This is a genomic window from Microbacterium croceum (assembly GCF_023091245.1).
Lineage (GTDB): Bacteria > Actinomycetota > Actinomycetes > Actinomycetales > Microbacteriaceae > Microbacterium > Microbacterium croceum.
Genome location: NZ_JAHWXN010000001.1, coordinates 1,351,129 through 1,580,688 on the forward strand (window position 1 = coordinate 1,351,129; position 229,560 = coordinate 1,580,688).

Sequence of the window (229,560 nt, forward strand, 5' to 3'; positions counted from 1 at the left end):
CGCCACCACGATGCAGTCCGGCGGCACCGCGGCCAACGTGCTCCCGTCGCAGGCATCCGCCACCATCAACCTGCGCATCGCGCTGGGGGAGACGACGCAGCAGACCGTGCTGCGTGTGCGACGCCGCATCCGTGACCCGCTCGTCACGGTGCAGGTGGTCGAGGCGAGCGAGCCGTCACCGGAGTCCTCGACAGACAATGCGCAGTTCGCCCTGCTCGCCGACGCGCTCGCCGTGTCGCATCCCGGTGTGCCCGCCGTTCCCTACGTCATGATGGCGGCCACCGACTCCCGCCATTTCCACCGGTTCTCGCCGGCGGTCTACCGGTTCGCGCCGCTGGAGATGTCGAATGCGCAGCGGGCGTCGATCCACGGTGTCGATGAGAACGTCGAGATCGCCGCGCTCGAGCGCGGGGAGCGGTTCCATCGGGCTCTGCTCGAACGGCTAGTGTGATCTCACCCGACCTTCGGCGCGCTGTGCGGCCGAGAGAGAAGCAGGAGACGCGATGACGCGCAGTCGGACATTGGGCACCCTCGCGGTCGTCGTGGGCTTCCTTGCCTTCGTCGAGTTCACGAGCGGTGTGCTGCAGGGCTACTACACGCCGATGCTCACCGACATCGCCCGTCATCTGGGCATCCACGACGCCGACGTCAACTGGCTCGAGGGTGCGCAGCTGATGCTGTCGGCACTCGTCGTCCCCGCATTCGCGAAGCTGGGAGATATGGTCGGGCACAAGCGGATGCTGCTGATCTCGACGGCGTTGACCGCGGCGGCCGCGCTCGTGCTTCCGTTCACGGACTCGTTCCCGATCTTCCTCGCGGCGTGGGCGCTGATGGGCTTCTACGTGGTGTGGCTGCCGCTGGAGATCGCGCTCATCTGGTCGCGCTCCCGCCGGATGGAGGGGCGCGCCAGCATCACGGCGAAGGCCGCGGGGCTGCTGGTCGCCGCGCTGGAAGGCGGTGCGATCATCGGCGCCCTGGTGGGTGGCGCGCTCATCGATGTGCTCCCGCTCACGATGGTGCTGCTGGTGCCTGCGGTGCTCATCGTCGTGTGCTTCTTCGTGATCCTGTTCGGGGTCAAGGAGTCGCCGGAGCCGACGGGCGGCGTCTTCGACACGGTCGGCCTCATCCTGATCTCGCTGGCGCTGATCTGCTTCACCGGCGGACTCAGCCTGCTGCGCCTCGACGGCGGCCTGGTGAACCCCTGGTCGTGGGCGGTCGTGGTGTTCGGGGTGCTGCTGGTGATCCCGTTCGCTCTCTGGGAGCTGCGCCACGACGACCCGCTGATCGATGTGCGCATGTTCCGCTCGCCCGCGCTGGGGCCGGTCTTCCTCACGGCCGGTCTGTTCGGGGTCAGTGTGCTCGGCGCCCAGGCGCCGCTGTCGACCTTCGCTCGCACCGATCCGTCGGTGTACGGCTACGGCCTCGGCACCACCGGCTTCGCGACGTCGCTGATCATCGGTGTGTATCTGATCGCGATGATCGCTGGAGCGTTGTCGTTCCCCTTCGTCGCCCGCCGGATCTCGCCGCGGATCACCCTGATGGGAGCCTCGGTTCTGGTCGGGGTGGGATTCCTGATGTTCCTGCCGTTCCACGACGCCTACGCCCAGGTCATCACCAACATGGTCATCGTCGGAATCGGCTCGGGCGCACTCGTCGCTGCTCTTCCCGCGGCGGCGGCCTCGGCTGCTCCGGCCTCGCAGACGGGCGTCGCGACCGGCCTCACCAACTCGGTCAAGACAATCGGCGGCGCGATCGCGTCGTGTGTCTTCGGCATCGCGCTCCTCCACGGCGTGAGCGCGACCGCTGGTGCCGCCGAGGGGACGGCGGGGTCGTTGGCCGGTTACTTCACGGTGTGGATCGTGTGCGGAGTCACGGCTCTTGCGGCGGCCGTTCTGCTCGTGTTCGTGCCGAAGGCCGCGTTCACAGATCCTCCCCTCGACGCCGAGCTCACGCCGATCGTCGCAGACCCGCGCTAGCGGCACTTCATCGGGGGAGGGGTGCTGCCCGACATCTCCGAACCAGCGGATCGTCAGCGTCGTGGTGCAGGATCATCCGCAGAACGGAACGGCAGCGGCGTCATTCGCGATCCAAGCCGAAGGTGCGCTTCACGAGCGCCTGCACGTCCCGATCGAGCCCGTCGATGCGGCTGCCCACGGCGTCGAACCTCGCGTTCATCTCGTTGCGGAGCCCACTGATCTGACCGTTCATCTCGTTGCGGAGCCCGCCGATCTGACCGTTCATCTCGTTGCGCAGCCCGCCGATCTCACTGCGGACGACGCGGACGAAGCGCGTGGAGATCACGGTCAGCATGCCGATCATGAGGGCGCTGAACGCTCCGATCATGGCCCAGCTCTGCGCGTCGTTCATGAGTCCCACTCCCTCATGCTGGCATCGATCCTCGGAGTCTGCCACCGCCGGACGTGGGGGATCGGGCCCGCACGCACGGTTCGTGGACAGCTGCGGCGGAGGCTGTCGTGTGCAGTGCGGGTGCGGGCAGGGAAACACCCCGGGGCTCGACAGGGGAGTGGGGTGGGAATGCGTCGAGCCCCGGGGCGGTCTGTGCGGCGGTCAGTCCGTGACGGCTGCCGCTCGGCGTCGGGCGACAGCGAGTGCCGCTCCGAGAAGCGCCATCGCCGTAGCGACAGCAGCCGCTACCACGGCGAAGGTGAGGTCGTTACCCGTGTTGGCGAGCGCCTCCGCGGTGATCTCCTTCTCTGCCGATGGAGTCTCCTCCGCGGGCGGCGTCTTCGCTTCGCCGGTCTCCTCCGGGGACACCTCGCCGGCGCCGCGCGGAACGGTCGCCTCCGAGGGAGATGACTCCACCGTGGTTCCCGACGTCTGCCCGACGGCGATCGCCGCGTTGTCGATCGTCGCTGCCGCGAGGTCGGCGTCATGGACGGTGTAGCTCGCCGTGCACGTCATCGATTCGCCGGGAGCGAGTGCGGCAGCATCAGGAGGGCAGGTCACTTCGGGCACCTGACCGGCGCCGCTGAAGGCGGTCTCGTCGACACGCACGTCCGTCACGGTGAGTTCGCCCGTGTTGGTCACGACGAAGGTGTAGTCGATGACGCTGCCGCTCCAGAAGGCTTCCGCATCCGTGGACTTCACGATCGCCAGCCCCGGAGCCCCGGGGGTGCTCACGACCACCTGTGAGGGAGGCGACGTGATGCGTCCGGTATCGGGTGTCGTACCCGTGGCGGTCGCGGTGTTCTCGACCGAGCCGCGGTCCACATCCGCCTGCAGCACCGTGTAGGTCGCCGAGCACACGACCGTCTCGGCGACGGCGAGGGAGAGCGGTTGCGAGGGGCACGTCACCTCGGGGGTGGCGCCGGACCCGCTGAACGCCACCTCCTCCACCGTGACATCGCTCAACGGACTGGTGCCGGTGTTGGTGATCTCGAAGGAGTACGTCACGGTGTCGCCCTGACGCGCTTCGGCGACATCCGCCGTCTTCGTCAGAGTGATCTCGCCGTCGCCGCGCGGGGAGTTGACGAATGTGCAGAGCAGCCCGACGCCGTCGGCCACACGGGGGACCGTGAGGCTCCCGTGGGTGCCGTCGCCGGAAGCGAGGATCGCGCCGGATGCATCGTCGATGCAGTTCCACGAGGAGTGGTACCGTTCCTGCTCAGCACCGGCACCTGTCTCCTCGATCTCGATCGTCGCGCCAGGGAGGACAGGAAGCGTGAGCCGTCGCTGCTGCACCCCAGGAGAGGTGCCGGTGGTGGTGACGGAGAGATCGGTGAGTCCGTCGCCGGAGACGGACAGGCGCACCTGGTCGGCGGGATCCTCGGAGTGCCTGCCCTCGGGGAAGTCCTTCTGCAGGGTGAGGCGGCTGGGAGAGGAGCACGACGCGATGTCCACGATGCCGGGCTCGGTGAACGTGACGTGGCTGGTCACGGCTCCCGACATGGGGTTGACGCGGAGCAGTTCCAGCCCGGTGCTGACGACCAGGTGGCCGTCGCTGCCGAAGGCGATGCCGTTGACTCCGAGTCCATCGGTGTCATCGACGCGGAAGGACTGGATGCGGGTTGCGCGCACCGTCGGGTACGGCGCACTCGACGCGAGAGCGATGTCGTGCACGTCGACCGAGTAGATCGCCGCATCATTGGCCGAACTCATGACGATGTAGAGGTTGCCGTCGCGGTCGAACGCGATGTCGCCGTTGCTGCCGGGGGCCGGTGCTGCCGAGAAGCTGATGGCCATTCGGCCCTGGCGATCACCGGTGGACGGGTCGCGCGCCTCGAGGTGCAGCTGGCCTCCGGTCGCAGCCCCGTGGAAGAACAGCCGCGAGTGAGAGTCGTAAGCCCCGTGGGTCTGAGTCGCGCCCCAGCCGGCAGGCATGCGGACCACCGGCGACGTGGTCGTCGTCGAGGTCGCGAAGTCGAAGGTCGCCAGAGCGCCGGCGTCGTTCGTGGTCCAGGGGTCCCACCGCATGGCGAAGGCCGCGCCGTCGGGATGCTCCGGCGTGACCGCGACACCGAGCCCGTTGAAGAGCGAGGTGGGATCCGCCCCCTCATCGATGGTTCCGATAGTGGTCTGGGCGCCACTGATCGCGTCGAGACTCCACAGCGTGCTGCCGTTGCCGTTGTTGGCATTGATCGCGTAGATCGTCGAGCAGTCGAATGGCTCGGCCGCGTGCGCCGGGGCCGTGTCGACCAGCGCTCCGGGGATCATGATCGCCGCGCCCGCGAGGGTGGCGACGGTGAATCGACCTGCGCGTCTCCCGCGCGGTCGACGCGCCCCCGGCGGGGACTTCCGTGAGGTGTGGGTGTTCGGGTGCGCCATGCGGCGATGTCCTTTCTCGAGGCAGGACGCGATGAACTCGGGAGATCGCGCCGTCCGATGCCCCCAGTTTTCAGCGAGAGACGGATGCTGCGCGTCGAGCTCCGTGATCAGCGCGAAGAGATCAGTGCCTGCGCGACCGTCCCGCATGCATGCCGCTGGCGACTCCGTAGCACACCACGGAGCATCGGCCGGTCACGATCCTTCGGGCAGGCGCAGGGAGGGATTCAGGCCCAGGAGAAGGCTGCGAGCTCAGCGCGCGCCGAGATCTGCAGCTTTCGGAACGCCTTGAGAAGGTGACTTTCCACCGTTCTCGGGCTGATGTGCAGGAGCTCGGCGATCTCCTGATTGGACTGGCCGTGTGCAGCGAGTCGCGCGACCTCGAGTTCGCGGGTCGAAAGTCGCTTCTGGGCGTCGCCGCGTCCCGCTCTCGGCAAGAGATCGAGCGGGTCGCGGCGTGCGTGCAGGTTCGCGAGGTCGGAGGACAACGCGTCGGCAGCGGCCTGATCTCCGTGCCGAGCGGCTGCATCGCGCCCGTGGGTGAACGCGATGAGGGCATGCTCGACGCGCCCCTCGCCCTCGAACCACGCCCCGAGCCGACGCAGGTCCGCGGCATTCTCGTCGAGGATCGCCTTCTGCAAGTCGAAGACCGGCCTCACCAGCGTCCCATCCAGGGCGCCGAGCTCCGGGTCTCCGGTCGTCCGCGGGATCGTCGATGCACCGAGTCCGGTCGTGATGATGCGCAATGTCGCCGCAGCGAGCAGATAGCCGCGCGCGCGCAGGAGAACGATCTGTTCGTGCAGCAGCTCTTCTGCCCGCCGTGACTCTCCCGCGAGCAAGGCGGATACGATCTCCGGCAGGGCGGCGACCATCCCCGGCCATGGTCCGATTCTGACGCCGGTCGTGAGGGCCTGCGACGCGAGCGACTCGGCGGTGCCGTGTCGGCCGGCGCGCGCAGCCAGCACCGCCGCGAGCGCGAGGGCACCCATCCGGGTCCCCTCCTGACCCAGTCCGGGTTCCCCGAGCGCCAGGAACCGCCCCAGATGCAGCTCTGCCGTGCGGAATCTGCCGAGCACGATGCCCGACACCGCCGCGAGATACGTGTGCCCCCGCAGGTTCTCCAGGTCGAGCTCCACACGGCTCTGCTCGATGTGGACGACAGCCCACTCGTATGCGTCCCGCACGGCGCCGCTGCCGAACATCGCCCACCCACGCAGCAGCGCCAGCACTCGCCCGAGCTTGGTGGAGGTGTCATCCGAGCCGGCGAGCTTCTCCATTGCAGCCGGCGCATGGCCGCGCAGGATCAACGCTGTCACGAGCACTGCCAAGATCGAGCTCTCAGTCGTCGCGTCCCGTCCCGTCAGCGCGGTAAGCCGTTGGACATGCTCGGGTCGAGTTCCGTCGATGCCGATCTCCAGCTGCGTCGACCAGACGTCGAACATGGTTCGATAGCGCGGTTGTTCTCGTGCGGCGGCTGCGAGCAGGCGGCGTGCTTCGGCGCCGTCGCCGGCTGCCAGCGCGTACCACCGCGCCTGGAAGATGCGGAACATCGCCAGCGCTCTGGCGTCGCCGCCCGTCGTGTCGGTGCGCTCGAAGACCCGCAGAGCGGTGCCGGGGTCGTGGCGTTGATCGAACAGGACGAAGAGATACTCGATCGCTGCCGCCGCATGGGGATCGCGTTCCCACGCACGACGCCGCGCCGAGAGCTGGGCAGCATGTCGATCTCGGATCAGCCGGATCACGGACATCTCCGCAGCATCCGGTTCGAGCGAGGAATCGAGACCGGCGGGAGGAACGAGTCCGGCGGCCGAAGGGTCCGGTCCATCGGCGCCGAACTGATTCTGGATGCGATTCAGGATCCGGGATCGCCGGCTGGACGTCGGCCGGTTCTGGAAGTAGTCGGCGATCAGCGGGGGAGTGACGGCGACCGACAGCCGTCCGAAGGGCTCGATGCTCAGGAGGAGTCCGCTGGCTTCGAGCGTCTCGATGAGTTCGCGCCCCACCAGCTCGGACGCGGTGTCGATGTCGAGGACGCCAGCGAGTGCGAGAGTCTCGACGGCCTCGAGCTCGGTGGCATCCAACGGGGCGAGCAGGTGCTCGACGGCGCCCGACATCGCGTCGTGCCACAGCTCGCCGTTCGTCGTCCAGATGTCGTCGGTGCGCACGATGTGGCCGTAAGCCTGGGCGGCGGTGGTCATCGCCACCGCGAGACTGGGTATTCCTGCCGATCGCGTGTACACGCGTCCGACGAGGCCGGTATCGACGGGGCCGCCGAGTTGCTCGTGGATCAGATCCGACACGGCTTCGAAGCTGATCGGACGTAGGCGCAGTTCCGCCGCCTGGCTGGCGATCGCGTGCAGGCGTTTCGCGCCGCCGTCGACGGCAGAGCTCGATGTCGTCACGATCACCGCGCCCGTGCGTGCGTGCACCGCCGCCACCGCACCCCAGGATTCCTCGTCGACGAACTCGGCGTCGTCGACGAGGATCACGCAGCGTCGGTCCACCACACGCTCCGCGATCGCGGCGACCACCTGGCCCACGGCGAGCATGGGCGACGGCTTCGAGACCTCTCCGGCGAGATCGAGCGCGCCGAGAGGGACCCGCCGAAGCGCCTCGACACCGACGATCCGAATGGTCGTGTAGCCGCGCTGCTCCAGGCTCCCCGCGATCTCGCGCAACAGCACGGACCGGCCGCTCCCGTCAGGTCCGACGATGCTGACGCAGGAGCCGGAAGTGATGAACCTCAGCGCCGCGGCGAGATCGTCAGCGCGAACGAACATCCGTGCCTCCTGATGGCTGCGACCGGGACCTGCATGGCGATGTACGCGGCCTTCCCGGTTCGGTCGACAGTGTAATGAACGCTCCAGCCGGCGCGCAGTATTCTGGCCGCACAGCGCCAGCGGCCTCTGAGCGGGTGACGGGGAAGCCGCCACCCGCCCAGAGATCAGTCGCCCTTCACGTTGACCAGCTGGCGCAGCGTGTGCCGGATCGATACGAGGCTCGCGGCATCCGCCATCACCTGGTCGATCGGCTTGTACGCCTGCGGGATCTCGTCGATGAACGCGTCCGTGTCGCGGAACTCGATCCCCGTCATCGCCTCCCGCAGCTGGTCGTGCGTGAACGTCCTCCGCGCGGCCGACCGAGAGTACTCCCGTCCAGCGCCGTGCGGTGAGGAGTTCAGCGACAGCGGGTCGCCGAGGCCCTCCACGACGTACGACGCGGTGCCCATCGACCCGGGGATGAGCCCCGGCCGACCGGCATCCGCCTGGATCGCTCCCTTGCGCGACACCCACACCTGCTTGCCGAAGTGCTTCTCCGACTCGGTGAAGTTGTGGTGGCAGTTGATGCGCTCCTGCTCGTCGACCGGTGAGATTGATCTGTTCGAATAGGCCTTTCCCGATCTCCTCGGAGAATCCGAGAGGACGTGTGGTGAGGACGGTCATGACGTCTGCGTCTTCGGCCTCGCAGTCGTTCACGAACTCCGAAATCTGTTCGATGATGCGATGACGGAGTGTCGACTCGACGACCTCGTCGAAACCATCGAGGGCGAGGAGCCACGGCCACCTGTTTCGCCACCTACTCAGCAGCGAGGGAGACGCGGCGACCCCTACGCGGGCGGAAGCGTGACGATCAACACGGTTCTGATGAACGCCAGCGCCCCGGACTCGTTCGCGTACCCCGTCAACGTACCGGCGGGCGGCTCAGTTGCCCTCACCGAGAGCGGTGGCGTCCGGATTGCGGACGCATCGGGAACGGCGATCGGCTTCCTGGAGACGCCATGGGCGAAGGATGCGACTGGGAAGGATGTGCCCACATACTTCGAAGTCGCCGGCAACACGGTAACCCAGAACGTCGACCTCAGCGATCCCACTATTCAGTTCCCCGTGGTGGCGGACCCCGACATGTGGGCTGTGATCAAGGCGGCCGCCGGCTGCGCTGCAGAAATCGCCGGGCTCGCTCTCGCTGGCGCGAAGGTGCTTCAGGTGTTCCTCAAAGCGGACAAGATTGTAAAGTCCCTCAAGAAGGCCATCAAGTTCTACAACCAGCTTGGTGGGAAGATGGGCAAGGTAATCGCGGCTCTGAAGAAGTACGTCAAGAACAAGTCGAGCCTGTCGAAGAAGCAGGTCGACGCACTTGAAGGCCTTTTCAGGTCGGGAGGAACAATTCTGCTCAATGCTGTCGGCCTAGGAAGTTGCTGGGCTCTCGTCACGAGGGACTACTAACCATGGGTGATTTCTTGCGCTGGATCGGCGCCATCGGCCTTCCCTTTGCATCCCTCGGCTTGGGATTCTTCGTCGCACTTCGCATGGTGCACACCGGCAAAGAGCGATTGACCGGACTCGGCACAATGATCGCCGCCGTGATCCTCTGCGGCATCCAGCTGATCAGCGAGCCTGTCATCGAACCGATCTGGCTGCAGTACGTGATCCTCTTCATTCTCCCCGCTCTCGGGGGAGCCGCACTAATCGTCCGGCCACGGGGAAGGCGAACCGGAGTGAAAGACCAGGACCTGTCCTAGACCGGCACGCACGGCGCGGAGCGTGGTCTGGCGGTAGCCCGCACCACTGCCCTTCTGTGCGAACGTTGCCTTCCCGCTGCTAGATCGGGAAGGCAACTTTCGTATGGGCAACACAGAGTGATGTCAGTGTGTTCGATTCAGCTGCTCACGGTCGCAACGCGATCAGGCGGCATGGCGGGCGGCGATCAGGTGCAGCGCTGCGGAGTGGTCCCAGCTGCCGTCAGGCTCCCGCGGGTACTTCGGGTCGCGGCCGCGAATGGTGGCGCTCTCGAACAGCGGGACCGCGGTCGAATCGGGGCGTGCGGGCCGTCGGCGACCGTGCGAGTCTGATTTGTGGATCCAGGTGACCTGGTTGAGCCACTGATCCCACCGCTCCCGTTCGTACCGGTAGCGGACCGCCCGGGTCTCCAGGTACCCGTCGACGTCGAGGTGGAGGGCGAGGGCGCGCATGACGGTGGTGAGGTCCTGCACAACGGTTCCAGCGTCGTCGATCGTCAGCGGGACCTCGCGCGGGAGCTCGAGCAAATGCCGGTACACGTTCCCGGCGTGCCGGCCCAAGCTGTGCGGCGCCGCGAACACGTCCGCCGAGCCGAGGAACTCCGACACCTGACGGATGACCCGGTCCATCATCTCCTCCCGGTTCAGCAGGGCGAAGTGCTGGGCCCACCGCAGCTCCCGGATGTACCGGGTGAACTCCGGGGTGCCCTCGACCAGGTACGCCAGGTCGGGGTCGGGGAGGTCGATCCACCACTGCTTCGCCAGCCGCTGCGCGACGGCGATGTGGTGGCCGGCGATCTTGTTGCCGACGCCGCGGGATCCCGAGTGCAGGAACAGCCACACCCGGTCGAGCTCGTCGGCCGACACCTCGATGAAGTGGTTGCCGGAGCCGAGCGTTCCCAGCTGCAGCCGCCAGTTCCCCGCGTAGGTCTCGGGGTCGAACTCGTGCTTCGCAGCCAGGTCCTCGAGCTCGGCGATGCGCGGCTCGGCGGTGGCCACGATCTTGCGGTTGTACCGTCCGGCCGACAGCGGGATGGCGCGCTCGATCTGCTCCCGGAGTTCCGCGAGGTCGCGCCCGTCGAGGTGGCTCCTCGTGAACTGCGTGCGGACGGCGATCATGCCGCAGCCGATGTCGACGCCGACGGCCGCGGGGATGATCGCGCCGAGCGTCGGGATGACCGAGCCGACCGTCGCCCCCTTGCCGAGGTGCGCATCCGGCATCAGCGCCAGGTGCGGGTGGATGAACGGCATGCGGGCCGTGGTGTGCGCCTGATCGAGTGTCTTCTCGTCGATCAGCGACGCCCACGACAGCAGCCGTTCGGAGAGCCTCTCCATGATTCCTTTCCTTGGGTGGTGTTCAGCCACAGGTCGGGATGCTCATGAGAAAGGCCCCGGACCTGACGGTACGGGGCTGTGTGAAAGCGGATGCTGTCACACGGCGCGTGCCGGAGGGTACGACTCGAAACGGTCATTGCGCTTCTGCTGAAGCGGCAATGCCGTTGCGTGGGGAAGATTCCGCAGGGCGGTCATCCGTCGTCTCCTCGGCTGGGGGCTGCGCCGATCGGCACAGCCCTCCGAGACTAGGGGGGGGCACGCCCGGGCGTCAAGCCGGGTCGCGCGGCGGGTTGTGCATGAACTCGATGCGGATGCCGTCGTCATCCTCGACGAACGATGCGTAGTACCGGTCGCTGTAGCGGGGGTACTCCTTCGGGTCGCGCACGGCGGTCCACCCGGCCTCCAGGGCGATGGCATGCAGGCGATCGACCTCCTCGCGGGAGTCCACCGCCCACGCCAGATGCTGCCAGCCGACTCGGCCGTGCCGGTGTGGGGCGGAGTCCTCGTCCCATGCGTAGAGGATCATCTCGGTCTCATCGCCGTTGTGCCACGAGATCGAGTGGTCGTCCTCACCGCCGCTCTGATAGCCCAGCGCCGTGAGGATCGGGTGGAACTGCGCGCGTCCGCGCTCGAGGTCTGCGACGGTGATGCCCAGGTGATCGAGAAGAGCCATGTGCCCAGTCTCATCGTCGATGCGCGACGGGAGCAGGATTGCTCCCGCGCGTGCGGTGGATCGGGACTCAGAGTTCGATGCCGTGGTCCTCGTCGTTCACGCCGGCGTTGTGGCCTCGGCGGGACTCATAGCCGAGGAACCAGCCCAGCCAGATGATCGCGGCCAGGAGCACGCCGAGCCAGACGTTCTGGAAGATCAGCCCCACGACGACGCCGATGATGAAGAGGCCGATCGTGACGAGCAGGCGGAGACCGAGGCGCCGGGGTGCGTTCATGCCCTCAGCCTAGGGGCTGGGGGTCAGCGGTCGCGGTGGTCCTCGGGTGCCAACCGGGGCCCGCGGCGCTGCTCGTGCACGCCGCTGGCGACGATGAACCGGATCACGCGTTGCCGGTGCCCGCTCCACGGGGCGAGCAGCTCGATCATCCCGTCGTCATCCGTGCGCTTCCCCGCGAGCGCATGGCCGACCTCGTGCGCGAGGTGGTAGTCGCCCACGCTCACGGCATCAGGGTCGCCGAGGGCGCGGATGCGGGTCTCCGCCGAAGTCCAGACGCCGACACCGGGAAGGCTCGTGAGCACGCGGTCGCGAGCCGCTCCCGTCGGGGCTGCGTGCACCGCGCGTTCGATGCTGTCGCCACGCATGGCGGCACGCACGATCGTCTTCGACTGCGGGGGCTCGACGCCTGCGCGGTGCCAGGCCCACGAAGGGATGCCGCGCCACACGGACGAGGGCGGAGCGGCGTGCATCGGGCGCGGCGTCGGCCCTGGGGCGCGCTCGCCGAAGCGCGACACGAGGGCGCGCCAGGCGCCGAAGGCCTGCATGCCGGTGACCTTCTGCTCGATGATCGCGCAGGCGAGGGCATCGAAGACCTCGTCTGTGCGGGTGAGGCGCAGTCCGGGGTGTCGGCGAGCGGACTCGGCGATCAGGGGGTGCAACGAGGCGTCGAAGCCCTCGGCATCGTCGTCCGCTCCGCACAGGCGGGGTACGCGGCTCAGGGCGACTTCGGCGCCCGGCCCCCACGCCGAGGCGCGGATCTCACCGCTCGCGGAGCGCAGGGCGAGAGTCGCCACGCCGGCCGGCGTGCGGAGCGCGCGCCAGATGACGGGGCCGTCGATGACGGTGGTGGGGTCGGTGCGGCCGCGTCGGAGCATGCCGACGGTGGCGAGCAGGTCGACGGGGTGCGCCGGTCGGTACACGGTCTCCCTGGGCGGCTCCGCTATGGCGGTATCGGCCGCTCCGGCGTCCGCTGTCAGGGTCATGCGCCCACACTACGTGGCGGGCCCGACACTCGGGCGCACCCACAACTCAGGAAGAAGTGGCGCCACCGGCGGGTTGCCGCGTCGGAATCCGCGTGTTCTCGCTCAGGCGTCCTGAGTTGTGGCGGACGCACTCGGCTGCGGCTCGCTGTTCGGCAGGGTTCGGGGGCGGCCACAACTCAGGCAGTTCGGCCACGTGCACCGGTCAGAACTGCGATTTCGGGCTCCGGAGTATCGACAGTCCTGAGTTGTGGACGTCGAACCTCGGTGCCCGGGTGTGGACTCGGGTCAGAAGCGGTCGGGCGAAGGCGTGCCGTGACCGTAGCGGATCACGACGTCGGCGTGCCGGTCGAAGCGGTAGCCGATGCCGCGCACGGTGCGGACGATGTCCTCGTAGCGACCGAGCTTGGCGCGCAGGCGACGCACGTGCACGTCGATCGTGCGTTCGCCGGGAGTCTCGTCATCCTGCGCCTGCCACAGGGCGGAGACGAGCTCGCTGCGTTCGATCGTGCGTCCTTCGCGGAGCACGAGGTACTGCAGCAGCTCGAACTCCTTGTAGGTGAAGGCAGCGGATTCGCCGTCGATCAGCACCCGCTTGCGGGAGATGTCGACGACGACGCCACCCTCTTCGTCGGTGGCATCCTCTTCGGCGGCTGCCTTGGTACGGGCGATCGCGCCGGGCTCGTGCAGGGCGAGGCGCACGACGTCGAGGTCGCGACCGCCGGAGCCGTGCGGGGCGAGGGCGACGGTGGCGTGCGTCTCGGCGCCGGGGGCGAGCTCGGCGAGCGTGCGGCGCAGTGCGTCGACGAGCAGCGGGAGGCTCACTCCGGCTTCGGCTGCCTTGATCTCGTCGAGACCGACGTAGAGGGCGAAGCCGCGGGGGGAGCGGACGGCGGGGAGGTCGGCGGCGAGCGGCGCGGGGGAATCCTGTGCGGTGGGGACGGCGGTGGCGGCGGGACGCTCAAGGAGTGCGATGTTCGACATGATGATGAAGTCCTCAGGACGTGAGCCGATATGGCTCTGATGCGTTGCATGAATGACCGGGCGAGCCGGAAAGCGAGCAAAGGGTGGATGCTCGGCGACTCAGGCTTCGCAGATCGCGAAGAGTCGAGTCGGGCGGGGTGGCTGTTCGTTCAGCGACACATTCGGCAACACATGCCAACGCGACCGGGCATCATCATCCCGGCAGTCCTGTTCGCCTCCTGGGCGGACAAAGGGCGTGCGTTGGTGGTCATGGGGGGATTATGTCGGATCGTGTCGCTCCGTGTCAAAACGACGACACCCTCGTGCGGCGGGCGTAACGTGGCAGGGTGACCACCTCGACGCTCGCCTCCGGCTTCCTGCTCACCGACGAGAAGGACGCATCGCGCTACACGCTGCACCGGGACGGCAACCTGGTGAGTGTCCTCGACTACCGCGACGACGGACGCACCATCGCCCTCACCAGGGCCTTCACCGTCCCGACTTTCCGCGGCCACGGCTACGCGGGGGTCGTCGTGGAGGGAGCGGTGGCCGACATCATCGCGCGGGGTGACCGGAAGATCGACGCGGTGTGCTGGTACGTCGCCGACTGGTTCGCCGCGCACCCGGAGCATGCGGGGCTGCTGCGCGTGCGCTGACCCTGGGGGTGTGTGACGCTGTGTTACGCGAGATCCGGCTGACAGGATGAGGACATGAAACTCGCCGAAGCCCTCACCGCGCGCGCCGATCTGCAGCGCCGCATCGAACAGCTCCGCGCACGGATCACCGCCAACGCCCGGTACCAGGAGGGCGAGGAGCCGGCCGAAGACGCAGCCGCGCTGATCGTCGAAGCGGATGCCGCGCTGGAGCAGCTACGACAGCTCATCCGCCGCATCAACGCCACGAACGCGCGTCTCGATCTCGGCGCAGACGGCACCATGACCGACGCGCTCGCCGCGCGCGACGTGCTCCGCCTGCAGCACTCCCTGCTGGTGGATGCGGCGGCGGCGGCATCGGGTGCGAACGACCAGTTCCTGAGGCAGATGCGCTCGGAGCTGCGCCAGGTCTCGGCGCTCCCCGTCGGCGCGCTGCGCGCACGCGCTGACCGCGTCGCACAGGAGCTGCGCGAGCTCGACAACCGGATCCAGCAGGCGAACTGGAGCAACGACCTGGAGGAGTAACAGCGGAAGTCGGTAGTCACGACGAGGCGGACACAACCCCTGCCGGAGGGGCAATCCGGCTCATGTGGGGCGGAGGGCAGCCCGGAACGCATCGCGCAGCCCCGCACGCTGCACATGTGATCGCGCACTGCGCACCATGCATCACCGCGTGTCGATCATCGTGACGAGGGTGGGTCAGGGGACCTTCCGCTGTTCTCCTCGTCGCCCACGGCACGCCTCGGCCCGAATGTCGGCGGGGGTTCGTACCGTGTGAGTATGCGCATCCTGCACACCTCCGATTGGCACATCGGCCGCACCTTCCATGGCACGTCGACCATGGACGCGCTGGCCGAGGTCCTCGGAGCGCTCACGACGCAGGTGCGCGAGAACTCCGTCGACGTGGTCGTCATCGCGGGCGACGTGTTCGACTCCGCCACGCCCGCCGCCGCCGCCTACACGCTGCTGGGCGATGCCCTGGTGGCGCTGCACGACACCGGCGCCCGTGTCATCGTCACGAGCGGCAACCACGATTCGGCAGCCCGGCTGGGCTTCCAGGCGCGACTGCTGCGCGACGGCATCCACGTGCTCACCGATCCGCTCGGCATCGGAACCCCCGTGACGATCGACGACGCCGATGGACCGGTGCACTTCTTCGGCATCCCGTACCTCGAGCCCGCGATCGTGCGTCAGTACTGGCCCGATGGTGATGCCGAGGGGCGTCCGCTGCGCACCCAGGCGCAGACCATGGCGCACGCGATGCAGCTCGTGCGCGACGGCATCAGCACCCACGCGGGCCGCTCCGTGGCGATCGCCCACTGCTTCGCAGCAGGTGTCGACGCGACAGCGGGGCTGGAGCGCGAGGTGCGTCAGGGTGGGCTCGACGTCGTCCCCCTCGGTGTGTTCGACGGCCCCGACTACGTGGCGCTGGGGCACATCCACGGACGTCAGCAGCTCAGTGAGCGCGTGCGCTACGCCGGTGCGCCGCTGCACTACAGCTTCGGAGAACAGCACAAGCCGCGCGGATCCTGGCTCGTCGATCTCGACTCCGCCGGCCTGGCGGAGGTCTCGTGGCTCGAACTGCCCGTGCCGCGTCGGCTCGTGACGCTCACCGGCACGCTCGCCGAGATCCTCTCCGAGGCGAACGTCGCCGCTCATGCGAAGGACTGGGTGTGCGCGGTGTACACCGACGTGCTGCCGCAGACCGAGCCGATGCGACGCCTGCGTGAGAGCTTCCCGTATTGCGCGATGGTGCAGCATCAGCCGAATGTCGCCGCGGTGAAGGACGAACGATCCTATGTGCAGCGGTTGCGTTCCGCTGTGACCGATGTCGACCGGATCGAGGCATTCCTCGCGCATGTGCGGGAGGGGCAGGGGGCGAGTGACGCAGAAAGTGCGCTCATCCGTGACGTGCTCGACGAGCGCGTGCGCGCGGACGCGCTCGTCTGATGCGACTCCATCGCCTCGAGGTGGAGGGGTTCGGCCCGTTCCGCGCCCGTCAGAGCGTCGACTTCGACGCCTTCGCCGACGACGGGATCTTCCTGATCGCGGGCCGCACGGGAGCGGGAAAGTCGAGCATCCTCGACGCGGTCTGCTTCGGGTTGTACGGTGGCGTCCCGCGCTACGACGGCGGCGAGAAGCGGCTGCGCAGCGACCACTGCGAACCTGATGATCCGTCCGAGGTGGTGGTCGAGTTCAGCACGCCGGCCGGCCGGTTCCGTGTCACCCGTTCGCCCGAGTACCTGCGCCCGGCGAAGCGCGGGGGCGGCCTCACGAAACAGGCGGCGGCCGTGGCGCTCGACGAGTGGACGGATGCTGGATGGATCGGTCGAGCCGCACGTGCGGTCGACGTCGGCAACGAGCTCGGCGAGATCCTGCAGCTGAGCAAGGAGCAGTTCCTGCAGGTGATCCTGCTGGCGCAGAACCGGTTCTCGGAGTTCCTGCTCGCGAACAGCAAGGATCGCCAGGCGCTGCTGCGTCGACTGTTCGGCACGCAGCGCTTCGAAGACGTGCAGGCGCGGTTCGACGAGCGGCGTCGCGCCGCGGAGCAGGCTCTGGGTGCCCGGGTGGCGACCGTCACCGCGCGCCTGGAGGAAGCGGAGCGTCTGGTCGACGAAGCAGAGCTGTGGGGCGAGCCGTCCGAGGAGTCTGCCGCCGCGGATGCCGCGCCTCGCGGCGGCGCCTCGACCGAGGATCGCCTCGCCGACCTGAGACGCGCGCAGGCGCGGGCGGAGTACCGGTCCGAGCGGCGAGCATCGGAGCGTGAAGACGCGGAGCGGCGATCCGCGGAGGCAGACACAGCACTCGCCGCGGCCCGTGAGGAGCAGCGGGACCAGGCGGAGCGCGACCGCGCGCGGGCGGCGCTCGCGCGGCTCGACGCCGAGGAACCGTTCATCGCGCAGGCGCGCGCCGAGCTCGCCGACGCGCGTGCCGCGGAGAGCATCCGCGGGGTGCTGACCGCGGCGGAGCGCGCGGAGACCGCACTCGCGGGTGCGGGAGAGCTCGCGCAGCGTGCGCAGGCCGCCTGGGACGCCTTCGACATCGAGGCCGATGATCTCGAAGAATGGGCGGCCGAGCGTACCAGGGCGACCGGCGCCTGGGAGCGCGCCCTCGAACTCGAGCGGCACGCCGAGAAGCTCTCCGATGACCTGCAGGCCGCGGAGACGGCCGTCGCGGTGATCGGGGCTCGTCTCGATGAGCGGGAGGCCGAGCGGGCGGCACTCCCGGCGCAGACGACCGAGCTGATCGCACAACGCGACGACGCCCGACGACGTGCGGACCGCGCAGCAGACCTCCATGTGGCTCTCGATCAGGCGCAGGCGCGAGCCGCCGCCGTGCTCGAGGTCGGGCGCCTCGACGCCGAGCAGATCGCGGCGGAGCAGGCTCTCGCGTCCGCCAGTGCAGCGCACGCGACCGCGCAGACGACCCTCGCGCAGCTGCGGAAGAGACGGCTGGACGGCTTCGCGGGTGAGCTCGCGTCGGTTCTCGCCGATGGCGACCCGTGCCCGGTGTGCGGCTCGCACGAGCATCCGGCCCCCGCCGCGCATGCGGATCCGGTGACGGCCGACGACGTGGCCGCGGCCGAACGGGCGCGGGACGACGCCGCAGCGCGCGAACGAGCCGCGTCGCAGAAGGCTTCGGAGCTTCGTGCCGAGCTCGCTGTCGCCACGGCCCGCGCCGACGGTCGCAGCCGGTCGCAGGCGGAGGCCGAGGTGGCGACGGTCACCGCCGAGCATGCGGACAGTGTCGCCGCTGCCGAGGAGTCGCGCGCGCTCGATGCGCGGCTCAGAGAGCTGGCGGAACGCGCTGAAGGCCTCGAGCAGGACCGGGCGGCAGATCTGGCTGCGCTCGCGACGGCGCGTGAACAGCAGGCGGTGCTGACGCAGCGCCGTGCCGATGCGCAGGCGCTCATCGCAGAGGCCCGCGGCGACGCGCCGACCGTCGCAGAGCGCCTCGCCGAGGCCGCAGCGCAGGTCGCCGCGGCCAGGGCGCTGGCCGGCGCCCTGGCCGAGCGTCGGCGCCGTGAGGCCGCGGTCGAGGAGACCCGGGCGGAGCAGGAGGCCGCGCTCGCCTCCTCGCCTTTCGCCGATGCGGCCGCGGTGCACCAGGCGCTGCGTTCTGCCGCCGCGCTCGAGGCCCTGGACGTGCGGATCACCGCGCACGCAGTGCAGCGCGAGAAGGAGCGCGCGATCCTGTTCGAGCTCGAACTGCGCACGCTTCCGGAGGAGCCGATCGACCTCTCGCCGGCCGAGGCCGCGTCCACCACGGCACGTGCCGTGTGGAGCCGTGCCGTCGACGAGGCAGCACGGGCCTCCGGCATCGTGGAGCGCCTCGGCGGTCTCGTCGATTCCGCCGCCGCCGAGCATGCCATGACCGCCGCGCAGACGGCCGAGTTCGACGTGCTGCGCGGCCTCGCCGACACGATCGCCGGGCGCGGAGCGAACACGCACAAGATGACGCTCGAGACCTTCGTGCTGGCCGCCGAGCTCGAGGAGATCGTAGAGGCCGCCAACCGGCGCCTCGGCGACATGTCGACCGGCCGCTACCAGCTGCAGCACTCCGACGCGCTCGCGGCCCGGGGGGCGGCCTCCGGCCTCGGGATCGTGGTGTTCGATGCTTTCACCGGACAGACCCGCCCCGCGCAGTCCCTGTCAGGCGGCGAAACCTTCCTCAGCTCTCTCGCTCTCGCTCTCGGACTCGCCGAGGTCGTCACGGCGCGCGCCGGCGGCATCCGCCTCGACACGCTCTTCATCGACGAGGGTTTCGGATCGCTCGACGGCGACACTCTCGACATCGCGATGCGCACTCTCGACGAGCTCAGACAGGGCGGGCGCACCGTCGGCGTGATCAGTCACGTCGAGGCGATGCAGGAGCAGATCCCGGCCCAGCTCACGGTGCGGGCGACCCCGGAGGGCCCCAGCGTCGTCGAATCCCGCTGACGTCCGTCTGCTGGTGAGCGTGCGGCCCATGCCGCTCGCGGTTACTTGTTGGCACGCAGCCTGCGCCGGGCGCCGTGACGGATCGTCGAGCCGGGTCAGACCCCGTACTCGCGCCGGATGACCTCGCGCAACTGCACGCTGCAGCGGGCGATCGCTGCACGGAAGTCGACGAGCGCGCCCTCTTCCGCGCGGTCGGAGATGGCACGGAAGGCACGGATCGGCACGCCGAACTGGTTCGCGACCCAGATGTATGCGTAGGTCTCCATGTCGACCAGCCCTGCGCCGGACGGCCGGATCACGGCGGTGATGCCGGCGTCTCCGACGAAGCTGTCGCCGGTCGCGATCAGCACGCCCTCGCGGCCTGTCGACACGCGCGCGGGGAGCGATACATGCTGCCCTGGGATGCCGTCGAGGTCGAACACATCGTGCTGCAGCGCACTGCCGATCTCGTGCGCCGTGGCGTCCAAGTCCGGGTCGATGCCGCCCGCGGTGCCGACCACGACGACCTCGGTGTACGGCTTCGCATCGAGAGCTCGCGTGAGGGCATAGGTGGCCTGGAGCTTCCCCTCGCCGGTGACGAGCTGATCGAACCCTTCGAGTTCCTCGGGGAATGCTTCGAGTTCGGAGGCCATGGCGGCGACGAGGAGTTTCACTCGTCCATCCTCGCAGGTCCGCCCGTCGGCATCCTGGCCGGACGGTGTCGATGTCATCCTGACGTAACACGGAGGAGCGATACTGATTCCAGGAAGAGTGGAGGATCCCGTGTCCCTGCAGAAGCAGATCTCTGAAGCACTCGGCGTCTCGGCCGAGATCGATCCCGAGGCCGAGGTGCAGCGGCGTGTGCAGTTCCTGGTCGACTATCTGCGTGTGACCGGGGCGAAGGGCTTCGTGCTCGGGATCTCCGGCGGACAGGACTCCACGCTCGCCGGGCGTCTCGCGCAGCTCGCGGTCGAGCGCGTGCGCGCCGAGGGTGGCGAGGCGAGGTTCCTCGCCGTGCGGCTTCCCTACCGGGTGCAGCACGATGCAGCGGATGCCGATGCGGCGCTCGAGTTCATCGGAGCGGACGCTTCGGTCGAGGTGAACATCCAGAACGGCGTCGACGGGGTCGAGGAGGACATCGAGTTCGCCGTGACGTCGGACATCAGCGACTTCAACCGCGGCAACATCAAGGCGCGCGTGCGCATGGTGACGCAGTATGCGCTCGCCGGACACGACGGTCTCCTGGTGATCGGCACCGATCATGCGGCCGAGGCCGTGACGGGTTTCTACACGAAGTTCGGTGACGGCGCCGCGGACATCCTTCCGCTCTCCGGCCTCAGCAAACGTCAGGGTCGTGCGCTGCTGCGGGTGCTCGACGCACCGGATCGCCTGACGTTCAAGGTGCCCACCGCTGACCTGCTCGACGGGCAACCCGGCCGCGCCGACGAGGACGAGCTCGGCCTGACGTACGAGCAGATCGATGACTTCCTCGAGGGGCGCGAGGTGGCTCCGGAGGTCGCCGGTCGCATCGAGGCGAAGTACCTCGCCACGCAGCATAAGCGCCACCTCCCGGTGACCCCCGACGACACCTGGTGGCGCTGAGCGCGCTGCTCCGCCGCTGATGCAGTGACGTCGTCGCGACGGTGAGCTAAGCGCCGGCGTCGCTTTCGCGCGCGGTCACTCCGGTGTCGGATGCCGCGGCTAGGGTCGAAGCATCCGAGGAAATGGAGCATCGTGCGGATAGACACTCAGGCCCAGCGCGTCATCTGGAGCGCGAGCGACCTCAAGGCCGCAGCCGAGTGCGAGTTCGCGTGGTGTCGCGCGATCGACGCGAAGCTGGGCCGTGTACCCGCCGTCGAAGAGCCGGAAGACGCGACGCTCGCCCGTGCCGCGCTGCTCGGCGACGTGCACGAGCGCAACGTCCTCGCCCGATACGTCGCCGACCTCGGCGATGCGCAGGTGCATCAGGTCGACAAGGTGTCCTCGGTGGATGCCGAGGCGCTCGCCGCCGCGGTGGCCGAGACCGTCGAGGCTCTGCGCTCGGATGCGCTCGTGGTGTTCCAGGCGGCCTTCGCAACCGAGGAGTTCGTCGGCTTCGCGGACTTCCTCCGCCGAGACGACCAGCGCCGCTGGCGCGTGCAGGACTCCAAGCTCGCCCGCAAAGCCAGGGTCACCGCCCTCATGCAGCTGGCGGCATACGTCGACCAGCTCGACCGTCTGGGAATCCCACGCTCGGATGAAGTCGATCTCATCCTGGGAGACGGCACCCTCAGCACCCATGCCGTCGACGACCTGCTCCCGCTGTTCCAGGTGCGCAGGGCCCGGCTGCGCGCGCTCATCGCCGACCGGCGGATCGAAGACGGTGCGGCGGGAGCGCCGCTCGCCTGGGGCGACGGCCGGGGCGATCTGGATGTGGTCGCGTGCGGGCGTTGCGCCACCTGCGAGGAACAGGTCGTCGCGCATCGTGATCTGCTCATGGTCGCGCGCATGCGCCCGGTGCAGCGTGCCCGTCTTCGCGCCGGCGGCATCGAGACGATCGATGCGCTCGCGGCGGCGGTCGATGCTCCCGAGGGGATGAACGTCGACACCTTCGAGAATCTGCGTGCGCAGGCGCGGGTGCAGCTGCGCGCCGATGCCGAGGGCGTCCCGACCTACGACGTGCACTATGCGGCCGCGATCCACACGCTGCCCGTCCCGAGCAGGGGCGACATCTTCTTCGACTTCGAAGGCGACCCGCTGTACACCGAGCCCGCGCCGGACGGCGAGGCGCACTGGGGCATCGACTACCTGTTCGGCTGGGTCGACAACGACGACCAGTACTCCGCCCTCTGGGCGCACACGTTCGCCGAGGAGCGGCAGGCGTTCGAGACGTTCCTCGACTTCGTGAACGCGCGTCGGGCGGCGCACCCCGGCATGCACATCTACCACTACGCGCCCTACGAGACCTCGCATCTGGTGGCGATGGCGGCGCGACACGGCGTGCGGGAGAACGAGGTCGATCGGCTGCTGCGCGAAGGCGTGTTCGTCGATCTGTACCCGCTGGTGCTGCGCACGGTCCGTGTGGGATCGCGCTCGTACTCGATCAAGAAGCTCGAGCCGCTCTACATGGGCGACGACGTCCGCACCAGTGACGTGCAGAAGGGAGACGACTCGATCGTGCAGTACGTCGCGGCTCGCGAGTTCGCCGCCGCCGGCGAGCGGCGCGAAGCCGATGCCGTGCTGGCGGATCTCGCCGACTACAACCGGTACGACTGCGTGTCGACGCGGGCGTTGCGCAACTGGCTGATCGAGATCGCGCGCCGAGAGGGCGTGAACCCGGCACCGCCCGACGCGGCCGACGAGGTCATCTACGAGCCTTCGCCGCGATCGGTGGCACTTCTCGCCGATGCCGAGCGCGCCGTGTCCGCGGGGAACGACGGCCAGGTGCACCGCATCGCCGCGGCCGCGATCGACTACTTCCCCCGCGAGGCGAAGAGCTTCTGGGTCTCGCACTTCCAGCGGCTCCGCGAACCCGTCACGATGTGGGACGGCACGCGCGATGTGGTGCGGATCGATCGAGCCACGTCCACGGTTCGTCGGGAATGGAGCGTGGCCGAGGGACGTCGGGTGATGTCGCGTGAGATCGAGGTCAGAGGAGAGGTCTCGCCCGGCACGACGCTCGGCGCCGGAGCCCAGCCGTTCGCGCTGTACCTCGTGCCCGCACCGTTCGACACCGAGGTGCCGTCGCGCGCAGTGCACGTGCCCCACACCGTGACCGTGTCGGACGTGCTCGACGACGGCTACCTCATCACCGAGACCGCGATCCAAGGGCAGACCTGGGACGAGCTGCCGCTCGCGTTGACACCCGCTGCCCCGCCGCGGGTGGTCTCCCTGCAGGGCGCGATCGACGAATGGGCCGACTCCGTGCACGCGGCCGCCCCGGCGTTTCCCGACGATGCTGCGGCCGACATCCTGCGGCGACTGCCGCCGCGGACGCTCTCCGGAGCGACCCTTCCCGCAGCCGGAGATGACGCGATCGACGCGATCGTGCGCGGGGTTCTCGACCTCGACCGCAGCTACCTGGCTGTGCAGGGGCCTCCGGGAACAGGCAAGACCTTCACCGGTTCCCAGGTGATCGCGCGGCTGGTCAATGAGCACGGCTTCAAGGTCGGAGTGGTCGCGCAGTCACATGCGATCATCGAGACGCTCTTGGATCGTGTGGTCGCGCACGGCGTCTCTCCCGCGCAGGTGGGGAAGGCGCCGAAGAACCCGGATGCGGATCCGTCGTACACCGTGATCCCCAAGAACGGGATGGCGGCGTTCCTGGCGGAGCACAAGAACGAGGGCGTCGTCGTCGGCGGCACGGCGTGGGACTTCAGCAACACCTCGCGCGTCGCTCGCGGGGGGCTCGATCTGCTCGTGATCGACGAGGCGGGTCAGTTCTCGCTCGCCTCGACGATCGCCGTCGCGGCAGGCGCCCGGCGGCTTCTGCTGCTCGGCGATCCGCAGCAGCTCCCGCAGGTGAGCCAGGGAGCCCACCCCGAGCCGGTCGATACCTCGGCGCTCGGATGGGTGATGGACGGCGATGCCGTCATCCGGCCGGAGTACGGCTACTTCCTGGCGAAGTCGTGGCGGATGCACCCCTTCGTCGCCGCTCCGGTGTCACGCCTCGCGTACGCGGGCAAGCTTGCCTCGGCGCCGGGGACGGAGCGGCGGTCGGTCGAGGGCATCGACCCGGGGCTTCACATCGTGCCGGTGCGTCATCGCGGCAACGCCACGCAGTCCGTCGAGGAGGCGTCCGAGGTCGTGGCGATCGTGCGGGACCTCGTGGGCCGCGCCTTCACCGACAACGACGAACCAGCCACGACGCGCCCGCTGGACCAGGCGGACATCATCGTGGTCGCTCCCTACAACGCTCAGCGTCAGCTCGTGCACGAGGCGCTGGCGGCAGCCGGGTTCCCCGACGTCGCCGTCGGCACGGTGGACAACTTCCAGGGCAAGGAGGCCGTCGTCTCCATCACCTCGCTCGCCGCGTCGAGCGGACGGGATGCGCCTCGTGGCCCGGAATTCCTGCTGCTGCAGAACCGGCTCAACGTCGCGATCTCCCGCGCGCAGTGCGTCGCGTATCTGATCCACTCGCCAGCATTGCTGGACGATCTGCCCTTCACACCGGAGGGCGTCGCGCGCCTGAGCGCGTTCGCGCGTCTCGTCGGCGCGGTGGAGTGACCGGCAGAGCCGACCGCATCCGTCGCGTCAGGAGAGGCGCGCGACGGAAGTGCAGGGGAGCGGAGCCTCAGGCCGTGCCGTAGAGGCGGTCGCCCGCGTCACCGAGTCCGGGCACGATGTACCCCTTCTCGTTGAGGCGCTCGTCGAGCGCGCCCAGCACGAGGGTGACATCGCGGTCTCCGGCCATAGCCTCGATCGCGGCAACGCCCTCGGGGGTGCCGAGCAGGCAGATCGCTGTGACATCCTTGGCGCCGCGGTCGAACAGGAACTGGATCGCCGCGGCGAGCGAGCCGCCTGTGGCCAGCATCGGGTCGATCGCGAAGCACTGACGGTCGCTGAGGTCGTCGGGAAGACGCTCGGCATAGGTCGTGGGCTCGAAGGTCTCCTCGTCGCGGACCATGCCGAGGAATCCGACCTCGGCGGTCGGGAGCAGCTTCACGAGACCTTCGAGCATGCCGAGACCGGCGCGCAGGATCGGGACCACGATCGGGCGCGGCTCGGAGATCTTCACGCCCATGGTCGTGGTGACCGGGGTGGTGATCTCGATCGGGCTGACCTTCACGGAGCGGGTCGCCTCGTACGCGAGCAGCGTCACCAGCTCTTCCGTCAGCTGTCGGAACACCGGCGAAGGGGTGCGCACATCGCGCAGCACCGAGAGCTTGTGGGTGATGAGAGGGTGGTCGGCGACGTGAACACGCATGGATACAGGGTAGTCGGCGAGGGAGCTCGGCACGACATCGGCCCTGCGGCCCTCGCGCGTCACTGTCGTAGGCTCGACGCATGACCCCTGCTGACGCCTCCGCGATGCGTCGAGCACTGGCGCTCGCGGCGGAGGCGTCCGCGGCATCCGAGATCCCCGTGGGCGCCGTCGTCCTGGACCCCTCCGGTGCGATCATCGCGGAGGGCCGCAACACCCGCGAGGTCACCCATGACCCCACCGGTCACGCCGAGATCGAGGCGCTGCGGAGCGCGGCGGCATCCGTCGGCTCCTGGAACCTCGAGGGGCATACGCTCGTCGTCACGCTGGAGCCCTGCATCATGTGCGCCGGCGCGATCCTGCAGGCGCACATCTCGCGTGTCGTGTTCGGTGCGTGGGACGACAAAGCCGGTGCGGCCGGCTCGATGTACGACCTGCTGCGCGACCGCCGTCTGCCGTACCGGGCCGAGGTCGTCGGCGGCATCGAGGCGGATGCCGCGACCGCGCTGCTGCGGGACTTCTTCTCCTCGCGCCGCTGATCTCGACGGCCGGTGCGCACCAACTTCGGCGGCGCTCCGCAGCAACTTCCGCGGCGCTCCGCACGTTCTGCGGATCAGATCGCGCAGATCATCCGCAGAACGTGCGCGAGGCCGAAATAGCGGATCATCCGCAGAACGTGCGCGAGGCCGAAATAGCGGATCATCCGCAGAACGTGCACGAGGCCGAAAAATTTGCGGGGGACAGGGGCCGATCAGTCCGAGGACTTGAGCACGAAGACGTCGGTCGACGGTTCCGGGTCGATCGCGGGACGGTAGACGTCGGGCTCGATGTAGACGACGCGTGCGACCGGAACGGCCTCGCGGATGCGCTCCTCGATCGCGTCGATGTCATCCGCCGCTTCGCGCACCGTCTTGTCGGACGTCAGCGCGACCTTCGCAGCGACGAGCAGCTCATCGGGTCCGAGGTAGAGCGTCTTCATGTGGATCAGCTTCTCAACCTCGGGGCCGGCGTTGATCGCGTCGACGATCTTGTCGTGGTCGGCGGAGGTCGCCCCCTCCCCGACGAGCAGGCTCTTGGTCTCGACGCCGAGGACGATCGCGATCAGCACGAGCAGCAGACCGATCATCAGGGTGCCGATCGCGTCGAACACCGAGTTGCCGGTGATCACGGTCAGTCCGACACCGAGCAGGGCGAACGCGAGTCCGGTGAGCGCGCCGGCGTCCTCGAGCAGCACGACCGGCAGTTCGGGTGCCTTGGCTCGTCGGATGAACGACACCCACGACTGGCCCTTCTCGCGGACGAGGTTGCTCTCCTTGACGGCGGTGCGCAGCGAGAACGACTCCAGGCCGATCGCGATCACGAGCACGACGATCGGCAGCCACCACCAGTTCGGGTCGAGCGAGTGCGGCTCGCGCAGCTTCTCGATGCCCTCGTAGATCGCGAACAGGCCTCCGACCGAGAACAGGATGATCGACACCACGAACGCGTAGACGTACCGCTCTCGTCCGTAGCCGAACGGGTGCGAGCGGTCAGCCTCACGCTTCGCCTTGCGGCCGCCGAGCATCAGGAGCAGCTGGTTGCCGGAGTCGGCCACGGAGTGGATCGCCTCGGCGAGCATCGACGCCGAACCGGAGAGGGCCCAGGCGACGAACTTCGCGAGCGCGATGCCCAGGTTCGCCAGGAACGCCGCGACGATGGCCTTGTTGCCTCCGGATGCACTCATGATCCGAGTCTAGAACCGCCCGCCGCCGGATGTCGGGGAGCCCGCCGTAGGATGACGACATGGCTGAATCCCTCCCCGCCCTTGCGTTCCTCGGTGCCGGTTCGATGGGGGGCGCGATCCTTCGCGGCGTCGTCGCCTCCGGCATCACGATCGACGGGGGGATCACCGCCACCAACCGCACCATGGCCAAGGCGGAGGCGTTCGCCGACCTCGACGGCGTGACCAGCATCGCCCTCGAGTCCCAGCCCTCCGGCAGTGCGGATGCGGCCGCCGGCGCACGCATCATCCTGATCGGGGTGAAGCCGGCGATGGTGCCCGAGCTGCTGCAGGAGATCGCTCCGCGCCTCGCTCCTGACGCGATCGTCGTCAGCCTCGCGGCCGGTGTCACTCTGCAGACGTTCGCCGACAACCTCGGTGCCGACGCCCGGGTGATCAGGTCGATGCCGAACACGCCAGCCACCGTGCGCAAGGGCGTCACGGGACTCGCCGCCGGCCCCGCCGCGACGGCCGAGGACCTCGCCCTCGTGCGTCGACTGTTCGAGACCGTCGGAGTCGTCGTCGAGGCGCCCGAGTCGCAGATCGACGCACTGTCGACGATCTCCGGCTCCGGACCCGCCTATGTCTACCTGCTGATCGAGGAGTTCACCCGCGCGGCCGTCGGCATGGGCTTCGGCGACGCCGATGCGCGCCTCATGGTCGAGCAGACCTTCATCGGCGCGACGGCTCTGCTCGATGCGTCGGGGGAGGACCCGGCCGAACTCCGCCGCCGGGTGACGAGCCCGAAGGGCACGACCGAGCGGGCCGTCGCCGTGCTGCAGGACGCGCACCTCGATCGCACGTTCTCGGATGCGGCGGCCGCGGCTCTCTCCCGTGCCAAGGAACTCGCCGCCGGAGCATGACGCATGCGGCTGCACATCGTCGGTGAGATCTGGTTCTGGCGTGGTCCTGCGCCCTACCACTTCGTGACGGTGCCGCCTGCCGAAAGCGAGATGATCCGTGATGTCGCCGCGGTCGTCACCTACGGCTGGGGGATGATCCCGGCGAGCGTGACGATCGGCGGAACCGGCGTGACCACCGCTCTCTGGCCCAAGGACGGCGGCTACATCGTGCCGATCAAGAAGGCGCTGCAGGATCGCGAGAGCATCGGCGTCGATGACGTCGTGGAGATCACTCTCGACATCGACGCCTGATCAGATGGCGAAGATCAGCGGTCGAGGGCCGCGAACCGCTCGATGTCGCTGTTCGTTCCCGACACGATGATGAGGTCGTGGTTCGTGACGATCGTGTTCGCCTCGGCGTAGCGGAACGGCTTGCCCGGGCTCTTCACACCGACCACGGTGACCTTGTACTTCGAGCGCACACCCGACTCGTTCAGACCGACGCCGCGGATGAACTTCGGCGGGTACATCTTCGCCAGCACGAAGTCGTCGTCGAAGCGGATGAAGTCGAGCATCCGCCCGCTCACGAGGTGGGCGACGCGCTCGCCGGCTTCGCGCTCCGGGTAGATGACGTGGTTCGCGCCGACGCGGGCGAGGATCTTGCCGTGCGACTGCGACACGGCCTTGGCCCAGATCTGCGGCACCTTCAGGTCGACCAGGTTCGCCGTGATCAGCACGGACGCCTCGATCGAGGAGCCGACGGCCACCACGGCGACCTGGAAGTCCTGGGCGCCGATCTGCCGCAGCGCGTCGATGTTCTTCGCATCCGCCTGCACGGTGTGGGTGACGCGGTCCGACCACTTCTGCACGAGCTCGAGGTTGCCGTCGATCGCGAGCACTTCGCGGTCGAGGCGATCGAGTTCTCCGGCGCAGGCGGCGCCGAAGCGTCCGAGGCCGATGACGAGTACGGGAGCGTCGCCCCTGAGCACTTCAACCAACGATCGGCCTTTCCACGGGCAGCGAGTAATACTGCGATCGCGATGTCGCGGCGACTGCCGCGGCGAGTGTCACTGTACCAATGCGGCCCATGAAGATGGTGGCCGCGAGCACGTACGAGCCGGCGTCAGGAAGTTCGGCGGTGAGTCCGGTCGACAACCCCACGGTGGCGAAAGCCGAGATCACATCGAACAGCACATGGCTGATGTCGGCTTTCGTGATCTGGGCGATGATGATCGTCGAGAGCGCGACGATCGTGGCTCCCCAGGCGACGACGCTCAGGGCGACCCGCTGCACGTCGCTGGGGATGCGGCGGCCGAAGACCTCGACGGACTGCCGTCCCTTGGCCTCTGACCAGACGGCGATCGCCAGCACGGCCAGTGTGGTGACCTTGATGCCGCCGGCGGTCGATGCCGAGCCACCGCCGACGAACATCAGCATGCTCGCCGCGACCAGCGACGATCCGTTCAGGTCGGACATGTCGATCACGTTGAAGCCGCCGGAGCGGGTCATCGCCGACAGGAAGAACGCCTGGAACGTGGTGTCGCCGGCGTCCATGGAGCCGAAGGTCTTGGGGTTGGCGTACTCGAGGATCAGGAACACCACGGCGCCGAGGACGAAGAGCAGCACGGTCGTCACGAGCGTGAGCTTGGTGTGCAGCGACCAGCGCTTCACATGCCAGACGTGCTTGGCCAGCGTGTAGATCACGGGGAATCCGATACTGCCCAGGAACACGCCGACCATCAGCAGCGCCAGCACGAGGTAGTCGTCGGAGAACACCGCGACGCCGCCGTCGTTGGGAGCGAAGCCCGTGTTCGTGAAGGCCATGGCGGCGAAGTACGGCGCCTCCCAGAGAGCGGCGATCGGATCGACCTTCGCCATCACCAGGGAGGGGTACAGGAGGATCGCGAGGGCCGCCTCGATGATGAGGGCGGAGAGGGCGACGGTGCGCAGCAGCTGTCCCACTTCGCCGAGGCGGACGGTCTGGCTCTCGTTGACGACGCCGCCGTGCGCGCGCAGGGGGTTGGTGTCGCCGGCCGCCATCAGCTTGGCGCGCAGCCCGAGCCGCTTGGAGATGACCATGCCCATCAGCGACGCGAGGGTGAGCACGCCCAGGCCGCCGATGTTGACGCCGATGAAGACGAGCACATGGCCGAACGGCGACCAGTGATTGGCCATGTCGACGGTGGCGAGGCCGGTGACGCAGATCGTGGAGACCGCGGTGAACAGGGCGTCGCTCAGCGGGGTGACGGTTCCGGTCGCCGAGGCGATCGGCAGGGAGAGCAGCACCGTGAAGACGAGGATCAGGAGGGCGAAGATCACGATCGCGAACCGCGAGGGCGACGAGGTAATGATGTGCTTCGACCAGGAACCGAAGTCGCGGATGCGCTGTTTCGGGGACGACGCCGAAACCATGCCCGACATCGCATCCCCCTTCTCGCTTCACGACCGCGGTCGTCGGTCGCACGACGCCGATCGCCGAGCCTTCGTCATGGTACTCCGTGCCGGGGGCGACTACCCTGAACTCATGACGGACATCTTCGACGTGATCGCAGACGGTACGAGGCGCGACATCCTCCAGCTCCTGCTGCGACGCACCGCCGAAGGGGACGCCGGTACCAGCGTGAGCCACATCGTCGCGGAACTCGGCATCAGCCAGCCCACGGTCTCCAAGCACTTGAAGGTGCTGCGCGATGCCGAACTGGTGACCGTCCGCGAAGACGGCCAGCGCCGGTTCTACAGCCTGGCGGTCGAACCTCTCGAAGCCGTGGACGACTGGCTCGTGCCGTTCCTCGTCGACGCCTATGGTGACGACGCGCCCGACATCGAGTACCCGGTCGTGCCGCTGCCGGACAGTGCTGCGCACGCCGCCGAGGTCGTCGGACGCGCGGCCGCTTCCGCGAAGCACGTGGTGGCGACTGCGCTGAAGCGCCTCGGGGCCTGACGCCCGGATGCACATCGCCCCTGACGACAGGGGGGCATGTCATCAGGGGCGATCGGCGAGCCCCAGCTCGCACAGATCCGGGCGGTGCCGGCCGGGATCTGTCGTCAGCGTGACAGTGCCGGCTATGCGAATCTCGGACAAGCGCTATGTCTTCCCTGAGACGGGGACGTGCGCGGCGGCGACTGTTGCCATGATGTGGTGATGACCACCGAGTACCGCGCGCACTTCGACTTCACGATCGCCTTCGCCAACGGCGGTGGTCTCACCGGCGAGGGCTTCCGTCTCGATCTGCCTGGCCAGGATGTCACGGCGGATGAGGTCGGCGCTCTGCTCGTCGCCCACCTCGGGCTCGCCCTGGTGAGCGATGTCGCGCTGCGAGACCTGCGCATCGTGGAGGAGCCGCACAGGGGGAGTCGAGGCGTCGAGACCCGGCGGGACCGCGAGGAGCGGGTGATCGACCTCAGCCACCCGATCGAAGCCGGACTGGTGACGTACCCCGGGCTGCCCGCCCCGACGATCGCGCCGCACCTGACGCGGGAGGACTCTCGAGGCAAGTACGCGCCGGGCACCGAGTTCGCGATGGACATCATCACGATGATCGGCAACACGGGCACCTACCTCGACTCCCCGTTCCACCGTTATGCGGACGGGGGCGACCTGGCCTCACTCGACCTGCGCACTCTCGTGGGGCTGCGCACGGAGGTGTTCCATCTGCACGATGCGTGGAGCGCGGACCGCCGGGGCATCGAGGCCGTGACGCTGGCGGACCGGGACCTCCGCGGTTCCGCCGTGCTGCTCGACACCGGGTGGAGCAGTCGCTTCGGCACTCCCGAGTACGCGCACGGGGCGCCGTTCCTGACCGAAGGGGGCGCCCAGTTCCTGGTGGACGCGGGTGTGCAGCTGGTCGGGATCGACTCGCTCAACATCGACGACACCGAGGGCGGTGGCGCCCGCCCTGCGCACACGCTCCTGCTCGCCGCCGGCATCCATGTCGTGGAGCACCTGACCAACCTCGCCGCGGTGCCTGCGCGTGGAGCCCTGTTCACGGCGGCGCCTCCGGCGGTGCGCGGCTTCGGGACCTTCCCGGTGCGGGCGTTCGCGACGGTCCCCGGTTCCCACTGATCACACGGGCCACACGGGTTTACATGCGTCCCAGCTACCCCATAGAGTGTGCACATCGAGAAAGGGGTACGTGGGATGCCCGAAGTACCTGACGTCCGGTTCCTGACGGTGGCGGAGGTCGCCGAGCTCATGCGCGTGTCGAAGATGACCGTCTATCGACTCGTCCATGCCGGTGAACTGCCCGCCATCCGATTCGGCCGCAGCTACCGCGTGCCCGAATCGGCCGTCGCGGACGCCCTGCAGCGTCCGATCGCCGACGTCGGCTGAGGTCCGGCCGGCCGATATCCCCGTCGTGACAGTCGGGGCTCTGCGGTTTGCTAGACTGACCCGAGGCATTTTTCCGTGCCCGTACCCGGGTGTCCGTCACCGTGCGACACCCAGCCACTGACTTAGTGAGGTTTCCGTGGGTTCTGTCATCAAGAAGCGCCGCAAGCGCATGGCGAAGAAGAAGCACCGCAAGCTGCTTCGCAAGACTCGCCACCAGCGCCGCAACAAGAAGTAAGCGGCCAGACACGAGCGCCTGTCTTCGGACGGGCGCTTTGTGTCTCTGCGCCGCGTGAGCATCCGCAACATCGTGAGGACGTCATGAAGTCGATCACCGTCACCGAACTCGCCGAGCGCTCCGGCACGCCGCTCATCGACGTGCGCGAGACCGACGAGTTCGCCGCCGGCCATGTGCCCGGCGCCGTCAACATCCCCATGTCGGTGATCGGCAACCGTCTGGACGAGCTCCCCAGCGAGGCCTTCGATGTGATCTGCCAGGCCGGCGGGCGCTCCGCGCGTGTGGTCGAGGCGCTCGAGGCGCGCGGTTACGACGCCACGAACGTCGAGGGCGGCACGGGCGAGTGGATCGCTCAGGGACGCGCGCTGGAGGTGCCGTCGGCGTGACCACCCTCACGCTCATCGGCAAGCCCGACTGCCATCTCTGCGATGTCGCCTCCGAAGTGATCGACGCCGTCGTCGCCGAACTTCCGGATGCCGCCGCCGAAAGCATCGAGATCGTCGAGGCGTCGATCCAGGACGACCCCGCTCTCTACGAGCTGTGGTGGGAGAAGATCCCGGTCGTCCTGATCGACGGAGAACTGCACGCGCACTGGCGGGTCTCGCCCGACCGCTTGCGCCATGCCCTAGAAGAAGCCGTCCGAGGCGGGGCACTGACCCCGCAGGAGGAGTCGCGATGACCGTTCGCCATGTCGTGATCTGGAAGCTCGCCGCGGAGGATGCCGCAGAGCGCCGCGCGCAGGCCGAGGAGGTCGCCCGCCGGCTCAACGCCCTCGACGGTGTGGTGCCCCAGCTGCTGTCGATCTCCGCCGGCGCGAACAGCGCCTACCCCGAGACGAATGCCGATGTCACGCTCGTCGCCGACTTCGAGAGCATCGCCGCGCTCGAGGAGTACCAGGTGCACCCGGCCCACGAAGAGGCCGCCGCGTACATCCGCACGGTGGTCGCCTCGCGCGTCGCCGTCGACTTCGATCTCTGACTCCGTCGAACGTCACTTTTCGTCACACTTGCAACACAAACGTGATCCGCCAGGGGCCGATCTCGTTGGTGGCCGCGTCGAACAGCGTGTTTAGATGAACTCCTAACCCGTCCGTGGGCGTCTCAGCCCTCGTCTCATAGGAGCTGTCATGCAGCGTCGCACCATCTTCGCCGGGCTCGCGCTCGCGGCGACCGCCACTCTCGCTCTCGCCGGTTGCGCGACCAATGCCGGCTCCGGCTCGGGCACGGGCTCCGAAGAGCCGGCAGCGGGCGCGGACTACGGCCTGGTCGAGGCCGGCACGCTCACGGTCTGCTCCGACATCCCCTACGCACCGTTCGAGTTCGAGGGTGGAGACAACGGCACCGGCTACACCGGCTTCGACATCGACCTGCTCGACGCGATCGCCAAGAAGCTCGACCTCAAGCTCGCCGTGCAGGACGTCGGATTCGACGCGCTGCAGTCCGGCACGACTCTCGCCGCAGGCACCTGCGACGTCGGAGCCTCGGCGATGACGATCACCGATGAGCGCAAGGCGAACATCGACTTCTCCGACCCGTACTACGACTCGCTGCAGTCGCTGCTGGTCCGCACCGACTCGGGCATCGAGTCGATCGACGACCTCTCCGGCAAGAACGTCGGCGTGCAGCAGGGCACCACGGGCGAGACCTACGCCGGTGAGAACGCCAAGGGCGCCGAGCTCGTGCAGTACCCCTCCGACGGCGAGCTGTGGCCGGCGATGCAGGCCGGTCAGATCGACGCGATCCTGCAGGACCAGCCGGTGAACCTCGAGCACGAGAAGGCCGACTCCGCCTACAAGATCGTCGAGACGTACAACACCGACGAGTCCTACGGCTTCGCCTTCGCGAAGGGCGAGAAGGATGCTCTCCTCGAGGCCGTCAACGGCGCGCTGCAGGAGCTGCGTGACAGCGGCGACTACCAGACGATCTACGACAACTACTTCACCGCGAAGTAATCGGCAGGCACGGTAGGTCGGGAGGACCTTGACAATGGCGTTGAGGCGCACCACCAAGAGCAAGCTGTACCGGTACATCGTCTATGCGGTGCTGATCGCGATCCTCGTCTGGGCGATCGTCGGCACCGACTGGGCGAAGATCGGACCGCTGTTCTTCAACCCCGAGATCGCGATCAAGATGTTCCCGGGGATCATCACGACAGCGCTCGTGAACACCCTGTGGTTCACCGCGGTGGCGTTCATCGCGGGGCTGCTGCTCGGGATCGTGCTGGCGCTGCTGAAGCTGTCGAGCATCGGACCGTTCCGCTGGATCGCCACGGCCTGGATCGAGTTGTTCCGCGGACTGCCCGCGATCCTCACGATCTTCGCCGTGGCGTTCATCCTGCCGATCGCCTCGGGCATCCCGGGCAAGGACCTCGGTGGTCCGGTCGTGCTGGGACTCGTCGGCCTCGTGCTCGTCGCCTCGGCCTATATGGCCGAGACGATCCGCGCCGGCATCCAGGCGGTTCCGAAGGGGCAGACCGAGGCCGCCCGATCGCTGGGCATGTCGCCGATGAAGACGACGTTCTGGATCATCGTGCCGCAGGGTTTCCGCATCATCATCCCTCCGCTCACGAACGAGTTCGTGCTGCTGCTGAAGGACACCTCGCTGCTCTTCGTGGCCGGCACGTTCATCTGGTCGAAGGAGCTGACGAACTTCGCCCGTGACGCGTCGACGCAGAACACCAACGCGACGCCGCTGATCATGGCGGCGATCCTGTACCTGATCGTGACGATCCCCCTCACGCGCTTCAGCGCGTACCTGGAACGACGGATGTCGAGGCAGCGATGATCACCGACCTGATTGATGTCCACGCCCCGGCGATCGACGTGCAGGGTCTCGTCAAGTCGTTCGGCGACAACGAGGTGCTCAAGGGCATCGACCTCACCGTCACCAAGGGGGAGGTCGTCTGCGTCATCGGGCCCTCGGGTTCGGGTAAGTCGACGCTCCTGCGTTCGGTCAACCTGCTCGAGGAGCCCACCGGCGGCAAAGTGCTGATCGAGGGGATCGACATCACCGACCCCGACGTCGACATCGACCGGGTGCGCACGCGTATCGGGATGGTGTTCCAGAGCTTCAACCTGTTCCCGCACCTCGACGTCATGGGCAACCTCATGATCGCGCAGCAGCGTGTGAAGAAGCGCTCCAAAGCCGAGGCCGAGCAGGTCGCGAAGGAGATGCTCTCCCGTGTCGGGCTGTCGGAGAAGGCGGATGCGTTCCCCGGTCATCTCTCGGGCGGACAGCAGCAGCGCGTGGCGATCGCCCGTGCGCTCTGCATGAACCCCGACATGATGCTGTTCGACGAGCCGACCTCGGCACTCGACCCCGAGCTCGTGGGTGAGGTGCTGCAGGTGATGCGCAAGCTCGCCGACGAGGGGATGACGATGCTCGTCGTGACGCACGAGATGGGCTTCGCCCGTGAGGTCGGATCGCGCCTGATCTTCATGGACGGCGGCCACATCGTCGAAGAGGGAGATCCCCGCGAGGTGCTGGGCAACCCGCAGCACCCCCGGACGAAGGACTTCCTCGCGCGCGTGCTCTGAGGCCGCCGGATACCGAAGAGACCCCCTGGCGCAGGCGACTGCATCAGGGGGTCTCTTCGCGGAGTGGGGGTATCGGAGTCAGACCTCGACGACCTCGGCACCCGGCGCATTGCTCTTCACGGAGTCGATGCCGTTCTTCGCTGCGGACTTGGTGGTGTAGCTCTCGCTGGTCGCGATGATCTCGCCGTTGCCAGCCTTCAGACGGAACCGGTACCCGCCGGAACTGTCGGAGTACAGCTCGAACTTGCCTGCCATGAGGCGTCCTTTCTCTGTCGGTCGAGGGAGCAGTGCTCCTCCGCGCTCACGTTATCCGACCCCTGCATGTGGGGGAAGAGTGAACTCAACCGCGCGGGTGCACGGCTACGGGTTCGGGGGCGACGGCGATGCGGACGCGGTCGCCGAAGGAGGGGCGGATGCCGGGCGCGTGCTGTACCCGGACGAGTTCTCCGGACTCGGTGCGCACGAGGGTGCGTCGCATGCTGCCGAGGAAGGTGCTCTCCTGGACCAGGGCGTCGGTGGCGGCATCCGCTTCGCTGGCGAAGAAGACGTTCTCAGGTCGCAGATACACGTCGACCGGCCCGATCGCCGGGGACTGCAGCGGCAGCCGCTGCCCCCACACCACGACATGGTCGCCCTCGCCGACACCGGAGACGACGCTGGATAGTCCGACGAAGGCGGCCACACCCGCCGTCGACGGCGCCGTGTACAGCTGCTCGGGCGAGCCGATCTGCTCGATCCGACCGGAGTTCATCACCGCGATGCGGTCGGAGACGGCCAGCGCCTCCTCCTGGTCGTGCGTCACGAAGACGGTCGTGATGCCGAGGCGCAGCTGGATGCGGCGGATCTCATCGCGCAACTGCACGCGCACCTTCGCGTCGAGTGCCGAGAGCGGCTCGTCCAGCAGCAGCACCTTGGGCTCGGTGACCAGGGCGCGGGCCAGGGCGACGCGCTGCTGCTGACCACCGGAGAGCTGGTGCGGGTAGCGGTCGGAGAAGTCGGCGAGGCCCACCAGCGCCAGGGCATCGAGGGCGCGCTTCGTGGACTCGGAGGCGGAGACGCCGCGACGACGCAGGCCGAACGCGGTGTTCTCGGCGACCCGGAGGTGCGGGAACAGCGAGTACGACTGGAAGACCATGCCGATGTCGCGCTTGTTGGTCGGCACGCGCGAGACGTCATGGCCGCCCAGCAGCACCGCGCCCTCATCCGACACCTCGAGCCCGGCCAGCACGCGCAGCAGGGTCGTCTTGCCGCAGCCGGACGGGCCGAGCAGCGAGACGAACTCGCCGGGGGCGATGTCGAGGTCGACACCATGCAGCACGCGGGTGCCGGAGTAGCTCTTGACGATGCCCTGCAGCTCGACGCGGGTGCCCTCGCCGGCCTCGGCGAGCAGCAGGTTGTCCGCCGTGCGGGGGAGCGGGTGGTCGAGGGTCATGAGCGAGCCTTTCCTTTGCCACGCGCGACGCGGCCGATGAGGAGGAGCAGGATGAAGACGAAGGCCAGCGCCAGCAATGTGAAGATCGCCGGGGCGTAGGGGTCCTGCTTCTGGACGACCACCATGGCCGTCTGGAACACCTGGCGGTTGAGCAGCGAGGCGATCGTGAACTCGCCCAGCACGACCGCGATCGAGATGAGCGAGGCCGAGAGGAGCCCCTGGCGCAGGTTGGGCGCGAGCACCTTCAGCACCACCGTCGGCCAGCTGGCGCCGAGTGAGCGCGCGGCCTCCGACAGCGTGCGCAGATCGGCGGCGTCGATGGAGGCCTGGATCGAACGGTAGGCGAACGGCAGCACGGTGATGCCGTACGCGAAGGCCAGGGTCCAGGTGCCGGTGCCGAGTGTGCGGCCGATCTGCAGATAGATCGGCGCGAGACCCACCACCAGCACGATCGCGGGGATCGAGATCGGTAGAAGCACCGCGAACTCGAACATCGGTGTGAGCCTGCCGAAGCGGAGGTTCACCAGGATCATGGTCGGCGCGAGCAGGAGCAGCACGATCGCCACCGTGACGACGGCCAGGATCAGGGAATTGCCCAGGCCTGTCCAGATCGGCTTGATCGCTGCGGATGCGGCGGGATCGAACAGCGCGATCCAGTGCTCGAGCGATAGACCCTCCTTGCCGCGGAGGGTGAAGAGGAAGGTCGACACCAGCGGGATCGCGAAGAACGCGCCGACGAGGATGCCGATGATCCAGCGCGTCGCGAGTGAGGGAGCGAGTCGGTTCATGACTGCCACCTCGCAGCCCGACGTTGGACGAGTGAGTACAGGGCCATGACCACTCCCACGATGACGATCATGCCGAGCGCGAGTGCACCGGCGAGGTTCTCCCTGCCGAGCACCGTCTCGCTCGTGAGCGCGGTGCGGATCTGCAGCGGGACGATCTGCGAACCCTGGCTGGCGAGGGCGGCGGCCGTGGCATATGACGAGAACGCGTTCGCGAACAGCAGCAGCAGGCTGGCGAGGAACGAGGGGGCGAGCACGGGGATGCCGATGTGGAGCCAGAAGCCGGCGCGTGTGCCGCCGAGCGTGAGATTGGCTTCGGCCCACTGCGGCTTGAGCGCGGCGAGGGCGGGCATGAACGTGATCACCATCAGGGGGATCTGGAAGTAGATGTACGGCAGGATCAGGCCGGGCAGCTCGTACAGCCACGTGCCGTTCTCGAAGATGTTGACGCCGAAGGTGTCTTTCAGGAAGACCGTGATGATGCCCTGGATGCCGATCGTCGCGATGAAGGCGAAGGCGAGCATGACGCCGCCGAACTGGGCGAACACGCCGGCTGCAGCATCGACGCTCGCGCGGATGGCGCCATCGGGGTTCATGCCCAGCAGGGCGTAGCAGACCAGAGCGCCCACGAGGGCGCCGACGACCGCGGTGCCCAGCGAGAGACCGGCCGAGTTGGCGAAGGTGTTCAGCACCACGGGGTCGCCGAGTGCCGAGATGTTCGTCCAGGTGAAGGCACCGTCTTTCGTGAAGAAGCCGGAGCCGATCGCGAGCACGGTCGGAACCGCCAGGAACAGCACGACGTAGGCCGCGAACGGGACCAGGCCCAGCCAGGCCGGAGACGGCATGGACCGCCGGGCCCGCGCGCTGCGCGAGGACCCGGCGGTCGTGGCGGGGACGGACGCCGCGGCATCCGTCCCCGGTGCGGAGAGGGTGGTCACTGGACCGCCGCTGCCCACTTCTCGCCGAGCAGGGTTCCGGCGTTGGTGGACTGCTCCTCGGTCGGGACGACGGTCTCCTCCGGTGCCTGGGGAAGGGCGGCGGCGAGGTCGGCGTCGATCGTTCCGGCCTCGGTCATCGCCTCCATGCGGGCCGGGCGCGCGCCGCCCTTCAGCCACAGGTTCTGCACCTCGTCGCTGTAGAGGAACTCCTGCCACAGGCGGGCAGCCGCCGGGTGCGGAGCGTCGACGTTGATGGCCTGGTTGTAGTAGCCCGCGTAACCGGTGCCGTCGAACACGACGACCTTCCAGTTCTCGTTGTCAGTCGTGTGCGAGGCGTTCAGGTAGTCCCAGTCGAAGACGACCGGGGTCTCACCGCTGGCGATCGTCGCGGTGGTGACGTCGACCTTGAGCAGGTTGCCGGCCTTCTGCAGCTTGGAGAAGAAGTCGATGCCCGGTTGGAAGTCGTCGAGCGATCCGTCGGACTGGACGGTGGCGAGGCCGACCGCGGCGAACGCGGCGCCGGCCTGGGTCGGGTCGCCGTTGATGGCGACAGCACCCTTGTAGTCGGCCGAGAGCAGATCGGAGAGCTCGGCAGGGGCGTCGAACTTCGAGGAGTCGTAGCCGATCGACATGTATCCGCCGTAGTCACCGACGAAGAGGCCGGTGGGCTCCTTGAGCGCGTCGGGGATGTCATCCCACGTCTGCACCTTGTAGGGGGCGAACGTGTCGGTGTTCTGCAGCGCGACCGTCAGACCGAGGTCGAACACGTCGGGGGCGGTGTCGAGCCCCTTGTTGGTCTCCGCCGCCTGGATCTCCTCAGCGCTGGAGACATCGGGCGAGGCCTCGTTGATCGCGATCTCGGGATACTTCTCGGCGAACAGATCGAGGACCTCGCCGTAGTTGGCCCAGTCGCGGGGGAGGGCGATGACGTTGAGGGCTCCCTCGGCCTTGGCGGCGGCCTCGAGGTCGGCGAAGGTGCCGAAGTCGGCGACCGAGGTGGCCGTCGTGGCGTCCACGTCGGTGTCGCCACCGGAGGCGGGCGCGTCGGTTGCACCGGCGCAGGAGGTGAGTGCGAGTGCGGCCGTGGTGGCCAGGGCGATACCGGCGCCGATGCGTGCGCGGCGGGTGAAGCGTGCCATGAGTGTCCTCTCGGGTGACCGGCGATCGCCGGTTCGGGGTTGCGAGAGGACGCTACGGGGCGGGGGTTACCGGTCGTCGCGGATCGGGTGAACGTGCGGTGTCCGGCTGGTGGCGGGAGGGAGCGCGGCCGGCGCGATCAGCCACCGACCGTGTACTTGAAGCCGAGGTGCGACCCGACGTAGCCGAGGCGCTCGTAGAAGCGGTGAGCCTCGGTGCGGGCGGCATCGGACGTGAGCTGCACCATCGCCGCACCGAGCGCCAGAGCCGCCGCCTCGCCGACCCAGCGCATCACGGCCGACCCGATGCCGGAGGAGCGCAGGTCGCTGCGCACCCGCACGGCTTCGACGAGCAGACGCCGTGCGCCCCGTCGTGCCATGCCGGGGATCGAGGTGAGCTGCAGGGTGCCGACGATCTCGCCCTCGAGCTCGACCACCAGCAGGTCGTTCGACGGTTCGGCGAGGATATCCACGAGCGCGGCGGCATAGGCCGGCCGGTCGGCCTCGGAGGCGACGTCACCGCGGGCCGCGCTGATCGGGTCGTCGGCGAGCAGGGCGATCACGGCATCGGCATCGGCGGGCGTGGCCCTGCGCAGCAGCGCGCGGCCGGCGCGGGCGTCGAAGGCGTGGGGGAGGGGAAGCGCGTCGAGCATGGCACCAGTCTGCCAGCGTCGCAACTCAGGACATCGGCGGCGGATCGGATCGGGCCGGGGCGCCGGTGCCGGAAAGCCGGGCATCGCGCCGAGCGGCGGACGCGGCCGTCCTGGGGTGCGGAGAGGGCGCCGTCGTTCGAGGCGCCTGTCGTCTGGCATCCTGGCGGGATGGACATCGGCGCAGTGCTCGGGCTCGAGCAGCTCACCTGGGGCATGCTGCTTCTGGTGGTCCTCGCCGCGTTCGGTGCCGGCTGGATCGATGCCGTCGTCGGCGGCGGCGGGCTGCTGCAGCTGCCCGTGCTGCTCCTCATTCCGGGCATCGCGCCGGTGCAGGCGCTCGCGACGAACAAGTTCGCCTCCGTCTTCGGCACGGCCACGAGCAGCGTCACCTACTATCGGCGCGCGAAACCCGATATCCGCACGGCCCTGCCGATGGCGGCGGTCGCCCTGGTCGGCTCGTTCGGCGGAGCCGCAGTGGCAACCATCCTTCCCCCGTCGGCATTCAAGCCGATCATCGTCGTGGCGCTGCTGGCCGTCGCGCTGTTCACGGCCTTCCGTCCGCAGCTGGGTGCGGCGACGAAGCTGCGCTTCAGCGGGCACAAGCACCACATCATGGCCGGAGCCGCCGGGCTCGGGATCGGCTTCTACGACGGCATGATCGGCCCCGGCACCGGGACGTTCCTCGTCATCACGCTCGTCGCGCTGATGGGCTACGACTTCCTGCAGGCGAGCGCCAAGGCGAAGATCGTGAACTTCGCCACTAACCTCGGGGCGCTGCTGCTGTTCATCCCGCACGGGTCGGTGCTGTGGCTGCTCGGCGGCATCCTCGCGGTGGCGAACGTCGCCGGGAGCTACCTCGGCTCACGAATGGCGATCGCGCGCGGCACCACCTTCATCCGAGTGGTGTTCCTCATCGTGGTGATGGGGCTGATCGCGAAGCTCGGTGTCGACGTGTGGAACGAGAACATCCAGCCCGCCCTCGCATCGCTCGGAACGTGAAGAGGCCCCGCGCTGCATGGCAGCGCGGGGCCTCTTCACCAGAGCGAGGGGCGCGGGTCAGGCGCCGTCGTCCTCGGGCTCGTGATCGACGCCGGCTTCGGCGCGCTGCGCGTCGGTGATCGGCGCCGGAGCCGAGGTCAGCGGGTCGAAGCCGTTGCCGGACTTCGGGAACGCGATGACCTCGCGGATCGACTCGGTCTTGGTCAGGTGCTGCAGCACGCGGTCCATGCCGAGCGCGATCCCGCCGTGCGGCGGGGCGCCGAACTTGAACGCATCCAGCAGGAAGCCGAACTGCTCGTCGGCCTGCTCGTCGCTGATGCCCATGACCTCGAAGACGCGCTTCTGCACGTCTTCGCGGTGGATGCGGATCGACCCGCCGCCCAGCTCCGAGCCGTTGCACACGATGTCGTACGCGTAGGCGAGGGCCGAGCCGGGGTCGGTGTCGAACGTGTCCTGGAACTCGGGCTTCGGCCCGGTGAACGCGTGGTGCACGGCCGTCCAGGCACCGGCGCCGACCGCGACGTCTCCGGATGCCACGGCGTCAGCAGCCGGCTCGAACATGGGGGCGTCGACGACCCAGGTGAACGCGAACTCGTCCGGGTTCAGGTACCCGAGGCGGCGACCGATCTCGACGCGTGCGGCGCCGAGGAGCGCACGGCTCTCCTTGGTGGCGCCGGCGGCGAAGAACACGCAGTCGCCCGCGCTCGCTCCGACGAACTCCGCGAGTCCGGCCTGTTCGGCCTCGGACAGGTTCTTCGCGGCCGGGCCGCCGAGCGAGCCGTCCTCGTTGAACAGGACGTAGGCGAGACCGCGGGCACCACGCTGCTTCGCCCAGTCCTGCCAGGCGTCGAGCTGCTTGCGCGGCTGGCTCGCGCCGCCGGGCATCACGACGGCACCGACGTACTCGGCCTGGAAGACGCGGAACGGCGTGTCCTGGAAGTACTCGGTCGCCTCGACGAGCTCGAGTCCGAAGCGCAGGTCGGGCTTGTCGGAGCCGTACTTGGCCATCGCGTCGGCGTAGGTCATGCGCGGCAGCGGCAGCGCGACCTCGACGCCGATGGTCGCCCACATCGCCTGGATGAGCGACTCCATCAGCGTGATGACGTCTTCCTGGTCGACGAAGCTCATCTCGATGTCGAGCTGCGTGAACTCCGGCTGCCGGTCGGCGCGGAAGTCCTCGTCGCGGTAGCAGCGTGCGATCTGGAAGTACTTCTCGACGCCGCCGACCATGAGCAGCTGCTTGAACAGCTGCGGCGACTGCGGCAGGGCGTACCAGCTGCCGGGGCTCAGACGAGCGGGCACCAGGAAGTCGCGGGCGCCCTCCGGAGTGGAGCGCGTGAGCGTCGGCGTCTCGACCTCGGTGAAGTCCTCGGCGTGCAGCACGTCGCGGATCGCCTTGTAGACGTTCGAGCGCAGACGCAGAGCGGATGCCGGTGCCGGACGGCGCAGGTCGAGGTAGCGGTACTTGAGACGGGCCTCCTCGCCGACGGTCTCGCTGTCGGCCAGTGCCGTCGAGACCTGGAAGGGGAGCGGGGCGGACTCGTTGAGCACCTCGACGTCGGCGGCGATCAGCTCGATCTCGCCCGTCGGCAGGTTCGGGTTCGCGTTGCCCTCAGGGCGCTGCGAGACGACGCCGGTGACCTGGAGCACGAACTCGTTGCGCAGCGGGTGGGCGATCTCCTCGTCGCGGATGACGACCTGGGCGATGCCCGAGGCGTCCCGCAGATCGATGAAGGCGACTCCTCCGTGGTCACGACGGCGATCGACCCAACCCGCGAGGGTGACGGTCTGACCGATGTGCTCGGCTCGCAGTGAGCCTGCCGAGTGGGTGCGAAGCACGGAGAATTCCTTCTGATCTGCGAAAGGGTGAACCCGCCCAGTCTACGTGGGCGGTCGGGTCCTCTCCGGCGGGTTCCCCGCGTCGCCACCGATCGTCAGTATGATCGGCCACGACACAGCTATCACACAGAAAGGGTGCACCGTGGACACCAACGGCATCAACGATCTCTATGCGACGATCTTCTCGGGAACCACCGGTCTGATCGCACTCGCCTTCTACGTCCTGGTCGCCATCGGCCTGTGGAAGGTGTTCTCCAAGGCGGGTTATCCGGGCATCCTCGCGATCATCCCGATCGTGAACATCGTCATCCTGGTGCGCATCGCCGGCATGTCCGGATGGCTCGCTCTGCTCTACATCATCCCGATCGTCAACGTCGTGTTCGGCATCATCGTGGCCATCAAGCTCGGTGAGCGCTTCGGCAAGGGCGGACTGTTCTCCTTCTTCCTGCTCTTCGTCTTCCCCTACATCGGCTACTTGATCCTCGGGTTCGGAGACTCCCGCTACAGCAAGGCCTGACGTGCCGGCGACGCGACTGCACCTCGTCCGCCACGGCGAGGTGCACAATCCCGCACGTGTGCTCTACGGGAGGCTGCCCGATTACCACCTGAGCACCGCGGGACGTCGCATGGCGCAGGCGGCCGCCGATCATGTGGCATCGCTGGATCGGTCGGTCGTCGCCCTCTACTCCTCGCCCCTGGAGCGCGCGCAGGAGTCGGCTGAGCCCTTCGCGGAGCGGTTCGACCTGGTACCCGAGATCGACATCCGCATCATCGAGCCGACCAACGTGTTCGAGGGGACGCAGATGCGTCGCTCGCTCCTGAACCCGTTGAACTGGTGGCACCTGAGGCAGCCCTCGCTGCCGAGCTGGGGTGAGCCGTACACCTCGATCGCGGAGCGGATGCTAGGCGCCATGGGCGAGGCCTGGCGGACAGCCGACGGCGGCGACGTCGTGATGGTGTCGCACCAGGCGCCGATCTGGATCACGCACCTCCGCGTCGCGGGTCTGCCGTTGCGGCACGACCCGCGCACGCGGCGCTGCGCGCTGTCGAGCGTCACCTCGTTCGAACTCGTCGGCGACGTGTGGCGCGAGGTCGCCTATGCGGAACCGGCGACGACCGAGGGCGCCGTGGACGTCGGAGCCGTCTGACGCGTGACCGTTGTGGCCGCGAGTGGCCGCCAGTTCTGCGGCCTCGCGCCTCTTTCGCGGCCCGATACCCACACAGAGGCCGCAGAAGGTGCGGGAGGCCGCAGAAGAGGACGCCGGGTCAGTGCTCCGCGGCCAGCAATGACTGGATGATGCCGACGGCGGCGAGCTGTCCGGCCGTGGCCGCCACCATCACGGCAGCCATGGGCCCGGGCAGGGCCGCGCGATGCGCGAGATCTCCGGCCGCGAAGACGCCGGCCGCCGAGGTGCGGCCGAAGTCGTCGATCTCGATCGCGCCGGACGCCAGCAGGCGCAGGTCCAGCTGTGCCGCGAAGGGGGCGCGTTGACGCATCGTTCCCGAGGCGACGAAGACGCCGGCGACGGTGTGCGCTGCGTCGGAGGTGCGCACCACGACACCGCCACCATCGGCCGAGACCGCCACGACCGCGGAGCCACTCACTCGGGCGCCCTGTGCCTCGAGGGAGGCGGCCTCTTCAGCCGTGAAGGTCTCGGCGACGGGCACCACCGTGATCTCACCCACGATGCGGCCGAGCAGGCCGACCAGGTGGGCGGCACGGTCAGCGCCGCCGAGGATCGCGATCGGTCTCCCTGCGTGCTCGTGACCATCGCAGAACGGGCAGGCGAAGGCACGCGTCCCCCACAGGGCTGACAGTCCCTCGACGTCGGGGAGGTCGTCGATCACTCCGGTCGCGAGGATGATGTGGCGTCCCGATGCCGTCGAGCCGTCGCTGAGCGTCACGGTGAAGTCGCCCTCGGCGCCGGACACGCTCTCCGCGCGGATGTCCCGGATCTCGACGTCGTCGTAGGCGCCGAGCTGCGCGCGGGCGGTCGCGCGGAACTCGGCGGGCGGGGTGCCGTCGTTGCCGATCACGTTGTGCATGTGCAGCACCGTGCCGTTGCGGTACTCACCCGAGTCGAGGAGCAGGGTCGAGCGATGCATCCGCCCCAGGGTGAGTGCGGCCTGGAGGCCTGCGGGGCCGGCGCCGATCACGATCGCGTCATACATGGGAGGGTCCTTCCGCCGTTCGGTGTTGCGTTCTCGGACAGTCTGTGACTTCATGTCAACATGAAGTCAAGTCCCGAGAGTCCGTGGTCCGTCGGCGAGGTCGCGGCCCGCTTCGACCTGCCCACCAACGTGCTCCGGCACTGGGAGACCGTCGGTCTGCTGCGGCCGGCGCGAGACTCCGCCGGCCGCCGTCGCTACGGCGAGGACGAGGTCGTGCGCATCGCGGTGATCCAGCGCAGCAAGGCGGCGGGGATGACTCTGGAGCAGATCGGCGTGCTGCTCGACGACGGCAGTGCGGGCCGCCACCACGTGCTGCAGGAGCACCTCGACGACCTCGACAGGCGGATGGAGGAGATGCGCCGCTCGCGCGAGATGACCGAGCACGCGATGCGCTGCCGGTCGCACGACATCGCCACCTGTCCCCGGTTCCGCGCGGGCGTCGCCGACGTGCTGGCGGGCTTCTGAGGGGGGCACTGCGTCCGGCCCACGCATAGGAACCCGCGCGTAAACTGAGAATCGTGCCACTTGCCCCGACGGTCATTCCGCCCCGCAGCGGCCGCTCCTCCCGCACCGTGCGCTCACGCCGTGCGATCGGAGCCGCGCTCGCCGCGGTTTTGGCGATCGGTCTGAGCGCCTGCGCTCCCGATCCGGTGAGCGAATCGTTCCTGAGCGGCGAGAACACCGGCTACGTGGCCGCCGACGGCGCGATCGTCGAGATCCCCGTCGCCGAACGCGGCGAGGCCGTCGATTTCGGCGGCGTCACAGAAGACGGTGAACCCTTCGACAGCGCCGACCTCGCCGGCCAGGTCACGGTCGTCAACTTCTGGTACGCCGGCTGCGCCCCGTGCCGGGTGGAGGCCGCCGACCTCGAGAGCGTCTGGCAGGACTTCGCCGACCAGGGCGTGTCGTTCGTCGGCATCAACACGCGCGACCAGGCCGACACGGCGAAGGCCTTCTCGGACGAGTTCGGTGTCACCTACCCGAGCCTCATCGACGTCGACACGGCCGAGGCGAAGGTCGCGTTCGCGGAGGCCGTCCCGATCGCGGCGACGCCGACCACCCTCGTGCTCGACAAGCAGGGCCGAGTGGCCGCGCGCATCATCGGGCCGATCGAGGGGACCTCGATCCTCTCCACGCTCGTCAAGGACGCGCTCGCGGAGACCTCGTGATCCGCGTGGGAGCGTTGTGAACGCCGAAGCGATCATCGGATCCGGTGCCCTCTGGCTCGCCATCCCCGTGGCGATGCTCGCCGGCCTCGTCTCTTTCCTCTCGCCGTGCGTGCTGCCGCTGGTCCCCGGCTACCTCGGGTTCCTCGGTGGTGCGGTCGCGCCGCGCCCGTCGGGACGCACCGCAGGTGCGACGGATGCCGTCAGCAGCGGTCGCGGGCGACTCGTGCTCGGCGTGCTGCTGTTCATCCTCGGCTTCAGCGTGGTGTTCATCGCGCTGACGGTCCTCGGCGGCACCGCGGGCGTGTTCTTCCTGCGCTGGGGTGACCTGATCACCCGCATCCTCGGCGTCGTCATCATCCTGATGGGACTGGTGTTCCTCGGACTCTTCGGGTTCGCGCAGCGCGAGTTCCGCTTCCACGTCGACTCCAAGTTCGGCGTGATCGGCGCGCCCCTGCTCGGCATCGCGCTCGGCATCGGCTGGGCGCCGTGCATGGGCCCGACGCTCGCCGCGATCGTCGCCCTCTCCTTCAACGCCGGCGATCCGGTGCGCGCCGGGTTCCTCGGGCTCGCCTACTCGCTCGGTCTCGGCATCCCGTTCCTGCTCGTGGCACTGGGCTTCGGCTGGGCGACCAAGACCATCGGGTTCCTGCGCCGCCACATCCGCATCGTGAACATCATCGGAGGAGTGCTGCTGATCGTGCTGGGTGTGCTCATGGTCACCGGCCTCTGGACCGACATCATGTCGCGACTGACGGCGGTGATCAGCAGTGTCCCGCTCCCCATCTGATGAGAAGAACGCAGAAGAGATGACCAAGGCCGCCGTGCAAAAGAAGAACAGCGACACGTCCGATCCGCTGCGCCCCTCGGACCACATCGACGGAGACGAGTCGATCGCCCAGCCGCGACTCGGACTGGTCGGATGGCTGCGCTGGGGTTGGCGTCAGCTGACCTCGATGCGCACGGCGCTGGTGCTGCTGCTCGTGCTCGCGATCGCCGCGATTCCCGGCTCGATCTTCCCGCAGCGCATGGCCGACCCCAACGGCGTCACCCAGTGGCAGCGTGACAACCCCGACCTCTTCCCGGTCCTCGATGCGCTCAAGCTGTTCGATGTCTACCTGTCTCCGTGGTTCTCCGCGATCTACCTGCTGCTGTTCGCCTCGCTCGTCGGCTGCGTCATCCCGCGCATCAAGCACCACGCCAAGGCGCTGCGGGCGCGGCCGCCGCGCACCCCTGCTCGGCTGCAACGGCTCGAGGACTTCCGCGCCGTGCAGCGCACCGCTGCCGAGCCCGAGTCCGCCGCCGCCGCATCGGTCGACATCGCGACCGCGCAGCTGAAGGCGCTTGGCTACCGCGTGGAGCGGTACGACCGCGGCCGCACGTTCTCGGTGTCGGCGGAGCGCGGCTACTGGCGCGAGACCGGCAACCTGCTCTTCCACCTGGCACTGGTCGGCGTGCTGATCACGGTCGGCATCGGCGGCGGCTTCTCGTACACCGGGCAGCGCGTGCTGGTCGAGGGTGAGACCTTCGCGAACACTCTCGTCGACTACGACTCGATGAACCGCGGCCGCTTCGTCGGCGACGACGCTCTGGCGCCGTACACGATGCGGCTCGACTCCTTCGATGTGAGCTACCAGCCCTTCGGTGAGCCGGGTTCGGGGCAGGCCGGTGACTTCTCGGCCAACGTCACGGTGAAGGAGAACGGCGAGGAGCGCACCGGCTCCGTCAAGGTCAACGAACCTCTCGCGGTCGCCGATGACGACGTCTTCCTGCTCGGCAACGGCTACGCGCCGAGGATCACGGTGCGCAACGCCGCCGGCGATGTCGTGTTCACCGGAAGCACGCCGTTCCTGCCGCAGGACGCGCAGATGTTCTCCCTGGGGATCATCAAGATCACGGACGGCATGCCCGAGCAGCTCGGTATCCGCGGCTTGTTCTATCCGACGACGGGTGTCCTGGATTCGGGCGCGTTCTTCTCGGCCTATCCTGCACTCACGAATCCGACCCTGACGCTTGATGTGTTCGCGGGTGACCTCGGCATCGACGGCGGAAGTCCCAAATCCGTCTATGTGCTCGATACGTCGGACCTGACCCAGCTCACCGGGCGCGCAGTCGGCAAGGACTCCATCCAGCTGGCCCCCGGCGACACGGCCGATCTGCCGAACGGAATGGGCACCGTGACCTTCGAGGACGACTCGCCCGCGGGTGCGACCGATGCCTCTCAGTCGGTCAAGCGGTTCGCCTCGCTGCAGATCCACCGTGACGACTCCGGTCCCTGGGTGCTGGGCTTCGCGCTGCTTGCTCTCGGCGGCCTCATGCTCGCGCTCTTCGTCCCGCGTCGCCGCGTGTGGGTCAAGGCCACGGCGACCGCCGACGGCATCGCCCTCGAGTACGCCGGACTCGCGCGCGGAGAAGACCCGACCATCGCGATCGCTCTCGACGACCTGGTCGCCGGTCACGGGCGCCTGCTCGACGCCGAGGGCGGATCGACAGCGGTCGCCGCGCAGGACGCTTCGACGAGCTCAGCGACCCAGGCAGAGGGCTCGGCGGCTCCCGACGTCGCTCCCGCATCCGACACCCCGAAAGTAGACTGACACCATGTTCGACCTCAACGTGATCTCGCCGATCCTGCTGTGGACGGCGATCGCGATCTATGCCGCTGCGTTCGTGGCCTACGCCTTCGACCTCGCGCGTCGTTCGCAGCTGAGCGCCGACTCGCAGACGGTCGCTCAGGCCGAGCTCGTCGGTGCCGCCGTCGGCGCCCGCGGTACCGTCACGACGGTCGCACCTGGCGCCACGGATGCCGCATCGCAGCGCTTCGTGATGGCCCGCATCGGCACCTCGCTGACGGTGCTCGCGTTCCTGTTCCACTTCGCCGCGACTCTCACCCGCGGCATCGCGGCCGGACGCGTTCCGTGGGCGAACCTCTACGAGTTCGCGATGATCGGCACGCTGCTGATCATCGCCGTCTACCTGATCGTGCTGCTCCGCGTCGATCTGCGGTTCCTCGGCACGTTCATCACGGGCCTCGTCGTGGTGCTGCTCGGACTCGCAGCCACGAACTTCTACATCGACGTGTCGCCGCTCATGGACCCGCTGAAGAGCGTGTGGCTGGTCATCCACGTGTTCGTGGCATCGCTCGGCACGGCGTTCTTCGCCCTCGCGTTCGCACTATCGGTCATCCAGCTGATGCAGTCGCGTCGGGAACGCCTCGTGTCCGAGGGCGCGGAGAAGACGGGTCCCGGCTTCCTGCGCACCTTCCCCGGGTCGGAGCGACTCGAGAGCATGGCGTACCGGTTCACGATCATCGGATTCATCCTCTGGACGTTCACGCTGATCGCCGGATCGATCTGGGCGTACTACGCATGGAGCCGCTTCTGGGGCTTCGATGTCAAGGAGACCTGGACGTTCGTGATCTGGGTTCTCTATGCCGGATACATCCACGCCAGGGCGACCCGCGGCTGGCGGGGAAACCCCTCGGCATGGTTGGCGATCGTCGGCTTCGCGGCCGTCATGTTCAACTTCACGATCGTGAACGTCTTCTTCAAGGGATTGCACGCCTACTCCGGGCTGTCCTGATCCCACCGCAGCAGAGGTACTGCCCTCCGAAGCGCAGCGGTATGCTCATCGCGGGGGAGGCACTGTGAACGGGAGGACTGATCCGTGACCATCGAGATCGGAATCATCGAAGACCATCCTGCGATGCTGCTCGGCACCGTCGCGATCCTCCACAAGAGCGATGACATCCGCGTCGTCGCCCATGGGACGACGGCGGCGGCGGTGGTGCGCTACGGCGGACCGCTGCACGTGGTGCTGCTCGATCTGTCGCTGGCCGACGGCACGGGCCCGGCCGAGAACATCCAGGCGCTGGCGCCGCTGGGTGCGCCCATCATCGCGTACACGTCCGGCGAGCGACCGCACCTGATCCGTGAGGCTGCCCGAGCGGGAGCATCCGGGATGATCCGCAAGTCGGATCGAATCGAGCTGATCGCGGATGCGGTGCGCCGGGCCGCCCGTGGCGAGATCGTCGCGAGCGCGGATTGGGCGGCCGCCCTCGAATCGGATCGCGAGTTCGTGTCGGCGCAGCTGAGTCCCCGTGAGTCGGAGGTGCTGTCGCTGTACGCCTCGGGGGAGACCGCCAAACAGGTCGCCCAGCTGCTGTACCTGTCACCGGAGACGATCATCGATCACGTGCGCCGCATCCGCGCGAAGTACGCCGCGGTCGATCGTGCCGCCCCCACCAAGGTCGATCTCTTCCGCCGCGCCGTGGAGGACGGCCTCGTCTCTCCCGAGCGCTGAGTCCGTTCACCGCCGAGGTCAGCCGCTGAACGGCCAGATCAGCGGCACGTAGAACACCGCGACGGCGAAGAACAGCAGCATCAGCGGCAGGCCGAGCCGTGCGTAGTCGCCGAACCGGTAGCCGCCCGGCTCCATGACCAGGAGGTTGGCAGGCGTCGCCACCGGCGTGAGAAAGGCGGCGGCACCGGCGACCGTCAGCGCCATCAGGAACGGGAGCACCGAGGCATCCATCGCGCTCGCGAGTGCGACGGCGACCGGGGCCACGATCAGCACAGTGGCGGTGTTGCTGATGAGCTGGCCCAGCAGGAGGGTGATCACGACGATGACGGCCACCGCGGCCTGCGGCCCGGTGTCTCCCAGCCAGGTGCGCAGGGTCTCGGCGATCAGCGTCGCCGCACCGGTCTCCTGGAAGGCGGTCGACAGCGGGATCATGCCGGCCACCAGGATCACCGTGGTCCACGAGATGGAGCGGTAGGCGCGCGCGATCGGCACCACCCCGGTCAGGATCAGGGCTCCGGCGGCGAGAAGCCCGGCGATCGCGGCGGGCACGACCCCGGTGGCGAGCAGGACGATCATGACGATGACGATGACGGACGTGCGCTTGGCGCCCGCTCCGAGCGGGACGGACCGGCGCAGCGTGAGCGGCGCATCGACCACCAGCACCTCGTCGCGCTGGGCGGTGTGGCGCTGGAGGTCATCCCACGAACCGTCGAGCAGCAGTGCGTCGCCCGCGCGGAGCTTGTCGCCCGTGCTGTCGAGCGTCTCGCCGCCACGCCGCACGCCGAGCACGACGAGGTCGCCGCTGGGTGTGCACATGCCGGCGAAGACATGCAGCCCGATCAAGGAGGAGCGCGGGGGCACGACGACCTCCGCCACACCTCTGGCCGCTGACATCAGCGGGCGGTCGCTGGTGATCGCGTAGTCCGCGCGTAGCGTGCCGGCGAGTCTCTCCAGATCGACCGGTGCTGCGGCCGCGCTTCTCGAGGGGAGCAGCCGGGATCCGAAGAGCAGGATGATCGCGAGTGTGCCGACGACGAGCGGGAGGCCGACCAGCGCGAACTCGAAGAAGCCGAAGGCGCGGCCGCCGTTGTCGGCGGAGACCTCCGAGACGATGATGTTCACCGGTGTGCCGGTGAGCGCGAGCATCGATCCTGCGTGCGCCGAGAACGCGAGCGGCATCAGCATCTGCGACGGGGCGATACCGGCGCGGGCGGCGACGACAACGACCAGCGGCAGCAGCGCGGCGACAGCTCCGTTCACACTGATGACCGCGGTGAGGACGGCGGTGAGCAGACCGATGGTGACCAGCAGGCGGCTGCGGTCCGTGCCCGTGCGGGCGATCACCTCTTGCCCCGCCCAGGCGACGATGCCGGTGGATTCGAGAGCTTCGCTCACCACGAACAGAGCGGCGATGAAGAGCACCGTCGGGTCGCCGAAGCCCGCCAGCGCGGTGTGCAGATCCAGCACGCCGAAGAGGTAGAGGGCGACGGATACACCGACGGCGACGACACCGAGGGGAATGCGATTCGAGACGAACGCGATCACCGCGCACAGCAGAATGATGAGCGTCGTCACGATCGGGTCCATAGGGCTGACCATAAACGGCGGTGCGCGACCCGGCATCCCCCAATAATGGGGGGGGTCATGCTCGGGTCACTCACGCCAGGATGGGATCATGCCTGCCGCGAAGGAACTGAGCACCCCGGGTGCCGAGAGCAAGGGGTTCCTGAACTGGATCGAGAAGGTCGGCAACAAGGTGCCGGACCCCACGATCATGTTCGTCTACCTGATCGGACTGATCGCCGTGCTCTCCGCGATCCTCTCCTGGGTCGGGGTGTCGGTGACCGACGAGGTGGTCACCCCGGTGCCGCGAGACGAGTTCTCGCAGATCAACGAGCATCTCGGCGGCACGTGGAGCATCTACGACTCGGTCACGGGTGAACCCGCAGAGGTCCCCGATTACATCGTGGAGGAGCGCACGTTCGATGTGCGCAACCTGCTCTCGGTCGAGGGCGTCCGGTACTTCGTCACGTCGTTCGTCGACAACTTCGCCGGGTTCGGGGTGGTCGCCGTCGTGCTGATCGCGATGGCGGGCGTCGGCGTCGCCGAGCACGCCGGCCTCATGGGGGCGCTCATCCGCCGCGTGGTCAAGGTCGCGCCGCGGCGCTGGCTGGCCTTCATCCTGATCTTCGTCGGAGTGCTCTCGTCGGTCGCGACGGATGCCGGCTACCTGATCCTCGTCCCGCTCGCCGCGGCGGCGTTCCTCACGGTCGGCAGGAATCCCCTGGCGGGCCTCGCCGCCGCCTTCGCCGGTGTCGGAGCGGCCTTCGGCGCGAACCTGCTGATCACTCCGAGCGACAGCATGCTCACCGAGATCACGAACGAAGTGCTCACCTCCGCGGGGATGGAGCCGATCGAGGTCACGCAGAACTTCTACTTCGGGATCGTGTCGTCGATCCTCCTGGCCGTCGTCGCCCTGCTGGTGACCGTGTTCATCACGGAGAAGCGGCTGGGGGCCTACGACCGCAGCGAGCTCACCATCGCGGACGAGACGGAGGACGTCGACCATGACGCCGAGGCGCGCGGCCTGCAATTCTCGTTCTGGGCGCTGCTCGGCTACGTCGCGCTGATCGCGCTGCTCACGGCTCCGCCCGGGGCGCCGCTGCGCGATCCGGAGACCGGAGCGATCATCGGCACCACACCGTTCATGGCGAGCCTGGTGTTCATCATCTCGCTGGCTTTCCTGGTGTGCGGTCTCGCCTATGGTGCCGGCGCGCGCACCCTCCGTGGCGGTTCCGCCGCGGTCGGCGCGATCGCGAAGACGTTCGCGAGCCTGGGTGGCCTGCTCGTGATGTTCCTGATGATCGCCCAGTTCATCGCCCTCTTCAACTGGACCAACCTGCCGACGGTGGCGGCCGTGTCGGCTGCGGAGCTGCTGCAGCAGGCCAACGTGCCGGCGATCGTGCTGCTGCTCGCGTTCATCGTCGTGATCGTGATCCTCGACTTCATCCTCCCCGGGCTGGTGCCCAAATGGGTGATCTTCGCGCCGGTGTTCATCCCGATCTTCGCCTCGCTCGATGTGGCACCGCAGACGCTGCTCGCCGCCTACCGGGTCGGCGATTCGCCCGTGAACGTGCTGACGCCGCTGATGGTCTACCTGCCCTTCATGGTCACCGTCGCCCAGCGCTACAAGAAGGATGCGGGCATCGGCACGATCATCGCCTTGATGATCCCGTACGCGATGTGGATGCTGATCTCGTGGGTCGCCCTCTACGTCGTGTGGTTCTTGCTCGGCATCCCGTGGGGGCCCGGTTCTCCGGTCGACATGGTCGGCTGACCGACGCCACGCAGTCGCCGACGACGCCCGACGCATCCCGACATCCCCGCACCGAAGGAACAGACCATGGACCGCAGACCGAACAAGATCATCCCCGCCGATCTGCCGACCGTCCCAGGACTCGATGACCTCGACGCCACCAGCATCGAGGTCGCCCCGGTTCCCGCTGACGCGCAGGCTATCGGGATCGGCGTCTACGCCGACGGCGAGGTGCCCGCCGAGGTCGGCTTCGACCGCGCAGCGCTCACAGACGCCGGTTTCACGGCGAAGCCCGGCAGTGTGCTGACGGTGCCGCGGGTCGGGCGACCCGATCTCGTCGTGCTCGGTCTCGGCGACCATGACGATCTCACCGCCGACGTGCTGCGCGATGCGGCGGCGGCGCTCATGCGCGGTGCTTCCCGTCGCGCACACCTGGGGCTCCGGATCGACGACCTCGCCGGCGTCGATCTCGCGGTCGCCATCCGGGCGCTCGCCGAGGGGGCGCTGCTCGCCCGCTACCGCTACACCGTGCTGGAGAGCACGACGACGCACGTCGCCCTGGAGGCACTCGCCCTCGATCTGCCGGGGTACGGCGAGCTCGAGCAGCCCGTCGCCGAGGCGTTCGTCGGAGCCCGTGCTGCGGTGGTGGCACGCGACCTCGCGAACACTCCTCCCGGTCATCTCACGGCCGTCAACATGGGCGAGATCGCCGAGTCGCTGGGGCAGCGCTTCGGCTTCTCCGTGGAGCTGTTCGACAAGGAGGCACTGATCGAGCTCGGCTGCGGCGGACTCCTCGGCGTGAACCAGGGGTCGACCGAAGAGCCGCGCATGATCAAGCTGACCTACACCCCGTCGGGTGAGAGCAGCGGTCACCTGGGCCTGGTCGGCAAGGGCATCATGTACGACTCGGGCGGCATCAGCCTCAAGCCGAGCGATCCGATGCATCTGCTGATGAAGATGGACATGGGTGGTGCGGCGGCGGTGCTCGGCGCGTTCACCGCACTGCGCGATGCCGGCACGACGGCGACCGTCTCCGGGTGGCTGATGTGCACGGACAACATGCCCTCCGGCACGTCGTACAAACTCGGTGATGTGCTCACCGCCCGCGGCGGGACGACCATCGAGGTGAAGAACACCGACGCCGAAGGACGCCTCGTGATGAGCGATGCGCTTGTGCTGGCGACTGAGGACGGCGTCGACGCGATCATCGACATCGCCACCCTGACCGGTGCTGCGCTCGTGTCGCTCGGCCCCGCGCGAGCTCCGGTCTTCGGCAACGATCAGCGCACGGTCGACCTGGTCACCGCGGCGGCCGCGGCGGTCGACGAGCAGGTCTGGCAGCTGCCACTGGAGAGGAAGTACCGCCCGCAGCTCGATTCGCAGATCGCCGACATCGCGAATCTCGGCGGTCCGTTCGCCGGTGCGACGACGGCGGCACTGTTCCTCGAGCACTTCGTCGGCAAGACGCCCTGGGCGCACCTCGACATCGCCGGCACCATGCAGACCGAGAAGGACGACGCCTGGCGCACTGCTGGAGCGACCGGGTTCGGCGCCCGCATCCTGCTCGAGGTCGCGCGCGGTTTCGCCCCCGCATCCTGAAACCCATCACAGAACGAGGAGTGCCATGGCTTCATGGACGTATGTCGGACCGCTCAACTTCGCGGTGTTCGCCGTTCCCTTCGGAGTCGACCTCACGGTCGTCATCAAAGAGCTGGAGACGCTCCAGCACGCGCATGCGATCGAGGTGCTCGACATCGAGTTGATCGCCGCCACGGCGGATGGCGGTGTGCGCCGGGAGCCCTTCGAGAACGCCTCAGCCGACGCGGCGGAGACGGATCTGCTCGACGACGAGGACCTGGCCGAGATCGGCCGGGAGCTCGCCGCCGGAGAGCGCGCGCTCGTGGTGGTCTATGAGGACCGCAGCCTCGCCGGAGTCGCCGGGCTGGTGGGTGGGCTCGGCGGCCGCAACATCTGGTCGGGCGGGATCGACGCCGCCGACCTCGACGAAGAGTCCGCACCGCAGGAAGGAGCAGGGGAATGAGCCTCTTGAGAACAGCTGCACGCGCATCCGTGGCCACGCGAGTGGTGGGTAACGTGCAACGCCGCCAGCGTCAGCAGTGGGCGGCGCAGGATGCCGCGCAGGCGGCAGCGGCGGCTCCCGTTCCCGCGCCTGCGGCCGCTCCATCGGCGGTCGACACGCAGCAGCTGATCGGCCAGCTGCAGCAGCTGGGTCAGCTGCGCGATGCCGGAGTGCTCACCGAGGCCGAGTTCACGGCCCAGAAGCAGCGTCTGCTCGGGACCTGATGATGCATCGCGCGTGAGTGCGTCCATGAACCAGGATCCTCCCCGCGCGGCGCCGGGCGGCCCGGAGCCCCTGCCTCCGGGCGAGGGCTCCCTCGGATCGGGTGCCGCGCGGTTCGGCTCGCTCGCCACGTCGGCCGAGGGCATCTACGGCCTCATCATCGTCGCCGGCATGATCGTGGTCAGCCGCAACCTCACGGCCAGCTCCGGCGAGGCGCTGCTGTCGGTGATCGCGACGCTGCTCGTCTTCTTCGCAGCGCACGCCTACGCCGCCGCCGTGTCGTGGATGGCGGAGCACCGCGAGCGCGACGGTGGCATCGGCGCCGCCATCCGTCACGGGCTCAACGACTCGATCGGCCTGCTGGGGCTCGCCGCAGTGCCCGTCCTGATCCTGTTCCTCGGTTTCGTCGGGCTGCTGCACGACGGATTCGCCGTGTGGATGGCGCTGAGCGCCGATGTCCTGCTGTTGGCGATCGTGGGCTGGGTCATCGCCGGGACCCGCACCACGAGCATGTGGGCACGGCTGGGCGGAGCTCTGGTCACGGCATCCTTCGGCGGTATCCTGATCGCGCTCAAAGCTCTCATCCACCATTGACCTCTCCAGCACTGACCGCCCTCTCCACCACTGACCGGAATACGACCATCGACACTCCCTCCGCTGCCGATCAGCTGAACGACGTCCCGCATCTCTCTCGCCGCTGGTGGCACCTCGACCCCGGTGGGGCGCTCGGCGGACTCGGCCTCGCGGTGCTCTCGGTCACACCGTCGCTGTTGCCGCGCCCCGCGTTGTTCCAGGGCGTGGTCACCGCTGTCGCGTTCGCCCTCGGATATCTGCTCGGCGTCGCAGTGTGGCGTGCGGCGCGTTCGCTGGTGCGCCGACGTCCCGCCCCGGCGCTGCGCAGAGTGTTGTGGATCACATACGCGGCGATCTGGCTCGCCGCGGTCGCCGTCCTGTCGGTGCTGGCGCTGTCGTGGCAGAACGAGGTGCGCGCCCTGGTCGAGATGCCGCCGCTGGGTGGCGCGGACCTCGCCCCCTTCCTGGCAGGTTTCGTGCCGGTCGCCCTCCTCTTGCTCGCGATCGGGAAGGCGAATCGACGGTTGTTCCTCGCACTGCGACGCACGAGCGGATCGTCGATGGCGATCCTCGGCACCGCGACCGTCGTGGTCGCGGGCACGGCAGGCGTCGCGCTCGCCGCAGTGGTCGCGGTCGACACGATCTACGCCGGACTCAACGCCGGACCCGAAGCGGGGCTGGCGGAGCCGGATTCGACGTATCGTTCGGCGGGCCCGGACTCGGCGATCGACTGGGAAGACCTCGGCAGGCACGGGAGCGCGTTCGTCGGCGGGGGACCGACCGCCGACGAGATCGCCGCGCTCATCGATGCGCCCGCGATGCAGCCGATCCGCGTATACGCCGGACTGGCCTCCGCCGACACCGTCGAGGAACGCGCCCAGCTGGTCGTGTCGGAGCTCGAGCGCACCGGCGCCTTCGATCGTGAGGTCCTGGTGATCGCCACGACCACCGGGTCGGGATGGCTCGAGGCGCAGACGGTCGACTCGATCGAGTATCTGCACGCGGGCGACACGGCCATCGCGGCGCTCCAGTACGCCTACACCCCGAGCTGGGTGTCGTTCCTGTTCGACCCCGACGCGCCGGTCGAGGCGGCCCGCGTGCTGTTCGACGCGGTGGAGGAGCGGTGGCTGCAGCTTCCGGTGGCCGACCGGCCCCAGCTCATCAGTTACGGACTCAGCCTCGGAGCGCACGGCAGCCAGGCGGTGTTCGACGATCTCGACGCGGTTCGCGCGCGCACGGACGGCGCGATGTTCGTGGGGAGTCCGGCGGGGTCGACGCTCTGGCAGTCGCTGCAGGATGCCCGGGACCCCGGTAGTCCGGTGTGGAGGCCCGTGCTCGATGAGGGGCGTGAGGTGCGGTGGATGTCGCGCGACGGTGATCAGGGCCTGCTCGACGGGCACTGGGAGCATCCGCGGGTGCTGTACCTGCAGCATGCGACGGACCCGGTGACGTGGCTGACGCCGGAGCTGCTGTGGCGTGCCCCCGAGTGGTTGGACCAGGGGCAGCGCGGCGATGACGTCAGCCCGTCGATGCGGTGGATCCCGGTGGTGACGGCGGTGCAGGTCGGAATCGACATGCTCGGGGGAGAGGCGGTGCCCGCGCGTCACGGACACAACTTCGGCGACGTCGTCACGTCGGGATGGCGCGAGGTCACCGGGGATGCCGGGCTGGACGAGGAGGCGGTCGCCGCTATCCGTACCGAGATCGAGAGCTACGCACCGATTCAGCCGTTCCAGGAGTGAGGGGCAGCTGACGTCTAGGGGCGGCCGAGAGGGATGACCTCCGCATGCTCGATGCCGTCCTGGTACCAGACGAGTTCGGCTTCGGTGATGATCTCGGTCGGCAGTGCAGGCAGGGGGCGACGCGCGGCGCGGTCGAGTTCGTCCCAGGCTCTCGCATCGAGGGTCTTGCCGTAGACGACGGAGAGGTGGAAGGTCCAGTCCCCCAGGTCGAGTTCGCCGAGTCTCCGGAAGTCCGTCTCGACGAGGAGATCGGTCAGCGCGGCATAGGCGGAGACGAGTGAGTCGGTGCGAGCGAGGCGCAGGATCACGATCTGCCAGGGAGCAGGGAAGGTGTCCACCGCGTCGGCGGTCACGGTGATCGGATGCTGTCGCGCCGCCCAGGTCCGGATGGCCGCGAGCAGCTCCTCCCGACGTTCCGACTCCGCGAATCCGCGAAGCGTGATGTGCCCGGTGTGTGGGAAGGTGACCGAGGTGTCCAGTGCCGCGAGGGTATCGCGCTGGAGTGCCTGGTACTCCGCGGCGACCGCTTCGGTCGGACGCAGCACGAGGTACTGCTGTCCTTCCAGCGAGGCGAGTTGAGCGGGTGAGGCCATGAACGGTCGACGCATGGGCCGAGCGTACGGTACGGCCCCATCGGCGCGCGTAACATCGGACCCGAGACGTGACACGCCGCCCGCCGGGGCTGGCGGGCGGCGTGTCGGCGGTGATCTCCGAAGCTGTGCGCGGGGGCGGTCAGATCAGGTCGTCGCCAGCACCGCCCGGGTGGAGGTGGTGCGACGCACGGCGACCACGAGCGTCGTGGCGACCAGCGAGAGCACGCCCCAGACGACCAGCGCGGCGATCGCGCTGCCGCTTCCTGCGATGAGGCCGGCGAACGCGGGAGCCGTGGGCAGTGCGGCGCCGAGTCCGGCGAGCCACCCGGGCACGGTCGAGATCAACCCGGTCGCGACCGCCAGCACCCCCACGAGAGCGCTGATCCAGCGGCCGACTCCGCCGAACAGGGCGACCAGCGCCTGGTTCACCGCGGCGAAGGCGATTCCGGCGACGACAGCGGTGCCGGCGAACGACCACCACGCAGCCGCATCGTACGCGGCGACGAACTGCACGATGAGCGCGACCAGGAGCCCCTGACCGGCGCCGATCAGGGCGGCGGGAGCGAACGCGCGCAGGGCGAGCGAGGCCGAGGAACGGCGTGATGTGAGAGTGCGCGCGGTGTGGGCGCGCATCACGATGAAGGACGCCAGACCCCCGAACCACAGCACGACCGCGGCGAGCAGCGGAATCGCGGTCGGCCCGAAGATCGTGTTCATCGAGGAGTTCGTCGTCACCGGGTCGGCCATCACCGAGGCGAGCGACGTCGACTCGGATTCGCTGAACGAGGGGAGCGACTCGGATGCCGTGCGCAGACCGCCCGCGAGGTCGCCGGTGCCGGTGGCGAGGGTGTCGAGTCCGGTGGCGAGCTCGGTCGCACCGTCGGCGAGCTGTGTGGCTCCGTCGCTGAGCTGCGTCGCGCCGCTGGAGAGTGCGCGCGCGCCGGCCGCGGACTGGTCGATGCCCTGGCTGGCGAGCTGGTTCAGGCCGCCCGCGATCTGGGTGGCTCCGGCACCGGCCTCGCTGAGCTGCGAAGACAGCTCGCTGGTGGCTGCCGCATCGAACTGCTGCACACCTGCGGCAACACCCGCGGCGGCACCGGCGGCCCGCTTCGCACCACTGACGACGCCGGTCGCGGTGCCGGCGGCTGTGCGAAGCTCGGCGCAGAACTCGGGGGTCGCAGCAGCGTCGCACTTCGCGACCAGCGCGTTGAGCTGCGTCGACACTGCCGTGGTGCCCGTCGCCACTCCGTCCGTCGCCGCCTTCGTCCCGTTCACGCCTGTGTACAGGTCATCCGGGACCAGCCCGCTCTGCTGGAGCGCTGCCGCTCCCTGGCTGAGCCCCGCACCGAGCGCGCCGGCTCCGTTCGCCACCTCACGCGTCTTCGAGGCGATCGTGTCGAGTCCGGTGGCCAGCGACGAGGCACCGGAGCCGAGGTCGCTCGCGCCGGACGCCAGCTTCGTGGCGCCGTCGGGGATGGCGGCCGCGCCGTCGGCGGCATCCCGTGCACCGCTGGCGAGCTTCACGGCTCCGTCGGCGGCCTCGCCGATCTGATCGCCGATCGTCGTGAAGCCGACCAGGATGTTCTCTGTGGTCGCCTCGGTGAGCTTCGTGCCGAGAGTGGAGGCGGCGACGGTCGCGATCTGGCCGGTGATGAGGTCGTCGGCGACGAGGCCGTCCTCAGGCGTGGTGACCTTGATGGTGGCCTGCTCGGCCTTCCCGCCGCCGTCCGCGATGGCCTGACCGGCCGAAGTGGCCGCGGCCGAGAAGTCTTCGGGGATCGTGATCACGGCCTGGTACGAGCCGTCGGCCAGTCCGTCTGCCGCATCCTCTTCGTTCGAGATCACCCAGGTGAGGTTCGAGTCGAGGTCGTCCGAGCCTTCGACGAGCCCGGACGCGAGCTGGCGCCCGAGCGGGGTGATCTGTCCGTCGATGGTCACCGGGTCGTCGAGGTTGACGATCGCGGCGGTCATCGAGTCCAGACGCTCGGTCGGGTTCTGCAGAGCGGCGACGAGGATGCCGCCGACCGCTGCCGGCAGCAGCAGCACACCGAGGATGGTGAGCCACGTGATCGGCTTGCGGGAGCGGGCGCGCTCGATGGAGAGGGTCATGCGGTCACCTCGGTGGATTCTTCAGCTGCCCGGCGGGGCATCCGTGTATCGATGATGTCGGCGGTCGGCCAGCCGGCCTCCGCGAGGATGGTGCGTGCGACTCCGCCGTCGGACGCCGTGGCGAACACGGCGAGCGGACGAGCGGCTGCGGCATCCCGGAGCATTGCGGTGGCCTGATCCCGCTGGCCTCCGGCGAGACGGTCGAGACCGTCCACGACGACCAGTTCCGATCGGCCGCGGAGTGCTTCGGCGAGGTCGAGCAGCGCGGCATCCGCATCGTCGACGAGCACGCAGCCGACGTGGGCCCTGACCCAGGCCGCGCGGCCGGGGAGCAGGTGGCCGACGACGCGGAGCCGGCCCGACTCGGCGGAAACGCGGCCGGCGATCGCGAGCGCCAGCGCCCGTCGCACGCGGTGGTCGCCTCCGGTGGCGATGAGAGCGCCGGCGGGCTGGACTCGCAACGAGACGCCGTCGAGCAGGGGAGCGTCGGCGCTCAGGGTCAGGTCATCGGCGGCGACCACGGACTGGTCTCCCGGCCACGCGGCCAGGTGCCGCTCGCGCTCCACCGCCTCGCCCTCGATGTCGACGCTCGGCAGGATCTTCTCCAGCCAGGACGGGATCTCCCAGGCGCGCTCGCCCAGGATCGCCATGAGCGCGGGGATCAGCGTCATGCGCACCAGGAAGGCGTCGATCGCGATACCGGCCGCGAGGCCGAGCGCGATGGGTTTGAGCGAGGAGTCCCCCTCGGGAACGAAGGCCACGAACACTGCGAACATGATGAGCCCGGCCGCAGTCACGACCTTCGCCGATCCGGTGAAGCCGCTGCGCACCGTGCGGAGAGCTGCCGCGCGACGGACCGCGCGGTCGGGACTCTTCGAGTCGGGATCGTGCACGAAGTCCTCGCGCATGCGGGAGACCAGGAACACCTGGTAGTCCATCGCGAGCCCGAACAGGACGCCCATCAGGATGATCGGCATGAAGCTGATGATGGGTCCGACCTTGGCCACGTGCAGCAGATCGGCGAACCAGCCCCACTCGAACACGGCCCCCACGACGCCGAAGGCAGCGACGATCGAGAGCAGATAGCCGGCTGCCGCGGTGATCGGCACCCAGATCGACCGGAACACGATGGTGAGCAGGATCAGCGAGAGCCCGATCACGAAGATGCCGAAGGGCAGCAGGGCGTCTCCGAGCTGGTCGGAGATGTCGATGCCGACGGCGGTGAAGCCGGTGACCTTCAGATCGATCCCGAACTCCTCGAGCCACTCGTCGTGGTGAGAGCGCAGCTCGCGCACGAGGTCGGCGGTCGCCGGATCATCCGGCGCGGTCTCGGGGATGATCTGCACGATGCCGGTGTCGGCGGTCTCGTTCGGGGTCGAGAGAGCGACCTCTTTGACGCCGGGGACCTTGGCCACGGCCGCGCCGAGGTCGTCCATCAGGGTGACGGGATCGGTCGACGTGACGATCGTGCCGGTCAGGATCATCGGCCCGTTGAACCCCGGTCCGAAGTGCTCGCCGACGAGGTCGTAGCTCTGCCGGGCTTCCGAGTCCTTCGGCAGCACTCCGGCGTTCGGCAGCGCGAGATTCAGACTCAGGGCGGGCACGGCCACGATCCCCAGGCCGATGATGACGGCGAGGGAGACGAGCACGGGACGCTTCGTGACGCCGCGCACCCAGCGTTCGCTGCCCTTCGACGGGCTCGGCGACGCCTCGGCGTCATCGGACTGCTGGCCGCGGCCGGACGTCTTCGCCTTCGGTGCCTTCGGGGGACGGCCGACGACCCGGCCCTTCATGAACCCCAGCAGGGCAGGGGTGAGGGTGACGGCGATGGCCACGGCGACCGCGACCGCGGCGGACGCCGCGATGCCCATGGTGGTGAGGAACGGGATGCCCGCGAAGCCGAGGCCGATCAGCGCGATCAGCACGGTGACGCCGGCGAACACGACCGCGGAGCCGGCGGTGCCGACCGCGCGCGAGGCGGATTCCTCGGGATCGACGCCCTCTCGGACCTGGTCCTGATGTCGCGCCATGATGAACAGCGCATAGTCGATGCCGACGGCGAGACCCAGCATGAGTGCCAGCAGCGGTGTGGTCGACGACACCGTCGCGAATGCGGTGGCCGCGAAGATGCCGGCCATCGAGATGCCGACGCCGAGGATCGCGGTGAGCAGGGGGAGCCCGGCGACCACGAAGGAACGGAAGGTCACGATGAGCACGAGCAGGGCGATCAGCAGGCCGACGGCCTCGGTGAGCGTCACGCCGGGGATCGAGATCGCGAACAGGTCGCCGCCGAGGGAGGTCTGCGATCCCTTCGGCAGTTCGGAGGAGAGGTCGTTGACGACTGCCCGCAAGGAGTCCTTGGTGGCCTCGGAGACATCGGTCGACTCACCGTCGAACTGCACCCGTACGATCGCGGCGGTGTCGTCGTCGTTGATCATGCCGCTGACCATCTCGTCGTACGGCGATGTGGCGGCGAGCACCTGGTCGAGGTCGCCGAGCTCCGAGACGGCATCCTCGATGTGCTCGCGGTAGTCGTCATCTGTGATCTTGTCTCCCTCGGCGGCGACCACGATGAACTGCGCGTTCGTGCCGCTCACCTGCGGGAACGAGCGGGAGAGCTGCTCGAGCCCCGCCTGCGATTCGGTTCCGGGGATGGTGAACGAGTTGTCTGTTCCCGCGCCGAGCACGAGTGCTCCCGCGCCAGCGATGCCGAGCGCCAGGAGCCAGGAGACGAGGACCCGCCACGGGTGCCGGAAGGACCAGCGGCCGAGCGAGGACAGGAATGTGGACACGCGTTCCTCCGAGGGATGCCATGTGGATACACAGGTGTATCCAATACATAGATGTATCGTAAGGTGACCCGCGCGGTGGAGTCTGTGTGCGGGGTGTGAATCATGCGAGAGTGAAGGGTCAGGAGGTTTCGATGTCGACACCCGCAACCCGCAGCCGGGAGAACACGCGCGCACGGCTGCTCGAGGCGGCCGCGCAGGTCTTCGCCGAGGTCGGCCTCGACGGCGCCTCCGTCGAAGCGGTGTGCGAGCGAGCCGGCTTCACGCGCGGCGCGTTCTACTCGAACTTCGAGTCCAAAGACGAGCTGTTCCTGACGCTGACCGCGAGTGTCGCCGATGTGCGCGTGAGCGCGGTGCGCACCCGCGTCGAGCAGATGACCGCCGAGGGTGCCTTGGCGGAGGGCTGTGATCCCATCGAACTCGTGCAGCGCGTCATGGAGCTCGGCGGCGATGACCGCCTGGGTGTCATGCTGATGAGCGAGATCCGCATCCGTGCTCTCCGCGACGCGGAGTTCGGTGCGGCCTATCTCGCGCAGGAGAGCGAGATGGTCGCGAGCGTCGCTCAGATCGTCGAGGACATCGTGGTCGCCGGTTCCCTGCGGCTGCGCATCCCGGCCGATGCGGCCGCCCGCATGCTCATGATCCTCTGGGAGGGTATGACCGTGCGCGGAGCGATGGCGGGTCAGGATGACGAGAGGCTTCGCCACTCCGGCAGTGAGGAACTCGCGCGTCTGGTGGAGCTGCTGATCGAGCCGTAGACGTCAGTCGCGGCGGGTGCGCGGGAGAGGTGCGGCGAGCACGTCGACTCAGTGCGCGGCGGTTGCGAGCTCGTAGTGACAGCGGGCGAGTCGCGCCATCCACCATTCCCGGCGTTCGTCTGAGGCGGCGAGCCGGGTGAGAGCAGCGGGATCGGGGGTGAGTCGCCCGACCGGGATGGAGCCGTCGACCGGGCGGAGCTCGGCGACGTCGTCGAGAAAGAGTGATGACGTGCCCAGTCCGCAGTCGTAGTCCAGCCGGGGCAGCGCGGCGGCGAGTGCCGCGCCCTGCGAGAGGCCGATCGCGGTGTCGAGGGCGCTGGAGACGACGACGGGGAGTCCGGCGGCTGTCACGATCTGCAGTGCGTGCGTGACGCCCCCCAGCGGCTGCGCCTTGATCACGAGCAGGTCGGCGGCGCCGGCGCGCGCCACGGCCAGGGGATCGGATGACTTGCGCACGCTCTCGTCTGCGGCGACCGGGATGCCGAGGTACTTCACGCGCTGACGCAGCTCGGCGAGCTCTGGTACCGTCGCGCACGGTTGCTCGACGTACTCCAGGTCGAACTCGTTGAGCGCGTGCACCGCCCGTTCGGCCTCATCGACGTTCCAGGCTGCGTTTGCGTCGACACGGATGCGCCCCTCCGGCCCCATGGCCTCACGCACCGCCCGCACCCGTGCCACATCGTCGGCGAGCGCCTGGCCGGGTTCGGCGACCTTGACCTTCGCCGTTCGGCATCCGGTGAAGCGCGCCAGCAGTTCGGGCACGCGGGCGGCGTCGATCGCTGGCACCGTCGCATTCACGCCGATGCGTTCACGCAGTGGCTCGGGCTGGACGTTCCAGGCGAAGTCGATCGCGGCGGCGAGCCACGTCGCGGCCTCCGCATCCTCATACTCCGTGAACGGGGAGAACTCCGCCCACCCCTGCGGTCCTTCGAAGAGCAGTGCCTCTCTGGTGTCCACGCCGCGGAAGCGGCTGTGCATCGGGAGGGCGACGACCCTGGCCGAGTCGATCAGTTCTGCGAGCGGCGGGATCATGTGCCCATTCTGCTCTCTATGCGCCTGCGCGCGTCGTCCCGCGCCGGGGCGAGTCGCGCCGGCGCGTTCGGTCGAGGCAGCTGCACAGACGCCTCCTCCACATAAATGTGCGATTGACAATGGTGTGTGACGCACACTATCGTCTGTGGCATGAACGAAGTCCTCGACACGCACCTGCAGGAGCTGCGACGCGGCACGATCGTGCTCGCCTGCCTGCAGCTGCTGCGCACCCCGGGCTACGGCTACGGGCTGCTCGAAGAGCTCGAGCGGCGAGGATTCGCGACAGACGCGAACACCCTGTACCCGCTGCTGCGGAGACTCGAGAAGCAGGAGTACCTCACCAGCGAGTGGAACACCGACGAGGCCAGACCGCGCAAGTTCTACCGCACCTCCGATGCCGGCATCCGTCTCGCCGACACTCTCACCGAAGAATGGCGATCGCTCACCACCGCGATCGCGAGCCTCACTGCAGAGGAGAATTGACATGACCAGTGCGACGCTCACCGAGCGATACATCAGCGCGACGATCCGCAGCCTGAAGCCCGACGCGCAGGCCGACGTCAGAGCCGAGCTGGAGGCGTCCATCGCGGATGCCGTCGAGGCGCGCCTCGAACAGGGCGAGACCCGGGCCGACGCGGAGCGCGCCGTCCTCACCGAGCTGGGCGACCCGGGCATCCTGGCAGCCGGCTTCGCCGATCGTCCGCTGCACCTCATCGGTCCGCGGTACTACCTGACCTGGTGGCGTCTGCTGAAGGTGCTCCTGCTCGCCGTGCCGGTGAGCGTGCTCGGTGCCGTCGCGCTGGGCCAGACCATCTCCGGTGCGGCGGTCGGCGAGATCATCTCCTCGGCGATCCTGGCGGCCGGCGGGGTGGTCATCCAGCTGTGCTTCTGGACGACGCTCGTGTTCGTCGTGCTGGAGCGTGCCGGCACCGATACCGGCGAGACCTGGAACGTCGACAAGCTCCCCGAGCCGATGGAGAACAGCGGCGGGCGGAGCGAGCTGATCGCCGCGCTGGTCTTCCTCGGGATCGCCGTCGGCGCCCTGCTCTGGGACCGATTCCGCGGCTTCGTGATCGTCTACGGCGAGGCGCTTCCGATCCTCGATCCGCGGCTGTGGCCGTGGGGGATCTCGGCCCTGTTCGTCCTGATCGTGCTGGAAGCGGTCTTCGCGATCGTCGTCTTCATGAAGGGGCGATGGAGCAGGGGTCTCGCGGTGGCGAACACTGTCCTCGCACTGGCCTTCCTCGCGTGGGCCCTGGCACTGCTCCTGCGTGGCGAGCTGATCAACCCGGACTTCCTGTCGCACGTCGCGGCGGTCGGGGGCGAGGAATTCGCGACCGGCGACGCGAAGGCGGCGGGCGAAGGCGGCACCTTCCGCATCCTCGCGGTCCTGCTGGCATTCGGCATCGCGATCGGGGTGGGATGGGACATCGTCGACGGCTGGATCAAAGCGGTGCGCGCTCGCCGCAGGTCCGCCGTCGGCGGGGCGGGCCGAGGAATAGGCTGGATGCCGTGACCACCGCATTCGTCTCCGACCTGTTCGACCCGAGCGAGTGGACTCTCGCGCCCGGTGCCGAGGACTACACCGACATCACGGCGCACGTCTCGCACGACGGCGGGGTCGCGCGCATCGCCTTCCACCGTCCGGAGGTGCGCAACGCCTTCCGACCGCACACGGTCGACGAGCTGTATCGCGCGCTCGACATCGCGCGCCAGGATCCGCGGATCGGGGCAGTGCTGCTCACGGGCAACGGTCCCAGCGCGAAGGACGGCGGGTGGGCGTTCTGCTCAGGCGGCGACCAGCGCATCCGCGGCCGCGACGGCTACAAGTACTCCGACTCCGAGACGACCGTGCACGATTCGGCGCGCGGAGGCCGTCTGCACATCCTCGAGGTGCAGCGGCTGATCCGCTTCATGCCCAAGGTCGTCATCGCCGTGGTCCCCGGGTGGGCGGCCGGTGGAGGTCACTCGCTCCACGTCGTCTGCGACCTCACGATCGCGAGCGAGGAGCACGGGCGCTTCAAGCAGACGGATGCCGACGTGGGCAGCTTCGACGCCGGCTACGGGTCTGCGTACATGGCCCGCCAGACCGGGCAGAAGATCGCCCGCGAGGTGTTCTTCCTCGCCGAGGAGTACTCGGCGCAGCGCGCGTACGAGATGGGTGCCGTGAACCGTGTCGTGCCCCATGCGGAGCTCGAGCGCGAAGCGCTGAAGGTGGCGCGCACGGTGCTCACCAAGTCGCCGACGGCGATCCGCATGCTCAAGTTCGCCTTCAACGCGGTCGATGACGGGCTGGTCGGACAGCAGGTGTTCGCGGGGGAGGCCACGCGGCTCGCCTACGGCACAGACGAAGCCGTCGAGGGACGCGACTCGTTCCTCGAGAAGCGCGACCCCGACTGGTCTTCGTTCCCCTGGCACTACTGAGGTCGCATCATGATCCCCCTGATCCCCACGGATGCCGAGAACCCGGCGCAGTTGCGGGATGACCTGCGGCGTGCGCTCGACGGCGGACCCGCCCTGGGGTTCGGGATGGTCGCCGGCAGCCCCGACGAGGTCGAGGAGGGGACCGCGGCCGTCATCGCGACCTCCGGATCGAGCGGGATCCCGAAGCGGGTGGTGCTCAGCGGCGAGGCCCTGCGCGCCAGCGCCGAGGCCACGGCCGAGCGCATCGGGAGCGGTCGCTGGCTGCTCGCACTTCCTGCGGGCTACGTGGCGGGACTCCAGGTGTTGGTGCGCTCGGTGCTCGCTGGTACGCAGCCGGTGGCGTTGGAGGGCCGGTTCTCGCCGCTCGCCTTCGCGGAGGCGTCGCTGTCGATGCTGCGCCCGGCGCCCGGCGTCGGAGTGCCCGCCCTGTACACATCCCTCGTACCCGCGCAGGTGGCGACGCTGCTCGACGCTGCGGATGACACGGCGGTGCGAGCCGCGCTGCAGGCCTATCAGGCGATCCTCGTGGGCGGTCAGGCGCTGCCGCAGCCCGTGCGCGAGCGGGCGGAGGAACTCGGGGTACGACTCGTGCGCACCTACGGATCGACCGAGACCAGCGGCGGGTGCGTGTACGACGGGGTAGCGCTCGACACCGTGGCGGTGCGGGTCGTGGAGGGCGAGATACGCCTCGCCGGGCCCATGCTCGCAGACGGCTACCTCGATGACCCTGCACTGACCGCGCGGACATTCGTGCGCGATGAGCACGGCATCCGCTGGTACCGCACGGGCGACCTCGGCATGGTCGAGGACGGCGTCGTGCGGGTGCAGGGCCGCGCCGACAATGTGATCGTGTCGGGCGGCATCAACATCTCGCTCGACCGTGTCGAACGCGTGGTACGACAGGTGCCGGGGCTCCACCAGGCGGTCGTGGTGGGAGTCGACGACGAGCGCTGGGGCGAGGCCTCCGTCATCGTCGCCGCCCGAGGTGAGGTACTGCGGCGCAGCGAATCGGAGCAGCTCGTGCAGGCGCGTGACGCCGTGGCGGAGGAGCTGGGAAAGCACGCCAGGCCCGCACGGCTGATCCTGGTCGACGAACTCGCGGTGCTGGCATCGGGCAAGCCCGACCGCGAGGCGATCCGCCGCGCGGTCGCCGAGTTGCGCTGAGGATCTGCGGACGGCGTCGACCTGCCAGGATGAATCATGGCCTCGTACACGCACGGACATCATGAGTCCGTCCTCCGCTCGCACAGCATCCGCACCATCGCGAACTCGGCGGAGTACCTGCGCCCGTACCTCCAGCCCGCCACTCGGCTGCTCGACGTCGGCGCGGGCCCCGGATCGATCACGATGGACTTCGCGGGCATCGTCTCCCACGTCACCGCGACCGAGATCGATGATGCCGCCCTGTCGCTGTCTCGCGGCCTGGCCGAGAGCAGGGGAGTCGAGAACATCGCCTTCTCGATCGAGGACGTGCACGCGCTGAGCTTCGCGGATGACAGCTTCGACGTCGTGCACGCTCACCAGGTGCTGCAGCACGTCGGCGACCCGGTGCAGGCGCTCCGCGAGATGCGCCGCGTGACGGTGCCCGGCGGCGTCGTGGCCGCCCGCGATGCGGACTACGCGGGCTTCCACTGGTTCCCGATCCTGCCGGAGCTCGACCGCTGGCTGGCGCTGTACCGCGAGGCCGCACGGGCGAACGGCGGAGAGCCGGACGCGGGGCGGCGGCTGCTGTCGTGGGCACGGGCCGCAGGCTTCGACGACATCACTGCGTCCGCCTCCACCTGGTGCTACGCGACTCCGGAGGACCGTGCGTGGTGGGGCGGGATGTGGGCCGACCGCATCCTCGAGTCCGCGCTGGCCCGACAGCTCGTCGACAGCGACATGGCGACCACGGCGGATCTGCACGAGATCAGTGACGCCTGGAAGCGCTGGGCGGATGACGGCGACGGCTGGTACCTGGTGCCGCACGGCGAGATCCTCTGCCGCGCCTGAGTCTGCCGCGCTTGAGCGGGCGGATACATCCGCAGACGGACGCGCCCCGCCCACCGCTCGCGTAGCGTGAGAGGGTGTTCCGCCCGATCTCCCGCACCTGGCTCATCGTCGACATCGTCGGCGCTGTACTCGGTTTCGCCGTCACCACGCCGCTGACCCTCTTCTTCTCGGCCACTCAGCTGAGCGCGTGGAGCGGCGCGTCGGCGTTGGCGGTGACCGCGTCGGTGGTGGCGAGCGCCGTCGTGTGGGGTGCTGCCGCGATCGCGCGGCTCTCGCCCGCGCTCGCGCTCGGGGTAGCGTGGTTCGGCGCTGTGATCCAGATGGGCATGGGGTTGGCGCCCGCAGTCTACGACCTGGGGATCATGGTCGTGCTCTTCGCGACGGCGGCCTGGGGCAGCAGGCGACTGCTCTGGATCGGCGGCATCTCCGCGCTCGGCGGCGGTGTGCTCGGCGGTCTGTATTTCGGCGTGGTCTGGTCGGGAGAGCTGCTGACGGATGCCGCGAGCGCCCTGAGAGCGGCGCTGATCGCGACGCTGCTGGCCTCGGTGTTCGTGCTCGCGATGGTCATGTCGTGGGGTGCGGGTCTGCTGTGGCGGGTGATCCTGAGGGGGCGCGAGACCCAGGTCGCCAGGGCGCAGGCCGAGATGCTCGCTGCGGAGGAACAGGAGCGGGTGCGGATCGCCCGCGACATGCACGACGTCGTCGCCCACTCGCTCGCGGTCGTGATCGCACAGGCGGACGGCGCGCGCTATGCCGCCGCCGCACAACCGGAGATCGCGTCGGAAGCCCTCGGAACCATCGCCCAGACGGCGCGGGGTGCGCTCTCCGACGTGCGGCTGCTGCTCACACAGCTGCGTCATCGGCAGGGGGACGGACCGCAGCCGACGCTCGCCGACCTCGAGACGCTGTTCGCCCAGGTGCGCCAGGCGGGCGTCGAGCCGCGCATCACGGTCGATCCGATGCCGCCGGGGGAGCCGCCGGGAGCCATTCAGCTCGCGGTCTACCGCATCCTCCAGGAGGCGCTCACGAATGCCATCCGACACGGCGACGGCGCTGTCGAGGTGCACCTGGCCTGGCTGCCTGATCGCGTCGATGTCCAGGTGCGCAACATGATCGGGGGTGATGCCGTGCCTACCGTGGGCGGTCACGGTGTGATCGGCATGCGCGAGCGGGCGCAGCTCGTGGGCGGTAGCCTGCAGGCGGAGCGTCACGGGGACCAGTTCGTCGTGGCAGCCTCCCTTCCGATCGGCGGGCCCGTCGCCGGATGACGTCTTCACCCGCAGGAGGCTGTGCCGCATGATCCGTGTCGTCCTCGTCGATGACCAGTCCCTCTTCCGCGCCGGCATCCGTATGCTCGTCGCCTCTCAACCCGACCTCGAAGTGGTCGGCGAGGCCGGCGACGGACGTGAGGCCCTCGACGTCGTGCGCACGACCAGGCCCGACGTCGTGCTGATGGACATCCGGATGCCGGTGATGGACGGGCTGACCGCCACGGCCGAGATCCTCACGCAGCCGGATGCCCCGCGCATCGTGATGCTCACCACCTTCGACCTGGACGAAGCAGCAGCCAGGGCCATCCGGCAGGGAGCGAGCGGGTTCCTGCTCAAGGACGCCGACCCGGAGTTCCTGCTGGCGGCGATCCGCACCGTGCATGCCGGCTCGAGCGTGATCGCCGCCTCCGCGACTCGCGACCTGTTCGCCCACTTCGCCGAGGCGCCGAAGCCGGTTCCGGAGCAGTACACCACGCTCACCGACCGGGAGCGCGAGATCTTCGCCCTCGCCGCACGCGGACTGTCGAACGCCGAGATCGCCGCCCGCGAGTTCCTCAGCGAGGCGACCGTCAAGACGCACATCAGCCGCATCCTGACAAAGCTCGGGCTGCGCGACCGCGTGCAGCTCGTGGTGTTCGCGTTCGAGCACGGTCTGGCCTGACCCGACCTCGCCGAATCATCCTTGCGATGTAGCGGGATGCGTCGGGCGGGCGACGCGCACCGGTACGGTCGCTCCGTAGCGTCGAAGGTATGGAGATCACGACCACCGACCTCGGGCTCGCCGCCCGCGTCCAGCACCTCAAGAAGAACTACGGCAGCGGCGAGGGCACCGTGCGTGCGCTCGACGATGTGAGCGTCGGCATCCGCCGCGGACAGTTCACCGCCATCATGGGGCCGTCCGGCTCCGGCAAGTCCACGCTCATGCACATCATGGCCGGGCTCGACACCCCGACCGAGGGGCGCGCTTGGATCGGGGACACCGAGATCACCGGCCTCGCTGACCTCGACCTCACGATCCTGCGCCGACGCCGCGTCGGCTTCATCTTCCAGGCGTTCAACCTGGTCCCCACGCTCGATGCACTCGGGAACATCCTGCTGCCGTTCGAGCTCGATGGTCGTCGTCCGAGTGCGATCGAACGTGCGCGCATCGACGGGCTCATCGACACCCTCGGCCTCGGCGCGCGACTGAGCCACCGCCCGCACCAGCTCTCCGGTGGCCAGCAGCAGCGCGTCGCGATCGCCAGGGCGCTCGCCACCGCACCCGACCTCGTCTTCGCCGACGAGCCCACCGGCAACCTCGACTCGCAGACGGGCCGCGAGGTGCTGCAGCTGCTCGCTCGTGCGAGCCGCGAGCACGGGCAGTCCATCGCGATGGTCACGCACGACGCGATCGCCGCGAGCCACGCGGATCGGGTGCTGTACCTCGGCGATGGCCGCATCGTGGCCGACCACCCGCGTCAGACCGCCGAAGAGATCTCGGCCTACATGCTCGCCGCCGAGGTGGCGGCATGACCGCCGTCGCCACGGTCGTCCCCGAGACGCGGGCGACCGCGCCGCGACTGGCCTGGTTGCGCGACCGCGGCATGGGCGCGAGCATCCTTGTCGCCGCCCTCTCGGCTGCGTTCGGGGTGCTGCTGGTGGAGGTCACGGCCTACATCGGCGCCGTGCTGCAGGCCGATCCCTTCATCGGCGACAGTGAGACGCTCGCCTTCGTCGTGGCACTGCTGTCGGTGCTGCTCACCGCGGTGGCGATGTACGTGGCCGCGATCGTCACCGCCAACACCTTCTCGACGATCATCGCCGGCCGCACTCGCCAGATCGCGCTCATGCGACTGATCGGCGCCACCGCGCGGTCGCAGCGCGCCGAGGTCGGGCGTCAGGGGCTCATCGTCGGCATCATCGGTGCCGGCCTCGGTCTGCTGGCCGGACTCCTGGTCACCGTGGCCGGCGTGCAGATCGGGGCGATGCTGCTCGACAACGACCCCTCGGGCTTCTCGCTCGCGCAGCCGTTCATCGCTCTTCCCGTGATCGGTGTCGCCCTCACCACCTGGGCGGCCGCCTGGGCCGGATCTCGGCGGGTGCTCACCGTGACTCCGCTGCAGGCCCTCGGTGGATCCGTCGAGCGCGCCCACGATGAGGTGTCCGGACGTCAGGGGCGTCACATCGGCGCGTGGGTGCTGTTGATCGCCGGGGCGGCGCTTCTCGCCGCCGGTGTGGTGATCGGCCTGATCACTCCGCTCGGAGTCGTCGTCGCCTTCCTGGGCGGACTGCTGTCGTTCACCGGGCTGGCTCTGGGGTCGGTGCTGTTCATGCCGCCGGTGCTGCGGCTCGTGGGCAAGATGTTCGGGTCGAGCGCGACCGCACGTCTGGCCGCTGAGAACGCGCTGCGCTACCCGGAGCGTTCCTCGCGCATGGCGATCGGTGTCGTGATGGGCGTGACACTGGTGACGATGTTCGCCGTCGCGCTGGAGTCGGCGAAGCGGCTGATGATGAACCAGTCCGGTGACGTGCCAGACGAGTTCTTCGCTCCGTTCGACGCGTTCGCCGCGATCATGATGGTGCTCGTCGCGGTCTCGGCCGTGATCGCCGCGGTCGGACTCGTGAACCTCCTCACGATCGGTGTGGTGCAGCGTCGCCGGGAGCTCGGTCTGCTCCGCTCGATCGGTCTGTCGAACCGCCAGGTGCGACGGATGGTGCTGCTCGAGGCGACGCACATCACGGTGGCCGCGACACTCACCGGGCTTGTCCTCGGCGTCGCCTACGGCTGGATCGCGGCGCAGTCGCTGCTGGGCTCGGTGCCCACGCTGCCCGACTTCACACCCGCAGGTCTGGTCGCCCCGCAGATCCCGTGGCTGCCGGTGGCGATCATCGTGGCGGCCACGGCCGTGCTCACCCTGGTGGCTGCGGCCACGCCCACCCGGCTCGCGACCCGCGTGGCCCCTGTCGAGGCGCTCGCCGCCGACTGACCCGGTTGCCGCCTGCGTGAGGGGTCACGACACGCCGCGAGCGCGACCCCGCTCGCGGCGTGTCATGACCCCTCGGACGCGCATAGGCTGGACGGATGCCGCCGTTCGATCAGTCCACGTATCAGGTCCGCCTCGACTGGGGCCTCGCGGGGCTCGAGCGCCTCGCGGATGCGGATGTCGTCGTGATCGTCGACGTGCTGCACTTCTCCTCACGACTGGCGGATGCCGTGCTCGGCGGCGCCGAGGTCGATCTCGCGGATGCGGCGAACTGGTCGGTCGACGCCGTCGCCCCTGCTCTCGCGGTGACGGCTGCCGCGGGCGGAGCGACGGTGCTGGTCGGTGGCCTCCGCAACGCCTCGGCCGTCGCGCGCAGCGTGCAGGCCCTGCAGGAGCAGCGGCAGGCACGCACCTCGGTCGCGGTGATCGCGGCGGGGGAGCGCGACGGCTCCAACGACCTGCGCTTCGCGGTCGAGGATCACCTCGGCGCCGGGGCGATCATCGCCGCGCTGACCGATCTCGGCATCGACCACACGGCCCCGGACGCCGCCGTCGCAGCCGAAGGCTTCCGCGCACTGCGTCGCGCTCTCGGGCACCTCGTCTCGGCGAGCGGTTCGGCGCGTGACGGTGCGGATGCCGAGACGGTCGCCGCGGCATCCCGCCTGGACGCCGTCTCGACGGTCCCCGTACTCCGGGACCGCGTCTTCGTCTGCTTCGCCTGACTTCGCTCCGAGACTCCCCTCATGATGCAGTCGTGGCGATCGGACGGAGGCTCGGACGCCACGCCCACGTATAACGCCCGGGGTGCGAGGGGCACGCGTAGGGTCGTGGCATGAGGTACCTTCCCGCCGTCATCGTCGATGCCCTGCTGGTGCTCGTCTTCGCGGCGATCGGCCGTGCATCGCACGACGAGAGCCCTGCCGGCTTCCTGCTCACCGCGTGGCCGTTCCTGGTCGCACTGCTGCTCGGACATCTGCTGGCCGCGCTGCTGCCCGCACGGCCACGTCGCCCGTGGACGCTCCTGTGGGGGGCCGTCGTCTGGGGCGTGACCGTCGTCGGCGGGATGCTGCTGCGGGTGCTCAGCGGTGACACGGCTCAGGTGCCGTTCATCATCGTCGCCACGCTGACGCTCGGGGTCTTCCTGGTGGGGTGGCGCGCCATCGCCGCCTTCGTGCGGAGGAATCGCTCACGCGCGGCGACCGCGGGTCACACGTCGACGGCCGATCCCGAAGACGCCGATCCCGAAGACGTCCACCCTGAAGACGTCCACCCTGTAGACGTCGACAACGAAGATGTCGACGCCGAAGAATCCGCGCCCACCCGGAGAGACGACGACCCTGTCGCCTGACGCCGGCCGCCTGGTTCAGCGCGGCAGCTGTGCGGCGAGGCGTGCATCCGACGTGATCTCGCGACGGGTCCAATCGAAGAGGTGACGCGCATCGTACGTGCGTGAGCACCGCGCACACGACGTGGGCCTGGTCGGCCGGCGGTGCCGATAGGTCACGTGCCCGGCAGGGCACCGACCGACCCAGGGAGCGAGCTCGACCGCGGTCTCGCCGCGGTGTGTCGTGCCCCCGACATAGCCGAGGTCGCGCGCGACGTGCTTCCAGGTGGAGCCGTGTGCGGCGGCATGCCCGGCGAGGGCGTGCGCGACCTCATGGAGCAGCACTTGATGGATCTCGTCATCGTCGAATCGAGCGGCGAGGTACCGCGACACCGTGATGCGCTTCTTGGTGTAGTCGCATTGCCCGGCACGCCGCTTGGCGTTGTCGAAGCCGAAGGACCAGGTGTCATCGAGATGCATCCGGATGAGCGCCTCGCCCCAGATGCGCACACGGTCAAGATCCGCCATGCGCCCAGGCTAAGCCATACCACCGACAGTGGGCGGCAGCAGTCGGGGAGGAGTGTCAGCTGACGACGAGCTGTGATGTGCGGCGGCGTTCGGTCGCGTCGATCGCGAGCAGCACGGTCTCGAGGTCGCGATCGGCCGCGCCGGCCTCTCGCCGCAGGAAAAGCGAGCGCTTGAAGCTCTCGCGCGCCGTGTCGTAGTCCTCGGCATCGAAGGCGTTCTTGCCGCGGTGCTGATGAGCGAAGGCGGCGATGGAGATCCATCCCTGGCCCTCCGCCTCTTCTGCGCACATCGCCAGCTCCTGATCCGCGGCGGCATGCTGTCCGCGGTACTGCTGGATCGTCGCGTGCAGCACGCGCGCCCGCAGAACGTCCTTGCGCGTGCCGGCCATGCGTGCCTGCCGCACCGCTTCGTCGGCGAGAGTCAGAGCCTCATCGAGCCGGTCGAGCACTTTGAGCAGCCACACGCGCTCCAGCAGCGCAGGAAGACTGCGCTGCCCGTCGATCTCCTCGAGACGCACCGCGCATTCGCTGAGGTCGACCAGCTCACGGAGGTTCTCCTGGTCGTATCCCCGGATGAAACTCATTGCTCTCCTTCCGCAGCGTCCTTGTTCCAGTCTGCCTGGCTCGTTCGCGCTCGCCGACTCGGCGCGCCCGTGACCGGGCATCCCGACCCGGGAATGGTCAGCGCAGGAAGAGCGAGGCGTCGGGTCGGGGTGACGCCACGGCGTCCGCGTCGGTCACGATCCGGGCCCCCTGCACGAAGGTCGTGAGCTCTGGGCCCTGGGCGATCTTGGCAGGATGGGGGCCTGCGGCGAGCAGCCGGGGGAGCCATTCCGTCGGCAGTGGCGAGGCCGAGGCAGCGATCACCAGGTTGCCGAATCGGCGCCCCTTGAGCACCTGGGTGTCGGCGAGTACGCCGATCTCCGGCAGCACTTCTGCGATCGTCGCGACCTGTCGGCGGGCGAAGGCGAGACCAGGGCCGTCAGCGACGTTCACCAGCAGCACCCCGCGCGGGCCGAGCAGCTGAGACAGCTCGCGGTAGAACTCGACGCTGGTCAGATGCGCGGGGGTCTGCGCGCCCGAGTACACGTCGGAGACGACCAGGTCGCACTGTCCGACGAGAGCCGGAGGCAGCCGCTTGACCCCCTCGCGTGCATCGCCGATGCGGATGCGGATCGCCGCGCCCTTCGGCAGCGGCAGGTGTTCGCGCACGAGCTGTGCCAGTGGGGCCTCGAGCTCGATCACCTGCTGGCGCGAGCCGGGTCGCGTGGCGTCGACGTAGCGGGGGAGGGTCAGTGCTCCGGCGCCGAGGTGCACCGCCGTGAGCGCCTCTCCCGGCGAGGTCAGCTGGTCGATCACGGCACCCATGCGCACGATGTACTCGAAGTGCAGGTGGGTGGGGTCGTCGAGGTCGACATGCGACTGCGGCGTGTCGTCGACGACGAGCTCGAAGCCGCCGGCGAACTCCGACGGCACGATCCGGGCCATACCTCCATGATCGAGGCGGGCTTCGGGGTGGTCGGTGTCTCGTGATCGCGTCCGGCCCATGGCACGAGCCTACGCCGTGGGCATCCGGCCGGAATCGCCTACCGCTGGTTGCCGACGGCGCAGGTCTCCTGCTCGAGGGTCTGGCCGGAGATGTCGGGAGGCAACGTGGTCCTGACCTCGGGTGTCTCGGTGGAGGTCGGATCGGGGGTCTCCGTCGTCTGCTCGGGAGCCGGCGTCGTGAGCGTGACGCCGCCGTGCGTCGCGACGTCACCGGTGAGTTCCAGTGGCTGCCCTGACTTGACCGCGGACCACAGGGCCTCGGCCGCATCCCAGTTCGGCACGACCTTGTTCTTGTCATCCGGGTCGGTGAGGTTCGGGTACTGGACGAACACGAAGTCGCTGAAGCGCACGTCTTTGAGGGTCAGCGCGATCTGCGCGAGGCGCAGCGGGTCCTTCAGCTCCTCGCTCGGCACGATGTTGTCGGCGACGGCACCGGCCAGACGCAGCACCGTGGGGATGTCGGTCAGCGTCTCGGAGCTGAGCACCTTCTTCGCGAGCCGCGACATGTACTGCTGCTGGTTCGAGATGCGGGCCAGGTCGCTTTCATCGCCAACGCCGTGGCGGGTGCGGATGAACTGCAGGGCTTCGTATCCCGAGATGGTCTTCAGCCCGGCGGGCCAGTCGATGTTCGTGTACGGATCGCGGATGCCGTCGCCGGCGATGCAGACCTCCACGCCGCCGATCGCATCGGTGATGGCCATCACGCCATCGAAGCTCATCTTCGCGGCGAACTCGATGGGGATGTCGGCGAGGGTGCTCACGGTCTTGACCACGCACGAGAGGCCGGCGTGCTGGAAGAGGGAGTTGATCGACTGCTTCTGCATCGGCGAGGCGACAGAGCCGTCTGCGCGGGTGCACTCCGGCACGGGGATCATCAGGTCGCGGGGAAGCGAGACGACCGTGACGTTGCGCGGCTCAGCGGAGACGTGCACGAGCAGGTTCACGTCGTTGAGGATGCCGCCCTCGGCCTCGGTGCAGCGCTCCTTGAGGAGCGCGGTCGTCTGTTCGCTGCACTCGTCTGTTCCGATGACGAGGATGCTGAACGCCTTGTCCCCCGGGTAGGCGCCGATGGTCGGCGGATCGACTTCGGGAGCCACTTCGAGTGTGACCGCGTCCTGCCCTGCGCGGTTGAGCAGGTCCGCCACGATGAACGCCCCGACCGCGATCGCGGAGACCAGCACGACACCGAGTCCGATGCCGAGGAAGCGCAGAAGAGACGAGAGAGCGCTGCGGGTGGGGAGTGGTGCGTGGCGGGCGACCGGAGTGCGATCACCGCGCGCGTTACTGCGAGCCATGACGCGAGCCTACCTTTGGAAGAAATTGTTACGGCGGGATGACAATCTCGGAAACAACTTGCAGATAATTAGTTAGTCGTAAATACTTTTCCTACGGGCGCGCACTCGATTGCCGCCGAGTCATTTCAACGAGGAGATCTTTCTGATGCACAAGCGCATTCTTCCGGTCGTGGCGCTGGGCGCCGCGGCCACGCTCGGTCTCGCGGCCTGCGCAGGCGGCAGCACGGGTGGCAGTACCGACGGAGAGGGCCAGGAGCTCACCGTCTGGATCATGAAGGGCACCAACCCCGACTCGTCGGCGTTCTACGATGCCGTCTCGACCGCCTTCGAGGAGAAGACCGGTGCCACGGTCAACATCGAAGAGGTGCAGTGGGCCGACGCGCACGACCGCTTCGTCACCTCTATCGCCGGGGGCACGACCCCCGACATCGCCGAGACCGGCACCACCTGGACCGCCGAGTTCGCCGACGCGGGCGCACTGCTGGACCTCGACGAGTACGTCGACGCCGAGAAGGGTCTCCGTGACGATCTCGTCGAGGGTCTTGCCGTCGCCGGCACCTACGACGAGAAGCTCTACGGCATGCCCTGGTACGCCGGCGTGCGTTCGCTGGTCTACCGTGCCGACGTGTTCGAAGAGCTGGGGCTCGAGGCCCCCAAGACCTGGGATGACATCGTCACTGCGGGCGAGGCCATCAAGGCAGCGCACCCCGACATGCTCCCCTTCCCGGTCCCCGGTGACGCCGAGTTCCAGGTCTACCCCTGGGTGTGGGGTGCGGGCGGAGAGATCGCCACGAAGGACGGCGACACCTGGACGAGCGAGCTGGACAGCGCCGAGTCGCAGGCGGGCATCGAGTTCTACACCGGCCTCGCCACGGAGCACGGCTTCTCCTCGGCCGGCGCGACCACGTGGAAGGAGACCGATCTGCGTGACGCGTTCACGCAGGGCAACGTCGCGATGATGCTGTCCGGCTCCTGGACGCCGAAGGCGCTCATCGAGGCGAACCCCGAGCTCGAGGGCAAGATCGGCGCGGCCGTGATCCCCGGTCAGGACGGCGGTATCGCCCCGTCCGTGCTCGGCGGATCGCACCTCTCGGTCTTCAACACCACCAAGAACGCCGACCTCGCGTGGGAGTTCGTCAAGCTGATGACCACCGGCGAGTTCGCCGAGCAGTGGGCTGATGAGACCGGCTACTTCCCGGGCGTCCAGTCCGCGATGGAGGAGGCCCTGGCCTCGACCGACCCGCTCGTCGCACCGTTCGCGGACCAGATGGTCAACGGCGGCGCATCCGTGCCGGTCACCCCGAACTTCGGCGCCGTGCAGGCCAAGAAGACGACCAACTCCATGATCCAGGCCATCCTCGGTGGTCAGAAGGACGTCAAGACCGCGACGAAGGATGCCGCGGCTGAGATGACCGACCTCCTCAACAAGTAAGGCACATTCCCTTCATGTCGATGGTGCACGCGCCACTGCCGGCCACGGAGGCGGGGAACACCCCCGCCTCCGTGGCCGGCGGCCGACCGCGGCGAGGCTTCTCCCTCATCACGGCCCGCCCCTGGCTCCTCCTCGCCCCCGGGCTGATCATCCTCGCGGTGCTCATGCTCTGGCCCCTCGTCCAGGTGTTCATCTTCTCGCTGCAGGACTACGGTCTGCGCGAGATCAACACCGGCGAGAACAACTGGATCGGTCTCCAGAACTACGCCGAGGCGCTCACCAACCCGACGCTGTGGACCGTGGTCCTGCCGAACACGGTCGGCTTCGCGGTCGTCGCCGTGTTCGCGACCGTGGCCGTCGGCACGCTCGTCGCCCTGCTGCTCGCCCGTCTGGGGAGCGTCTGGCGGGTCATCGTGTCGAGCTGCATCATGGTCGCCTGGGCGATGCCCGCGGTGACCGGCACCTACGTCTGGACCTTCATCTTCGATGCCGACCGCGGCATCTTCAACGCGGTGCTCAAGGACATCGGGCTCCTGGACGCATCGGTCAACTGGTTCACGAACCAGTGGTCGTTCTACGCCATCGTGCTGCTGAACGTCGTGCACCACGGCTTCCCGTTCGTCGCCATCACGGTGCTCGCCGGCCTGCTCGGCGTCTCGAAGGAGATGCTCGAGGCGGCGGCGCTCGACGGCGCCGGTGCGTGGACCCGCTTCTGGAAGATCATCTTCCCGACACTCAAGCCCGTCTTCTCGGTGGTGATCATCCTGTCGACGATCTGGGACTTCAAGGTCTTCGCCCAGGTGTATCTGATGCCCGGCGGCAACGGCGGCAACCGCTCGGTGCTCAACCTCGGTGTCTGGTCGTACGTCGAGTCGTTCGGCCAGAACCGCTACGGCTTCGGTGCCGCGCTCGCCGTGCTCCTGACGCTCGTGCTGATCGGCATCACGATCGTGTACATCCGATCGCTCATGAAGGAGGACGAGCTGTGAACCCGCGCCCGTCGCTCGCCTCACGGATCGGTGTCGGCATCGCCGTCGCCGCCGTCCTGATCTTCACCCTGTTCCCGGTGTACTGGATGATCTCCAGTGCGTTCGACGCGAAGGCCTCCAGCGGTGGGCAGTCTCTGCTGCCGCAGGAGTTCACGCTCGACAACTTCACGTTCGTGCTGACCGATGGCGGATTCGGCACCTACCTGCGCAACTCGGCGATCGTGGCGCTGGTCACGGTGCTCGTCAGCGCGGTGGTGTGTCTGCTCGCCGCGGTCGCGGTGGCCCGCTTCCGGTTCAAGTTCCGCACCACGGTGCTCATGATGATCCTCGTGGTGCAGATGGTGCCGCTCGAGGCGCTTGTGATCCCGCTGTTCCTGCAGGTCAAGACCCTCGGGCTGCTCAACAGCATCATCGGTCTGATGGTCGTCTATGTCGCCCTGTCCCTCGCGTTCGGGATCTGGATGCTGCGCGGCTTCGTCGCGGCCGTGCCGGTCGAGCTGGAGGAGGCCGCGTACATCGACGGCGCCAGCTGGTGGCGCATGTTCCGCTCCATCCTGCTGCCGCTGGTCATGCCCGGCCTGGTCGCGACCAGCATCTTCAGCTTCATCACGGCGTGGAACGAGTTCATCTTCGCCATGACGATCCTGGGTGCGCAGACCGATCAGTACACTGTCTCGATCGGCCTGAAGTCGTTCTTCGGTCTGCATTCGAACGACTGGGGAAGCATCATGGCGGCGTCGACCATCATCACGATCCCGGTGATGATCTTCTTCGTGATCGTGCAGCGGCGTCTGTCGGCCGGCATGGTGGCGGGGGCGGTCAAGGGATGAGCGAGGATCTCAGGCGGCTCGCGAACGGCGTGCTCTGGCCGGGCTTCTTCGGCACCGAGGCTCCGGCCTGGCTGCTCGACGAGCTACGCGGCGGTCTCGCCGGGGTCGTGTACTTCGGGCAGAACATCGGTGCGGGCCTCCCGGCGCTGAGCGCCTCGATCCTGGCGGCGAACCCGGATGCGCTGATCGGTGTCGACGAAGAGGGCGGCAGCGTCACCCGCCTCGAATCGGCCGAGGGATCCACGATCCCCGGTGCCGCTCAGCTCGGTCTGCTCGACGACCTGGTCGCCACCGAGCGCACAGGCGCCGAGCTCGCACGCCGCGTCGCAGCCGTGGGCGCGAACGTCGTGCTCGGCCCGGTCGCCGACGTGAACACCGACCCGCGCAACCCGGTGATCGGCGTGCGCTCGTTCGGCTCCGACGAACACCTGGTGGCACGCCACGCGGTCGCACAGATCGACGGCATCCAGGACGGCGGGGTCGCGGCGTGCGTCAAGCACTTCCCCGGTCATGGCGACACCCATCTCGACTCGCACCATGCGCTGCCGGAGATCTCGCTCGACATCGAGGAGTTCGAGCGGGTGCACCTCGAGCCGTTCCGCGCGGCCGTCGAGGCGGGCGTCGATTCGATCATGACCGCGCACATCGTGGTTCCTGCGTGGGGTGAGGCCCCGGCGACGCTGAACCCGCGCATCCTCGGCATCCTCCGCGGCTGGGGATTCGACGGCGTCATCATCACGGATGCGCTCGACATGGCCGCGATCCGCGAGACCGTCGGCATCGGCGGAGGCGCCGCGCTGGCTCTGGCGGCCGGAGCCGATCTGCTCTGCATCGGAAACCCCACCAACCCCGGACAAGCGGCGCTCCCGGATCAGGACCTGCGTGACTTCCTGGCCGCGCGCGACGGCATCGTCGCGGCATTGCAAGACGGTTCGCTCTCGCGAGAGCGGGTCGAGGAGGCGTCGCTTCGCGTCGCGGCTCTGGCGACCAAGCTCCGCGCCGCTGCCGCCACGTCGGTCGCACCCACCGACGATTTCGATGCGGCGGAGATCCTTCGTCGGGTGATCACGGTGACGGGGGAACGGCCGGCGTCGGCTACAGCCCTGGCCGTGGTCGATGCGCGTCGTCGGTCCACGCTCGCGGTCGACAGCGCGGCCGCGTACGTCGCCGGCTCCCTGGCCGGTGACGACCGACGCATCCGGCTGGACGTCGCGAGCACCGAGGTCGAGGAGCAGGACCGCGTGCTCGACGAGATGACGGCGCATGCCGGCACCACCGTGATCCTGATCGATCGACCGGATGCCGACACCGCGCAGCGTGCGCTCGTGGAGCGCGCCGCCGTCCGCGATCCGCACGCCGTGGTCGTGAATGTCGGTCTCCCCGCGCGCACGCCCCTGCCGTTGCCGACCGTGGAGGTTGCCGCGGCGAGCCGGGTCGGAGCGCAGATCGCCCGCGAGCGCCTGCTCGGCAGGGCCGGCTGAGTCGAGGACCTTCGGTGGACGCAGATGTTCTCGCGCTGGTGCGGCGCTCGGTCTCACGGCTGAGCGCCGCTGAAGCGCGCGTGGCCGAGACCATCCTGGCCGATCCGACCCTCGTGATCGATCTCGCGATCACGGATCTGGCCAAGCTCTGCCAGACATCGCTGTCCACCGTGGCCCGGTTCGCCCAGTCGCTGGGATTCAGCGGCTATCGAGAGCTGCGCGTCGCCGTCGCCCGCACCGTCACGCTCGAACAGGCGCAGCAGGCGCGCTTCAGCCTCGACACGACCGCGATCGACCCAGGCGATGAACCGGCAGCGATCGCGGCGAAGCTCGCCGCCCAGGAGATCGACGCGATCGAGAAGACCGCGCTCGGCATCGATGCCACAGCCCTCGATCGTGTCGCGCACGCGCTGGTCGACGCCCGGCACATCGACCTCTTCGGCCAGGCCGCCTCCTCTCTGACGGCGCAGGATCTGCAGCTCAAGCTCTCGCGCATCGGCTGTTCGGTCTCGCACTCCGCCGACCCTCATCTCGCCGTCACCACGGCATCGCTGCGCACCGCGGAAGACGTGGCCATCGCGTTCTCGCACGGCGGCGAGACACAGGAGACCGTGCGGGCGCTCGAGGTCGCGCGCGACGCCGGCGCGCTCGTGGTGGCTGTGACGAGTGCGGAGGAGTCCACGCTCGCGGGGGTCGCCGACGTGGTGCTGCTCACACACGCGCACGAATCGCCGTTCCGCATGGCAGCGATGTCGAGTCGCATCGCGCAGCTCGCCCTGGTCGATGTGCTGTTCGTGCGCGTCGTGCAGCTGCGAGGGGAACCCGTCGTGATCCCGCTGCAGCGTACGCACGACGCCGCCGTGTCCCGGCAGCGGCCTCGGCAGAACGCTCAGGACTGACGCGCCCGCAGCCGGACGGCTGCCTGAGGCGTCTGCCGCCGTCGATACCGGATTGCAACCTGGATGCGTTTGGCATCTGTGGATCCGCTGGGTAGCGTCGAGGCATCACCGTGTCCAGAGGCGACGACGCCTCGGGAACGCGCAACGAAGCGCCCGACAGGGAAGGTACACACAATGCACCAATCAGTCACGCGACGGCGAGGACTCATCGCCACAACCGGAGCCACGCTCGCGGCTCTCGTCCTGGCAGGATGCGTCGCCAGCGATCGAGGAGACGGGGGCTCCGAGGGATCAGGGGATGTCGACGGCACCTTCGTGTTCGCCGCATCATCCGACCCCGCCAGCCTCGACCCGGCCTTCGCTCAGGACGGCGAGAGCTTCCGCGTCTCGCGTCAGATCTTCGAAGGACTCGTCGGCACGAAGCCCGGAACCGCAGACCCCGCGCCGCTGCTCGCCGAGAGCTGGGAGTCGTCGGACGACGGCATGTCGCACACCTTCGCGCTGAAGGAAGGGGTGACGTTCCAGGACGGCACTCCGTTCAACGCCGAAGCGGTCTGCGTCAACTTCGACCGCTGGTACAACTGGACCGGCCTCGCGGCATCCGAGGCCTTCGGCTACTACTACAACAAGCTCTTCAAGGGGTACGCGTCCAACGCCGCCGACGCGGTGTACAAGTCCTGCACGCCCGACGGCGACTACTCGGTCACGATCGAGCTGAACAAGCCGTTCGCCGGCTTCGTGGCGTCGCTCTCTCTGCCGTCCTTCTCGATGCAGAGCCCGTCGGCGATGAAGGAGTTCGGCGCGGACGACGTGAGCGGCTCTGCCGAGGCTCCGGTGCTCTCCGAGTACGCGACAGCGCACCCGGTCGGCACCGGCCCCTACCAGTTCGACGAATGGGCGCCGGGCGAGCAGGTCACGCTCACGTCCTACCCCGACTACTGGGGCGACAAGGGTCAGGTCGACAAGATCATCTTCCGCACGATCGACGACCCGACCGCCCGCCGCCAGGCGCTCGAGTCGGGCTCGATCGACGGCTACGACCTGGTCGGTCCGGCCGACACCAAGGCGCTCGAGGACGACGGCTTCACCATGGTGTCGCGCCCGCCATTCACGATCCTTTACCTCGCCTTCAACCAGGCGGTGCCGGAGCTGCAGGACCCCAAGGTCCGTGAGGCGCTCTCGTACGCGGTCGACAAGGACGCGCTCATCAGCCAGGTGCTGCCGGAGGGCACGCAGAAGGCGATCGAGTTCGTGCCCGAGGTCGTCAACGGCTACAACCCTGACGTGACGACCTACGACTACGACCCGGAGAAGGCGAAGGAGCTGCTCGCCGAGGCCGGCTACGACGAGGCCAAACCGCTGAAGCTGACCTTCAACTATCCGGTCAACGTCTCGCGTCCGTACATGCCGGACCCCGAGCAGATCTTCACCGTGCTGTCGTCGCAGCTGTCCGAAGTCGGCGTCGAGACCACCCCGGTCTCGGAGGAGTGGGTCGAGTACCTCGACCGCACCACCGGCACGTCCGACCACGGCATCCACCTGCTGGGTTGGACCGGCGACTACAACGACACCGACAACTTCGTCGGCGTCTTCTTCGGACAGAAGAGCTCCGAGTGGGGCTTCGACAACCCGGAGCTGTTCCAGAAGCTGGCCGAGGCGCGCGGCGTCTCGAACCTCGAGGAGCAGACCGCGCTGTACGAGGACATCAACGAGATGGTCGCCCAGTTCATCCCCGGAATCCCGCTCGCACACCCGGCACCGACGCTGGCGTTCGATCCGCGTGTCAAGAGCTACCCCGCCAGCCCGGTGAACGACGAGGTCTTCACGGACATCGTCCTCACCAAGTAGGTCTGACCGATTGACATGTCGGCCCCGGTCCCGCGCACGGCGGGACCGGGGCACGGCGTACCTTCTGATCAACGGAGATCTTCTTGCTGCGCACCATCGGCAGGCGACTGCTATTCCTCATCCCCACCCTGTTCGGGCTCAGCATCCTGCTGTTCGCCTGGGTCAGGGCCCTCCCCGGTGGCCCCGCGGTCGCCCTTCTCGGTGAGAAGGCGACTCCCGAGGCCGTCGCGAGAGTCAACGAGCTCTATGGCTTCAACAAGCCGCTCATCGAGCAGTACTTCATCTGGGTCGGACGTCTCCTGCAGGGGGACTTCGGCACCTCGATCCAGACCAACCGACCTGTCGTGGACGAGTTCCTGCGACGGTTCCCCGCGACTCTCGAGCTGAGCGTGATGGCGCTGATCTTCGCGATCGGCGTCGGCATCCCGCTCGGCTACTGGGCCGCACGCCGTCACGGCAAGTTCAGCGACCACGCCTCGGTCGTGCTGAGCCTGGTCGGCATCACCATCCCGGTGTTCTTCCTGGCGTTCATCCTCAAGTACATCTTCGCGGTGCAACTGGGATGGCTGCCGTCGGACGGACGACAGAATCCGCGGATAGACGCCACGCATCCCACCGGGTTCTACGTGTGGGACGGCATCATCACCGGGGAGTTCGACGCGGCGTGGGACGCGATCCTGCATCTCGTGCTGCCGGCACTGGCGCTCGGCACCATCCCGCTCGCCATCATCGTCCGTATCACCAGGGCCAGCGTGCTCGAGGTGCAGAATGCGGACTATGTGCGCACGGGCCGTGCCAAGGGCGTCGGATCCTCGACGCTGCGCAACCGCTTCATCCTGCGCAACGCCATGCTCCCGGTGATCACCACCATCGGGCTGCAGACCGGGCTCCTCATCTCGGGGGCGGTGCTCACCGAGACGGTGTTCGCGTTCCCGGGGATCGGCTCGTTCCTCGCACGGGCGATCTTCACCCGCGACTTCCCGGTGCTGCAGGGCTTCATCATCTTCATCGCGATCGCCTACGCCCTGATCAACCTCGCCGTCGACGTGTCGTACAGCTTCATCGATCCGAGAGTGAGGGTCCAATGATGACTCGCACCATTGCTCCACAGGAGGTCGCGTCATGAGCGTCGCCCTTCCTCCCGCCCAGGGCGGCGGTCTCATCGACACCGTCGCCATCGCCCAAGCCGATCTGAAGGACGGCCCCGGCGGCTTCTGGCGCGACGTGTTCCGCAGACTGCGTCGCAACCCGACCGCCTGGATCGGCGCCGGCATCGTGCTGCTGTTCGTGCTGGTCGCGGCGCTCGCACCCCTGATCGCGCCCTATCCGGAGACCGCGCTCCCCGGGGCGAAGTTCATCACCCCGACGCACATCCCCGGACCGGGTGAGCTGCCGGAGTTCCCGCTCGGACTCGACCGCTTCGGCGGCGATGTGCTGTCGAAGCTCATCTGGGGCGCGCAGGCATCGCTGCTCATCGGCGTGATCTCGACCGCCATGGGTCTGGTGGGCGGCATGATCCTCGGCCTCCTCGCCGGAACCTTCGGGGGATGGGTCGACACGCTCATCATGCGCATCGTCGACATCATCCTGTCGGTGCCGAACCTGCTGCTCGCGGTGTCGATCGCCGCGATCCTCGGGCAGACCCCGTACGCCGTCATGATCGCGATCGGGGCCTCCCAGGTGCCGATCTTCGCCCGCCTGCTGCGGGCATCGATGCTGCAGCAGCGCTCCAGCGACTACGTGCTGTCGGCTCAGACCCTCGGTCTCGGTCGCGGGTCGATCACCATGTCGCACGTGCTGCCGAACGCCATCGGTCCGGTGATCGTGCAGGGGACCCTGACGCTCGCGACCGCCGTGATCGATGCCGCCGCGCTGTCGTTCCTCGGTCTCGGTGGAGGACGGCCGGAGACGGCGGAGTGGGGGCGGATGCTCACTTACGCCCAGGCGGAACTGGCGATCGCGCCGTGGTTGGCGTTCCTCCCCGGTATCTGCATCGCGGTCACTGCGCTGGGCTTCACGCTGTTCGGTGAAGCGCTGCGCGAGGCCATGGACCCGAGAACGAGGGCACGATGAACGCCAAGAACGAGAATCACACATCCGGCGCACCGCTGCTGTCGGTGCAGGGACTGGCGGTCGACTTCGCCACCATGGACGGCGTCGTGCACGCAGTCGAGGGGGTGGACCTCGACATCACCGCGGGGGAGACCGTCGCGATCGTCGGCGAGTCCGGCTCGGGCAAGTCGACCACCGCGATGGCGATCATCGGGCTGCTGTCCGGCGGCGGTCGCATCGCCTCCGGCAGCATCCGGCTCGACGGACACGAGATCACGCACGCCTCGGAGCACGAGCTGCGGGCGATCCGCGGACGCGACATCGGGCTGGTGCCGCAGGATCCGATGTCGAACCTGAACCCGGTGGCCAAGATCGGCACCCAGGTCGCCGAGACCCTGCTCGCCCACGGTCTCGCGACCAGGCAGAACGTGCACGAGAAGGTCGTGCAGGCGCTCACCGCGGCAGGCCTGCCCGATCCGGAGAGGCGCGCGAAGCAGTACCCGCACGAGTTCTCCGGCGGCATGCGACAGCGGGCGCTGATCGCGATCGGCCTCGCCTGCAACCCGCGGCTGCTGATCGCGGATGAGCCGACCAGTGCGCTCGACGTCACGGTGCAGCAGACGATCCTCGACCAGATCGGGGCGATGACACGGGAGCTCGGCACCGCGGTGCTGCTCATCACGCACGACCTCGGTCTCGCGGCCGAGCGCGCGGAGCGGGTCATCGTGATGCATCGAGGGAAGGTGGTCGAGCAGGGGTCTGCGCGGCAGATCCTCGAGGCGCCACAGCATCCGTACACGCAGTCGCTCGTGAAGGCCGCGCCGTCGGTCGCCGCCGCGCGACTGCGACCGGAGGCCTTCCACGTCGAGGAGCGTGATGCCGAGTCGGAGCCGCAGGCAGCGGCCTCCGCCGACAACATCGTCGAGATCGAGAACCTGACCAAGGTGTACCCGGTGCGCGGTCGCGGCGAGGACTTCGTCGCCGTGAAGGACGTCTCGTTGGCGATCCCGCGCGGCGAGACGGTCGCGATCGTGGGCGAGTCCGGGTCAGGCAAGACCACCACCGCACGGATGCTGCTCAAGGTGGTCGAGCCGACCAGCGGTCTCATCCGCTTCGAGGGCAAGGACATCTCCTCGCTGAGCAAGGCAGAGACGCGAGATTTCCGCCAGCGCGTGCAGCCGATCTTCCAGGATCCGTACTCGAGCCTGAACCCGATGTTCACGATCGAGAGGCTGATCTCCGAACCGCTCGACTTCTACCGGCGGGGGAGCGGGGCCGAGCGACGTGCGCGGGTACGGCAGCTGCTCGACGACGTGGCACTGCCCTCGTCGATGCTGCGGCGCTATCCGTCTGAGCTCTCCGGCGGGCAGCGTCAGCGCGTCGCGATCGCCAGGGCGCTCGCGCTGTCGCCGGACCTCATCGTGTGCGACGAGCCCGTCTCGGCGCTCGACGTACTGGTGCAGGACCAGATCCTGACGCTGCTCGGCGACCTGCAGCGCGAGTACGGGCTGAGCTACCTGTTCATCTCGCACGACCTCGCGGTGGTGCGCCTGATCAGCGACTACGTGTGCGTCATGAAGGACGGTGAGCTGGTCGAAGCGGCCTCATCGGAGGAGATCTTCACCAATGCGCGCGACCCGTACACGCGCCGTCTGCTCGCCTCGATCCCCGGGAACGAGCTGAACATCGCGTCCTGAGGCCCGGTCGTCGAGCCCCATCGCGCCCGCCGAGACCCACCTATCCAGACGTCTGGACGGGTGGGTCTCGACGCGGACGGTGGGTGTCGAGGTATCCGGGCGGCGTCAATACCGCAGCATCCGAGATTGGTCAAGGACTGAGCTTGCCATGTCGCCGAATCGTGCGTATAGTTGGTAGTTGCGCTCGCTTCTCCCTGCCCTCATATGGTGGTCGGCATCTGTTGAGTCTTTGAGCGCACACTCCACCTGACGACAAAGGAATCGAGAAGCCCTGCGGGGCTCACGGAGGTTATTCCCTTGGCTGCTGCTCGCAACGCATCCACATCCACCACCACCAAGAACGGACGCGGAGCTTCCCGTCTTTCGTTCGCCAAGATCTCCGACACGCTGACGGTCCCTGACCTTCTCGCCCTGCAGACCGAATCCTTCGGTTGGCTCGTCGGTAACGACGACTGGAAGGCTCGCGTCGCCGAAGCCAAGAAGGCCGGGCGCACCGACGTCAACGAGATCAGCGGTCTCGGCGAGATCTTCGAGGAGATCTCTCCGATCGAGGACCTCGGCGAGACGATGCAGCTCTCGTTCACGAACCCCTACCTCGAGCCGGAGAAGTACTCGATCGAGGAGTGCAAGGAGCGTGGCAAGACCTACGCCGCTCCGCTGTACGTCGAGGCCGAGTTCATGAACCACCTCACGGGTGAGATCAAGACTCAGACGGTCTTCATGGGCGACTTCCCGCTCCAGACGGGCAAGGGCACGTTCATCATCAACGGCTCCGAGCGCGTCGTCGTCTCGCAGCTCGTGCGCTCGCCGGGTGTCTACTTCGACAAGACCCCCGACAAGACGTCCGACAAGGACATCGTGTCGGCACGTGTCATCCCGAGCCGCGGAGCCTGGCTCGAGTTCGAGATCGACAAGCGCGACCAGGTCGGCGTGCGCGTCGACCGCAAGCGCAAGCAGTCCGTCACGGTCTTCCTCAAGGCGCTGGGCATGACCAGCGAGGAGATCCTCGCGGAGTTCGCCGGCTACACCTCCATCGAGGAGACGCTCGCGAAGGACACCATCGTCACGAAGGAAGATGCGCTCCGCGACATCTACCGCAAGCTGCGTCCGGGCGAGCAGGTCGCCGCAGAAGCTGCCCGTGCGCTGCTGGACAACTTCTACTTCAACCCGAAGCGCTACGACCTGGCCAAGGTGGGTCGCTACAAGATCAACCAGAAGCTCGGTCTCGACCAGCCGCTGACCTCGTCGGTCCTGACCGTCGAGGACATCGTCGCGACGATCAAGTACCTCGTGCGTCTGCACGCCGGCACCGAGGAGACCTTCACGGGCATCCGCTCGGGCAAGAAGGCCGAGATCCGCCTCGCGACCGACGACATCGACAACTTCGGCAACCGTCGCATCCGCGCGGTGGGCGAGCTGATCCAGAACCAGGTCCGCACCGGTCTGTCCCGCATGGAGCGCGTCGTCCGCGAGCGCATGACCACGCAGGACATCGAGGCGATCACGCCGCAGACCCTGATCAACGTGCGCCCCGTCGTCGCCGCGATCAAGGAGTTCTTCGGGACGTCGCAGCTGTCGCAGTTCATGGACCAGAACAACCCGCTCGCCGGTCTGACGAACAAGCGTCGTCTGTCCGCGCTCGGCCCCGGCGGTCTCTCGCGTGACCGCGCCGGCGTCGAGGTCCGTGACGTGCACCCGTCGCACTACGGCCGCATGTGCCCGATCGAGACCCCTGAAGGCCCGAACATCGGTCTGATCGGTGCTCTCGCGACGTTCGCGCGCATCAACTCGTTCGGTTTCATCGAGACCCCGTACCGCAAGGTCGAGAACGGCGTCGTCACCGATCACATCGACTACCTCACGGCGTCGGAAGAGGTCGACTTCAACATCGCGCAGGCGAACGCCCCGCTCGATGCCAAGGGTCGCTTCATCGAGAGCCACGTCCTGGCCCGCCCCAAGGGCGGCAGCGGCGAGGTCGACATGTTCCTCCCCGAAGACATCGGCTACATCGATGTCTCCCCGCGCCAGATGGTGTCGGTCGCCACCTCGCTCGTGCCGTTCCTCGAGCACGACGATGCACAGCGCGCCCTCATGGGTGCCAACATGCAGCGTCAGGCTGTGCCGCTGCTGCGCAGCGACTCGCCGCTCGTGGGAACCGGTATGGAGGGCTACACGGCCATCGACGCCGGTGACGTGATCACCGCCGAGAAGGCCGGTGTCGTCTCCGAGGTCTCCGCGGACCGCGTCGTCGTCATGCTCGACGAGGGTGGCACGCAGGAATACCACCTCCGCAAGTTCGACCGCTCCAACCAGGGCACCTCCTACAACCAGAAGGTCGTCGTCAACGCCGGTGAGCGCGTCGAGGTCGGAGAGGTCATCGCCGATGGCCCCGCCACCGAGAACGGTGAGCTGGCACTCGGAAAGAACCTCCTCGTCGCATTCATGACGTGGGAGGGTTACAACTTCGAGGACGCGATCATCCTCAGCCAGGACCTGGTGAAGGACGACACCCTCTCCTCGATCCACATCGAGGAGTACGAGGTCGACGCCCGCGACACCAAGCTCGGCAAGGAGGAGATCACCCGTGACCTCCCCAACGTCAGCCCTGAGCTGCTGAAGGACCTCGACGAGCGCGGCATCATCCGCATCGGTGCCGAGGTCCGCCCCGGCGACATCCTCGTCGGCAAGGTCACGCCGAAGGGTGAGACCGAGCTGTCGGCCGAGGAGCGCCTGCTCCGCGCGATCTTCAACGAGAAGAGCCGCGAAGTCCGTGACACCTCGCTGAAGGTGCCCCACGGTGAGCAGGGCACGATCATCGCTGTCAAGGAGTTCAACGCCGAGGACGGCGACGACGAGCTCGGCTCCGGCGTCAACCGCCGCGTCGTGGTCTACATCGCCCAGAAGCGCAAGATCACCGAGGGTGACAAGCTCGCCGGCCGTCACGGCAACAAGGGTGTCATCGCGAAGATCCTCCCGATCGAGGACATGCCTTTCCTCGCGGACGGAACCCCGGTCGACATCGTGCTGAACCCGCTCGGCATCCCGGGTCGAATGAACTTCGGCCAGGTGCTGGAGACGCACCTCGGATGGATCGCCAAGCAGGGCTGGAAGGTCGAAGGCAAGCCCGAGTGGGCCGCCCGTCTGCCGGAAGAGGCGTTCGAAGCAGCTCCCAACACGAAGGTCGCCACCCCGGTGTTCGACGGTGCGAGCGAGGAGGAGATCGCCGGTCTCCTCAACGCGACCACCCCGACCCGCGACGGCGTGCGCCTGATCGACTCCACCGGAAAGACGCAGCTGTTCGACGGCCGCTCCGGTGAGCCGTTCCCGGCTCCGATCTCCGTGGGCTACATGTACATCCTGAAGCTGCACCACCTGGTCGACGACAAGATCCACGCACGTTCCACGGGTCCGTACTCGATGATCACCCAGCAGCCGCTCGGTGGTAAGGCGCAGTTCGGTGGACAGCGCTTCGGTGAGATGGAGGTGTGGGCTCTCGAGGCCTACGGCGCCGCCTACGCACTGCAGGAGCTCCTCACGATCAAGTCCGACGACATCCTCGGCCGCGTCAAGGTGTACGAGGCGATCGTCAAGGGCGAGAACATCCAGGAGCCCGGCATCCCCGAGTCCTTCAAGGTGCTCATGAAGGAGATGCAGTCGCTCTGCCTGAACGTCGAGGTGCTCTCGGCCGACGGCACGCTGGTCAACCTGCGTGACACCGACGACGAGGCCTTCCGTGCAGCGGAAGAGCTCGGAATCAACATCTCCAGCCGCTTCGAGGCCGCCTCGATCGACGAGATCTAACCCTTCGACGGGCTCAGGGACCCAGTGGGTTGCTGAGCCTGTCGAAGCCCCCGATTTCTTCAGAAGAATTCCGACACAGGAGAATTAGTGCTCGAGTCAAACACTTTCGACGAGCTTCGCATCGGCCTGGCCACTGCGGACCACATCCGCGCGTGGTCGTACGGTGAGGTCAAGAAGCCCGAAACCATCAACTACCGCACGCTGAAGCCGGAGAAGGATGGTCTCTTCGGAGAGCAGATCTTCGGCCCGTCCCGCGACTGGGAGTGCGCCTGCGGCAAGTACAAGCGTGTCCGCTTCAAGGGCATCGTCTGCGAGCGCTGCGGCGTGGAGGTCACCAAGAGCTCCGTCCGTCGTGAGCGCATGGGTCACATCGAGCTCGCCGCTCCCGTCACCCACATCTGGTACTTCAAGGGCGTGCCCTCGCGTCTGGGCTACCTGCTCGACATGGCGCCGAAGGACCTCGAGAAGGTCATCTACTTCGCCGCGTACATGGTGATCTCGGTCGATGAGGAAGCTCGTCACCGCGACCTCGGCACGCAGGAGAACAACATCCGTCTCGAGCTCAAGACGCTCGGTGACCGCCGCGACTCGAAGATCGCCGAGCGCCTCGCCCGCCTGGAGGAGGAGCTCGCTGCCCTCGAGGCCGAGGGTGCCAAGGCCGACGTCAAGAAGAAGGTCAAGGACGCCGCCGAGAAGGAGATGTCGCTCATCCGCAAGGGTGCCGACGAGGCGATCGCCAAGCTCGAGCGCGTGTGGGAGGACTTCCGCACGCTCGAGGTCGGCGCACTCCGCCCCGAGGATGACGTCTTCCACGAGCTGCAGGACCGTTTCGGTCAGTACTTCGAGGCCTACATGGGCGCCGAGTCGATCCAGCGTCGCCTCGCGGCCTTCGACCTCGTCGCCGAGGCGGAGAACCTGCGCCTGCAGATCTCCGAGGGCAAGGGCCAGCGCAAGATCCGTGCGATCAAGCGTCTGAAGGTCGTCAGCTCGTTCCTGGAGACCGGCATGAGCCCGGCCGCCATGGTCCTCGACGTCGTTCCGGTGATCCCGCCGGAGCTGCGCCCGATGGTGCAGCTCGACGGTGGCCGCTTCGCGACGTCCGACCTCAACGACCTCTACCGTCGTGTGATCAACCGCAACAACCGTCTTCGTCGTCTGATCGACCTCGGTGCCCCCGAGATCATCGTCAACAACGAGAAGCGCATGCTGCAGGAGGCCGTCGACGCGCTGTTCGACAACGGCCGCCGTGGTCGCCCCGTCACCGGTACCGGTAACCGTGCCCTGAAGTCGCTCAGCGACATGCTCAAGGGCAAGCAGGGTCGTTTCCGTCAGAACCTGCTCGGCAAGCGCGTCGACTACTCGGGTCGTTCGGTCATCATCGTCGGCCCGCAGCTGAAGCTGCACCAGTGCGGTCTGCCCAAGCAGATGGCTCTGGAGCTCTTCAAGCCGTTCGTCATCAAGCGTCTGATCGACCTCGGTCACTCGCAGAACATCAAGGCGGCCAAGCGTGCCGTCGAGCGCACCCGTCCCGAGGTCTGGGACGTGCTCGAGGAGATCATCCGTGAGCGTCCGGTTCTGCTGAACCGTGCACCCACGCTGCACCGCCTCGGCATCCAGGCGTTCGAGCCGCAGCTCGTCGAGGGCAAGGCGATCCAGCTGCACCCGCTCGTCTGCGCCGCGTTCAACGCCGACTTCGATGGTGACCAGATGGCTGTGCACCTGCCGCTGTCGGTCGAGGCGCAGGCCGAGGCTCGCGTGCTGATGCTCGCCTCGAACAACATCCTGAAGCCGTCCGACGGACGTCCGGTCACCCTGCCTTCGCAGGACATGATCATCGGTCTGCACCACCTGACCACAGTCAAGGAGGGCGCAGCCGGTGAGGGCCGTGCATTCGGTTCGGTCGGTGAGGCGATCCTGGCCAAGGACGAGGGAACCCTCGACCTGCAGGCGAAGATCCGCATCCGCATCCCCGGTCTGACGTTCCTCGAGGGCGAAGCTCCCGAGGGCTACGAGCGCCACGGTCTCGTGGACGCCTCGCTGGGTCAGGCGATCTTCAACGACACGCTGCCGAAGGGCTACCCGTTCGTTCGCGAGCAGGCAGACAAGAACAAGCTGTCGCAGATCGTCAACAAGCTGGCCGAGGAGTACCCCAAGGTCGAGACCGCTGCATCGCTGGACCGCATCAAGGACGCCGGCTTCTACTGGGCCACGCGCTCCGGTGTGACCGTCGCCCTGAGCGACATCCTGACCCCGCCGAACAAGGCGGAGATCGTCGCCGGCTACGAGAAGCAGGCCGCGAAGGTCCAGTCGCAGTACGAAAAGGGTCTGACGACCGACTCGGAGCGTCGCCAGGAGCTCATCAAGATCTGGACCGAGGCGACCGACGAGGTGCAGGCGGCCATGAAGGCCAACTTCCCCGAGGACAACACCATCAACCGCATGGTGTCGTCGGGTGCTCGTGGTAACTGGCTGCAGATCCGGAACATCGCCGGTATGCGTGGTCTGGTGAACAACCCCAAGGGTGAGATCATCCCGCGTCCGATCATCTCCTCGTACCGCGAGGGTCTGTCGGTGGCGGAGTACTTCATCGCGACGCACGGTACCCGTAAGGGTCTGGCCGACACCGCTCTGCGTACCGCCGACTCGGGTTACCTGACCCGTCGTCTGGTGGATGTCTCGCAGGACGTCATCATCCGCGAGGACAACTGCGGCACGTCGAAGGGCCTCGAGCTCCCGATCGCCGCGGTGGACTCGACCGGCACGCTGGTCCGCGACGCCAACGTCGAGAACTCGGTGTTCGCTCGTACGCTCTCCTCGGCCGTCATCGACAGCAACGGCGACGTGCTCGCCGATGCCGGTGAAGACGTCGGCGACGTGCTGATCGACAAGCTGGTCGCGGCGGGTGTCGAGACCATCAAGGTGCGCTCGGTCCTGACCTGCGACTCCGCTGTCGGTGTGTGCGCGCAGTGCTACGGCCGTTCGCTGGCGACGGGTAAGACCGTCGACATCGGCGAGGCCGTCGGCATCATCGCGGCCCAGTCGATCGGTGAGCCCGGTACCCAGCTGACGATGCGTACGTTCCACACCGGTGGTTCGGCATCGGCGGATGACATCACGCAGGGTCTTCCCCGTGTGCAGGAGCTCTTCGAGGCGCGTACCCCCAAGGGCGCGTCCCCGATCTCCGAGGCCGATGGTCGCATCACGATCGACGAGACCGACAAGGGCAAGAAGGTCATCCTGACGCCCGACAGCGGCGACGAGCCCGTCATCTACCCGGTGCTGAAGCGTGCGACGCTTCTCGTCGAGGACGGCCAGCACGTCACTGTCGGTCAGCCGATCCTGGTGGGAACGCTCGACCCCAAGGAGATCATGCGCGTCATGGGTGCTCGCGAGGTGCAGCGTTACCTCGTCGGCGGCGTCCAGGGCGTGTACCGCTCGCAGGGTGTGCCGATCCACGACAAGCACATCGAGGTCATCGTCCGCCAGATGCTCCGCAAGGTCACCGTCGTCGATCACGCCGACACGACCCTGCTGCCGGGTGAGATGGTCGACCTCAAGCGCTACCAGACGATCAACCGCGAGGCTGTGGCAGAGGGCAAGCGCCCTGCGTCCGGCCGTCCGGAGCTGATGGGTATCACGAAGGCGTCGCTCGCGACCGAGTCGTGGCTGTCCGCTGCGTCCTTCCAGGAGACGACCCGCGTGCTCACGCAGGCCGCCATGGAGGGCAAGCGCGACCCGCTGGTCGGTCTCAAGGAGAACGTCATCATCGGAAAGCTCATCCCCGCCGGAACCGGTCTCTCGAAGTACCGCGACGTCACGGTCGAGGCCACCGAGGAAGCCAAGAGCGAGCGCTACCCGAACCGGATCTTCGCATCCGACGGCGCGTACGCGGACGGCGACTTCGGCTACGTCGACTTCGACGCGTTCTCGACGGACGACATCACCCCCGGTACTTACAACTGAGTACTGAGTGACTGAGAAGGCCCCAGGCGATTCGCCTGGGGCCTTCTTCGTGTCCGGGGGGGGTCTCGCCTTCGGAGGAGGTCGAGCGCTTTGACGGAGGTCGCGCGCTTTGACGGAGGTCGCGCGCTTTGACGGACAGAATCGGCGAAAGACTCCTTCTCTTCGGGAGAAAGCCGTCGGAACGGGCGATGCGATCAGTCGAACAGACTCGCCACGATCGCGGAGGTGTAGCCCGCGGGGGCGAGGTTCGAGTAGCGGGTGTCGATCAGCACGTCCTGGCGCCAGAACAGGGTGCGGCCGTCGGTGACGGGGTACTGCTCGTTCTGCCAGGTCTTCTCGCAGCGGGTGCCGCCGTCGGGCGTGAAGCACGAGAAGCCCTCGTCGTCGGCCAGCGCGTTCAGCATGTCGAGCGCGGGGCCACGGTTCATCTTCGAGATCGTGGTGGTGAGGCCTGTCGTGTCGGCCCCGGGGTCACCCCAAATGCAGGTGAGCGTGCCGTCGCTGCCGACGCCCGAGGGGCCGAATGCGGCGTCGTTGAGCGGAACTCCCTCGAGCTGCGCCAGCACATCGGATGACAGGATCGCGCGGCAGTCGGTCGGAAGCGCGATCGGAGCGATGGTCGGCGTCGGGCTCGGGGAAGGAGACTCTGTCGCGTCCGGGTCGTCTGTCTCTGATGTGGTGGGGCTCGACGACGGCTCGGTGCTGTCATCGGCCGTCCGTGGTGCGCACGCGGCAAGCAGGGCGATCACGGCGAGAGCGGCGGCGGCACCGGCGAGTCGGAGGTTCATGGCCACACCGTACTGCCCGGAACGACGGGGGAGGGGAAGGATCGCGGGATACCCCCGCGTGACCCGCGGCGCGGTAGTGTCGGCGGGTGAGCAACGTGACTTCTTCCGCCGGTTCCGTGGTCGTGATCGGCGATGCCCTGATCGACGAGCTCCGTGACGATTCCGGTGTGCGCGAGCTGGTCGGGGGTGCCGCGCTCAACGTGGCCGTCGGGCTGCGGCGGCTGGGGGTCGCGACGACTCTGATCGCGATGGTCGGTGACGACGAAGCGGGCGCGCACATCCGCGAGTACCTGTCCGACCACGGTGTGCGACTGATCTCGAGCGAGGCGCCGCACGGGTCGTCACGGGCGATCGTGCAGCGCGCCGCGAACGGCGAGCCGCAGTACGTCTTCAACGACGCGGCGCGGCAGCGCAGCATCCGCTACTCCGACGAGGCGCGCGCTGCGATCGCGGATGCCGGTCTCGTCGCGATCAGCTGCTTCCCCTTCGACGTATCCGCCGAGGTGGACGCACTGGTCGACGCCCTCGGCGATGCCCGGGTCGCGGTGGACCCCAACCCCCGCACCGGCATGCTGAGCGATCGCGCGGAGTTCGTGCGCGGGTTCGAGCGTCTCGCCGCCGATGCGGCGATCGTGAAGGTCGGAGCGGATGACGCGGCCATCCTCTACGACGGCGACCTGGATGCGCTGCGGGTGCGCCTCCGCGACCTCGGCGCCGCCGCGGTGCTGGCCACGGCCGGAGCCGACGGCGCCACGATCGATACGGATGCCGGCGTCGCCTCGGCCCCGATCGCGCAGCTCCCCGGAGCCGTGATCGACACGGTCGGCGCGGGGGATGCGACGCTCGCGGCAGTGTCCGAGGGCCTGGTCGCACAGTCGCCGACAGAGCTGGGAGAGTGGCGTGCGCTGCTGTCGCGGGCCATGGATGTAGCTGCTGCGACGTGCCGCGCGGAGGGCGGATTGCTGCGCACTCCGGAGTCGCTCGCGGACTCCGGCCGAGGCGTGAACGGCAGCTGACGGCTCGATTTCTTGCACCCGCGTCTGGCGGGTATGATTATCTTTCGTGCCCCCGGTTGGCTGTCCAAGTCGGACGGGTGCGCTCTGGCGAGTTACCCAAGCGGCCAAAGGGATCTGACTGTAAATCAGACTGCTCAGCATTCGGGGGTTCGAATCCCTCACTCGCCACCAGACCAGATATGGCCCGGACGCACTGAGATCTCTCAGCATCCGGGCCTTTCTCGTTTCCACGAGGCGGTCGACGCGTCCCCGGCAAGTCCCCGGGCGGCTCGTCGGCGTGCGCAAACCGACAGCAGTCCCCGAATGGGATGAGGTCGTAGACGCCTCTGTGTCCGCTCTCCTCGGCGACTTGCGAGTCGAAGCCATCCTGGGCGATGCTCCGTCACTGCTTCCGGCGAAGAACGACGTCGACGCCTGAGCCACCAAGGCTCTCTCGTTCGCGGGCGAAGGACGTAGCCTTGATCGGTGTGCGTGCTCGCTTTCCCGTTGAAATAAAATAGTATTGCCAATACTATGGTGAAGATCGGCGGGGCGGAGATGCCCCACAGCAGGGAAGGACGACGATGACGACAGTTCTCTACACCGGAGGCGCCGGCCGCATGGGCAGGGTGATCCGGGAGGGTCTCGCCGGTCGCTACGACCGCGTCGTGCTGTTCACGCGTCGCGCTCCCGAGGAGCCGTTGCACCCGGGGGAGGAGGTCGTCATCGGCGACCTCGCCGACCTCGACGGTCTTACGAAGGCAGCGGCGGGGGTGGATGTCATCGTGCACCTCGGCGGCATCGCCGATGAGTCGACCTACGAGAGCATCCGCACCTCCAACATCGACGGCACGTACCACGTGTATGAAGCCGCCCGCCGGGCCGGTGTGCGCCGCGTCGTCTACGCGAGCTCGAACCATGTCGTCGGTTTCCACGCCGCGACCGAGACCCTCGATGAGAGTGCCCCGCTGCGCCCCGACACCTTCTACGGCGTCTCGAAGGCCTTCGGCGAGGCGCTCGCGAGCCTGTACCACGACAAGTGGGGAGTGGAGTCGGTGCTGCTGCGCATCGGCACCTTCCGCCCCGCACCGGAGGACCAGCGCCAGCTCGCGCTGTGGCTGAGCTGGCGCGATGGCATCGAGCTCACCCGGTGCGCGATCGAGAGCGCACCGGTCGGCTGCCAGGTCGTCTACGGCTGCTCGAACAACACCGGTTCCTGGTGGAACGGGCAGGCCGGGTGGGATGCGATCGGCTTCGTCCCGAAGGACGACGCCGCCGATCACGCCGAAGGAGTCGACCGCGACGCCCCCGCGCCCCGCTATCACGGCGGTGCGTTCACGGCATCCGACTACGAAGGAGGCATCTGGTGACCACGCCGCAGAGTGTCGATGTACTCATCACGACCGCGTTCCTCGCCCCCGGCGACGAGGTCGATCGGATGCTGACCGCTGCCGGGCTGACGACCCGCCACGAGGCCGACCTCGCGGCGCTCTCCGCGGACGACCGCGCAGAGCTGCTCGGCGGAGTCCGCGCGATCATCGCCGGCACCCGCCCCCTGGGTGCCGAAGAGCTGACCCAGGCCGAGAACCTCAAGGTCGTCGTGCGCACCGGCGTCGGCTACGACAGCGTCGACGTCGCTACCGCCACCCGTCGCGGCATCCCGGTCTGCATCACCGCCGGCGCCAACCGTCAGGCGGTCGCGGAGCACGTGTTCGCGCTGCTGCTGGCGTCGGCACGGCGGATCCCGGAGAACATCCGCAACCTCTCGGACGGACGCTGGGAGCAACTCACCGGACGCGAGCTCAGAGGCGCGACGCTCGGCATCCTCGGACTCGGATCCATCGGCAAGGCGGTCGCCGCGATCGGGCGGGCGTTCGGCATGGACATCGTCGCGTACGACCCCTACTTCGACCAGGAGTTCGCTGCGGCGAACGGGGTGCGACGCGCCGACCTCGAAGACGTGCTGGCGCAGTCCGACTTCGTCACGCTGCATCTCTTCCTCGACGACTCGACCCGCAACCTCATCGATGCGCAGCGACTGGCGTTGATGAAGTCCGATGCGATCGTGATCAACACCGCCCGCGGTGGCATCATCGACGAGCAGGCGCTGGTCGAGGCCGTCGAGGCTGGTGTGATCGGCGGCGCAGCGCTCGATGTCTTCGCCGAGGAGCCGCTGTCGCCCACGAGCCCACTGCTGCACACACCGGGCATCCTCGCGACGACCCACGTCGCCGGAGCCACCCGAGAGGCGCGAGGGGAGTCCGGCCGCATCGCCGCGACGACCGTGATCGACGTGCTCGGCGGGGGAGAGCCCCGGTTCGTCGTGAACCCCGACTACCAGGGGGTGCCGGCGTGATCACGCTCTACAGCGGACTCGTCGTCCGTCAGGCGCTCGAGGAGACCGTGATCCCGATCTTCGAGAAGGAGACGGGAGAACGCGTCGAGGCGACGTTCGAGCCGACCACGGTGCTGCTGAGCCGCATTGCAGAGGGCGCGCGCCCCGACCTCGTGCTGGGCGTCTCGTCATCGGTACGGGAGCTGGCCGACCAGGGAGTGCTCGGCCACGAAGGTCTCGCCGACATCGCGGTCTCGGCGGTCGGATTTGCCCGCTTGCCGGACAGCCCAGCGCCCGCCGACGAATCGGCGGAGAGCTTCCTCGAGTATCTGCGTGCGGCCGCGGCCGTCGCCTACACACTGAGCGGCGCGAGCGGGCTGCATTTCATGGAGGTGCTGCGCGCGCACGATCTGCTCGACGCCATCGACGAGCGCGCCGTCCGCTTCGCTGCCGGGCTCACGGCCGAGGCTGTCGTCGACGGTCGCGCGAGCGTCGCGATCCAGCAGGTCAGCGAACTGCGCGCGGTGGCGGGACCGCACGTCGTGGCGCCGATCCCGCACGCGCTCCAGTCGTACGCCTCGTTCGCGATCGGCGTGCGCCACGGAGCTCCGGGGGCGGCAGCCGCCTTCGCCGCGTCACTCGGCGCGGATGACGCGCGCCGCGCCTTCGCATCCGTCGGGCTGAGCGCCCCCTGACAACCGACGCCGCAGGGCGTCATCACGGAAGCTGCGGCCGGACCCAGGTCGCACTGACGAGAAGAGAGAACATGAGAAAAGTCATCGTGGACACCGACACGGGAGTCGACGACGCGCTCGCACTGATGCTGCTGGCAGCCGACCCCGAGGTCGAGATCCTCGCGGCGATCAGTGTCTTCGGCAACTGCGAGAGCGAGCGTGCCGCCGACAACGCCCGGTATGTGCTCGACACCTGCGGCCGCACCGACGTGCCCGTGTACCGTGGCGCCTCGGTGCCGCTGCGGCAAGAGCTGCGGTTGAACCCGGGAATACACGGCGAGGACGGATTCGGGAACACCGGACTCCGGCCCGCGACTCCCGTGCCGGCCGAACCCGACGGCGTGCAGGTGCTGCTCGACCTGGTCGACGCACATGACGGCGAGATCGACTACCTCGCGCTCGGTCCGCAGACGAACCTCGCGCTCGCCCTGCAGCGGGAGCCGCGGCTGCTGGAACGGCTGCGCAGCACGACCATCGTCGGTACCCTCGGCCCTGCCCTCTACAACGACACCGAGCCGTGGGCGGATCGACGCTTCCGCGTCTCGCGTGACCCGAACGTGTCGTTCGACATCGACGCCGCGCAGGAGGTCGCGGGCCATGAGGGCGACGTGACCTGGTGCGGTCCGTATGTGACGCGGCAAGCGCTCGTCCCCGAGGACTTCTTCCTCGAGATCGCCGCGGAGACCGCCTCTCCTCCCGCGCAGCTGATCACCGCGATCAGCGCGGATTACGCGGGCTTCTACACGCGGTCGTATCCGCAGCCGGATGAGCATCGGGTCATGGGCATCAACGACAGCCTCGCCGTCGCCACCCTGTTGCGACCGGAGCTCGTCGCAGGGGCTGTCCGTCGCCCGTTGCAGACCTTCCAGGACCCGGCGACCGGCGACCGCTACCTCGCCGGCGTGCATCCGTCGCGTGAGGAGACCCGTCCGCTGCACCGTGTCATCTTCGACATGGACTTCGACGGCGTGCTCCACCTCATCGGCGACACCCTCCGCCGCCCGCTTCCCTGGCGCTGACCCACCCCCCCCGAAACAGGCATCACCCCCCCTGAGCGAAGGAGCTCTCCCGTGACGCAGGAAACCACCACCCGACCCGTCGACGACGCACGTTCGCGTCGCCACGACACCCGCAATCTCTTCGCGCTCAGCGCGGGCCACGCTCTCGAGTGGTTCGACTGGGCGATGTTCGGACTGCTCTCGGTCTATATCGGCAATGCCTTCTTCCCGGGCGACAGCCCCGCCTCGGCGACGCTCAACTCGCTCGCCGTCTTCGCGGTCGGCTTCATCTTCCGCCCGATCGGTGGAGTGGTCTTCGGCCTCGTCGCCGACCGCGTCGGTCGCAAGATCGTCATGATCGGGTCGGTCGGCGTCACGGCCGCCGCGAGCCTCGTGATCGGCGTGCTGCCGACGCACGAGACCCTCGGCGTCTGGGCCGGCATCATCGTGCTGCTCATGCGCATCGTGCAGGGCATCTCGACCGGCATCGAGGCGCCGCTGAGCCAGGCCTACGGTCTGGAACTGGTGCCGGAGCGCCCTGGCTATGTCGCCGGCTTCATGGCGTTCTTCAACAACCTCGGCAACCTGCTCGCCCCGCTGACGGCTTTCGGCGCCAGCGCGCTCCTGGGCGCCACCGCGATGGGCGAGTACGGATGGCGTATCCCGTTCATCCTCGGCGGCGTGCTCGGCGTCCTCGTGCTGTGGCTGCGACGCTCGTTGCCGGAGACGCTGCCCGTCGGCGTCGTGGGCAAGAACGGCGAGGTCGCGACCCGCACCGAGACGATCGAGGTCTGGCGCGGCGTGCGGCACTACTGGCTGAGCGTGATCGCCGTCGTCTTCGTGATCGGCGCGATCATGGCCTACAACTACACGTGGCTCTCCGGTCTGCCCTCCCTGGCGACGGGAGCGTTCGGCGAGGACCCCACCGCTGTGTTCGCGGTATCGACGACGATGAGCATCGTGCTCACCCTCGGAGCGCTCGTGCTGAGTCGCATCCTCGACAAGTGGGCGCTCTCGCGCTGGTTCCTGGTCGGACGCATCCTGGCGATCCCGACGATCTTCCTGGTGCTGCTCTACAACGACGGCGGTATCGGTCCGCTCGCCGGTGTCATGCTGGGCGGATCTCTCGTGCTGCTGCTGAACCTGACGATCTACAACGCCGTCGCCAACTCGCTGTTCCCGCAGCACATCCGCGGCACGGCGATGGGACTCGGCTACGGCGTCGGCGTCGCGCTCTTCGGCGGCACCGCCTCGTACCTGTTCGTGTGGCTGCAGAGCATCGGCGCGGGCTGGATGTTCCCGATCTACATCGCGACCCTCTGCGCGATCAGCGTCGTGCTCTACGTGCTGGCGAAGAAGCGCAACGGAGTGTTCGTGGGTTCCTGACCCCGACCATACGACGAAGGGCGTGCGGGTTCCGATTCCGGAGCCCACACGCCCTTCGTCGTGTGCGAGGCGATTAGTTCGCTGGACGCAGCGCGTCGGCCTGAGCGGGAGTCAGCGGGCGGGTGGCCAGGCCGCGGAGCAGCAGGAAGAGCTTCGCCGTCTCCTCGAGCTCCTCGAGTGCATCCATGGCCGCGGAGAGAGTCCGACCGGCGACCACGGGACCGTGATTGCTGAGCAGCAGCGCCACGTGGTCGCGCGCGGTGCGCTCGGCGAGCGTCTCCAGTGCGTCGTCCCCCGGTGCGTGGTACGGCAGCAACGGGAGACGGCCGATGCGCATCGCGAAGTAGGCCGTGAGCGGGGGGAGCGCATCGTTCGGGTCGAGGTCCGCCAGGCACGATACGGCAGCGGCATGCGTGGAGTGGGTGTGCACGACCGCCTGTGCGCCGGGTCGGGCACGCAGCACGGCCGCGTGCAGGAAAGCTTCCTTCGACGGTGCGGGGCCCGACAGGTGCCGGCCCCGGTCATCGATCAGCGAGAGCTCGTCGGCGGTCACGGTGCCCAGGCTCGATCCGGTCGGGGTGACCAGGATGCCGCCCTCTGCGCGCACCGAGAGGTTGCCCGTGCTGCCGTGGGTGAGGCCCCGGTCGAACAGAGACCGGGCGGCCCGGATGACGTCGTCGCGCTGAGCGTTCACGACCCGCTCCCTTCGGAGGCGCGCACCAGAAGCTCGGGGTCGCCGAAGTTGCCCGATTTCAGCAGGAATCGCGCGCCGTCATGGCCGTGGATCCACGGCACTCCGCGGGCTGCTTCCGCGCCGATCTCGCCGCCGCGCACCGCGAGTGCGGCGATCACCGCACCGGAGGTCTCGCCGCCGGCCGTGATGAAGCAGGAGACACCGCGCTCGCGGACGCCCTGGGCGACCTGCGAGATCGCGTCTTCCAGGATGGCGGCCGATCGCTCGACGCCGAGCTGCTCCTGCACCTCCTGCAGCTCCTCGGGCGGCAGCGAGGCGTAGATGAGAGGCGCAGGCGCGTCCCGGTCGAGCGCGTCGTACCAGGCGAGCGCCCGGGCCGCGAGCGCGGTCGGATCCTGATCGGCGAGGGCGTCGAGGCGGTGCATCGGACGTCCGGCGTTCCGCATCGCATCGATCTGCTCCAGCGTGCGCCGCGAGCAGCTGCCGGCGAGCACGATCGTGCGGCCGGTGTCATCGGCGGGCGGAGTCGGATGCTCCGTGGATGGCCGGCTCTCGACGACGGCGCGGGCGAGGGCTCCGGCGAGCCCTGCCGCTCCCGCGAGCAGGGGCTCGTGCACAGCGGCCCGGGCGATCGCCAGCAGGTCGTCGTCGGTGACCGCGTCGGGGAAGAGGTAGCGGGCGTCGTGGGCGGAGTCTGCGATCGCCGAGCGCAGCGCATCCGCGCCGGCATGCACCAGCTCGAGGGGGAGCACCCGGCTCGACGGAGCGGTCAGCTGACGATCGAGCAGCCGCACCAGGTCGGAGTCGCGCATCGGCGTGAGCGGATGGTCGCGCATGGGCGACTCGGCGAGAGGGACGCCGTTCACCAGGAGCTGTCCGCCGGAGACCGTGCGGCCGTGTTCGGGAGAGCTCGGCGTCGTGACCACACGTCGCGCGTCGACGAGAGACGCGAGCGCCTCAAGCACCGGGCCGATGTTCCCGTCGGCGGTCGAATCGAACGTCGAGCAGTACTTGAGGTACAGCTGATCCGCGCCCTGCGCCTGCAGAGCCCTCGCCGCCGTGAGCGACTGGGCGACGGCATCCGCTGCGGGGATCGTGCGGGTCTTGAGGGCCACGACGCCCACGTCCCACGTCGGGTCGATCGAGTGGTCGCGCGGCTCTCCGAACACGATGCCGGTGCGCAATCCCTGACGGCGGCAGGCCACCGCGACGTCGGTTCCGCCGGTCACGTCGTCGGCGATGATCCCGATCATCGGGCGGACCCCGCGGCGAGGAGGTGGCGCAGGGCGACGGCGGAGCTGGCCGGACCCGACAGCACCGGGATGCCGAGTACATCTGCCAGCTCGCGCGCTGCGGGAGCCAGCGAGTACTGGGCCAGGAAGACGGCGTCCATCTGCGCGGCGTGCGGAGCGCAGGCGTCCGACAGCGCGGCGACCAGCGCTCGGGAGTCCTGGGCCTTCGTGGCAGCCATGGCGGCGGGCACCGTGATGCCGGTCACGGCCGTGGCGCTTCCTGCCTCGTGCAGGGTCGTCTCCAAGCGTTCGACGGAATCGTCTCTGGCGCCGTCGAAGGAGGCGACCACCAGCACGGTGCCGTATCCGGCCATCGCGATCTCACGGAACGCGGCCTCGTCGGGGGCCAGCACCGGCGCATCGCGCCGGACGTCGGAGGCGACGGGTCCGTAGAGGGAGCAGGTGAGGAGAACGCCGTCGGCGCCTTCCGCCAGGGCGTGGTCGATCAGGCGCACCATCCGCGCGCGGAGTGCGTCGTCGAGACCACCGCGGTCGTCGGCGTCGCTGAGCAGACGATCGTCGAGGATGTTCCAGACCTCGGCCTCGGGGTACAGCTCGTCGAGCGCCGATCGAGCCGGCGCGATCGCCGCGGTGACGGCGCTGATCAGGGCGATTCTCGGGGGAGTGGTCATGCGGAGAGCTCCTTCATCCAGCCGAGGCCGGTCACGGTGTCGGTCAGCGGCTGATACTCGCAGCCGATCCAGCCGTCGTAGCCCGAGTCGCGGATCGCTGTGAAGACACGATCGAACGCGATCTCTCCCGTGCCCGGCTCATGGCGGCTCGGCGGGTCGGCGATCTGGAGGTGTGCGATCTGCTCGCGGTGCGCGAGGAACGTGGGGATCAGGTCGCCCTCGTCGATCTGCGCGTGGTAGAAGTCCATCAGCAGGCCGGTCTGCTCGCGGCCCACGGCGTCGACGACGGCAGCGGCCTGTGCTTGCGTCTCGAGGATGAAGCCGGGGGCGTCGCGCTTGTTCTGCGGTTCGAGCAGCAGGCGGATGCCGGTGCCGCGCGCCTGCTCGGCCGCCCAGGCGATGTTCGCGGCGTAGAGCGCGAAGGCCCGGTCCCGCTGCACGTCGTCGGGGACGATGCCCCCGACGACGTGCAGGAACGGGGCCTCGAGGGCCGTGGCGTACTCGAGACCCCGCAGCACCCCGTCGCGGAAGGCCTGCTCAGCGCCGGGAACACACGCGAGTCCTTGGCGGGTGGGGGAACCGGCGGGACCCATCGGCGTGTTGATCAGCACCTGCGCGAGACCCGCCTGCGCCAGCAGCTCCCTGAGACGGCCCGGCGCGTACTCGTATGGCGCCGGGAACTCGACGGCGCGGAAGCCGGCGCGGGCAGCGGCGTCGAACCGCTCCTCGAAGGGGTGCTCGGTGAACAGCCATTTGAGGTTGGCATCGAAGCGCAGCGGGGTGGTCATGTCATCTCCTGAGGGGCGGATGTCGTGCGCGGTCAGGCGCGGGTCAGCGGATGCTCCGATCGACCTCGCCGCGGACGCCGTCCGCGAAGAACCCGATCCGAGAGGACTGCTCCGCCAGGCGCACGGCGTCGGCTCCGTCGAGGGCCAGTGCCACATCGTGTCCGGGCACGAGCACGCCGGATGTGTCGCGCAGCAGCGACCGGAGGCGGTCGACGCTCGCGCGGCTGGCGTCGGCATCCATCGTGGAATCGACGACGAGGGTGTTGAGCTCGAACACGTTCTTCACTGCGTCTCCCGCGAACACGTGCGAACGCTCCGCGGCCTCCACATGGAAGGCGAGGTGACCGGGGGTGTGCCCCGGACTGGCGATCGCCGTGATGCCCGGCAGGATCTCCTGTCCGTCGCGCATCCGTTCGACGCCCTCGTGACGACGCAGCAGCTCCTGGATGTGCAGATCGGGGATGAACTTGGTCCCGGCAGGCTGCGTCGACGCCCAGGCGAGCTCTTCCTCACCGACCCAGGTCGTGGCGTTCGGGTACATCGTGAAGTTGCCCACGTGATCCCAGTGCAGGTGCGTCACCACGACGTCGGTGATGTCACCGGTGTCGAGGCCGAGGTCGGCCAGACCCTCGTGGATCAGCGGGATGTAGGCCGGAGGGCCGGCGTCGATGAGCACGCGACGGTCCCCCTGGTGGAGCAGCCAGAGACTGCTCCACCCGAAGGCGCCGTGCGAGGAGGACTTCCCGGGGAAGCCGTCGACGAGCGAGTGGAGTTCGTACATGCGTCAATCCTGCGCCTTCGAGGCCAGGGATCCCCGCGAGAACTTCGCGGTCAGCGTCGCGCCGACGGCGAGCAAGAGACCGGCGAGGATGAACGGGATCGTGTAGGAGCCCGTTCCGTCGACGAGGAAGCCGGTGACGATCGGCGCGAGCAGCCCGAAGGTGTTGCCGCCCACCTGGACCAGCGCGAACACGCGTCCCTTCGAGGGGTTGCCCTGGATCAGGTCGCCGGCGAGGGCGAAGTTCAAGGTCATCGCCGAGGTGATCATGATGAGGACCCACGCGATCAGGATGACGATCGCCACCACGTCGTCGACGAACGGGAGCACCAGCAGAGGGAGTGCAGCCACCATGGCCGTGGTCACGAGCTTGCGGCGGCCTCCCGAGTGCAGCTTGTCGGCGGGGACCAGGCGGTCCGCGAGGTACGCCAGGAAGATGCTGCCGACGGCGGCCACGGCATACGTGATGCCGGTGACCCAGCCGGAGCCGAGGCCTTCCAGCCCGCGCTCCTTCTCGAGGTAGAGAGGCATGAACGAGAGGAAGAGATAGTTCGTGTACGCCGCACAGCCGTGGGCGATCAGCAGGCTCCACATCGTGCGTGTGCGCAGCAGGACCGGGAGGGTGAGGGGCGTGGTGGAGTATCCCTGCGCAGCGACCTGCGGGTCGACCCGCTCACGCAGGATGTACTCCCGCTCGGACGGCTTCAGCCACTTGGTCTTCTCAGGGGTGTTGTACACGAGCAGCCAGATGAGACCGAAGACGATGCCGACGCCACCGAGGATGAAGAACGAGGCGTGCCAGCTCAGCGAGGCGATCAGATACGCGGCGACCACGGCGCCGATCGCCGGGCCGAACAGTGCCCCCGCGTTGAGCAGGCCGGTGAACCGGGCGCGCTCCTGGCGCGGAGCCCACTCGGAGATGACGGAGTTGCCGACCGGGTACATGGGCGCCTCACCGGCACCGAGCAGCAGGCGGGCCACGACGAGCACGGCGAGTCCGGTGGCGGCTCCGGTCATGCCCGCCCCGATCGACCAGACGATGATGCTGATCGGCAGCAGGAGGCGAGCGCCCCAGCGATCCGCCATGAGCCCCACCGGGATCATCAGCGCGAGGTAGGCCCAGCTGAAGACGGAGGTGAGGATGCCGTACTGCCCCGTCGTGAGGTCGAACTCCTCGATGATGTGGCTGCCGGCGATGGACCAGTTGATGCGGTCCATGTAGCCGAGCGTCACCAGGAGCATGAGGCCGATGCCGATGATGTATCGGCGGCCTCCCACGGCTGTGCGCGTGGCTGAGGCGAGTTGTTCAGTCATCGTTGACCTTTCGGAAAGAAATACTATCGACAATAGTATTGCGACTGTAGCGGGATGGACGATCCGATCGCAAGATCCCGGGGCCGGGACCGCGCGGGGATCACGGGTCGAGCAGGCGTCCCGCCGAGGCCTCGATGTGCTCGCGCATCCGCTCGGTCGCCGACTCGGCATCCCGTGCGCGGATCGCGTCGAGGATCGCGCGATGCTCCGGAGCGGCCCACTTGGCGCCCGTGCGTCCGAGCTTCGAGAACAGGCGGAAGCGCTGGATCTGACCGGCGAGCGTCGTGTACGCGTTCTCGAGGAACGGGTTGCCCGCGTGCGCGGCGATCAGACGGTGGAACTTGTCGTCCGAGCGCCAGTAGATGCGGAAGCCCTCGGTCTCGCGGTCGGCGTGATCGATCGTGGACTCGAAGTCGCGGACGGTCTCTTCCAGCGCATCCACGAACGCGTCGGTGGCCCGAGCAGTGGCGGCGGCGGCGAGGTGAGGCTCGAGCAGGAGGCGTGCATCGCGCAGCTGGCGCACCTCTGTGAGGCTCATCATCGGAGCGACGCGGTAACCGCGCAGCGCCTCGCGGTGCACGAGCCCGGTGTGCTCCAGGCGGGCCAGGGCCTCGCGCAGGGGAGTGGGGCTGACGTTGAGCTCGCGCGACAGGGCGCCGATGTTCAGGGGCTCTCCTGCGCCGCGGATGCCGTCCATGAACTGGCTGAGCAGTACTTCGTACATCTGGTCTGCGACGGGCGTGCGGGATCCGCTCTCTGCCACCATTGCCTCCTCCGGCCGCGAAGGGCCTCGACCCATTCTTACCGGTAACCGGCCGATGCGCCCGCAAGCGCGGCTGGCGCGTGTGGTGCCCTGGCTTCATAGACTGGTCGGATGCGAGCGCTCACCGAGACCGAAGTGCGGGCTTCGTTCGTCAACGCGGACCCTGATGAGCTGCGTGTCATGGAGATGCCGCACGACTTCCTCCTCGTCGACTGGGACTACCTCGACTTCTTCGCCTGGCGCGATCCCGGCGCAGGTGCTCGGGGCTACGTGCTGATCCAGCAGCAGGACCGCATCGCAGGCGTCGTGCTGCATGCCTCGGGTCCAGGGCGTGCACGATCGGGCATGTGCAACATCTGCCACACGATGCAGCCGGGCAATCAGGTCGCGCTGTTCTCCGCACGTCGAGCGGGCGAGGCGGGGCGACGCGGCGACTCGGTCGGCACCTACCTCTGCGCCGACCTGTCCTGCCACGAGAGCGTGCGGCTGGCACATCCGCTCGCCCCCAACGAGGTCAGGGCACCCGGGCAGATCGACTTCCGCCTCGACGGCACCCGCCGACGCATGGAGGCCTTCGTCTCCCGGGTCTGGGAGGCGCAGGACTGATCGCGATTACGCTGGAGGCAACGTCCGTGCTCGAAGGAGATGCCATGAGCGATGCGATTCTGCTGTCGGTCGACGAAGGGCTGGCTCGGCTCACGCTGAACCGGCCCGCGCGACTCAACGCGTTCAATGCCGACCTGGCTCACGCCTGGCGGGACGCGACCGCAGAGGCGACCTCGCGGGCTGAGGTGAAGGCGATCCTGATCGATGCGTCAGGTCCGGCGTTCTGCGCCGGTGGCGACGTGATCGACATGGCGACCACGATGGGGTCCGGCGCGGAGATCACCGCTCTCGCCGAGGTGATCAACACCGGGATCCGCTCGCTCACGGAGTCGTCCGTGCCCGTCGTCGCCGCCGCGCACGGCACGACCGCGGGCGGGGGGCTCGGCATCCTGCTCTCCAGCGACTACGCCGTCGTCGGATCTCGTTCCCGCCTCGGCAGCCTGTACGCGAACATCGGTCTGACACCCGATCTCTCGGTCTCGGCGCAGTTGTCGCGCGCGATCGGGCAGCGACGGGCACTGCAGCTGGTGCTGCAGGATCGGCTGCTCAGCGCGCAGGAGGCGCAGGACTGGGGCCTGGTCGCAGAAGCGGTGGCCGGGGAGGATGCCGCGTCCGAAGCGGCTCTCGTCCGCGCCAGAGGTGAGGAGATCGCCCGCTTCTGGCTCGCGGGAGCAGCCGACGCGTACGGGCAGGCCAAGCGCCTCGTGCGCTCGCAGCCCGAGCGCACCTTCGCGGAACAGCTCAGCGAGGAGGCCCGCTCGATCGGCGCCGCGATGCAGACCGCCGACGCGCAGGCCCGCATCACGGCGTTCGCGGCGGCCTCGGCCAAGAAGTCCGGCTGACTCTTCCTGCACCGGTCGTTCCGCATCGGGAGAAGTCCACCGCCGGGGACGATCTCCCCGGCATCGGACCGGCAGCGTGGCAGGATGAAGGCACCGCCGCTCTACGAGAGGATCGCCATGTCGAAGCCGGAGACCGCGCACACGGGGAAGACGAACACATCTCTGCTCATCAGGGGTGCCATCTGGATCGCCATCGGCGCCTTGATCGCGGCAGCGCTCGTGTGCGTCGTGTGGGTGCTGATCGGGGACCAGGACGGCCTGATCGGCCGTGCCTTCCTCACGATCCTGCTGCTGGCGGGGTTCGCCGGCATCGCGATCCTGGAGGCCGGGCTCGCGCCGAACCGTCCGGATTGGCTGGCGCTGACCAGCATGGTGACGTGGATCGTCGCTCTGCTCGTCGGTGCGGTGAAGATCTGGCTCCCGGAGGAGGGCTACTACTTCGGAGGAGCTGAGCGTTTCTTCCAGCTGCTCCTGGTGGTGGGAATCCTGCAGCTCGCGCTCCTGCATGTGCGGCTGTTCACCCCGGCGGCCCAGCGTCACGTCACGACGTTCACGAAGATCATCTTCATCGTGACCGTGGTGTTCCTCGGCGCGCTCGTCGCGCTGCTCGTCTTCTTCCTCACCTTCCCGCAGACCTTCGACTACAGCGAGCTGTACTGGCGCATCGTGGTCGCGCTGACGATCCTCGCGGCCGTCGGCACGACGCTGATCCCACTGCTCAACGCGCTGTTCGCTCCGAAGAAGCCGAGCGTCGCGGCACCCGCCGCGGCAGCACCGTCGTGGCCGACATATGCCGACGGCATCACGCCCCTGCCGGCGCTTCCCGACGGATCCCCCGACTGGAACGCGTACTACACCGGATATCCCACGGTCGTCCCGCAGGCGCCTCAGGCGATCGCGAGCACCCCCACTACCGGATTCCCGGTCGCGCAGGAGCCGGTCGCCCCGGCCTCCGACGGCGGCCACCTCGGCATTCCGGCACCGCCGATCCCGCCCGCACCGGATTCCCCCGCGGCTCCGCAGCCTCCGCAGACAGCCTTCCCGCCCGCCCCGCCCGCCCCTCCGCTTCCTCCGCTGTGAGTCTCGAAATCGAGCTCGGAGAACTCGCCGCGGAGATCGCACGGGAGGCCGGAGCACTCGCCACACAGCGCCGGACGGAGGGCGTACAGCTCGCGGCCACCAAGTCGACGCTCGCCGACATCGTCACCGACGCGGATCGCGAGGTCGAGAACCTGATCCGAGAGCGGCTGCGCTCCGTGCGTCCGGATGATGGCTTTCTCGGTGAGGAGTCCGATGCCGAAGTGGGCGCGAGTGGCATCACCTGGGTGGTCGACCCGATCGACGGCACCGTGAACTATGCGTACGGCATCCCCGCGTACAACGTGAGCATCGCCGCGGTGCGGGGGGCTCCGCTTCCGGAGTCGTGGGAGGCGTTGGCTGGTGCGGTGTTCGCGCCGGTGTTCGGCGAACTCTTCACCGCGGTGCGGGGCGAAGGGGCGTGGCTCGACGGCCAGCGGCTCCGCGTGACCTCCAAGACTCCCGCCGGCGCATTGCTCGCCACTGGATTCGGATACGACCCGTCGACGCACGACGGTGACCTCGCCCTGGTGCGGCGCGTGATGCCCATGGCCCGGGATCTGCGCCGGATGGGCTCAGCCGCGCTCGACCTCGCCTATGTCGCGGCCGGTCGCTTGGACGGGTACTTCGAACGCGGCCTCAAGCCGTGGGACTTCGCGGCCGGCGCCCTGCTGGTCACAGAGGCGGGGGGAGTGGTCTCACGCAGAGACGTCGATTCTCCCCGCCCGATGCTGATCGCCGGCGGAGCCGCTGTGCACCAGCAGCTGACGGCGATCGTGGAGAACGAACAGTGAACGGCACATGGCTTTCCCAGCCTCGGCAGGGTAGGGTTTATGCGATCGTTACTTTCATCCCCGAATGATGAGAGCTGAGCAAGCGCCCCCGAGCTTCCCGCACGACCCGAGAGAATCGCTTTTGCCCTTCGAGAACTCCCCGGCTGATGCCGCGCCCACGCGTCGCTCCAGCCGACTCCGCACAGCGGCCTTCGAGGCCCCCGCGGCGGGTACGACGGACTCTGCCTCCATTGACTCCGCCGTGGCCCGCGCCACCGCGACCCCGCTGTCGCGCCGCGCTGTCCGCGCGCGGATGACCGCCGAGACTCCCGTCGCAGACACAGCCGATGAGGCCGTCAGCATCCCGACTCCGGCCGAGCTGCTGGACGAGAGTGTCGAGACGCCGTCGATTCCTTTCGTCGCAGCCCCCGCTGCCGCGGCGGAGGCCGATGCGCACGCCGACGCGTTCGAGCTCGCCTCCCGCGCGTTCCGCGCCGTGACCGGTCCGGTCGCCCTGCAGCAGACCTCCGCGCCGAACGGATCCGACGACGAGGGCACGGAGAGCGTCGCCGCTCCCGACGCGCACGTCGCACCGCGCCGTCCGCGCAACGCCCGCAAGTTCCTCGCCCTTGGTGCCACGGTCGGTGTCATGAGCCTCGCCGGTCTCCTCGCCGTCTCGATGACGCTCCCCGCGGAGGCTGTCGCCGCGGCGCAAGGCACCTCGGTCGCCTCCACCTCACTGGTCGCCGGCTCCGCCGCGGCGAAGGGCGCAGCAGGCGACGATGAGATCCAGGCGTTCATCGCCTCCTCCGACGTGCAGAGCGAGTCGCTCGCCCGTGACGACGACTTCAGCACGATCTCCCTCGTCGATGTCGCTGCAGAACAGGGCATCAACTACTCCAGCGAGATCTTCACCAACGACCCCGACGCCGCGATCCAGTGGCCCTTCATGGTCGGTGTGGGGATGAGTTACGGCTACGGCATGCGCAGCGGACGCCTGCACGAGGGCATCGACTTCGTGCCCGGCGACGGCGCGCCCGTCCAGGCCATCGCCGACGGAACCGTGCGCATCGCGACCGAGCAGGGCGGCGCCTACGGGGTGACGGTCTACATCGATCACGTGATCGACGGATCTGTCATCACGAGCCACTACTCGCACATGCAGTACGGCTCGCTGCGGGTCAAGGCCGGAGACAAGGTCACGGTCGGTACCGTCGTCGGCAAGACCGGAAACACCGGACGCTCCTACGGCGCCCACATGCACTTCGAGCTCATCGTCAACGGAACGACCATCGATCCGCTGCCGTGGTTGCGCGAGAATGCGGGTCGGTACTCGTACTGACGGCTCGATTTCATGAGGACGCCACAGTGATGGTATTCTCGTACGGTTGCCCCGCGAGGGGCAGCACGCCCCGATAGCTCAGTGGCAGAGCACTTCCATGGTAAGGAAGGGGTCGTCAGTTCAATCCTGACTCGGGGCTCGCAGCATTCTTCTCACGCGGACGGATGCCTCGCGGCAGGGTAGCTCAGCTGGTTAGAGCGCACGACTCATAATCGTGAGGTCGCGGGTTCAAGCCCCGCTCCTGCTACAGACTCAGACCCCCGGTTTTCCGGGGGTTTTGTCGTATCCAGGGCGATGGGCGGAGCGGCCGGGGGAGTGGTGTGCAGGCCTTGTGCTGGACGCGGCTCGAGGCAGCTGACCGCTGGCCGTTGTCGGTGCCTGCGCGTTACGCTTGAGGTACGGCGGGCAGTAGCCCTCGGAGCCTGGCAGTCTTCCGGACGGTATGACGAGCCAGGCTCACGTGTGTCTACAGCCGGGTGACCCGGGACGCGACGATCCTCTCGACGCGGCGGATCCAGTCCAAACCGTTCGAGTAGCTGCGAGCGACAGCGTCGCTCACCAGATCAAGGCGACCGCGTCGCAGTCGCGGGGCTGGAGGGGCGCATCTGCGTGTTGTCGCAGGGCGCAAACGCCCCTTGCCCTCGACTTCGTGTGGAGTTGATGGGATTGTTGGCTGTATGAAGGCGAATGCGAGCAGGGTCGAGCGCCGGTACGCCATCATCGGCTTGATGTTCTTCGTCATCGGGGTTCCTCTAGGGGTGCTGGCGATCTTCCTCTTCCAATAGACGGAGTGGTTCCACGAGGCGCGCGCCAGGGTGCCCGTGCGAAGTCCCCGGAGGAGCGTGCAGCCCGCCGTGCCGCCGGTCGCTCGTCCGGCCACGCCATGAGTTGCACCTGCGAGGCATCCAGGCCGCTGCCGACGTCGGCACGTGTGTTTGCCTCCATCCACGCGCGGAGCTCTTCTCTCGGCTGCCGCCGTGTCAGGTTCGCGGTCGCGGTGCTAGCGTCGCTCCCATGCGCAGAAGCTCGCCCCGGTCATCCGCACTGGCAGCGCTCATCGGACTTCTCGTCGCGAGCACGCTCACCGGCTGCGCGGGCTTCTTCGATGTGTACCCCAACGCCGAGGAGCCGGCAGATCTCGTCGGCACCTGGGAGCACGGTGACGGGCGATTGGCCCTGCACGAAGACGGCACCTTCGAGATGACAGACATGCCGGAGTGGGTCACGACCGGTGACTCGAGTCTCTCCGAATCCGATGCGACAGTGGCTTGCTCCGGTACGTGGGAGCTCTCGGTCGAGACCCAGAACTTCTGGCTGGTCAGCGCCGATACGGGCTGCGGGGGTGGTGGCTTCGCTACTGGTCGATCGGGCGAGATGACGATCGCCTTCGGGATAGACAGCGGCTCCGGCGATCCGCGCTGCTGGGAACTTGTGCGGGAGGGCTCGGAACTCGCACCGCGCGGCTACGACGAATGCCTGCAGTACAACTAGGGTCGCGCTCGATGTTCTCGAGAGTGTCGAGGCGATTGTTGCCGGGCCGGTCGGGGATTGCGAGCGTCGGATGGTCGAGGACTTCGACGAAACCCGCTCGATCGCCTCGGGGCGAGACATCCGTACTGTCCGCCGTCGAACCGATGAAGACGATGGGGCTGTGCGCGATGAACGCACGGCAGTGTGCATCGGGGCGCGTCAGCCCATTTCGGACGGCGATGTCGTCTTGCGGTGGCGTCTTGTAGAGCGACAGAAGCTCCTGGAGGCTGGGCACGAGTCTCATCGGATCGCCTGCACGCTCGGCCTCCCTCGTGATCTCGTGCGCGGGGCCGAGCATGCGCAGCCACGTCAGCGACAACTGATTTGTGACGAATCCGCCGCTTCGACCGTCTTACTGATGAGCGACCACCTCGCTCCTGACCGAAGCCCACAGGGATGCGGTCGGACACACATCGAGACAGGACTCGTCATGGCAAACCAGGACCAGAACACCCCCACCACTCCCGCGGAGTCGGAGCTCGCTCAGGCCACGCCGAAGACGGCCGCGCCGAAGTCCACTGCGGCATCGCGCGTCGACCGCTCGAGCACGTTCTCCACGTCGCGGGTCCCCGCAGATGAGAACGCCGCCGGGAAGACGGTCATCGCCGACGGCGTGGTCGCCAAGATCGCCGGTATCGCCGCCCGTGAGGTTCCGGGCGTGTACGCGCTCGGCGGTGGCGGAGCACGCGCCTTTGGTGCGATCCGCGACGTCATCAACGCGACCGACCTCGCGCAGGGTGTCAAGGTCGAGGTCGGCGAGACCCAGGCCGCGGCTGACCTGACCATCGTGGTCGAGTACCCGGCTCCCGTGCAGGAAGTCGCCGGCAACGTGCGCGCCGCGGTCGCCGGTGCCATCAGCCGTCTGGTCGGACTCGAGGTCGTCGAGGTCAACGTCGAGGTCAACGACGTGCACGTCCCCGGCGACGACAGCGACACCGAAGAGGAGTCGCGAGTCTCATGAGCCCCACCACGACCGGCGCCCTGATCGGCGCCCTCCTCGCTCTGGCGGCGCTGCTGTTCGGGTTCTGGGGATTCCTCCTCATGGCCCTGTTCGCAGGCATCGGAGCGCTCGTCGGCCGCATCGCCTCGGGCAAGATCGACGTGCGCGGTCTCGCTGATGCCTTCACCGGGCGGCGTACCTCCTGATGCGCGCCGACCAGCACATCATCCCCGGTGGTGGCCCTTCCGGGGTCACCACCGGCGGGGTCACCGTTCCCGGCCGCATCGACGTGAAAGAGCGCGTGTACCGTACGGTCACCGAACAGGCGTCAGCGACGTTGATCGGTGTGCCTCGTGGTGACGTGAAGGTCGATGTCACCGAGCATCCGGCCGGCATCGCCGTCCGCATCGCCACCCCTCTTCCCATACCCGACCTGGACGACACCGCCGCGATCGCGCAGACCGTGCCGGTGCTCGATCAGGCTCGTGAGCTGCAGGAGCAGTTGCAGCAGCGCCTGACGACTCTGCTCGGCAGAGACGTCCATCGGATCAACCTCACCATCACCGGCGCCACGACGCCGGTAAGGAGACGAGTGCTATGAGTACGCCCGTGCTGCGCCGCGTCGTGCGACGCGAGACGCATTCGCCCCGGACCGTTGCGGTGTTCGTCGCCGTCATCGTCCTCATCCTGGCCCTCGCGTACATCGGGCTGGAGATCGTGCTGTACATCGCCGCACAGCCGGCACTCCTGGCGGGTCCCGTCGCCGGCTGGGGATGGCTGGTCGGCCTGCCGACGGCGCAGCCCGCAGGGCTCGTCATCGCCGGCAGTGTCGTGCTGGCCGTGATCGGTCTGATCTTCATCTGGCTGGCGGTCATGCCTGGAAGGCTGTCGAAGCACACCCTCGAGGCCGGAGGTCGCGCTGTCGTCGTCGACAACGGTGTGATCGCGAGTGCGCTCGCCCAGCACCTCTCCGAGGAGATCGGCATCGCGCGCGAGAACATCACCGTCGGCGTCGGTCACCGCAGCGTCGATGTCACGGTGCGGCCCGGCGCGGGCATCGCGCTCGACAAGAGCGACGTGCAGACGGCGGCAGAGGCCGAACTCGGCACCTATCGACTGACACGCCCCGTTCGCACCCGCGTGCGCATCGAGCGCCCGACCGAGAAGGAAGACGAGCTGTGAACAACACGAACCGTGCGCTGAACCGCACCCTGTTGCTGATCATCGGACTGCTGTTCCTCGGTCTGGGCGCGATCGGGATCGCGATCATGACGTGGCCCACCGCCGCAGACGTGTGGAAGGCCGGTGCCAAGGGGGCGCAATCCTGGCTCGACCAGGCGTTCGCGTCGACGCAGATCGCCGGCAGCCAGATCACCTGGATCGCCGTGGGCGGTGTGGCGGCGATCGTCGTGGTCATCATCCTGCTGATCCTCGCGCTCACCAGCGTGGCAGGGCATCGGTCGAAGACGATCTTCCGCTCATCTGGCACGCAGAACCCCCTCGGCCGGGTCACCGTCACCGAGTCGTTCGTGTCGGATGCCGTGAAGAACTCGCTCGACACGCGAGACGAGATCCTCTCGACGCACGTGACGGCGAACGACATCCGCCGGGAGCCGGTGCTGCACGTCGCGGTCACCCCGCGCCAGAACACGGACCCGCGGATGCTCGCCGACCACGTGGATCGCCTGCTCGCCAACCTCGCCACCCTGACCGGTCGTGAGACCGAGACCTACATCTCGATCCACACGGGGCTGCGGGCGCGGCTCGCGCACGATCAGCGCCGCCTGTCCTGAGCCGGATACCGCCTTCGGCGGACGCAGAAAGCCCCGGCCGCATCGGCCGGGGCTTCGTGCGTTCAGCGTGACGTCGGGATGCTCCCGGTGTCGCGCTTCTCACCGTCTGGGGCGGCAGCGCCGACCGGCGCGCTCGCTCCCTGGCCGCGCATCTCGGCTTCCATGCGCTCCGCCTCCTCGCCGCTGATCGCCTCTCCGCGGGCCACGAGTCCCGCCTGATCCGACAGCGGGATCTGCTTGAGGAACAGCGACAGCACGAGTGCGAGCACGATGAACGGCACGAGGTACCAGAACACGGGTGCCAGCGCGTCGGCGTAGGCGGTGACGATGCCCTCGCGCACTTCGTCGGGCAGCGAGCTGAGCGTCGACGGGTCGATCGTGGAGGCGGCCTGCGATGCGGCATCCGGAGAAGCACCGGCATCCGCGAACACGCCGAGCAGGTTCTCGGTCAGGCGCGTGGTGAAGATCGTGCCGAACACCGCAGTGCCGAGAGAGGCACCCACCTCGCGGAAGTAGTTGTTCGTGCTGGTCGCGGTACCGATCTCGTTCGAGGGCACGGCGTTCTGCACGACCAGGACCACGACCTGCATGATCAGGCCGAGACCGGCGCCGAACACGAACAGGAACACACAGATCAGCCAGATCGGTGTCGCCGCCGACAGGGTGGTCATCGAGACCATCGCGATACCCGTGAGGATCGTGCCGACGATCGGGTAGATCTTGTACTTCCCGGTCTTCGAGATCGCGATGCCCGAGAAGATCGACGTGCCGATCAGACCGACCATCATCGGGATCATCAGCAAGCCGGATGCCGCGGCCGAGGTGCCTGACGACATCTGCAGGAACGTCGGCACGAAGCCGATCGCCGCGAACATGCCGATGCCGAGCACGAGGCCGATCGCCGTGGCGTTGATGAAGATCGGGTTGCGGAACAGGCTGAGCGGGATGATCGGGTCCTGCACCCGCGACTCCGTGATCACGAAGGCCGTGGCTGCGACGACGAGGCCGGCGCCCCAGGCCCAGGTGGCGAGCGAACCCCAGCCGAACTCCTTGTCGCCGCCGAAGTCGGTGAAGAAGATGAGACAGGTCGTTGCGATCGAGAGGAAGATCACGCCGAAGATGTCGATCGGCTTCTGGGCCTTCCTGCTCGGCAGCCTCAGGGCGACCAGCGCGATGATGAACGCCGCGATGCCGACCGGGATGTTGATGTAGAAGGCCCACTGCCACGTCAGATGGTCGACGAAGAAGCCGCCCAGTAGAGGACCTGCGACGGCCGAGAGCCCGAAGACGGCGCCGAGCGGGCCCATGTACTTGCCGCGCTCGTTGGCCGGCACGATGTCGGCGATGATCGCCTGCGACAGGATCATGAGCCCGCCGCCGCCCAGACCCTGCAGGGCGCGGAACACCACGAACATCCAGAAGTCGGTCGCGAACGCGCAGCCGATGGACGCGAGCGTGAACAGGGCGATCGCGATCAGGAAGAGGTTGCGTCGCCCCAGCACGTCGCCGAACTTGCCGTAGATGGGCATCACGATCGTGGTGGCGAGCAGATAGGCGGTGGTGATCCACACCTGGTGATCGACGCCGCCGAGCTGGCCGACGATCGTGGGCATGGCCGTCGAGACGATGGTCTGGTCGAGGCTGGAGAGCAGCATGCCCGCGATGAGGGCGCTGAAGATGATCCAGATGCGGCGCTTGGTGAGCAGGAAGGGCGCATCCTTGGTGGCGGTGGCGGTGGCGGACATTCAGCAGTCTCTCTGTGACAGTGTGTAGGCGGAGCGGGCGATGTCGAGGCGTCGAGCCAGCAGGTCCGCGAAGGGCTCGGTGGATTGATGGTGAAGGAGCTGATCCATGCAGAGGCGCACGAGGGCGCCGACGGTGTGGACGATGACCTCGGCGCGGAGATCCGCGTCGGGTCCACTGTCCGGCCGCTGGACGATCAGGCCCATGTCGCGTCGCTCGTTCTTCGCGAGCTGCTCGAAGGCCGCCTTGAGCAGGCGCGGTTCCTGCTCGATCACGGCGAAGAGCGCGGGGGCGTCGTCCAGCGGATTGAAGAGGTCGAAGCGACGGGCCGTGAGCTCGATGAAGTCGTCGAGCAGGTCGCCATCCCGCGAGAGGAATGCTGCTTCGAGCTGCTCCTGCCGGGAGTCGATCACGGCGAATCCGAAGACCGCGTTCTCCTTGCTCTCGAAGTAGTTGAAGAACGTGCGGCGGGAGACTCCGACCGAGGAGCAGAGCTCCTCGATCGTGAAGCCGGCGAAACCGTGTTCCGACGTCAGCGCACGGGCGGTCGTCGTGAGCGCGCGTGATGTCTCGCGCTTGCGCTGCTCGCGCAATGATCCTGCACTGTCATCCATAGAGTGCAATTCTGCACTCTCAATCTAAGAGTGCACTGTGAACGGTCGCGATGAGCCGTCCGAGAAAAAGTTCGAACGAATCTGTGACGAATTCCGTGGTCGACACGTCTTAGGGGTGTCGATCGAAAACGACCCGCACTCCCCACCGGAGGCGGCGCACAGATGAAGGAGAGCAGCATGGCGAACGCGGCAGGCGGCATTCAGGTCCAGGCGACGCAGGGTCCTGCGACCGGGAAGACCACGATCGAAGACGGCGTCGTCGCCAAGATCGCCGGTATCGCCGCCCGCGAGGTACCTGGCGTGTACGCCCTCGGCGGGGGAGCGGCGCGTGTCGTCGGCGCCATCCGAGACGCCCTCAACACCACGGATCTCTCACAGGGCATCACCGTCGAGGTCGGCGAGACCCAGGTCGCGGTCGATGTGACGATCGTCGCCGAGTACCCGGTGGCCCTGCAGAAGGTGGCTGACGATGTGCGGACGGCCATCCACGGTGTGATGGTCGAACTCGTCGGCATGGAGGTCGTCGAGATCAACGTGACCATCAACGACGTGCACATCCCCGCGGATGACGCCGATGATGCAGCGTCATCGCGCATCTGACGCACCCGCGACACGCATTCACGACAACGGACTTCCCGCGGCATCGACGGGGGAGAGTATTCGGAACCGAGATCCGGGGCCGAACGGAGGAAGGAAGAGACATGAGCGCTGAAGACAAGATCAAGGCCGCTGCAGAGAAGATCTCCGGCAAGGCCAAGGAGGTCGTCGGCAACGTCACCAACGACGACAAGCTCGTCGCTGAGGGCAAGGCCGAGCAGACGAAGGGCAACGTCCGTGATGCTGCCGAGAACGTGAAGGACGCGTTCAAGAAGTAAGCGGATCGTCGGGGAGGGGGCGCGCACCCCTCCCCACCGTTCCTCGAAAGGACACGTCATGGGCTTCTTCGCCTCCTCTCCGTCCACCGGGGCGCTGGCCGTCGGCGGTTCTCTCGGGGTACTGCTCATCTACGGCGCGATCACCGGCCGTCGCTCGCGGGCGTGAGAAAGGGCACGCGATGAAGCGGCATCCAGGTGGCGTCGGGTCGAGAACCCGATCCAATCTCGCCGCCGCTCCGAATCTCCTCAGGGATCCGAACGAGGGAGTGAATAGATGGTGGGGGAACGCTTTCACAGCGCATGGGAAGCAGCGGACGACGCCATCGTCGCCGGTCGCGCCATCGACGGTGACGTCGCAGCCTTCGCGGTACTCGTCCGCCGATACACGCCGATGATGAGGGCCTACACGCAGCGGATGCTGAACTCCTCGTCCGATGTGGACGACATCGTGCAGGAGGCGTTCGTGACCGCCTGGCAGCGGTTCTCGGAGCTCGAGGATCCTGCGAAGGTCAAGACCTGGCTGATGCGGATCGTGAGCCGAAAGGCGGTGGACCGCATCCGCAGTCTGCGTCCCATCGTCGACGTCGACGATGTCGAACAGGAGGCTCCATCGCATGCGTCGCCGCCGCGAGTGGCGGAGGCGCGAGCGGGGGTCGCAGCACTCGCGGAAGCACTGCGCGAACTTCCCGCTGCGCAACGGGAGTGCTGGGTCCTGCGCGAGATCGGCGGGTACTCGTATGACGAGATCTCCGACGAGCTCGGCATCTCCACGAGCACCGCGCGCGGCCTGCTGGCGCGAGCCAGGAAATACATGATCGTACGGATGGAGGAGTGGCGATGACTGACGACCACGAGATCCCCGAGCTGCGTCACCTCGGCCTGGAGCCGGACGACCTCGACGGCCATACGCTCGAAGAGCTCTCGGACTACCTCGACGCGGGCCGGCATCCGTCCGATCCGACGATCGACGGTTCTCCGGGATGCCGGCTGGCTCTGGACGCGCTCGAACGCCTGCAGGGGCTCGGCGGGCAGCTGATCGACGCCGATGCCGCCGCGGCGCCGGACGTCGATGAAAGCTGGGTCGACCGCATCCTCAGCGGCATCGCGTTGGATGCGCGGGCGGGCCGACGGATCCCCTTCGATGCGCCGGAGCCCTCCGTCGATCTCGGGATCACCGAAGGTGCCGTGCGCGGCCTGATCCGCTCGGCCGAGAATGCGGTACCCGGCGTGCTCGTCGGTCGGTGCCGACTGGATGGTGACGTGACGATCGCAGGTGCGCCGATCCGTATCGACATCGAGGCCAGCGCACGATTCGGCGAGTCGATCCCCCGTTTGGCGGAACGCCTGCGCGCGGAGGCGGAGCAGCGTCTGAGAGCGCACACCGAACTCAATATCGTCGCCATCGATGTGAGGATCCGCGACGTCTACGATGTGTCGGCCTGGGCCGAGAGGAGCCGATGATGACCGAGTATGAGGAACTGGCCGCCGCGATCGATACGGCGGTACGGGCGACCCCGGGCGTGGATGACATCTACCGCTCCGGCTCGTTGATCTCCAATCTGGTGGGCGCGGGCGCGTCCGCGCTCGGCGTGCGTAATCAGGACGAACCGCTCGTGGCCGTTACCCAGGGTGACGACGGCGTGCGGGTGGAGGCGTCTGTCGGTGTGGACTCCGCCGTCGGTGCCCCGGCGACGTTGGCGGCAGTCCGGAACGCGATCGCCGCTCTGCTCGATGAACGAGGGCTGCGCGCCACAGCCATCACACTCACGGTCGTCTACGTGCATTCGCGCGAGGCGTCCTGAGCTACGGCCGGCCCCGGCCGTAGGAGAAGCGCCGCTCCCCCCTCCGCGAGCGGCGCTTCTCGACATCCACCTGCGACGGATCAGGCGATCGCGCGCAGCCCCTCGACGAGGGGCGTGGTCGGACGACCGATCAGGCGTGCGAGCGTGCCGTCGGTGTCGGCGAGGGCTCCATCGCGGATCCCGCCGTCGAGGGCGACGACGAAGCCGACGGTGCCGGCGTCGAGCCCCGCCGCCGCGAGAGCCGCGGACTGCTCCTCCGGCGTGAGCGCGCGGTACTCGACCGGGCGTCCGGTGACCTCGGCGATCGCGGCGGCGAGGTCCGCGTAGTTCCAGGCGACGTCGCCGCCGAGCTCGTAAGCCTGGCCGATGTGGCCGTCTTCGAGCAGCACGACCGCGACGGCCTCCGCGTAGTCCTTGCGGCTGGCGGATGCGACTCGTCCCTCGCCGGCTCCCGCCGCGAGCACACCCGTCTCGGCGGCGCGTGCGAGGTCGGCGGCGTAGTTCTCGGTGTACCAGTTGTTGCGCAGGATCACGGCGGGCAGACCAGCGGCCGCGATGAGCTCCTCGGTCGCCTTGTGCTCAGGCGCGAGCACCAGGTCGCTGGTGGGAGCCTGGGAGGCGCTCGTGTAGACGAACTTCGTCACACCGGCGGCCTTCGCCGCATCGATGACCGCCTGATGCTGGGGCACGCGGCGTCCGACCTCGGAGCTGGAGACGAGCACGACGGCATCCACGCCATCGAGCGCGGCGGCGATGGTTGCCGGCTGGTCGTAGTCGACGACCGCCACGGAAACACCGAGGGCCTTCAGGTCCGCGGCCTTGGCGACGTCGCGCACACCGGCGATGATCGACTGCGGTGCGGCGCCGCGCTCCAGGAGGCTTTCGACGATGAGGCGGCCGAGGTTGCCAGTCGCGCCGGTGACAAGGATGGTCATGGGAGTCCTTTCGTAGGTGACATCTCCGACAACCGTTGTCTCGAGGTAAACCTTCCGATTTACGGGTACCCACTTTGAAGTAAGGTACCTACATGATGGTGAGTTTTGCGCAGATAAAGGAAACGACTCCCATGGTGTTCCGGCAGGGCTGCGGCACGCGTGTCGTGCTTGACCACGTCATGAGCAAGTGGGGGGTGCTGGTGCTGTCGTCCCTCTCCGAAGGGACCCAGCGCTGGGGGGAGCTGCGGCGCGAGGTCGACGGCATCAGCGAGAAGATGCTCGCGTCGACGCTGCGCACGCTCACCGAAGACGGCCTCGTGCATCGGGAGTCGTTCCCCGCGGTGCCCCCGCACGTGGAGTACAGCCTCACCCCGCTCGGTCGGGATCTGATGGAGCGGATGCTCCCGCTCGTCGAGTGGGTGGCCGACAACGCCGGCGAGATGCTCCGCCGCTCGGAGTGATCGGGCGAGGAAACCACCAGTTGTAGGGGTGGTAGCCGTGCGGGCGAGGTGTTTTGCTGAGAGTTCCTGCGGCCGTCGACCGGTGAACGCCTCTTCTCGCGGGTGGCCGCTCCACCACTGGCAAGGAGCCCGATGGACCGTTCATCCGACGAGCCGAGATCGCCTGATCGTCGACAGGTGATCGTGGGAGCGGCCTGGGCGCTTCCTCTCATCGCGACAGTGATCGCGTCACCCCTCCAGGCCGCAAGCGTGATCCCCGTGTGCCCGGTCATCGCGGAAGGGGACTGGGGTGGTTGGGTGAATCAGGGCCAGGGACTGGTCGACTCCGGCGGTGCGAACGGAACGAACGGGTGGTTCCGTTCGATGTCGGGGGTGTCCGGCTTCGTGTCCACACAAGACAGCATCGCTGTCGCGCCCGCGTCGAACACGCCCCTCGCCTACGTCATCACCGATGTCGTCATCCCCGTCACGCCCGGAGCAACCTATACCTTCGCCGTGCAGGGGGTGGGGCGGTGGGGGAATGGGGTGAACAACGCGAACACGCGGTTCCAGCAGGTGCAGATCAACATCGACGGTGTCGTGCAGTGGCAGGGCGATACCCGTACCAATCTGCTTCCGAGCCTCGGGCCGCAGACGATCGGTTTCAGCTATCTGGTACCCGCGGGGACGACGACGATCACGTTGACCTACCGTTTCCTCATTCCGCCTCGGCCACGCGGCGATGCGCTCGGAGCCAACGACGACATCGCTCTGTCCAATCCCACCATCTCGTGCGAGTAGGTCCGGGAACCACGCAGAGCGCACGCCCTGGCCCTTGACCGGGCCTCTCCCGCGGCCCTATGTTCACACCATGTCGACAACGCCAATCCATCTGGAACGACCCGACGGAAAAGGACTGGCGGCCGGCACACTGGGGCTCTGGGGATCCACCGTCATCGGATTGGCTTCCACGGCTCCCGTGTACTCGCTGGTCGCCTCCCTCGGGTTCGTGGTCATCGCTGTCGGCGCGCAGGCGCCGATCGCCTTCGTCATCGCCTTCGTGCCGATGTTGCTCATCGCCTTCGCCTACCGAGAGCTCAACAATGCCGTTCCCGATTGCGGCACCACCTTCACCTGGGGCGCCAAGGCCTTCGGGCCGTGGGTGGGCTGGATGGGCGGATGGGGCGTCGCCGTCGCGGGAATGGTCGTGCTCGCGAACCTGGCGCAGATCGCTTCCGTCTATTTCTGGTCGTTGATCGGTCAGGACCTGGAGAACAACGACTGGCGTGTCGTCGTGCTCGCCGTCGGCTTCATCGCCGCGATGACCTGGGTGAGCTGGCGCGGGGTGGAGATCGGCGAGCGCATCCAGAACATCCTGCTCGGCATCCAGTATCTCGCCCTCGCGATCTTCGTGGTGACCGCGCTGTGGCAGTTCTTCTCCGGCAACGCGCCCGGCGCGACCGCATTCGACTGGGAATGGATGAACCCGTTCGCCTTCACCGATTGGTCGGGGTTCACCGAGGCCATCCTGCTCGCGCTCTTCATCTACTGGGGCTGGGACACCTGCCTGGCGCTGAACGAGGAGACCAAGGACCCCCAGCGCATCCCTGGCCGCGCGGCGCTGCTGACCACCGTCATCCTGCTCTTCACCTACGTCACGGTCACGATCGCGGCGATGATGTACGCGGGTCTCGGCGATACCGGCACGGGCCTGGGCAACGAGGCCAACGCCGACGACTTCTTCCTCGCGATCAAGGACGGCCTGCTCGGGCCGTTCGGCTGGGTGCTCGTGGTCGCCGTGATCATCTCGGCGATCTCATCGACGCAGACCACGATCCTGCCGACGGCCCGGGGCACGCTCGCGATGGGTGTGTATCGCGCGCTGCCTGCGAAGTTCAAGGAAGTGCATCCGACCTACAAGACACCTTCGTTCTCGACCATCGTGATGGGGGTCGTGGCCTCGGTCTACTACGTCGGGATGACGCTGATCAGCGACAACATCCTGCAGGACTCGATCCTCTCGCTCGGTCTCGCGATCGCCTTCTACTACGCCATCACGGGCTTCGCGTGCGTCTGGTACTTCCGCGCCGATGTCTTCCGCTCGCCGCGCGAGTTCTTCTTCAAAGGGCTGTTCCCGCTGCTGGGCGGACTCATGCTCACCGCGGCATTCGTGCAGTCCGCGATCGACATGTGGGACGTGGACTACGGCTACACAGTGCTGTTCGGTATCGGCGGCACCTTCGTGATCGGCATCGGTTCGCTGGCATTCGGCCTCGTGCTGATGTTCGTCTGGTACCTCTTCCCGCGGTCGAAGCGGTTCTTCCGCGGCGAGAGCCTCAACCGCGACACCGAGGTGATGGTGCCCGACGAGCCCGGCGACTTCATCCGCTCGATCGACGGCGGAATCTGATCGGGGTGCCGTCGACCTAAGCTTGTTTTCGTGCGCATCCGGCTCGACATCGCTTACGACGGCACCCACTTCCGCGGGTGGGCGCGACAGCCGACGCTCCGCACCGTGCAGGGCACGCTCGAGGCGGCGCTGGCGCGTATCGTCGGCTCGGACGTCCGATTCGTCGTTGCCGGACGCACGGATGCCGGCGTGCACGCGCGGGGGCAGGTCGCCCACGTCGACCTGGACGACACGCAGTGGGCGCGCATCGAGGCCCGTCAGGGGCGCGCTCCACAGGACCCCGCCGGGTCGATCGCCGGGCGTATGCGCGGCGTGCTGGGCGCGTATTCCGACGTCACGGTGACGCGGTCCTCACGGGCACCCGAGGGGTTCGATGCCCGGTTCTCTGCGGTATGGCGGCGGTACCGGTACCGCCTGGCAGATCAGGTCGCCGGCTTCGATCCGCTGCGCCGCCACGACACCACCGCGGTGCGCGGCCGGCTGGACGAGCAGGCGATGGATGCCGCGGCGCAGAGCCTGATCGGACTCCACGACTTCGCGTCGTACTGCAAGCCACGTGACGAGGCGACCACGATCCGCACGCTTCTCGACTACCGCTGGACCCGCGACGCCGATGGCGTGCTGATCGCCGAGGTCAAGGCGGACGCCTTCTGCCACAGCATGGTGCGCGCACTCGTCGGCGGTTGCGTGGCCGTGGGGGAGGGGCGCCTCGATGTCTCCGACCTGGTCGTGTTGCGCGACGCGGTGACCCGAACGAGTGAGTTCAAGGTGCTGGCCGCACGGGGACTCACCCTGATGGAGGTCGGCTACCCGGCTGACGGCCTGCTCGCTGCGCGAGCCGAGCAGACGCGCGCTCGCCGCGACAGCGAATAGCGGTCGTCTCAGGCCGGGGCCTGAGTCCGGAGCGAAGGACGATCGGCTGCGGGAGGCGTGCCGCCGACGAGCGAGATCACGTCATCGAGAACGAGCCCGAGCACCGGGGCTGCATCGATCACATCGGCGACCAGCGTGCGTTCTCCGTCGCGGCGCTGCGCGCGCAGCATCATCGACACGGGCACATGCTCTGCAGGTGCGACGAACGACATCACCGCCCGACCTTTCGAGAAGGTGACGGCGCGCTGCGAGACCGTGTATGCGAACCGCCCCCAATCCGGCGGGACGAGCAGCGTCTAGCCCTGCGGCGTCGGTTCGACGCGGCCGAGGAGGTCATCTTTCAGTGACACGCAGTGCTCTCCGTCTCCGACGCTCTGCGCGCAGGCGCTTCATGCGCACGGCAGCGATGATCCCCGATGCGATGAGCACGAGAGTGAACGGGGCGACGAGCCAATGCCAGCTGATCGGGTAGCCGTCAGCGCCCGGTGTCCAGATCGTCCCCGTCGGGTCCTTCTCGAACGCGGCGATGAAGATCGTCATATAGCCGGCCAGCAGGGGCACGAACGTCATGTAGGCGATGTCGTCGGCGATCTCGAGCCCGCCGAGCAGGAGGTAGGCGGAGGCACAGCCGATCGCGATCAGCCCGGTCGTGATCGTGAGCCAGGCGGGCACGCTCAGCACGGGCCACGGCAGTACCGAATCTCCGAAACTCAAGCACTCGTTGGAGTAGTAGACCCGACCGCAGTTGAGGATGAGGCGGGCACCAACAGGCACGATCCACTGCGCCAATGTCGCGATCGTGGCGAGGATGGCGATCAATCGTAGGACGCCGAGTCGCAGGGGCAGCCAGCCGCGATTGAGTCCGAAGATGGGCTGTGTCGAGAACGGCACGGTGTCAGTCTACGGTCGGCCGAAAGAGCAGTAGAACGGCTTGATCGGGCTGCTGTAGACCCCTCCGGCGGCTCCCGCGACCCGGCTGTCGACCGACGTCACGCCGGCTCCACCGATCTTCGGAACCGTGCCCAGCACGGCATCCGCCCTCGCATCCGCGATGGTCGCGCTGCGCGGCCCGGACTTCGCCGCGCAGTCGGCGAGGGCGATGCCCCATCTGTTCAGCGACGCCCACTCGGAGCCGCGCGCCAGCTGGCGCTCTCAAGGGTGTCGTTGATCGAGCCGGCGTCCTCGAAGCCATGCTTCGCCGTCTTCAGCGTGTCGTGAGCGTCGCGGAGGTGCTCACGGTCGAGCAGTACGTCCACGGTCAGAGTCCTTGCGCTGTGAGGGTCAAGATGCTCGGCCCGGGCTGGGGCAGAGAAGGGCGGGCGGATCGGTGCACGTCACCGACCCGCCCGCCCGAAAACGCTGCTGTGGTTCAGCTGCCGGCGAGCTGCTGGTCCAGGTCCTGGATCGCGCGCATCATGCCCAGCAGCGACTCGGACATGTCGTTGATGCCATCGACCGCCGTCTTCAGACCCGTCGTCAGCTCGGTGTAGCCCTCACCGAACTTGCCCGACGCGTGCTGCGTCTTGAAGTCCTCACCCAGCAGGGTGTCGACCTGACCCTTCAGCGTGTCCAACTGACCCTGAATGTCATCACGAGCCTGCGACAGCGACGACGCCACCTGCTCCATCTCCGCATAAGACGCACCGAAATCGGCCATCGTCCACACCTCCGCAAATCGTTTGGAACGGACCCCTCCGGCCCGAATAGCTCCACCCTACGGACGAACCGGCAAAGCCGTCGATGGGGACAACTCCCCATGCCGCTCACGACATCCGTCGGCGGTGCGCGCCACCACGCTGCCGCGACCCGGGACCGGCTCGATGAACACGTTGTCGCGATGCGCGACATGGCCCACTGAGGCAATCACCGAACGGCTACGTGTTTGCCACCCGACTCCAAGCAGGACGGGCTAGCGTGAGAAGTGATGAAGGTCATCTCCTACAACCTGCGCAAGCACCGAGCCGCCACGGAGCTCGTGGCGCTCGTCGGCCAGCACGACCCCGACATCCTCTGCCTGCAGGAGTGCGATGTGCAGGGCCTACCCGACCGGATCGGCGACTTGGTGCTCGCGGACGCGACCCAGGGGAACCGCCTCGGCCTCGCGCTCTATTACCGGACGAGCACGTTCCGCCTGCAGAAGATCCGTGCGATCGAGCTGAAGAAGTCGCTGCACGACAGGATGCTGAAGCCGGCGCACGAGCGTGTGCTGGGTGCTCGGCTGCTCGACATCGACGACGGACGCGAGCTGATCGTCGCGTCGTTCCACGCGGCGCCTCTCACCGCCCTCAACTCGCTGCGTCGTCATCAGATCCGCGCGGCCCTCTCCGCTCTCGCCGAGCTCGGGGAGGGGCTGCCGCAGCTGATGGTCGGGGACTACAACTACCCGGTCTTCAAGGAGAACCTCGGTCAGGCCGTGCGCAACCAGGGCTACGCCCTCACGCTCAGCGATGACCACACCTACACGCGCTACCGCGTGTTCCGCGGCCACTACGACTTCGCGACATCGGTCGGGTTCGAGGTCGACGCGATCACCACGCTTCCGCAGGGGTCGAGTGATCACCGTCCGATCCTGGTGACGGTGCACCCGGACTGAGCACCCTCCCGGTTTGAGGTAACACGCCCGGGTGGCGTATGCTGTCTCTTTGGTGCCGTTCTCCGTCCTCGGAGGACGGCGACCATCCGAACGTGAGCCCTCCACTGGCGTGTTCCCCTCCCGATGAGATCGCGAGGAAGAACCACCCCGGAGTGGGATTCACGAACTTCTCCGTTCGACACAAGAAAGCAGCACCATCGTGACGCGCACTTACACCCCGAAGGCCGGCGAGGTCCAGCGTGACTGGGTCGTCATCGACGCCACCGACGTCGTTCTCGGCCGCCTGGCTTCGCACGCCGCTACGCTCCTGCGTGGCAAGCACAAGCCCACCTTCGCCAACCACATCGACTCGGGTGACTTCGTCATCATCGTGAATGCCGAGAAGGTGGCGCTCACCGGTCAGAAGCTCCAGAAGAAGCTGGCCTACCGCCACTCCGGTTACCCGGGCGGCCTGAAGTCGGTCACCTACGCCGAGCTCCTCGAGAAGAACCCGGTCCGTGCTGTGGAGAAGGCCATCCGTGGCATGCTCCCCAAGAACAGCATCGGCCGCCAGCAGCTGTCGAAGCTCAAGGTGTACGTCGGTGCCGAGCACCCGCACGCCGCGCAGCAGCCGACGCCGTACACCCTCGACCAGGTCGCCCAGTAAGCGCCGTAAAGACTTAAGGACATACTCGTGGCTGACATCCAGGACACCACCGAAGCTCAGAACTACTCGACCTCGACTCCCGAGACCGAAGCTGTCGAGGCGGCTCCCCGCCCCGTGCTCAGCGTCCCGGGCGCCGCAGTCGGACGTCGCAAGCAGGCCATCGCCCGCGTGCGCATCGTCCCCGGCTCCGGCACGATCACGGTCAACGGCCGTACGATCGAGGACTACTTCCCGAACAAGCTGCACCAGCAGCTGATCAACGACCCGTTCACCGTGCTGAACCTCGCCGGTGCATACGACGTCATCGCGCGCATCTCCGGTGGTGGCCCCTCGGGCCAGGCCGGCGCGCTTCGCCTCGGCATCGCCCGTTCGCTGAACGGCATCGACGAGGAGAACAACCGTCCGACCCTGAAGAAGGCCGGCTTCCTCTCGCGTGACGCTCGCGTCAAGGAGCGCAAGAAGGCTGGACTCAAGAAGGCCCGCAAGGCGCCTCAGTACTCGAAGCGTTAAGGTCCACTGCTCCGATGCCGATCTTTGGCACGGACGGCGTGCGAGGACTTGCCAACGGCATCCTCACCGCCGACCTGGCGCTCACCCTGGCCCAGGCGACTGCTGTCGTCCTGGGCCAGGGCCGTACTGCGGAGGCCCGCAAGGCCGAAGGCAAGCGACTCACCGCAGTGGTCGCCCGGGACCCCAGGGTCTCCGGACACTTCCTGACCGCCGCGGTCGCCGCGGGACTCGCCTCGTCGGGTGTCGATGTGCTCGAGGCCGGGGTCATCCCCACGCCCGCACTCGCGTTCCTCGTCGCCGATCGCGATGCCGACTTCGGCGTCATGATCTCTGCGTCGCACAACGCTGCGCCTGACAACGGCATCAAGATCTTCGCCCGCGGGGGCGTGAAGCTCCCGGACGAGGTCGAGTTGCGCATCGAACAGGCGATGTCCGGAGAGATGCTGCGCCCCACCGGCGCCGGCGTCGGACGGATCGACCGCTTCGCGGATGCCGAGGATCGCTACGTCGTGCACCTGCTCGGCTCGCTTCCGAACCGTCTCGACGGCATCCACGTCGTGCTGGACTGCGCGCACGGCGCCGCCTCCGGGGTCTCGCCGGAGACGTTCCGTGACGCCGGCGCCGAGGTGACCGTGATCGGTGCAGATCCCGACGGTCTCAACATCAACGACGGCGTGGGCTCGACCCACCTCGACAACCTCGCAGAGGCCGTCGTGCGTCTGGGCGCCGACATCGGAATCGCCCACGACGGCGACGCCGATCGCTGCCTCGCGGTCGACGCTCAGGGCGCTCACATCGACGGCGACCAGATCATGGCGATCCTCGCGGTCGCGATGAAGCAGCGCGGACACCTCACGGATGACACCCTCGTGGCGACCGTGATGAGCAACCTCGGTCTGCACGTCGCCATGCGCGAACACGGCATCACGGTCCGCCAGACGGCCGTGGGCGACCGTTACGTGCTCGAGGACATGAACCGCGGAGGGTACGCCCTCGGCGGCGAGCAGTCCGGCCACGTCATCATGAGCGAGTTCGCCACGACTGGTGACGGCCTTCTCACCGGCCTCCACCTGGTCGCGGAGATGGCTCGCCAGAAGAAGTCGATCGCCGAGCTGGCCGCGGTCATGACCGTCTACCCCCAAGTGCTCATCAACGTGCGCGATGTCGACAAGGATCGTGTCATCGACGACGAGGGCGTGCAGCAGGCGGTGCGCGCGGTCGAGGCCGAGCTCGGCGACAGCGGACGCGTGCTGTTGCGCAAGTCCGGCACGGAGCCGCTCGTTCGGGTCATGGTCGAGGCCGCCGACGCAGAGTCGGTGCGAACCTACGCAGAACGTCTCGCGGACGTCGTGCGTGAGCGCCTCGCGCTCTGACATCCGCTTCGTTCCACGAACCGGCCGGCCGCTTCCACAGCGGTCGGCCGGTTTCTGCGTGGGGAAGCGGTCAGGGGGCAGCGCAGATGCGGTAGCCGCCTTCGGCCAGGGTCTGCGTGGCGCATTCGGCGCCCGTCAACCGCGGCGTTTCGAGCATGGCCGGGGCATCGAAGAGACCGACGTGCGCGCCGGTGAGGACGACGGCCGGCACGGCGGCGCCCCACGGTTGTGCGGCGAGCCATTCGGTGCCGGTCTCGGCGACCCACTCGGTGAGAGGGGCGACTGCCGCGCGCTGACGTTCCAGTGTCTGCCCGCGCGACTCATAGCTCGAAGCGACGTGCATCGCCGCACCGATTCCGATGAGGAGAGCGAGCACGCTCGTGGCGGCAACGGTGATCCGTGCCGTGGCGCCACGCGGAATCCGACGTGCTGACCAGACCGCGACAGCGGCGAGGACCGGGAGGAATGCGTAGATGCCGACGGCCGGATGGCGCACCCAGAGCGGGAGCTGCGATGCCGTCGCCCACCACCCGATGAACGTGAGCACTCCTACTGCGGCGGCGGACGCGTAAGCGATCACCAGGCGGTCGCCAGCGGTCGATGAGCGTCGCGCGAAAACGACACCGGTCACGATGATCACGGCAAGGAGCACAAGTCCGATCACGGTGATCGCTGCAGGGCCCGACCAGGAGTCGGCGAACGTCTGCAGCTTCTGGAGCACAGTCGTGGATGCGCCTTGGCCACCGCTGCGCACGAAGGCGACGAGCGCACGCAGGTGATCCACATATCCACCGAGGCCCAGTGAGAGCAGCGCCGCGAGTTCGAAGAGCATCGTCGGCGCGGCGACCAGCAGGAGAGGGAGCCAGGAACGCCGAAGCGTGTTGCGCACGCGGGCCCAGCCTCGGCCGTCGGCGAGCAGCAGGAGCGCCACGGCGAAGGCCGGCAGTGCGAGCAGGGCGATGAGTTTCGCCTGCACCGCCAACCCGACCAGGAGCCCGGCGACCCAGGCGCGACGTGGCAGGGCGAGGAGCGCCCAGACCAGGAGCGCGGCCGCGGGGATCTCGCCGAGGAGGTCGGCGGGCCCTTGGATCGGCGAGACGCCGGCGGAGGTGATGAATGCCAGCGGCACGGTGACGGCGAGCAGCGCGGCCCACCGTCCGCCGATGCGCCGACCGATCAGGGCGAGCCCCACGAGGAGCAACACCCAGTAGGTCAACGGGACCAGGCGTGCACCGATCACGAGGTCGGCACCGGTGGCGAGGACGGCGGCGACCGGCAGCAGCACCACCGGCCCGGTCGAGATCCGCGGGTCGAACGGAGTGATCGTCGAGCCCGAGAGCGCGCCGTCACTGGAGTAGCCGAGCCCGGCCAGCAGGTTACGGGGGACGGTGAGGTTGAAGGCCTCATCCTCCCAGAGTCGCCAGACGAACAGGCTGTGCCAGGCGACGATGACATGGCCGATCACGAGTGCGGCAGCGAGCCCCCAGAAGAGTGCGGTGCGCGCCCGGGTCATCGGACGACGGCCTCCGGTCGGCGGATGTCGCGGAGGGGGGCACTCGGACGCAGCGAGAGCGACCACGCCTCGCCCCATGCAGCGCGGACGAACTGACGGAGCCGCTTCGGCGGCAGCGTGACTCCGGCACCGCGGCCCCACATCGTGCCGGTCGTCGAGGAGCCGCGCCGAGGGATGCTGGCGACGCGGAGGTAGCGCACGATGAACCCGCCCCTGGCCTCAGCGAGGGAGAAGTGCACGTGCGGCACCGACGCATCGGCAGGGATCGCATCGATGAGCGCCTGCAGCGCCTCGGGCCGGTACGCGCGCAACGGGGTGTTGACGTCGGGGACGCGACGTCCGGCTGCGGCTGCCACCAGTACCCCGACGGCGCCCGTGAGCACCTTGCGGTACCACGGGTCGGTCCGTCCGTCGCGCACACCATGCACCACGTCCGCGTTCGCGTGGAGCAGCGCCGAGATGAGTCGGGGGAAGTCCCTCCCGTAGAACTGCCCGTCGCCGTCGACGTGCACCAGCACATCCGGCTCGGCGGCCAGACCGGCGCGGTACGCGGCGAGTGCCGTGGGGCCGTGCCCTCGGTTCGTGGGCTGGACCTCGACGGTCACATCGTCGATGCCGTCGAACACGGTCGCGGTGGCGTCGGTGGAGCGATCGTCGGCGATGTGGAATGAGACCCGATCCGCGAGCGGGACGACAGCATCTCTGATCTCGTCGATGAACCCGCCGATGCCCTCGGCTTCGTTGTAGGCGGGCATCACGATGGCGAGGTGGGCGATGGTCACGGTGTCCTCCGAACTGCCGCGTTCGGTCAGGGCGCGCGCAGCAAGTAGCCTAGTCGAGTCATGAAACCAACCTCCCGATTGCGGCGTCTTGCCGGCCTGGGCAGTCGCTTCCTCATCGTCGGCGGGGTGAGCACGCTGGTCGAGATCGGTGTCTTCAACCTTCTCGTCTTCGTGTGGGGGTGGGATGTCGTCTCCGCGAAGATCGTGGCCTCGCTCGTCGCGCTCGTCAACGCCTACTTCGGCAACCGCGAGTGGACCTTCCGTCATCGTGACCGGCGGGGTCGCATGAACGAGCTGGTGCTCTTCATCCTGACCAACGTGGCGTGCACCGCGATCGGCGCAGGTCTCGTCTGGCTCGGCGTCGAGATGGCGACCGGAATCCTCGGACGCACGCCCGGCGCGATCGCGGTCAACGCGGTCAACCTCGTGAGCATCGTCATCGTGGTGGCGCTGCGATTCGTGCTCTACCACTCGATCGTCTTCCGCTCGCCGACTCCCCGCTGATTCGCTGCCTGTCGGCCGGACGATCCGAGCAGACGGCGCGGATTGTGTCGGCTTCTTTCGTGGATTGATTCTTTGCTCGACAGATTCGACGCTGATCTCGCATGATCGCGGTCCTCCCGCAATCTGCGAGGTCGCTCGTGTGCCACGATGGAATCGATACGAATCAGCCCTCTCTCCGGGCCCCAGACCCAGGAGACAGGATCGGCGCTTTCATGCGCTCGGGGGGAAAATCAGTGCCATCAGGTTCCGAACTGAACGTGGCGGTCTCCGTCGAACAGAAGCGGCGGCGGCTCGCCGCGGCGATCGTCGACAGCGCCGCATGGGTCGTCGGGATCGTGATCGCCGTCGTGGTGCGATTCGAGTTCGATGCACGGGTCAGCGGGTGGATGTCGATGATCGTGTTGGCTGTCGTCGCGGCCGCCTGTCAGATCGTGATCGGCTACTTCCTCGCCTTCTATCGTGGGCGTTTCACCTACGGATCATTCGATGAGGTGCGTGCACTCGGAGTCGCAGTGACAGCGCAGGCGGCCGTCCTCGCCGTGATAGTCATCATTCTCGGCCCCACGATCGGCCTCCCTCGTGGCACGGTGATCGTCGCGTTCCCATTCGTCCTGCTCTTGATGTTCGGCGTGCGGTACAGCGCTCGTCTCGTCATCGAGCGCAGTCGCAAGCCGCGCGAGGAGGCGGAACCCGCGTTGATCATCGGTGCAGGCCACGTCGGCGACATCCTTCTTCACAACATGACCACCGATCCCGCGTCGCCACTGCGCCCGGTCGGAATCCTCGATGATGACCCGTCGAAGAAGAATCTGCGACTACGTGGCGTTCCCGTCATCGGTCGCACAACCGAGATCGTCGCTGCCGCGCAAGACACCGGTGCGACCACGATCGTCATCGCAATCGGGCAGGCGGACAGTACTCTGTTGCGTCGCCTCACCGATGACGCGGAGGTTGCGGGCCTGCGTGTCACGATCACTCCGACGCTGGCGAGGATGATGTCGGGAGAGCAGTCCCCGACCGATCTGCGCGACATCAGCATCGAAGACCTGATCGGCCGTCATCCCGTCGACACCAACGTGGAACTCATCGCCGGCTACATCACCGGACGCCGTGTGCTGGTGACCGGTGCCGGTGGCTCGATCGGCTCCGAGCTCTGTCGGCAACTCGCGAAGTACGGTCCGAGCGAGCTCATCATGCTCGATCGCGATGAGACCGGGTTGCAGATGGCGCAGCTCGCAACCTCCGGTCACGGTCTGCTCGACTCGAGAGATGTCGTGCTCTCCGATATCCGGGACGATGACACGCTGCGTGACATCTTCGCCGAACGACGTCCAGAGGTCGTGTTCCACGCGGCAGCGCTGAAGCACCTGCCGATGCTCGAGCAGTATCCGGATGAGGCATGGAAAACGAACGTCCTCGGCACCTTGAACGTGCTCAACGCCGCGCGCGAGGTGGGCGTGGACACCTTCGTCAACATCTCGACCGACAAGGCGGCCAATCCGACGAGCGTGCTCGGGCACTCCAAGCGCGTGGCGGAGAAGCTCACCGCCTGGGCCGGGGAAGAGACCGGCATGCGGTACCTCTCGGTGCGCTTCGGCAACGTGATCGGCAGCCGCGGTTCGATGCTGCCCACGTTCCAGACGCTGATCGAGGCGGGCGGGCCGATCACCGTGACGCATCCCGACGTGACCCGCTATTTCATGACCATCCCCGAAGCATGCCAGCTGGTCATCCAGGCCGGTGGCATCGGACGCGCAGGAGAAGTCCTGATCCTCGACATGGGTGAGCCCGTCTCGATCCTCGAAGTCGCCAAGCGCATGATCGCGATGTCGGGCAAGAGCATCGAGATCGTCTTCACCGGACTCCGCCATGGAGAGAAGCTCCACGAGGTGCTGGTGGGTTCTCAGGAGAACCTCGAGCGCCCGTTCCACCCGAAGGTCTCGCACACCCGTGCCGAATCCATCTCGCCAGAGCGTCTCGACAAGGAGGGGTGGGACGCGCGGATGCTATCCGTTCCGCGCAACAACGACACGGCCATCATTGGCGCGGAGGAACTCCGCGCCGCAGCCGGAAAGGTCTCCGAGTGACGGTAGCCCTGTGGCTGGCTCTCCTCCTCGGGGTGGCCCTCACGACTGCAGCTGTGCCCGTGGTGAGGCCGATGCTGTCACGTTACGGCGTGGTCGATGAGCCGAATCAGCGATCCGCTCACGTGCGAACCACGTTGAGAGGTGGCGGGGTCGCGATTCTGCCTGCCTTCGTCATCGGGGGTGTCGTCTTCGTCTTCGTCTTCCGCGAGGCGATTGTTCCGGTTGCCGTGATCGTCGGTGCAGCGGTGGTTGCAGGGGTACTGGGGTTGGTGGAGGACGTGCGAGGCGTCTCAGTCCCCGTCCGCGCAGTCCTGCAATTCGTGATCGGACTCGGCGTCGCCCTGCCACTCGTCATCGTGACGGGGAACAGCTGGGCGTGGGCTGGCGTCGCCGCTTTCTTTGTCATGGGCTACATCAACGTGGCGAACTTCATGGACGGCGTCAACGGCATCTCTGGCATGCACGGAGTGCTCGCCGGTGTCATGTATGCGGTCGCGGCGATACTCAGCGGACTCGACTGGGCAGCTGCGATCGCGTTGCTGATGGCCGGGGCGTATCTCGCCTTCCTCCCATGGAACCTCCGCAGCCCGGGTCTCTTCCTCGGCGACGTGGGAAGCTACCTCCTCGGAGCGGGTGTCGCCGCGCTCGGAGTGTGCCTGACTCTCTACGGAGTCTCTCCGTTGCTGACGCTCGCGCCGGTCGCGATCTACTTGGCGGACACCGGAGCCACCCTGGTGCGCCGGGCCGTCCGTGGTGAGCCGGTGTTGCGCCCGCATCGGACGCACGTCTATCAACGCTTGCTGGATACAGGCATGGGACACGTCGCGTCGGCCGCCCTCGTCTCGCTTTTCACCGTCGGCGCCTTCGTGATTGCTCTTCTCCCACAGCTGTTTGGAATCGCTCCGTGGGCGTCCTTGCTGGGTATGGCCATGCTCTGCGCCGTCTACCTCGTGCTGCCGCGGTTGCGCGGCAGCACGCTCGCGCCAGTGCCCTCGTTGGTGCTGGATCCGTTTCCCGCGCCGGTGGTATCGACGACACCCGCCGACTTCTCACCGAGGCGGTGGGCTGTTCTCGGTGCCACCGGCTTCGTCGGAAGTGCTGTCGCCGACCGGCTTGAAGCTGAGGGATGCGACGTCCTGCGTGTTTCCAGCCCGCGGGTGGCGCTGTCGTCAGATCTGGCATCGCCCCATGCGATCGCGGCACTGGCGGGCGAGAACGATGCGGTGTCCGTCCTTGCCGACCAGTTGAACGGCATCGACGTCGTGATCAACGCAGCGGGAATGGCGAGCCCGGACGCCCCCGCCAGCGATGCGCTCTACGGCGCGAATACTCTGCTTCCGGCCGTGATCAGACGCGCCTCTTCCCACGCAGGCGTGCAGCGTGTGGTGCACATCAGTTCAGCTGCTGTGCAGGGGCGTCGAGCTGTGCTCGACGAGACTACTGACGCGGCACCGTTCTCTCCGTACTCACGGTCCAAGGCGCTCGGTGAACGTGCGTTCCTGGCGTCAGCGGATGATGTTCAAGCCGTCATAGTCAGAGCGACGAGCGTGCAAGGGGCAGGACGCGGAACGACTCGCAGCTTCCGACAGATCGCCGCGTCTTCGCTCGCAAGTGTGGCAGGAGATGGAACACAGCCGACGGTCGTGAGCAGTATCGAAGGGCTTTCCGACTACGTTGTGCACGTGGGCTCCACCGTGGCGGGCATCAGGCCCATCATGCTCCAGCCCTGGGAAGGATGCTCCGCCGAGGAAGTACTCCGAGCGGCCGGTGGCAAGGCGCCGGTGAAGTTGCCCAGGTGGGTGTGCGGGACCGCGCTCGCCCTCGCACGTGGGGTGGGGCGCGTCGTCCCCGAGATCGCCGGGGCTGGACGCAGACTGGAATTGATGTGGCTCGGACAAGCGCAGATTCATGTGCCGGACGCGTATCGTCCCGTTCCGAAATCGCACCTCATCGCGATCCTCCAGGGCGACAGTCAGGGGCAAGGATGAAGATCGGTCTCCTTTCCCAGTGGTACGACCCAGAACCCGGCCCCGCGGCACTTCCCGCGATCTACGGTCGAGAGATGATCCGATTGGGGCACTCGGTTCGAGCCCTCACGGGTTTCCCTAACTACCCCGATGGCAAACTTCACGAGGGCTATCGCATCCGTCGCAAGATGGTCGAGAGCCGCGACGGAGTGGATGTTCATCGCGTTGCTCTGTATCCGCAACACAGCAGGTCTTCGTTGGGTCGTGTGCTCAACTACGCGTCCTTCGCCGCGTCAGCAGCGATCTCCGGGGGAGCTGCGCTGAGGAACGCCGATGCGGTGTGGGTGTACAACTCTCCGGTGACGGTCAGTTTGCCGCTGCTCATGCACACCCGGGGTGGAGGAGTCCCCTACTTCCTGCATGTGCAGGACCTCTGGCCGGATTCTCTGATCGCCAGCGGCATGGTCCCGAACGGTTGGGTCGGTGACCGCGCGGCAGCGATGATCAGTCGTCTCGTCAAGCTCACCGAGCGGAAGGCGACGACGGTGGGAGTGATTTCTCCCGGTGTGAGAGCCCTCATTCTGGAGCGGCACCCGCAGTTGGATCCTGCGAAGATCGTCTACGCCCCGAACCCGACGAATGAGCAGCATTTTCGACCGGTCGACGAGATCCGGCACGAGCTCGGAATCGACATATCCTCCGATCAGACGATCGACTTCATGTATGCCGGAGCCATCGGGGACGTGCAGGGACTCGACACGGTTCTGGATGCAGCCGCGCTGCTGCGTGACGTTCCGGCCATCAGGCTGACCGTATACGGGGATGGGATCAGTCGAGAGCGCCTGGAGCGGCGTGCGGCGGACGAGCACCTGGACAACGTGCGATTCATGGGGCGAGTCGATCAGGATGAGATCCCGCACTTGATCGCCCGGTCCCACATCCAGCTCGTGAGCCTTGCTTCGAGCCCGTTCCTCCGGTTCACGACTCCGAGCAAGATCCCGAGTCTGTTGGCGTCGGGAGTGCCGATCATCGGGCACATCGGCGGAGATGGTGCGGATCTGATCCGGGCGGCGGGCGCGGGGCTGGTCGTAGACCCGGGAGACGCTGCCGCACTGGCCGGCGCGATGGTGAGGATGGCCGAGAGCGGGCGGGAGCAGTGGCATGCTTTTGGAGAGAGCGGTCGACGGTACTATTCCTCGCATCTTTCGGTCGCCTCGACGACGAGAATCATCCTCGACTCTCTGGGGGCTCCGGAGCCGCCCATTCAGGACTGAGGTGCCGCCCGTGTCACATAACTACAGCAGCGCACGCCCCCGAGGGCATGCCACGATGAGGAAGCTCGGTGAGTCGCTTTGACGGAACGCGTGGTCGTCGTCGGAGGAGGAGGGTTCGGGCGTGAGACGCTCGATGTGCTCGACGCGCTCATCGCTGCAGGCGAGCCGCTGGAGACACTGGGGGTGCTCGATGCCTCTCCCAGAGGCGATGATCTCGCTCAGCTCGCGGCGCGAGGAGTTGCCTACCTCGGCACCGACGCGGAATGGCTTTCCGGGGCGGCAAAGGATGTGCGCTTCGTCGTTGCCATCGGCGATCCGGCCATCAGACGGAGAGTCGCGGAGAAGTTCGCCGACGCTGGATTGAGGGCGGCGACCCTGATCCACCCCAAAGCCACCATCGGATCGCAGGCGCGGATCGGACGAGGCGTCGTCGTCGCAGCCGGAGTGCAGGTCTCGACGAACGTCACGCTGGGGGCGCATGTGCATTTGAATCCTGCGAGCGTCATCGGACACGATGCAGTGCTGTCGGACTTCGTGTCGGTGAACCCCGGAGCGATCGTGTCGGGACATGTCAGGGTTGAGGCCGGAGTTCTCCTCGGGGCGGGTTCCGTAGTGTTGCAGGGGCTGGCAGTCGGTGAGGGGGCGACAGTAGGGGCGTCGGCCTGTGTCACGAAGGATGTCTCACCCCACCAGGTCGTGGTGGGAGTCCCTGCGCGGGAGATCGCCCGAGCGGAGACAACATGAGACCGTCCCCTCGTGTCCCTTCGTCACGAAGCGCAGGGTTCTTCACTATCCAAGAGCTGTTGGCAGCAGCCGCAGAGGAAGCGAGTAGTTCACGATGAGCGAGTCATACGACGGCGCGCGCGTGCTGGTGACCGGCGGAACCGGATCGTTCGGCCACACGGTTGCCCGGAAGCTGCTGGCACGCGATGTCTCCGAGATCCGGATCTTCAGTCGCGACGAGGCGAAGCAGGATCTCATGCGCCACGAGATCAACGACTCGCGGCTGCGGTTCTACGTCGGCGACGTCCGCGACTACGACAGCGTGGACCGCGCGACCCGCGACGTCGACTTCGTCTTCCACGCTGCGGCGCTCAAGCAGGTGCCTTCATGCGAGTTCTTCCCGATGGAAGCCGTGCGCACCAACGTACACGGCAGCGAGAACGTGGTGCGGGCGGCCGATCGCAACGGCGTCAGGTCCGTTGTCGCGCTCAGCACGGACAAGGCTGTGTATCCCGTCAACGCCATGGGCATGTCGAAGGCCCTGATGGAGAAGGTCGCGCAGTCGCACGGGCTCAACAACCCGAACACCGACACCACCGTCTCGTGTGTCCGCTACGGAAACGTCATGTACTCGCGGGGCTCCGTCATCCCGCTGTTCATCCGTCAGATCAAGGCGGGGAACAACATCACGGTCACGAACCCCGAGATGACGAGGTTCATGATGTCGTTGGCTCACTCGGTCGATCTCGTCGAGTTCGCGTTCCGCAACGCTCAGCAGGGAGATCTCTTCGTGCGCAAGGCGAAGGCGACCTCGATCGGCATCCTCGCTCAGGCCGTGCTCAACCTCTTCCGCTCCGAGGCAACCGTCGAGGTGATCGGAACGCGTCATGCCGAGAAGCTCTCAGAGGCGCTCGCCACCCGTGAGGAGCTCTCGCGTGCTCGTGACATGGGCGACTACTTCCGCGTGCAGGCCGACAATCGCGACTTGAACTACAGCGTCTATTTCGAGGAGGGCGACGTCGCGCAGAGCCGCTTCGAGGACTACGACTCCCACACCGTGCAGCAGATGTCGGTGGGCGAAGTCGAGGAGCTGCTGCTCACACTCCCCGAGGTGCGTGCCGAACTGCGTCAGGCCGGAATCCCCGAGACTTCGGCGACGAACTCATGACTCGTATCGCGGTCACCGGTGCCGGCGGCTTCCTCGGCTGGCACCTGCGCTCCGCGGTGCAGCAAGACGAAACTGCAGTCTCCGCCGTCTCGGTCGGTGACGGCTTCGATCTGCATGCGGCCACGGCTGCAGTCGACGGCAGCGACCGTGCGATTCACCTCGCCGGGGTGAACCGCGCCGCCGATGAGGACGTCACCGCGGGCAACATCGGCTTCGCCGAGCAGCTCGCGTCAGCGCTTCGCGCTGCGAAGACTCCACCGCCCGCCGTGGTGTACGCGAACTCGACGCAGTCGACCAACGGCTCGGTCTACGGCGAGGCGAAGGCACGCGCCGCCGAGATCCTGGCGTCCGCTGCATCCGATGTCGGAGCCGAGTTCATCGATGTGCTGCTGCCGAACCTGTTCGGGGAGCACGGGCGTCCGTTCTACAACGCGGTCACCGCGACCTTCAGCCACCTGCTCGCGTCCGGCGAGGTTCCCGTCGTCGAGAACGACAAGGAGCTCACCCTCCTTCATGCGCAGAACGCCGTCGACCTGCTCACCGGAGCTGCGCCGTCGCACCGGCTCGGCGAACTCGCGCGAAACGAGACCGTGACGGGCCTGCTCGCGCGGCTGCAGGGCTATGCGGAACTCTACGGCCGGGGCGAGATCCCCGACGTGGCCGACGACTTCGATCGGGACCTGTTCAACACCTACCGCTCGTACACGTTCCCGGCGCAGTCGCCGATCGACCTCACAAGGAACGCGGATGCGCGCGGATCATTCTTCGAGATCATCCGAACGCACGGTGGGCCAGGGCAGTCGTCGTTCTCCACGACCGTTCCCGGTGTGACTCGTGGCGATCATTACCATCGTCGCAAGATCGAGCGCTTCACGGTGCTGCAGGGCCGAGGCCGCATCTCGTTGCGCCGCCTGTACTCTGATGATGTCGTCTCCTTCGAGGTGTCGGGCGATGAGCCCGGTGCTGTCGACATGCCGACGATGTGGGCGCACAACATCACCAACATCGGCGATGACGTGCTCTACACGTCGTTCTGGACCAATGACATCTTCGACCCCGCAAACCCCGACACGATTGCCGAGGCAGTGTGACCATGGCCGACAAGCTCAAGGTGATGACGGTCGTCGGAACACGGCCGGAGATCATTCGTCTGTCCGCGACGATCAAGCTCCTCGACGAGCACACCGAACAGGTGCTGGTGCATACGGGGCAGAACTACGATTACGAGCTCAACGAGGTGTTCTTCGAAGATCTCGGACTGCGCCGTCCCGATCACTTCCTCAATGCCGATGTCTCGTCGCTGGGCGCTGCGTTGGGGTCCATTCTTGCCAAGACCGAAGAAGTACTCCGCGCCGAGCGGCCCGACGCGTTCCTCGTACTGGGTGACACCAATAGCTGCATCTCAGCGGTCATCGCGAAACGCATGAAGGTTCCGGTCTTCCATATGGAGGCCGGAAACCGTTCGTTCGATGAGAACGTGCCGGAGGAGACGAACCGTCGTCTGGTCGATCATGTCGCGGACTACAACCTCGTCTACACAGAGCATGCCCGCCGGAACCTCCTCGCTGAGGGGCTTCACCCGTCCAAGATCCTGCTCACAGGGTCGCCGATGCGCGAGGTGCTCGAGCAGAATCGCGAGCAGATTGATGCCAGTGACGCTATCGCGAAGGCCGGTCTGACGGCAGGGGAGTACTTCCTCGTGAGCCTGCATCGCGAGGAGAACGTCGACAATCCGGAGAGGCTGCGTTCGGCGATCACTGCGCTCCAGGAGCTCCGCGCCGAATACGGACTGCCGGTCCTGGTGTCGACGCACCCGCGCACGCGCAAGCGCATCGAAGCGCTCGATGACGTTTCAGCACTCGAGGGCATTACTTTCCATCCGCCCTTCGGGTTTCATGACTACATCAAGTTGCAGCAGGAGTCGAAGCTCGTGTTGTCGGACAGCGGCACCATCAGCGAGGAGTCGAGTCTTCTCGGTTTTCCGGCCGTGACGCTACGCGATTTCATCGAACGCCCTGAGTCAGTCGATACGGGCGCGATCATCACCGCCGGTATCGAGCCAGCGCGCGTGCTCGCGGCCGTCAGGGTCGTGCTCGCGCAGAAGCGCAATGCGCACACGCCGGAGGACTATCAGATTGATGACGCCGCGCAGAGAGTCGTGAACTTCATACACGGTACGGTGCCTTCGCATCGTCGGCGACTCGGGCTGCTCGGTCCGGACGCCTGAGACGGGATTCGCGCGAGCCTCCGTGGAGGCCCCTAAACGACCGGGGCCGCTCCGCGCGTTCGCCGGGCGAGATCGTAGTAACTCCCCCACCAGATAAGGGCGTTCACCGCTGCGATTGCGGCCATCGACCATGCGGCGCCCTGAACGCCCCAGAACTGTGCGCAGAGCAGCACCACGAACGGTCGGGGGAGGCCGACTGACAGCCTCAGAGCCAGGCTTCGCGTGCCGGCGAAGGCTACTCGATGCCCGGAATTCGCCACGGCGCTAATGAGGGCGAACACGGCTTCGATGCTGAGAGGCAACAAGGCCAGGCTGGCCAGGTCCCACGTGTCTCCGAGGATCTGACGGCCCCAGGTCGCAGGGAGGAGCTGAAGTGCGACCAAGAACGGCAGCAAGAACACGACCTGCAATGCGGCCACACGCGCGGCGGCGCGGATCTGTCCGCCCGAGGAGTTGCTCCGCCGGGAGAGGAAGGGCAGCAAGAGTGATCGAACGGTCGTCGATACCAAGTTGAGGGGGCCGAGCAGCGTGCCGGCGCCGCGCACCGCGCCGAGGATGCGCGCGCTGTCGAGCAGCCCGAGCAGGCCGGTCGTGAGGAGCGATCCTCCGGAGCCCACTGCAAAATCGAGCGCGAAGAGGCCTGCCACTCGTGTGTCCTCGCGGTGGCGAGACCATTTCGGGACCAGGGGAGTCCGCGCAGCCCACATCAGCACGTAGCCGCTGAGCGCTCCGCTCGCTGCCCAGGCGACGAAGACCGCGGTGGCGTCGAGAACGCCCAAGATCGAAAGAACGGATGCGCTCATGGTCAGCATCGACCAGATGGCGGTGGACGCCATTGCACGGCTCGCTGCTCCGGCGGCCGAATCGAACGTGCGGATGAAGTCGAAGCTGAGCAGGCCGTGAAAGGTGATGCCGAGAATCACAAGATACGCGTTTCCAGCCAGAGCACCCCAGGCGACAAGAGCTGCTCCGCTGAGGAGGGCGACGAGCGAGGCGCGCTGGAAGCTTCGAACGTACGTGGAGCGATCGGACGGTCGCGAGAGGGCCGAGTCAGTCAGCGCAGAACGAATCAGGCCCGACCCGAATAGGTAGGCCACCATCGCGATCGAGAACGCGGCGAACACCGCCACGGACGATGATCGTGCGATGGCGACCGAGAGCGCAAGGCTCGCCAGGCTCGCGAGCCCATTGCCGACGACCGCGAAGGAGAGCCGCTTACTGCGAGCGAACGTGGAGAGCACTCCTTTGCGCACGATGAGCAGACCTATCCGACGGGCGAGGTCGGAGGCAACGCACCTCTGACAGCTGTGCACACCGTCGCGATGTCGTCCGAGGTGAGCCGCGGGTACGTCGGCAGGCTGATTCCCTCTCTCGAGATCTGCTCCGCTACCGGGGTGGACGTGCGTTGATTCACGGGCACGAAGGGCATGTCTTGGATGAGGGGGAAGACAGGTCGGGACTCGATCCCTTGGGTCGCCAGTGCGTCGATGATCCCATCGCGCTCGATGCTCGATGCGCCAGCGATGCGCACGGAGAACATCCACGGCGTAGGGACAGCGCCCATCGAGACCTGCTGGGCTCGTAGCCTGGTGTCTGGTCCGAGAAGCCGCACGTAATCGTCGACGACCCGTCGACGATGAGCGATCAGTTCTTCCGCACGCTCAAGCTGAGCAGTGAGGATCGCCGCAGCGACGTTGGTCATTCGGTAGTTGAAACCGACTACTTCGTGAAAGTAGCGCTGCGTCGCATGATTGCCCTGATTGCGTAGCTGCTGAATACGCGCGTGGAAGTCCGCCCGCTCCGTGGTGACTGCGCCACCTTCGCCGCTCGTGACCACTTTGTTCCCGAAGAAGGAGAAGGTGCTGATGTCAGCAAGTGCTCCGGCTGGTGTTCCGTTCAGGCTGGCGCCGAGTGACTCGGCAGCGTCGGCGATGAGGAGAAGCCCATGTCGATCTGCGATCTGCCGGAGCGCGATGTAGTTCGCGGTCTGTCCATAGAGGTCGACCGCGAGGATCGCGGTCGTTCGGGGGGTGATTGCCGCTTCGACCGCGGCCGGGTCGATGCACCACGTGCTGTCGAGGACATCGACGATCACAGGTACCGCATCCACGTAGTAGACCGCGTTGATGGTCGCGACGTAGGTCAGGCTCGGAATGATGACTTCGTCGCCGCGGGATATGCCGCCGGCGAGGAGCGCGAGATGTAAAGCTGTCGTCCCGTTGCTGCAGACGGAGGCATAGGAAGCGCCGGTCAGGAACTCCAGCTGCTTTTCGGCGCGTACCACGTAGTGTCCGCGCGAGGAGATCCATCCGCTGTCGAAGGCATCGAGAAGGTACTCGCGCTCGAGCGGCCCGAGGTCGGGCTCTGATACGGGGATCATACGTGGTTGCCTCTCATGAGTTGCTCAGGCTTGTCGCCGCGTCCCGCGGCCCAGGCGAACACATGGTTGTAGTCCTCGGCCATCTGCTTCCAGGTTCGCTCCCGGATCTCTGCACTCAAGGGGCGAAGCAAGTCTACGAAAGTGCCGTAGTCGTCGACCGTCGCCCGAATCGCTGCGATGAGCTCTTCGGGAGAGTCACAGTCGAAGGTCGGAAGGCTGAGGCCAAGGCTATCGAGCTGAGCGGTGATGGGAGGGATCCTGCTGGCGACGAACGGTAGCCCCCGGACGATCGCCTCGAAGATGGGCCCGCTCGCCGCTTCCCACCGTGTCGGCATCACGAGCAGATCCGCTGCCGCGTATTCGCTTTCCAATCGGGCGGAGTCGACGAAACCAAGCCACTCGATACGATCTCCGACTCCGAGTTCGTCGGCGAGAGCGCGGAGGTGAGCGCCGTGCTTCCCGTCTTCCGAACCTGTGAAGACGGCGCGAGCGCCGTGCAGTCGCGGAAGGGCTCGGATGAGGACCTCATGGTTCTTGTGCGGGGTGACGAAGCCGGGGAGCAGCAGGCGGAGTTCACGATCGCCCGGCGCAGCCCGTTCGATCCAGTCGCCAGGATTGAGCACAGGGAGTGGGATGAGGAATGTCTTGCTCGCCGCCTCTGGGAAGCGGCGCAGCAGGCTGTCGTGCGGATGAGCCCAGCTGCAGATCACTGCACGAGCCCTGCGCACATTTTCGGTGATGATCTCCTGATCCATCGGTGAGGAGAGGTCGGGTTCGAACACGCGGAGATCATGCACGGTTACGACAGCGTTGGCGCCGGCGACCGGCGCTCGGTGGAAAGGCTGCCAAACGACGCCATCTCCGGCGATGCCGGACGTCGACCGCGCCCGCACCGCTCGCACCCGGCCGATCAGTAGCTGCATCAATCGTGATGAGCGGGGAACAAACCGGCGGATGGCCTGCTGCCACGGACTCATTGCGCTCAGTCTTACGCTGACGGGGACGAGATACTCTGCCAGATCGGGAAGTCTCGACGCCCAAGCCGCGTGCGTGTCGCTATTGACGAGACAACGAATCTTCACCCCCGTGGCCGCGAGCCCCTCGGCGACGCCGGCAGCCACCACTCCGACGCCGCCTGATGTCGGACTTACCGAAGTGAAGTCGAGCGTGACAGCCTCCGCCGGGGGGATCAACTGCGGTGAAGACACGCTCAGATGTCCACCCGCACGTGTTTGCCCGCCTTCTCGTCACGGACTTGCTGCACATCCGCGTCGACCATCCGGTGAACAAGCCCCGAAAAGGTGGTGCTCGGCGTCCAGCCAAGCTGTCGCTTCGCCTTCGAGTAGTCGCCGATCAACGCATCCACCTCAGACGGACGTTCGTAGCGCGGGTCGGTACTGACGTAGTCTTCCCAGTTCAGATTCACACGTTCGAACGCGGCCTCGACGAACTCGCGAACGGTGTGCGCTTCGCCGGTCGCGATCACGTAGTCGTCGGCTGTGTCCTGCTGGAGCATGCGCCACATCGCCTCCACGTACTCCGGCGCGAACCCCCAGTCGCGCACGGCATCGAGGTTGCCGAGTACGAGACGATCCTGGACCCCCTCGACGATGCGAGCGACTGCTCGAGTGATCTTTCGAGTGACGAACGTCTCACCGCGGCGGGGGCTTTCGTGGTTGAACAGGATGCCGTTCGACGCGTGAATACCGTAGGCCTCGCGATAGTTCACGGTGGCCCAGTAACTGAAGACCTTCGCGCACCCGTAGGGGCTGCGGGGGTGGAACGGAGTGTCCTCGTTCTGCGGCGGCGGGGTGGAGCCGAACATCTCCGACGAGGATGCCTGATAGAAGCGCGTGTCAACACCGCTTGCGCGAATCGCCTCAAGCAAGCGGATGGTCGAAACACCGGTCACGTCGGCCGTGTATTCAGGGATCTCGAAAGAGACCGCAACGTGGCTCTGCGCGCCGAGGTTGTAGATCTCGTCGGGTTGCACATCCCGAATGAGGTTCGTCAGCGAGCCGGAGTCTGAGAGATCGGCGTAATGCAGAACGAGATCTGAAGGGCGATGTCCGTCGGCCCGAGCGACGTCCTCAAGTCGCGACGTGTTGAAAGACGACGAGCGACGCTTCGTGCCATGGACCTCGTAACCCTTCTGGAGGAGGAGCTCAACCAGGTAGCTTCCGTCCTGCCCGGTGGTGCCTGTGACGAGCGCCTTCTTCATTCCAGTCCTCGATCGATAGTCGCGGTGGTGTCCGCGGAGGGGAGAGCGCGGATCTTGACTATCCTAGAGCGGGGCGGGTCGCTCGATTGGCCGGGACCCCCGGTTGCGCATCATCGCAGTCGAGTGCAGGTGCATGACAGATCCATGCGGCAGGCGGAATCCGCTGCACGACTACAAACGGACAGGTTTCGTTGATGAAGACAACTTCTGGGCTGCGCGGACCGGGTCTGCGAGGCTCGGATCGTTCGACGTCGCCCGCCTCCGGTCCGGAGGCTCGATCATCGAGTCGATTCCAGCGGCTCTTCCTGCGGTACCCGGTATCAGTGGCTCTCGCCATGCCGTACCTCATCGTGATCCTGCCGCAAGCTCTGTGGAACGGCAACGAGCACATCGACTTCATCGTCGGCGTCTTCGCGATCGCCTTCATCGCTGGCCTCCTTAGCGAGATCTTCATCGGCCTCGTGCGCGCATCGAGCGAGGGACGCACCCGCCCAGCCCGAGCCGCCAGCGCGTTGTCACGACTCAATGAGTACGGGCCTGGTCTTCGGCGCTCGGCCTATTTCGTCTCGACAGTCGGGGCGATCGTCGGGGTCTTGTCAGCGGCCGCCGGCATCGGGTCGATTCAGTCCCAGGTCGGCCTGCTCGTCGTATCGGCTCCGCTATCGATGGCGTCCGCCTTGGTGGGCGGCTGGCCCGTCATCGGCGTCGCGCTTCTCCTCGCGGCACGCCTCGCTGGGCAGATCACCGGGCGGAGATTCTGGCTGTGGGTCGCCGCGATCACTCTTGGCCAGCTCGTCGAGTCGTATCTCACGGCGATCACCGCCACTCTGATGGCCTTTGCGACCAGCCTGATGATGATCTTCTTGCTCTTCGGCATGATCAGGGTGCGGTCCGCGGTCGCCGCGGTCGTCGCCGTGCTCCTCGTATGGCCTCTCGTCTACGACGTGCGAAACGACGCTCGGCAGGCAAGTGGTGTCTCGGTCAGCTCAGACGTCGGCGCCTTCGACCGACTTCGCCTCGACCAGCAGGTGGCCCGGGCGGCCGAGATTGAGCAAGTGCCTCTCGACCTTGGACAACCGGGTCCGGTCGAGATGCTTCGATTTGGTCTCATACCTCGATTCCTGGATCCCGACAGGCCCACGATCTCCACGGGTATCAAGATCAACGTCTATCTCGGAGGTAGCTCCACGTCCGGATACTCCTTCCTGCCCGTCACGACCGCATACGTTCTCGGAGGGCCGCTGAGTGTCGGCCTCTGGTACGCGTTCTGGGCGTTCTTCTTGGCGCTCACGCTGCGCGGTGGCAAGGGCCTTACGGTCACGCGCATCGTGTTGGTCGCGCTGGTGCTGACCGGGCCACTGGGATGGTTTTCCACTTTCCCCGACCGAACCATCAGCGTGATTCAGTTCTTCGTTTCGTCTCTGCCGATCTTGCTCTTCCTCGCGGTGGAACGTGCTTTGCATCGTCGTCGTGCTGCGTCCGGGCGGGCGGCGCGATGATGATGCGTGCGGAAGGTACGGAGAGAACCGTTGCCGTTTTTGCCCCGCTTTACCCGCCGGCGTTTATGGGCGGCGGTCCGATCCGGTCCATTGCCGCGCTCGTTGCGGGCGCGCCCGAGGAAGTCCACGCGGTTGTCCTCACCAAGGACACCGACTTGGGAGCAAAGGTACCGATGGAGGTCGTCCGCAACAGCTGGAGCCGTAGTGACGGGGCTGACGTGTACTACGCCAGTATGCGATCGCCGTTCGACTACTGGCGCGCCCTCATCGCTCTGAGACGGACGAAACCCGCTCTGCTGCATTTCAACAGCTTTCTCAACCCACAGCTGACGATCTTCCCGCTCATCCTCTGGCGCCTCGGATTCTGGGGACGGGCACGAGTCCTCCTGTCACCCCGAGGCGAGTTCGGGGAGGGTGCTCTTCAGCGACGTTCGGCGAAGAAGCGAATCTACATGCGGTTCTTTCGGGTGCTCCGGATGCCTAAGGCGGTTATCTGGCACTCGACCGCTGCGCACGAGACGAGCGATCTCCGACGGATCTGGGGAGATTCCTCCGTCGTCCTCGAACGCGAGAATGACACACTGCTCGCCGAAGTGTCGTCCCGTCCGCGAAGCGTCGACGGGCCGCTCCGAGCAGTCTTCCTCGGTCGAATCGTCGAGCACAAGGGACTGCACATCGCTCTAGAAGCTCTCGCTCATGTCGCCGGTTCTGTCCGTCTTGACGTGTACGGTTCGCGAGAGGACTCGACGTACGGTGTTCGATGCGATGAGCTCGTCTCCCAACTACCTCCTCACGTGTCCGTCGAGTTCCATGGTCCGATTCGACCGGACCTCGTGGTCGACGTACTGAAAGAGCACGAGCTTCTTCTGATGCCCACGGCTGGCGAGAACTTCGGGCACGTCATCGCGGAAGCCCTGTCGGCTTCCTGCGCCGTCGCTGTCACGCCATTCACCCCGTGGACGGAAGATCTGTCCACGGGCGGTGGGTTCGTGTTGGACAGAGACGTCGCGTCGTGGACAACGTTCATCGATCAGTTCGCCGCAGAGCCACCCGCCGCACGGATGTCGCATCGCATAGCAGCCGGAGCGGCTTACGACCGGTGGCGCGGGCGCTCGCGCCCACCCCACCTCTGGACCTCAGCATTCGAACGCATCGAAGCGTCGGAGTGATCGCGGGACTCAGAGACGGTGGACGCTCTCGTGCGGAATCCTGTTGCGAGTGTCGAACACGACGACGCCGCCCTGAGCCGCCTGTTGCTCGAGCATGCCAAAGTCAAACTGATCATGGTCGGTGACCACGATCACAAGGTCTGCTTCTGAGACTGCTGATTCCGTGAGCTCGCGGCGTTCGACGTCCTTGGGCCAGCGGGCCTCGACGACGAATGGGTCTGCGGCATGCACGACGGCGCCGTATCCATTGAGCAGTTCGATGATTCGCAGCGCTGGAGATTCGCGGCTATCGCCGGAGTTCTTCTTGTAAGCGATTCCCGCCAGGAGAACAGTGGAACCGTTGAGTGATTTGCGCTTGTTGTTCAGCAACTCGATGACCCTCTGAACAACATACGCAGGCATGTTCTCGTTGATGTCGTTCGCGAGTTCGACAAACCGGAAGCTCTTCCCGAGCGTGCGTCGAACTTGCCAGGAGAGGTAACTCGGGTCTACCGGAAGGCAGTGACCGCCCACGCCTGGGCCCGGAGTGAATTTCATGAATCCGAACGGTTTGGTCGCGGCGGCGTCGATCGACTCCCACACGTTGACGTCCAACTCATCGGCGAACACCGCGAGTTCGTTTACGAGGGCGATGTTGACGTGCCGGAACGTGTTCTCGAGCAGTTTTGTCAGTTCCGCCTCTTTCGGGCTGGACACCGGCACCGTTCGCTCAACCAAGGAGGAATAGAAGTCATCGACTCGCTCAAGCGAATCAGGGTCAATCCCGGAGACGACTTTCGGAGTGTTGACGAAGTTCCATCGAGGGTTTCCTGGATCGATGCGCTCCGGGCTGTAGCCGACGAAGAAATCCTTCCCAGCTCGGAGGCCGGATCCTTCTTCCAGCAGAGGCACGAGTAGTTCTTCGGTCGTTCCCGGGTAGGTTGTCGACTCCAGGATCACGGTTGCTCCCGCCGTCAGAAGGGAAGCGAGCGAGCGAGCAGCCGACTCGATGAAGGAGAGGTCGGGGAGAGTCTCTTTCAGCGGCGTGGGAACAGTGATGACCGCGACTCCGAAGTCGAGGGCGAGACCGTAGTCGGTGCTGGCGCGGTACTTGCCCGAGTCCAGTGCTGCCTGCACGGTCGCCCCGTCGATGTCCTCCACGAAAGATCGGCCTGCGTTGAGAGCGTCGACCCTCACTCTGTCGAGATCGAGGCCTACGACCTCGTAGCCCACTTCCACGGCGCGCATGGCGAGTGGGAGACCCACGTAGCCCTGACCGATGACGACGACGGTGCGTGAACGGCCGGACATCGAGTCTCCATTCGGATGGGAGGGTGACATATGCTTCGCATCGTCACGACATAGTCTTTCATGGAGATGGTCTGTCGGACGATCAGCGGCGGATTGCCGCAAGAACAGGTGAGGATAACGTTCCGGTGCGTAGGTGGATCGCGGTCAGCAATGGCGCGGTCGACGTGCGTGGGCTTGAGTACGACGTCGAGGGGGCTGAAGCCGAGATCGCCATCACACCTGTTCTGCCAGGACAGCCTCTCGTTATCGCCGGTGACGTGGCGGAGCTCTGGCGATCTCTGTTCGGACAGGGCGTGACCGACGAGCATCTCTCGGATCAAGATCGCGAGTTGGTGCGCGAGTTCGTGAGCGCTGGAATCGCGGACGCCGCGGAGGGAGACGAACGGGGCATCGAGAGCATCGGGCCTCTCTGGTTCGAATCACTTCTCCATGAGTTGGTCAGTGCCCTGGTCTGCCGAATCGCTCAGAGTCACGACATACGATGCTTGCTCATCAAAGGCCCCACACTTCATGCGCAGGGCCTTCGGAGTCGTCGCCATTCCGGCGATGTGGATGTCCTGGTCGACCCAGCGCGAGCATCGGATTTGGTCCGAGCGATCGAGCAGTGGGGGTGGAGCGCACGCCCCAACCCGATGAGTGGCACACCGCTGCCGCACTCTGTCACTCTCACGCCGCAGTCGTGGGGATGCGAGATCGATGTGCACTTTCGATATCCCGGAATAGGTGTCGACCCGCACGAATCGTTTGCGAAGCTCTGGGAAGCTGCAGAGCAGCGTTCGTTCGCCGGGATCGACGGGTACACGCCCGCCACTCATGCGCATGCTCTCATCCAGGCACTCACCCTTGCGCGTCCCTCTGCGGGCCTGGAGCGGACAGGAAGGCACGGCGAGTCCGCTTCGGTGTTGAAGAAGGGAGGCGTCGAGGTGCTGCGACTCGCCGATCAGCTCGACGCGGTCGGTGCGCTCCAACGGGAATTTGCATCCGCTTTTCCCGAGAGCGACGTGTCCTCCGCCCGCCCTCCGGACGAGTGGATCTGGTTGTCTCAGCCGAACCCTGCCCTGACCTATCTGCACATGCTGAGGTCGGTTCCTCTCAGAGACAAGGCATCCGTGCTTTGGAAGATCCTGGTCAGCCGACGCCCGACAGCGGACAACCGGCGCGAGTCACTGATTCGCCGATGGAGTCGTGGGCTCACGCAGCTGCTCTCGCGATGATCTGATCCGGGGCGAGCAGCCCGGCAGAACTGAGCGTTGGGATGCTCAGTTCTGGGGCAGCTACAGCGCGAGTCGCCGTCCGGTTCTGAGCTGCAAGCGGACCCGAGGAAGGCGTACGAAACGCCCAGCGAACTGCGCTTGAATAGAGGCGATGTCGACTTCGAACCAGACCCGAGCCAGCCTGCGGGAAGCCGCGGACCGACGCGACAGGCGCCGGTCGCGTCGTCGCAGCATCGTCTGGATCGTCGTGAGCGTGCTGATCGCCCTGGTCGCCGCGGTGCTCGTCGTCGCCGGCATCGCTGTGTCGAAAGCGCTCACGGTGCGGGATGCCCTTACCCCGGCTGTCCCCATCGCCAGTGGTCTCCCATCCAAGGTCGTGTCTGGTGATGCGGCCGGCGCGACTGCTGATGCCGCCTCGTTGAAAGAGCTCTCTGAGAAGGCGGCGGACCAGACGAGCGGTGCCGATTGGCGCGTGGCGGAGTGGATCCCCTTTCTCGGGCCGAATCTCTCGGCTATTCGTACGGCGGCCGAGAGCATCGACGAGATCTCGGACTTCGCCGTCGCCGCTGTGCCGAATCTCGACCTCGCGGCGTTCCGCCCCGTCGACGGAGCCGTGGACCTCGCGGCCGTCCGCCGTCTCGAAGAGATCGCTTCGGATGGTGCGGCGATTTTCGCGTCGATCAACGACCGTATCGACGCGACCGATCGCGGGGCGCTGCTGCCGCAGGTCGACAGCGCGCTCGGCAGCCTGGACGACGCCGTGAGCGGTGTCGACGACACGCTGGGCACCCTCGCCCCGATACTCGACGTGCTGCCTGCAGCCCTTGGCGAAGGGGGCACCCGGACCTACCTCCTCATGTTCCAGGGCAACTCGGAGCTGCGTGCATCCGGAGGTAACCCCGCGGCTCTTGCTCTTGTCACCGCGACCGACGGGCGGATAGAACTCACCACCCAGGCGACGAGTGTGCAGTTCGCCAACGCCCGCCCGGAGAGTATCTCGCCGCTCGACGATGAGACCGAGAACATCTACTCCGACATCATCGGCAGGTGGATTCCCAACCTCACCGCAACACCTGACTTTCCCACCTCGGTCGACATCATCCGAGCCTGGTGGGCAGACGAAGGTCTCCCTCCCTTCGACGACGTCATCTCGACCGATCCGGTTGCCCTCAGCTATCTCCTCAAGGCCACCGGACCTATCCCGTTGTCGACGGGTGAGACTCTGACGAGCGAGAACGCGGTGTCATTGCTTCTCAACGAGGTCTACTTCAACTACGGAGAGATAGTCCCCGGTGAACCTGCGGACGGAGCCGCCCAGGATATGTTCTTCGCCGCAGCCGCCGCGCAGATCTTCGACACGCTGACCAAAGGCGTGAGCAACCCCATGGCGTTCCTCGACGGACTGCGTCGGGCCTCCGACGAGGGACGGATGAAGATCTGGTCGTCGAACGAGCAGATCGAGGCGATGCTGTCCGGTACGAAACTGGCGGGCACGCTCCCGCAGAGCAACGACCCACAGACGATCTCCGGCGTGTACTTCAACGACACGACCGGCGCCAAGACCGACTACTACGCTGATGCCACAGTGACCAGCAGTACGGATCAGTGCACGGCGTCCGGAGCGCCGACCTTCCAGCAGACGATCATCTTCGAGAACAACATCACCCCTGACCAGGCCGCTGCTCTTCCTTACTTCATCACCGGTCGGCACTACCGACCGGGCGATATCGCCACCGACGTCGTCGTCTACACACCCGTGGGCGCGACGATCGAGTCGTGGAACGTCGAAGGAGCGCAGAGCTCGAAGCTCATGTCGGAGGGAACGCATCTCGGGCGATCCGTCGTGCGGATCAGCGTAGTGACCACGCCGCAGACCGCGGCGACCATCACCGTCTCGATGAAGGGGGCCGACGGCACCACAGGCGCCGACTACGGTGATTACGACGTCTGGACCACTCCCATGGTCCGGGAGACGCCCGTGACCATCGAGTCGCCTGGCTGCAAGTGATCGCTCGCTACGGCCCACCCCACCGACTGACCGGCCACAGGATCGCCCCGGCCTCGCCGAACACGTCGTCACGCGTCATCCAGCGGAAGCAGCTGTCGTCCGCTGTGGGGTTGCCCCGGCAGGGATAGGCGGAGTCCGCGGAGTTCGCGCGGTTGTCGCCGAGCACGAGGTAGGAGTCTTCCGGCACGGTGACGTCGGGGAAGCACCGTGTCGACACGGGCGTGGTGTCGCAGTCCAGCTCCCCGGCGACGTACGGCAGGTTCTCTGCGACGTAGGGCTCGTCGAGCGGTTCGCCGTCGACGAGCACCGATCCGTTCGCGTCACAGCACTCGACGGTCTGTCCGGGCCTCGCGATCACACGCTTGACGAGAACGTACGGGCGGATCCCCGTGGTCTCGCCGAGCCAGTGCAGGGCTGCGGAGACGGGGTTGCTGCTCACGGCGGGCTCGTCGCCCCAGTTCGCGTCCGGGCGGAAGACCACGATGTCACCAGGGGCGGGATCGGCCGCGACGTAGGCGAGGCGGTTCACGATCAACCGGTCTCCCGGCTGCAGCGTCGGTGCCATGGAGCTCGATGACGGCTGGCCGATGAAGGCGACCACCACGAGCGTGAGCGCGAGAGCGAGTCCGACATGGAACCATACGCTGCGGAACGGAGTGCGGCGCCGTCGAGGTTCCTCGGTGGTGGTCATCATCATGACGTTCTCCGGTCGCGCAGTCGGGGGCACACCCAATAGTGTCAAAGAATGGGTCGAGAAGCCGACGTCGAGATGCAGCGCTCCGCCTCGGCCCCTGTCTCTCGGTCGGGGGCCAGGCTCCTGATCCCCGACGTGCTCCGCGGTATCGCGATCGTGGCGATGGTCATCGCCCATGCCGCCCCATTCGTGCCCTCGCGTCCGGGAGCGGTCTCGTTCGTCATCTCCATGTTCAGCGAGATGGCTTCCCCCTTGTTCGCGCTGGTGATGGGCCTGTCGGCGCAGCTGGTCTGGAGTCGGCATCCTCAGGTGGGGATCACGCTCCTGCAGCAAGTTCTGCGGGGCTTGTTCCTGATCGCTCTCGGTGTGTGGATGGCCACCTGGGGTTCCTGGGTGGCGGTCATCCTCGCGTACCTCGGTGTGCTGATCATCATCGGTGCCCCGATCCTGCTCGCGCGGACCCCCGTGGTGATCGTGATCTCGGCGGTCCTGCTCGTCGCCAGCCAGCCGCTGGTGGCGGCCGCTCGTGGTTGGATCTGGGTCTACACCGCCCCCGAGCCGATCCGGGAGCTGATGACCTGGATCTTCCTCGGGCCGCAGTACCGTGTGGTCAATCTGCTGCCGTTCTTCCTGCTCGGCGCTCTGCTCGTCCGACACGGATTCCGCAGGGATGCGGTGCTGTGGACGATGGCGGGCATCGCACCGGTCGCCTACCTCACCTGGGGCCTCATGGCCTTCACAGACCTGGTGCCCACCCAGTCGGGCAACTACACCGATACGGCGCGCGACATCGGGTTGGTGTTCGCCGCGTACGTCCTGGTCGTCCTCGCCGCGACCACGAAGCCGGGCGGTGCCCGGCGCTTCTGGGACGCCGTCTTCCTGCCGCTACGCGCGTGCGGCCAGATGGCACTGTCGCTCTATTTGCTGCATGTCGCACTCATCGCGCTCTGGAACAATGCCTACGGCCGCCCTGCGGAGAACCTCTACCTGGGCTGGCTCGTGATCGTGCCAGGGATGATCGTGGTGGGGTGGATGTGGTGGCGCTTCGTCGGCACCGGTCCGGTGGAATGGGTCATGGGATGGCTCACCGGGCGTCCGAAACCGGTGCGTCGCTCCGCCTAGTGGACAGCGCTTCAGGCCGTCGCCTCGTCTGCGACGGCGACGATGCTGCCGACCAACTGACCGATCTCCTCGGAACCCCGTGCGAGAGGACCGGCCTGGGCTCCGTCCGTGCCGATCAGTGCGGCGACCGGGCGCGCGGCGCCGATCTCGAGCGCTCCGCCCAGCGAACCGCCGATATCGAGCGCGAAGTGAGCCGCGGCGGGCAGCGGGTGCGTCGGCAGTGCTGCCATGGGGCCGCTGGAAGCGCGCTGGATGACGTAGATCTCGACCAGCGACGCGAGGGCGTCCTGGGCGTGGATGACCGTGTCGAGGGCCGTCGCACAGGCATGGCACCCCGGTGAGACGAACAGCAGCAGGCGCCCCCGGACCCCTGGCGCGAGAACGTCGACGACCTCTGGGCCGGCGGGGACGAGCACGGCGCCATCGCTGCGCGCGATCGCGGAGGGCGACGACGGAGCGGATGAGGAGGTCCGAGCGATCGACCAGACGCCGAGCGCGATGAGGGTCGCCGCCGCGAGCGCGCCGATCGAGCCGTTCCCCGCCGATCCTGAGCCCAGTAGGAGGGGCACACCTGTGGATCGACCGGTGACGGCGAGCAGGAGCAGAGCCGGGGCGAACAGCAGGAATGCCACGGACGCCAGCACTGCGTTGCGGAAGATCAGCCGGGGGCCGATCGCGGCAGGGAGCCATGCGCCGAAGCAGCCGCAGTCCTCCGTTGCCCCCAAGCGATACGCGCGGATCACCGCGATCAGGAGTCCTCCGGCGAGGAGGAGTGCCGCACCGGCGGCGGCGACGAAGAGCCAGCCCGTCGTCACGACCAGCGCGACGGCGACGAGGGCTTCGAGAAGGATGAGCGCCGTGGACGCGGCCTCTGTGCGGGCGATGGGGATCCGCAGCGCGTCTAAGGCCGCGCGGCCGCGATCGGGAGCGCGGAGCTTGCCGACCGCGCTCATGGCGAAGATCACGGCGAGGAACACCGCCGCAGGGAGGAGGAACGCGCTCATGTCATCATCATCCTGGATAGCGAGAGCGGTCGAGCTCCGTGGAGCCCGACCGCTCTCGCTGGCCCGCAGGCGCGGGTCGTGCGAGGTGGATCAGGATGCGGAGCAGAGCACCAGCGTCGAGTTGACGGAGCCCGTGGTCTTCGCTCCGGTGCCGATGTAGTCGGCAGGAAGGGTGACCACTTCGTTGAGCGTGAACGCCACGGAGATCGACAGCGTGGTGCGGAAGGCGATCGTCGCTCCCGCGGGAAGCGCGGACGTCAGCGTGATCAGACGGCTCGTGTTCGAGAGAGCCGTGACGCTGGCGGTGCCGCCGGTGACGCTGAACACGCCGATGTTGGCGACCCCGCTACCGGTGATGGTGATCGTGGTTCCGATAGGCAGCGGGGCGGTGGCGCTCGCGGTGAGCGTGAAACCGGGGCCGAGGACGCCGAGAACGCCACATGTGCCGGCGGTTGTGAAGGCTCCGACGTCGGCCACCGATGCGGCTGCGAGCGGCGTCGCGACGGCGGCGGCGATGACGGGGACGGACCAGGCCGCGCCCTTCACGACGGTGCGGCGCGAGAAGCCCTTTTCCTTCTGGATCTCTTCGGTCATTCGAGTGCTCTCCCTCTTATGCAGATGCGGTTCCCCGCTGTGTCATGAAGAGGCGACACGTTCGTCTGCATCCCCCAGGAGCCTCTTCGTGACCTCAAGCTAGGTCTGAGGACGGGGGCGGGAGCATCGTTCTGAAGAACTCGGCGCAGTGTGCGCTCAACCTGCGCGCACTGTGCTCTTTCGCGGGGTCGGGTTACGCGCGACGCGCTGCCCGAAGGGCGCGCGGGGTCGTCTCGTAGGCCTCGTCGAGGGCCCGACGCAGACTCATCGGAGAGTTGAATCCGGCGCGTTGCGCGATCTGCTCGATGCTGAGCACGTCGAAGCGGCTGTCCACGAGGAGCGAATGGGCGAGACGCGCCCGCTGACGACGGATCTCCCCGGCGACGCTGTTGCCCGACTCGGAGAACACCAGCTGCAGCTGCCGCAGAGAGGACTGCACCTCGTGCGCGACGCGCGCAGGGTTGAGGGTGGGGTCGCCGCATTGCTGGGCGATCACGGCGATGGCACGCTCCCGCAGCACGGTGTGCGGTGAGCCCTGTCCCGTCGTTGCACCGATCCGATCGAGCAGTACGGCACCGCTCATCTCCATCACGAGTTGCTCGATGGCATACTGCTCGATCGCGGATGCGCGGCTCTCCCCGTCCAGCAGGCTGCCCATGAACCGCTGCATGGAGGAGTCGAGAAGTCGTCGATCCGAGTAGGTGACCACCTCGGGCGGGAGCGCGGGGACGAATGACGCGATGGCGCTGCGGGGGACGAGTGCGGCGACGAACCGCCATGCGCCTGACCAGCGCAGTCGGCGTGTGAGCCCCTGTGGGGCGATGACGAGACCGCCCTCGGTCTCGACCCAGGGCTCGTCGCCGAGTTTCGACCAGAGGGCCTGTGACTCCACGAACGCGAACACCGAGTGCTCGGGGTACGCGGACACGGTATCGACGTGGAGCTCAGCTGTCGAACCGTTGAGGCCGAGCAGCAGAACCCCGCCCGCGGTGCGCTCCCGCGAGCGAAGACCCGGGCGGTCGCCGATCCGACGGATGCCGTGTCGAGACAGTTCCCTGTCGTCGATCAGGCGGGAATCTGAGTGATCCACGTAGCCCTCTCCCTCCAGGTATCGACGTGCGCGCTCGCCGTCAGGCGGTGACAGAGGACTCCGGAGTGCCGATACCCAGCTCCTGACTGTGAGCGCTCCCACGGCTCTCTTGCTGGACTGAACGTCGATTCAGTTCTGATTCTGAGGCGGGCGGTAGATGCTGTCAACGACTTCGTCACCGGGCGTTTCGTGGAGGCGGTGTCGTTCATGTCGCGTTCTCCGAGTGAGTCTGTGTCGCAGGTTCGAGATGTCGTGGTGAAACGACACGATTCCGTCTGCATCCCCCAGGAGCTTCACCTGCGGCTCACGTTAGGGCGGACCCCGCCGCAGAGTGCGCCGAACTCGAGAACAGCGCGCAGTGTGCGTGAAATCTGCGCGAATTGTGCTCGTTGCCGTGCGCGGCGGCGGAGCGCGTGCGTGGGTGAGGAGTGAGACGGTTGCTGGCTAGGCTGAGGGGCATGTCTGATCGCTTCCTCGTCAGCGCGGTCGGCGCGGTGATCGCCGTCGACTCCGCCTCGCGCGGCGGCTCCTTCCAGCGGCGTGCGCGAGACGCCTGGAGCGATGCGCTGATCGACGGAGAAGCCGACGAGGACGCGGTGGTCACCGTGCGCGACACCGTCAGCGACGATGAGGCGCTGTCGCTGCTGTCGACGGATATCACCCTCGCGGCGCTCTCGCATCGGCAGGGTGATCAGCTCTGGATGCTCCACGCTGCGGGCCTCGCCGAGGAGTCCGGCCGGGTGGTCGTGCTGAGTGCGGCGTCAGGCACCGGAAAGACGACGGCCGCGCGACATCTCTCCCGCGACTATGCGTATGTGAGCGACGAGACGATCGCGATCGACGGCACCGGTGCTGTGCTTCCCTATCGCAAGCCGCTGTCGATCATCGATCCCCAGGCCGCGCACAAGGTGCAGACCGCGCTGTCGAGCATCGATGGCGGCCGCGCGTTGCCCGCCAGCCTCAGAGTCGCGAAGATCGTCGTGCTCGACCGGAGTCCCGACGGTCCGCTCGAGCCGGTGCTGGAGGAGCTGGACACGGCGACTGCGCTCGAGCTGCTGGCGCCGCAGACCAGCTATCTCGCCCACATACCGGAGCCGCTGCAGCTCATCGACGCGCTGCTGACGGCGACGGGGGGCGCGGTGCGGCTGCGCTACCGTGAGATCTCCACTGTGGACGCGGCCATCGGCACCCTGATCGCGACGGAACCCGCGGCGGTCTCACGGATCTCGCCTGTGGGCGCGGCGAACACTGCGCCTGCGATCGCCCCGCGCGAAGGAGGGTTCGCGCGGGCGGATGCGGTCGACGCGCTGGATCTGAGGGACGGTCGACTCGCGGTGCTCCGGCGCTCGCGGGAGGGAGGGCTCGTGAGCATCCTCGATGGCATCGGTCCCGCGATCTGGGGCGCGGCGAACGCCACCGGCCTCGACGAGATCGTGCGTGCCGTGGTCGCCGCGCACGGCACGCCGGACAGGGTCGACGCGGCGCAGGCCGTCGCCTCCGCCGCTCAGCACCTCGTCGACGAGGGACTGCTGCAGCGGTTCCCGGCTCAGGCCTGAGCGCCTCGGCGGCGCACGCCGGGTTCTGCGGACGTGGTCGCCCCGCTCTCCGTGTCGGGCTCCCGGCCGTAACGCTCGTAGGCCCCGTAGTATTCGCGGCCGTAGTAGGCCGACTCGGCACCCTTGCGAGGAACCTTGTTCAGCACCACGCCCAGCACGCGCCCAGTGGTTCGCTCGATGGCGCCGATCGCCCGCTGCAGCATGTCGAAGGTCGTCTTGCCGGAGGACACGACCACCAGCACACCATCCGCTCCGGCAGCCAGCACGGCCGCATCCGTGACCGGAAGCACGGGCGGAGAGTCGAGGATCACGATCGCCGACTTGCTGATGTCGGCCAGGAAGTCGCGCATGCGGTGCGAGCCGAGCAGTTCGCTCGGGTTCGGTGGAATGCGCCCCGCTCCGAGCACGGCCAGCGGCACGTCGCCGCTGGGACGGTGCGCGACATCCTGAAGCTCGGCCCGTCCGGCGAGGATGTCGGTCAGACCGACGTCGCGGGAGATGCCGAAGATGTCGGCGATCACCGGGCGGCGGAGGTCGCAGTCGATCAGGATCGCCCACTGGCCGGCAGCGGCGAGGCTGGAGGCCAGGTTGACGGCCACCGTCGATTTTCCGTCGCCGGGAACGGAGCTGGTGACGACGATGATGCGCGGAGGGTTGTCGACATCGATGAACTGCAGGTTCGTGCGCAGTTCGCGCATCGACTCGATCGTGTGATGCGAGACACCGTGCTGCGTGTCCAGCGAGAAGTCGATGATCTGACGCTCGCCGTTCATCGACTTCTCCAACGGGAGAGTTCCGATGACGGAGATTCCGGTCTCACGTTCGATGTCTCGCGGGTGTCGGATGCGACGGTCCACCGTGTGCCGCACGAACGCGTAGATCAGTCCCAGGGCCAGACCGGCGAGAGCACCGATGATCAGGTTCAGTCGCGTGTTGGGGGAGGACGGACTCGTGGGCAGCCGGGCCGAATCGCCCACGATCAGGCTTACGGCCGCCGGTGTCGACTCGGTACCGCCCTCGAGCTTCTCGATCTCGACGGCCATTCCGCGCATCCACGCTTCGGCGAGATCCTGGGCGGACTGCGGCGTCGCGCCGGTCGCTGTGACTTTCAGTGCTGTCGTGTCAGCGGGGTTGGTCACGGTGACCCGAGCCACCAGGGACTCGGGGGTGGCGTCGAGGTCGAGGTCATCGATCGCGTGCTCGGCAACGGCGCGCCAAGAGCCGAGATTGAGGTACGACTTCACCCGGCTCTGCGCGAGCTGGTTACCGACGAGTGCGCTGCCGGACGTGCCGTCACCGCCGACCGCCGTCACGATACCCGTCGTATCGGCCGCATAGACGCGTGGCTGCAGCGCGCTCCATCCGAACGCGACGCCCGCGCCGAGCACGGTCGCTACCAGGATCACGACCCAGTGCGCACGAAGTATCCGGAAGTAGTCGCTCAGTTCCACCTGTGATTCCCCTCACATCTCCCGAGGACTCACTCACGGGAAGGCATTGAGAAAGAGCATACGGGGCTGGGCTCGCAGCCGAGTGCGCGAAGTGCCGTGCGTCGTCAGACGAGAGCGGCTCTGACGACGCGTTCCACCTCATCGATAGCCGGGAGCAGCTGTTCCGCGGAGGCTTCGTACGTCGCCTGTGACCGGCGATAGGGGTCGACCACATCGTCGTCCTCGGCTGCCGCGAGTGTGAGGCCGCGCTGGTCGCCGAGCACCCGCAACGCGGCCCCGAGCCGTGCGCGCGGGTCGGAACCGGCGGCATCGGCCACCGTGCGCACCACGTCGTCGGTCAGAGTCGTAGCCAGGCGTGCGAACTCACGGGCGGTGAAGGTCTGGCGCAGCCGGCTCGGCATCATCTGCACCGCGTGCGAACGGTGCTCTCGTGCCATCGTGAGCACCAGATCGGACTCCGCGAGCATCGGCTCGACCAGGTACCGTGCCGCGTGACCGGCGGCAGTCGACGGGGCTGCCCCGGACCGCACCGCGATCTCCTGGGCCTGCGGCGTCATTCCCTGGCCGACCATCGCGTGCGTGCCGGCGCTGTGCACCCGCACCCCCAGCTGCTCGAGGCGCGCGCGCAGCAGCACCTCGGCGAGCGGGGAGCGGCAGATGTTCCCCGTGCACACCGTGAGGATCGTGGGCGTGCTCGCGACAGCGGCGGACGCCGCGCCGCCGAGAAGGTCGGCGAGCGACTCGGGCGCGGCGGTGCGCGATGCCGGAGACGACGCGGCGTTGGTTCGCGCCCGCCATTCACGGCGGCTCACGCCGGGAGGTGGGCCGTCGCCGAAGGGGCTGCTCATGCCTCCACCGTAGAGGCTCGGAGTCGTCGGCCGGCGTGACTCATCTGCAGCACGGCATGCAGGGCAAGGCAGCCGATGACGGTCCCCAGCGTGTTCGCCACGACATCCGAGATCGCGGGCACGCGACTGGGGAGCAGCGTCTGGACGAGCTCGATCGTGGCGCTGGTCGCATAGCCGATGAGGATGATGAGCCACGGGCTCGTGCGGGGCCATGCTGCGGCGAGCAGCAACCCGAAGGGGACGAACAGGGCGATGTTGGCGAGGAACTCGAACACCGTGTAGCTGGTCGACAGTGCGATCCCGAAGTTCTCCGACACGAAGCGGGCGATGCGGAAGGCGAGTCCGGTCACCCGCCCGGCGACGGACGCGGGCAGCCACACGATCAGGGCGACACCGAGCACGTACGGAACGAGGAGTGTACGAGCGAGCATCGCGACGGTCGGGGTGCGAGGCGCGGGCATGATCCGAGCCTAGGGCGCGAGCCTGAGCATCCGATCAAGGCCCGACGCCCTCGTCGCGGTCAGCTTCCCTGCGAGCCGCTCCAGTTCAGCTGCTCGATGTAACGCAGCAGCACACCTTCGCGCAGAGCCCACGGCGACACCTCGAGCTCCTCCACCTGCAACGCGGTCATCGCCGCGTGCAACGACACCGCGGCGGCGACGATCTGGAACGTGCGGTCGGGAGTGATGCCGGGGAGCTCCTGGCGGGCTGACGCCGGGAGCCTCGCCAGCCGGGGGATCCACGACCCGAGCGATGCCCGGGGGAGGAGCATCCGCTCGGAGCCCGACCATCCGGGAGCCGGATAGCCGACGAGCCGGGCGAGGGAACGGATCGCCTTCGACGAGCCCACCACGTGGTCGGGGCGGGGGAGAGCGGTGAACTGCGGCAGTACCGCGGCGAGGGTCGCGGCGGCGTGCACGCGCAGTCGCTCGACGTCATCTTCTCCCGGCGGGTCATGCGGGAGGAACTGCACGGTCATCCGACCAGCGCCGAGCGGCACCGACGCTGCGGCATCCGGCAGCTCCTCGCCGCCGGCGGCGATCTCCAGCGAGCCGCCTCCGATGTCCAGCAGCAGCAGGCGACCTGCCGACCAGCCGAACCAGCGCCGTACGGCGAGGAACGTCAGCTCCGCCTCGGTCTCGCCGTCGAGCACCTGCAACGGCTGCCCCAGCGCGGCCTCGATACGGGCGATCACCTCTGTACCGTTTCTGGCGTCGCGGACGGCGCTCGTGGCGGTGGCGAGGAGAGCATCGACGCGCTCCTCGTCCGCCACGCGGCGGGCCTGGGCGACGGCGGCCTCGAGTGCGACGACGCCCTCTTCGGAGATCGCCCCGTCGGGTGTCAGGTAGCGCATCAGACGCAGCACCGTCCGATCACTCGTCGTCGCCAGCGGTCGGCCACCAGGACGGACGTCGGCCGCGAGCATATGGACGGTGTTCGATCCGATGTCGAGGACTCCCAAGCGCACGGAACGACACTACTCGTCCCCGATACGATGTATTCGTGACCGCCGCCGACCCCACACTCCCGTTGTCTCCGTACCGGGAGATCGGACGAGCGGAGTGGGCGCGCCTGGCAGCCGACCTCGACCAGCCCCTGAGCGAGACCGAGGTCGTCGAGGTCCGCGGTATCGGCGACCGGTTGAGCATGACCGAGGTCCGCGAGGTCTACCTCCCGCTGAGCCGGCTGCTGAGCCTCTACGCGACCTCGACCAAGCGGCTGGGCGCGGCCACGAGCGCCTTCCTTCAGGAGGACGACACGACGACGCCGTTCGTCGTCGGCGTCGCCGGATCCGTCGCCGTGGGCAAGTCGACGATCGCGCGTCTGCTGCGCGAGCTGATGAGCCGCTGGCCCGGCACGCCCCGGGTCGAGCTCGTCACCACGGACGGATTCCTGTACTCCAACGCGGAGCTCGAGCGCCGAGGGCTCATGGAGCGCAAGGGGTTCCCGGAGTCCTATGACCGCCGCGCGCTGCTCGAGTTCCTCACGGAGGTGAAGAGCGGTGCCGCAGAGGTGCGCGCTCCCTTCTACTCCCACATGCGGTACGACATCGTTCCCGACGCCCACGTCGTGGTCCGTCGTCCCGACGTCGTGATCGTCGAGGGGCTGAACGTGCTGCAGCCGCCGCCCGCGCCGAACGACGTGGCGGTGAGCGATCTGTTCGACTTCTCGATCTTCGTCGACGCCGACACCACGCACATCGAGAAGTGGTACGTGGACCGCTTCCTCGCGCTACGACAGGGAGCGTTCAGCAACCCCTCCTCGTACTTCAACGTGTTCGCGCACCTGACGGATGAGGAGGCGATCACCACGGCCCTCGGTTACTGGAACGAGATCAACATGCCCAACCTCGTCGAGAACGTGATGCCGACCAAGCACCGCGCACGGTTGGTTCTCCGCAAGGGCAGCGATCACGACGTGGAGAGCGTGCTGCTGCGCAAGCTCTGAGGTCCCCGGCACGCGCCCTATTGTTCGGACGGCTCGCAAAAAATGCGCCGTACTCTTGATCTCATGTGTGGAATCGTCGGATACGTGGGCCCGCGCCCCAGCCAGGACATCCTTCTCGCCGGGCTCGCCCGCCTCGAGTACCGCGGATATGACTCCGCCGGCGTCGCTGTCATCGACGGCGACGGTGCGCTGGGGATGCGTAAGAAGGCGGGGAAGCTCGCCGTGCTGCGCGACTCGCTCTCCGACGCTCCCCTCGCCGACGGCTCGACCGGCATCGGCCACACCCGGTGGGCCACCCACGGCGGTCCCACCGATGTCAACGCGCATCCGCACCTCGCCGACGACGACAAGCTGGCCGTGATCCACAACGGCATCATCGAGAACTTCTCGGCCTTGCGCGCAGAGCTCCTCGCTGACGGGGTCGTGTTCCGCAGCGAGACCGACACCGAGGTCGCAGCGGCACTGCTCGGCCGTGCCTACGCCGACAACGGTGGAGATCTGCAGCTCGCGTTCCGCAGCATCGTGAACCGGCTCGAGGGCGCATTCACGCTGCTCGCGATGCACCAGGACCACCCGGGCCTCGTCGTGGGCGCTCGCCGCAACTCCCCGCTCGTGATCGGTCTGGGCGACGGCGAGAACTTCCTCGGTTCCGATGTCGCCGCGTTCGTCGAGCACACGCGCAAGGCGCTCGCGATCGGCCAGGACCAGATCGTGTCGATCACCCCGGACGCGGTCACGGTCACCGACTTCGCCGGTACACCGGTCCAGCCAGAGCCTTTCGACGTCTCCTGGAACGCCGCTGCCGCCGAGAAGGGTGGATGGTCGAGTTTCATGGCCAAGGAGGTCGCCGAGCAGCCTGAGGCCGTCGCGAACACCGTCCGCGGTCGTATCCAGGGCGGCCAGGTCGTCATCCCCGAGCTCGACGGTCTCGACGAGCTGTTCGTGGGCATCAACCGCGTCATCATCACTGCCTGCGGGACGGCGTCGTATGCTGCGCTGGTCGGCAAGTACGCGATCGAGCAGTGGGCCCGCGTCGCAGTCGACGTCGAGCTGGCGCACGAGTTCCGCTACCGCGATCCGGTGATCGGGGCCGACACGCTCGTCGTCTCGATCAGCCAGTCCGGCGAGACCATGGACACGCTCATGGCCGTCAAGTACGCCCGCGAGCGCGGTGCGCGCACCCTTTCGGTGTGCAATACGCAGGGGGCCACCATCCCGCGCGAGTCGGATGCGGTCGTCTACACGCACGCCGGTCCTGAGGTCGCCGTGGCATCCACCAAGGCGTTCTCGGCGCAGATCACGGCACTCCTGCTCCTCGGCCTGCACATGGGTCGTGTGCGCGGAGCGATCGCCGATGCATCCGTCGACGTCGCCGAGCTCGCGGCGCTCCCGGAGAAGATCGCCAAGGTGCTCGAGAGCGAGCAGGAGCACGTCACAGAGCTCGCCGGCTGGATGGCCGACACCCGCTCCGTGCTGTTCCTCGGCCGCCACGTGGGCTACCCGATCGCGCTCGAGGGTGCGCTCAAGCTCAAGGAGATCTCCTACATCCACGCCGAGGGCTTCGCCGCCGGCGAGCTCAAGCATGGCCCGATCGCGCTCATCGAGCCCGGACAGCCGGTCTTCGTCCTCGTGCCCTCGCCGCGTCACTCGGCGCTGGTGCACTCCAAGGTCGTCTCGAACATCCAGGAGATCCGCGCCCGCGGCGCTCGGGTGATCGTGATCGCCGAAGAGGGCGACGCCGCGGTGCTGCCGTTCGCCGACGAGGTCATCCGCATCCCGCTCGCCGGTGCGATGTTCGAGCCGCTGTTGGCGGTCGTCCCGCTGCAGATCTTCGCGATGGCGCTCGCCACCGCCAAGGGGCTCGACGTCGATCAGCCGCGCAACCTCGCGAAGTCCGTCACGGTCGAGTAGGCTCTCCCGCTCGATCGCCGAGCGCACGACGACGTGCCGAGTGCACGGCATCCTGGCGTGAGGATGCCGTGCACTCGGCGGTTTCCATTGCACTCGGTGCGGGCGTCTGCCGCAGTCGGGTCTCAGCGCGCGGGTAGGCTGAACGGGTGATCATCGGGACCGGCATCGACCTCGTGGACATCCCGCGGTTCGAGCGGACGCTCGAGCGGACGCCGCGCCTCCTGGAGCGGCTCTTCGCACCGTCGGAGCGTGGTCTGCGCCTCCCGTCGCTCGCTGCCCGGTATGCCGCGAAAGAGGCGCTGATCAAGACTCTCGGCGGCTCGGACGGCGTGCACTGGACCGAGATCGAGATCGCCTCCGAACCGTCAGGGCGTCCGCACTTCGTGCTCTCCGGATCGACCGCGCAGGTGATCGAGGAGCGCGGCATCACCCGGCTGCACCTGACCATGTCCCACGATGCGGGGCTCGCCACCGCGTTCGTCGTCGCTGAAGGAGCACCGCTGTGACCGTCCCGTTCCGTGAGGCGACCATCGATCTCGATGCGATCGCCGACAACGTGCGCCATTTCCGCCGCCTCACCGGCGTCGAGGTGATCGCCGTCGTCAAGGCCAACGCCTATGGCCACGGGGCGGCGGCATCGGCCGTCGCGGCTCTCTCCGGGGGAGCGACAAGGCTCGGCGTGGCCGAGATCCCCGAGGCGCTCGAGCTGCGTCGACAGGGGATCACCGCACCGATCATGGCCTGGCTGCACGCGCCGGGGGAGACGTTCGCGCAGGCGGCCGCGGAGAACATCGAGCTCGGTATCTCCTCGTTCGACCAGTTGGAGGCCGCCGCACGTGTGGCCAGCGTCGATCGTCCGGTCGGAGTGCATCTGAAGTTCGAGACCGGCCTCTCGCGCAACGGCATCGCTCCGGCGGACTGGCGTCGGGTGCTGGCGGAGGCGGCGCGCCTGGAACGGATCGGACGGCTGCGCGTCGTCGGACTCTTCAGCCACCTCTCGAACACCTCGCTCGATGACGACCGCGCGGCGCTGGCGAAGTTCGAGGAGGGCGTTGCCGCCGCGGCCTCGTTCGGCATCCGGCCCGAGATCCGCCACATCTCCGCCACCGCGGCCGCCATCGACAGGCCCGAGATGCGGCTGGATGCCGTCCGTGTCGGCGTCGGGATCTACGGCCTCTCGCCCTTCGACGACCGCACCTCCGCCGAACTCGGACTGCGTCCGGCGATGACACTGCGTGCGGCGGTCGCCGCTGTGCGCCGAGTTCCTGCCGGTACCGGGGTCTCGTACGGCTACGACCACCGCACCGATCGCGACACGACGCTCGTGCTCGTGCCCCTCGGATACGCCGACGGGGTCCCGCGGCATGCCTCGGGAAAGCTGCCGGTCAGCATCGCCGGACGCCGCTTCACCAATGTCGGACGCATCGCGATGGATCAGTTCCTGGTCGACGTCGGCGACACCCCGGTGTCGATCGGCGATGAAGTCGTGCTGTTCGGCGACCCCACGCTGGGCGTGCCCTCGGCGGCGGACTGGGCCGAGGCGGCGAGCACGATCAACTACGAGATCGTCACGCGCATCGGCGCACGAGTGCCCCGGAAGTCGTCATGAGCCTGGACCCCTCGTTTCTGGGCCGCTCGGAGATCGCGACCTCCGACGCCATGGAACAGCTCGGTCGGCGCATCGGCGAGCAGCTGGAGGCCGGGGACCTGCTGATCCTGACCGGGCCGCTCGGTGCCGGCAAGACGACCTTCACCCGCGGCCTGGCGGAGGGACTCGGCGTGCGGGGGCCGGTGCAGAGCCCGACCTTCGTGATCGCCCGAACGCATCCGTCACTGGTCGGCAGGGCGCCGCTGGTGCACGTCGACGCGTATCGGCTGGGCACCGGCGCAGAGCTCGACGACCTCGACCTCGACCTCGTGCGCTCTGTCGTGGTGATCGAGTGGGGCCGTGGCATGGCCGAGGACCTCGCGGACTCCTGGTGGGATATCGAGCTGGAGCGTCCGGTCGGCGCGTCCGGTCACGACATTGAGCCCTCCGAGCTGGATTCCGATGCCCCGCGCATCGTGACCATCACGCGCGGCGCGCGCTGAGCACCGCACACGGCTGCGACCACGTCATCCCCGAGCGCCCGGAGGTTCACAACTCCTCGAGAACGGCGCCTCGGTCGGTCGAATCGGGTCGTGGCGACGATCACACGTACCGACTCTGAGGAGTTGTGAACGCCGACTACCCTGGAAGGGTGATCCTCGCCGTCGACACTTCTCTGGGAACAGCCGTCGCTGTCGTCGACCCCGACGGCTCTTCACGCTCCGAAGCCGCGGCGGTCGACCCGCTCGGACATGCCGAGGTCATCGGCGACCTGCTCGTGCGCGCGCTGGACGGCGCGGGCTCCGCGGAGATCAGTCACATCGTCGCCGGCATGGGGCCAGGACCGTTCACCGGCCTTCGCATCGGCATCGCCGCTGCCCGCGCGTTCGCTCTGGGACGTGGCATCCCGGTCGTCCCTGTCCCCAGCCACTACGCGGCCGCGCTCACTGCGATCGAGACAGACGGCGTCGAGGGCCCGTTCGCGGTCGTGACAGATGCGCGCCGCCGCGAGGTCGCGATCTCGGTCTTCGACGGGATGGATGCAGACGGCATCCCGCACCTCATCGCCGCCACGTCGCTCGTGCCGCAGGCCGAGGCCGATGAGTTTCTCGCCGGCATCCGTCGGGTCGATGTCGCGACGCTCTCGGCAGCCGACCTCGCTCGGGTCGGCGCCAAGGCTCTGGCCGCGGGGCGCGAGCTCGGCGATTCCGAGCCCCTCTACCTGCGCCAGCCCGACGTGCGCGTCCCCGGCGTGCCCAAGCGGGTGGGCTCATGACGCTCCGGGTGGCGACACCGGCCGACCTCGACGCGATCATGCTCATCGAGAACCGCTCGTTCCCGAGCGATGCGTGGAGCGCCGACAGCATGGCGGCCGAGCTCGCCAGCCCGCACGGCCGCTACCTGGTGGACGAGCACGACGGGGTCGTCATCGGCTACGGCGGGGTGCGCGCCCTGCGGGGGAGCGCTGACGCCGACATCCAGACCATCGCACTCGACGCGGAGCACCGTGGCAGCGGTCGGGGTCGTGCGCTGCTGCGCGCGCTCCTGGACGCAGCGGCGGAGCGCGGCGCACGCGAGGTGTTCCTCGAGGTGCGCGCCGACAATCCGACGGCGGAGGGACTCTACCTCTCGGAGGGATTCCAGGAGATCGGTCGCCGCCCGCACTACTATCAGCCGGACGACGTCGACGCGATCATCATGCGCCTCGACCTCCGACGCCGCACGACGGCATCGACCGCGCCGACCGAGGAGGCGAACGCATGAGCGAGCCGCTGGTGCTGGGGATCGAGACCAGCTGCGACGAGACCGGGATCGGCGTCGTGCGCGGTCGGACGCTGCTGTCCAACACGATCGCCTCGAGCATGGACGAGCACGCCCGCTACGGGGGCGTCGTGCCGGAGGTGGCGGCTCGCGCGCACCTGGAGGCGCTGCAGCCGTCGATCGAGGCCGCGCTCGCCGAGGCGGGCGTGGGACTCGACGATCTCGATGCCGTGGCTGTGACCAGTGGCCCCGGTCTCGCGGGAGCGCTCATGGTCGGGGTCGGGGCAGCGAAGGGCCTCGCCGTCTCGCTCGGCAAGCCGCTGTATGCCGTGAACCATCTGGTCGGCCACATCGCAGCCGACATCCTCACGGCCGACTCCGAGCCCCTCGAATACCCGACGATCGCCCTCCTGGTATCGGGCGGTCACACGTCGTTGCTGCACGTGCGCGACCTGACCACCGATGTCGAACTGCTCGGCGAGACCATGGACGACGCCGCCGGGGAGGCGTTCGACAAGGTCGCGCGTCTGCTCTCTCTGCCGTACCCCGGGGGCCCCGAGATCGACCGGGCGGCGCTCGATGGAGACCCGGACGCCATCCGGTTCCCGCGCGGACTCTCGCGGGCGTCCGATCTGGCGAAGCACCGCTACGACTTCTCGTTCTCCGGGCTCAAGACGGCCGTCGCGCGATGGGTGGAGCGGTGCGAGGCCGACGGCGTCGAGGTGCCCGTCGCCGATGTCGCCGCCAGCTTCCGCGAAGCGGTGGTCGACGTGCTCGTGGCCAAGGCGCTCGCGGCATGCGCCGACCTCGGCGTTCCTCGCCTGCTCCTCGGCGGGGGAGTCATCGCCAACCGTCGCTTGCGCGATGTCGCCCTGGAGCGCGCCGCAGCCGCGGGAGTGACCGTACGCATTCCGCCGCTCTCGCTCTGCACGGACAACGGTGCGATGATCGCGGCGCTCGCGGCGGAGTTGATCTCGGCGGGTCGGCAGCCGTCCACGCTCGCGTTCGGCGCGGACTCGACGCTCCCGGTGACCGAGATCCAGGTCGGCGAGGCGGTGCGGGCATGACCGATCCGCACGCAGACCCCGTGCGCGAACCCGCCGCGGATGCCGCCTCCACGCCCACGAGCATCGATCGACCGAGCGATGAGGTGGAGCGCCCCGTAGGCGATGCACGGCTGCCCGGCGCGCGGCGTGACGGCTATACCAAGCTTCCGACGGGACCGGTCGGGATCGAACCTGTCGTGGCCACCGGTCCGGCGATCGACAACGACTCGGAGACCGGGTGGGAGCCGTCGACCGGGGCGACCGGCGTCGATGACGCCCGGTTGGCGCCCTGGGCCTTGCTCGCCGCGATCGTCGCCCTCGTGGCGTCGTTCTTCGTCGGCTGGGGAGTGCCGCTCGCGATCGTCGCCGTGATCGCGTCGATCATGTCTCTGCGTCGCCCGGTCGAGAGCCGCGCGATCGCGCGATGGGCGCTCGTGCTGAGTCTCTGCGCCACGGTGTACAGCCTGGGCTGGCTGGTGTGGGCGGCCATGCAGTTCGAGAGGCTGGGATAGGCGGATGCCTGATGACGACGAGGTCATCGAGCTGCGGGCCCTGCAGGCGCGTGCCTATGGGCGCGGCGGTGGACTGACCGCGGCGGAGGCCGAGCGCCTGGATCGGCTGACGCGGCGCCGGCCCCAACAGTCGGGCGCGGAGACCACTGCGACGCCGCAGGCTCCGGCCACGGCGGCGCACGACGGCGAGCCTGTCGCCGTCGGCGAAACGCTCGCCGACACCACGGTCATCCAGGAGCAGGCCGAGCGTTCCGGTCAGGACATCGCCGCGGGGTTCGCGGAACGGTCCGATGACCGCGCTGCGGTGCCACCCGAGCGCGCTGTCGCCGGGCGTGGTCACTCCGTCGGCGCACGCGCGCTCCTGCGGGGGCAGTGGCGCGTCGTCACCGTGGCCGCTGTCGTGCTGCTCGCGATCGGCGTCGGTGCGGGGTGGGCGCTGTTCGGAACCCGGAGCGACGACATCCCCCTCACCGACGAGCAGCAGCAGCGCAGGGCGGAGCTCTCCGAGAAGGGTGGGTACGACGAGGGCTCGGTGCGTGCCATCGGTCAGGACGATGACGCACTGGTCTGGTATGGCACCAGGAACGACGGCGAGAACGTGTGCCTCGTGCTCGACGTCGGCGCGGAGACCGGCCAGTCCTGTCAGCACAGTGGCGACCTGAGCACGGGTGTCTTCGGATTATCGGCCGTGACGACGATCCCAGGCGAGGGAGATTCGTCGTCGAACACCGTCATGGCGTACCTGATGTACTCCACCTCGGGTGTGCCGCTCGTGAGCATCCAGCGCTGGGACGAATCCGGTCTCTTCCTCGCGCAGTTCGCCGGCGAGGAGCGGGAGCGCGCGAAGGAGCTGGTCGACGGAGAGCAGGCCATGAACCTCACCATCGTCGGCTACTTCCGCGACGCACCGGTCTGGCTCATCGACCGCTGGAGCGGCAACGGCTCGGAGACCTGCCTCATCGTCGACGGGGCGGCGGGCCAATCGACCTGCCGCCCGAGCGAGGATGCCCTGTCCGACGGCATCGCCGTGTACGTGTCGGATGACGAGGTCGTGCCCGGTCGGGAGATCGACGCCTCCACGATCTGGAGTCTGGAGGTCGGCTACACGCCGAACCAGACGCCGTACCTCACGATCATCCGCGATCCGGAATCGATCTCGGTGTCCACGGACGGTGAGATGTGGTTCGACGGCTCGGCGTCCGGCCTCGGCGGCGACGACGGCGACTCGATCGACGTGGTCCCGCCGTCCAGCGACGCGAAAGGTTGAGCAGCCTCCCTATGCGGCCGGCGGCACCCGGTCGGCGAGGATGGCGCGGCGCTGGTCGCCGATCCTGGTGAGGATCAGCGTGGCGCTGCGATCGCCGCGCAGCGTGAGCTTCTTGCGGAACGCCGCCGGGTCGACATCGACTCCGCGCTTCTTGATCTCCAGGCTGCCGATGCCCTCGGACTTCAGCACCGCGCTGATCGCCTTCGGGTTCGCCGACATGGTCTCGCGCACGCGGAACGTCTGCACGAACGGGCTGGTGACCGCGGCGTCCGACGTGAGGTAGGCGATCCGCGGGTCGAGCATCCCGGCGTCCAGACTCCGCGCGACGTCACCGATCAGGCGCGCACGGATCACGGCGCCGTCCGGCTCGTGGAGGAAGGAGCCGAGTTCGCGCGCCGGTGCGTCCTCGGCGTCGGCGCCCGCCGTCAGCTCGTACGACTGGTCACCGCGCATGACCAGCGCCGCGCGCCGGATACCGGGGCGCGCCAGTACTCCTGTCCAGACCACGAGCTCGACGACGCTGCCGTCGGCGCTCACCCATTGCGCTTCCGCGTCGGCCGGCAGGGCGTCGCGATCGTGCGCCGGTCCCAGCTTGATGCCGGTCGGCACGCGGGCGGCGAGGTCGAACGCCCAGTCCAGCGAGGGGGAGTAGTCGTCGGCCGAGACGCGGCGGGTCTCGCTGTGCCCCGAGGTGCGGCGTGCGGGATCCATCCACACCGCGCCGCTGCTCGAGAGGTCGGCGTCCTCTGCCGTGCTGTGCCGCACGACGGTTCCGGAGTCCGCGCCATCGACAGGACCGAACGGCGCAAGGTTGTACGCGGCGATCGCGGCGGTGACCTCGTCAGCGTCGACGGCGAGCACGTCGAGGCCCGCCCCGGCGAAGGCGAGCGCGTCACCGCCGATGCCGCAGCCGAGATCGGCGACGCTCGTGATGCCGGCGCGCCGGATGCGCTGCGCGTGACGCACCGCGACCGGCAGACGGGTGGCCTGCTCGAGCCCGGCGCGGGTGAACAGCATCCGCGCGGCGAACGCACCGAACTTCGCGGTCGCCTTCGCACGCAGATGCGCCTGGCCGACCACCGCCGACACCAGGGCGGGGGAGTGGCCGGCGGCGCGCAGCCGAGACACGGCGCGTGCCACCTCGGCGGTGGAGTCGATCGGGCCGAGCCCGTCGAGCAGCTCCAGACCGTCGGGGGTCAGCAGGGCCTGCAGTTCGGACATCTCCACATGCCCAGCCTAGGCCGCGGGCGCCGCGGTGGAGGTGCTGCGCACGATGCGGATTGGCACTCGCATTGCATGAGTGCCAGCGGAGCGCATAGACTGGATTAGCACTCTCGGGTTGAGAGTGCGAACAAGTCTTTCGTGTCAGCGTCAAGAAAGAAGAGGTAGACCGTGTCGGTTTCCATCAAGCCGCTCGAGGACCGCATCGTCATCAAGCAGGTCGAGGCCGAGCAGACCACCGCGAGTGGCCTGGTCATCCCCGACACCGCCAAGGAGAAGCCCCAGGAGGGCGAGGTCGTGGCGGTCGGCCCCGGTCGCATCGACGACAACGGCAACCGTGTTCCGCTCGACGTCGCCGTGGGCGACCGCGTGCTCTACAGCAAGTACGGCGGCACCGAGGTGAAGTTCGGCGCAGACGAGTTCCTCGTCCTGTCGGCCCGCGACGTCCTCGCGGTCGTCGTTCGCTGAATCAGCGTTCCTCGAAGGGGCTCGGGTGCTACGGCGCCCGGGCCCCTTCTGCATGTCCGGATGGCGACGGCAGAGCGCGCTCGGACACGCACCATCCGTTTCCTGCCAAACTCTCGGCGCTCTCCCTCCCGCGCATCGGAGGGGTTCGCCGCGGGCATAGGGTTGTGCGGTGACTCCCGACACGACCACGCGCGCGACACAGATGGCCGGGGTCGGATTCGCCGGAGCCGCCTACCTGCTCTGGGGCGTCCTTCCTCTCTACTTCGTCCTCCTCAAGCCCACCGGGCCGTGGGAGGTCGTGGCGTGGCGGGTGCTGCTCTCGTTCGTGTTCTGCCTCGTGCTGCTCACGGTGATGCGGGGCTGGGGCGCCTTCCGCGCGATCATCCGTCAGCCGAAGCTGCTGGGGTGGACAGCGTTGGCGGGCCTGCTGATCTACGTCAACTGGCAGGCGTTCCTCATCGGCACCCTGACCGACAACGTGGTCGAGACCAGCCTCGGCTACTTCATCAATCCGATCACCACCGTGCTCCTCGGAGTGTTCGTGCTGGGAGAGCGCATCCGCCGACTCCAATGGGCCGCCATCGCGATCTCTGCTGTCGCTGTCGCCGTGATCGTGGTCGCGCACGGCTCGATCCCGTGGATCGCGCTCTCGCTGACGGCCTCCTTCGGCCTCTACGGCCTCATCAAGAAGAAGATCGGGCCAGCGGTCGACGCGGTCAGCGGGCTGACCCTCGAGTCGTTCTGGCTGATCCCGATCGCGATCGTGCAGTTGATCATCGTGGCGCAGACCCCAGGGGGCCTCACGATGGGCACCCAGGGCGTCTGGCATGCGACCCTGCTCGCGCTGGCGGGCGTGGCCACGGCGGTGCCGCTGCTGCTCTTCGCCGCGGGCACCAGGCGCGTGAACCTCACCGTGATCGGGATGATCCAGTTCCTCACCCCGGTGATGCAGTTCATCATCGGGGTCGCCGTGCTGCACGAGCCGATGCCGGCGGAGCGCTGGGCGGGGTTCATCATCGTCTGGATCGCCATCACGGTCTTCGTCGTCGACCTGCTGCTCGCCGCCCGTCGCGGTCGCCGGATAGCGCAGGCAGCACCCGTCTGATCCCAGGTCGCAGAGTGCGGGGAACGCGGTGTCGGATCGTTAACGCACCGAGATACTTGCGACCCCTGTGCGCGTGTCTCACACCCTAGGGTTAGAGCACCCGACCGTGGTCTCGATCCACGTTCAGTTACGCAAGGGAGCACCAATGAACGCATTGAAGGGTTCGCGTACCGCGAAGGTCTTCGCAGGAATCGCGCTGCTCAGCGCGTCCGCCGTCGTCGTCGCCGGCTGTAGCAGCACGCCATCCGACGGAGGTACGGATAGCGGCAAGCCGGCTGCCGACCTCACTCTCAAGCTCGGCTCGCTGCTGCCCCAGACGGGGTCGCTGGCATTCCTCGGCCCGCCCATGGAGTCCGGCGTCGGGCTGGCCGTACAGGAGGTCAACGAGGCGAAAGCCGGCATCACGATCGACCTGACCGCGGAGGATGAAGGCGACACCGACACGAAGGCGTACGAGACGTCGATCACCAAGCTGCAGGGCGCTGGTGTCTCCGCGATCGTCGGCGCTGCCGCATCCGGTGTCTCCAAGCTGATCCTCGACGGCAACGTGAGCGCGGGCATCCTCCAGATCTCGGCTTCGAACACGTCTCCCGACTTCACCACGTGGGATGACGACGGACTGTACTTCCGCACCGCCCCCAGCGACCTGCTGCAGGGTGAGGTGCTCGGCAACCTGATCGCCGAGGACGGCGCCAAGACGCTCGGCATCATCTACCAGAACGACGCCTACGGCACCGGCCTGTTCGACGCCATCAAGACGACGTTCGAGGGCACCGGCGGCGAGGTCGTCGCAGACGCATCGTTCAACGTCGGTGACGCGCAGTTCGACGCACAGGTCGAGACCATCAAGGCGCAGAACCCCGACGCGGTCGCGATCGTGTCGTTCGACCAGTTCAAGACCATCGCGCCGCTGCTGGTCAACGCCGGCATCTCGGCCGACAAGTTCTACATGGTCGACGGCAACCTGTCCGACTACGGCGACGAGATCCCGGTCTCGCTCGAAGGCGCGCAGGGCACGAAGGCGGGCCCCGTTCTCGAGGACGACTTCACCGACCGCCTCCAGGCGTACTGGACGGGTGAGGGCAACGCCGAGGTCAAGGACTTCACGTACGCGGCTGAGGCATACGACGCCGTCGTGCTCGTCGCTCTGGCATCTCTCGCTGCCGGTTCGACCGAGGGTGCCGACATCGCCGCCAAGATGCAGGAGATCTCGGGTGGTTCCGGAGACGGTGAGAAGTGCACCAGCTTCGCCGACTGCGCCAAGATCATCAACGATGGCGGCACGGCCGATTACGACGGCTACTCCGGCGAGGTCACGTTCGACGAGAACGGCGACCCGCAGGGTGCCACGATCGGCATCTACAAGTACGGCGCGGACAACATGATCTCCCGCACCAACTGATCACACGATCCGATCATCTGATCAGATCACAAGCGAAGGCCCCGGATGCAGCATCCGGGGCCTTCGTCGTGTGCGGGCCCTTCGACGGGCTCAGGGACCCGGGGTGGGTCGGGACTGGGCTGAGCGCCGTGGGTGCTCCACCCCGATGGGGCGCTGAGCGTGTCGAAGCGCCCGGTACAGAAGAGGGGCGGATGCCGCAGCACCCGCCCCTCTTCGAGAACCGCTCAGGCGGCGTCCGTGCCCAGGGTGCCGAGGTACAGGCCGATGACCTTGGGATCGTTCAGCAGGTCGCGTCCGCTGCCCTCGTAGGCGTCCTTGCCCTGATCGAGCACGTAACCGCGGTCGCAGATCTGCAGGCAGCGCCGCGCGTTCTGCTCGACCATGATGGTCGTCACCCCGGCCTTGTTGATATCGGAGACGCGGATGAAGGCGTCGTCCTGCCGCACGGGGGAGAGGCCGGCTGACGGCTCGTCCAGGAGCAGCACGGACGGATCCATCATGAGCGCTCGTGACATCGCCACCATCTGCCGCTCGCCACCGGACAACGAGCCCGCGCGCTGCTTCAGACGCTTGCCGAGTTCGGCGAAGATCCCGGTCACGAACTCCAAGCGCTCCGTGTAGATCTTGGGGTTCTGGTAGAGCCCCATCTGCAGGTTCTCCTCGATGGAGAGCGACGGGAAGACGTTGTTCGTCTGCGGGACGAAGGCGACCCCGCGCTTGACGAGCTTGTCGGCCTTGAGTCCGACGATGCTCTCGCCGTTCACCGTGATGTCGCCGCTGCGCACGTTCACGAGTCCGAAGATGGATTTCAGGAGCGTCGACTTGCCGGCGCCGTTGGGGCCGATGATGCCGATCAGCTCGCCCTGACGGGCGACCAGGTTCGCACCGTTGAGGATGTTCACGCCGGGGAGGTACCCGGCATGGACGTCTTTCAGCTCGACGACGATGTCGTCGGCTGCGGGGGCCGGTGTGTCCGCATTCATGCGTTGCCCTTCTCGTCGGGGTCGACGGTGCTCGTCGCTTCGAGCTCCGCCTCGGCCTCTGCTTCGATCTTCTCGCGGAGTCGGCGGGCGGCGTCGTTCTCGATCACGGGGATGCGACCGGTCACGGCACCGAGGTCGACGTCCTGATGGGCGCCGAGATAGGCGTCGATGACCGCAGGGTCCTCCATGACCTCGTCGGGCGGTCCCTCCGCGACGACGCGGCCCTCCGCCATCACCACGACCCAGTCCGCGATGTGGCGGACCATGTGCATGTCGTGCTCGACGAACAGCACCGTCATGCCCAGACCCTTGAGGTCGAGGATGTGGTCGAGCAGCGACTGGGTGAGCGCGGGGTTGACGCCGGCCATCGGCTCGTCGAGCATCACCAGGGTCGGATCGCTCATGAGCGCGCGTGCCATCTCGAGCAGCTTGCGCTGACCGCCGGAGAGCGAGGCGGCGAAGTCCTTCTCCTTGGCGTCGAGCTTGAACCGGGCGAGCAGTTCGCGCGCCTTCTCCTCGATCTCGGTGTCCTGCGTGCGCCACAGGAAGGGGAACAGGCTCGACCAGAACTTCTCACCGCGCTGGTGGGGAGCTCCGAGCTTCATGTTCTCGAGCACGGTGAGCAGCGACAACGACTTGGTGAGCTGGAACGTGCGCACCTGACCCATGCGGGCGACCTTGAACGACGGGACACCCGAGAGATTCGTGCCGTCGAACGACCACGTGCCGCTGTTGGGCTTGTCGAATCCGCAGAGCAGGTTGAACAGGGTGGTCTTGCCGGCGCCGTTCGGGCCGATCAGCGCCGTGATCGCTCCGCGCGGGATCTCGAGGTGATCGACGTCGACGGCGGTCAGACCTCCGAAGCGCCGCTGCACGGCGTCGACGATCAGGATCGGATCGACCTTGGCGACGCCGGGCTTCACTTCTCCTTTGGTCAGGCCGGTGGTCTTCGGACGCCGGATGCTCCCCGTCGTGGGTGCGACGGCCGGCGCCCCCTCTGCGGAGGCGGGGGCGGATTCGGGATTCAGTTCATTTGACAAAGGTCATCTCCCTCTTGTCTCCGAGGATGCCCTGGGGGCGGAAGATCACGAGCAGCATGAGCGCGATGCCGACGAAGATGAACACCAGTGTCGACGCCTGGCTGTCGGACATCGGCAGGATGCCGGCCTTGGCCATCGACGGAAGCAGGTTCGCCATGAACGCGAACACGACCCAGAAGAGGATCGCGCCCAGCGTCGGACCGAACACGGTGGCGGCACCGCCGAGGAGCAGGACCGTCCACAGGAAGAAGGTCAGCGAGGTCGAGTAGCTGCCGGGGACCACCGCAGAGGGGAGGACGAACACGATCCCCCCGGCCGCTCCGATCACGCCACCGACGACGAGAGCTTGCATCTTGTAGGCGAAGACGTTCTTGCCGAGCGAGCGGACGGCGTCCTCATCCTCGCGGATGCCCTTGAGCACGCGGCCCCAGGGGCTGCGCATGAGCGACCACACCAGCAGAATCGCCACGAGCAGCACGATCAGGCCGAACACACGGTTCCACAGGTCGTTCGCGCTGTAGGTCCACGGGCCGAAGCCGTAGGTGCCAGGCGGGAACGGGTTCGCGTCGCGGAAGCCGCCGTTGTACTGCGCGAGTCCGTCGGCCGAGTTGGTGAACTCGTCGAAGACCTGCGTCGTGAACAGCAGACGCACGATCTCACCGGCGGCGATGGTGGCGATGGCCAGATAGTCGGCGCGCAGTCGCAGCGTCGGGATGCCGAGCAGCACCGCGAACAGGGCGCCCCCGAGCAGGCCGATCAGCATGCCGATCCACCAGGGCAGACCGAAACTCAGCACGGAGATGGCGTAGCCGTAACCGCCGATGGCCATGAAGGCCGCCATGCCGAAGTTGAGCAGTCCGGCGTATCCGAAGTGCACGGCGAGTCCGGTGGCCGCCAGAGCGTAGGCCAGCGTGACCGGGCTGAAGAGGTAGACGGCGGTGTTGGAGAAGATGCTTCCGAAGTCCATGGTGATCAGCCCAACCTTTCCCTGCGTCCCAAGAGCCCTTGTGGTCTGACGAGCAGGATCACGATCAGGACGACCAGTGCGCTCGCGTACTTCAGATCGGACGGGATCCACAACGTCGAGACCTCGACCGCGATGCCGACGATGAGGGACCCGACGAGTGCACCGAACGCCGTGCCGAGACCGCCCAGGGTGATCGCCGCGAAGATGAGCAGCAGCATCTGCATACCCATGTCCCACTTCACGCCGGGGCGGAAGTACGCCCACAGGATGCCGGAGATCGCGGCCAGCGTGCCGGAGAGGATCCAGACGTACCGGACGACCTTGTCGACGTCGATGCCGGATGCGGCGGCGAGCTGCGGGTTGTCGGAGATGGCGCGTGTGGCCTTGCCGATGCGGGTGCGGGTGAGGAAGAAGGCCACCCCGAGGATCACGATGATGCTCACGCCCATCGCGATCATGTCGATATAGGAAAGGGAGACCGGCCCGAACTGGATCGGAGTGGGGCTGGCTCCGGGGAGCTGCCGCGTGCCGCCGCCGATCAGGTATTGGAACGCGTACCGCAGCGCGAGCGAGAGTCCGATGCTGACGATCATCAGCTGGACGACACCGAGGCCCCGTCGTCGCAGCGGTCGCCAGATTCCGGCGTCCAACGCCCAGCCGAACAGGCCTCCGCCGATCACGGCCGCGGCGATGCCGAGCCACAGCGGAAGGTGCCAGAACGTCGTGGTGACCAGGGCCACCAGGCCGCCCCAGGTGACCATCTCGGCGTGGGCGAAGTTCGACAACCGGGTGGTGCCGTAGATGAGCGCGGCGCCCATCGACGCCAGCGCCAGCAGCAGGCCGAAGTTCAGACCGCCCACCAGGCGGGACAGCAGCTGGTCGATGAAGGAGACCGTGATCCGCTCGCCCTCGCCGAGGAACAGGTTCATGATCTTGGTACCGGTGAGACCGAACTCGACCTCGAACGATGCCGTCGTTCCGGCGATCGGCTGCGTACCGGGGGGCAGCAGGCTCGCATCGACGATGACCCCGTCGGGGAGCGTGGACTCGTCGACGGTGAGGGTGTACTTCTCCTTCTCGGGGACGTACAGGCGCCATTTGCCCTCGGCGTCCGTCTCGGTCTCGCCTTTGAAGCCCTTGCCTTCGATCGTCATGACGACGCCGTCGACGGGTTGGTCGTCGAAGGTGATGACGCCGGCGAAGTAGAAGTCCGTGACCTCTTGGCCGTCGTCGGTCGTCTCCGCGGATGCGGACGCCGCGGGTTGCAGCACGAGAGCGGATAGGGCGATCAGTATGCCGAGGAAAGCGACGACCCAGGGGCGCCTTCTCTGCACGGCGAGTGTTGTGGGTCCCACGCAACCTCCACTGTGAGTGCTGTGTCTGCGGCATCGGGTGTGCACCGCGGACCTGGACGGTGCATTTGAGCGTAGTGGGCGATGCCCGATTCACCTACACCTACCTCTGGACCGAGTACAGGTATTCCGGTGACGTGCCCACGGCGCCTGACGCCGGGAATGTTCTCGGGCGCGTCTCGCTTAGAATCTTCATACGGGTTCGTACCCGTATCGGACGACGTCGAACGACCCGCACGCACTCGGATTCGCGCGACCAGCGCAGGAGGAGCCCCCATGGAACAGCACGATCCCTTCGGTTTCGTCGGACTGACGTACGATGACGTGCTGCTGCTGCCCGGGCACACCGACGTGATCCCCAGCGAGGCGGACACCTCGTCGCGGATCACGCGCCGCATCTCGGTCGCGACGCCCCTGCTCTCGAGCGCGATGGACACGGTCACCGAGTCGCGCATGGCGATCGCGATGGCGCGCGAGGGCGGCATCGGCATCCTGCACCGCAACCTCTCCATCGCCGACCAGGCCGCGCACGTCGACCGCGTCAAGCGGAGCGAGTCCGGCATGATCACCGACCCGATCACGACGACCGAGGACGCGACCGTCGAAGAGGTCGATGCCCTGTGCGCCAAGTACCGCATCTCGGGCCTCCCCGTCGTCAACGCCGATGGCACGCTGGTCGGCATCATCACGAACCGCGACATGCGCTTCGTCTCGGGCTTCGAGCGCCAGACCACGTTCGTCAAGGACGTCATGACGTCTGAGGGACTCGTCACCGCTCCCGTCGGCGTCGCCGCCGGCGAGGTCATCGCGCTGTTCGCGAAGCACCGTGTCGAGAAGCTGCCACTGATCGACGACGAGGGCAAGCTCGCCGGACTGATCACCATCAAGGACTTCGACAAGAGCGAGAAGTACCCTCTCGCCACCAAGGACGACCAGGGGCGCCTGCGCGTCGGCGCGGCTATCGGATTCTTCGGTGACGCGTGGGAGCGCGCCGAGGCGCTGCGCGACGCCGGGGTCGACGTGCTCGTGGTCGACACCGCCAACGGTCAGTCCCAGGGGGTCATCGACCTCGTCCGGCGTCTGAAGGCAGACGAGTCGTTCGCGCACATCGACGTCATCGGCGGCAACGTCGCCACCCGCGAGGGCGCCCAGGCGCTCGTCGACGCGGGAGTCGACGCCGTGAAGGTCGGCGTCGGGCCCGGATCCATCTGCACCACCCGCGTGGTCGCCGGCGTCGGAGTCCCCCAGGTCACCGCGGTCTACGAGGCCTCGCTCGCCGCAGGCCCCGCGGGCGTTCCGGTCATCGCGGACGGCGGCCTGCAGTACTCCGGTGACATCGCCAAGGCCCTCGTGGCCGGCGCCGACGCGGTCATGCTGGGCTCCCTCCTCGCCGGTACCGATGAGTCGCCGGGTGAGATCGTCTTCCAGTCGGGCAAGCAGTTCAAGCAGTACCGGGGCATGGGGTCGCTCGGCGCGATGCAGACCCGCGGCAAGCAGACCTCGTACTCGAAGGACCGCTACTTCCAGGCCGACGTCCCCAGCGACGACAAGCTCATCCCCGAGGGCATCGAGGGTCAGGTGCCCTATCGCGGTCCGCTCGCTGCCGTCGCCTACCAGCTCGTCGGCGGGCTGCGTCAGTCGATGTTCTACGTCGGGGCCCGCACGATCGAGGAGCTCAAGCAGCGCGGCAAGTTCGTGCGCATCACCTCGGCCGGGCTCAAGGAGTCCCACCCGCACGACGTGCAGATCGTCGTCGAAGCTCCCAACTACAAGAAGTAGCAGCACACCGTCGGATCACGGCTCGGGAGCGAATCGCTCTTGGGCTCGAGTCGTGATCGGCCTACCCTGGCAGGCATGTGCCGCAACATCGTTCCGTTGAACAACTTCGAGCCCGCTGCGACCGACGACGAGTGTCACGACGCCGCGCTGCAGTTCGTGCGCAAGATCTCGGGCACCAGCAAGCCGTCCAGAGCCAACCAGGCCGCGTTCAACGAGGCGGTCGAGCAGATCGCGCGCGCCACTCGCTTGCTCGTGGACAGTCTCGTGACCACGGCTCCGCCGAAGAAGCGCGAAGACGAGGCGGCGAAGCGGCGCGCCCGTTCCGCGGAGCGGTACGAGGCCATCCGGGTCTATCAGCAGGAGAAGCGCGCCGCGCGCACGGCGTCCTGAGGGCGAGCCCTGCGCCCCGCGTGATCAGGCCTGTGCCAGAATCGACTCAAAACCCCGCTCGACTTTCCCGCTGAGCTCCCGGTGTTGAAGGGCATCGAGAGCTCGCGTCGGCTTCATCTCCGGCCGGGAACCTCCCCAAGGAGAGCCGCATACATGCTCGAGGAAGCACCACGAGTTCTCGTCGTCGATGACGACCCGGACGTCGCCCTGCTCGTGAAGACCGTGCTGGAGAGGCGCGCCGGCTGCGTCGTCGACCTCGCCGCCGACGGGCGAGCCGCGATCGAACGCGTCGGCGCCGTGCGTCCTGACCTCGTCATCACCGACATCGAGATGCCCGGTCTGAACGGGCTCGATCTGCTCGCCGAGCTGCGACGCCTGATCCCGACCGTCCCCGTCGTGGTGATGACCGCGCACGTCTCCGTCGACTATGCGGTGTCCGCGCTGCGCGCCCAGGCCGACGAGTTCCTCACCAAGCCGCTCGACAACGTGCGCCTCGTGGAGACCGTCGGACGCCTGATCGAAGAGGGCCGGCGCCGAAGAGAGGCGAGTCGGCCGAAGGATGTGGTGCTCGCGATCGGCGCGCACCCCGACGACGTCGAGATCGGTGTCGGTGGTCTCCTTGCCGCGCATGCGCAGGCCGGAGACGACCTCACGATCCTCACTCTCTCACGCGGCGCGCGTGGGGGTGACGCGGACAGCAGACAGAACGAGTCCCTCGCCTCTGCGGAGATCCTCGGAGCACGACTCTTCCTCAAGGATCTGGTCGACACCGAGATCTCCGGCGGTGGCGCGACCGTCCGCCTGATCGAGGAGGTCGTGCGCGAGATCCAGCCGACGATCGTCTATACCCACTCGCAGAACGATCGTCATCAGGACCACCGGGCGGTGAGCGAGGCCACGATCGTCGCGACCCGTCGCGTGGGTACCGTCGCGTGCTACCAGAGCCCATCGTCGACGATCGACTTCCGGCCGACGCGGTTCGTGCGGATCGACCAGTACCTTCCGCAGAAGCTGCGACTGCTGGAGTGCTTCCAGTCGCAGACTGCGAGCCGCGACTACCTCGACCCCGACTTCGTCAGCGCCACCGCGCGCTATTGGTCCCGCTTCGGCGGAGGGGTCGCGGTCGAGCCGCTCGAGGTGGTCCGCGAGACAGCCGAGTTCGTCGGAGCACACGAACTCTCACGACGGGAGAGCTGATGACCACACGAGTGCTGGTGACCGGAGCCGGAGGACCGGCCGGAGTCGCTGTGATCAGGTCTCTGCTGCGCCGCTCCGATCTGACGGTGTTCGCCGCCGACATGGACGGCTGGGCGAGCGGGCTGTACCTCGTGCCGTCAGAGCAGCGGCGCCTGCTGCCCCCTGGGCGCGATGAGGACTTCGTGCCCGCACTCGCACGGTTCGTCGCGGAGGACGCCCTCGATCTCGTGATCTCCACCGTCGACGTCGAGCTCGTGGCCGTCGCCGCACGCCGTGAGGAGCTGGCTCCTGCGGTGCTGGCGGCGCCGTCGGCTGAGACGCTGAACACCGCGCTCGACAAGCTCGCTCTCGCCGAACGGTGCGCGCCGACGGGGTTCGCGCCGCGGACCGTCCTCGCCGGCCCGGAGGCGGAGCGCATCGACTGGGAGTTCCCGGTCTTCGCGAAGCCGCGTCAGGGCGCGGGGAGTCGTGGCGTGCGCCTGGTACCGGATCGCGCCGCACTCGAGGCGCTGCCGGCGGACGAGGGCCTCATCGTGCAGGACTTCCTGCCTGGTGAGGAGTACTCGGTCGACGTGATCGCCGACGCGCAGGGCAACGTCGTCGCGGCAGTCCCGCGCACCAGGGCCCGGGTGGACTCGGGCGTCGCGATCGCCGGGTGCACCGTGCGCGACCCCGAGCTCGAAGACACGGCCGCGGCTCTCGCGCAGGCGATCGGCCTCGTCGGCGTCGCCAACGTGCAACTGCGACGCGATCGGTCGGGCCGTGCGGTGCTGCTGGAGATCAACCCGCGCTTCCCCGGCGCGCTGCCGTTGACCATCGCGGCGGGCGTCGACATCCCGTCGCTCGTGGTCGACCTGTTCCTCGGCCGCGAGCTGCCCGCGCGCGTGCCGTTCCGCGAGGTCGCCTCGGTGCGCTTCCTCGAGGACATCATCGTCGAGGTGGAGGACGTGCTGGTGTCGGCGCATGCCGGGCATCAGGAGGAATCGTGAGCCACGAGGCGCTGCGTGGTGACCACCACGTGCACTCCACGTTCTCCGACGATGCGGTCTCCACGCTCGCCGAGAATGTCGTGGCGGCCGCCGAGATCGGGCTGACCACGATCCGGCTGGTGGACCACGTGCGTCAGAGCACGACCTGGGTGCCCGAGTACCTCGCGGCCGTGCGCGCCCTCGAGGTCCCGGAGGGGCTCACCGTGCTCACGGGCGTGGAGGCCAAGATCCTCAGCGTCGCCGGTGACCTCGACATCCCCACCCTGCCTCCGGGGATCGATCGCATCCTGATCGCCGATCATCAGTTCCCCGGCGTCGACGGCCCGCTCGGCCCCTCCGCCGTGCGCGAGCGTATCGCGGACGGGTGGGCGGCGGCCGATGTGCTCGACCAGCTCGTCTCGGCGCTCATCTCTTCCATGCGTCGGCATCCGGGCAACCAGCTCGCGCACTGCTTCTCGCTGCTCCCCAAGATCGGGCTCGCCGAGAGCGACCTCGGGGTCGAGCGGGTGGAGGCATGGGCGCGCGCCGCGGCCGAGACCGGAACGCTGGTCGAGGTCAACGAGAAGTGGGGATGCCCCGAGGCGCCGACACTCGCGGCGCTGCGCGCCGCCGGGGTCGAGATCGTGGCCTCCACAGACAGCCATATCGCCTCGGACGTCGGACGCTATGAGCGTGTCACCGCGCTGTTGGCCGAGGAAGACGGTTCCTGATGGCGGAACTCACCTGGCTCGAGACGGTCTTCGTGATCCTCCTGCTGATCTGCGTGCTGGTGGGCACTCTGCCCGTGATCAACACGGGTCTGCAGTTCCTGTCGCTGCCGCTGCACGCCTTCCGCAACCACTATGCGAAGGCTGCCCCGTACCATCCGCGCGTCGCGGTGGTCATCCCGGCATGGAACGAGGGGCTGGTCATCGGTCCCGCGATCGAACGGCTGCTCCAGTTGGAGTACCCGGCCGACCGTCTGCGCGTCTTCGTCGTCGACGATGCCTCGACGGATGACACTCCGGACATCGTCAACACCAAGGCGGCTGCCTACCCTGGCCGCGTCGTGCACCTGCGGCGCGAGGTCGGCGGGGAGGGCAAGGCGCACACCCTGAACCACGGACTCGACATCGTGCTCGCGGATGACTGGACCGAGGCCGTGCTCATCATGGACGCCGACGTCATCTTCGCCAGGGACTCCCTACGCAAGCTGACCAGACATCTCGCCGACGAGAAGGTCGGCGCCGTCACCGCCTACATCGCCGAAGGCAGCAGGGACCGCAACTACCTCACCCGCTTCATCGCGATCGAGTACGTCATCGGGCAGCTCTCCGCCCGCCGCACCCAGAACGTCGGGGGTGCGATCGCGTGCCTTGCCGGAGGGGCGCAACTGCATTCGCGCGCCAACCTCGAGGCGATCGGCGGGCGGATCCCCACCGGAACGCTCGCGGAAGACACGATGACGACCTTCGAGAGCCAGATCAAGGGCCGCCGGATGGTCTTCGAGCCGCATGCCGTCGTCTACGCGGAGGAGCCGCGCACAGTCGACAGCCTGTGGAAGCAACGTCTGCGCTGGGCGCGCGGCAACGTGCAGCTCACCTCGATCTACCGCAAGCTATGGTTCCGGCCCAGTCGTGAGCACAACCTGGGGAGCATCCCGTTCGGGCTCGCGTGGTTCACGATCCTGCTGCTGCCGGCGTTCATGATCCTGGCGGCGGCTGCGATGCTCACGCTGCTCATCCTGCACAGCGAGATCGCCGATTTCGTCTTCCGCTTCATGTGGATCTCAGCGGCCTGCATCTACCTCTTCTCGATGCTGTACTCGGTGCAGCTCGATCCACGGATCGGCCGGCAGTCCTGGCGGGAGGCGCTGATGTTCCCCGGACTCGGCGCGCTGATCCTCATGGCGATCGCGCTGTTCCCGTGGCTGTTCGAGCGGGTGCTGTCGGAGCTCGGCATGGCGCTGACCGATCAGACCCGCTTCACCTGGGCGGTGATCTTCTACCTCTGGGGACCGATCTCGATGCTCGGGATCTGGCTCGCACGTGCCGTCGAGCGCTTCCCCGGCGGCCGCTTCTTCGCCGGACTGCTGCTCTACATCTGCGGGTACGGCTCACTGCTGTGCGCCATCACCGTGGACTCGTACATCAAGGAGTGGCGTCACGCCGACGCCGCGTGGATCAAGACCGAGAAGGTCGGAAGGGTCGACTCATGACCGAGACACCCCCGCAGAACTCGGAAGCTGAGGAGATCGAGGAGGACCGGCGACGCGAGCTCCGCCTTATTCCGCAGGCTCTGCTCGCCCTGGCGATCGTCGTGGTGGTCGTGATCGTGCGAGAGCTGTTCCTCCGGTGAACGGGCGACCTCTCGCCCTGGTCGTCGAGGACAGCGCAGATCAGACCGCGCTGCTGCGCCGCTACCTCGATCGTGAGGGCTTCGATGTCTTCGCCGCTGCCGATGCAGAGGCGGCGATCGCCGCGTTCGACGACATCGTCCCTGTCGTCGCCGTGCTCGATCTCCTCCTGCCGGGCATATCCGGCCAGGAGTGTGCAGCGCTGGTGCGTGATCGCTTCCCCGCGTGCTTCCTCGTGATCAGTTCCGTCCTCGACGCCGCGGACTATCCGCCGGCGGATGCGGCGCTGCCCAAACCGATCATCGGAGCGCACATGCACGAGATCCTGCAGCGGGTGCCGCGGTGAACGCCGCGACGCCTCTGAACCGCGCCGAGAACCGCTGGTACCGGCTGTTCGACAACCCGAGTCCGCTGCTGAAGCAGGCGCCGACGACGATCGCGATCATCGTCGCCGCTCTGGTGGCGTGGCTCAACCCCGATCTCGCCTTCGAACAGGGGCTTGCCGCTCTCGCCGGCATCGCCATCGTGCTGCTCGCCACCGTGCACGCCGCCGTCCTCAGCGGCCTGCGCGTGTACGAGGGCTGGGTGGTGCTGATCATCCCGATGATCGACATCCTCGGACTCGGACTTTTCCGCGCCGGCACGGGCGGCGCCTCGTCGATCTTCGGATCGCTCGTGCTGCTGCCGGTGGTGTGGATCGCGGCAGCACCCGGCATCCGCTACGTATTCGTCGTCGGAGGGCTCACCTCCCTCGCCCTCCTCATGCCGTACTTCGCCAGTCCGCCGAGCACCTCCGTCGAGTGGCTGCGCGGTGTGATCGGACCGCTGGTCTTCTCGGCGATGGCCGCGGTCGTGAACGAGCTGTCCCGCCAGCAACGGGTGCGCGTCGAGCAGGCGGAGCGACTGGTGGCCGAGCGCACGGCGGCATTGACCGACAACGTCGCGATGCTCGTGCAACTGCGCGAGAAGGAGCTGCAGAACCAGGTCCTGGTCGACTCCTATGAGGGGCTGTGGGCCTCGATCACCGCGCAGGCCGTCATCGGAACCGATGACGCAGGACGCATCACGGCCTGGAACCCCGGCGCGGAGCGCCTCCTCGGCATCACCTACGCCGAGGCGATGCAGGATGTGCGCGTCGATCGCTTCTTCCCGGATTCCGTCCTCACCATGCTGGCGCAGGACTGCCCCGGCGAAGGGGATCCCCCGCAGATCCCCGAACTCGCGCAGGGTGTTCAGGCGCTGTTCGCCCGTGTCGACGAGGAGCAGATCGTCGATGGCGACTTCTCGGTGACCACGTCGGGCGGGACCACGGTTCCCGCTCGTGTGACTATCACGCCGCACAAGGACGCCGACGGGGCACAGCAGGGCTACCTGTTCGTCGTGACCGACGAGAGCCGAGCCGTCGAGGTCGCGCGCATGAAGGACGAGTTCGTCGGGATGATCTCCCACGAGCTGCGCACGCCGCTGAGCGCGATCATCGGCTTCCTCGACCTGCTGCAGAACGACCCGGGTCAGCCTCTCACCGACGATCAGCAGGAATTCGTCGGCATCATCGAGCGCAACGCGCAGCGCCTGCTCAATCTCGTCGGCGATCTGCTGTTCAGCGCCCAGGTCGAGTCGGGCCGGTTCCCGCTCGACCGCACCGATGCCGACCTCGCGGAGCTCGTGCGCTCGGCCGTGCTCTCGGCGGGGCCGCACGCCCAGCGCGAGGGGATCACGCTCACGGCCGACGTGCCGGATACGCCAGTGCGGGCACTCGTCGATCCAGGGCGGATCGGTCAGGCGATCGACAACCTGCTCTCCAATGCGATCAAATTCACCTCGGCGGGCGGCAGCGTGACGGCGCGCCTGATCCTGGTGGACGGCGGCGTGCAGATCTCGGTGCGCGACACCGGCGTCGGCATCCCCGAGGGCGAGCAGGGAATGCTGTTCACCCGCTTCTTCCGCGCATCGACCGCCACGCAGAACGCCGTGCCCGGAGTCGGGTTGGGTCTCACCATCACCCGAGCGATCGTGATCGCCCACGGAGGAGTGATGGATGTCGAGAGCGAGGAGGGCGTCGGGACCGAGTTCCGATTCACTCTCCCGTTGGTGCCACGCACCGAGGTGCTGACCACGCTCAGCATCCCCGAGTGAGCAGCGGCCGGTTGGCGGCGTCTCGACCCTCGCCCGCCATGTCGTCAGCGAGCTGATAGCCTGGTCGGCTCGACAGTTGCGGGCGGAAGGACGGCCTCGCACGGTGGGCTACATCGATGTCTCAGGTATTTCACTCACGCTGCCGGACGGCAGACCGCTTCTCGACGACGCGACCTTCCGGGTCGGGCAGGGATCGACCAGCGCGCTGATCGGACCGAACGGTGCGGGCAAGACCACGCTGCTGCGGATCATCCGCGGGGATCAGGCCGCCGATGACGGCGTCGTGACGATCGACGGCGGACTCGGCGTCATGGATCAGTTCGTCGGCCACGGGGAGCCGGGGCAGACCGTGCACGAGCTCCTCGTCCGCGTCGCGCCTCGGCGCATCCGTGCGGCGGCTCGGGCTCTCGAGGCGGCGGAGAACGCCCTGATCGAGCGTGACGAGCATGACACGCAGATGGCCTACGCCTCGGCCATCGCCGAGTATGCAGATGCCGGCGGCTACGAGCACGAGACCGTGTGGGATCAGTGCACGGTGGCGGCCCTGGGTGTGCCGTTCGAGCGCGCCCGCTACCGTGAGCTGACCACGCTCTCGGGCGGAGAGCAGAAGCGGCTGGCACTCGAGGCTCTGCTGCGCGGCCCGGATCAGGTGCTGCTGCTCGACGAGCCCGACAACTACCTCGACGTGCCGGCGAAGCGCTGGCTCGAGGAGCAGTTGCGGCAGACCGCCAAGACCGTGCTCCTGGTCTCGCACGATCGCGAGCTGCTGGCCCGTGCGGCGGATCGGCTGATCACACTCGAACCCGGCGGCGCGGGGGCCACCGCCTGGGTGCACGGTGGCGGCTTCGGCACATACCACCAGGCGCGCAGCGACCGGATGGACCGGCTCGATGAACTGCGTCGGCGCTGGGACGAGCAGCACGAGAAGCTGCGGATCCTGGTGGCGAATCTCAAGGTCAAGGCTTCGGCGAACGACGGCTTCGCCTCGCGCTACCAGGCGGCCCAGACCAGACTTCGCAAGTTCGAGGAGGCGGGCCCGCCGGAGGAGCGTCCACCGGCGCAGGACTTCGACATGCGCCTGCGCGGAGCGCGCACGGGCAAGCGTGCGGTGGTGGCGCATCAGCTGGAGCTCAGCGGCCTCATGAAGCCGTTCGATGCCGAGGTCTGGTACGGAGATCGCGTGGCGGTGCTCGGCTCGAACGGCTCGGGCAAGTCGCACTTCCTGCGGCTGCTCGCCCGCGGCGGCACTGACCCCGACCCGTCGCTCGGTCACGTGACATCGACGGGAGAACAATTGAGCGAGGTCGCGCACTCCGGGCGGGCGGTACTGGGCGCGCGCGTGGTGCCGGGGCTGTTCGCCCAGACGCATACGCACCCGGAGTTCGTCGGTCGCACGCTGCTGGAGATCCTGCACCGCGGCGACGACCGTCGTGCGGGGATGCCGCGTGACGCCGCCAGCTCGGCCCTCGACCGGTACGGTCTCGTGCGCCAGGCGCAGCAGACCTTCGAGTCGTTGTCGGGTGGACAGCAGGCGCGGTTCCAGGTGCTGCTGCTCGAGCTGTCCGGTGCGACGCTGCTGCTGCTCGACGAGCCGACCGACAACCTCGACATCGAGTCGGCCGAGGCGTTGGAGCAGGCGCTCGAGCGCTTCGAGGGCACTGTGCTCGCCGTCACGCACGACCGCTGGTTCGCGCGCTCCTTCGATCGGTTCCTGGTGTTCGGCTCCGATGGAGCGGTCTACGAGTCCGGCGAGCCGGTGTGGGACGAGCGCCGGGTGGCGCGGGCACGCTGACGCTCTCGCTCTCTGCGGCGTGAGGGGTCACGACGCGCCGCGCGACGATCGTGCGACGCGGCGTGTCCTGACCCCTCACCTCAGAGAGCGAGGCGGAACGGCGAGGCGGCGCGGGCGGACGGGTCGAGTGCGAGGTCGGCCAGCACGGCCCCGATGCCGGTGGCGAACTTGAAGCCGTGTCCCGAGAACCCGGCGCCGACCACGACGTGTCCGCGGCGATCGAGCACGAACGTCCCGTCGGCGGTCGAGGTGTAGGTGCAGCTGATCGGCACTGCGCTGTCGGGGTCGAGCCCCGGCATCCACTCCCGCACGTAGTCGGCGAGGGCCGCCTGCTGCGTCGGGATGTGCGGACGCGCATCGGGGTCGACCTCGTCGCCGGCCAGGTGGAAGCCGACCTTGACACCCTCGCCGGGCGTCGGCATGCCGTACACGGTCGCCGGGTAAGCGGACGGATCGGTGTAGTGGTTGAACGACGGCCACGCCGCATCGGTGCGCGGCGCGAAGTGCGCCGGCGTCTCCTCGGTCACCGTGAGCGTGGGCAGGTCGATCCGCGACAGGAGCTTCTGCGTCCAGGCGCCGGCGGTCACGACCACCGTGTCGGCGTGCAGGCCGCTGCCGTCCGCGAGCTCCACCACTCCGCCGTCCGGTGTCTCGCCGACGTGCGCCACGGGAGTGCTCCAGCGCACCTCGCCTCCGGCGGCGAGGATCCGCCGCTCCAACTCGCGCAGGGCATCCGCCGCCCGCACCACCCCGGCGTCGGATGACCAGAGCACGTCGTCGTCGAAGCGCATCCCGGGCCAGCGACGGGTGGCCTCGGCAGCGGAGATCAGCTCGGCCGGGATGCCGCGGGCGGAGAGAGCGTCGCGCACGGCTGCGACGTCGACATCCCCGTGTGTCACGAGACCGTGCAGCCGCAGCAGCGGTGCCCCGTCGACATCGCCGAGCGCCTCCCATCCGGCCCGTGCGCGCACCAGCAGGTCGAGGTAGTGGTCCTGGGAGTAGGCGTTGTTGAAGTTGCGGGTCGCGCCGTGCGACGCACCCTCGTGGTGGCCGCGGGCGAAACGCTCCAGCACCACGGGCCGGCGCCCGCGCCGCGTCAGCTCCCAGGCCGTCGCCAACCCCATCACGCCGCCGCCGACCACCGCGACGTCCACCGCATCCGTCGTCATGCCTGCCTCCCGATGTCGGATCCAGTCTCCCAGCCATCGCACGGCTCGGCTCCCGGGTAGGCTGGACGGGTGACCATGGAGATCGAGCTCGGCCGAGGAAAGCGCGCGCGTCGCGCGTACACGTTCGACGACATCGCGGTGGTGCCATCGAGGCGCACGCGCAACCCGGAGGACGTGTCGACCGCATGGACGATCGACGCCTTCGGCTTCGAGATCCCCGTGCTGGGAGCCCCGATGGACTCCGTCGTGAGTCCGCAGACGGCGATCATGCTCGGGCAGCTCGGCGGGTTGGGGGTCCTCGATCTCGAGGGGCTGTGGACGCGCTACGAGAGCCCGGAGCCGCTGCTCGCGCAGATCGCGGGGCTCGACGACGCGCAGGCGACCGTGCGCATGCAGGAGCTGTATGCGGAGCCGATCAAGCCCGAGCTCATCACACGCCGTCTCGCCGAGATCCGCGACGCCGGTGTCACGGTCGCCGGCTCTCTGACGCCGCAGCGCACGCAGGAGTACTACGACACCGTCGCGGCTGCCGGGGTCGACCTGTTCGTCATCCGCGGCACCACGGTGTCGGCCGAGCACGTGTCCAGCGTGGCCGAGCCCCTCAACCTGAAGAAGTTCATCTACGACCTCGACGTGCCCGTCATCGTGGGAGGCGCGGCGACCTACACCGCCGCTCTGCACCTGATGCGTACGGGAGCGGCCGGGGTGCTCGTCGGCTTCGGTGGGGGAGCGGCGTCCACGACGCGCGCGACCCTCGGCATCCACGCCCCGATGGCCACGGCGGTCTCCGACGTCGCGGCGGCGCGTCGTGACTACCTCGACGAGTCCGGCGGACGTTACGTGCACGTGATCGCCGACGGCGGCGTCGGCACGTCCGGCGACATCGTCAAGGCGCTCGCCATGGGCGCGGACGCCGTCATGCTCGGCGTCGCGCTGGCCCGCGCCACCGATGCTCCCGGTCGCGGATTCCACTGGGGACCCGAGGCGCATCACCCCAAGCTGCCCCGTGGACACCGCGTGCATGTCGGCGGCATCGGCACGCTCGAAGAGATCCTGTACGGCCCCGCGCCCGTCGCGGACGGCACGGCGAACCTGATCGGCGCGCTGCGCAAGTCCATGGCGACCACCGGCTACTCGGACCTCAAGGAGTTCCAGCGGGTCGAGGTCGTGCTGGCTCCGTACGAGGCCTGAAGGCCGCACCAGACGCCGTGACATCCCCTTCGCTGTTCCCGCCCACGCTGCGTGAGGTCATGCTGCGCAGACGCTGGATCGGGATGCTGTTGCTGTGCCTCGTGGTGGCAGGCGTCTTCGCGTGGCTCGGACAGTGGCAGCTCGAACGGGCGATCGAGACCGATCCGCCGCCCGCCGGCGTGACGGAGCAGGTCCAGCCGCTTACGGACGTGCTCGGGCCGGGGGAGTACCTGCCCGAGCCGCTGGTCGGTCAGCGGGTGGAGACGGCAGGCTCGTGGGTCGCCGATGACTTCCTCGTGGTCTCGCACCGGTTCAACGACGGCGTCGAGGGCTACTGGGTCACCGGTCAGCTGCGCGTCGCGGAGCGCACGTCGATCGCCGTCGCCATCGGGTGGACGGCCGATCGCGCCGCCGCCGATGCGGCAGCCGCAACGCTGAACGAAGAGGCGGACGACGCGGAGGTGAAGATCAGCGGCCGTATCATCTCCGATGAGGGGCCGGGGGTCCCCCCGCAGGCGGAGCCGGAGCGGATGGACCGGATGTCGACGGCGGCGCTGCTCAGTCGCTGGCATGACATCGATCAGCTCGACGTCTACCGGCCGTATCTGGCGTCGACGACCGCGCTCGCGGGTCTCGACGACATCGACTCTCCCGCCCCCGAAGAGCTGTCGCCGGTCAACTGGTTGAACGTCTTCTACGCGGTCGAGTGGGCGATCTTCGCCGGCTTCGCGTTCTACCTCTGGTATCGCCTGGCCAAGGACGCCTGGGAGCGCGAGGTCGAGGAGTTCGAGGACGCCCAGGCCGCGTCCGCCTGACGGATTTCCGCGCTGATCTGCGGCGGATTTCTCACGCTCTGCGCGCGCACCACCTCGGTGAGCACTCGGTGACCAATCGGCAAACACCATTGAGGATGTCGGATCCCCTCCGTATGCTCGCAACATGTGCGCACGCTGGGAGAGTTCCTTGCGTGTCGTGACAGATTCCCCAGAGTCGTGACGGATTCCCCAGAGAAGTCACACAACCGATCGAGGAGACAGCACCGATGATGTCCGCCCCACTCGATGAGAACCGCACGGTTCCCGTCCTGCATCGCACGCACAGGGGGCGCATCGGCGCTCTCGCCGTGACCTGCGTCGCCGCGCTGAGCTTCGGCTCGCTGACCGCCGTCCCCGCCTTCGCCGATCCCTCGGGCTCCGGCCTCGTGATCAACGAGGCCTACCTGTCCGGCGGGAGCGCCGGCGCCGCGTTCACGAACAAGTTCGTCGAACTGTACAACCCGACGAGCGCCCCGATCACGCTCGACGGCATGTCGTTGCAGTACCGATCGGCCACCGGCACGGGTAACTTCAACGGCGTCGCGCCTCTTACGGGTGTCGTCCCCGCCGGCGGCTATTACCTGGTGCAGGGCAACAGCAACGGCACGAACGGGGCTGCTCTGCCCACGCCGGATGCGGTCACCACCCTCACACCCAGTGGTACGAACGGAACGCTCGCGCTGGTCGAGGGCACGACGGCGGTCGCTCTCACGCCGGGTTCGGCGGCCGGCGCCGACGGCGTCATCGACCTGCTCGGCTACGGCACCTCGAACACCTTCGAGGGCGCTGCGGCCACCGCTCCGGCCGGGAACGCCGACGTCAAGTCGCTGAACCGCACGAACGGCGCCGACACCGATGACAACAAGGCGGACTTCTCGCTGTCGGCCACGATCACTCCGCAGAACTCCGGCGGCACCGACCCCGGTACCGACCCCGGCACCGATCCCGGTACCGAGCCGGCGACGGCGACGATCGCCGAGGTGCAGGGGACGACCGACGTCTCGCCGTTCGACGGCAAGACCGTCACCGTGCAGGGCGTCGTCACCGGCGACTACCGCACCGGCGGCTACAAGGGCATCTCGATCCAGACGCAGGGCTCCGGTGGTGCCACCGATGCTACTCCCGGTGCCTCCGACGGCATCTTCGTCTTCCTGAACGCACTCGCTCCGGCGCTGGAGATCGGCGATCTCGTCTCCGTCACCGGCACCGTGAGCGAGTACTTCGGTCAGACCCAGATCGCCCCCTCCGCGCTCAGCGGCATCTCGGTGGTGACCGCAGGCGTGGGCGTTCCCGAGGCGACCCCGCTGCCCGACACCGTGGTCGGCGCCGACCGTGAGCAGTACGAGAACATGCTCGTCGCTCCCACCGGCACCTACCGGCTCGCGTCGAGTCACCAGCTCTACAACTTCGGAACGCTCTGGCTGAACGCCGGTGACGACCTGAACGTCAAGAGCACAGAGACCACGCGCCCCGGCGACGATGCGGCGGCCATCGCTGCGGCCAACCGCGCGAACCGCATCTTCCTCGATGACGGGTGGTCCGTGCAGATCAACAACAACGCCCACACCGGCGAGCAGCCGTACTTCACGAAGGACGCGGTGGTCCGTAACGGCGACGTCGTCGACTTCAGCGACAGCGGCTACATCCTGCAGTGGGGCTTCGACGACTGGCGGCTGCAGCCGATCGTCCCGATCGACGACTCGGCCTCGGCAGATCTGAAGGCCGGATTCGAGGCGAGCAACCCGCGCACCGAGTCCGCGCCGGAGGTCGGCGGCGACGCGCAGGTCGCGTCGTTCAACGTCTACAACTACTTCACGACCCTGAAGTCCGAGAACTCGAACGCTCGTGGTGCGGCGAACGCAGCGCAGTTCGCGATCCAGAAGTCGAAGATCGTCGCGGCGATCAACGGACTCGACGCCGAGATCGTCTCGCTCATGGAGATCGAGAACTCGGTCAAGCTCGGAAAGCCCATCGACACCGCACTCGCGGACCTGGTCGACGGGCTGAACGACGCGGCCGGCAGCGAGGTCTGGGCCTACGTGCCCACTCCGGATGCGCTGAACGACGCGGCGACGACCGACTACATCACCAACGCGATCATCTACAAGAAGGACGCGGTCTCGCCGGTCGGCGAGAGCGCGACGGTCACGGATGAGACGGTCTGGGGCAACGCCCGCGAGCCGATCGCACAGGCGTTCGACATCGACGGTCGCGTCGTGAACGTGGTCGCGAACCACCTGAAGTCCAAGTCGCCGCCCACCGGTGCCGGCGCCGAGCCGGCCGACGGACAGGGCTTCTTCAACGCCGACCGCGTCGCGCAGGCCGAGGCCATCCTCGCGTTCACCGAGGAGCTGGAAGAGACCTCGGGTTCCAGCGACACCCTGCTCATCGGTGACTTCAACGCGTACAGCGAGGAAGACCCCATCGACGTCTTCACCTCGAACGGCTGGAGCGACCTCGTCGCCGACAAGACCGACGGCCAGTACACCTACTCGTTCGACGGTGAGCTCGGATCGCTCGACCACGTGATCGCCTCGCCCTCGCTGGCGTCGTCGATCACCGGAGCTGGCGTGTGGACCATCAACTCGCCCGAGTGGAGCGACCGCGGCTACGCGTTCGGCGCCGCGGAGGCCGGTACGCCGTTCCGCTCCAGCGACCACGACCCGATCATCGTCGGCGTCTCCTCGGAGATCCCGCCGGTGAGCATCGACGTCGTCACGATCAACGACTTCCACGGTCGGATCGAGGCGGATGGCGCCGCTGCGGGAGCAGCCGTCGTGGCTGGAGCAGTCAAGCAGTTCCGTGAGGAGAACCCGAACACGATCTTCGCCGGAGCCGGCGACCTGATCGGCGCCTCGACGTTCACCTCGTTCATCAACGACGACAACCCCACGATCGACGCGCTGAACGCGGCCGGGCTCGATGTGAGCGCCGCGGGCAACCACGAGTTCGACCAGGGCTGGGAGGACCTGCGCGACCGCGTGCAGGATCGCGCGGACTGGGAGTACATCTCCTCGAACGTGTTCCTCACCGAGACCGGGGAGCCTGCGCTCGCGCCTGCCTGGGTCAAGGAGCTCGACGGCGTGAAGGTCGGCTTCATCGGGGCCGTGACGGAGGACCTCGACTCGCTGGTGTCCCCGGAAGGCATCGCCGACCTCGAGGTGCGCAGCATCGTCGACTCCGTGAACGCGGTGGCCGATGACCTGCGCGACGGCGACGAGTCCAACGGCGAGGCGGATGTCATCATCCTGCTCGTGCACGAGGGGGCGTCGAGCGTGGAGCTGTCGAGCATCACGGAGGACTCTCCGCTGGGTGAGATCGTCTACGGCGTCGACCAGGACGTCGACGCGATCGTGTCGGCGCACACACACCTCGCGTACAACCACGTCATCGACGGCCGCCCGGTCGTCTCGGCGGGCCAGTACGGCGAGAACCTGGGTCTGATGAACCTCCAGGTCGACCCGAAGACGAAGGATCTGATCTCGATCACCAACGAGATCAAGCCCCTCACCTCCGCGGGCAAGCCGCTGTATCCCGCAGTGCCGGAGGTCGCGGACATCGTCGCGAAGGCGAAGGCCGAGGCCGACGTGCTCGGCGCGATCAAGGTCGGCGACATCTCGGCCGACTTCAATCGCGCACGTCAGAGTGACGGCAAGACGGAGAACCGGGGTGGCGAATCCACGATCGGCAACTTCGTGGCGGACGTGCAGCAGTGGTCCACCGGGGCGGACATCGCCCTGATGAACCCCGGCGGCATCCGCGCCAACCTCACGTACGCCTCGACCGGAGCATCCGACCCCGACGGCAACGTGACCTACCGCGAGGCCGCCACGGTGCAGCCGTTCGCCAACACGCTGGTGACGCTGACGCTCACGGGTGCGCAGCTGAAGAGTGTGCTGGAGGAGCAGTGGCAGCCGGCGGGCTCCGCGCGTCCGTTCCTCAAGCTCGGCGTCTCGAAAGGTCTGGTGTACACCTACGACCCCACGGCAGCGCAGGGCTCGCGCGTCACCTCGATCACTCTGAACGGCACGGCGATCGATCCGGCGGCGAACTACACGGTCGCCGCCAACTCCTTCCTCGCCGCCGGTGGAGACAACTTCTTCACCTTCAAGGAGGGCACGGGCAAGCGCGACACCGGGAAGATCGACCTGCAGTCGATGGTCGACTGGTTCGACGCGAACAAGACCGCTGCTCCCGACTACGCCCAGCGCGCGGTCGGTGTGACGGTCAGCCCGGCGGATGCCGACGGCTACAGCGCCGGTGACCAGGTGACGGTCGCCCTCTCCTCGCTGGCGTTCAGCGCAGGGGAGCCGGCTCCGGGAGCCGTGACGCTCTCGCTGGGCGACACGCAGCTCGCCACCGGAACGGTCGACCCTGCCGTGGTCGACACCACGGATGAAGGTGGGCGTGCGAGCCTGACGTTCACGGTGCCCTCGGGCGTCTTCGGCGAGCAGCAGCTCACCGTCGCGGTCGCCGGTACCGGGACCACGGTGCAGGTGCCGTTCACGATCGCCGGCGAAGAAGCGTTCGCAGGCACGATCGCGCTCGGCTCCACCAAGGTGACCGCGGGCAAGAAGCTGCAGATCACCGGCGAGGGCTACGTGCCGGGAGAGACCGTGACGATCGAGCTGCAGGCCAAGAAGGGCAAGCCGGTCGAGGTCGGCACCGTGCAGGTGGGTGCAGACGGGAAGTTCTCGACGTCGGTGACCGTGCCGAAGAGCGCTCCCTCTGGCAAGTACACCGTCTCGGCGGCTCAGGCCGATGGCGACGCGGCGACCGCCACGGTCACCGTGAACCGCGCCGGCGGCATCATCGGTGCGATCCTCGACTGGCTCTGGGATCTGCTGACCCGATGGTTCTGATGCCGTAGTCGGACACCACAAGAGGCCGCCGGGGGGATGACCCCGGCGGCCTCTGCCGTGTCCGATGGTCTCGAGAGTGCGGAGATCGGCGAGATCTCGGACCGGATCCGAGCATCCGGTCCTGGATGCGGCGGATCTCCGAGATTCGGCAGACCCCGCTACGGCGTGAGCACCTGCACGTCCGCCTGCGCGAGCGCCGCGGCGATGCGCGGAGGCGGGGGAGCGTCGGTGATGAGGTAGTCCGCGCGGTCGAGGTGCGCGATCTGGGCGAAGAAGCGCCGCCCGAGCTTCGAGGAGTCGGCGAGGATCGCGGTGCGCTCGGCGCGCTGCATCATCTCCGACATCATGGCGGCATCGCCGAGGTTCGACGCCGAGTACCCGGCCTCGTCGACCGCGCCGACTGCGATCAGCGCGAGGTCGCAGCGGATGTCGACCTCGGGGCCCCCGGGCGTCATGGTGAACGTCACGGGTCCCGTCGTGGCCTGGGTGATCGAGCGCACCGCGCCACCGAACACGTAGAGGTCGCGGAATGCCGAGGGGGCGATCTCCGCCGGGATGCGGAGGTTGTTGGTCGCGATCGTCAGGTCCTGGTGGTTGCGCAGAGCGCGGGTCACGGCGAGAGTCGTGGTGCCGGCGTTCATCATGATGACGGAGCCGTCCTCCACGAGACCAGCCGCGATGCGGGCGATCCTCTCCTTCTCCTCGGTCTGCACGCGCATGCGCACGTCGAGGCCGCGGTCTTTGAGGGGGCCGCTCGCCGCGCTGACCGCGCCGCCGTGCGTGCGCACGAGCACCCCTTCGCGATCGAGCTGGTCGAGGTCCCTGCGGATCGTGTCGATCGAGACCCCGAAGTGCTCGGCGAGGTCGCTGACCGTCACCTGTCCCGTCTGTTCGACGTAGGTGGCGAGATCTGCCTTCCTTCCCGCAGGGAGGCGACGTCGTTGTGCCGGTCCTGGAGCATCCATGCAGACATATTTAGCACATCATCGGGACAAACGCGGCATACATGCGCAGAAAACCGCAACTTGGTCACGGTTCGGCCACGACCACATGAAATCCGCGTGTTTACGGGCCTATGGCGACGCATGACAGCAGGAGAACCCCTTGACGTTTCCGCAGATGTCGGCATAACATGGCTCAAAACCGCATGAACAAGCATTGAAGCGCGTGATGCGGCACGATCTCGAAGAGGAGAAGTGATGATCACAGTGGGGCGAGGGCGACGCATTCTGAAGCTCGCCGGCGCAGCAACAGCAGCCGTGACGGTCCTGGCAGTGGCGGGGTGCTCGGCAGGCGGCAGCGGAACCGATGGATCCGATGGCGGAGACGTCACCATCGAGTTCGCACAGTGGTGGGAGCCCGAGCTGCCGGACGGCGAGTTCCGTGCGCTCATCGACGAATTCGAGGATGCCAACCCGGGCATCACCGTCAAACTGGTCAGCGGTCCGTACGCATCGACCAAGGAACAGCTCTTCGCCGGCGCAGCGTCCGGCACCATGCCCGATGTCGTCGGCCTCGACGGCGCCTGGGTGAACGACTTCGCGTCGCAGGGGACGATCGCCGACCTCAGCGCGCTCATGAAGGAGTACGACTACGACGACAGCGAGCTGGCCAGCCAGATCCAGGTCGACGGCAGCACATACATGATCCCGGTCGTCAACTTCGTGTACCCGATGTTCACGAATGACGACCTGCTCGCTCAGGCGGGCGTCGATGCACCTCCGGCCACCCGCAGCGAGTTCGCGGATGCCGCGGCGAAGGTCACCGCCCTCGGCGGCGACGTCTCCGGCTGGGTGCTCCCGCTGTCGCTCGAGGCGCCGAACGGGGTGCAGAACGACGTCATGTCGTGGGTCTGGGCCTCCGGCGGATCGATGCTCAAGGATGGCCAGCCCGACCTCACCAACGACGACGTCACCTCCGCGGTGGAGTACATCGGCGGTCTGTGGGACGACGGCGTCATCGCCTCCGGTTCGTTCACGATGAAGGAGCAGGACAAGGTCGAGGAGTTCACCAACGGCCGTGCCGGCATGATGATCGACTCGCTCGCGCACATCAACCTGATCCGTGAGACGAACCCCGACCTGAAGTTCTCGATCTCGGCGATCCCCGCCGAGGACGGCTACGACGGCGAACGCGGCATCCCCTACGCCTCATGGGGCATCGGCGTCGCCGAGAACTCCGAGCACAAGGAAGCGGCCTTCAAGCTGGTGTCGTTCCTGATGAGCGAGAAGACGAACTCCGAGCTCTCGACGATGGCGAAGGCCTTCCCGGGGAACTCGAAGTCGGTGCCGGACTTCGTGAACGACGACGAACTGTTCAAGACGGCGTTCGACATCTACCAGGCGGGATACCCGGCGAACGAGTTCACCGGTCTTCCCGTGGCCGAGGAGCTCATGCGTCAGCTCGGCGAGCAGCTGCAGTCCGCATTCGACGGACAGCAGACGATCCCCGACGCCCTCAAGAAGGCGCAAGCGTCGTGGGAAGCGGAGTTCTGAGCCTCCTCCTCCCCGCATGAACCGGGTGCCGCATCGCCAGCGTGGTGCGGCACCCACCAACCAAGGAGCCCGAGTTCCCATGACCATGAGAACGACCGACGACACCGAGGTGATCGTCACCGGAGTGGCACCGTCGCGCCGACGCCGGCAGCTGCGCAAGACCGCAGAGTCCTACGCCTTCCTCTCGCCCACGATGATCCTGCTCTTCGTGTTGATGATCGTGCCGATCGTCATGGTGATCGGGTACTCGTTCCAGGACAACGTCATCCTGAACAAGTCGCCCGAGTTCGTCGGGATCGCCAACTACGTCGAGATCCTCTCCGACCCGCGCTTCTGGAAGGCGACCGGCAACACGATCCTCTTCACGGTGGCGAGCGTGGTCGCGCACCTCATCCTCGGTCTCGGCTTCGCGATGATGCTCAACAGCCCGCTGCTCGGGCGCTTCTCGCGGTCGATCTTCCGGGCCCTCTACATCCTTCCGTGGCTGTTCACGGTCGCGGTCATCGCGGTCCTGTGGCGCATGCTGCTCGCGCCGAACGGCGTCGTCAACTTCCTGCTCAACACCGACATCGAATGGCTGGCGTCCCCGCAGCTCGCGCTGGGCACCATCATCTTCATCAACATCTGGGCGGGATACCCGTTCTTCATGGTGAGCCTGCTCGCCGGCCTGCAGGGTGTCCCCGCAGAACTGCATGAGGCGGCCACGGTCGACGGCGCCGGCAGCGTGCAGCGCTTCTGGAACGTCACCATCCCGCAGCTGCGTCCGATCATCGTGAGCCTGGTGCTGCTGGACCTGATCTGGACCTCCCAGCAGTTCGCCCTGATCTGGATGACGACGGGCGGTGGCCCGATCGACGTCACCGAGGTGCTCAGCACCTTCACCTACAAGTTGGCCTTCGCCAAATACGACTTCTCGCTCGCCGCGACCTCGGCCGTCCTCGTGCTGCTGATGTCGATGGTGCTCGCCGTGTTCTACGTCCGTCACCAGAAAGCGAGGGACTGATCATGGCTCTCACCGTCAGGAACCAACAGCGGGCGTCCAAGGCCGCCCTCACGATCGGGCTCATCATCGGCGCCGTCTTCGCCGCCGGCCCCGTGCTGTGGATGCTCTCGAGCTCCTTCAAGTCGAACACGCAGATCTTCGAGCTCCCGCCGCGGCTGGTGACCGACACCTTCTCGTTCGACGCGTATGTGGCGATCTTCACCAACCCCGAGACGATGCGGTTCTTCCTGAACAGCTATATCGTCGCCGGCTCGGTCACCATCCTCACCCTGATCGTGGCGATCCAGGCGGCCTACGCCTTCAGCCGCTTCGAGTTCCGGGGCAAGCGCATCCTGAACGTGGTGATCGTCAGCGTGCAGGCCGTCCCGCCCATCACGCTGCTGATCCCGTACTTCGGACTCATGGTCGCGCTGGGGCTCTACAACTCCTACGCGGGGCTGATCCTCACCTACATGGTGTTCACGCTGCCCTACGCGATCATCATGATGACCGGCTACTTCAACACCCTTCCGAAGGAGCTCGACGAGGCCGTCCGGGTGGACGGCGCAGGATCCATGACAGCGCTCTGGCGGATCCTCGTTCCGATCTCGGTACCCGGCATCGTCTCGGTCGGCATCTACACGTTCATGATCGCGTGGAACGAGTACCTGTTCGCGCTGACGCTGACGCGCACGATCGACATGCGCACGGTGCCGATCGGCATCCAGCTCCTCATGGGGCAGCACTCCTACGAGTGGAACCAGATCATGGCCATGAGCGTGCTCGGCTCGATCCCCGTGCTCATCCTCTTCCTCTTCTTCCAGCGGTACTTCATCAGCGGCCTCACCGCCGGATCCGTGAAGAGCTGACAACGTCCCGTCCCGGGCTCCGACCACCACGAAACAGGAGAAATCAAGTGCTCTACACCGGCAAATCCATCCTCGACGTCGCGAATGAGAACAACTTCGCCATCCCGGCGTTCAACATCAGCGACTGGGCGATGTTCAACGGCATCATCGACATCAGCGAGGAGCTGTCCGCACCGGTCATCATCGCGATCCACCCGGACGAGGTCTCGCACATCACGACCGACCTGATCGCCGCCATGCACTCCCGTGCGCACCGCGCCAGCGTCCCCGTGGCGATCCACTGGGATCACGGCGGTACCTACGAGCAGATGATCATGGCGATCAAGGCCGGATTCACCTCCGTGATGATCGACGCATCGCTGCTCCCCTTCGATGAGAACGTCGCCCTCACGCGCAAGGTCGTCGAAGCCGCGCACGCCGTCGGCATCCAGGTCGAGGGCGAGCTCGGAACCATCGGCGCGAACGACAGCTACGGGGAGTCCGGCGCCGCCGAGATCATCTACACGAACCCGGATGACGCGGTGCGCTTCGTGCAGGAGACCGGCGTCGACAGCCTCGCCATCGCGATCGGCACCTCGCACGGCCTGTACCCCGCGGAGAAGAACCCGGAGCTGCGCCACGACCTGCTCGAGCAGATCAAGGCCGCAGTCGGCATCCCGCTCGTGCTGCACGGCGGATCCTCGAACCCCGACTCCGAGCTGCGTCGTGCAGTGGAACTCGGTGTGAACAAGATCAACATCTCGAGCGACATCAAGGTCTCGTACCACAACCGCATGCGTGAGATCCTCGGCACCGACGAGCGTCTGCGTGAGCCGAACGCGATCCAGCCCGAGCCGATCGCCGCCATGAAGGTCACCGCGGCTGAGAAGATCAGACTGTTCGGCGCAGACGGCAAGGCCGACCTGTACTGACCGGTAGCGCGTTTCGAGGGTGAGGGCGATCGACGGATGATCGAAGTCGTGGACAGGCAGCTCGTGCTCGGGCTTGGCGGCACAGTCGACTACGAACTGCGGTGGGACTCCGCGGTGTTCGATCGGCTGGCGTTCGAGCACCGTGTGCGCCGGCACGAGCTGACCGCGTCGGCGCCGATCGTCGATGAGCGTTCGCTCCTGGTCGCCGTCCTCGCTCTCGTCGCGGCGGGGATCGGGGCGGAGAGGTTCGTCGCGTCGTCAGAGGTTGTCGAGGCGTTCACCTCCCACTTCGACTACGCGACGACCCTGGGCGGGACCGGAGTGCGGGCCGGTCTCGTGCTCGACAGCCTCGGCATCCCCAGCGTGCAGCATCTGGTGAGCATCGACGACAACGTGCGCCGGCTGCTACCGCCGAGGGTGTCCTTCGTGTCCTCTGCCACGAAGGACACCCTCGACCCGCACCTGATCGTGCAGTACCCCGTCGGCGCCCGTGTGCGGCTGCTGGACGGTGACATCATCTCGCCCAGCGCGAACCGGCTGATCTTCGCGAACGACCCCCCGAATCGCGAGATGCGTCTGGCACCCGCGCTGGGCGAGGTGCTCGGGACGGCCGGGGTGTTCCTGGTGTCGGGCTTCAACACCATGCAGGACCACGCACTGCTCGTGCAGCGGCTGGATGAGCTGCAGCAGGCCATGCGCGCACTGCCTGCCGACGCGCTGGTCTACTACGAGGATGCCGGCTTCTACACCCGCGCCTTCTCGGAGACCGTCCGGGCGCAACTGCTGCCGCGCATCGATGTGTACGGCATGAATGAGGACGAGCTGCAGGAGTACCTCGGCCGCACGGTCGACCTGCTCGACCCCGTCGACGTGACCCGCGCGCTCGCGGAGATCCGCGCCATCATCGCCGTCCCCGCCCTCGTCGTGCATACCCGATACTGGGCGCTCGCGGTGGGCCCGCACGCCGCCGCGCACCGCGCGGCATTGGAGAGCGCGGTACGCGTGTCCGCGACACGGTACCGCCTCGGAGACGGGTTCACCGCCGCGGACGCCGCGAAGACCGACGGCATGGATCGGCATCGTGGAGGAGCGGCGCTGGTCGCTGCGGTCGAGGACGCGGTGGCGGACGCCGTCGGCGTACCGGCGTTCTCGCTCGATGTCGAGACGCCCACGACGATCGGCCTCGGAGACACCTTCGTCGGCGGATTCCTCGCCGCGCACGCTCGGGATGGAGGACAGCGGTGAAGCCGATCGTCCTCGCATCGAACCGGCCACCGGAGCGCTTCTACCGGGGAGGAGCGGCGCTGTGCGCCTTCCGTGGCGAGTACGGCAGCCCGGCGCACGAGCCCGAGGACTGGGTCGCATCGACCACGACCGTCCGCGGTGAGGAATCGCTCGGCCTGACCACGCTCCCCGGCGGTCGCGTGCTGCGCGATGCGATCGAGGAGGACCCGACCGGCTGGCTCGGCGACGCCCACGCCCGGCGCTGGGGTGCGGACGCCCGGCTGCTCGTGAAGCTCCTGGACGCGGGGCAACGACTGCCGGTGCACGCGCACCCGCATGACGACTTCGCCGCGCGTCACCTCGGACGCGCGCACGGCAAGGCCGAGGCCTGGTACATCCTCGAGGGCGGCCCCGTGCACATCGGTCTGCGCGAGGAGGTCTCGCAGGAGGTCCTCGCCGACCTCGTCTCCCGCCAGGACGTCGACGCTCTCCTCGGTCTCTTGCACGAGATCCCGGTGCGGCCCGGCGATGTGGTGTGGGTGCCCGCCGGTGAGCTGCACGCGATCGGTGCCGGCGTGCTGCTGCTCGAGCTGCAGCAGCCGGAGGACCTGTCGATCCTGCTCGAGTGGGACGGCTTCGCGATCGACGGACCGGGGGAGGGCCACCTCGGATTGGGCTTCGACCTCGCGCTCACCGCTGTGACGACCACCGCGCGCAGTGCCGTCGAGATGGGAGCGCTCGTGCACGCTGCGCCCCCGTCCGGCTCGGTGCTCCCCCGAGCCGCCGACGAGTACTTCCGCCTGGAGCGGCTGCCCGTTCACGGTGCCGCCGCGATCGCGCCCGGCTTCTCGGTCGTGGTGGTCGTCCGAGGCGTCGCCGACCTCGGTGGTCTCGCGCTCGCCGCGGGAGCGACAGTGCTCGTCCCCGCCGCAGCGGGGCGCGTGCAGGTGAGCGGCGAAGCCGAACTGCTGATCGCCCGTCCTCCCGCGCCCTGAGCGGCGGCCGGGGCCGGGCGAAGGATCGAGCGTCGATCGGCGGCGGCTAGACTGGACCCATGCCCGAACCGAAAGTCGCCAGCTTTCCGGCGATCCGCGGTGCGCTGAAGTTCTACCAGATCGCGTCGATCATCACCGGAGTGATGCTGCTCCTGCTGGTCGCCGAGATGGTGCTGAAGTACACGCCGATCCACCTCGAGCTCTTCGCCGGAGGATCGGGTGGGCCGCTCTGGTTCGCGCCGGTCGTCGAAGGCCCCGAGGGACTCGAGTCGACGGGCGACGGTCTCAACCTGTCGCTGTTCATCCTCGTGGCCCACGGTTGGTTCTACGTCGTGTACCTCTTCGCGTGCTTCCGGATGTGGAGCCTCATGCGTTGGCCGTTCCTTCGCTTCATCCTGCTCGCGCTCGGTGGCGTCATCCCGCTGCTGTCCTTCATCATGGAGGCGATCGTCGCTCGCGACGTCAAGTCCTACCTCGCCACCAGGGAGGCCGCCGCCGCATCGACAGGCGCGGCGACCGACCCGAGAACCGCCCCGGAAGGTGTCCGTTGACCGAGCAGTCCGAGACCCAGCAGCGCCCCGCGCTCGTCGTCGACTTCGGCGCGCAGTACGCGCAGCTGATCGCCCGTCGTGTCCGCGAGGCGGGCGTCTACAGCGAGATCGTCCCGCACACCGCCACGGCGGAGGAGATCGCGGCGAAGAACCCGGTGGCCATCATCCTCTCCGGCGGACCTTCGTCGGTGTACGAGGAGGGCGCCCCGCGCCTGGACCCGGCGGTCTTCGACCTCGGCGTGCCCACGCTCGGCATCTGCTACGGATTCCAGTACATGGCGCAGACCCTCGGCGGCGAGGTCGCCAACACCGGTCTGCGCGAGTACGGCGCGACGGACGCTGTCATCACGGGTGACGGCGGAACCCTGCTGGGCGGTCAGCCCGTCGAGCAGAACGTCTGGATGAGCCACGGCGACCAGGTCGCCACGGCCCCCGAGGGCTTCGACGTGCTCGCGACGACGGATGCCACCAAGGTCGCGGCCTTCGCGAACGAGGAGCGCGGCTTCTACGGTGTGCAGTGGCACCCCGAGGTCAAGCACTCCGACCACGGCCAGCGCGTGATCGAGAACTTCCTGCACAAGGGTGCGGGACTCGCCTCCGACTGGAACAGCGGCAACGTGATCGCCGAGCAGATCGAGCGCATCCGCGAGCAGGTCGGAGATGCCCGCGTGATCTCGGCGCTCTCCGGAGGCGTCGACTCCGCGGTCTCCACGGCCCTCGTGCACAAGGCGATCGGCGATCAGCTCACCGCGGTGTTCGTCGACCACGGCCTGCTGCGCAAGGGCGAGCGCGAGCAGGTCGAGCAGGACTACGTCGAGTCCACCGGGGTGCGTCTGATCACGGTCGATGCAGCCGATACGTTCCTCGGTCACCTCCAGGGGGTGACCGACCCGGAGGAGAAGCGCAAGATCATCGGCCGCGAGTTCATCCGCGCGTTCGAGAAGGTGCAGCTCGACCTCGTCGCCGAGGCGAAGGCTTCGGGTGGCGCCCCGGTCAAGTTCCTCGTGCAGGGCACGCTGTACCCCGATGTCGTCGAGTCCGGCGGCGGTGCGGGCACGGCGAACATCAAGTCGCACCACAACGTGGGCGGGTTGCCGGATGACCTCGACTTCGAGCTGATCGAGCCGCTGCGCGCGCTGTTCAAGGATGAGGTGCGCGCGATCGGCCGCGAGCTCGGCATCCCCGAGGCCATCGTCGGCCGGCAGCCGTTTCCGGGGCCCGGCCTCGGCATCCGGATCATCGGTGAGGTCACCGCTGACCGTCTCGAGATCCTGCGTGAGGCCGACGCCATTGCCCGCGAAGAGCTGACGAAGGCCGGTCTCGACCAGGAGATCTGGCAGTGCCCGGTCGTGCTGCTCGCCGACGTGCGCTCGGTGGGTGTGCAGGGCGACGGCCGTACCTACGGCCACCCGATCGTGCTGCGCCCGGTGTCGAGCGAAGACGCCATGACCGCCGACTGGACGCGTCTGCCGTACGACGTGCTGTCGAAGATCTCCAACCGCATCACCAACGGGGTGCGTGACGTCAACCGCGTGGTGCTCGACGTCACGTCGAAGCCGCCGGGGACGATCGAGTGGGAGTAGGGAGCGCGATGCTCCCCGATGCGGCGCCGGTTCTCCCCGACGCCGAGTACCTCGTGCTGTCGAGCCGCCTGATCCCGGGGCTCGACGGCGGGTACACGATCGCCACGCTCGCGCGCGCCCGGCAACTCGCCGGCGCCGGTGTCGCAGACGGTGCCGGACCGCAGCTGCTGACGTTCGACCCGGGAACGCGCGAGGCTCATGCCGAGCACCGCGCGACGTTCCACCAGAGCGGCGCGCTCACCGACACCTCGCGCATGCGCAACCTGTTCGATGAGGCACGGGATCACGACGGCGGCGCGGCTGCCTGGCTGCGCGCGACCGCGGACCCCGCTCTCACCGCGCGCGACGGCGTCGAGTACCGCACCATCACGGACACGGCAGGGCGGCCGTTCGTCGCGCTCCCTGTCATCTCCGGCGACCCCGACTGGCACCTGAGTCGCGAGGCCGTGCAGATCTTCGACGCCGACGGCACTGCGGTCGGGGGAGTAGCAGGTTTCGGCGGTCTGTACCTGGCGTGGCTGCGGCACATCGCGGCCGGCCTGGGCGAGCGACCGATCGTGGTGATCTGCGAGTCGCGTCAGCTCGGCGAGCTCATCGCCTCGTGGGCGGACCCGCGCGTGCGCATCGTCCACACGATCCACACGATCCACCTCGAGGCGCCGTACACGGCAGACGCCCCGATGAACACGCTCTGGACCCGCTGGCTGGGTCTTGCCGATCGCTTCGACGCGGTCGTCTGGCCGACGGCGACCCAGCGCGACGACGTCGTGGCCCGTTTCGGCGCGAGCGCCCACCACGCGGTCGTCCCGAATCCGATCCCCGCCGTCACGCGGCGCGATGACCTGCGTGAGGACGGCCTCGTCGTCGTGCTCGGTCGGCTGGCACCGGGCAAGAGGGTGGACCAGGCGATCCGTGCTTTCCTGGCCGCGGATGTGCCGGGGACGCGCATGGAGATCTGGGGCGGGGGGGCGGAGCAGGACCGCCTCGCCGGCCTGATCGACGAGCTCGGCGCCTCCGACCGCGTCGTGCTCTCGGGGTACACCGATGACCCCGGTCGCGTGCTCGATCGTGCCGCGCTGGTGGTGACGGCGACGGCCTTCGAAGGACAGCCGCTGTCGATCGTCGAGGCGCTGCTGCACGGGGCGCCGGTCGTCTCGTACGACGCGCGTTACGGCATCCGCGACGTGCTGCAGCAGGGGGGCGGCGTGCTGGTGCCCGGTGGCGACGTGGATGCGCTCGGGGAAGCCCTGCGGCGTGTGCTCACGGACGACGAGCTCCGCGCCCGGTTGAGCGCGGAGGGTCCCGCCGTCGCTGCAGCGTGGAGTCCCGAGCGCTCGCTCGCCGCCCTCACCGCCGTGATCGCCGACGTCGTTCAGCGCCCCTCGCGTCGCGCCTGATCGGTCGCTCCCGGCTCCGGTCGCTCCTGGACCCGGTCGCTCCTGGGCCCGTCGAGCGCACTCTTCGCGACCGGAGGACCACTCGGAAGAGAATCTCCGGAAAAACTTATGAGGGATGTCGATCCCGGTCGTTTCCGTTCGACGTCTTTAGTGAGAGGGTCGACAGACGGCCCAGAGACCAAGGAGAAACCTCATGAAGTACATGCTGATCATGCGCTCGACCGACGAAGCCGTCGCTGCGTACAAGGAGATGCCGTTCGAGCAGGTCATCGAGGCCATGGGAAAGTACAACGAGTCCATGATCAAGGCCGGCGTCCTCGCCGCTGGTGAAGGGCTGACCGATGCGGCCGAGGGCTTCGTCGTCGACTTCAGCGCCGAGACACCTCTGATCACCGACGGCCCCTACGGCGAGACCAAGGAGCTGTTCAACGGCTTCTGGATCCTCGAGGTCTCCAGCCGCGAGGAGGCGGCGGAGTGGGCGAGTCGTGCCCCGCTCGGACCGGGTTCGTTCCTCGAGGTACGCCGCGTGACCGACATGTCGGACTTCCCGGCGGACAACGAGTGGATCCAGAAGGAAGCGGGCTGGCGCGAAGAAGAAGAAGCGCGTCGCGCTCAGCAGTGAGATGAGCGACGCCCCTCCTGACAGCGCGACGGCGCGCTCCGCACCCGGCTCCGGGGCGACGGAGCGCGCCGTCGCCGCGGTGTGGCGCATCGAATCCGCCCGCATCGTCGGAACGCTCACGAGACTGGTCGGCGACTTCGGGCTCGCCGAGGACCTGGCGCAGGAGGCGCTTCTCGATGCCCTCCGGCAGTGGCCTCTCGAGGGAGTGCCCCGCAATGCTGCCGCGTGGCTCACCGCGGTCGCGAAGCGCAAGGCGATCGACAGCTGGCGTCGTCAGGAGCGGCTCGACGACCGCATCGCCGTGATCGCCCACGATCTGGAGCGGGAGCAGGCCGAGGCGCCGGATGCGCCGTGGGACCCGGATGCGGTCGACGACGACGTGCTGCGGCTGATCTTCATCTCGTGCCACCCCGTGCTGTCGCGCGAGGCGCAGGTGGCGCTCACTCTGCGTGTCGTGGCCGGTCTGTCGAGCGATCAGATCGCGCGGGCGTTTCTGGTGCCGACGGCCACGGTGCAGCAGCGGATCGTGCGGGCGAAGAAGACCCTCGCTGCGGCGCACGTGCCCTTCGAGACGCCGCCCCGCGACGAGCACCCGGCACGGCTTGGAGCGATCCTCGGGGTGTTGTATCTGATCTTCAACGAAGGCCATTCCGCGAGCAGCGGCTCCGACTGGATGCGCCCCGAGTTGAGCGACGAGGCCATCCGGCTCGCGCGCGTGCTGGCGGCGCTGATGCCGCGCGAGCGCGACGTGCACAGTCTCGTCGCCCTCATGGAGCTGACGGCTGCGCGGTTTCCCGCCCGGGTCGACGCGCATGGCGACCCGGTGCTGCTGGCGGATCAGGATCGTGCACGCTGGGACCGGGGTCGCATCGCTCGCGGTCGTGCCGCACTGGCCACGGCGGATGCACTCGGTGCAGGCCGTGGTCCGTACGGCCTGCAGGCGGCGATCGCCGAGTGCCACGCGATCGCGCCGTCCGTGGAGGAGACCGACTGGGACCGCATCGTCTTGCTGTACGAGGCGCTCGGCCGCATCGCGCCGTCGCCCGTGGTCGAGCTCAACCGCGCGGCCGCCGTGGCCATGGCGACGGGGCCGGCATCCGCTCTGCGCATCGTCGACCAGCTTGCCGCCTCGGGTGCCCTCGCCGGCTATCACCTGCTCCCTGCGACCAGAGCGGAACTGCTGCTGCGCCTCGGTCGCGAGCAGGAGGCCAGAGGAGAGTTCGCCGCCGCGGCCGCGCTCGCCGGCAACGACCGGGAGCGGGGGCTGCTCGAGGCCAAGGCCGCGGGGCGCTGAGGTCGCGCACACGACGAACCGCCCCGATCGTCAGCAGGGCCGACGATCGGGGCGGTTCTGGTGACCGCAGTGCGGTCAGTCGCGCACCTTCTGGCCGCGTCCGGCGATCAGACCGTAGATCAGCAGCACGATGATCGAGCCGCCGATGGCGAGGAGCCAGGTGCCCAGGTCCCAGAACTCGGTCAGCGGGCGGTTCAGGATCAGGCTGCCGAGCCACCCGCCGAGGATGGCGCCGACGACACCGAGCAGCAGGGTGATGAACCATCCGCCGCCCTGCTTGCCGGGAAGGATCAGCTTCGCGATGGCTCCAGCGATGAGGCCGAGAAGAAGGAATCCGAGAAAGCTCATGGTCAGCTCCAATGTTTCGTGAGCCCCGGGGTACCAGGGCTCGTGCCGCCCACTCTGGCCGCACGTCGAGCGCGGAGCCATCCCCTTGCGCGGCACCACTCGGATATGCGAAGAGGCCCGCCTCCTCGCGGAGACGGGCCTCTTTCGTATGTGGATGTCAGTTGCTGCGGGCGATCGCGATGATCCGCAGGATCTCGATGTAGAGCCAGACCACGGTGACCATGATGCCGAAGGCGCCGAGCCAGCCGTACTGGCGCGGAGCGCCGTTGCGCACGCCCTGCTGGATCTGGTCGAAGTCGAGCACCAGCGAGTAGGCGGCCATGATCACGACGAGGACGCCGATGATCAGACCCAGCGGGATGCCGAGGAACGGCTTAGCGCTGAGGAGTCCGAAGGCGTTGTCGTTGATGCCGGTCCACATGAGCACGACGTTCAGGAGCGAGAAGACCAGGTAGCCCATCATCGCGATCATGAAGATCTTGGTGGCCTTCTTCGATGCGCGGATCTTGCCGCTGGCGAAGAGTGCCAGGGTCACACCGACGACGGAGACGGTCGCGAGCGTGGCCTGGACGACGATTCCCGGGTACAGGACCTCGAAGAAGGCCGAGATGCCACCGATGAAGAGACCCTCGAAAGCCGCGTAGGCGAAGATCAGTGCCGGACGCACCTTCTTGCGCGAGGTGAAGGTGATGACCATCGCGAGGACGAAGCCGGCGAGCGCGCCGACGATCCACGGCAGCATGTTCGGCTGGAAGTCGCTGTAGGGGTTGTACGCGGGGGCCGAGACGCCGCCGAGCGTCCAGACCCAGCCGATCGCGGCGGTGACCAGCAGGATGCCGAACAGGCCGGCGGTCTTCCACACCGTGTCCTCGACCGACATGCGGTCGGTCTCGATGGCGCCGGCCGGAGGAGCGGCGTACATGCCCTCGAGCTGGGCGTTGGTCGCCGCGTCGATTCCGGCGTGCTGGAAGGAGGCGTTCTGCGCACCCTGAGCAGCCTGCGGTCCGCCCGGGTAGGTCGCGACGTTGCGCGGATCCTGCTGCTTGAACGCAGGGTTGTTGAATGCGAAGTTGCTCATTGGTGGGCCTCACTCCAAAAGGGTGTCGTAGGTCGCTTCCTTCTAAGATACCCGGGAGGTGCCACGGGTGGGGTGTTCTACGCTGAGAGCGTGCCCAGGAAATCTCCCCTCGTCATCGGGCATCGCGGTGCGCCCGGCTACCGTCCGGAACACAGCCGCTCGTCGTACGAGCTCGCGCTCGCGATGGGCGTCGATGCCGTGGAACCGGATGTCGTCGCCACCAAGGACGGCGTGCTGGTGGTGCGGCACGAGAACGAGATCTCCGGCACCACCGACATCGCCGACCATCCGCAGTTCGCGGATCGGAAGACCACGAAGCGCGTCGACGGGCAGGCGCTGACCGGCTGGTTCACGGAGGACTTCACGTGGGCGGAGCTGTCGACCCTACGGGTGCGCGAGCGACTGCCCGAGGTGAGGCTCTCGAGCGCGAGCTTCGACGGCTCGCAGGCGATCCTGCGGCTGGTGGACGTGCTCGACATCGTGCGCGAAGGTTCCGTGGAGCATGGCCGCGAGATCGGCGTGGTCCTGGAGGTCAAGCACGCGACGTACTTCGCGAGCATCGGCATGGAGCTCGCGCCGCTCATCGAACGCGACCTGAAGGCGGCCGGATGGGCCGACGGCGAGCTCCCGCTGATCATCGAGAGCTTCGAGTCGACGGTGCTCGCACAGCTGCGGGATCGGGGCATCCCCGCCTCCTACATCTACCTGATCGAGGCCTCCGGTCGGCCCTACGACCTCCTGGTCGCCCAGGGCACGCGGGCGCCCACCTACAAGGCCACCGTGACCCCGCAGGGTCTCGGCGACCTCGTCGGCCGCGTGGACGGCATCAGCGTCGACAAGAAGATGCTGCTCGCCCGCGGCAACACGATCGTGCCGGATGCGCACGCCAGAGGGCTCCAGGTCTTCACCTGGACCTGTCGGCCCGAGAACGGATTCCTCTCTCCGGAGTTCCGCGGTTCCGGTGGAGGCGGTGCTTACGGCGACTACGAGGCCGAGTGGGGCGTGATCGCGCGCACCGGCGTCGACGGCGTCTTCGTCGACCATCCCGATCTGGGCGTGGGGTTCTTCCGCAGCTGAGGCGCCGTCAGTGCGCGCACCGAGGTGCCGGCGTCACAGTGTTCGATCGAACGCGCCCTTGCGGCTGGAGACGATCTCCTTGCCGAGTGGCATGAGTGAGATCGGCACCATCTTGAAATCGGCGATGCCCATCGGGATGCCGATGATCGTGATGCACAGCGCGAGGCCCGAGATGATGTGGCCGATCGCCAGCCACCAGCCGGCCAGGATGACCCAGAGCACGTTGCCGAGGAACGACCCGACCCCCGCGGTGGGCCTGCTCACGACCTCGCGGCCGAACGGCCAGATCGCATAGCGGGCGATACGGAACGAGGCGATCGCCCACGGGATCGTGACGATCGGGATGCACAGCAGCACGCCGGCCAACAGGTACCCGAGGAACAGGGCCCAGCCGGCCAGGATGACCCAGATGATGTTGAGGATCGTGCGCATCCTCCGATCATGTCACCTGTGATCGTCTCCTCCTGAGCATCCGCCCCGAGGTCCCGAGGTACCAGCGGCTCTGATGCCAGACTGGCCGCATGAGTGGAATCGTCGTCGACGCCGTCAGCAGATCATTCGGATCGGTCCAGGCCGTGCGCGGCGCGACCCTCCGCGCCGAGGAAGGGCGGGTGACCGGGCTCGTCGGGCCCAACGGCGCAGGCAAGACCACGCTGCTGCTGATGCTCGCATCGCTGCTCGCCCCCGACTCCGGCAGCATCAGGATCGGGGGCGTGGATCCGGCATCGGACCCGCTGGCCGCCCGGCGTCTGCTGGGGTGGATGCCCGACGCACTGGGGGCGTGGCCCTCGCTCACCGCACGCGAGACGATCGTCACCACAGCGCGGCTGTACGGCATCTCCCGGACCGATGCGGCTCCCCGCGCCGCGCAGCTGCTCGACCTCGTCGGACTCGCCGAGCTCGCCGATTCGCCTGCCAAGGTGCTCTCCCGCGGGCAGAAGCAGAAGCTTGGACTGGCGAGGGCCCTCGTGCACGATCCGCAGGTGCTGCTGCTCGACGAACCGGCGTCGGGACTGGACCCCGAGGCCCGTGTGCAGCTGCGGGTGCTGCTGCGGCGTCTCGCCGCCGAAGGCCGCACGGTGCTGATCTCCAGCCACGTCCTCTCCGAACTCGAAGAGGTCGTGGACGACGCCGTGTTCCTGGTCGCGGGCGCGGTCGTCGACGCTGCACCGGCCCAGGCGAGCGCTCGGGCGTGGCGGATCCGACTCGCCGGCGCCTCGGCCGAACGGCTGAATGCGGACTCCTGGCAGGTCGCCTCGACACTGGGCGTGGCGCCCGAGTCGCTCGGTGCCGATCGTGGCGCGGTGCTTCTCGGTCTGCCGAGCGAGGAAGCGGCCGCCGACGCCCTGCGGCGCCTGGTCGAGGCGGGACTACCGGTATCGGAGTTCGCGCCGGCCCAGAGCGCGCTCGAGCACACCTTCCTGGCGCTCAGGGAGCAGGAGGCGCATCAGGCCCCGGCATCGCCGCCGCCTCCTCCCGCACCGGCCCCTCCCACCCACCCCACTTCGACGGAGGCCGACGCATGAGCATCTCGCACATCACCACGATCGCCCGGCTCGAACTGACCCAGCGGCTGCGCAGCGTCGGTTGGTACATCCTGCTCGGCGTGTTCGCCGTCGTGCTGCTCGGCGTCACGATCCTGGCCTACGCGGTGTACTCCTGGAACGATTTCGGCGGTGCCGGCGTCTACTCGATCGTCGTGAACATGGTGCTGCTGCTGGTCGTGCTGGTCTCGCCCACTCTCAGCGGCAACACGATCAACGGCGACCGCGATGCCGCCACGCTCGCGGCGGTGCAGGTGACGGCGGCGTCCACCGGCGACATCATGATCGGCAAGCTGCTCGCCGCTGTCGCGACCGGCGGTGCGTTCCTCGTGGTGGCCGTGCCTTTCCTGGCGGTCTCGCTGATCGGTGGGGGCGCCGATCTGAGCGTGCTGCTGGTGTCGCTGCTCGTGCTGATCGTCGAGATCGTCATCGTCGCGGCGATCGGGGTGGGGCTGAGCGGACTCATCGCGCGTCCGCTGTTCTCGGTCGCGACGACCTATCTGGTCGTGGCGGGCCTCGTGATCGGCACCCTCATCGCCTTCGCGCTCGGCGGGCTTGCGGTGCGCAGCGAGGCGACGACGTACTCGCGGCCCTACGATTCCGCGGGCAACGTCGACTGCGAGAACTGGGAGACCTACACCTACGAGGTGCCGCGGTTCGATCTCGTCTGGTGGGCGCTCGCCGCGAACCCGTTCGTGGTGCTCGCCGACGCGACGCCGACCGAGTTCTCCAAGGACGGCTATCCGGTCGATCTGTTCGGCCAGATCAAGCTCGGCGTGCGGACGGCGCAGCTGTCGCCGCTCGAACAGCGCTGGGACGACTGCGACATCGAGGGGAACTACCCGACGGCACGGGAGACGATCGACTCGACCGTGCCGAGCTGGTTCGTGGGACTCGGCGTGCAGGTCGTGCTCGCCGGTTCGCTGTTCGCCGGCGCCTGGGCGCGCACGCGAACCCCCGCGCGCCGCCTGCCCCCGGGCACGCGTATCGCTTGACGGTCGGCGGCGGTCGGCGGCGAACCGCAACCCCGTGTTCACGCGGCGTACATCCGCGGGTCGTGCGGTGGCCACGCGACATCGGTGGGGTGGTCGGGTACCCGTTCGCGCACCCGACACAGGAGTCCCATGTCCCGCCTGCTCCGCGGGGTCGCAGTCTCGGTGGTCGGCGCTCTCAGCGCTGCCGCCCTGCTCGCCGCCCCCGCCGCCGCCATCGGCGCCACGTCCGACAACACACCCACCGCGATCCAGGAGGCGGAGGCAGCACCCGGCCTGGTGCTGAACGAGATCGTCTACGACGCGGCCCAGACGGGTCTCGCCGATCAGGTCGAGATCTACAACGCCGGTGAGACGACCGTCTCCCTCGACGGCTGGAAGATCTCGGACGAGAAGCGTGACGCCTTCGGTCAGGCGCCGGAGGGCACCACCCTGGCGCCGGGGGAGTTCCTGGTGCTCGTGAAGGACATCGACTTCCCTTTCGGCCTCGGCAAGGGTGATGAGGTCGTGCTCTACGATCCGAGCGGCGCCGAGGTCGACGCCTACGCCTACGCCAACACCGCGCCGATCGCGGTCTGGGCCCGCTGCCCCGATGGAACCGGCGAGTGGGCGCACGCGACTGCGGCGACGCCCGGTGGCGCGAACGACTGCTCGGTCGCCCCGGTGGACGGTTCGATCGTGATCAACGAGGTCGACTCGCAGCCGGCGGACTGGGTGGAGTTCTACAACCCCGGCACGGCGGCCCTCGACATCTCGGGCTACGAGATCCGCGACAACTCCGATGACCACCGCTGGCAGTTCCGGCCGGGAACCACGATCGGCGCCGGCGCCTACCTGGTGGTCGAGGAGGGCACGATCGGCCTGGTGTCCGGTATCGAGACCGCCTTCCGCGATCCGATCGGCATCGGCAGCGCCGACCGCATCCGCCTCTTCGACGCCACCGGTGCGCTGATCGACGACACGCTGCCCTGGAGTGGTCACGCTGCGATCGGCGGCGACGCCGCGGCGGCCACGCTCGCCCGCTGCCCCGACGGCGCGGGCGCCTTCGTGCTCGCCCACCCGACGCCCGGAGCCACGAACGCCTGCGTCACGCCGGATGTGGTGATCAACGAGATCGAGTCGAACGGCGACGCCACCGACTGGGTCGAGGTGCTCAACACCGGCACGACCGCGGTCGACCTGTCGGGGTGGACCGTGATGGACAACGACCCGAACGGCCACGCCGACCAGGCGACTCCGCTCCCGGCGGGCACGCTGCTCGCTCCCGGCGCGTACTTCGTGTTCGACCAGCCGACGAACTTCGTCTTCGGCCTCGGCAACGGCGACACGGTCACCCTTCGCGACGCCACCGGCAACACGGTCGACGAGCATGTCTACACCGCGCACGCCGCGGGTGTGCTGGCGCGCTGCGCCGATGGGACCGGCGAGTTCGTCGACATCGCGGTGTCGACCAAGGGGCTGCGCAACGCGTGCGGCAACCCCGTGCGCATCAACGAGGTCGAGTCCGACGGAGGATCTCCGGACGACTGGATCGAGCTGGTCAACCCGACCGACAGCGCGGTCGATGTGTCGGGCGTGGTCGTGAAGGACGACGACGACGCGCACGCCTTCACGGTGCCGGCCGGCACCACGATCGCCGCGGGCGGCTACCTGGTGATCGAGCGCGAGTCCCTCGGCTTCGGACTCGGCCGCGGTGACGCCGTGCGCCTGTTCGACGGAGACCTGCTCGTGGACAGCACGACGTGGGGAGCGGGACACGCCGCCACCACGTGGGGACGCTGCCCCGACACCACGGGCGCGTTCGGCGTGACGGAGAAGCCGACCAAGGGCATGGCCAATGTGTGCGCGGGCGAGATCGCGGTGACGCCGTGGCCCGGTTCCGCCGACGTGCGGGTGCTCGACGACGTGCCGACCTTCCTGGAGGACTCCTCGGGTCTGGACGTGCAGGAGACCGCCGACGGCGCGTTCCTGTGGGCGGTGGACAACGGCGAAGGCCGCATCTGGAAGCTCGAGGCGCACGCCGACGGTTCGGTGGAGAAGGTCGACGGCTGGACGGACGGCAAGCGCGTGCGCTTCCAGAAGGATGCCTCGAACCCCGGTGCTGCGGGCCCCGATACGGAGGGCATCACGGTCGACGGCGATGGCTTCGTGTACGTGGCCTCGGAGCGCGACAACAGCGCGAAGGGCGTCAATCAGAACATCGTGCTGAGGGTCGATCCCGATGCGGCAGCCGGTGACCTGGTGGCCCAGCAGCAGTGGGACCTCACTGCCCTGCTCCCCACGGTCGGCGCGAACCTCGGCATGGAGGCGGTGCAGTGGGTTCCGGATGCCGCACTCGCCGGGAAGCTGTTCGACGACAACACCGGCGCAGCCTATGACCCCGCCGACTACGCGGGACACGGCTCGGGGCTCTTCTTCGTCGCGGTCGAGGACAACGGGCACGTGTACGGCTTCGCGCTCGCCGCGGACGGGGGCGCGACCCTCGTCTCGGAGATCGCTCCCGGCCTGACCGGGGTCATGGCGCTGGACTACGACAGCGTCCGCGACGTGCTCTGGGCCGTGTGCGACGACGGATGCCAGGGGCGCTCGGCCGAGATCACGCTGAACGGCACCGCGAAGCCGGGCCTCGCGCACCATGCGCGTCCGGCCGGGATGCCCGACATCAACAACGAGGGATTCGCGACGGCTCCGGCCTCGCTGTCGGTCGACGGTCAGCGACCGGTCTGGTGGTTCGCGGACGGCTTCGCCTCGCAGTCGCTGCGCACCGGCACCCTGCCGGGCAGCGACGACGAGACGCCGGGCACGAACCCGCCGCTCCCCGGTTCCGCACTGAACGACGACAACCGCAACGGCGTCACGATCAACCCCTCGGTCGCCGCGGCAGGGCAGCAGGTCATCGTGACGGTCGGCGACGCACAGGCCGGAACCGAGGTCTCGGTCTGGATGTACTCCGACCCGCAGCAATTGGTCTCGGGGGCGCTGGACGCCTCCGGCCGCATCACCGTCACCATCCCCGCGGACGCGGCAGCCGGTGCGCATCGGATCGCGGTGTACGACGCCGACGGCGACCTGATCGGCTGGGGCGACCTGCGCGTCACCGCGGCATCGGGTGGTGCCACGGACGGCGGCGGCACAGGCGCAGGCGAAGGCGGCCTCGCGAACACCGGCGGCGCCCTCCCGGTGGCGGCAACGGCACTCGCGCTGCTGCTGCTGTCGGCGGGCGGCGTCATGGTGGCGCGGCGCCGCCGCACGGTCTGAAGATCGGAGGGGTGACGGGAACGCATCCGTCACCCCTTCGGCGTCTCCGCTCCCGTGCCGCCGTGTCGGTGCCGCGGCCTAGACTCATAAGGCCATGACCGAAGCTCCTCTCATCGTTCCCGGAACCGCCGGCCCGCAGGGTCAGGACGACCTCCTCGCCGGCCTCAACCCGCAGCAGCTCGAAGCGGTGACCTACCGCGGCCCCGCGCTGCTCATCGTGGCCGGTGCCGGTTCCGGAAAGACCAGCGTGCTCACGCGGCGCATCGCGTCGCTGTTGCGCAGTCGTGAGGCGTGGCCGAGTCAGATCCTCGCGATCACCTTCACCAACAAGGCCGCGGGAGAGATGCGCGAGCGCGTCGCAGGGCTGGTCGGCGATGTGGCCCGCGGCATGTGGATCTCCACGTTCCACTCCGCCTGCGTGCGCATCCTGCGACGCGAGGCCGAGCAGTTCGGCTTCACCAAGACCTTCACGATCTACGACTCCGGCGATTCCCGTGCGCTCCTCAAGCGCCTGGTCAAGGAGCACGAGGCAGACGCGTACGGTCTGACCCCCGCCGCCGTGCAGTCGCGCATCTCCAAGCTCAAGAACGAGTTGTCTGATGCCGAGTCCTACGCCCGCGACGCGAACATGTCGGATCCGGCGGAGCGCATCTTCGTCGAGCTGTTCGCGGACTACCAGCGCCAGCTGCGCAAGGCGAACGCCTTCGACTTCGACGATCTCATCGGCCAGACGGTGTATCTCTTCCGCGCCTTCCCCCAGGTCGCCGACACCTATCGTCGACGCTTCCGGCACATCCTGGTCGACGAGTACCAGGACACCAACCACGCGCAGTACGCGCTGATCCACGAGCTCACCCGGCCGGTCTCCGCCGCGGCCGCCCCCGACCCGTACGCCTCGAACGGCATGATGATCTTCGAGCCCGAGCCGGCGGCGAACCCTGACGCCCCCGAAGGCGGAGCCTCGCTCACGGTGGTCGGTGACTCCGACCAGTCGATCTACGCCTTCCGGGGCGCCGACATCCGCAACATCAGCGAGTTCGAGCGCGATTTCCCCGGCGCACAGGTGGTGCTGCTCGAGCAGAACTACCGGTCGACGCAGAACATCCTCTCGGCGGCCAACGCAGTCATCGGCAACAACTTCGACCGCAAGGACAAGAAGCTCTGGAGCGACAAGGGCGACGGCGACGCGATCATCGGCTTCACCGGGTACTCGCAGCACGACGAGGCCCAGTTCGTCGCCGACGAGATCGAGGCGCTGCATCGTGCCGGCATGCCGTACTCCGAGATGGCGGTCTTCTACCGCACGAACTCGCAGTCGCGTGCGCTGGAGGAGATCTTCATCCGCTCGGCCGTGCCCTATAAGGTCATGGGCGGTACGAAGTTCTACGATCGCGCCGAGATCAAGGATGCGTTGGCCTACCTGATCGCGGTCGCGAACCCGGCCGACGACATGTCGGTCCGCCGCATCCTGAACAAACCGCGCCGCGGCATCGGCGACGTCACGGAGACGGCGATCGCCCGATTCGCCGAAGAACACGACATGAGCTTCCGCGATGCGCTGGCGCACCCGACGCAGCTCGGTTTCGGCCCCAAGATCCAGGCCGCGATCGCCCAGCTCGATGCCGTGCTCGCCGAGGCGACCGCGATCATGCTCCCCGCGTCGGGGGAGCTCCCGCCACCCACCACCGTGGCCGAGGGACTCAGCCTGCTGCTCTCGAAGAGCGGCTACCTCGATGCCCTCCGCGCCAGCCGTGACCCGCAGGACGAGGCGCGGGTCGAGAACCTCGACGAGTTCGTCGCCGTCACACGGGACTTCGCCCGCAACAACCCGGAGGGCACGATCGTCGACTTCCTGACGGAGGTGGCGCTGGTCTCCGACGCCGACGACCTCGAAGACGAATCCGGCACGGTGTCGCTCATGACGATGCACACCGCCAAGGGGCTGGAGTACGACGCGGTCTTCGTCACGGGTGTCGAGGAGGACCTCATCCCGCACCGCATCTCGGCGGGTGAGCCGGGTGGCCCGCAGGAGGAGCGCCGGCTGTTCTACGTCGGCATCACGCGTGCGCGCAAGCGTCTGCACCTCTCGCTCGCCATGACCCGCGCGCAGTTCGGCGAGGTCACGGTCGCGATGCCGAGCCGCTTCCTGCAGGAGATCCCCGCGGCGCTGATCGACTGGCGCCAGTCGCCCGGTGACGTGAACTCGCGCGGCGGCATGCAGTCGCGCGCCCTCAACGCCCGCCGCCCCGGGGGCTTCGGGTCGTCGAGCTCGGGGTCCGGCGATCGCTTCGGCGTGAAAGCCCTCCCCGGCAGGGACTCGCTCAAGCCGCTGTCGACCGCGATGGATC

At 67.9% G+C, this 229,560-nt stretch carries 217 protein-coding genes, 3 tRNA genes and 1 pseudogene (2 of these 221 cut by a window edge); 150 read left to right on the forward strand and 71 right to left on the reverse strand.

Annotated features, from left to right (window positions below; translation table 11 throughout):
* Positions 1–451, forward strand: the 3' portion of a protein-coding gene (locus KZC51_RS06405) for a M20/M25/M40 family metallo-hydrolase (RefSeq protein ID WP_247629174.1). 899 nt of this gene lie to the left of the window's left edge; the window shows 451 of its 1,350 coding nt (coding positions 900–1,350); the start codon falls outside the window, past its left edge; the stop codon is at positions 449–451.
* Positions 452–503: 52 nt separating this feature from the next.
* Entirely contained in the window at positions 504–1,976 is a 1,473-nt protein-coding gene (locus tag KZC51_RS06410) for an MFS transporter (RefSeq protein ID WP_247629175.1), read from the forward strand.
* A 100-nt stretch (positions 1,977–2,076) separates the two neighbouring features.
* On the opposite strand, the gene KZC51_RS06415 is transcribed toward KZC51_RS06410, so the two are convergent.
* From KZC51_RS06415 to KZC51_RS06430, 4 genes and pseudogenes are all read right to left on the reverse strand, one after another.
* On the reverse strand, positions 2,077–2,367 hold the full coding sequence (locus tag KZC51_RS06415) for a hypothetical protein (protein ID WP_247629176.1): 291 nt from the start codon (positions 2,365–2,367) through the stop codon (positions 2,077–2,079).
* A 201-nt stretch (positions 2,368–2,568) separates the two neighbouring features.
* Positions 2,569–4,785, reverse strand: a complete 2,217-nt coding sequence (locus KZC51_RS06420) for a CLIPPER-2 domain-containing protein (RefSeq protein ID WP_247629177.1) — start codon at positions 4,783–4,785, stop codon at positions 2,569–2,571.
* A gap of 224 nt (positions 4,786–5,009) precedes the next feature.
* Positions 5,010–7,562, reverse strand: coding sequence for a LuxR C-terminal-related transcriptional regulator (locus KZC51_RS06425; RefSeq protein ID WP_247629178.1), 2,553 nt, complete (start codon positions 7,560–7,562; stop codon positions 5,010–5,012).
* Positions 7,563–7,726: 164 nt separating this feature from the next.
* Positions 7,727–8,146 (reverse strand): annotated as a pseudogene (locus KZC51_RS06430) (RtcB family protein); the annotation flags it as partial.
* 139 nt (positions 8,147–8,285) lie between these two features.
* On the opposite strand from KZC51_RS06430, the gene KZC51_RS06435 reads away from it, so the two are divergent.
* Entirely contained in the window at positions 8,286–9,005 is a 720-nt protein-coding gene (locus KZC51_RS06435; RefSeq protein WP_247629179.1) for a hypothetical protein, read from the forward strand.
* Positions 9,006–9,007: 2 nt separating this feature from the next.
* Entirely contained in the window at positions 9,008–9,301 is a 294-nt protein-coding gene (locus tag KZC51_RS06440; RefSeq protein WP_247629180.1) for a hypothetical protein, read from the forward strand.
* 162 nt (positions 9,302–9,463) lie between these two features.
* On the opposite strand, the gene KZC51_RS06445 is transcribed toward KZC51_RS06440, so the two are convergent.
* From KZC51_RS06445 to KZC51_RS06465, 5 genes are all read right to left on the reverse strand, one after another.
* Positions 9,464–10,633, reverse strand: coding sequence for an RtcB family protein (locus KZC51_RS06445; protein WP_247629181.1), 1,170 nt, complete (start codon positions 10,631–10,633; stop codon positions 9,464–9,466).
* Between the two features lie 268 nt (positions 10,634–10,901).
* Entirely contained in the window at positions 10,902–11,306 is a 405-nt protein-coding gene (locus KZC51_RS06450) for a VOC family protein (RefSeq protein WP_247629182.1), read from the reverse strand.
* 67 nt (positions 11,307–11,373) lie between these two features.
* Positions 11,374–11,580, reverse strand: coding sequence for a hypothetical protein (locus KZC51_RS06455; protein WP_247629183.1), 207 nt, complete (start codon positions 11,578–11,580; stop codon positions 11,374–11,376).
* Between the two features lie 23 nt (positions 11,581–11,603).
* Positions 11,604–12,563, reverse strand: coding sequence for a DNA-3-methyladenine glycosylase family protein (locus tag KZC51_RS06460; RefSeq protein ID WP_247629184.1), 960 nt, complete (start codon positions 12,561–12,563; stop codon positions 11,604–11,606).
* A gap of 285 nt (positions 12,564–12,848) precedes the next feature.
* Entirely contained in the window at positions 12,849–13,544 is a 696-nt protein-coding gene (locus KZC51_RS06465; protein WP_247629185.1) for a winged helix-turn-helix domain-containing protein, read from the reverse strand.
* Positions 13,545–13,870: 326 nt separating this feature from the next.
* Between KZC51_RS06465 and KZC51_RS06470 the strand changes: the two genes are divergently transcribed.
* The 4 genes from KZC51_RS06470 (at position 13,871) to KZC51_RS06485 (ending at position 19,116) form a co-directional block, all read left to right on the forward strand.
* Entirely contained in the window at positions 13,871–14,179 is a 309-nt protein-coding gene (locus KZC51_RS06470; protein WP_247629186.1) for a GNAT family N-acetyltransferase, read from the forward strand.
* A gap of 54 nt (positions 14,180–14,233) precedes the next feature.
* The gene (locus KZC51_RS06475; RefSeq protein ID WP_247629187.1) at positions 14,234–14,701 is read left to right on the forward strand and encodes a DIP1984 family protein; all 468 of its coding nucleotides are present in this window, start codon (positions 14,234–14,236) and stop codon (positions 14,699–14,701) included.
* A 255-nt stretch (positions 14,702–14,956) separates the two neighbouring features.
* A complete protein-coding gene (locus KZC51_RS06480; RefSeq protein WP_247629188.1) occupies positions 14,957–16,126 on the forward strand; it encodes an exonuclease SbcCD subunit D in 1,170 nt (389 codons plus the stop codon).
* A complete protein-coding gene (locus KZC51_RS06485; protein ID WP_247629189.1) occupies positions 16,126–19,116 on the forward strand; it encodes an AAA family ATPase in 2,991 nt (996 codons plus the stop codon). Before KZC51_RS06480 ends, KZC51_RS06485 begins: the two co-directional genes overlap by 1 nt.
* 95 nt (positions 19,117–19,211) lie before the next feature.
* Here the strand turns inward: KZC51_RS06485 and KZC51_RS06490 are convergent, their stop codons facing one another.
* On the reverse strand, positions 19,212–19,769 hold the full coding sequence (locus tag KZC51_RS06490) for a phosphorylase family protein (protein ID WP_247629190.1): 558 nt from the start codon (positions 19,767–19,769) through the stop codon (positions 19,212–19,214).
* A gap of 109 nt (positions 19,770–19,878) precedes the next feature.
* Between KZC51_RS06490 and nadE the strand changes: the two genes are divergently transcribed.
* Positions 19,879–20,697, forward strand: a complete 819-nt coding sequence (nadE, locus tag KZC51_RS06495) for an NAD(+) synthase (RefSeq protein ID WP_247629191.1) — start codon at positions 19,879–19,881, stop codon at positions 20,695–20,697.
* Between the two features lie 132 nt (positions 20,698–20,829).
* The gene (locus tag KZC51_RS06500; RefSeq protein WP_247629192.1) at positions 20,830–24,300 is read left to right on the forward strand and encodes a TM0106 family RecB-like putative nuclease; all 3,471 of its coding nucleotides are present in this window, start codon (positions 20,830–20,832) and stop codon (positions 24,298–24,300) included.
* A 67-nt stretch (positions 24,301–24,367) separates the two neighbouring features.
* Here KZC51_RS06500 and upp read toward each other — a convergent pair whose 3' ends face one another.
* Entirely contained in the window at positions 24,368–25,000 is a 633-nt protein-coding gene (gene upp, locus KZC51_RS06505; RefSeq protein WP_247629193.1) for a uracil phosphoribosyltransferase, read from the reverse strand.
* An 80-nt stretch (positions 25,001–25,080) separates the two neighbouring features.
* On the opposite strand from upp, the gene KZC51_RS06510 reads away from it, so the two are divergent.
* Positions 25,081–25,536, forward strand: coding sequence for a nucleoside deaminase (locus KZC51_RS06510; RefSeq protein WP_247629194.1), 456 nt, complete (start codon positions 25,081–25,083; stop codon positions 25,534–25,536).
* A 212-nt stretch (positions 25,537–25,748) separates the two neighbouring features.
* Here the strand turns inward: KZC51_RS06510 and KZC51_RS06515 are convergent, their stop codons facing one another.
* Positions 25,749–26,720 carry a cation diffusion facilitator family transporter gene (locus KZC51_RS06515; RefSeq protein WP_247629195.1) on the reverse strand — a complete coding sequence of 324 codons (972 nt, stop codon included), beginning with the start codon at positions 26,718–26,720 and terminating at the stop codon, positions 25,749–25,751.
* 59 nt (positions 26,721–26,779) lie between these two features.
* On the opposite strand from KZC51_RS06515, the gene proC reads away from it, so the two are divergent.
* A complete protein-coding gene (proC, locus tag KZC51_RS06520) occupies positions 26,780–27,619 on the forward strand; it encodes a pyrroline-5-carboxylate reductase (RefSeq protein WP_247629196.1) in 840 nt (279 codons plus the stop codon).
* Positions 27,620–27,622: 3 nt separating this feature from the next.
* A complete protein-coding gene (locus KZC51_RS06525; protein WP_247629197.1) occupies positions 27,623–27,910 on the forward strand; it encodes a DUF1905 domain-containing protein in 288 nt (95 codons plus the stop codon).
* A gap of 14 nt (positions 27,911–27,924) precedes the next feature.
* On the opposite strand, the gene KZC51_RS06530 is transcribed toward KZC51_RS06525, so the two are convergent.
* Entirely contained in the window at positions 27,925–28,596 is a 672-nt protein-coding gene (locus KZC51_RS06530) for a potassium channel family protein (RefSeq protein WP_042538973.1), read from the reverse strand.
* Positions 28,589–30,019: a TrkH family potassium uptake protein gene (locus tag KZC51_RS06535; RefSeq protein WP_372491760.1), complete on the reverse strand. Its 1,431-nt coding sequence runs from the start codon at positions 30,017–30,019 to the stop codon at positions 28,589–28,591. The genes KZC51_RS06530 and KZC51_RS06535 overlap by 8 nt, the downstream gene beginning before the upstream one ends.
* A gap of 103 nt (positions 30,020–30,122) precedes the next feature.
* On the opposite strand from KZC51_RS06535, the gene KZC51_RS06540 reads away from it, so the two are divergent.
* From KZC51_RS06540 to KZC51_RS06585, 10 genes are all read left to right on the forward strand, one after another.
* On the forward strand, positions 30,123–30,539 hold the full coding sequence (locus KZC51_RS06540; protein WP_247629198.1) for an ArsR/SmtB family transcription factor: 417 nt from the start codon (positions 30,123–30,125) through the stop codon (positions 30,537–30,539).
* Positions 30,540–30,740: 201 nt separating this feature from the next.
* Entirely contained in the window at positions 30,741–31,661 is a 921-nt protein-coding gene (locus tag KZC51_RS06545; RefSeq protein WP_247629199.1) for a cyclase family protein, read from the forward strand.
* Between the two features lie 75 nt (positions 31,662–31,736).
* Entirely contained in the window at positions 31,737–31,928 is a 192-nt protein-coding gene (locus tag KZC51_RS06550; protein ID WP_046013605.1) for a helix-turn-helix domain-containing protein, read from the forward strand.
* Between the two features lie 136 nt (positions 31,929–32,064).
* Positions 32,065–32,163, forward strand: coding sequence for a 30S ribosomal protein bS22 (locus KZC51_RS06555; RefSeq protein ID WP_003792170.1), 99 nt, complete (start codon positions 32,065–32,067; stop codon positions 32,161–32,163).
* Between the two features lie 83 nt (positions 32,164–32,246).
* Complete coding sequence (locus KZC51_RS06560; RefSeq protein ID WP_247629200.1) at positions 32,247–32,549, forward strand: rhodanese-like domain-containing protein; 303 nt, start codon at positions 32,247–32,249, stop codon at positions 32,547–32,549.
* The gene (locus tag KZC51_RS06565; protein WP_247629201.1) at positions 32,546–32,842 is read left to right on the forward strand and encodes a glutaredoxin family protein; all 297 of its coding nucleotides are present in this window, start codon (positions 32,546–32,548) and stop codon (positions 32,840–32,842) included. The genes KZC51_RS06560 and KZC51_RS06565 overlap by 4 nt, the downstream gene beginning before the upstream one ends.
* Positions 32,839–33,141, forward strand: coding sequence for a Dabb family protein (locus KZC51_RS06570; RefSeq protein WP_247629202.1), 303 nt, complete (start codon positions 32,839–32,841; stop codon positions 33,139–33,141). Before KZC51_RS06565 ends, KZC51_RS06570 begins: the two co-directional genes overlap by 4 nt.
* A 148-nt stretch (positions 33,142–33,289) precedes the next feature.
* Complete coding sequence (locus KZC51_RS06575; RefSeq protein WP_247629203.1) at positions 33,290–34,114, forward strand: basic amino acid ABC transporter substrate-binding protein; 825 nt, start codon at positions 33,290–33,292, stop codon at positions 34,112–34,114.
* 34 nt (positions 34,115–34,148) lie between these two features.
* Complete coding sequence (locus KZC51_RS06580) at positions 34,149–34,946, forward strand: amino acid ABC transporter permease (protein ID WP_247629204.1); 798 nt, start codon at positions 34,149–34,151, stop codon at positions 34,944–34,946.
* A complete protein-coding gene (locus KZC51_RS06585; RefSeq protein WP_247629205.1) occupies positions 34,943–35,698 on the forward strand; it encodes an amino acid ABC transporter ATP-binding protein in 756 nt (251 codons plus the stop codon). Before KZC51_RS06580 ends, KZC51_RS06585 begins: the two co-directional genes overlap by 4 nt.
* Positions 35,699–35,776: 78 nt before the next feature.
* Here KZC51_RS06585 and KZC51_RS06590 read toward each other — a convergent pair whose 3' ends face one another.
* From KZC51_RS06590 to KZC51_RS06615, 6 genes are all read right to left on the reverse strand, one after another.
* Positions 35,777–35,953, reverse strand: a complete 177-nt coding sequence (locus KZC51_RS06590) for a YegP family protein (protein WP_247629206.1) — start codon at positions 35,951–35,953, stop codon at positions 35,777–35,779.
* 85 nt (positions 35,954–36,038) lie between these two features.
* Positions 36,039–37,130: an ABC transporter ATP-binding protein gene (locus KZC51_RS06595; protein WP_247629207.1), complete on the reverse strand. Its 1,092-nt coding sequence runs from the start codon at positions 37,128–37,130 to the stop codon at positions 36,039–36,041.
* A complete protein-coding gene (locus KZC51_RS06600) occupies positions 37,127–37,918 on the reverse strand; it encodes an ABC transporter permease (protein WP_247629208.1) in 792 nt (263 codons plus the stop codon). Before KZC51_RS06600 ends, KZC51_RS06595 begins: the two co-directional genes overlap by 4 nt.
* Positions 37,915–38,853, reverse strand: coding sequence for an ABC transporter permease (locus tag KZC51_RS06605; RefSeq protein WP_247629209.1), 939 nt, complete (start codon positions 38,851–38,853; stop codon positions 37,915–37,917). The genes KZC51_RS06600 and KZC51_RS06605 overlap by 4 nt, the downstream gene beginning before the upstream one ends.
* The gene (locus KZC51_RS06610) at positions 38,850–39,992 is read right to left on the reverse strand and encodes an ABC transporter substrate-binding protein (RefSeq protein ID WP_247629210.1); all 1,143 of its coding nucleotides are present in this window, start codon (positions 39,990–39,992) and stop codon (positions 38,850–38,852) included. The genes KZC51_RS06605 and KZC51_RS06610 overlap by 4 nt, the downstream gene beginning before the upstream one ends.
* A gap of 137 nt (positions 39,993–40,129) precedes the next feature.
* Entirely contained in the window at positions 40,130–40,642 is a 513-nt protein-coding gene (locus tag KZC51_RS06615; protein WP_247629211.1) for a GNAT family N-acetyltransferase, read from the reverse strand.
* A 168-nt stretch (positions 40,643–40,810) separates the two neighbouring features.
* Between KZC51_RS06615 and KZC51_RS06620 the strand changes: the two genes are divergently transcribed.
* A complete protein-coding gene (locus KZC51_RS06620; RefSeq protein WP_247629212.1) occupies positions 40,811–41,641 on the forward strand; it encodes a sulfite exporter TauE/SafE family protein in 831 nt (276 codons plus the stop codon).
* Positions 41,642–41,698: 57 nt separating this feature from the next.
* On the opposite strand, the gene aspS is transcribed toward KZC51_RS06620, so the two are convergent.
* A complete protein-coding gene (aspS, locus tag KZC51_RS06625; protein WP_247629213.1) occupies positions 41,699–43,480 on the reverse strand; it encodes an aspartate--tRNA ligase in 1,782 nt (593 codons plus the stop codon).
* A 142-nt stretch (positions 43,481–43,622) separates the two neighbouring features.
* Here aspS and KZC51_RS06630 point away from each other — a divergent pair, with 142 nt between their 5' ends.
* Together KZC51_RS06630 and KZC51_RS06635 are read left to right on the forward strand one after the other, a co-directional pair.
* A complete protein-coding gene (locus KZC51_RS06630; protein WP_247629214.1) occupies positions 43,623–43,997 on the forward strand; it encodes a DUF5684 domain-containing protein in 375 nt (124 codons plus the stop codon).
* Position 43,998: 1 nt separating this feature from the next.
* Positions 43,999–44,628, forward strand: coding sequence for a histidine phosphatase family protein (locus KZC51_RS06635; protein ID WP_247629215.1), 630 nt, complete (start codon positions 43,999–44,001; stop codon positions 44,626–44,628).
* Positions 44,629–44,746: 118 nt separating this feature from the next.
* On the opposite strand, the gene KZC51_RS06640 is transcribed toward KZC51_RS06635, so the two are convergent.
* A complete protein-coding gene (locus KZC51_RS06640) occupies positions 44,747–45,652 on the reverse strand; it encodes an NAD(P)/FAD-dependent oxidoreductase (protein ID WP_247629216.1) in 906 nt (301 codons plus the stop codon).
* Between the two features lie 60 nt (positions 45,653–45,712).
* Here KZC51_RS06640 and KZC51_RS06645 point away from each other — a divergent pair, with 60 nt between their 5' ends.
* The 6 genes from KZC51_RS06645 to KZC51_RS17820 all read left to right on the forward strand — a co-directional run bounded on the left by KZC51_RS06645 (position 45,713) and on the right by KZC51_RS17820 (position 51,117).
* Positions 45,713–46,117, forward strand: a complete 405-nt coding sequence (locus KZC51_RS06645) for a MerR family transcriptional regulator (RefSeq protein ID WP_247629217.1) — start codon at positions 45,713–45,715, stop codon at positions 46,115–46,117.
* A 53-nt stretch (positions 46,118–46,170) separates the two neighbouring features.
* Positions 46,171–46,821 carry a TlpA family protein disulfide reductase gene (locus KZC51_RS06650; RefSeq protein WP_247629218.1) on the forward strand — a complete coding sequence of 217 codons (651 nt, stop codon included), beginning with the start codon at positions 46,171–46,173 and terminating at the stop codon, positions 46,819–46,821.
* Positions 46,822–46,837: 16 nt separating this feature from the next.
* On the forward strand, positions 46,838–47,608 hold the full coding sequence (locus KZC51_RS06655) for a cytochrome c biogenesis CcdA family protein (protein WP_247629219.1): 771 nt from the start codon (positions 46,838–46,840) through the stop codon (positions 47,606–47,608).
* Between the two features lie 19 nt (positions 47,609–47,627).
* Positions 47,628–49,412, forward strand: a complete 1,785-nt coding sequence (gene resB / locus KZC51_RS06660) for a cytochrome c biogenesis protein ResB (RefSeq protein ID WP_247629220.1) — start codon at positions 47,628–47,630, stop codon at positions 49,410–49,412.
* A gap of 4 nt (positions 49,413–49,416) precedes the next feature.
* The gene (gene ccsB / locus KZC51_RS06665) at positions 49,417–50,397 is read left to right on the forward strand and encodes a c-type cytochrome biogenesis protein CcsB (protein WP_247629221.1); all 981 of its coding nucleotides are present in this window, start codon (positions 49,417–49,419) and stop codon (positions 50,395–50,397) included.
* Between the two features lie 84 nt (positions 50,398–50,481).
* Positions 50,482–51,117, forward strand: coding sequence for a response regulator transcription factor (locus tag KZC51_RS17820; protein WP_247629222.1), 636 nt, complete (start codon positions 50,482–50,484; stop codon positions 51,115–51,117).
* An 18-nt stretch (positions 51,118–51,135) separates the two neighbouring features.
* On the opposite strand, the gene KZC51_RS06675 is transcribed toward KZC51_RS17820, so the two are convergent.
* Complete coding sequence (locus tag KZC51_RS06675; RefSeq protein ID WP_247629223.1) at positions 51,136–52,704, reverse strand: SLC13 family permease; 1,569 nt, start codon at positions 52,702–52,704, stop codon at positions 51,136–51,138.
* Between the two features lie 88 nt (positions 52,705–52,792).
* Here KZC51_RS06675 and KZC51_RS06680 point away from each other — a divergent pair, with 88 nt between their 5' ends.
* From KZC51_RS06680 to KZC51_RS06705, 6 genes are all read left to right on the forward strand, one after another.
* Positions 52,793–54,454, forward strand: coding sequence for an AbgT family transporter (locus tag KZC51_RS06680; RefSeq protein ID WP_247629224.1), 1,662 nt, complete (start codon positions 52,793–52,795; stop codon positions 54,452–54,454).
* Between the two features lie 66 nt (positions 54,455–54,520).
* On the forward strand, positions 54,521–56,032 hold the full coding sequence (locus KZC51_RS06685) for a leucyl aminopeptidase family protein (protein WP_247629225.1): 1,512 nt from the start codon (positions 54,521–54,523) through the stop codon (positions 56,030–56,032).
* 25 nt (positions 56,033–56,057) lie between these two features.
* Positions 56,058–56,474, forward strand: coding sequence for a hypothetical protein (locus tag KZC51_RS06690; protein WP_247629226.1), 417 nt, complete (start codon positions 56,058–56,060; stop codon positions 56,472–56,474).
* On the forward strand, positions 56,471–56,737 hold the full coding sequence (locus KZC51_RS06695; RefSeq protein WP_247629227.1) for an SHOCT domain-containing protein: 267 nt from the start codon (positions 56,471–56,473) through the stop codon (positions 56,735–56,737). Before KZC51_RS06690 ends, KZC51_RS06695 begins: the two co-directional genes overlap by 4 nt.
* A 25-nt stretch (positions 56,738–56,762) precedes the next feature.
* Positions 56,763–57,329, forward strand: coding sequence for a hypothetical protein (locus KZC51_RS06700; RefSeq protein WP_247629228.1), 567 nt, complete (start codon positions 56,763–56,765; stop codon positions 57,327–57,329).
* Positions 57,326–59,050, forward strand: a complete 1,725-nt coding sequence (locus KZC51_RS06705) for an alpha/beta hydrolase (protein ID WP_247629229.1) — start codon at positions 57,326–57,328, stop codon at positions 59,048–59,050. The genes KZC51_RS06700 and KZC51_RS06705 overlap by 4 nt, the downstream gene beginning before the upstream one ends.
* Before the next feature lie 14 nt (positions 59,051–59,064).
* Here the strand turns inward: KZC51_RS06705 and KZC51_RS06710 are convergent, their stop codons facing one another.
* From KZC51_RS06710 to KZC51_RS06720, 3 genes are all read right to left on the reverse strand, one after another.
* Positions 59,065–59,658: a 2'-5' RNA ligase family protein gene (locus tag KZC51_RS06710; RefSeq protein ID WP_247629230.1), complete on the reverse strand. Its 594-nt coding sequence runs from the start codon at positions 59,656–59,658 to the stop codon at positions 59,065–59,067.
* Positions 59,659–59,787: 129 nt separating this feature from the next.
* A complete protein-coding gene (locus KZC51_RS06715) occupies positions 59,788–61,752 on the reverse strand; it encodes a YhgE/Pip family protein (protein WP_247629231.1) in 1,965 nt (654 codons plus the stop codon).
* On the reverse strand, positions 61,749–64,544 hold the full coding sequence (locus KZC51_RS06720; RefSeq protein ID WP_247629232.1) for an efflux RND transporter permease subunit: 2,796 nt from the start codon (positions 64,542–64,544) through the stop codon (positions 61,749–61,751). The genes KZC51_RS06715 and KZC51_RS06720 overlap by 4 nt, the downstream gene beginning before the upstream one ends.
* 131 nt (positions 64,545–64,675) lie before the next feature.
* Here KZC51_RS06720 and KZC51_RS06725 point away from each other — a divergent pair, with 131 nt between their 5' ends.
* Entirely contained in the window at positions 64,676–65,299 is a 624-nt protein-coding gene (locus tag KZC51_RS06725; RefSeq protein ID WP_247629233.1) for a TetR/AcrR family transcriptional regulator, read from the forward strand.
* A 48-nt stretch (positions 65,300–65,347) separates the two neighbouring features.
* Here the strand turns inward: KZC51_RS06725 and KZC51_RS06730 are convergent, their stop codons facing one another.
* Complete coding sequence (locus KZC51_RS06730) at positions 65,348–66,331, reverse strand: o-succinylbenzoate synthase (protein ID WP_247629234.1); 984 nt, start codon at positions 66,329–66,331, stop codon at positions 65,348–65,350.
* Positions 66,332–66,481: 150 nt separating this feature from the next.
* On the opposite strand from KZC51_RS06730, the gene KZC51_RS06735 reads away from it, so the two are divergent.
* From KZC51_RS06735 to KZC51_RS06785, 11 genes are all read left to right on the forward strand, one after another.
* Positions 66,482–66,814, forward strand: a complete 333-nt coding sequence (locus tag KZC51_RS06735; protein ID WP_247629235.1) for a PadR family transcriptional regulator — start codon at positions 66,482–66,484, stop codon at positions 66,812–66,814.
* Between the two features lies 1 nt (position 66,815).
* Positions 66,816–67,847 carry a permease prefix domain 1-containing protein gene (locus KZC51_RS06740; protein WP_247629236.1) on the forward strand — a complete coding sequence of 344 codons (1,032 nt, stop codon included), beginning with the start codon at positions 66,816–66,818 and terminating at the stop codon, positions 67,845–67,847.
* Complete coding sequence (locus KZC51_RS06745) at positions 67,844–68,755, forward strand: 1,4-dihydroxy-2-naphthoyl-CoA synthase (RefSeq protein WP_247629237.1); 912 nt, start codon at positions 67,844–67,846, stop codon at positions 68,753–68,755. The genes KZC51_RS06740 and KZC51_RS06745 overlap by 4 nt, the downstream gene beginning before the upstream one ends.
* Before the next feature lie 9 nt (positions 68,756–68,764).
* A complete protein-coding gene (locus KZC51_RS06750) occupies positions 68,765–69,919 on the forward strand; it encodes an AMP-binding protein (protein ID WP_247629238.1) in 1,155 nt (384 codons plus the stop codon).
* A gap of 36 nt (positions 69,920–69,955) precedes the next feature.
* Positions 69,956–70,747, forward strand: a complete 792-nt coding sequence (locus KZC51_RS06755; RefSeq protein WP_247629239.1) for a class I SAM-dependent methyltransferase — start codon at positions 69,956–69,958, stop codon at positions 70,745–70,747.
* Between the two features lie 74 nt (positions 70,748–70,821).
* Entirely contained in the window at positions 70,822–72,015 is a 1,194-nt protein-coding gene (locus KZC51_RS17825; protein WP_247629240.1) for a sensor histidine kinase, read from the forward strand.
* Positions 72,016–72,043: 28 nt separating this feature from the next.
* Complete coding sequence (locus KZC51_RS06765; RefSeq protein ID WP_247629241.1) at positions 72,044–72,679, forward strand: response regulator; 636 nt, start codon at positions 72,044–72,046, stop codon at positions 72,677–72,679.
* An 89-nt stretch (positions 72,680–72,768) separates the two neighbouring features.
* On the forward strand, positions 72,769–73,530 hold the full coding sequence (locus KZC51_RS06770) for an ABC transporter ATP-binding protein (RefSeq protein ID WP_247629242.1): 762 nt from the start codon (positions 72,769–72,771) through the stop codon (positions 73,528–73,530).
* The gene (locus KZC51_RS06775) at positions 73,527–74,984 is read left to right on the forward strand and encodes an ABC transporter permease (protein WP_247629243.1); all 1,458 of its coding nucleotides are present in this window, start codon (positions 73,527–73,529) and stop codon (positions 74,982–74,984) included. The genes KZC51_RS06770 and KZC51_RS06775 overlap by 4 nt, the downstream gene beginning before the upstream one ends.
* Positions 74,985–75,079: 95 nt before the next feature.
* The gene (locus tag KZC51_RS06780) at positions 75,080–75,703 is read left to right on the forward strand and encodes a 2-phosphosulfolactate phosphatase (protein WP_247629244.1); all 624 of its coding nucleotides are present in this window, start codon (positions 75,080–75,082) and stop codon (positions 75,701–75,703) included.
* Positions 75,704–75,813: 110 nt separating this feature from the next.
* A complete protein-coding gene (locus KZC51_RS06785) occupies positions 75,814–76,329 on the forward strand; it encodes a DUF3054 domain-containing protein (RefSeq protein WP_247629245.1) in 516 nt (171 codons plus the stop codon).
* A 15-nt stretch (positions 76,330–76,344) separates the two neighbouring features.
* On the opposite strand, the gene KZC51_RS06790 is transcribed toward KZC51_RS06785, so the two are convergent.
* The 4 genes from KZC51_RS06790 to KZC51_RS06805 all read right to left on the reverse strand — a co-directional run bounded on the left by KZC51_RS06790 (position 76,345) and on the right by KZC51_RS06805 (position 79,675).
* Entirely contained in the window at positions 76,345–76,833 is a 489-nt protein-coding gene (locus tag KZC51_RS06790) for a SprT-like domain-containing protein (RefSeq protein WP_247629246.1), read from the reverse strand.
* A 55-nt stretch (positions 76,834–76,888) separates the two neighbouring features.
* Positions 76,889–77,416: a hypothetical protein gene (locus tag KZC51_RS06795; RefSeq protein ID WP_247629247.1), complete on the reverse strand. Its 528-nt coding sequence runs from the start codon at positions 77,414–77,416 to the stop codon at positions 76,889–76,891.
* 97 nt (positions 77,417–77,513) lie between these two features.
* Positions 77,514–78,380 (reverse strand): spermidine synthase, encoded by an 867-nt coding sequence (locus KZC51_RS06800; RefSeq protein WP_247629248.1) that lies wholly within the window; start codon positions 78,378–78,380, stop codon positions 77,514–77,516.
* Positions 78,381–78,418: 38 nt separating this feature from the next.
* Positions 78,419–79,675 carry an LCP family protein gene (locus KZC51_RS06805; protein ID WP_247629249.1) on the reverse strand — a complete coding sequence of 419 codons (1,257 nt, stop codon included), beginning with the start codon at positions 79,673–79,675 and terminating at the stop codon, positions 78,419–78,421.
* Positions 79,676–79,820: 145 nt separating this feature from the next.
* Here KZC51_RS06805 and KZC51_RS06810 point away from each other — a divergent pair, with 145 nt between their 5' ends.
* From KZC51_RS06810 to rpoC, 11 genes are all read left to right on the forward strand, one after another.
* Positions 79,821–81,107, forward strand: coding sequence for a sugar ABC transporter substrate-binding protein (locus KZC51_RS06810; RefSeq protein ID WP_247629250.1), 1,287 nt, complete (start codon positions 79,821–79,823; stop codon positions 81,105–81,107).
* 14 nt (positions 81,108–81,121) lie between these two features.
* Positions 81,122–82,096, forward strand: a complete 975-nt coding sequence (locus tag KZC51_RS06815; RefSeq protein ID WP_247629251.1) for a carbohydrate ABC transporter permease — start codon at positions 81,122–81,124, stop codon at positions 82,094–82,096.
* The gene (locus KZC51_RS06820; RefSeq protein WP_247629252.1) at positions 82,093–82,926 is read left to right on the forward strand and encodes a carbohydrate ABC transporter permease; all 834 of its coding nucleotides are present in this window, start codon (positions 82,093–82,095) and stop codon (positions 82,924–82,926) included. Before KZC51_RS06815 ends, KZC51_RS06820 begins: the two co-directional genes overlap by 4 nt.
* Entirely contained in the window at positions 82,923–84,407 is a 1,485-nt protein-coding gene (locus KZC51_RS06825) for a glycoside hydrolase family 3 protein (RefSeq protein WP_247629253.1), read from the forward strand. Before KZC51_RS06820 ends, KZC51_RS06825 begins: the two co-directional genes overlap by 4 nt.
* 14 nt (positions 84,408–84,421) lie before the next feature.
* Positions 84,422–85,306, forward strand: coding sequence for a MurR/RpiR family transcriptional regulator (locus tag KZC51_RS06830; RefSeq protein WP_247629254.1), 885 nt, complete (start codon positions 84,422–84,424; stop codon positions 85,304–85,306).
* A gap of 174 nt (positions 85,307–85,480) precedes the next feature.
* The gene (locus tag KZC51_RS06835) at positions 85,481–87,154 is read left to right on the forward strand and encodes an ABC transporter substrate-binding protein (RefSeq protein ID WP_247629255.1); all 1,674 of its coding nucleotides are present in this window, start codon (positions 85,481–85,483) and stop codon (positions 87,152–87,154) included.
* An 83-nt stretch (positions 87,155–87,237) separates the two neighbouring features.
* A complete protein-coding gene (locus tag KZC51_RS06840) occupies positions 87,238–88,242 on the forward strand; it encodes an ABC transporter permease (RefSeq protein WP_247629256.1) in 1,005 nt (334 codons plus the stop codon).
* 34 nt (positions 88,243–88,276) lie between these two features.
* Entirely contained in the window at positions 88,277–89,227 is a 951-nt protein-coding gene (locus KZC51_RS06845; RefSeq protein WP_141873037.1) for an ABC transporter permease, read from the forward strand.
* Positions 89,224–90,903 carry an ABC transporter ATP-binding protein gene (locus KZC51_RS06850; protein WP_247629257.1) on the forward strand — a complete coding sequence of 560 codons (1,680 nt, stop codon included), beginning with the start codon at positions 89,224–89,226 and terminating at the stop codon, positions 90,901–90,903. The genes KZC51_RS06845 and KZC51_RS06850 overlap by 4 nt, the downstream gene beginning before the upstream one ends.
* Positions 90,904–91,200: 297 nt before the next feature.
* Complete coding sequence (rpoB, locus tag KZC51_RS06855; RefSeq protein WP_247629258.1) at positions 91,201–94,704, forward strand: DNA-directed RNA polymerase subunit beta; 3,504 nt, start codon at positions 91,201–91,203, stop codon at positions 94,702–94,704.
* An 87-nt stretch (positions 94,705–94,791) separates the two neighbouring features.
* Entirely contained in the window at positions 94,792–98,667 is a 3,876-nt protein-coding gene (gene rpoC / locus KZC51_RS06860; protein WP_247629259.1) for a DNA-directed RNA polymerase subunit beta', read from the forward strand.
* Positions 98,668–98,861: 194 nt separating this feature from the next.
* Here rpoC and KZC51_RS06865 read toward each other — a convergent pair whose 3' ends face one another.
* Entirely contained in the window at positions 98,862–99,455 is a 594-nt protein-coding gene (locus tag KZC51_RS06865; protein WP_247629260.1) for a hypothetical protein, read from the reverse strand.
* An 86-nt stretch (positions 99,456–99,541) separates the two neighbouring features.
* Here KZC51_RS06865 and KZC51_RS06870 point away from each other — a divergent pair, with 86 nt between their 5' ends.
* From KZC51_RS06870 to KZC51_RS06900, 7 genes are all read left to right on the forward strand, one after another.
* The gene (locus KZC51_RS06870) at positions 99,542–100,471 is read left to right on the forward strand and encodes a PfkB family carbohydrate kinase (RefSeq protein WP_247629261.1); all 930 of its coding nucleotides are present in this window, start codon (positions 99,542–99,544) and stop codon (positions 100,469–100,471) included.
* Between the two features lie 86 nt (positions 100,472–100,557).
* Positions 100,558–100,642, forward strand: a tRNA-Tyr gene (locus tag KZC51_RS06875).
* Positions 100,643–101,034: 392 nt separating this feature from the next.
* Positions 101,035–101,820, forward strand: a complete 786-nt coding sequence (locus KZC51_RS06880) for an NAD-dependent epimerase/dehydratase family protein (protein WP_247629262.1) — start codon at positions 101,035–101,037, stop codon at positions 101,818–101,820.
* On the forward strand, positions 101,817–102,806 hold the full coding sequence (locus KZC51_RS06885) for a phosphoglycerate dehydrogenase (RefSeq protein WP_247629263.1): 990 nt from the start codon (positions 101,817–101,819) through the stop codon (positions 102,804–102,806). Before KZC51_RS06880 ends, KZC51_RS06885 begins: the two co-directional genes overlap by 4 nt.
* Positions 102,803–103,480, forward strand: a complete 678-nt coding sequence (locus tag KZC51_RS06890) for a substrate-binding domain-containing protein (protein WP_247629264.1) — start codon at positions 102,803–102,805, stop codon at positions 103,478–103,480. Before KZC51_RS06885 ends, KZC51_RS06890 begins: the two co-directional genes overlap by 4 nt.
* 71 nt (positions 103,481–103,551) lie before the next feature.
* Positions 103,552–104,538 (forward strand): nucleoside hydrolase, encoded by a 987-nt coding sequence (locus KZC51_RS06895; protein WP_247629265.1) that lies wholly within the window; start codon positions 103,552–103,554, stop codon positions 104,536–104,538.
* Positions 104,539–104,589: 51 nt separating this feature from the next.
* On the forward strand, positions 104,590–105,903 hold the full coding sequence (locus KZC51_RS06900; protein WP_247629266.1) for an MFS transporter: 1,314 nt from the start codon (positions 104,590–104,592) through the stop codon (positions 105,901–105,903).
* A gap of 73 nt (positions 105,904–105,976) precedes the next feature.
* Here the strand turns inward: KZC51_RS06900 and otnC are convergent, their stop codons facing one another.
* The 7 genes from otnC to KZC51_RS06935 all read right to left on the reverse strand — a co-directional run bounded on the left by otnC (position 105,977) and on the right by KZC51_RS06935 (position 112,164).
* Complete coding sequence (gene otnC, locus KZC51_RS06905) at positions 105,977–106,597, reverse strand: 3-oxo-tetronate 4-phosphate decarboxylase (RefSeq protein WP_247629267.1); 621 nt, start codon at positions 106,595–106,597, stop codon at positions 105,977–105,979.
* Positions 106,594–107,850, reverse strand: coding sequence for a 3-oxo-tetronate kinase (gene otnK, locus KZC51_RS06910; protein WP_247629268.1), 1,257 nt, complete (start codon positions 107,848–107,850; stop codon positions 106,594–106,596). The genes otnC and otnK overlap by 4 nt, the downstream gene beginning before the upstream one ends.
* Positions 107,847–108,521: an aspartate/glutamate racemase family protein gene (locus tag KZC51_RS06915; RefSeq protein ID WP_247629269.1), complete on the reverse strand. Its 675-nt coding sequence runs from the start codon at positions 108,519–108,521 to the stop codon at positions 107,847–107,849. The genes otnK and KZC51_RS06915 overlap by 4 nt, the downstream gene beginning before the upstream one ends.
* Positions 108,518–109,309 (reverse strand): hydroxypyruvate isomerase family protein, encoded by a 792-nt coding sequence (locus KZC51_RS06920; protein WP_247629270.1) that lies wholly within the window; start codon positions 109,307–109,309, stop codon positions 108,518–108,520. Before KZC51_RS06920 ends, KZC51_RS06915 begins: the two co-directional genes overlap by 4 nt.
* 43 nt (positions 109,310–109,352) lie before the next feature.
* On the reverse strand, positions 109,353–110,090 hold the full coding sequence (locus KZC51_RS06925) for an MBL fold metallo-hydrolase (protein ID WP_247629271.1): 738 nt from the start codon (positions 110,088–110,090) through the stop codon (positions 109,353–109,355).
* 3 nt (positions 110,091–110,093) lie between these two features.
* On the reverse strand, positions 110,094–111,401 hold the full coding sequence (locus tag KZC51_RS06930; RefSeq protein WP_247629272.1) for an MFS transporter: 1,308 nt from the start codon (positions 111,399–111,401) through the stop codon (positions 110,094–110,096).
* 100 nt (positions 111,402–111,501) lie between these two features.
* Positions 111,502–112,164: a GntR family transcriptional regulator gene (locus KZC51_RS06935; RefSeq protein WP_247629273.1), complete on the reverse strand. Its 663-nt coding sequence runs from the start codon at positions 112,162–112,164 to the stop codon at positions 111,502–111,504.
* A gap of 111 nt (positions 112,165–112,275) precedes the next feature.
* On the opposite strand from KZC51_RS06935, the gene KZC51_RS06940 reads away from it, so the two are divergent.
* The 13 genes from KZC51_RS06940 to KZC51_RS07000 all read left to right on the forward strand — a co-directional run bounded on the left by KZC51_RS06940 (position 112,276) and on the right by KZC51_RS07000 (position 121,067).
* Positions 112,276–112,770 (forward strand): FBP domain-containing protein, encoded by a 495-nt coding sequence (locus tag KZC51_RS06940; RefSeq protein WP_247629274.1) that lies wholly within the window; start codon positions 112,276–112,278, stop codon positions 112,768–112,770.
* A gap of 44 nt (positions 112,771–112,814) precedes the next feature.
* Positions 112,815–113,612, forward strand: coding sequence for an enoyl-CoA hydratase/isomerase family protein (locus tag KZC51_RS06945; RefSeq protein WP_247629275.1), 798 nt, complete (start codon positions 112,815–112,817; stop codon positions 113,610–113,612).
* Positions 113,613–113,696: 84 nt separating this feature from the next.
* A complete protein-coding gene (locus tag KZC51_RS06950; protein WP_247629276.1) occupies positions 113,697–114,692 on the forward strand; it encodes a hypothetical protein in 996 nt (331 codons plus the stop codon).
* Positions 114,689–115,483: an inositol monophosphatase family protein gene (locus KZC51_RS06955; RefSeq protein ID WP_247629277.1), complete on the forward strand. Its 795-nt coding sequence runs from the start codon at positions 114,689–114,691 to the stop codon at positions 115,481–115,483. Before KZC51_RS06950 ends, KZC51_RS06955 begins: the two co-directional genes overlap by 4 nt.
* Before the next feature lie 241 nt (positions 115,484–115,724).
* Positions 115,725–116,804 carry a M23 family metallopeptidase gene (locus tag KZC51_RS06960; protein WP_247629278.1) on the forward strand — a complete coding sequence of 360 codons (1,080 nt, stop codon included), beginning with the start codon at positions 115,725–115,727 and terminating at the stop codon, positions 116,802–116,804.
* Positions 116,805–116,871: 67 nt separating this feature from the next.
* Positions 116,872–116,943, forward strand: a tRNA-Thr gene (locus KZC51_RS06965).
* 34 nt (positions 116,944–116,977) lie between these two features.
* Positions 116,978–117,051: transfer RNA gene (locus KZC51_RS06970), tRNA-Met, on the forward strand.
* A 767-nt stretch (positions 117,052–117,818) separates the two neighbouring features.
* On the forward strand, positions 117,819–118,295 hold the full coding sequence (locus tag KZC51_RS06975; protein WP_247629279.1) for a hypothetical protein: 477 nt from the start codon (positions 117,819–117,821) through the stop codon (positions 118,293–118,295).
* Between the two features lie 469 nt (positions 118,296–118,764).
* A complete protein-coding gene (locus KZC51_RS06980; RefSeq protein WP_247629280.1) occupies positions 118,765–119,295 on the forward strand; it encodes an Asp23/Gls24 family envelope stress response protein in 531 nt (176 codons plus the stop codon).
* A complete protein-coding gene (locus KZC51_RS06985; RefSeq protein ID WP_141872954.1) occupies positions 119,292–119,480 on the forward strand; it encodes a DUF2273 domain-containing protein in 189 nt (62 codons plus the stop codon). Before KZC51_RS06980 ends, KZC51_RS06985 begins: the two co-directional genes overlap by 4 nt.
* Positions 119,480–119,875 carry an Asp23/Gls24 family envelope stress response protein gene (locus KZC51_RS06990; protein ID WP_247629281.1) on the forward strand — a complete coding sequence of 132 codons (396 nt, stop codon included), beginning with the start codon at positions 119,480–119,482 and terminating at the stop codon, positions 119,873–119,875. The genes KZC51_RS06985 and KZC51_RS06990 overlap by 1 nt, the downstream gene beginning before the upstream one ends.
* Positions 119,872–120,456, forward strand: coding sequence for a DUF6286 domain-containing protein (locus KZC51_RS06995; protein ID WP_247629282.1), 585 nt, complete (start codon positions 119,872–119,874; stop codon positions 120,454–120,456). The genes KZC51_RS06990 and KZC51_RS06995 overlap by 4 nt, the downstream gene beginning before the upstream one ends.
* Positions 120,453–121,067 (forward strand): hypothetical protein, encoded by a 615-nt coding sequence (locus KZC51_RS07000; RefSeq protein WP_247629283.1) that lies wholly within the window; start codon positions 120,453–120,455, stop codon positions 121,065–121,067. Before KZC51_RS06995 ends, KZC51_RS07000 begins: the two co-directional genes overlap by 4 nt.
* Before the next feature lie 62 nt (positions 121,068–121,129).
* Here KZC51_RS07000 and KZC51_RS07005 read toward each other — a convergent pair whose 3' ends face one another.
* On the reverse strand, positions 121,130–122,812 hold the full coding sequence (locus tag KZC51_RS07005) for an MDR family MFS transporter (RefSeq protein ID WP_247629284.1): 1,683 nt from the start codon (positions 122,810–122,812) through the stop codon (positions 121,130–121,132).
* Positions 122,813–123,424, reverse strand: a complete 612-nt coding sequence (locus KZC51_RS07010) for a TetR/AcrR family transcriptional regulator (protein ID WP_247629285.1) — start codon at positions 123,422–123,424, stop codon at positions 122,813–122,815.
* Between the two features lie 177 nt (positions 123,425–123,601).
* Between KZC51_RS07010 and KZC51_RS07015 the strand changes: the two genes are divergently transcribed.
* From KZC51_RS07015 to KZC51_RS07035, 5 genes are all read left to right on the forward strand, one after another.
* The gene (locus KZC51_RS07015) at positions 123,602–124,024 is read left to right on the forward strand and encodes an Asp23/Gls24 family envelope stress response protein (protein WP_247629286.1); all 423 of its coding nucleotides are present in this window, start codon (positions 123,602–123,604) and stop codon (positions 124,022–124,024) included.
* Between the two features lie 101 nt (positions 124,025–124,125).
* Positions 124,126–124,299: a CsbD family protein gene (locus KZC51_RS07020; RefSeq protein ID WP_247629287.1), complete on the forward strand. Its 174-nt coding sequence runs from the start codon at positions 124,126–124,128 to the stop codon at positions 124,297–124,299.
* Between the two features lie 274 nt (positions 124,300–124,573).
* On the forward strand, positions 124,574–125,140 hold the full coding sequence (locus KZC51_RS07025; RefSeq protein WP_247629288.1) for an RNA polymerase sigma factor: 567 nt from the start codon (positions 124,574–124,576) through the stop codon (positions 125,138–125,140).
* Positions 125,137–125,760 (forward strand): Asp23/Gls24 family envelope stress response protein, encoded by a 624-nt coding sequence (locus KZC51_RS07030; protein WP_247629289.1) that lies wholly within the window; start codon positions 125,137–125,139, stop codon positions 125,758–125,760. Before KZC51_RS07025 ends, KZC51_RS07030 begins: the two co-directional genes overlap by 4 nt.
* Positions 125,760–126,101: a hypothetical protein gene (locus KZC51_RS07035; RefSeq protein WP_247629290.1), complete on the forward strand. Its 342-nt coding sequence runs from the start codon at positions 125,760–125,762 to the stop codon at positions 126,099–126,101. The genes KZC51_RS07030 and KZC51_RS07035 overlap by 1 nt, the downstream gene beginning before the upstream one ends.
* A gap of 80 nt (positions 126,102–126,181) precedes the next feature.
* Here the strand turns inward: KZC51_RS07035 and KZC51_RS07040 are convergent, their stop codons facing one another.
* Complete coding sequence (locus KZC51_RS07040; protein ID WP_247629291.1) at positions 126,182–127,036, reverse strand: SDR family oxidoreductase; 855 nt, start codon at positions 127,034–127,036, stop codon at positions 126,182–126,184.
* A gap of 92 nt (positions 127,037–127,128) precedes the next feature.
* Here KZC51_RS07040 and KZC51_RS07045 point away from each other — a divergent pair, with 92 nt between their 5' ends.
* The 4 genes from KZC51_RS07045 to truA all read left to right on the forward strand — a co-directional run bounded on the left by KZC51_RS07045 (position 127,129) and on the right by truA (position 130,759).
* Complete coding sequence (locus KZC51_RS07045; RefSeq protein WP_247629292.1) at positions 127,129–127,497, forward strand: winged helix-turn-helix transcriptional regulator; 369 nt, start codon at positions 127,129–127,131, stop codon at positions 127,495–127,497.
* Between the two features lie 132 nt (positions 127,498–127,629).
* A complete protein-coding gene (locus KZC51_RS07050) occupies positions 127,630–128,277 on the forward strand; it encodes a hypothetical protein (protein WP_247629293.1) in 648 nt (215 codons plus the stop codon).
* Between the two features lie 70 nt (positions 128,278–128,347).
* Positions 128,348–129,886, forward strand: coding sequence for an APC family permease (locus KZC51_RS07055; RefSeq protein ID WP_247629294.1), 1,539 nt, complete (start codon positions 128,348–128,350; stop codon positions 129,884–129,886).
* Between the two features lie 30 nt (positions 129,887–129,916).
* Complete coding sequence (gene truA / locus KZC51_RS07060; RefSeq protein ID WP_247629295.1) at positions 129,917–130,759, forward strand: tRNA pseudouridine(38-40) synthase TruA; 843 nt, start codon at positions 129,917–129,919, stop codon at positions 130,757–130,759.
* 8 nt (positions 130,760–130,767) lie between these two features.
* On the opposite strand, the gene KZC51_RS07065 is transcribed toward truA, so the two are convergent.
* The 4 genes from KZC51_RS07065 to KZC51_RS07080 form a co-directional block, all read right to left on the reverse strand.
* Positions 130,768–130,971, reverse strand: coding sequence for a hypothetical protein (locus KZC51_RS07065; RefSeq protein WP_247629296.1), 204 nt, complete (start codon positions 130,969–130,971; stop codon positions 130,768–130,770).
* 121 nt (positions 130,972–131,092) lie between these two features.
* A complete protein-coding gene (locus KZC51_RS07070; RefSeq protein WP_247629297.1) occupies positions 131,093–131,650 on the reverse strand; it encodes a hypothetical protein in 558 nt (185 codons plus the stop codon).
* A 221-nt stretch (positions 131,651–131,871) separates the two neighbouring features.
* Positions 131,872–132,015, reverse strand: a complete 144-nt coding sequence (locus KZC51_RS07075; protein ID WP_247629298.1) for a hypothetical protein — start codon at positions 132,013–132,015, stop codon at positions 131,872–131,874.
* A gap of 113 nt (positions 132,016–132,128) precedes the next feature.
* The gene (locus KZC51_RS07080; protein ID WP_028501988.1) at positions 132,129–132,416 is read right to left on the reverse strand and encodes a WXG100 family type VII secretion target; all 288 of its coding nucleotides are present in this window, start codon (positions 132,414–132,416) and stop codon (positions 132,129–132,131) included.
* A 267-nt stretch (positions 132,417–132,683) separates the two neighbouring features.
* Here KZC51_RS07080 and KZC51_RS07085 point away from each other — a divergent pair, with 267 nt between their 5' ends.
* The 4 genes from KZC51_RS07085 (at position 132,684) to glmM (ending at position 135,881) form a co-directional block, all read left to right on the forward strand.
* A complete protein-coding gene (locus KZC51_RS07085; RefSeq protein ID WP_247629299.1) occupies positions 132,684–133,352 on the forward strand; it encodes an endonuclease/exonuclease/phosphatase family protein in 669 nt (222 codons plus the stop codon).
* Positions 133,353–133,551: 199 nt separating this feature from the next.
* A complete protein-coding gene (gene rplM, locus KZC51_RS07090) occupies positions 133,552–133,998 on the forward strand; it encodes a 50S ribosomal protein L13 (protein ID WP_047520838.1) in 447 nt (148 codons plus the stop codon).
* A gap of 27 nt (positions 133,999–134,025) precedes the next feature.
* Entirely contained in the window at positions 134,026–134,508 is a 483-nt protein-coding gene (rpsI, locus tag KZC51_RS07095) for a 30S ribosomal protein S9 (protein WP_141872934.1), read from the forward strand.
* Positions 134,509–134,522: 14 nt separating this feature from the next.
* A complete protein-coding gene (glmM, locus tag KZC51_RS07100) occupies positions 134,523–135,881 on the forward strand; it encodes a phosphoglucosamine mutase (protein WP_247629300.1) in 1,359 nt (452 codons plus the stop codon).
* A gap of 70 nt (positions 135,882–135,951) precedes the next feature.
* Here the strand turns inward: glmM and KZC51_RS07105 are convergent, their stop codons facing one another.
* Together KZC51_RS07105 and KZC51_RS07110 are read right to left on the reverse strand one after the other, a co-directional pair.
* Positions 135,952–137,394 carry a hypothetical protein gene (locus tag KZC51_RS07105; RefSeq protein WP_247629301.1) on the reverse strand — a complete coding sequence of 481 codons (1,443 nt, stop codon included), beginning with the start codon at positions 137,392–137,394 and terminating at the stop codon, positions 135,952–135,954.
* The gene (locus tag KZC51_RS07110; RefSeq protein ID WP_247629302.1) at positions 137,391–138,176 is read right to left on the reverse strand and encodes a glycosyltransferase family 2 protein; all 786 of its coding nucleotides are present in this window, start codon (positions 138,174–138,176) and stop codon (positions 137,391–137,393) included. Before KZC51_RS07110 ends, KZC51_RS07105 begins: the two co-directional genes overlap by 4 nt.
* A 60-nt stretch (positions 138,177–138,236) precedes the next feature.
* Between KZC51_RS07110 and KZC51_RS07115 the strand changes: the two genes are divergently transcribed.
* From KZC51_RS07115 to wecB, 8 genes are all read left to right on the forward strand, one after another.
* A complete protein-coding gene (locus tag KZC51_RS07115) occupies positions 138,237–138,680 on the forward strand; it encodes a GtrA family protein (protein WP_247629303.1) in 444 nt (147 codons plus the stop codon).
* Between the two features lie 257 nt (positions 138,681–138,937).
* Positions 138,938–140,767, forward strand: a complete 1,830-nt coding sequence (locus tag KZC51_RS07120; RefSeq protein WP_247629304.1) for a polysaccharide biosynthesis protein — start codon at positions 138,938–138,940, stop codon at positions 140,765–140,767.
* An 89-nt stretch (positions 140,768–140,856) separates the two neighbouring features.
* Entirely contained in the window at positions 140,857–142,755 is a 1,899-nt protein-coding gene (locus KZC51_RS07125) for an NAD-dependent epimerase/dehydratase family protein (protein WP_247629305.1), read from the forward strand.
* Positions 142,756–143,000: 245 nt separating this feature from the next.
* Positions 143,001–144,008 carry a glycosyltransferase family 4 protein gene (locus KZC51_RS07130; RefSeq protein WP_247630601.1) on the forward strand — a complete coding sequence of 336 codons (1,008 nt, stop codon included), beginning with the start codon at positions 143,001–143,003 and terminating at the stop codon, positions 144,006–144,008.
* 90 nt (positions 144,009–144,098) lie between these two features.
* Entirely contained in the window at positions 144,099–144,752 is a 654-nt protein-coding gene (locus KZC51_RS07135) for a NeuD/PglB/VioB family sugar acetyltransferase (protein ID WP_247629306.1), read from the forward strand.
* A gap of 94 nt (positions 144,753–144,846) precedes the next feature.
* The gene (locus KZC51_RS07140; RefSeq protein ID WP_247629307.1) at positions 144,847–145,899 is read left to right on the forward strand and encodes a polysaccharide biosynthesis protein; all 1,053 of its coding nucleotides are present in this window, start codon (positions 144,847–144,849) and stop codon (positions 145,897–145,899) included.
* Entirely contained in the window at positions 145,896–146,990 is a 1,095-nt protein-coding gene (locus tag KZC51_RS07145) for a polysaccharide biosynthesis C-terminal domain-containing protein (RefSeq protein WP_247629308.1), read from the forward strand. Before KZC51_RS07140 ends, KZC51_RS07145 begins: the two co-directional genes overlap by 4 nt.
* Positions 146,991–146,992: 2 nt before the next feature.
* Positions 146,993–148,126 (forward strand): non-hydrolyzing UDP-N-acetylglucosamine 2-epimerase, encoded by a 1,134-nt coding sequence (gene wecB / locus KZC51_RS07150; RefSeq protein ID WP_247629309.1) that lies wholly within the window; start codon positions 146,993–146,995, stop codon positions 148,124–148,126.
* A 32-nt stretch (positions 148,127–148,158) separates the two neighbouring features.
* Here the strand turns inward: wecB and KZC51_RS07155 are convergent, their stop codons facing one another.
* From KZC51_RS07155 to gmd, 4 genes are read right to left on the reverse strand one after another with little or no spacing between them, the layout of a single operon-like run.
* Complete coding sequence (locus KZC51_RS07155; RefSeq protein ID WP_247629310.1) at positions 148,159–149,379, reverse strand: MATE family efflux transporter; 1,221 nt, start codon at positions 149,377–149,379, stop codon at positions 148,159–148,161.
* An 11-nt stretch (positions 149,380–149,390) separates the two neighbouring features.
* Complete coding sequence (locus KZC51_RS07160) at positions 149,391–150,506, reverse strand: DegT/DnrJ/EryC1/StrS family aminotransferase (RefSeq protein ID WP_281731723.1); 1,116 nt, start codon at positions 150,504–150,506, stop codon at positions 149,391–149,393.
* Positions 150,503–151,714: a glycosyltransferase gene (locus tag KZC51_RS17830; protein ID WP_247629312.1), complete on the reverse strand. Its 1,212-nt coding sequence runs from the start codon at positions 151,712–151,714 to the stop codon at positions 150,503–150,505. Before KZC51_RS17830 ends, KZC51_RS07160 begins: the two co-directional genes overlap by 4 nt.
* A gap of 2 nt (positions 151,715–151,716) precedes the next feature.
* Entirely contained in the window at positions 151,717–152,727 is a 1,011-nt protein-coding gene (gene gmd, locus KZC51_RS07170; RefSeq protein ID WP_247629313.1) for a GDP-mannose 4,6-dehydratase, read from the reverse strand.
* Positions 152,728–153,062: 335 nt separating this feature from the next.
* On the opposite strand from gmd, the gene KZC51_RS07175 reads away from it, so the two are divergent.
* Complete coding sequence (locus KZC51_RS07175) at positions 153,063–154,226, forward strand: hypothetical protein (protein ID WP_247629314.1); 1,164 nt, start codon at positions 153,063–153,065, stop codon at positions 154,224–154,226.
* Positions 154,223–155,395, forward strand: coding sequence for a glycosyltransferase family 4 protein (locus tag KZC51_RS07180; protein WP_247629315.1), 1,173 nt, complete (start codon positions 154,223–154,225; stop codon positions 155,393–155,395). Before KZC51_RS07175 ends, KZC51_RS07180 begins: the two co-directional genes overlap by 4 nt.
* A gap of 9 nt (positions 155,396–155,404) precedes the next feature.
* Here KZC51_RS07180 and KZC51_RS07185 read toward each other — a convergent pair whose 3' ends face one another.
* Entirely contained in the window at positions 155,405–156,685 is a 1,281-nt protein-coding gene (locus KZC51_RS07185) for a nucleotide sugar dehydrogenase (RefSeq protein ID WP_247629316.1), read from the reverse strand.
* 23 nt (positions 156,686–156,708) lie between these two features.
* Here KZC51_RS07185 and KZC51_RS07190 point away from each other — a divergent pair, with 23 nt between their 5' ends.
* Together KZC51_RS07190 and KZC51_RS07195 are read left to right on the forward strand one after the other, a co-directional pair.
* Positions 156,709–157,899 carry a nucleotidyltransferase family protein gene (locus KZC51_RS07190; protein ID WP_247629317.1) on the forward strand — a complete coding sequence of 397 codons (1,191 nt, stop codon included), beginning with the start codon at positions 156,709–156,711 and terminating at the stop codon, positions 157,897–157,899.
* 151 nt (positions 157,900–158,050) lie between these two features.
* Complete coding sequence (locus KZC51_RS07195; protein WP_247629318.1) at positions 158,051–159,907, forward strand: DUF4012 domain-containing protein; 1,857 nt, start codon at positions 158,051–158,053, stop codon at positions 159,905–159,907.
* Between the two features lie 7 nt (positions 159,908–159,914).
* Here the strand turns inward: KZC51_RS07195 and lepB are convergent, their stop codons facing one another.
* A complete protein-coding gene (gene lepB, locus KZC51_RS07200) occupies positions 159,915–160,604 on the reverse strand; it encodes a signal peptidase I (protein ID WP_247629319.1) in 690 nt (229 codons plus the stop codon).
* Positions 160,605–160,652: 48 nt separating this feature from the next.
* Between lepB and KZC51_RS07205 the strand changes: the two genes are divergently transcribed.
* A complete protein-coding gene (locus KZC51_RS07205; RefSeq protein ID WP_247629320.1) occupies positions 160,653–161,723 on the forward strand; it encodes an acyltransferase family protein in 1,071 nt (356 codons plus the stop codon).
* Between the two features lie 11 nt (positions 161,724–161,734).
* Here KZC51_RS07205 and KZC51_RS07210 read toward each other — a convergent pair whose 3' ends face one another.
* The 3 genes from KZC51_RS07210 to KZC51_RS17835 all read right to left on the reverse strand — a co-directional run bounded on the left by KZC51_RS07210 (position 161,735) and on the right by KZC51_RS17835 (position 164,411).
* On the reverse strand, positions 161,735–162,727 hold the full coding sequence (locus KZC51_RS07210) for a MauE/DoxX family redox-associated membrane protein (RefSeq protein WP_247629321.1): 993 nt from the start codon (positions 162,725–162,727) through the stop codon (positions 161,735–161,737).
* A 90-nt stretch (positions 162,728–162,817) separates the two neighbouring features.
* On the reverse strand, positions 162,818–163,321 hold the full coding sequence (locus tag KZC51_RS07215; protein WP_247629322.1) for a hypothetical protein: 504 nt from the start codon (positions 163,319–163,321) through the stop codon (positions 162,818–162,820).
* A 193-nt stretch (positions 163,322–163,514) separates the two neighbouring features.
* Entirely contained in the window at positions 163,515–164,411 is an 897-nt protein-coding gene (locus KZC51_RS17835; RefSeq protein ID WP_247629323.1) for a helix-turn-helix domain-containing protein, read from the reverse strand.
* Between the two features lie 458 nt (positions 164,412–164,869).
* Between KZC51_RS17835 and KZC51_RS07225 the strand changes: the two genes are divergently transcribed.
* Positions 164,870–165,967 (forward strand): ATP-binding protein, encoded by a 1,098-nt coding sequence (locus KZC51_RS07225; protein ID WP_247629324.1) that lies wholly within the window; start codon positions 164,870–164,872, stop codon positions 165,965–165,967.
* On the opposite strand, the gene KZC51_RS07230 is transcribed toward KZC51_RS07225, so the two are convergent.
* From KZC51_RS07230 to KZC51_RS07245, 4 genes are all read right to left on the reverse strand, one after another.
* Positions 165,958–167,418: a tyrosine-protein kinase domain-containing protein gene (locus KZC51_RS07230; RefSeq protein WP_247629325.1), complete on the reverse strand. Its 1,461-nt coding sequence runs from the start codon at positions 167,416–167,418 to the stop codon at positions 165,958–165,960. The two genes, KZC51_RS07225 and KZC51_RS07230, sit on opposite strands and share 10 nt — an antisense overlap.
* A 104-nt stretch (positions 167,419–167,522) precedes the next feature.
* Positions 167,523–168,266, reverse strand: a complete 744-nt coding sequence (locus KZC51_RS07235; RefSeq protein ID WP_281731724.1) for an arsenate reductase/protein-tyrosine-phosphatase family protein — start codon at positions 168,264–168,266, stop codon at positions 167,523–167,525.
* Positions 168,263–168,727, reverse strand: coding sequence for a VanZ family protein (locus KZC51_RS07240; protein ID WP_247629326.1), 465 nt, complete (start codon positions 168,725–168,727; stop codon positions 168,263–168,265). Before KZC51_RS07240 ends, KZC51_RS07235 begins: the two co-directional genes overlap by 4 nt.
* A 59-nt stretch (positions 168,728–168,786) precedes the next feature.
* Positions 168,787–169,734 (reverse strand): Ppx/GppA phosphatase family protein, encoded by a 948-nt coding sequence (locus tag KZC51_RS07245; protein ID WP_247629327.1) that lies wholly within the window; start codon positions 169,732–169,734, stop codon positions 168,787–168,789.
* Between the two features lie 35 nt (positions 169,735–169,769).
* Here KZC51_RS07245 and coaA point away from each other — a divergent pair, with 35 nt between their 5' ends.
* The 10 genes from coaA to KZC51_RS07295 all read left to right on the forward strand — a co-directional run bounded on the left by coaA (position 169,770) and on the right by KZC51_RS07295 (position 178,799).
* On the forward strand, positions 169,770–170,714 hold the full coding sequence (coaA, locus tag KZC51_RS07250; RefSeq protein WP_247629328.1) for a type I pantothenate kinase: 945 nt from the start codon (positions 169,770–169,772) through the stop codon (positions 170,712–170,714).
* A 63-nt stretch (positions 170,715–170,777) separates the two neighbouring features.
* The gene (glmS, locus tag KZC51_RS07255) at positions 170,778–172,625 is read left to right on the forward strand and encodes a glutamine--fructose-6-phosphate transaminase (isomerizing) (RefSeq protein ID WP_247629329.1); all 1,848 of its coding nucleotides are present in this window, start codon (positions 170,778–170,780) and stop codon (positions 172,623–172,625) included.
* A gap of 146 nt (positions 172,626–172,771) precedes the next feature.
* The gene (locus KZC51_RS07260) at positions 172,772–173,131 is read left to right on the forward strand and encodes a holo-ACP synthase (RefSeq protein WP_247629330.1); all 360 of its coding nucleotides are present in this window, start codon (positions 172,772–172,774) and stop codon (positions 173,129–173,131) included.
* Complete coding sequence (gene alr / locus KZC51_RS07265; protein ID WP_247629331.1) at positions 173,128–174,234, forward strand: alanine racemase; 1,107 nt, start codon at positions 173,128–173,130, stop codon at positions 174,232–174,234. The genes KZC51_RS07260 and alr overlap by 4 nt, the downstream gene beginning before the upstream one ends.
* Positions 174,231–174,716: a tRNA (adenosine(37)-N6)-threonylcarbamoyltransferase complex ATPase subunit type 1 TsaE gene (gene tsaE / locus KZC51_RS07270; protein WP_247629332.1), complete on the forward strand. Its 486-nt coding sequence runs from the start codon at positions 174,231–174,233 to the stop codon at positions 174,714–174,716. Before alr ends, tsaE begins: the two co-directional genes overlap by 4 nt.
* Positions 174,717–174,865: 149 nt before the next feature.
* Entirely contained in the window at positions 174,866–175,489 is a 624-nt protein-coding gene (gene tsaB / locus KZC51_RS07275) for a tRNA (adenosine(37)-N6)-threonylcarbamoyltransferase complex dimerization subunit type 1 TsaB (RefSeq protein WP_247629333.1), read from the forward strand.
* Positions 175,486–175,977, forward strand: coding sequence for a ribosomal protein S18-alanine N-acetyltransferase (rimI, locus tag KZC51_RS07280; RefSeq protein ID WP_247629334.1), 492 nt, complete (start codon positions 175,486–175,488; stop codon positions 175,975–175,977). Before tsaB ends, rimI begins: the two co-directional genes overlap by 4 nt.
* Positions 175,974–177,041, forward strand: a complete 1,068-nt coding sequence (gene tsaD / locus KZC51_RS07285) for a tRNA (adenosine(37)-N6)-threonylcarbamoyltransferase complex transferase subunit TsaD (RefSeq protein ID WP_247629335.1) — start codon at positions 175,974–175,976, stop codon at positions 177,039–177,041. The genes rimI and tsaD overlap by 4 nt, the downstream gene beginning before the upstream one ends.
* Complete coding sequence (locus tag KZC51_RS07290; RefSeq protein ID WP_247629336.1) at positions 177,038–177,532, forward strand: hypothetical protein; 495 nt, start codon at positions 177,038–177,040, stop codon at positions 177,530–177,532. The genes tsaD and KZC51_RS07290 overlap by 4 nt, the downstream gene beginning before the upstream one ends.
* Before the next feature lie 4 nt (positions 177,533–177,536).
* Positions 177,537–178,799 (forward strand): hypothetical protein, encoded by a 1,263-nt coding sequence (locus KZC51_RS07295; protein WP_247629337.1) that lies wholly within the window; start codon positions 177,537–177,539, stop codon positions 178,797–178,799.
* A 9-nt stretch (positions 178,800–178,808) separates the two neighbouring features.
* Here KZC51_RS07295 and KZC51_RS07300 read toward each other — a convergent pair whose 3' ends face one another.
* Positions 178,809–180,026 (reverse strand): class I SAM-dependent methyltransferase, encoded by a 1,218-nt coding sequence (locus KZC51_RS07300; RefSeq protein ID WP_247629338.1) that lies wholly within the window; start codon positions 180,024–180,026, stop codon positions 178,809–178,811.
* 165 nt (positions 180,027–180,191) lie between these two features.
* Here KZC51_RS07300 and groES point away from each other — a divergent pair, with 165 nt between their 5' ends.
* From groES to KZC51_RS07315, 3 genes are all read left to right on the forward strand, one after another.
* Positions 180,192–180,488, forward strand: a complete 297-nt coding sequence (groES, locus tag KZC51_RS07305; protein ID WP_017203655.1) for a co-chaperone GroES — start codon at positions 180,192–180,194, stop codon at positions 180,486–180,488.
* 169 nt (positions 180,489–180,657) lie between these two features.
* Entirely contained in the window at positions 180,658–181,593 is a 936-nt protein-coding gene (rarD, locus tag KZC51_RS07310; protein ID WP_372491761.1) for an EamA family transporter RarD, read from the forward strand.
* A gap of 145 nt (positions 181,594–181,738) precedes the next feature.
* Positions 181,739–182,995 carry an ABC transporter substrate-binding protein gene (locus tag KZC51_RS07315; RefSeq protein WP_247629339.1) on the forward strand — a complete coding sequence of 419 codons (1,257 nt, stop codon included), beginning with the start codon at positions 181,739–181,741 and terminating at the stop codon, positions 182,993–182,995.
* A 224-nt stretch (positions 182,996–183,219) separates the two neighbouring features.
* Here the strand turns inward: KZC51_RS07315 and KZC51_RS07320 are convergent, their stop codons facing one another.
* The 4 genes from KZC51_RS07320 to KZC51_RS07335 form a co-directional block, all read right to left on the reverse strand.
* The gene (locus KZC51_RS07320) at positions 183,220–183,978 is read right to left on the reverse strand and encodes an ABC transporter ATP-binding protein (RefSeq protein ID WP_247629340.1); all 759 of its coding nucleotides are present in this window, start codon (positions 183,976–183,978) and stop codon (positions 183,220–183,222) included.
* Entirely contained in the window at positions 183,975–184,940 is a 966-nt protein-coding gene (locus KZC51_RS07325) for an ABC transporter ATP-binding protein (protein WP_247630604.1), read from the reverse strand. Before KZC51_RS07325 ends, KZC51_RS07320 begins: the two co-directional genes overlap by 4 nt.
* Before the next feature lie 67 nt (positions 184,941–185,007).
* Positions 185,008–185,985, reverse strand: a complete 978-nt coding sequence (locus tag KZC51_RS07330; protein WP_247629341.1) for a branched-chain amino acid ABC transporter permease — start codon at positions 185,983–185,985, stop codon at positions 185,008–185,010.
* A 5-nt stretch (positions 185,986–185,990) separates the two neighbouring features.
* Positions 185,991–187,340, reverse strand: coding sequence for a branched-chain amino acid ABC transporter permease (locus tag KZC51_RS07335; protein WP_247629342.1), 1,350 nt, complete (start codon positions 187,338–187,340; stop codon positions 185,991–185,993).
* 273 nt (positions 187,341–187,613) lie between these two features.
* On the opposite strand from KZC51_RS07335, the gene guaB reads away from it, so the two are divergent.
* The 10 genes from guaB to KZC51_RS07385 all read left to right on the forward strand — a co-directional run bounded on the left by guaB (position 187,614) and on the right by KZC51_RS07385 (position 197,955).
* On the forward strand, positions 187,614–189,116 hold the full coding sequence (gene guaB / locus KZC51_RS07340) for an IMP dehydrogenase (RefSeq protein WP_247629343.1): 1,503 nt from the start codon (positions 187,614–187,616) through the stop codon (positions 189,114–189,116).
* A 75-nt stretch (positions 189,117–189,191) separates the two neighbouring features.
* On the forward strand, positions 189,192–189,506 hold the full coding sequence (locus KZC51_RS07345; RefSeq protein ID WP_247629344.1) for a DUF2277 domain-containing protein: 315 nt from the start codon (positions 189,192–189,194) through the stop codon (positions 189,504–189,506).
* A gap of 153 nt (positions 189,507–189,659) precedes the next feature.
* Positions 189,660–190,703 carry a response regulator gene (locus tag KZC51_RS07350; protein ID WP_247629345.1) on the forward strand — a complete coding sequence of 348 codons (1,044 nt, stop codon included), beginning with the start codon at positions 189,660–189,662 and terminating at the stop codon, positions 190,701–190,703.
* Positions 190,703–191,692 (forward strand): ATP-grasp domain-containing protein, encoded by a 990-nt coding sequence (locus tag KZC51_RS07355; RefSeq protein WP_247629346.1) that lies wholly within the window; start codon positions 190,703–190,705, stop codon positions 191,690–191,692. Before KZC51_RS07350 ends, KZC51_RS07355 begins: the two co-directional genes overlap by 1 nt.
* Positions 191,689–192,402: a PHP domain-containing protein gene (locus tag KZC51_RS07360; protein WP_247629347.1), complete on the forward strand. Its 714-nt coding sequence runs from the start codon at positions 191,689–191,691 to the stop codon at positions 192,400–192,402. The genes KZC51_RS07355 and KZC51_RS07360 overlap by 4 nt, the downstream gene beginning before the upstream one ends.
* Positions 192,402–193,889: a glycosyltransferase family 2 protein gene (locus KZC51_RS07365; protein ID WP_247629348.1), complete on the forward strand. Its 1,488-nt coding sequence runs from the start codon at positions 192,402–192,404 to the stop codon at positions 193,887–193,889. Before KZC51_RS07360 ends, KZC51_RS07365 begins: the two co-directional genes overlap by 1 nt.
* Positions 193,886–194,029 carry a hypothetical protein gene (locus KZC51_RS07370; protein ID WP_247629349.1) on the forward strand — a complete coding sequence of 48 codons (144 nt, stop codon included), beginning with the start codon at positions 193,886–193,888 and terminating at the stop codon, positions 194,027–194,029. Before KZC51_RS07365 ends, KZC51_RS07370 begins: the two co-directional genes overlap by 4 nt.
* Entirely contained in the window at positions 194,026–194,373 is a 348-nt protein-coding gene (locus tag KZC51_RS07375; RefSeq protein ID WP_247629350.1) for a response regulator, read from the forward strand. The genes KZC51_RS07370 and KZC51_RS07375 overlap by 4 nt, the downstream gene beginning before the upstream one ends.
* Positions 194,370–196,163, forward strand: coding sequence for a PAS domain-containing sensor histidine kinase (locus KZC51_RS07380; protein ID WP_247629351.1), 1,794 nt, complete (start codon positions 194,370–194,372; stop codon positions 196,161–196,163). Before KZC51_RS07375 ends, KZC51_RS07380 begins: the two co-directional genes overlap by 4 nt.
* Positions 196,164–196,266: 103 nt before the next feature.
* Positions 196,267–197,955: an ABC-F family ATP-binding cassette domain-containing protein gene (locus KZC51_RS07385; protein WP_247629352.1), complete on the forward strand. Its 1,689-nt coding sequence runs from the start codon at positions 196,267–196,269 to the stop codon at positions 197,953–197,955.
* 80 nt (positions 197,956–198,035) lie between these two features.
* Here KZC51_RS07385 and KZC51_RS07390 read toward each other — a convergent pair whose 3' ends face one another.
* Entirely contained in the window at positions 198,036–199,124 is a 1,089-nt protein-coding gene (locus tag KZC51_RS07390) for an FAD-dependent oxidoreductase (protein WP_247629353.1), read from the reverse strand.
* Positions 199,125–199,199: 75 nt separating this feature from the next.
* Between KZC51_RS07390 and KZC51_RS07395 the strand changes: the two genes are divergently transcribed.
* From KZC51_RS07395 to KZC51_RS07405, 3 genes are all read left to right on the forward strand, one after another.
* Complete coding sequence (locus KZC51_RS07395; protein ID WP_247630605.1) at positions 199,200–200,315, forward strand: GuaB3 family IMP dehydrogenase-related protein; 1,116 nt, start codon at positions 199,200–199,202, stop codon at positions 200,313–200,315.
* Positions 200,316–200,374: 59 nt separating this feature from the next.
* Positions 200,375–201,130: an SURF1 family protein gene (locus tag KZC51_RS07400; protein ID WP_247630606.1), complete on the forward strand. Its 756-nt coding sequence runs from the start codon at positions 200,375–200,377 to the stop codon at positions 201,128–201,130.
* Between the two features lie 227 nt (positions 201,131–201,357).
* Entirely contained in the window at positions 201,358–205,992 is a 4,635-nt protein-coding gene (locus tag KZC51_RS07405; protein WP_247629354.1) for an ExeM/NucH family extracellular endonuclease, read from the forward strand.
* A 158-nt stretch (positions 205,993–206,150) separates the two neighbouring features.
* Here the strand turns inward: KZC51_RS07405 and KZC51_RS07410 are convergent, their stop codons facing one another.
* A complete protein-coding gene (locus KZC51_RS07410) occupies positions 206,151–206,957 on the reverse strand; it encodes a DeoR/GlpR family DNA-binding transcription regulator (protein WP_247629355.1) in 807 nt (268 codons plus the stop codon).
* Between the two features lie 234 nt (positions 206,958–207,191).
* Between KZC51_RS07410 and KZC51_RS07415 the strand changes: the two genes are divergently transcribed.
* The 11 genes from KZC51_RS07415 to KZC51_RS07465 all read left to right on the forward strand — a co-directional run bounded on the left by KZC51_RS07415 (position 207,192) and on the right by KZC51_RS07465 (position 218,915).
* The gene (locus tag KZC51_RS07415; RefSeq protein ID WP_247630607.1) at positions 207,192–208,487 is read left to right on the forward strand and encodes an ABC transporter substrate-binding protein; all 1,296 of its coding nucleotides are present in this window, start codon (positions 207,192–207,194) and stop codon (positions 208,485–208,487) included.
* A 79-nt stretch (positions 208,488–208,566) separates the two neighbouring features.
* Positions 208,567–209,490 carry a carbohydrate ABC transporter permease gene (locus KZC51_RS07420; RefSeq protein ID WP_247629356.1) on the forward strand — a complete coding sequence of 308 codons (924 nt, stop codon included), beginning with the start codon at positions 208,567–208,569 and terminating at the stop codon, positions 209,488–209,490.
* 2 nt (positions 209,491–209,492) lie between these two features.
* Entirely contained in the window at positions 209,493–210,338 is an 846-nt protein-coding gene (locus KZC51_RS07425) for a carbohydrate ABC transporter permease (protein ID WP_247629357.1), read from the forward strand.
* Positions 210,339–210,385: 47 nt separating this feature from the next.
* Positions 210,386–211,249, forward strand: coding sequence for a ketose-bisphosphate aldolase (locus KZC51_RS07430; protein ID WP_247629358.1), 864 nt, complete (start codon positions 210,386–210,388; stop codon positions 211,247–211,249).
* 36 nt (positions 211,250–211,285) lie between these two features.
* Positions 211,286–212,494, forward strand: a complete 1,209-nt coding sequence (locus KZC51_RS07435) for an ADP-dependent glucokinase/phosphofructokinase (protein WP_247629359.1) — start codon at positions 211,286–211,288, stop codon at positions 212,492–212,494.
* A complete protein-coding gene (locus KZC51_RS07440; RefSeq protein WP_247629360.1) occupies positions 212,491–213,468 on the forward strand; it encodes a class I mannose-6-phosphate isomerase in 978 nt (325 codons plus the stop codon). The genes KZC51_RS07435 and KZC51_RS07440 overlap by 4 nt, the downstream gene beginning before the upstream one ends.
* A 59-nt stretch (positions 213,469–213,527) precedes the next feature.
* Entirely contained in the window at positions 213,528–214,019 is a 492-nt protein-coding gene (locus KZC51_RS07445; RefSeq protein WP_247629361.1) for a DUF3817 domain-containing protein, read from the forward strand.
* On the forward strand, positions 214,016–215,602 hold the full coding sequence (guaA, locus tag KZC51_RS07450; protein WP_247629362.1) for a glutamine-hydrolyzing GMP synthase: 1,587 nt from the start codon (positions 214,016–214,018) through the stop codon (positions 215,600–215,602). The genes KZC51_RS07445 and guaA overlap by 4 nt, the downstream gene beginning before the upstream one ends.
* An 8-nt stretch (positions 215,603–215,610) precedes the next feature.
* Entirely contained in the window at positions 215,611–216,999 is a 1,389-nt protein-coding gene (locus KZC51_RS07455) for a glycosyltransferase (RefSeq protein WP_247629363.1), read from the forward strand.
* A gap of 193 nt (positions 217,000–217,192) precedes the next feature.
* Positions 217,193–217,621, forward strand: a complete 429-nt coding sequence (locus KZC51_RS07460) for a YciI family protein (protein WP_247629364.1) — start codon at positions 217,193–217,195, stop codon at positions 217,619–217,621.
* Position 217,622: 1 nt separating this feature from the next.
* A complete protein-coding gene (locus KZC51_RS07465) occupies positions 217,623–218,915 on the forward strand; it encodes an RNA polymerase sigma factor (protein ID WP_247629365.1) in 1,293 nt (430 codons plus the stop codon).
* Between the two features lie 75 nt (positions 218,916–218,990).
* On the opposite strand, the gene KZC51_RS07470 is transcribed toward KZC51_RS07465, so the two are convergent.
* Together KZC51_RS07470 and KZC51_RS07475 are read right to left on the reverse strand one after the other, a co-directional pair.
* On the reverse strand, positions 218,991–219,263 hold the full coding sequence (locus tag KZC51_RS07470) for a GlsB/YeaQ/YmgE family stress response membrane protein (RefSeq protein WP_247629366.1): 273 nt from the start codon (positions 219,261–219,263) through the stop codon (positions 218,991–218,993).
* A 157-nt stretch (positions 219,264–219,420) separates the two neighbouring features.
* Positions 219,421–220,341: a Bax inhibitor-1/YccA family protein gene (locus KZC51_RS07475; RefSeq protein ID WP_247629367.1), complete on the reverse strand. Its 921-nt coding sequence runs from the start codon at positions 220,339–220,341 to the stop codon at positions 219,421–219,423.
* Positions 220,342–220,431: 90 nt separating this feature from the next.
* On the opposite strand from KZC51_RS07475, the gene KZC51_RS07480 reads away from it, so the two are divergent.
* Positions 220,432–221,418, forward strand: coding sequence for a glycerophosphodiester phosphodiesterase family protein (locus KZC51_RS07480; RefSeq protein ID WP_247629368.1), 987 nt, complete (start codon positions 220,432–220,434; stop codon positions 221,416–221,418).
* Between the two features lie 33 nt (positions 221,419–221,451).
* On the opposite strand, the gene KZC51_RS07485 is transcribed toward KZC51_RS07480, so the two are convergent.
* Entirely contained in the window at positions 221,452–221,850 is a 399-nt protein-coding gene (locus KZC51_RS07485) for a YccF domain-containing protein (RefSeq protein WP_247629369.1), read from the reverse strand.
* Between the two features lie 89 nt (positions 221,851–221,939).
* Here KZC51_RS07485 and KZC51_RS07490 point away from each other — a divergent pair, with 89 nt between their 5' ends.
* The 4 genes from KZC51_RS07490 to KZC51_RS07505 all read left to right on the forward strand — a co-directional run.
* Positions 221,940–222,944: an ABC transporter ATP-binding protein gene (locus tag KZC51_RS07490; RefSeq protein ID WP_247629370.1), complete on the forward strand. Its 1,005-nt coding sequence runs from the start codon at positions 221,940–221,942 to the stop codon at positions 222,942–222,944.
* Positions 222,941–223,957: an ABC transporter permease gene (locus KZC51_RS07495; protein WP_247629371.1), complete on the forward strand. Its 1,017-nt coding sequence runs from the start codon at positions 222,941–222,943 to the stop codon at positions 223,955–223,957. The genes KZC51_RS07490 and KZC51_RS07495 overlap by 4 nt, the downstream gene beginning before the upstream one ends.
* Before the next feature lie 129 nt (positions 223,958–224,086).
* A complete protein-coding gene (locus KZC51_RS07500; protein WP_247629372.1) occupies positions 224,087–227,212 on the forward strand; it encodes a lamin tail domain-containing protein in 3,126 nt (1,041 codons plus the stop codon).
* 94 nt (positions 227,213–227,306) lie between these two features.
* Positions 227,307–229,560: the 5' portion of an ATP-dependent helicase gene (locus tag KZC51_RS07505; protein ID WP_247629373.1), read on the forward strand. It continues 206 nt past the right edge of the window; 2,254 of the gene's 2,460 nt are visible here — the first part of the coding sequence; it begins with the start codon at positions 227,307–227,309; its stop codon lies off the right edge, out of view.

Bases quoted from the DNA above. Each gene is read 5' to 3' on its own strand.
- KZC51_RS06410 (WP_247629175.1), top strand. From the start codon at position 504: ATGACGCGCAGTCGGACATTGGGCACCCTCGCGGTCGTCGTGGGCTTC.
- KZC51_RS06415 (WP_247629176.1), bottom strand. From the start codon at position 2,367: ATGAACGACGCGCAGAGCTGGGCCATGATCGGAGCGTTCAGCGCCCTC.
- KZC51_RS06420 (WP_247629177.1), bottom strand. From the start codon at position 4,785: ATGGCGCACCCGAACACCCACACCTCACGGAAGTCCCCGCCGGGGGCG.
- KZC51_RS06425 (WP_247629178.1), bottom strand. From the start codon at position 7,562: ATGTTCGTTCGCGCTGACGATCTCGCCGCGGCGCTGAGGTTCATCACT.
- KZC51_RS06435 (WP_247629179.1), top strand. From the start codon at position 8,286: ATGACGGAGTGTCGACTCGACGACCTCGTCGAAACCATCGAGGGCGAG.
- KZC51_RS06440 (WP_247629180.1), top strand. From the start codon at position 9,008: ATGGGTGATTTCTTGCGCTGGATCGGCGCCATCGGCCTTCCCTTTGCA.
- KZC51_RS06445 (WP_247629181.1), bottom strand. From the start codon at position 10,633: ATGGAGAGGCTCTCCGAACGGCTGCTGTCGTGGGCGTCGCTGATCGAC.
- KZC51_RS06450 (WP_247629182.1), bottom strand. From the start codon at position 11,306: ATGGCTCTTCTCGATCACCTGGGCATCACCGTCGCAGACCTCGAGCGC.
- KZC51_RS06455 (WP_247629183.1), bottom strand. From the start codon at position 11,580: ATGAACGCACCCCGGCGCCTCGGTCTCCGCCTGCTCGTCACGATCGGC.
- KZC51_RS06460 (WP_247629184.1), bottom strand. From the start codon at position 12,563: ATGACCCTGACAGCGGACGCCGGAGCGGCCGATACCGCCATAGCGGAG.
- KZC51_RS06465 (WP_247629185.1), bottom strand. From the start codon at position 13,544: ATGTCGAACATCGCACTCCTTGAGCGTCCCGCCGCCACCGCCGTCCCC.
- KZC51_RS06475 (WP_247629187.1), top strand. From the start codon at position 14,234: ATGAAACTCGCCGAAGCCCTCACCGCGCGCGCCGATCTGCAGCGCCGC.
- KZC51_RS06480 (WP_247629188.1), top strand. From the start codon at position 14,957: ATGCGCATCCTGCACACCTCCGATTGGCACATCGGCCGCACCTTCCAT.
- KZC51_RS06485 (WP_247629189.1), top strand. From the start codon at position 16,126: ATGCGACTCCATCGCCTCGAGGTGGAGGGGTTCGGCCCGTTCCGCGCC.
- upp (WP_247629193.1), bottom strand. From the start codon at position 25,000: ATGCGTGTTCACGTCGCCGACCACCCTCTCATCACCCACAAGCTCTCG.
- KZC51_RS06510 (WP_247629194.1), top strand. From the start codon at position 25,081: ATGACCCCTGCTGACGCCTCCGCGATGCGTCGAGCACTGGCGCTCGCG.
- KZC51_RS06515 (WP_247629195.1), bottom strand. From the start codon at position 26,720: ATGAGTGCATCCGGAGGCAACAAGGCCATCGTCGCGGCGTTCCTGGCG.
- proC (WP_247629196.1), top strand. From the start codon at position 26,780: ATGGCTGAATCCCTCCCCGCCCTTGCGTTCCTCGGTGCCGGTTCGATG.
- KZC51_RS06525 (WP_247629197.1), top strand. From the start codon at position 27,623: ATGCGGCTGCACATCGTCGGTGAGATCTGGTTCTGGCGTGGTCCTGCG.
- KZC51_RS06535 (WP_372491760.1), bottom strand. From the start codon at position 30,019: ATGTCGGGCATGGTTTCGGCGTCGTCCCCGAAACAGCGCATCCGCGAC.
- KZC51_RS06540 (WP_247629198.1), top strand. From the start codon at position 30,123: ATGACGGACATCTTCGACGTGATCGCAGACGGTACGAGGCGCGACATC.
- KZC51_RS06545 (WP_247629199.1), top strand. From the start codon at position 30,741: ATGACCACCGAGTACCGCGCGCACTTCGACTTCACGATCGCCTTCGCC.
- KZC51_RS06550 (WP_046013605.1), top strand. From the start codon at position 31,737: ATGCCCGAAGTACCTGACGTCCGGTTCCTGACGGTGGCGGAGGTCGCC.
- KZC51_RS06560 (WP_247629200.1), top strand. From the start codon at position 32,247: ATGAAGTCGATCACCGTCACCGAACTCGCCGAGCGCTCCGGCACGCCG.
- KZC51_RS06570 (WP_247629202.1), top strand. From the start codon at position 32,839: ATGACCGTTCGCCATGTCGTGATCTGGAAGCTCGCCGCGGAGGATGCC.
- KZC51_RS06575 (WP_247629203.1), top strand. From the start codon at position 33,290: ATGCAGCGTCGCACCATCTTCGCCGGGCTCGCGCTCGCGGCGACCGCC.
- KZC51_RS06580 (WP_247629204.1), top strand. From the start codon at position 34,149: ATGGCGTTGAGGCGCACCACCAAGAGCAAGCTGTACCGGTACATCGTC.
- KZC51_RS06585 (WP_247629205.1), top strand. From the start codon at position 34,943: ATGATCACCGACCTGATTGATGTCCACGCCCCGGCGATCGACGTGCAG.
- KZC51_RS06590 (WP_247629206.1), bottom strand. From the start codon at position 35,953: ATGGCAGGCAAGTTCGAGCTGTACTCCGACAGTTCCGGCGGGTACCGG.
- KZC51_RS06595 (WP_247629207.1), bottom strand. From the start codon at position 37,130: ATGACCCTCGACCACCCGCTCCCCCGCACGGCGGACAACCTGCTGCTC.
- KZC51_RS06600 (WP_247629208.1), bottom strand. From the start codon at position 37,918: ATGAACCGACTCGCTCCCTCACTCGCGACGCGCTGGATCATCGGCATC.
- KZC51_RS06610 (WP_247629210.1), bottom strand. From the start codon at position 39,992: ATGGCACGCTTCACCCGCCGCGCACGCATCGGCGCCGGTATCGCCCTG.
- KZC51_RS06615 (WP_247629211.1), bottom strand. From the start codon at position 40,642: ATGCTCGACGCGCTTCCCCTCCCCCACGCCTTCGACGCCCGCGCCGGC.
- KZC51_RS06620 (WP_247629212.1), top strand. From the start codon at position 40,811: ATGGACATCGGCGCAGTGCTCGGGCTCGAGCAGCTCACCTGGGGCATG.
- KZC51_RS06640 (WP_247629216.1), bottom strand. From the start codon at position 45,652: ATGTATGACGCGATCGTGATCGGCGCCGGCCCCGCAGGCCTCCAGGCC.
- KZC51_RS06645 (WP_247629217.1), top strand. From the start codon at position 45,713: ATGAAGTCAAGTCCCGAGAGTCCGTGGTCCGTCGGCGAGGTCGCGGCC.
- resB (WP_247629220.1), top strand. From the start codon at position 47,628: ATGACCAAGGCCGCCGTGCAAAAGAAGAACAGCGACACGTCCGATCCG.
- ccsB (WP_247629221.1), top strand. From the start codon at position 49,417: ATGTTCGACCTCAACGTGATCTCGCCGATCCTGCTGTGGACGGCGATC.
- KZC51_RS06675 (WP_247629223.1), bottom strand. From the start codon at position 52,704: ATGGACCCGATCGTGACGACGCTCATCATTCTGCTGTGCGCGGTGATC.
- KZC51_RS06680 (WP_247629224.1), top strand. From the start codon at position 52,793: ATGCCTGCCGCGAAGGAACTGAGCACCCCGGGTGCCGAGAGCAAGGGG.
- KZC51_RS06685 (WP_247629225.1), top strand. From the start codon at position 54,521: ATGGACCGCAGACCGAACAAGATCATCCCCGCCGATCTGCCGACCGTC.
- KZC51_RS06690 (WP_247629226.1), top strand. From the start codon at position 56,058: ATGGCTTCATGGACGTATGTCGGACCGCTCAACTTCGCGGTGTTCGCC.
- KZC51_RS06695 (WP_247629227.1), top strand. From the start codon at position 56,471: ATGAGCCTCTTGAGAACAGCTGCACGCGCATCCGTGGCCACGCGAGTG.
- KZC51_RS06700 (WP_247629228.1), top strand. From the start codon at position 56,763: ATGAACCAGGATCCTCCCCGCGCGGCGCCGGGCGGCCCGGAGCCCCTG.
- KZC51_RS06710 (WP_247629230.1), bottom strand. From the start codon at position 59,658: ATGCGTCGACCGTTCATGGCCTCACCCGCTCAACTCGCCTCGCTGGAA.
- KZC51_RS06715 (WP_247629231.1), bottom strand. From the start codon at position 61,752: ATGACCCTCTCCATCGAGCGCGCCCGCTCCCGCAAGCCGATCACGTGG.
- KZC51_RS06725 (WP_247629233.1), top strand. From the start codon at position 64,676: ATGTCGACACCCGCAACCCGCAGCCGGGAGAACACGCGCGCACGGCTG.
- KZC51_RS06730 (WP_247629234.1), bottom strand. From the start codon at position 66,331: ATGATCCCGCCGCTCGCAGAACTGATCGACTCGGCCAGGGTCGTCGCC.
- KZC51_RS06735 (WP_247629235.1), top strand. From the start codon at position 66,482: ATGAACGAAGTCCTCGACACGCACCTGCAGGAGCTGCGACGCGGCACG.
- KZC51_RS06740 (WP_247629236.1), top strand. From the start codon at position 66,816: ATGACCAGTGCGACGCTCACCGAGCGATACATCAGCGCGACGATCCGC.
- KZC51_RS06750 (WP_247629238.1), top strand. From the start codon at position 68,765: ATGATCCCCCTGATCCCCACGGATGCCGAGAACCCGGCGCAGTTGCGG.
- KZC51_RS06755 (WP_247629239.1), top strand. From the start codon at position 69,956: ATGGCCTCGTACACGCACGGACATCATGAGTCCGTCCTCCGCTCGCAC.
- KZC51_RS06765 (WP_247629241.1), top strand. From the start codon at position 72,044: ATGATCCGTGTCGTCCTCGTCGATGACCAGTCCCTCTTCCGCGCCGGC.
- KZC51_RS06770 (WP_247629242.1), top strand. From the start codon at position 72,769: ATGGAGATCACGACCACCGACCTCGGGCTCGCCGCCCGCGTCCAGCAC.
- KZC51_RS06775 (WP_247629243.1), top strand. From the start codon at position 73,527: ATGACCGCCGTCGCCACGGTCGTCCCCGAGACGCGGGCGACCGCGCCG.
- KZC51_RS06780 (WP_247629244.1), top strand. From the start codon at position 75,080: ATGCCGCCGTTCGATCAGTCCACGTATCAGGTCCGCCTCGACTGGGGC.
- KZC51_RS06785 (WP_247629245.1), top strand. From the start codon at position 75,814: ATGAGGTACCTTCCCGCCGTCATCGTCGATGCCCTGCTGGTGCTCGTC.
- KZC51_RS06790 (WP_247629246.1), bottom strand. From the start codon at position 76,833: ATGGCGGATCTTGACCGTGTGCGCATCTGGGGCGAGGCGCTCATCCGG.
- KZC51_RS06795 (WP_247629247.1), bottom strand. From the start codon at position 77,416: ATGAGTTTCATCCGGGGATACGACCAGGAGAACCTCCGTGAGCTGGTC.
- KZC51_RS06800 (WP_247629248.1), bottom strand. From the start codon at position 78,380: ATGGGCCGGACGCGATCACGAGACACCGACCACCCCGAAGCCCGCCTC.
- KZC51_RS06805 (WP_247629249.1), bottom strand. From the start codon at position 79,675: ATGGCTCGCAGTAACGCGCGCGGTGATCGCACTCCGGTCGCCCGCCAC.
- KZC51_RS06810 (WP_247629250.1), top strand. From the start codon at position 79,821: ATGCACAAGCGCATTCTTCCGGTCGTGGCGCTGGGCGCCGCGGCCACG.
- KZC51_RS06815 (WP_247629251.1), top strand. From the start codon at position 81,122: ATGTCGATGGTGCACGCGCCACTGCCGGCCACGGAGGCGGGGAACACC.
- KZC51_RS06825 (WP_247629253.1), top strand. From the start codon at position 82,923: ATGAGCGAGGATCTCAGGCGGCTCGCGAACGGCGTGCTCTGGCCGGGC.
- KZC51_RS06835 (WP_247629255.1), top strand. From the start codon at position 85,481: ATGCACCAATCAGTCACGCGACGGCGAGGACTCATCGCCACAACCGGA.
- KZC51_RS06845 (WP_141873037.1), top strand. From the start codon at position 88,277: ATGAGCGTCGCCCTTCCTCCCGCCCAGGGCGGCGGTCTCATCGACACC.
- KZC51_RS06850 (WP_247629257.1), top strand. From the start codon at position 89,224: ATGAACGCCAAGAACGAGAATCACACATCCGGCGCACCGCTGCTGTCG.
- KZC51_RS06865 (WP_247629260.1), bottom strand. From the start codon at position 99,455: ATGAACCTCCGACTCGCCGGTGCCGCCGCCGCTCTCGCCGTGATCGCC.
- KZC51_RS06880 (WP_247629262.1), top strand. From the start codon at position 101,035: ATGACGACAGTTCTCTACACCGGAGGCGCCGGCCGCATGGGCAGGGTG.
- KZC51_RS06895 (WP_247629265.1), top strand. From the start codon at position 103,552: ATGAGAAAAGTCATCGTGGACACCGACACGGGAGTCGACGACGCGCTC.
- otnK (WP_247629268.1), bottom strand. From the start codon at position 107,850: ATGATCGGGATCATCGCCGACGACGTGACCGGCGGAACCGACGTCGCG.
- KZC51_RS06915 (WP_247629269.1), bottom strand. From the start codon at position 108,521: ATGACCACTCCCCCGAGAATCGCCCTGATCAGCGCCGTCACCGCGGCG.
- KZC51_RS06920 (WP_247629270.1), bottom strand. From the start codon at position 109,309: ATGACCACCCCGCTGCGCTTCGATGCCAACCTCAAATGGCTGTTCACC.
- KZC51_RS06925 (WP_247629271.1), bottom strand. From the start codon at position 110,090: ATGTACGAACTCCACTCGCTCGTCGACGGCTTCCCCGGGAAGTCCTCC.
- KZC51_RS06930 (WP_247629272.1), bottom strand. From the start codon at position 111,401: ATGACTGAACAACTCGCCTCAGCCACGCGCACAGCCGTGGGAGGCCGC.
- KZC51_RS06940 (WP_247629274.1), top strand. From the start codon at position 112,276: ATGCGAGCGCTCACCGAGACCGAAGTGCGGGCTTCGTTCGTCAACGCG.
- KZC51_RS06945 (WP_247629275.1), top strand. From the start codon at position 112,815: ATGAGCGATGCGATTCTGCTGTCGGTCGACGAAGGGCTGGCTCGGCTC.
- KZC51_RS06950 (WP_247629276.1), top strand. From the start codon at position 113,697: ATGAAGGCACCGCCGCTCTACGAGAGGATCGCCATGTCGAAGCCGGAG.
- KZC51_RS06975 (WP_247629279.1), top strand. From the start codon at position 117,819: ATGCGCAGAAGCTCGCCCCGGTCATCCGCACTGGCAGCGCTCATCGGA.
- KZC51_RS06980 (WP_247629280.1), top strand. From the start codon at position 118,765: ATGGCAAACCAGGACCAGAACACCCCCACCACTCCCGCGGAGTCGGAG.
- KZC51_RS06985 (WP_141872954.1), top strand. From the start codon at position 119,292: ATGAGCCCCACCACGACCGGCGCCCTGATCGGCGCCCTCCTCGCTCTG.
- KZC51_RS06990 (WP_247629281.1), top strand. From the start codon at position 119,480: ATGCGCGCCGACCAGCACATCATCCCCGGTGGTGGCCCTTCCGGGGTC.
- KZC51_RS06995 (WP_247629282.1), top strand. From the start codon at position 119,872: ATGAGTACGCCCGTGCTGCGCCGCGTCGTGCGACGCGAGACGCATTCG.
- KZC51_RS07005 (WP_247629284.1), bottom strand. From the start codon at position 122,812: ATGTCCGCCACCGCCACCGCCACCAAGGATGCGCCCTTCCTGCTCACC.
- KZC51_RS07010 (WP_247629285.1), bottom strand. From the start codon at position 123,424: ATGGATGACAGTGCAGGATCATTGCGCGAGCAGCGCAAGCGCGAGACA.
- KZC51_RS07015 (WP_247629286.1), top strand. From the start codon at position 123,602: ATGGCGAACGCGGCAGGCGGCATTCAGGTCCAGGCGACGCAGGGTCCT.
- KZC51_RS07020 (WP_247629287.1), top strand. From the start codon at position 124,126: ATGAGCGCTGAAGACAAGATCAAGGCCGCTGCAGAGAAGATCTCCGGC.
- KZC51_RS07025 (WP_247629288.1), top strand. From the start codon at position 124,574: ATGGTGGGGGAACGCTTTCACAGCGCATGGGAAGCAGCGGACGACGCC.
- KZC51_RS07030 (WP_247629289.1), top strand. From the start codon at position 125,137: ATGACTGACGACCACGAGATCCCCGAGCTGCGTCACCTCGGCCTGGAG.
- KZC51_RS07035 (WP_247629290.1), top strand. From the start codon at position 125,760: ATGACCGAGTATGAGGAACTGGCCGCCGCGATCGATACGGCGGTACGG.
- KZC51_RS07040 (WP_247629291.1), bottom strand. From the start codon at position 127,036: ATGACCATCCTTGTCACCGGCGCGACTGGCAACCTCGGCCGCCTCATC.
- KZC51_RS07045 (WP_247629292.1), top strand. From the start codon at position 127,129: ATGATGGTGAGTTTTGCGCAGATAAAGGAAACGACTCCCATGGTGTTC.
- KZC51_RS07050 (WP_247629293.1), top strand. From the start codon at position 127,630: ATGGACCGTTCATCCGACGAGCCGAGATCGCCTGATCGTCGACAGGTG.
- KZC51_RS07055 (WP_247629294.1), top strand. From the start codon at position 128,348: ATGTCGACAACGCCAATCCATCTGGAACGACCCGACGGAAAAGGACTG.
- KZC51_RS07065 (WP_247629296.1), bottom strand. From the start codon at position 130,971: ATGTCGTTCGTCGCACCTGCAGAGCATGTGCCCGTGTCGATGATGCTG.
- KZC51_RS07080 (WP_028501988.1), bottom strand. From the start codon at position 132,416: ATGGCCGATTTCGGTGCGTCTTATGCGGAGATGGAGCAGGTGGCGTCG.
- KZC51_RS07085 (WP_247629299.1), top strand. From the start codon at position 132,684: ATGAAGGTCATCTCCTACAACCTGCGCAAGCACCGAGCCGCCACGGAG.
- glmM (WP_247629300.1), top strand. From the start codon at position 134,523: ATGCCGATCTTTGGCACGGACGGCGTGCGAGGACTTGCCAACGGCATC.
- KZC51_RS07105 (WP_247629301.1), bottom strand. From the start codon at position 137,394: ATGACCCGGGCGCGCACCGCACTCTTCTGGGGGCTCGCTGCCGCACTC.
- KZC51_RS07115 (WP_247629303.1), top strand. From the start codon at position 138,237: ATGAAACCAACCTCCCGATTGCGGCGTCTTGCCGGCCTGGGCAGTCGC.
- KZC51_RS07140 (WP_247629307.1), top strand. From the start codon at position 144,847: ATGAGCGAGTCATACGACGGCGCGCGCGTGCTGGTGACCGGCGGAACC.
- KZC51_RS07145 (WP_247629308.1), top strand. From the start codon at position 145,896: ATGACTCGTATCGCGGTCACCGGTGCCGGCGGCTTCCTCGGCTGGCAC.
- wecB (WP_247629309.1), top strand. From the start codon at position 146,993: ATGGCCGACAAGCTCAAGGTGATGACGGTCGTCGGAACACGGCCGGAG.
- KZC51_RS07160 (WP_281731723.1), bottom strand. From the start codon at position 150,506: ATGATCCCCGTATCAGAGCCCGACCTCGGGCCGCTCGAGCGCGAGTAC.
- gmd (WP_247629313.1), bottom strand. From the start codon at position 152,727: ATGAAGAAGGCGCTCGTCACAGGCACCACCGGGCAGGACGGAAGCTAC.
- KZC51_RS07175 (WP_247629314.1), top strand. From the start codon at position 153,063: ATGCCGTACCTCATCGTGATCCTGCCGCAAGCTCTGTGGAACGGCAAC.
- KZC51_RS07180 (WP_247629315.1), top strand. From the start codon at position 154,223: ATGATGATGCGTGCGGAAGGTACGGAGAGAACCGTTGCCGTTTTTGCC.
- KZC51_RS07185 (WP_247629316.1), bottom strand. From the start codon at position 156,685: ATGTCCGGCCGTTCACGCACCGTCGTCGTCATCGGTCAGGGCTACGTG.
- KZC51_RS07195 (WP_247629318.1), top strand. From the start codon at position 158,051: ATGTCGACTTCGAACCAGACCCGAGCCAGCCTGCGGGAAGCCGCGGAC.
- lepB (WP_247629319.1), bottom strand. From the start codon at position 160,604: ATGATGATGACCACCACCGAGGAACCTCGACGGCGCCGCACTCCGTTC.
- KZC51_RS07205 (WP_247629320.1), top strand. From the start codon at position 160,653: ATGGGTCGAGAAGCCGACGTCGAGATGCAGCGCTCCGCCTCGGCCCCT.
- KZC51_RS07210 (WP_247629321.1), bottom strand. From the start codon at position 162,727: ATGAGCGCGTTCCTCCTCCCTGCGGCGGTGTTCCTCGCCGTGATCTTC.
- KZC51_RS07215 (WP_247629322.1), bottom strand. From the start codon at position 163,321: ATGACCGAAGAGATCCAGAAGGAAAAGGGCTTCTCGCGCCGCACCGTC.
- KZC51_RS07225 (WP_247629324.1), top strand. From the start codon at position 164,870: ATGTCTGATCGCTTCCTCGTCAGCGCGGTCGGCGCGGTGATCGCCGTC.
- KZC51_RS07235 (WP_281731724.1), bottom strand. From the start codon at position 168,266: ATGAGCAGCCCCTTCGGCGACGGCCCACCTCCCGGCGTGAGCCGCCGT.
- KZC51_RS07240 (WP_247629326.1), bottom strand. From the start codon at position 168,727: ATGCCCGCGCCTCGCACCCCGACCGTCGCGATGCTCGCTCGTACACTC.
- glmS (WP_247629329.1), top strand. From the start codon at position 170,778: ATGTGTGGAATCGTCGGATACGTGGGCCCGCGCCCCAGCCAGGACATC.
- tsaE (WP_247629332.1), top strand. From the start codon at position 174,231: ATGAGCCTGGACCCCTCGTTTCTGGGCCGCTCGGAGATCGCGACCTCC.
- rimI (WP_247629334.1), top strand. From the start codon at position 175,486: ATGACGCTCCGGGTGGCGACACCGGCCGACCTCGACGCGATCATGCTC.
- tsaD (WP_247629335.1), top strand. From the start codon at position 175,974: ATGAGCGAGCCGCTGGTGCTGGGGATCGAGACCAGCTGCGACGAGACC.
- KZC51_RS07290 (WP_247629336.1), top strand. From the start codon at position 177,038: ATGACCGATCCGCACGCAGACCCCGTGCGCGAACCCGCCGCGGATGCC.
- KZC51_RS07295 (WP_247629337.1), top strand. From the start codon at position 177,537: ATGCCTGATGACGACGAGGTCATCGAGCTGCGGGCCCTGCAGGCGCGT.
- KZC51_RS07315 (WP_247629339.1), top strand. From the start codon at position 181,739: ATGAACGCATTGAAGGGTTCGCGTACCGCGAAGGTCTTCGCAGGAATC.
- KZC51_RS07320 (WP_247629340.1), bottom strand. From the start codon at position 183,978: ATGAATGCGGACACACCGGCCCCCGCAGCCGACGACATCGTCGTCGAG.
- KZC51_RS07330 (WP_247629341.1), bottom strand. From the start codon at position 185,985: ATGGACTTCGGAAGCATCTTCTCCAACACCGCCGTCTACCTCTTCAGC.
- guaB (WP_247629343.1), top strand. From the start codon at position 187,614: ATGGAACAGCACGATCCCTTCGGTTTCGTCGGACTGACGTACGATGAC.
- KZC51_RS07345 (WP_247629344.1), top strand. From the start codon at position 189,192: ATGTGCCGCAACATCGTTCCGTTGAACAACTTCGAGCCCGCTGCGACC.
- KZC51_RS07350 (WP_247629345.1), top strand. From the start codon at position 189,660: ATGCTCGAGGAAGCACCACGAGTTCTCGTCGTCGATGACGACCCGGAC.
- KZC51_RS07355 (WP_247629346.1), top strand. From the start codon at position 190,703: ATGACCACACGAGTGCTGGTGACCGGAGCCGGAGGACCGGCCGGAGTC.
- KZC51_RS07365 (WP_247629348.1), top strand. From the start codon at position 192,402: ATGGCGGAACTCACCTGGCTCGAGACGGTCTTCGTGATCCTCCTGCTG.
- KZC51_RS07370 (WP_247629349.1), top strand. From the start codon at position 193,886: ATGACCGAGACACCCCCGCAGAACTCGGAAGCTGAGGAGATCGAGGAG.
- KZC51_RS07390 (WP_247629353.1), bottom strand. From the start codon at position 199,124: ATGACGACGGATGCGGTGGACGTCGCGGTGGTCGGCGGCGGCGTGATG.
- KZC51_RS07395 (WP_247630605.1), top strand. From the start codon at position 199,200: ATGGAGATCGAGCTCGGCCGAGGAAAGCGCGCGCGTCGCGCGTACACG.
- KZC51_RS07400 (WP_247630606.1), top strand. From the start codon at position 200,375: ATGCTGCGCAGACGCTGGATCGGGATGCTGTTGCTGTGCCTCGTGGTG.
- KZC51_RS07405 (WP_247629354.1), top strand. From the start codon at position 201,358: ATGATGTCCGCCCCACTCGATGAGAACCGCACGGTTCCCGTCCTGCAT.
- KZC51_RS07410 (WP_247629355.1), bottom strand. From the start codon at position 206,957: ATGGATGCTCCAGGACCGGCACAACGACGTCGCCTCCCTGCGGGAAGG.
- KZC51_RS07415 (WP_247630607.1), top strand. From the start codon at position 207,192: ATGATCACAGTGGGGCGAGGGCGACGCATTCTGAAGCTCGCCGGCGCA.
- KZC51_RS07420 (WP_247629356.1), top strand. From the start codon at position 208,567: ATGACCATGAGAACGACCGACGACACCGAGGTGATCGTCACCGGAGTG.
- KZC51_RS07425 (WP_247629357.1), top strand. From the start codon at position 209,493: ATGGCTCTCACCGTCAGGAACCAACAGCGGGCGTCCAAGGCCGCCCTC.
- KZC51_RS07435 (WP_247629359.1), top strand. From the start codon at position 211,286: ATGATCGAAGTCGTGGACAGGCAGCTCGTGCTCGGGCTTGGCGGCACA.
- KZC51_RS07445 (WP_247629361.1), top strand. From the start codon at position 213,528: ATGCCCGAACCGAAAGTCGCCAGCTTTCCGGCGATCCGCGGTGCGCTG.
- KZC51_RS07455 (WP_247629363.1), top strand. From the start codon at position 215,611: ATGCTCCCCGATGCGGCGCCGGTTCTCCCCGACGCCGAGTACCTCGTG.
- KZC51_RS07460 (WP_247629364.1), top strand. From the start codon at position 217,193: ATGAAGTACATGCTGATCATGCGCTCGACCGACGAAGCCGTCGCTGCG.
- KZC51_RS07465 (WP_247629365.1), top strand. From the start codon at position 217,623: ATGAGCGACGCCCCTCCTGACAGCGCGACGGCGCGCTCCGCACCCGGC.
- KZC51_RS07470 (WP_247629366.1), bottom strand. From the start codon at position 219,263: ATGAGCTTTCTCGGATTCCTTCTTCTCGGCCTCATCGCTGGAGCCATC.
- KZC51_RS07475 (WP_247629367.1), bottom strand. From the start codon at position 220,341: ATGAGCAACTTCGCATTCAACAACCCTGCGTTCAAGCAGCAGGATCCG.
- KZC51_RS07485 (WP_247629369.1), bottom strand. From the start codon at position 221,850: ATGCGCACGATCCTCAACATCATCTGGGTCATCCTGGCCGGCTGGGCC.
- KZC51_RS07490 (WP_247629370.1), top strand. From the start codon at position 221,940: ATGAGTGGAATCGTCGTCGACGCCGTCAGCAGATCATTCGGATCGGTC.
- KZC51_RS07495 (WP_247629371.1), top strand. From the start codon at position 222,941: ATGAGCATCTCGCACATCACCACGATCGCCCGGCTCGAACTGACCCAG.
- KZC51_RS07500 (WP_247629372.1), top strand. From the start codon at position 224,087: ATGTCCCGCCTGCTCCGCGGGGTCGCAGTCTCGGTGGTCGGCGCTCTC.